The following is a 197,926-nucleotide window of genomic DNA, read 5'->3' as shown; positions in this document are numbered from 1 at the left end:
CGTCGGGCTTTCGACTATTTGCCGAGATCGCAAGATAAGTGTGTCCGGCAGGTCGCTGGCGCTGGCCGTTCTAAAAGTTTGCGACACATCCCTTTATTGCTCTATCTATCACCATTTAATGCGCAAAAAAAACACTTTTTGCGTACTTCCTAGACTGTCTCCCACATGCCTTCTAAAATGGACATGCCATCGGGGCAGCAGAGACCGGCACTTATGGTCTGTCGCTGTTGTCCATAAATAATGGTTTAAGGGTTTCAACCTCGGGTTTCGTCACGAAACTGGTTCAAAAAATGGCCTAGTTGTTCGACGATCTCTTGCCCGTCTTCTGTCGTCAGATTCTTGTCACGAACACGCACTCGCAATTCACCAGCGGAGACTTCCGCCAGGATACTGCCGCCCCCGGAAAGAGCCATCGGGGCAAGGCGTTGAACCTGCTGTGGCCTCCCGCCTCGCGCTTTGTCTTTTGTCGCGCTAGGGGTCTCTTTCAGAGCAGCCTCCAGCAACTCCCACTCTGACTTGGGATCAACCTCCCCTGCCCCTGCCAACGCTTGCCGTAGCCGGGATTGTGCTCCATCCCGCAGCGCCGCGGCCAGTTTCAGACCAGCCTTTTCTGACAGGGCAACGGGGTGCTGTAACAGGTCGCCTAGGGCCTCATGCACCATTGCAAAGCTCCGAACTTTAGATCGCTTTGCCTTTGAGGCCGCTGCAAACAAAACATCAACCGCTGCTTCAGTCGAGGCAAAGACCCCCTGCCCCGCCGACAAGACCGCAATCCGGCCCCTCTCATATGGCGTCAGATTTGATCTGAGTTCATTTTCCTCGACCATTGACACATAAGCACCCTGGCCGGACCCTGCTTCGCGAATGAAAGCAGGAATTTCAGCAAAGCGCGCGTCGGTTTCAGCCAAACGCCGGAATGCATCTAGTCTTCGGAATCCCGAAATCAGGCCATACCCTTCCCCATCACGGGTCACCTCAATGGGAGTGCGCAACCCGTGAACTCGAAGAGAGTCCAACAGTTCTGCCATTGCTTCTTCGTCATTGACCATCCGGTCCCGTCGAATGTAGTCAGCATCGATCTGATCCAACGGCAGCAATTCCGCAACCAGCCCAGCCTCATGAGCGTCCCGCCATTTTGTTGCGTCGCCCTGATCCTGCGCCAAAGCAAGCCGATCTGTAACAGCGGTCATTCCATTCAAGGCGGCCGCCTCAGCCGCAACTTGCGCAATTGGTGGGGCCGACGACTTGGTCTCAAAAGGGCTGATGGACGGTTTCGCGGCGAAACCCGCCTCAAGTTCTTCAAGCTCTGCCGTGTCCGGCGCTGTCAATCTTCTGCGTTTAGCCATCTGCCTGTTCTCCCATCTGCGCATCGCGCCACCAGCACCCAATCAGAACCTGCTTGAATTCCGCATAGGTCCGGTCAAACGTCTCCCTGCCCCGTACATACGTGTCGCGGTTGAAATCCCGGTAATCCGCTTCGTATATACCGTTAACTTGCTCACCAGCCTGACCCACCAGCGCTGTATAGTCCTGGCGATAGGCGTTCATGAAATCCCCAAAATAAGCCTGGATCACATTCGCCATATCGGTCTGCTGGCTGGCGTCAAACCGGGTAATAATCGCCCGAACGACGTCCCACTCGAACTTGAGTTCGGGCAACCCCGCTGCTCTTTGTGCGGCGTTCTCACCATCTTCGATGCTTGCAAACGTCGTGTAGAGCATGTCGAAGAACCGACCCGTCGAGTCAAATTCAAGAAATGACGCTCCTAGTGGAACCAGCAATATGTCAGCGGCGGCCAATGCATTAATCGTAAGGTACCCAAGTGCAGGAGGAGTATCGAGGAATACGATATCGTAATCGTTCAACACACCTTCGTCGTGAAGGAAATTCGTTAACCCATCCCACAATGGCCAGCTCCGCAGGCCCATACGCCAGACAGGGATTTGGAACTCAGCCCAATAGAGGTTCAACTGAGCGCCAATGAGATCAATGTTCGGCCAATGGGTTTTTTGAATCACATCATGGGGCAGGGTGTTAAGTGCCTCCTGCAGCGTCTCGTCCAACGGAATCTCCGGTTGCCCTGCCGCATTCCGAACTCGATTTTCCTCCTGCACTGCACGCGCATAATCCTTGGCGATCAACGGGAATACAGTTTGCCATTCGTCCGCAACATTTCCACCCAGAATGGAAGTCATCGACCCCTGACTGTCCAGGTCAATCACCAGAACCTTATACCCATCCAGCGCAGCGGACATGGCAAGATGGGCAGCGGTCGAGGTTTTACCCACGCCACCCTTGAAATTGGCGACCGCAACAACCTTTGCCGGCAACCCTTCGGGTCGGTAGGGTAAATATTCTTTGGTGCTAACACCTTCGGTCGCAAAATGCTTTCGAAGAATAAGTACTTCGTCCAGTGTAAACCACTTGGAACCAGCCTCTCCTTCACCTTGCGGTAAATCCGGATTGGCCTTGAGAACGCGCCGCAGATGAGCGGGCGCAACCGGGATCAGATATTTTGTTATTTCCCATATTGAAAACCGACGCAGTCGCTTTTCTCCATCCGGAGCATATCCCCGTCGCGCGAGATCTTCTCGTCCTTTGGCACAGAAGGTGGCCGCTTTTGCGAATCGAGATGTCCCGATAGGATCGGGGAGCTTCTGGGCTGCAATTTCTGGGTCCAGATTCAAATAGGGTGGCAAAGGAGGTTGGGTAGATTTATTCACTGTCGATGCCTCAGATAATGTTCGCCTTGTCGGCGTATATTGCTCATCTTAGCGAACATTTATTCGGCACGCTATCCTCTGATGGAGAGTTTTCCACAATTTATACGTTGAACAGGTGGTTTCGTGACGAAACCAAAAGAAAATGAAGGCACAGCATGCAACAAAGGGTTTATTTTTTTTAGATAGTTTAGAATCTTTGAGTTGAAAAACCCTAATAAAAACAATAATTAAGCGCTCACTCGGCACCTAGATACGGGATAAAAGGTGCCTGATTCCGGGATCAAAGGTACCAATATACAGGCTCTGTGGTGCCGAGCTTCGGGAAGAAGGGCGCCGATTCGCAGGACTTTGAAATCCAACGCTGTTTAGACCCTATTTCTCCGCATTTGACTGCCTGGATTCGGATATCAGAATCGGAAAAGGTGGTTTCTGACTCGGCGTTCTGTGGATAACTGAGGGCCTCTTCTACAATGGTACCCATATCCGGGATCACCCACCTCCTGTATTTGGGTACCCAAAATAGATTGATCCACGGGTACTTTTCATGTCAGAAATAGCAAAACGAGCAGCCAGGCAGAATCATGCCGGATACACAATTGGACATGGACCAGCTTTCTGGCGCACTGCGCCGGGAAACGGTTAAGAAAAATGTTGCCGCAATTCACATCAGCGGCAAGCTAACTCTGTTGCAGCGTAAGCTGTCGAACGTTTTGTTGCTGAATGCCTATGATGCATTAACTTCGGCGCCGACCCACACTATCGACGCACGTACGCTCGCTATGATGGTTGGTTACAACTCCAATGACTTTGACACCTTGCGTGCAAGCCTGCGCGCATTGGCCGAAACGGTGGCGGAATGGGACATGCTGGATGAGCAAGGCCGTCAGGAATGGGGGGTGTCGTCTCTGCTCAGCTTTGCCAAGCTCAAGAACGGGGTTTGTGAATATGCTTACTCACCAGCCTTGGCGCAAAAGCTTTATGATCCTAAGATTTATGCTTTGATCAACGTCCAAATTCAAAGGAATTTCAGTTCGGGCCACGGGCTGGCTCTCTATGAAAACTGTTATCGCTTTGTCCGAACCGGCTCCACCGGCTGGTGGGCTCTGGATGTCTTTCGCAAACTCATGGGGGTCGATGGAAGCGACTATTACAGCAGCTTCAAGCACCTGAATGCGAAGATTATCAAGCCAGCCGTTGCCGAGGTGAATAAAAGCTCGGACATACTGATCGAGCCCGAGTTCCAGAAGAAAGGGCGCAGTGTTACGGACATCAGGTTTTTGATTAAGGGCAACCCGCAGAAGACGATGTTCGAAATAGACGACAGCGATGGTGTTCGAAATCTGCAGGTGTACAAGACTTTGCGCAAACAGGGGGTGTCGGACCGGTTGGCGCGCCAGTGGATCGCTGAGCACGGAGAAGATTACGTTCAGCAAAAGCTGGACTACGTCAGTGGGCAGGGTGATGTAAAGTCAACTGTCGGCTACCTGTCCGCCGCGTTGCGCGATGACTATCAACCGCCAGAGAAAGAAACCCCAGCTGAACCCAGCCCCGAAGCAATTGCGGCCGCTCGAGAGAGGGAAGCTAACAAAGTCCGGGAGGACCAGGCATACGAGGCGCGTGCGGCAGAACGCTCAGAGCGATCACGCAAACTGTCCATCGTTGAAGAGTTGGTTTCGCGGCGAAACCCAACGCAACGCGACGCGGACAAGCGGCTATTCATCGCCGGGCTCGACAACGATCTGGACCGTGAACATTTCCGCGCGCATGGCTGGCGGTCAGGTTTGAACGCCAACGCTATCTTTGAGTTTTGGAAAGAGCTTGAGCCCGACGCATTTACTTAAGCAAAAAGAGAAGGGGCTGGTGCATCCCTCTGACCCTCATTTGTTTTTTAGCGCGGATTTTAACGCATCGGCGAATGCATTGTTGTGTGCATTATCGCTAAATTTTGCGCGTTGCGATCCCGTGGCTTTTGAAGAGTTGCGACTCTTTTTATTCCCACGGCTTGCGCGATCTTCGCGCGCCGATGCTCCGCCATCTTTTCGCATGGTCAATCCGATCCGCTTGCGGGGGACATCCACTTCGACCACGGTGACTTTGACGACCTGGCCGGTCTTGACCACTTCATGGGGGTCTTTGACAAAGCGGTCCGCCAATTGGCTGACATGAACCAACCCATCCTGATGCACCCCGATATCTACAAATGCGCCAAAAGCGGCGACATTGGTCACCGTGCCTTCCAACACCATGCCTGGCTTCAGATCGGTAATAGCCTCAATGCCGTCAGCGAAGGACGCCGTGACAAAGCTGGGTCGTGGATCACGGCCGGGTTTCTCCAACTCGGCAAAGATGTCACGCACAGTGGGCAACCCGAACGTGTCATCAACAAACTGCTCAGCACGCAGTCCCTTGAGCGCCCCTTCGTGGCCCATGATCTGACGGATATCGCGCCCACAGGCCGAAACGACCCGCCGGGCAACGTCATACGCTTCGGGGTGAACCGACGAGGCATCAAGAGGCTCGGAGCCATCGCGTATGCGCAAAAACCCTGCAGATTGCTCATAAGCGCGAGGGCCGAGGCGCGCGACCTTCAACAACTCCTTGCGGGATTGGAATGCACCGTTCAGATCGCGATGCATAACAATCGCTTCGGCGAGCCCGGGACCAAGGCCTGACACATGAGAGAGCAGGGGTGCAGACGCCGTGTTCAGATCGACACCGACCGCGTTCACAACGTCTTCGATGACCGAGGCCAGTGATTGGGATAGCCTGTGCTGATCTACGTCATGCTGATATTGGCCGACCCCGATAGACTTAGGTTCAATCTTCACCAACTCAGCCAGCGGGTCTTGCAGGCGCCGGGCGATCGAAACGGCGCCGCGCAAAGAAACATCGAGATCTGGGAACTCGCGTGCTGCCAGTTCCGACGCCGAGTACACGGATGCCCCTGCTTCGGACACAACAACTTTGGTTGGGGCGGTAACAGTTTTGGGTAGCAGTTTCAGGGTGTCAGCCACCATCTTTTCGGTCTCACGGCTGGCGGTGCCGTTGCCAATTGCGATCAACTCAATCTTGTGGGTGGTGATCAGTTTCAGAATGGCCGCTTGCGCACCGCGCAGATCGTTCTTGGGTTGAAAAGGATAGAGAGTATCGGTCGCAATTACCTTGCCTGTGGCGTCTACGACCGCAGCTTTGACACCCGTGCGAATGCCTGGGTCAAGACCCAGCGTCGCCCGTGCCCCTGCCGGGGCGGAAAACAATAAATCTTTGAGATTACGAGAGAAAACCTGAATAGCCTCATCTTGTGCTCTGGTTCGGAGATCTGCCATCAATTCAACCATCATCGACAGGGAAAGTTTCACCCGCCATGTCCACCCGGCCACTTTGCGCAGCCAGCGGTCACCGGGGCCATCGCCTCGGGTCTGCAGATGTGCGGCAACAATCGCCTCTGCTCTGGCCGCGCCAGTTTCCGGCTCGGGCGCGATATCCAGCGTCACGATACCTTCTTTCGAGGCGCGCAACATCGCCAGCGCACGATGGGACGGCGTCTTGGCCCACGGTTCCGAGTGACCGAAATAATCACTGAACTTCGCGCCTTCCTGTTCCTTACCGTCGATCACCTTCGAGGTCAGCAACGCCTCGCGCTGCATGAAACTGCGCAATTCCCCCAATAGGGCGGCATTTTCGGTCAGCCGTTCGGTAATTATGTCGCGCGCGCCGTTCAGCGCATCCTTCGTTGCCGGAACGGCGTCAGTGACATAACTCTGCGCCAAAGTTTCAGGATCAACAGCGCGATCTGTCAGGATAGCATCCGCCAGCGGCTCCAACCCGTTTTCGCTCGCGATCATCGCCTTTGTGCGGCGTTTGGGTTTGTAGGGCAGGTAGATGTCTTCCAACTGCGCTTTGGTGTCCGCTTGCAGGATGGATTTGGTCAGTTCGTCGGTCAGTTTGCCCTGATCCTTGATCGAGTTCAGGATCGTTTCACGCCGCGCCTCCAGTTCCCGCAAATAAGTCAGACGGTCGGAGAGTGTCCGCAATTGGGTATCGTCCAGACCGCCAGTTACCTCTTTGCGGTAGCGGGCGACAAACGGCACCGTGGCTCCTTCGTCCAGCAGTTTGACTGCGGCCCCAACCTGTTCGGGGCGGGCATTGATCTCGGTGGCGATGGTGCGGGCGATGCGGTCCAAGGGGGCCTCCTGAAAATGTCTGGAGAACCTACTTAGCCAGCCGCATCACCAAGGGGAAGGGGTTTTAGGATGCCTGTTCCTGTTCGGCCAAAGCTTGCAGATCGTCGTGCAGGGTTTTTGCAATTTCCACGTATCCTCGGGCTGTGTTATGCGCCCGCGCGGCGAACCGTCGTTGCGAGGGCAGGCGGGCACCCTGATCCGTGATGTCAGCGAACAAACGTTCAGCGCGGGCGTCATTTTCGACGACCCGCCCACCGCTGAAGTGCGCCGGATCGAAGGCTATGATGATTTCACCATGATAGGGAGCACCACCTGCACCATCGGCAAATTCCATGCTTTCAAGGCTGGTCAGATCATCGATCAAAGGCCCGGCCAGCAGTTCGATCATGATCGACAGGGCCGACCCCTTGTAGCTACCGAAGGTCAGCATCGCGCCATCCATCGCGGCCTGCGGATCGGTTGTCGGGTTGCCGTACTTGTCGATTGCGACGCCCTCGGGCAGGGGCTTGCCTGCACGGCGGTAGAGTTCGATCTCACCACGGGCGAAGGCGCTAGTGGCGAAATCGAAGGTGAACGGGTCCTTGCCCTGACGCGGCCAACTAAAGGCCAGCGGGTTGGTGCCAAGGCTCCCGCGCGTGCCGCCAGCGGGAGCCACCCAGGAATGGCTGGGCACCATCACCATTGCGGCGAGACCAGCGGCAGACAGGCGCTCCACCTCGGGCCAAAGTGCGGAGAAATGAAAACAGCGGTTGATCGCCAAAGCTGCGATACCATGAGTCCGGGTTTTCTCGATCAGAACAGGCAAGGCTTTCTCAAATGCCAACAAAGACATTCCGCCCCGCGCGTCCACACGAACGACCGCATTGTCCGAAAGTGTAAGAGCCGGAGCTGCACTACCGTCGATCTTGCCTGCCTTCATCGTGTCGCAGCACATAAACAGGCGAAACAGCCCGTGGGATTGGCAATCATCGATCTGACAGGTGGTCAGCGTGTCTGCGATGGCAGCGGCATGATCACGGCCGAACCCGGATTTGGTCAGGATTGTCAGGCTGAGGTTCCTGATTTCATCCAGTGTCAGCTTGACTGTCTCGCTCATGCCCATTGCCTCTGCTACCTGTGACAGAACAAGGCATAGCGCGGCGGGGTAGGTAAATGAAAGTCCGGTTTCGGACCCTGTCAGCCCGACCTACCGTGAGAGCCTTCAACATAAGTTTCATTTCATTTCGGCTCGGGTTATGTCAGTCCTGACCCAGCGGGTATAGCCCGAGATTGAAATAAACACAGGTCGCGAATTTTTAGATGGGCGGTGAATTAAGTTCGGAACAGGCCGTGCGCGGTGCGATCCAGACACATTCGAAACGTGTCTGGCGGTTTGGGCTGGCGTTGTCCGGTGCGTCGGATGTGGCCGATGATCTGCTGCAATCGACATGCTTGCGCGCGTTGGAACGTCATCATCAGGTCACGTCGTATGAGCGGCTGGACAGTTGGCTAATCACCATCTGCCGCTCAATCTGGCTGAATGAGGTGCGGGCGCGTTCGGTTCGCAAAGCGCAGGCGCTGTCTGTCACACCTGAGGAGGAATTGGTCGCAGTTGGCGTGGACGCGGAAACGAATATTTTCGCTGCTGAAGTGTTTACACAAGTGATGCACCTGCCAGAGGCGCAGAGGGAAACGGTCATGCTGGTTTTCGTCGAAGGCTACAGCTATCGCGAGGCTGCCGCATTGCTGGAGGTGCCGATAGGTACGATCATGAGCCGACTATCCAACGCCCGGCAGAAATTGAAAAACGTGATGCAGCATGAGGCGGCAGATGTCGTTCGACGGAGTGGCAAATGAAGTTTTCCGATGAAATGCTGGTGGCGTATTTGGAAGGCACTCTGGATGAGGCCGAGGCCCGTGTGATCGAAGACGCGGTTGAGGCCGATCCCGTTCTCGAACAGCGCCTTATGGCATTGGATTCGATTGCGCCTGTTGTGCAGGCTGTATTTGCGGGCGTGCCTACCAAAGTGCCCCGGGCGAATCTGCCCGAACCGTCGGTTCGGGCAGGTGGCGGTGGCCTACGGTTGTTAGCCGTTGCAGCTTCGGTGGCGGTAGTCGCTGTGTCGGCAACCTATTGGGCCATGCGTCCCGCCCCGTTGGGCTGGGCCGAGCAGGCGGCAATCTATCAATCGCTTTACGGGCCGGATACAATTGCGGGGTTGGACAATTCTCCGCAGATTTTGGATGCGCAATTTGCGCAGGCTGAGGAATTGCTTGGCCGATCGCTGAACCGCGAAGCGCTGGAGGCTTTGCCGGGCGGAGAGGTGAAACGCGCGCAGCTTCTGTCATTCAAAGGTAAGCCGCTGGTACAGGTCGTGTTTGCCAACGCGCAAGGGCAACCGTTTGCATTCTGTGTCATCAAGCAGGGCGAAGGCGCGCCGAACAGGGATTTGAAACAAGCGGTGCTCAGCGGTTTGGCCACTGCGACCTGGGCGCAGGACGGCTATGGTTACATGCTGATCGGTAGTAAAGGGCAGACCGATCTGGGCGAGCAGCTGGACACCTTGACCACGACTTTTGCGGGCTGACTCTGCAAAATCGCAGAAACGCCTTGTGAACCCGTCCAAATCCCCGAAATATACTTGGTATGACAAGCAAACCCGTCATCCCTGATCCGGATGAGGACGCCGAAGCGGTCGGTCCTCCCAGTCTCTATGACACTGATCCGCCGGATGACGAAGACCTTTGGTTTCTGCCGCCGGATGACGAAGCGGCGTCCGAGGATTTTTTGCCTCCGGGGCCAAAGGTCGACCGCCGCATGTTGTTCGATCCACGGGAATGGCGCGCTGCACAGGATCAATTGTCCCACGAGCTGGCTGATCTGGCCGCGATATTCGGTGCGCTGGATGAGCGTCTGCGGGCGGGTCCAGATGGTTGGTCGCATCGTCTGGCATTAATGGATGTGTCGGATCTGGGATGGTGGACTGGGGACCGTATCAGCGTTGACCGGCTGGCCCTGTGGACCGGATTGCGGATCGGTGCCACCGGAGACGACGTACAAGCCCTGTTTCGCGCTGGCTGGGCCGTGCGACGCTTGACCGCCGGCCCGGGTCCGTCAGAAGGCGGATGGGAAACCGGCCTGACTGCGTTTTTGGACCGCATGGCGCAGGGAATCGAAGAAATTCCCGAAGCTGTGGCCGATCTGGCCGAAGTCATGCGCAACAGCGAGGGGCTACATCCGGTTACGCAGTCTGCAATAGCCTTCCATGCCTGGCGCGCGCTGGCTCAGGGGATTGGGCAGGATACTGAGGCTGCAATAATCGCGGCCCGTCACGCGGCGATGATGGGGCGAGGAGGGGCGATTTTCATGCCCTTGGCCTTGTCAGGGCCGGGAGCGCTGCGCGGCGTAGGTGAAGTCGATGAAAAGCTCTCGGCCTGGATTCGGGGGGCGGGGCAAGCTGCATTGGCGGCGCTGATGCATCTTGACCGGGTCAGCGCCTGGGATCAGCGTGCTCGCGAGGCCACCAGTGGGCTGAGTGGTCGAACGCCACCCATGTTGATCGACGCATTGACTGCCTGGCCGATGGTTTCGGCGCCGTTGGCCGAGGAGCTGACACAAGCTTCACGCGCGGCGGTGCAACGCAATATCGACCGGTTTACCCGTCGCGGCCTGATCCGCGAGGTGACAGGGCAGGGGCGTTACCGGGTCTGGACAGCGGCGCTGTAGTCCAGCAACCATTCGCGAAAGGCGCGGGCAGGGGGGCGCAGCGCGGCGCGGGATTCGTATATCAGATGATAGGCTTCCTGCCCCGGAACCTCGATTTCGGGCAGACAGGGGACGAGGCCCGATAAAGCCATAATCCGATCAGATGCGGGCGCACGGGCCAGCGCGATGCCGCTGCCACTGGCAGACAGTTCAGCGGCCATCAAAGAATTGTCGGCAAAAAAATAGCGTGCCTGTCCTGCGGGCAGGCGCAGGGCCTCGAACAGATGCAGCCAACTGGCGCGGTGGGTCGATACCTCAATTAAGGTGAATTGAAACAGGTCCTGCGGATGTTGGATCCGCGCGGCAATGTCTGGTGGGGCGACGGGGTACAGGCGCTCGCGCAGCAGCGGGTCGCCTTGGGTACCGTAGAGGGTCGGATTACCAAACACGATTTGCAGATCGGTGAACTGATTGACGAAATCCGACACTAGGTTCCCGGTTGTGAGCGAAAGGGTGATGCGGGGATGCGTCAATTGAAAGTCAGGCAACCCTTGCGCCAGAACGCCATGGGCAAAAAGCAGAACGGATTGTACGAACAGCCGCTGCTCACGCGTTTCGCCAAACAGCCCTGTTGTGGCTGATTCCAGCATCACAAGGGATTGCTGAACCGATGGTAAATATGCCCGGCCAGCTTCGGTCAGAGTTACCGCGTGTGGGTGGCGATGAAACAACGGCGTTCCCAGCCGCGTTTCAAGCGCCTTAACCTGCTGGCTGATTGCCGCTGCTGACATGTTCAGCTGGACTGCCGCACGGGCAAAGCTTTCGGTCCGAGCGGCTGCTTCGAACACGCGCAGCCAGTTGAGAGAGGGGATGCGGGATGCCATGCAGCATAGGCTAAGCAAAACTTAACCTGACGGGCAAGAGGCCGCGCGCTGGTTGATCTGCGTTCGGGGTTATCGTGCGGTGACACGCAGCCATGAGGTATACCATGTCAAACCCCCCATCTCGTAGCGCACTGACTGCCGCGCAGACCGAGCAATATTGGAAAGACGGGTTTCTTTTCCCGCTGACAGTTTTTTCGACCGATGAGGCCGCAGATATCCGAAAGGGCCTTGAACGGTTGGAACAGGAGTGGCTGTCGGGGGATTTGCCCCTGCCGCTGAACACCTACAAACGGGTGAACGCGCATCTTGTGATTCCTCTGGCCGCCAGAATCGCGTTGGATGATCGGGTTCTGAATGTGGTCGAGGGCGTTTTGGGGCCGGACATCATGGTCTGGTCTGCAGAGTTCTTCATCAAAGAGGCCAACACCGATCACGCCGTAGGTATGCACCAGGACCTGACCTATTGGGGGATGGGAGAAACGCCGGACCAGGTTACGGCCTGGATCGCGCTATCGCCCGCTACGGTGGAAAGCGGCTGTATGGATTTCGTGCGGGCCAGCCACAAGAACCCGATCCTGCCGCACAATGATACCTATTCAGACACCAACCTTTTGTCGCGCGGGCAAGAAATCGCGGTCGAGGTTGCCGAAGACGACAAAACCCATATCGAACTGGCACCCGGGCAAATGTCACTGCATCACGGTTTGACCATTCACGGGTCTGGTCCAAACCAGTCGGACGATCGTCGGATCGGGCTGGCGATCCGGTACCTTAATCCCAATGCCAAGCAGTTGGTCGCGGACCGTGACTATGCATTGCTGGCCCGTGGTCGTGACGATCAATCGAATTTTGTGCATGTCGACCCCCCGCGCGAACTGTTTTCAAAAGAAGCGCTGGCGCTGTACGAGCAGGTACGCCGCGATCAAAGCAAAGCTCTGGCCGAAGGCGCGAAAAGCTCGGTACCCCTATACGCCGCTACGTGACCAACTTCGGGGATCGGGCGGGGCCAGCCAATGCTTGCTCCGTCGCTCTGGGTTGCATTCCTAGATTTCTTGCTGTTTCTGAATGGGTAAACAGGCATTCAGAACTTTGCAGGACAAGAAAATGGCTAAAAAGGCGTTGATCACCGGCATCACGGGGCAGGACGGGTCATATCTTGCCGAGTTTCTGTTAGAAAAAGGCTATCACGTTCACGGGATCAAGCGCCGCGCCTCGTCCTTCAATACGCAGCGCATTGATCACATCTATCAGGATCCGCATGATCCCGACCCGAAAATGCACCTGCATTACGGCGACCTAAGTGATACGTCCAACCTGACCCGGATCATTCAGGAGGTGCAGCCCGACGAGATTTACAATCTGGGTGCGCAATCCCATGTGGCGGTCAGTTTTGAATCACCGGAATATACAGCCGATGTTGACGGGATCGGCACATTGCGGATGCTAGAAGCGATCCGGTTTCTGGGGCTGGAAAAGAAAACGAAGTTCTATCAGGCTTCTACGTCCGAGTTGTACGGCCTGGTTCAGGAAACCCCACAGCGCGAAACTACACCTTTCCACCCCCGATCACCCTACGCGGTGGCAAAGCTGTACTCCTATTGGATCACGGTTAACTATCGCGAGGCATATGGGCTGTACGCCTGTAACGGAATCCTGTTTAACCACGAAAGCCCGCGCCGGGGGGAAACTTTCGTGACGCGCAAGATAACCCGGGGGCTCGCGAATATCGCGCAGGGTCTCGAAGATTGCCTCTATATGGGTAATATCGACAGCCTGAGGGATTGGGGGCATGCGAAAGACTATGTGCGGATGCAGTGGCTCATGCTGCAACAGGACCAGCCCGAAGACTTTGTGATTGCCTCGGGTGTGCAGCATTCGGTGCGCCAATTTATTGTTTGGTCAGCTGCTGAACTGGGTGTTGAACTGGAATTCTCGGGCGCGGGCACCGATGAAATTGCTAGGGTCAAATCCATTGATGGCGATAAGGCGCCTGCGTTGAAGCCCGGTGACGTGGTCATGCGCATCGATCCCAAATATTTTCGCCCGGCCGAGGTCGAGACCCTGCTTGGTGACGCTTCGAAAGCAAAAACCAAACTGGGGTGGGAGCCCGAATTGACCGCGCAGGAAATGTGCGCCGAGATGGTCGCGGAGGACCTGAAAACCGCAAAACGCCATGCCTTTCTGAAAGAGAATGGCTATGAACTATCTGTGAGTTTGGAAAACGGCTGAGGAGAGCGGCATGCGCAAGATTTACGTCGCGGGCCACAGCGGGATGGTTGGCAGCGCAATCCTGCGTCTTTTACAGGATCGGCAGGTTGAGGGCGAAGCGTTTGACCTTATAATCTGCTCGCATTCCGAACTGGATTTGACGGATCAGGCCGCTGTGCGCGATTTTATGCAGTCTGAAAGCCCCGATCAGGTCATTCTGGCTGCGGCCAAGGTAGGTGGTATCCACGCCAACAACACCTTTCCAGCAGATTTCATTTACGAAAACCTGATGATCGAATGCAACGTGATCCATCAGGCGTTTGCCGCCGGTGTTACACAACTCTTGCAATTGGGCAGTTCCTGCATTTATCCGCGCGACATCCCGCAACCCATGCGAGAAGATGCATTGCTGACCGGGGTGCTGGAGCCGACCAATGAACCCTATGCACTGGCCAAGATTGCCGGGATCAAGCTATGTGAAAGCTATAACCGGCAGCACGGGGTTGATTATCGTTCGGTCATGCCGACCAATCTGTACGGTCCAGGCGATAATTTTCACCCTGAAAACAGCCATGTCCTGCCCGCCCTGATCCGCCGGTTTCATCAGGCTCAGAACGACGGGTTGGGCGAAGTGGCGGTCTGGGGCTCAGGTAAACCACGCCGAGAGTTTCTGCATGTGGATGACATGGCCGAAGCATCCTTGTTTATCCTTGATCTTCCTCGGGACGAGTATCTGGCAAACACCCAGCCAATGCTAAGCCATATCAATGTGGGGTGTGGTCAGGACGTGTCGATTGCGGAACTGGCGGCTCTGGTGGCGAAGGTCACCGGGTTCACCGGACGAATAACCCAGGATACCAGCAGACCCGACGGCACAATGCGCAAACTGATGGATGTGTCGCGGCTGACTGAAATGGGGTGGCGCGCTCGGATCGGTTTGGAAGAAGGAATACGCGAAACCTATGCGTGGTTTCTGGATCAGGCAGTGACGGAGTTGCGTGCCAGATAGTTGCCCGGACGCTGGCCCGGGCAACCTGGCAATTCAGAACCAACGGCCAATGGCAATTGCCGTTGGTGCCAGGGCAGTCGTATCGCTCGCCGTGGCCAGAACCTTGAACCCAACCTGAGTGTCCGTAGGTGCGTCAAACCCCATGAAGCGGTTGTTTGCCCCTCCGCTGCCGCTTACCGAAATCGCTGAGCCAGGCGCGAAGGCCATCGGGAAGCTCCAGACTGCAGCATTGCCAGCGAATAAAGCACCCTCTGCGTTGGCGCAGTCCGACGCGGCCAGTGTGAAGGTGCAAATCTGAGTGCCATCGGCAAAACGAACGTACTCTCCGTCGGCATTTGATCCACGCTCGATCACCGCTCCGGTTGGCGTGCCCGTACTTTGCGTGACTAATCCCAACAGGTTGCCCGGACCATATCCAAAATCCGCCCGCATAAGGCGTCCGGCGGTTGTGTCGTCTGGACTGACCTGAACCGCCGCCCCGCCGGCGGTCCCTGTTGCAGAGTCAAAACTCAGCGCTTCGGTCCAGGTACCCCCATCGGACGAGACTTTGATTGAAAAACCGGTACTTCCTGATAGGCCCATTTCGGCATGACCTGTCCAGTTGGACTGAAACAGCAGGGATGCGGTTTCGTCCGCGCCGGCCTTGTTGACCTTGAGTTGATGGCCGCCGCCGTCATGGCTGAATAGCGTAGCCGGAGACCGCACGGACAGCCGATTGGTGCTGTCATACCCGGTTGCAATGCCCACACCATTCAGGTTCTGCGTGACAATCGGCGGATCGATCCAGGTGCTTCCGTCCCAGATTTTCAATTGTCCTGCGCTTTCATCCCACGCGCGCCAACCCATTTCGGGCATGACAAAATGCCAGCTATTGTCCAACCATGCGGCAAGCATCCCGGCCTGACCGGCCCAATCTCCGCTTGGGGCCACACCCAGCGCATGAACCTCGCCCTGGCCCGGTGCAATAGGTGGAGACGATGCATTTGTTGAGGAAACGCTCAACTGAACAATGAGGTCCAGCTGTCGCAGGGCCTCGTTATGGGTGACGTGTTTCTGAGCTTGCGAAGGTTGCAGGAAAGGTAGGTTCAAACGGGGTGAGTTCTGTGACAAAGAGGCATCCTCCTGTGGCTGTCGGTCCGACTATTTCATTACGCGCCACAGTGCAGCGCCCCGCGTGAATCCCGTGTGACCGGAGCGGGCGCTTGCCGAACCCTTTGCTAACGAACCGGAAATCCGGATTGCAAACAGGCCGGGACACACTCTGTGTCCCGGCCTGTTTGGTGATGCCAAATGTCAGTCGGTTACCTTTAGGGTCTTTTGAAAGTAAAGGTAAGGCCAGACTGTTACTGAGCAGCCTGACCTGTGGCAACGATATCGTGCAGGTACTGGCTGAGATCTTCGCGCAGATCATCACGGGCCAAGGCAAATGCAACAGTTGCCTGAAGGAACCCTGCCTTGGACCCGCAATCAAAACGCTGGCCATCGAATTTGTAGCCAAAGACAGGCACACCATTACCAATATCCTCGGCAATAGCGTCGGTCAGCTGAACCTCACCGCCGCTGCCCTTCTTCAATTGGTTCAGGTTGTACAGAACCGATGGACCAAGCACATAGCGCCCGATGACCGCCAAATTTGACGGTGCTTCTTCGGGTTTCGGTTTTTCAACCATGCCCCGTGCGCGCACGACTGGGCCGATATTCTCGCCGACGTCCAAAACACCGTACGAGCTGGTTTTTTCGGTGGGAACTTCCATGGCCGCGACCATATTGCCGCCAGTTTCCTCGTAAGCTTCGACCATCTGCTGCAAGCAGGGCTTGTCCGAGGCGATAACATCGTCAGGCAACATCACGGCAAAAGGCTCATCGCCGATCAACCGACGGGCGCACCATACGGCGTGGCCAAGACCCAGAGCCTTGTGCTGGCGGATATAAGCGATCGCGCCACTTTCCATATTGGTTGCATTCAGCGTTTCCAGAAGCTCGTCCTTACCTTTGGCTTTCAACTCCTGTTCGAGAACAAGGTTGTGGTCAAAGTAATCCTCAAGCGCCGACTTGCCGCGTGACGTTACAAAAATGAATTCAGTGATGCCTGCAGCGCGGGCTTCGTCGATGGCGTATTGCACCAGAGGGCGATCGACCAAAGTCATGATCTCTTTTGGAACCGACTTCGTTGCAGGCAGGAATCGCGTGCCCAACCCCGCAACCGGGAAGATCGCCTTTGTGACCTTACGTGCCATTTGACCTCTCAAGTTGTTAAACGAATGTCAGAATATCAGATTGTCGGGCCACCTATTAGGCTCTGCGGGCCAAACAATCAACGTCAATAACCATTTGCTCAACTTCTGCAAAGATCGTGCCACCGAGGGTGGTGGAAGTCAAAAGCAACAGGCCTCATTGGGCGAGTCACTGCCAATATCTGTTGCGAATTGAGGCATAATCAAGCGTTTGAGTGGATATTGATCCATAAGCGGAACTCCGCTTTGGTCGGTGTTGAATCAGCTAAATTAACGTCCCAAAGCCGACCAATCGGCTTTGGGACACTGATGTCATCTACCAGCCATTATGGTTTCCAGCGAGTCGTGCTCGGCCACGAAATGGTCGGGCTTCACTTCGCTTAGACGAGGGACATAATCTGTCTCACCCGCCGAAAGGCGGCTGGGCAGAAACCGCAAAGCGGCTTTTGGATCCATGGGTGAGGGCAGTTCACCTGGCAGTTTCAATCTCTGGCGGCTGCGCTCGACGTCCGGGTCGGGAATTGGAACCGCCGAAATCAGAGATTTTGTGTATGGGTGGATTGGTTCGGAACAGATCACCTCTCCATCGCCGAGTTCGACAATCCGACCAAGATACAAAACCATAATCCGGTTCGAAACCGCGCGCACCACCGACAGGTCGTGGCTGATGAAAATCATCGATAACCCGAATTCCTGCTGCAACTCTTTCAGCAGTTCCACGATTTGCGCCTGAATCGATACATCCAGCGCCGAGACTGCCTCGTCGCAGATGATCAGCTTGGGTTTGTTGATCATTGCCCGTGCGATGCCGACCCGCTGGTTCTGGCCGCCGGACAGTTCGTGCGGATATCGGTTGATCATGTTGGCCTTCAGACCCACACGTTCCATCATCGATGCGACCAACTCCTTGCGTTCCCGATCGGTCAAGTCAGGGCGATAGGTTTTCAGTGGTTCAGCAATCGAGGCCGAGATCGTCATCCGCGGATCGAGACTGGCCAAAGGGTCCTGAAACACGATCTGCAAATCCTTGCGATATTTGTTCAGCTCTGCCCGCCGCAATCCTACAATCGGATGACCCAGCCAGCTGACATTGCCCGCGCTTGGTTCGATCAGTTGCAGAACCGCCCGTGCCAGCGTGGACTTGCCGCAGCCCGACTCACCCACGACCCCCAGCGTTTCACCTTTGCGGATGTCAAAACTAACTCCGTCGACCGCTTTCAACGGCACCTTGCGCCCGAACAATCCACCTTTGACATGAATAGGGAAATGCACCTTAACGTCGTCGACTTTGAGCAGTGGCTCATCAATCTTGTCCAGCGCCTTGGGCGCGTCTCCGGCGTCGATGCGCGGCATCGCGTCCAGCAGCGTACGTGTGTATTCGTGCTGCGGAGCGCGAAAGATTTCACGCGTGTCACCTTCTTCAACAAACTGGCCCAGACGCATGACTTGAATGCGATCGCACATACGCGCAACAACGCCCATGTCATGGGTGATCAGCGCAATCGCGGTGCCTTCGTCCTTTTGCAGACGCACCATCAGGTCGAGGATGTCGGCCTGTACGGTCACATCCAAAGCTGTCGTTGGTTCATCCGCGATCAGCAGCTTGGGATTGCACAGCATCGACATGGCGATCATCACCCGCTGACGCATCCCGCCGGACAATTCGTGCGGGTACTGATCCAAGCGTCGCGCGGCCTCGGGGATGCGCACGCGTTCCAACCACTCCAGACAGCGCGCCCGTGCGGCCGAGCCCTGCAGACCCTCGTGCACTTGCAGAACTTCCCGCATCTGCTGGCCGATCCGCAAATGCGGGGTCAGGGCAGTCAGCGGGTCCTGAAATATCATACCGACATCGTCGCCACGGATCTTGTTCAACTTGTTGACCGGCAGGTTCAGGATTTCCTTGCCATTCAGCATGGCCGATCCTGTTGCACGCCCCGCCGGAGGCAGCAGCCCCATCGCGGCCATGAAAGTTTGGCTTTTGCCCGACCCGCTTTCACCCACGATGCCAAGGCATTCGCCGGGATTGATCTCGAAGCTGGTGCCTTTGACGGCCTCAACCACGCCATCAGGGGTGTCGAACTGGACGCTCAGGTCCTTTACGGAAAACAGACTCATATCAGCGATCCTTCGGGTCCAGAGCGTCGCGCAAACCATCTCCGATGAAGAACATCGTGATGATGATGGCGACGTAAATTGTCAGAGGGAACATCAGTTGCCACAGGGTGCCATACCCCATTGTTCCAGCCCCTTCGGCGATCAGGCGGCCCAACGAAGTGTAAGGTTCTGAGATCCCAAGGCCCAGAAACGAGATGAAACTTTCCATCAGGATCATTTCGGGCACCAGCAGCGAGGCATATACGATCACCACGCCCAGAAGGTTGGGCAGGATATGGCGATACATAATGGTGAACTCACTGACACCCGCTGCGCGGGCTGCCTCGATGAACTCGCGGTTCTTTAGGGTCAGGGTCTGGCCTCGCACAATTCGTGCCATAGTCAGCCAGCCAACCGCGCCAAGGGCGATGAACAGCATAAAGAACGACCGCCCCGCCACAACCAGCAGCAGGATGATGATCAGCGTTGCCGGGATCGCCAGCAGGATGTCTACGAAACGCATCATGACGCTGTCGGTGCGCCCACCGAAATAGCCCGCCGCGATGCCATAGCAGGTGCCAACGATCAGCGCTGTTGCCGCCCCGATCAGCCCCACCAGCAACGAGGTTGTCGTCGCCTGAATGACCCGGCTGTAGAGGTCGCGCCCCAGATCATCGACGCCGAAATAGTGCCCGGTCTCGATGGACGGCATTCCCATGCCGCGCACGTCGCCCATGACATTCCAGTCAATCTCTTCGTTGCTCCAGACTGCGAAGTAGGGGCCGATGATCGTGAATAGAACAATCAGACCCAAAATAAAGATGCTGGCCATTGCAGCCTTGTTGCGGACAAATCGCATACGTGCATCTTGCCAGAGTGATCGCCCCTGAATGACCGTGTAGTCGGTAATTTCCTCGGCCAGATGGGCGGCTTTTTGTGATTTTCCAAGCATTGGCCAGCCCCTCAGTAGCGGATTTTGGGATCGAACCAGGCATAGGCCAGGTCGGTTAGCAGGTTCACGACAACGGTCAGTGCGCCGTACAGGATCGTAACGCCCAACAGCACCGCGTAGTCCCGCGACAAGGCCGATCCCACGTAGGCCTGCCCCAAACCACCGGTCGAGAAATAGATGTCGACAAACACCGACCCGGTCAGCACGTAGACAAAGACTGGTCCCAGATAGGACACAACGGGCAATAGTGTCGGTTTCAGCGCATGCCTCCAGATAACGGTTCTGGTCGGCAGGCCCTTGGCGCGTGCGGTCCGAATGAAGTTCGAGTTCAAAACCTCAAGCATCGACGACCGCGTGATCCGAGCGATGGACCCCATATAGGATGTGGCCAGCGCGATGACCGGCATGATCAGATACGGCCACTGGCCACCATTCCAGCCGCCACCGGGCAGCCATCCCAGCCACAGGGTGAAGGTCAGGATCAGGATCGGACCCATGATAAAGTTCGGCAGTGCCTGAGCTGCGATGCCCAGACCCACGGCGAAATAATCGATCCAGCTATTGTGCTTGATCGCTGCGGCGATGCCGAGACCAACGCCGATGACAGTCGCCACAAGGAAAGACAGCGAGCCGTAGGTCAGCGAGATCGGAAAGCCCTGCGCGATGATGTCATTCACATCGCGGTCCTTGAACTTGAACGACGGACCGAAATCGAAATGCACGACGATGTTGTACAGGTAGTCCCACAACTGCTTCCACAGCGGTTGGTCCAACCCATAGCGGGCCTCGATATTGGCCAGAACCGCCGGCGGCAAAGGCCGTTCCGAGGTAAAGGGCCCACCGGGCGCGAAGTGCATCAAAAAGAAACAGGCGACGATCAGCAAAAGGATCGTCGGAACGGCGACAAACAATCGCCGGATGATATAGGCAAGCATTTCATGCCCCCATTATTGGCTTTGCCCCGAATTAGAGTTCGGGGCAAAGCGCGGTCTAAGGATGATTATTCGGCGCGCTTGTAGAGGTTCTTGGAATACCAGTTCTGCTCTACGTTATTGACCGGCCAGTTTCCGACATCGCTGTCCATCATGTAGACGCCAGCATAGTGATAGATCGGGATAACGGGGGTCTCTTGCGCGATGATCCGCTCGACCTCGGTGTACAGAGGTGCGGGGTCGTCCGAGGTCTTGGCTTCGGCCAGCAGTTCGTCAACCTTGGCATTGTTGTACTTGCCGTCGTTATAGCCGGAATCCGATTGCAGCAGATCAAGGAAGGTCGAGGCTTCGTTATAGTCGCCACACCATGCGCCACGGGCCAGATCGAAGTTCTGGTTGCCGCGTTCCTCAAGGAAGACTTTCCATTCCATGTTGGCCAGTTCGACCTGCACGCCCAGCTTCTGTTTCCACATCTGGCTCAGCGCCACGGCGACTTTCTTGTGGGCCTCATCGGTGTTGTACACCATCTCAAAGCTCAGCGGATTATCCGTGCCATAGCCCGCCTCGGCCAGCAGTTCCTTAGCCAGTTCGTCACGCTCGGCCTGAGTCATCGAGGCCATTTCGACCACTGGTACGGTGAAGCCAGCCGTTGCTTCGGGGACAAATGTGTATGCGGGCGGCTCGCCACCGGCTTTTACATTCTTTGTGATGATGTCGCGGTCAACAGCCAGCGACAGGGCTTGGCGGACTTTGGGGTCCTGGAAAGCTTCTGGGCCGCTGTCCGATACGTTGAACGTATAATAATAGTTGCACAAACGCGGGAAGCTGATCGCCTCATCCGGGTTTTCTTTCTGAAGACGCGGGAACTGTCCTGCGGGAACCTCGGTGCGGTCCAGTTCACCAGCCAGATAACGGGTCAGGGCAACGTTTTCGTCGTTGATGACCATGGCCACCACCTTGTCGATGATGGTGTTGTCATTGTCCCAATACATTTCGTTGCGTTCGCGGACTGACCGTTCCTGCGGCAGATGCTCTGTCAGGACATAAGCACCGTTTGACACGATGTTCTCGGGCTTGGTCCAGGCGTCGCCGAATTCTTCAATCACTTTCTGCGGGGCAGGGAAGGTGGTGGAGTGCGTGGTCATCTGCGGGAAATAAGGCAGTGGAGCGCTGAGCGTAACTTCCAGTGTCTTGTCGTCAATGGCTTTGACGCCCAACTCATCGACAGGCTTGTCACCCGCGATGATTGCTGAGGCGTTTTCGATCGACATCAGTTCCATGAACCACGCGTAAGGAGATGACAGCGCAGGATCAACAGCACGCTTCCAGGCATATACAAAATCGCCAGCAGTTACCGGATCGCCATTTGACCATTTGGCATCGTCGCGCAATGTAAACGTGTAAACGTCCTTGGTGTCATTTGTGGTGTAGCCGGTTGCAACACCGGGAACCAGATTGCCATCCTCGTCCTGGTTCATCAGTCCTTCGAATAGGTCGCGTACGATTTCAGCACCGGTAACGTCTTCAACAACCTGCGGATCGACCGAGCTGTGCTCGTCCAGGATGCGATAAGTAAAGGTCTGATCGTCCGCCAACGCCTCGCCGGTTTCAGGATGGGTGCCAGCGGCGAGGGCTGCACCAGTGATCATGGTCGAGGTCAGCAACCCCGCCAGCGAAGTACGAATATATTTGTTCATGTTGTTTACTCCCATTTTCAGAGGCAAGGCACGCGCATCCCTTCAGGATGGCCGCTGGCCACCTTGTTTGTCCGACTCTGAAAAAGACCGGAGACAGTTCGAATTTTGCTTTGTCAGATCGCAATGAACACCGCGTCGCAGTCTTTCGGTTTTGCAGTCGGGATTGTGTGCGAAAGTTGCCTTTCACTGCCGCCGAAGGTGGCACTATTTCAAAAAAGGATAAAGGCTTTGCCTGAAAAATAGGCGATCATAGGTGGATTGTGAATGAATGCCCGGCTCAATCTGAAATATAATAATGAAACTAGAAGCCTCTGTGACATTTTTTTGAAAGGCGAGTTTCAGGTTCGGCTTTTATGGGTCGGTTATGGTGTCTTCAGGTGTCCAGAGCGCCGCGAATCGCTATTGCGTCAGGGCCGATTTCATCCCCGACTCCGGGAAGCAGGTTGGGGCAAGCCCGTTTGCCTCCTGCCAGCGTCCGATGGACCTTCGTGTCTTGAAACCGGGCAGACCGTCCACTCCTCCGACGTCATGACCGCGTTGTTCCAGAGCCTGCTGCATGTTGGCAATGTCAGAGCGAAGCAAACCGCCCACCTGACCCCAACGCGCCCGAAAGTCCCCGACACCATATTGGATGCGGTCCCCGACATGGCCAACGAACAGGGCATAGAGGTCACTTTTGTTGTAGTCTTTCAGTACGTAGAAATTGGGCGTAACCACAAAAGCCGGGCCATTGCGCCCTGCGGGCATCATCAGAAACCCTTCGCCCGGCAACTCGTGTTGGGGAAACGGTTTGCCTGAGACCCGGACAATGCCCATTGCCGCCCAGTCCTGAATGGGTCTGCCCTGATCCGGCCCTTCCAGCGCGCAAGACACCGAGGCAGGGACAGTGACCTCAAACCCCCAGTCGCGCCCGGTAATCCAGCCGTGCTGAGACAAAAAATTGCCGATGGATGCGAGTGTATCCTCGGGCGATGCCCAGATATCCGATCGCCCGTCGCCATCGCCGTCTGCGGCGTAGGTCAGGAAATTCGAAGGCATAAATTGCGGCTGACCCAGAGCTCCGGCCCAACTGCTTTTTAATTTGCCGTGCGGTGCGTGATCTGCCTCGGCGATTTTTAGTGCAGCGATCAGTTCGTCCGTGAAGTACGCGGCGCGGGTGCTCATAAAGCCCTTTGTGGCCAGCACCTGAAAGGCATCGTGGCGGATGGGAACCTGCCCGTATCCGCTTTCGCGGCCCCAAATGGCCAGGATGATGCGACCAGGGACTCCGGTTTCGGCTTCAACCTGCGTTAGCGTGGCCTTGTGACGGCGGGCCATTTGGCGCCCGGTTGTTGTGGCCCCTTGAACCGAACCCGCGTTGAAGTATCGCCCGGGAGAGCCAAATTCGGCCTGCTTCTGTTTCTTCGGCACTTGCGCCGATCCGCCGGGCGGCACCAGGTCAGGTAACTTCCAGTTAAGCGATACCCCGTCAAAGGCCCGTCGCATGGTGGCGCGCGAAACACCTTCGGCCTTCGCCCTAGGCCAGATGGTTTCTTGAAGCCATGCCTGAAACTGCCGTTCAACCGCAGCACGGTCCTGTGCAAATGCACTTGTTGAAAGGCAGCATAAGCCAAGAGCGAGAATAATCCGACGCATCCCCTAAACGTCTCGCGTGATGTGAAAGTTTAGTCAACCGTAGTGTTGAGCGGGATTTGCGCGCGCGTAATGTCTTGGTTGTTCAACGGGCGTGCGGGTCAATCAGTGGTTTTGGAAAAAGCCTTGAGAAATTTCCAGACTCTGCCGATAGTTGGCCGCAAGCGACGGTGTAAGAGGACGATTAGGCGTGGCTATTCGCAGACCCCTACCTGTGACATTAGCAGTGTTGGCGACAGCGTTGGCCGTGGCTGCACCGGGTCAGGTGGCTTGGGCAAGTGACAGCTTTATGGACCCCCAGGGGCCGATCGCAGAGATCCAGAAGGTGCACTTGCTGCGGGCGACCGTCCTGATCCTGATCGCCGTAATACCTGTACTGGTATTGGTGCCGTTGATCGCTTTGCGATACCGACGCCGCAAAGACAGCGCGGCACAATACCGGCCCAAATGGGATTTCTCGGCAAAGTTGGAATTTCTCATGTGGGGCGTGCCGGTCGTTATTGTGGCGCTGTTGTCCTTTTATCTGTGGAAGGCGACGCACCGACTTGATCCTTATGCGACCCGATTTGGCGAAACACCGGCGCTGGACGTTCAGGTCGTTGGTCTGGATTGGAAATGGCTGTTCATCTACCCTGATCTGGGCATCGCCAGTGTCGGAGAGCTTGGGATTCCGGTCAAACAGCAGGTCGCGATGACGCTGACTACGGACACCGTGATGCAGTCTTTCATGATCCCCGCTCTGGCCGGGCAGATTTACGCTATGCCCGGGATGACCACTCAACTGCACCTAGTGGCTGACGCACCTGAGACCATGCAGGGTGAAAACACACAATATAATGGCCGGGGCTTCACCAAGCAGAAATTCGAAACATTGGCCATGCAGCCCGAGGATTTCCAGGCTTGGGTTGACACGGTGCGTTCAAATGGCATCCCGCTGAGCCCTGAAACCTATCGCACTCTGGCCATGCGCACGGATCGTGATGAGGTTCAGGCCGCGCTGGGAACCCCGCAGATGCCAGACAATGCGTTGTATTTCACGCTGGAGCAGGGCGATCTTTTTCAATCCATTCTGCACCGTTATCACGGTGGACAGCCGCTGCCGGTCGATCGACAGCCGGGAACCGTTGCATTCGGGCAGGAGGCCACTCAATGACATCTGCCGAATCCGGTTTTTTTGGTCGCCTCAACTGGGACGCCTTTCCGATCACGGGCCTGATCCAAAACCCCAACACCAATGAGATTGTGGCCAATTCAGCAGCTGCCATTGTCATCATTGGCGTTATCACGGTCGTCGGGCTGCTCACATGGTTCCGGTTATGGGGGCCGCTTTGGCGCGATTGGCTGACCAGCGCGGATCACAAGAAGATCGGCATCATGTATATCGTCTTTGCCATCGTCATGCTGGCGCGTGGCGTGCTGGAAGGCGTGGTCATGCGGGCGCAGCAGGCAGCAGGTCCCGGCGATGGATTTCTGGCGCCGGATCATTTTGCCGAACTGTTCAGTACTCACGGCACAATCATGATCTTCTTTGTCGCGGTGCCCTTTGTATTTGGATTGGCCAATTTTCTTGTACCCCTAATGATCGGTGCGCGGGATGTGGCTTTTCCGGTGATGAACCAAATCAGTCTGGGTCTGACCGTATCCGCCGGGATGATGCTGATGGTATCGCTGGTCGTTGGAGAGTTCTCGACCGGCGGTTGGACCGCCTATCCTCCCTATACCGGCGCTGCGTTCAATCCGGGCGTCGGGCCGGATTACTGGATTTGGGCCATAGTTGTGTCCGGCATCGGAACGACACTTACGGGCATCAACTTTGCCGTTACAATCTATAAGCTGCGCGCGCCGGGGATGAAGTTCATGCGGCTGCCGATGTATTGCTGGACAATCATCTGTAGCTCGATCCTGATTGTCTTTGCTATGCCGCCTTTAGGCGTTGCAGCGCTTATGCTGGCGGCGGACAGGTACCTGGATTTCCATTTCTTCACCAACGATCTGGGCGGCAACATGATGAACTATGCCAACCTGTTCTGGTTGTTCGGCCACCCCGAGGTCTATCTGCTGGTCCTGCCAGCCTATGGTATTTACTCCGAGGTTTTCTCGACCTTCTCAGCCAAGCGCCTGTATGGGTACAATTCGCTGGTGATTGCAACGATGTCGATTGCGGTTCTGTCCTTTACCGTTTGGCTGCATCACTTTTTCACCATGGGGCAGAGCGCGCTGATTAACGCTGTATTTGGCATCGCCACAATGTTGATTGCGATCCCGACCGGTGTGAAAGTCTATGACTGGATGGCGACTCTCTATCGTGGACGTATCCGGTTTTCGGTGCCGATGCTCTATGGTCTGGCGTTCCTGATGCTTTTTGTCATCGGTGGTCTGTCGGGTGTTATCCTCGCAAACCCCACGGTTGACTATCAGGTTCACAACACCCTGTTCCTTGTGGCCCATTTCCACAATGTCCTGCTGCCTGGTGTGTTGTTTGGCCTTCTTGCCGGGTACAACTATTGGTTCCCCAAGGCTTTCGGCTTTCGCTTGAACGAGTTTTGGGGGCGGGTAACGGTTGTGCTGTGGACGGTTGGTTTCATGCTGACCTTTCTGCCCTTGTATTTCGTCGGTCTCATGGGCATGCCGCGCCGGTCGTTCAGCTGGGAGGATCCCAGCTTTCACCCCTATATGATCGTCGCAGTCCTTGGCGCGTTGGTCATCCTATTGGCTCTGTTGTCGGTGGTTGTTCAACTGTGGGTCAGCATTCGCGATCGGGAAAAAACCCGTGTGCCCGTCGGCGATCCGTGGGATGCGCACACGCTGGAATGGTCAATTCCCGCGCCACCGCCACCCTATAACTTCGCCGTCATCCCAAAGGTAACTGACCGCGACAATTTTGTGGTCGCCAAAGAGCGGGGCGATGCATACCCGACACCTGACGCGTACGAAGATATCTCGATGCCGCGCAATACCGGGATCGGGTTCATCCTGTGCGTGACAAGCGGCATCTGGATGTTCGCGCTGGTCTGGTGGATCTGGTGGTTGGCTGCGTTGATGACCCTTGTAATGTTGCTGTCGTTCATCCTCTGGACTTTCCGGCTGGATATCGAAGAGGTCATTCCGGCGGAAGAAGTGCGCAAACAGCACGAGGCCTGGCTGGATCTGGTTCACAGCGCATCGGCGGTTGACCGCGATCACGAAAGTGCACCGGAAAACCGCGGTCTTGCCCGCCCGGACCTGGAGGCGATGACATGAAACGCGCCCCGACGCATAGCTATCCGGGCCTGAACCTCGGGCGCCGACATGCCAGCGCCGACAGGGTCAGCGAAGTCGTCACGTTCGGCTTTTGGGTCTTTTTGATGAGCGATCTGGTCTATTTCGGGCTTATGTTCGCGATCTACATCACCATGATCGACGCGCAAGCTGGCGGGCCGGGCCCGCATGAGTTGTTCGACTTGTACAGCATCTTCGCGCAGACCCTGATCCTTTTGACCAGCAGCCTTACCGTTGGGCTTGCGATGCTGGCACTGAAATACAATCTGCCCCGATGGCGGATCGTGTTCTGGTTCTGTGTAACCTTGGTGTTGGGTCTTAGCTTTTTGGTGCTGGAAATCCGCGATTTCATGGCAATGGCGGACAAAGGAGGAATCCCGCAGCGCAGCGGATTCCTGTCCGCGTTCTACGGGCTGGTGCCATTACACGGGCTGCATGTTGCAGCGGGGTGTGTCTGGTTGATCGTTCTGGGCATCCAATTGCGGATATTCGGTCTAACCGATCTACTGATGTCCCGCGTGGTTCGGTTGGCTCTGTTCTGGCATTTTCTTGATCTGATCTGGATCGGCATCATCACCATCGTTTACTTCGGGGGCCTGACCTATGGATAGACGCAGCGAGATGCATCGGCGCGAACGCCGTCGTTATGTGATCGGCTATGGTGGCTCGCTTTTGATAACGCTGGCTGTGTTCACGATTGCCTATAAATTTGGCATTGAAACCAAAGGGGTATACCTGTCAATCGGGCTGCTGGGGTTGGCGCAACTGATCGTGCAACTGGTCTATTTCCTCCATATCGACCGGCGGCGCAGCAGCCGAGAGGATTTGGACCTCATCCTGTTTTCCACGCTTGTTTTGCTGATCATCATTGTCGGTACAGTCTGGATCATGGGCAACCTTGCGATACGGATGCACACGTATCCAATGTGATGCGTCAGTGACGAATTACGGGCTGGGATGTGACGTATGAAATCAATTAAAATTTTCGCAGTCGCAGCCATGCTGATCGCAATTGCGGCCGGACTTTTTGTTATACTGGCGTCATGAAGAACGCTACCCGTCCACCAAAGACGCTTATGTGGGTGCAAACATCATCTATGTGGCCGCACAGGTGACCGGACAGGTCGCTGAGGTCGCGATTACGGATAACCAACCAATCAAATCCGGTGATCTGCTGTTCACGATCGATCAGACGCAATTTAAGGCCTCGGTCGATCAGGCGCAGGCTGATCTGGACAGCTCCATGCAGCAGGCGCAGTCCTATTCCACTCAGATCACGGCGGCCAAGGCGGTGGTCGAGTCCTCCCAGTCGGCTTATGACACGGCTAAGAACAACTTTGAACGCGCCAAAGCGCTGTTTTCTGACGGAGATCTGGCGCAGGTTTCGCTGGATCAGGCGACGACAGCCTTTGCCGAGGCCTCGGCCCGACTGACCACTAGCCAATCCGCCCTTTTGGCATTGCAAAGCGGACTGGCGGCAAAACAGGACGATATTCAGTCCGCCCGTGCCCAGCTTGAGATTGCACAAGCCGATCTAAACTGGACCAAGGTCTATGCAACAGCAGATGGCTGGATCGCCAACCTGACTCTGCGCCCGGGTTCGGCAGTGGCTGCCAATGCGCCCCAGTTTTCCATCGTGGAATCGTCGGATTGGTGGGTGGATGCGAACTTCAAGGAAACCTCGCTGCCCCGGATACGTCCGGGCCAACCCGTGACGGTCGAGATCGACATGTTGCCGGGGATGACGCTGACGGGCAAGGTGGCCTCGATCGGGCGGGGGTCGGGTGATACTTTCTCACTTTTGCCGTCCGAGAATGCCAGCGGCAACTGGGTTAAAGTCACACGCCGCTTCCCTGTGCGAGTTGAACTTGACCCGACCGATGCGCCCTTGCGCGTTGGCGGCAGCAGTAAAGTTACGGTTGATACCACCGCGCATCAGGCCGAAAAATGACGTCCTCGATGGCAGGCCGGGTCAATCCGGTGATCGTCATTGCCGTCGTGCTCAGTGCCATACTCGAGGTGTTGGACAGCACCATCGTCAACGTTGCACTGCCTCATATTCAGGCCGCGTTCGGGGCGACAACGGATCAGGCAACGTGGATACTGACCAGCTACATCGTCTCGGCCGTAGTGGTGATGCCGCTGACGGGATTTGTCGCCTGCCGGGTCGGGCGGCGCAGGTTGATCCTGACTGCCATCACCGGATTCACCGCCATGTCCGTCATGTGTGGCCTGTCCTGGAGCCTTGAGACCATCGTATTCTTCCGTCTAGCACAGGGCATGTTCGGTGCGTTTCTGATCCCGTTGTCCCAATCCATACTGTTCGATGCATTCCCTCGTGAAAAACGCGGACAGGCGATGGCGGTGTTTGGGCTGGGGGTTGTCGTTGCTCCGGTACTGGGGCCAACGGTCGGGGCAATTCTAACCGAATACTTCTCATGGCGGATGGTTTTTTTCGTAAATCTTCCAGTGGCCGCCATGGCGCTGTTGCTACTGGCCGGAGAGTTGCCCGATGACGAAACCGAAGACGTGCGGATCGACTGGGCGGGCCTGGCCTTGTTGGCCCTCGGCATCGGCTGCCTGCAATTCATACTGGATCAGGGAGAGACCAAAGACTGGCTGTCTTCTCGTGTCATTCAGGTGGCGCTGATCGCATCATTCTTGGGAGCGCTGGGGTTCGTTTTCCATGCGTTGACCAGCGATCGTCCGGTGGTGGACCTGCGCTTGTTTGCAGATCGTAACTTTGCGCTGTGCAATCTGGTCATTGCCGGGTTTGCGATTTCTCTGTTCGGTGGCATCGCGATCCTGCCGACTTTTGTGCAGAATCTGCTTGATTACCCAGTTATTGCTTCGGGTCACTTGTTCATTCCGCGCGGTATAACAGCGGGCTTGTCCATGGTCGTGACAGGCGCGGTTCTGGTCTCGCGGTTTGATCCCCGTGTTCTGGCCGGGTTGGGGATGTTGCTGACGGCGGTGAGCAATTTCATGATGGGCGCACTGAACATGAATGCCGGGTTCTGGGAACTGGCCTGGCCCGGCGCTGTCAGCGGCCTTGGGATGGGGCTGGTCTTTGTGCCGATGTCGATCCTCGCGTTCGAGAGCATCTCAAAATCCCGGCAGGACGAAGCCTCGGGCCTGTTCAACGTGACCAGGCAGTTGGGGTCCTCGGTGGGAATATCGTTGGTAGGCACATGGGTTGTACGCGGATTGCAGACCAACACGGCAATACTCAGCCAGAATGTCACGCCATATAACCCCGCGGCGCAGGCGTATCTGCAACCGCTTGGCCTGGCACCTGAAAGTGCTCAGGGGGCTGCCATTCTGGGCCAAGCCATTAGTCAGCAGGCCGAATTGATTTCTTACCTGACCGTGTTCAACAATCTTGGTCTGCTGGCCTTGGCAACAATACCGCTGCTGTTTTTCTGTCAAGCACCCAAACCCGGAACGCAGGCCGCAGTACCCGCGCACTAGCGAATTGCGACCAGGCCCAGCCACAGGGCAATCCAGCATAGGGCCAGGCTCAGCAGGATGTTCCCAGCGGCCAGCGCGATCGTGCGTTCACGCCGCAGTTGCAGAGATTGATAGGCAAAGCTGGAGAATGTGGTGAAGCCGCCGCAGAATCCAAAGACCAGCCGTTTTTCCTCTTCGCCCATGTCGACCGGCCCGCCCAGGTAACCGATCCAAAGCCCCAGCAGAAAGCTGCCCAGGACATTGACGATCAGCGTCGCAAAGGGCAATCCATGATTGATCCGCAGCGCGATCCAGTGGCGCAGCACTGCGCCCAATCCGCCGCCCAGACCGAACATGGCGTGTAGGAAGAACTCGCTCATTCCTGTGGCCTTGGTCTGGATAGGTGTCGCCCGATGACTTCGCCCAACACGGCCGCAGCGAGTCCAACGGCAATCTCCAGCGCAGCAGCCAGGATTGCGTATGACAGATGCATCTCGGCCAACCGTTCCAGTTCGGCCACAAAAGAAGAAAAGGTGGACAGCCCACCGCAAAAACCCACCGCACCCAGATGCAACACGTGGGCATGTACGCGGTGCCGGATGGCATAAAGCCAGCCCAAAATGAAACAGGCTGCGACATTGATGCCAAAGGTGGTAGTCAGAACCGGAGCGCCGGGGATCTGCGCCGAGAATACCTCTCGCAGTAGTGACCCCGCCGCGCCACCCACAAACACCGCTGCGAACATGACGGCCGTGGTCCGGGTTGCGGGTCGGGTCTGAGTCACGGGTTTAAGTCCTGCCAATAATTCGTAGCCCCTTGGGCATAGCTATTGCCGCACAAGGGATCAACTGGGGCCAGACCTCTATCCGCAAATCAGACCGATTGCGTGAAGCCTGGCACAAACACTTGCAATCAAAAGTCGATTTGCGCCACGGTTACCAGAGCATTGACCAGACAAAACATTGGGAGAGCGCAGATGGTTGTACGCAGACTCTATTATTTTCTGAGTTACGTGTGCCTGCCATTGACTTTAGTGTGGGGGTTTTTCTGGCCGCCAGCCCATTGGCTGCTTGTTATTCTGATCCCGTACGCCGTTGTCGGCCTCTATGACATGCTGACCACAAAGCACAATGTCCTGAACAACTATCCGGTTCTGGGTCACTTCCGGTATATGCTGGAATTCGTCAGCCCGGAAATCCGGCAATACTTTGTGGAAACCAACGAAAGCGGCCGTCCGTACAACAGGATTATTCGCGGGCTGGTCTATTCGCGGGCCAAGGGTCAGGTCGACACACAGGCCTTCGGGACGCAATTCGACATCACGACTGTAGGGTATCACCGCGCCAATCATTCGTTGGCCCCAAAGGACGTGCCCGAAAGCGAAGAACGGGTGTTGTTGGGTGGTCCGCAATGCACCAAGCCATACAGTGCATCACGTCTGAATGTGTCGGCCATGAGCTTCGGGGCACTCAGTGCCAATGCGATCCGGGCTCTGAATGGGGGGGCCAAGGATGGCGGGTTCGCGCACAACACCGGCGAGGGTGGGTTGTCTCCGCATCATTTGGCCGAAGGGGGGGATATCATCTGGCAGATCGGCACTGGTTATTTCGGCTGCCGCACTCCTGATGGTGGGTTTGACAAGGATCTGTTTGCCGAGAAAGCCAAGAAGGACGTGGTCAAGGCGATTGAAATCAAACTATCCCAGGGTGCAAAGCCGTCTCATGGCGGTGTGCTGCCTGCGGCGAAAGTGGATAAGGAAATCGCAGAAATCCGTGGCGTTCCTGAGCATCAGGACGTTATTTCTCCTCCCATTCACTCCGCCTTTGATGGCCCCACAGGATTGATGCATTTCGTACAGCACCTGCGCGAAATGTCCGGTGGGAAACCTGTGGGCTTCAAGCTCTGCATTGGCAGACCATCCGAGTTCATGGCGATCTGCAAGGCGATGCTGGAAACCGGTATCCTGCCCGATTTTATTACGGTTGATGGGGCTGAAGGTGGCACAGGGGCGGCCCCGGTCGAATTTACTAACCGTCTTGGTGTGCCGCTGAATGAAGGGTTGATATTCGTCAATAATTGCCTTCGCGGCATCGGGTTGCGCGATAAGGTTCGGATCATATGCTCTGGCAAAGTGGCCACTGGCTACGACATGATCGAAAAATTCGCCCTAGGTGCCGATATGTGTAACGCGGCGCGGGCGATGATGTTTGCCGTGGGTTGCATTCAGGCCTTGCATTGCAACACGAACCGGTGTCCTTCGGGCGTGGCCACGCAGGATCCGATCAGGGGCCGGGCGGTCAACGTTCCGCGAAAACGCCAGAGGGTGCATCGGTTTCACGACGCCACGTTGGAAAGCTTCCGTGAACTTCTGGGGGCAATGGGGAAAGAGAAGGTTTCGGACCTGCGCCCCCATGATATCCGCCGCCGTACAGCGGATGAAAGGGAGCGGTCTTATGCCGACCTTTACACCTTTATTGACGAGGGCGCTTTGCTGACCGACGCAATCCCCGAGGCATTTGCAGCAGACTGGAAAATGGCCTCGGCTGATCATTTCTGAATTTTTTTCCCGTCCTCGCCAAGGATTGACCTTTTTGAACCGTCCTACCCATCGTGATGCGTATGACAACATCGGATGAGGATCTGGCAAAAGCCGCCGCGAGAAGGGACGCTGATGCGTTCGGGACCCTTCTGCATCGGCATTACGACCGGATTTTCCGTCTGGCCTTTCGGCTGACCGGGCGAGTGGATCAGGCCGAGGATTTGACGCAGGACATCTGTGCGGCCTTGCCATCCAAAATCGCCGGATTCCGGGGGCAGGCCAAATTCACAACATGGCTGTACCGGGTGGTCGTCAACGCTGCCGAGGACGCGCGGCGTCGACACGCCAGCCATAGTCGGGCCGCTATGGGATGGGGTGACATCGAACAGATGCGCCGGGCCGAAGTCGCGGAAACGGCCGAAGCGATTGATTGGTTGCAACGGGCCATGCGGTCCTTGCCGCAAGAGCTGCAGGATACCCTGGCCTTGACGCTGGAGGATGAGATGACTCACGCGCAAGCAGCCGAAGTGCTGGGCGTGTCCGAGGGCACCGTGTCGTGGCGCATGTCCGATATTCGCAAACGCCTGCGTGCCCTGCGACAAGAGGAGCTGGCAGAATGACAGACGATCTTGAAGACCTCAAAACGCTAATGGATGCGGTCACTCCTTCGCCGAATACGCAGCGTCGAGCCGAAAATCTGGAGCAGGCCCAGAAAAATCTCGCAGACGCCCAAGGATCGGGCGCCGCCATGCGTCCCACTGTCAAGCGAGGCTTGAAAGCCCGCCTGACAGGAGGAGCAAAGTCCATGTTGAGAATTATTTCACATCGCGGTGCACTGACCGCGACAACTGCAATTGCTGCAGTGGCCTTGGTGGTAGTCCTGCCGCAGACAATGGATCGCAAAAGTAGATTATCTTTTGGCGATTACAGCAGTTCCGATGACCAGACCATCGTTGAAGCTCCGGTTTTTGTTGAAGAGCGGGTCGCGCCAACGTCGCCAGAATCGGTTGGGGGTCTTGTCGCAGATGCATTGCAACCGCGCCCTCGCGCGGCAGAACTAAGTAAACGGCAGGGTGCAACTTTGGAGGTCGATATTTCTGGTGGGGCTTTGTATGAGGCCGCTCCGTCTATGGCACCTGTTCCAGTTCAGCGCGATTTGGCGATTGCGCCGGAAGCAGACACCGAGGTTTTTGCAAATGCAGACACCAACCCGCTGAAAGTCACTGCCGAAGATTCGGTGTCGACCTTCTCGATTGATGTCGATACCGCGTCGTATTCTATTGTCCGTTCCTCGTTGATGCGAGGTCAGCTGCCGCCCAAAGACGCGGTGCGGGTCGAGGAAATGGTGAACTATTTCCCCTACAACTATCCCGCGCCCGAAGGAGATACCCCGTTTCGTCCGACCATTACCGTGACGCCAACGCCTTGGAATGAGGGCACGCAGTTGGTGCATATCGGCATTCAGGGCGCCTTGCCGCAGATCAAGGATCGTCCGCCTCTGAACCTCGTATTTCTGATCGACACGTCCGGTTCGATGCAGGATGCGAATAAGCTGCCGTTGCTGAAACAGTCCTTCCGCCTTCTTCTGTCTGAACTGCGACCTGAGGATCAGGTTTCGATCGTGACCTATGCGGGCAGCGCGGGGCAGGTGCTTGAGCCGACCGCTGCTGTGAATCGCTCCAAGATTCTGTCCGCGTTGGATCAGTTACAAGCCGGTGGATCGACGGCCGGACAAGCGGGGCTGCAACAGGCCTATCAGGTTGCAGAAGGCATGACCGCAGACGGTGAAGTGACACGTGTGATCCTGGCCACGGATGGGGATTTCAATGTTGGCCTCTCTGAGCCCGAGGCTCTGAAAGATTTCATCGCCCGCAAGCGCGATAACGGGACGTTTTTAAGTGTGCTGGGCTTTGGCCGGGGCAACCTTGATGACGCGACCATGCAGGCCTTGGCGCAAAACGGGAACGGACAGGCGGCCTATATCGACACGCTGAGCGAGGCGCGCAAAGTGCTGGTCGATCAATTGACCGGCGCGCTGTTTCCAATCGCCAATGACGTCAAAATTCAGGTCGAATTCAACCCGGCGCAGATCGCCGAGTATCGTTTGATCGGATATGAAACCCGTGCGCTTAGGCGCGAGGATTTCTCAAATGACAAGGTGGATGCCGGCGATATCGGTGCGGGCCATACGGTCACGGCGATTTACGAGGTAACGCCGGTAGGTTCCGATGCAATCCGAAACGGCCCGCTACGTTATGCTGAACAGAGCGTGGCGGACGGATCGGACGAAATCGGCTTTTTCAAACTGCGCTACAAAATGCCCGGAGCAGCAGAAAGCCGGTTGATCGAGGAACCGATCCTGTTGGGGCAGGGTACTGTCTCGGACGATGTGCAGTTCTCGTATTCTATCGCGGGTTTTGGTCAGTTGTTGCGCGGTGGGGAATATCTGGGCTCATGGTCCTATGAGGATGCAATTGAGCTTGCCAATGCGGCGAAAGGGCAAGACCCGTTCGGGTATCGGGCAGAAGCCGTCACATTGATGCGATTGGCGCAGACCTTGACCCAATGAGATTGGTCAAGAGGCGCTGAAACCAGTCGGCGCCTCAGTACGCTCGGGGGTTGTTAGCTACGTGGGTGTTGATCCTGCGCACACTCCATTCTACCGCATCCCGCATCGTTTTACCCAACGCTTCGTCAAAGGCTTTGACCAGGTCTGGGGTCTGATCACTGGCTGAGACCACGAATTCGCGGAATGAATCTGAGGCGATGATCTTGTCCTCGAACTCATCGATGATCTTGATGTTCATGCGGACTTCAACGCGAATGGTTTTCGAATTGTCAGTTTCGCTGATCACTAGGCCCTGAAACTCTCGAAGGTCTGGGACGATGACATAATCCGCGCGCAATCCAACGGTCGAGCGGCCAACAGCTGCCACTTTATTACTGTTTTCAAAGCTTTCGACCAGCAGCGCCTGTACAATCAGCGGGGCGCGGTCTACCCAGCGGGCTCGTGGAAGGTATTGGACCTGCAACGGGGTGGGTTGAATGGCGATCTGATCGGTGTTGACCGCTGCGGTTGCCGTCGGCTCTTGCACGACGATCTGTTTCTGAATTCGCGGAAGCGAGGTGGAAAACGTGCTTTTCGGTGTCAGCAGATACAAATCATTTGGCTTCGAGGCCTGCCGAAGCGTTCCAAGACCCGTGCAGCCGACCAAAGAAACCAGGGCCAGAACCACAAGAAAAAGTCTAATCATTGACGAAACTCCGAAGCTTGGGTTCCTAACAAGAACCGAGCGGGATCACGTTCGACCTTGTCGACCAGACGATCCAGACTGATAACCAGCCGTTGCGATTCTTCCACAAAGCGCGTGAATTGCGGCAAGCCCACACGCAGGAAATCGGACAGTTGTCGGCGGTTCGTTTGTACAATTCCGTCGATCGTTCCCAGCAATTCCGAGGCCGATTGAGACGCGCTGAGGATGTCGGCCGAGATGTCATCAAGCCGCTCGGTGACGTTTTTCACGGTGGCTGCGACCTCATTTGCGGCGTTGCGGACGTCGTCCATGACCGAGCCTATGTCTTCGTTAATGACCTTGTTGGCAGAGTCAAAGGCGCGTTCGGCCGATGTCAGGGTCCCTTTTGCGGTTTCCATTGCACCGGTAATAGATCCCAGCGTTTTATTCGCATTTAGTAAAGTCTCTGTGACGGTTGCCAGTGCAACACTGCCTTCGTCGGTCAAGCCAGTTAGTCGTTCGGCCAGAACCGATGCTTGGTCGATGAAGGGTTCAAGATCCTCCTGGATTACGCGGTCGGCGCTTTCTATTGTTCCCTTGGCGCTGTCCAATGTGGCAGTCGCCGCTTCGGACGCGGTTTTCACACTTTTCAGTGTGTCCGTTCCCGTTGTCAAAGTTGTTTCGGCGGTATTCGCCAATTGATCCAGGCGATCCGTGAAATCGCCGAGTTTCTTGGCCGCTCCGCCCAAATCCGTTGAGAGATTTTCAAAATCGGACAGTGTCTTTTCCAACTTGCTCGACGCCGAGGCGAGATTGTCCAGAATATCACTCACCGATTTTCGGTTCTTCTCATCGACAACCGCGTTTAGGTTTTCCAGCAAGGTCACGGCTTCGTCCAGCACTTTTGGCGCGCCTTCGAACAGAGACTGGATTGCGCTGCGCTTGCTTTTGATCACGCTGTTCTGCGCAAGCCTTGTTCCACTGGCTGATCCGCCGGTCAATTCCACATAGCTGACACCGGTCACACCAAGGGATTGCAGCTGCGCAATCGTATCTTGCGTCACCGGAATATCGGCATCGACCTCTAGTTTGACCCGCACCTTCGACGGATCATCGTCGTCCAGGTTAAGCGAGATCACCTGTCCGACCGGTAAGCCGTTAAAGCTGACGCCGCCAGCGGCGGAAAGGCCGGAAACGTTGTCGAACAGGACGTCGTAATATGCGTATTGACGCGAGACTTCGAACTTCGCGAGCCACAGAAAAAAGCCGAACGCCCCAAGAACGCCCGCAAGGGTGAACGCGCCGATCAGGATATAGTTCGCTCGGGTTTCCATGGCCTCTACCTGTCCTGCCCCTTCTCTTGCGCCGCACGCGCCCGGGGACCGGTGAAGTATTCCTGCACCCAAGGATGGTCGACTTTGGTCATTTCTTCAATCGGTCCTTCAACCAGAACGCGTTTTTCTGCGAGCACTGCGACGCGGTCGCAAATGGCGTAAAGGCTGTCCAGGTCATGAGTGACCATAAAAACGGTCAGCCCCAATGCATGCTGCAATTCGCCAATCAGTTCGTCATAGGCCGCAGCCCCGATCGGGTCCAACCCGGCGGTGGGTTCATCGAGAAAAACAATTTCCGGGTCCAGTGCCAGTGCACGGGCGAGGGCAGCACGTTTGCGCATGCCGCCTGAAAGTTCTGACGGGAATTTACCACAGCTCAGTTGCGGCAGGCCAACAAGGCTGATTTTCAAACTGCCAAGCGACTGCATCAGGCTTTCGCTAATCCCCGTATGCTCGCGCAGCGGCGCCATGACATTTTGCAAGACAGTCAGTGACGAAAACAGAGCCCCGTCCTGAAAGGCCACACCCCAGCGTTTTTCAATGCGGCGACGTTCTTCTTCGGGGCTGTTCAGCACGTCGACGCCCAAAACTTCGATGCTGCCGGCGGCCGGTGTGTTCAGTCCGACAATAGTACGCAAAAGTACCGACTTGCCGGTACCTGATCCCCCCACGATGCCCAGCACCTCGCCGCGCCAGACATCCAGATTGAGGTTTTGATGTACCACTTGTGGCCCGAACTGATTGGTCAGGTTGCGCACACGGATCACGGCTTCGCGCTGTGCACCGGTTTGCGAAGTTTGTTCCAGCACAGTCCCGTCCATATTAGACCTCGAGCACCGAAAAGAAGATCGAGAACAGCGCGTCCAGCGCAATGACCAAAAAGATGGACTGCACCACCGATGCCGTGGTTCGTTGACCAACGCTTTGGGCCGATCCCTTGACTTGCATCGCTTGCCAGCACGCAATGACACCGATGACCAGCGCAAAGAAGGGCGCTTTGATCATACCGATTGCGAATTGCCAGATACCGGTGTTTTCTTTCAGCCGGGTTATGAACATGCCCGGGCTGACGCCGAGGTCAATCCAGCTCATTAATCCGCCGCCAATCAGGGCGGCAATATCGGCAATGAACCCCAGGATCGGCAGCATGATCAGCAGGGCCACGACCCGCGGGATCACCAGAACTTCGATCGGATCCAGACCCAGCGTGCGCATTGCGTCGATTTCTTCCTGCACCTTCATCGACCCGATCGACGCGGTGAAGGCCGAACCGGACCGGCCCGCAACAATGATGGCGGTCAGCAGGATACCCAGTTCGCGCAGCACCGATATCGAGATCAGTTCGACCACGAAAATCTCGGCCCCGAACTGTTTCAACTGGGTGGCACCCTGAAAGGCCAGCACGACACCGATCAGAAAGCCCATCAATGCGACAATGGGGATGGCTTTGAATCCAGTTTCCTCCATCTGCGACACCAGCGCGGCGCGGCGCAAACGCCACGGCTTCAGGATGGTACGGACAAGACGATGCAATGTCAGGCCCAGAAATCCCAGCAGCGACAGCGAGTCCTTCCACGCTCCGACCGTGCGTTGACCAACGCTTGCGACCCAGTCTGGAAAACTGCGCGCCCCGACTTCGGTACCCGGCTCGTCGGGAATATTCTGGGCCACAGTGTCCAGCAGGGCCGAATAGGCGGGGCTCAGCCCTTCGTACTGAACCTGTGCGCCCCCAGCTTGAATCCGTCGGGCCAGATCGGCAATCAGCCAAGCGCCGCCCGTGTCCAGTGCTTCGACCTTGGACAAGTCAAAAGTAACGTCACCGCCGTCCGGCCGGATTGCCGCAAACGCGCCTTCAATTGTGCCCAAAAACTGAGTCAGCAATTCCCCCGAAATCCGCAGGCAGACGCCGTCGGCGTCTCGGTCCGAATGTATCATGGGCTGCGTCATGGGCGTATGAGATGTGAAACCGCATTGATCCGCAACGCATTTTTGCGAAAGCCGGGCTTTTTGCAGCCACAAAATGGCAGGGGAGTGACAGTTTGGCGTAAAATGAAATGGCCAGGCTTAATACGCGACTGAGCGACTGAGCAGGCACTGTCGTTAAGTCTGCTTTTCTCTTGTTTCCAAAAGTTGAGAGCAATTATAAACCCGTGGTGACTTAACAGTTGCCCGAGCCCCATAACGTAGACAAAGTTCGCTGATGAAACACCTCGGTGGAATCAGGGTAAGTCGAATGAAAAACGCCGGAAATGTCCTATTCATTATCATTGACCAGCTGCGGGCGGATTGTCTAAACGGCGCGTTGGCAGAGCACTTGGATTTGCCGAACCTGCGCGCGTTCATGGACGAAGCGGTAACCTTCGATCGGCATTTCTCGGTTACCAATCCCTGCGGTCCTTCGCGTGCGTCGATTTTGACTGGTCAGTATGCCATGAACCACAGATCAATTCGCAACGGCACGCCCTTACGGCACGATACACCAAGTATCGCGTCCGAGATGCGCAAAGCTGGATACCTGCCGATGTTGTACGGCTACACCGACACATCAGCCGACCCACGTGTGCATGATCCGGGCGATCCGATTCTGCGATCCTATGAAAACCCCATGGCGGGGTTTCACGAAGTCATCGAAATGAGGCTGGAGGAATCCTACCCCTGGCGCTCCTACCTTAAACAGAAAGGATACACGTTTGGCGACTACTGGGATGTACACAAACCAACGCCGCCCAGTGGCGGCGCCCCGCGCCTAAACGATCCGGCCCTCTATCGGGCCGAGGATAGCGATACTGCATTTCTGACAGACAATTTTCTGAACAGTATCACCGCGTTCAAGGACCAGAACTGGTTTGCCCATCTGACCTATATCCGTCCGCATCCACCGCTTGTGGCCCCTGCGCCTTACAACGATATGTATGACCCGTCGGTTCTGCCCTTACCAGCTGGTTTCTCTGAAGCAACCGATGAACGGGCGATGCACGCTTTCTTTGGGCCGACAATGGACAAGCAGACAGTCGCCGATTTCGTGTTGGGCTTTGACCAGGTGGAACCCACGACTGAGAACATCCAGACCTTGCGTTCGGTTTATTTGGGGTTGGCAACCGAGGTGGATCACCACATCGGGCGTGTCATTCGCTACCTCAAGGAAAGCGGCCAGTATGATGAGACCCTGCTGGTCATCACTGCCGACCACGGAGAGATGCTGGGCGATCGACACAGTTGGGGCAAGATGACGGTCTATGATGCGGCTTACCATACACCCTTGATGATCCGAATGCCGGGCAATCATGCGCGGGCGGGCACGGTGGTGTCCGCGCCGACAGAGTCCATTGATATTACCCCGACGATATTGGATTGGGTCGGGCAACCGATACCCAATTCGATGGATGGGCGGTCGCTGATGCCCTTGCTGCAGGGTCAGATGCCGGACGATTGGCGCAGTTACTCGTTCAGTGAGTTGGATTTTTCGGAACCGGAAGACCCGACGCCTTGGCAACAGCAACTGGGAACGGGCAACAGCGACTCATGCCTCGGGATTCTGCGGGACGAGCGGTTCACGATGGTCGAGTTTGCCGCCGATCTGCCGCCGCTGCTGTTCGACCACCAGGGCAGGGGAGAGATGGAGAATGTCGCCACCCACCCAGACCACGCAGCCGATCTGGCGCGGCTGGGGCGGCAAATGCTGCGGCACCGCATGCGCAACATGGATCATACGCTGTCGCTGTGTTCTCTCACACCGGACGGCGCAAAATCGAAAGCGCGGTATTGAGCCCAATCTGTCGCGTCTCAAACCCCTACAACTGTGATAGTTCCGATGCTACGCATATGTCTCGGAGAGGGCGAATTTGGACATTACCGAGCAACAGATAAAGTCGATGACGAAAGCCGGTCTGAATCTGATCGGTCAGGCCCTTTCGATCTATGACAGCCAGTTACGACTGGTGGTAAGCAATCGCCGCTTTCAGGATATGTTTGACCTGCCGGATGAATTGGTTCAGCCCGGCGCGTTGTTTAGTGACACGATCCGCTTTCTTGTGGCCAAAGGTGAATATGGCAAAGAAGTGGATATTGAAGAGGCCGTCAATCAAAGGGTTCGGCAAGCGCTTACCTTTGAGCCTCATTATATGGAGCGTGTCCGAGCCAACGGGCGTGTGATCTCGGTCGAAGGTGCGCCATTGCCCAAAGGCGGCTGGGTTTCGGTCTATACCGATATTACCGACACAAAACAGGCCGAAGCCTTGTTGCGCGCACGGTCAGAGGAACTGTCCGGTCAATTGCTGGACAGGGCCGAGGAACTGTCGGCGGCCAACCGAAAGCTTGCCGCCACCAACGCCGCGCTGGAAGAAGCCAAACGGCAGCTGACCGAGATCGAAGCCCGCACACGGATGACCACCGAAATGATGCCGGCGCATATCGCTCATCTAGATCGGGAGGGGCGGTATGATTATTCCAACCGTCGCCTCAGCTCGGTCATGCCGGGCCGCCCATCCGAAATCATTGATATGCATGTCTCCGAGGCCCTTGGAGCGGTGGCCTTCACGCGAGTGGAGCCTTATTTGCAGAAAGCCTATGGCGGAGAGACTTCGGTTTTCGAATTTACCGAAGATCAGGATTCGCGTCGTATCCGGGTTTCGTTCTCACCGGATGGCGAGGGCGGTGTTTATGTGATGTCGGTAGATATTACCGAGGAAACCCAGGCCCGCGTAGCCCTGCAACAAACACGGCGTCGCGCGATGGCCGCGCAGATGACCAGCGGGTTGGCACATGATTTTTCCAATCTCCTGACGATTATTCTGGGTATGCAATCCCGGTTAGAGAAAATGGACCTGCCCGAAGACGCGCGGGGGCTTGTGGATGCCACACAGCAGACCGTCCGGCGTGGCGGACAGCTATTAAATCGGATTGCGGACATGACGGGTAACCGGACCCTGCAGCCAAAAGCGACGGACATGCGCGGCTTGTTGGAAGACCTGCGTGTTTTGGCTTCGCCGTCGCTATCACGTGGCGTCGGGTTGTCAGTGGTCAACACGCTGCCGGATGAGGCCTTGATGCTCGATCCGGGGATGGTTCAGGATGCCTTGTTGAATCTGGTCTTGAACGCGCGCGATGCTTGCGGCGGGTTCGGGCAGATCACGATCAGCGCGCATAAAATCGGTGACATATGGGTTGAGATCGCGGTTTCGGACACCGGCCCGGGGTTTTCGGAAGAGGGGCTGGAAAAAGCTTTGAACCCCTTTTTTACCACCAAGGGCAGCAAAGGGTCTGGGCTGGGTCTTCCTATGGTTTATGACACCGTAAAGTTGGCTGGTGGGGACCTGAGCCTGCGCAACACGCCTTCGGGTGCGACGGTGGTGATGCGTCTTCCTTACCGTCCTGCGCCTCCGATTCAGGAAGGGTTGGTTCTGCTGGTCGAAGACAATGACGAGCTGCGCGGGCAGTTCCGGGACATGCTGGTAGAACTCGGCTTTACGGTGATTGAGGCAACATCGGCAGACGAAGCTCTGGCCCTGACGTCCGAGATCGAGGATATCGCGCTTGTGCTGTCCGATATACGCCTTGAGGGGCAGGGGACCGGGCTGGATTTGCTGGCTCAGCTCAAACCAGCATTGCCCTGTATTCTGATGACGTCTTTGCCCTATTCCGATCCGCTCCACCGGCAGGCGCTGACACAGGCGCCGCTGTTGCGAAAACCGTTCACGCGGGCGCAATTGTCCGCCCTGATCCGAACCGAGGCCGCCTGATGACCCAACCGCTAGTGACAATAGTCGATGATGAGCCCGAAATCCGGCGCATTCTGACCGATGCGCTGGAAGACGCAGGCTTTCGCACCCAAAGCTTTGCTCGGGCAAGAGAATTCGAGGCCTCACTGAAGCGCGTGACGCCGGATGTGTGTCTGGTGGATTTATCCCTGCCGGATACGGACGGTCTTGCTCTCGTTCATAGGTTGGCATTGGAACAAGGGGCTGCGGTCATCATCATCTCGGGCCGGGCGCAAGTTCAGGATCGCGTGACCGGGTTGGAGCTTGGTGCTGATGACTACATCACCAAACCGTTTGACCCTGCCGAAGTTGTTGCTCGTGTACGGGCCAGACTACGCGCGCCCCGGTCGCAGGTGTCTCAGTCGGACGTTGCCGGTTTCAACGGTTGGACGGCGTATTTCGACCGTTACGTGTTGGAGGACGGAGATGGTTTGGAAATCCCCTTCAGCCATGCCGAAGGTGAAGTTTTGCGTCTGTTTCTTGAAAGCCCGAAACGCCTGATCAGCCGCGCACAGATGCAGGAGACATTGGGCGGGGCTGCCGGTGAGAGTTTCGATCGTGCAATGGATGTGCGGATTTCTCGTTTGCGAACGAAACTGGGCGAAGACCCAAAAAACCCGCGTCTGATCAAAACAATTTACGGTGCCGGATATATTTTCCTTGGAGATGTCGAATGGCGATGAGATATAATCCGCCGATAGGCAATCGCATTTTCGCACAAAAAATAATTAAATAAAAACAGTTAACTATACCGAATGCCCTCTCATGGACATGCAGTAGGTCACAGTGCAAGCACGATAGCGTCCGTATCTGTCGGCTCCCTATGGAAACTCAGCCCCCTCGCTCCTACCTAACGGAATTGCACCCGGTCGCAACGGCGATCGCGCGTGTTGGCAAACGCTAGGACCATGATGTCGTCAGCCATCGGAACCGCTGAGGGCTTTGGAGAATAGAATGATCAAAAAAACCTGGGCTAAATGGCGAACCGGTTACATTGGCCGGTTGCTGGGGGAAAGCATCCGCAGCCAGGGCAGGCTGTATGGTATCGCGATGGCCGCGATGGTTGTCGTGGCTGCAACGACGGCCGGTACGGCGTGGATGATGGAAAATATTGTCAATGCGATGACAGAGCCGGAAATGCGCTCACAGGTCTATCTGGTCTCTGGTGGAGTAATTGCCCTGTTTTTTAGCAAGGCCCTTGCATCCTACGTGCAATCGATTTTTTTGGCGCGCGCCGGAAACCGCATTATTTCCGTCCAGCAAGAGCGTTTGTACGCAAAGCTGATCAAGCGGGGCGTCGGTTTCTTTACCAGAACTGAATCTTCCAGCCTGCTTATGCGAGTCACGCAGGGTGCGCAGGCGGCCAGGCGATTGGTTGATGTCATCGTCACAAGTTTCGTTCGCGATGCGCTGACACTGATCGGCCTGATTTTTGTTATGCTTTATCAGCAACCGGTATTGTCGGTTCTGTTCTTCGTCGTCGGTCCGGTCGCACTTGTAAGTGTACGTATGCTGCTGAAACGTGTTCAGGCGATCATGCAATCCGAGATGAAAGCGCTGTCTGAAATCATCAAGGTTTTGCAGGAAACGTCAGGTGGCATAACGATCATCAAAGTCCTCGGTCTTGAAGGCCATATGACCAACCGGATGAACGACGCGATCAGGTCGGTTGAAAAGCGATCAAATTCCATCTCAAAACTGCAATCAATCGCCAGCCCTTTGATGGAGCTTTTGGCCGGGCTTGCCGTGGCAGGTGTTTTAATCATCAGCACCATAGGCATCGCCGGCAGCGAGCCAACGACTGCCGGTCAGCTTATGTCATTCATCACGGCACTTATGATGGCCTATGAACCCGCGAAACGCTTGTCAAAAATGCGGGTTGTCATTGAAACGACTCTGGTTCCGATTGGAATGATGTTTGAGCTTTTGGATCAGGAAGATCCGATGCGTGAAAGACCGGACGCCAAAGATCTGAAGCCGGGTCCGGGTGAAATTCAGCTTCAGAATGTTACCTTCGGCTATAAGAACGACGCCAAGGTAATTTCAGGAATGAATGTTACCTTTGAAGCCGGTAAAACAACGGCGTTAGTAGGTCAGTCCGGCGGTGGCAAATCGACAATCTTTGGCCTGATCATGCGGTTCTACGATCCGAATTCCGGCAAGGTAAAAATCGATAATCAGGACTTGCAGGACGTCAGTTTTGCGTCTTTGCGCAAGAAGATTTCCTATGTCGGACAGGAGACCTTTCTGTTCTCTGCGACGATTATGGAGAATTTACGTTTTGCACGCCCTGACGCGACGGATTCAGAAGTAATTGAGGCCGCGCGCGCAGCACATGCCCACGATTTCATCAGCAACCTGAGTGATGGCTATAATACGCAGGTTGGAGAGAACGGGGCGTTTCTGTCAGGCGGTCAGAAACAGAGATTGGCGATTGCCCGCGCAATCCTGCGCCAGTCAGAAATTCTGTTGTTGGACGAAGCCACCAGCGCATTGGATGCGGAGTCCGAGGCGCTTGTGAAAGCCGCGCTGGACAATCTGACCGAAAATGTGACGACGGTAGTGATCGCTCACCGCCTGTCGACTGTGCTTGAAGCGGACAAAATTGTCGTCGTTCAGGAAGGTGAAATCATCGAGGAGGGTAATCTTGATACATTGCTCGAGAAAGACGGCATGTTCCGGCAACTATTTGACCAGCAATTTAAAAATCCTGTGGCTTAGGGATATTCAACCATGAACAAATTTAGCCAAAGCAAAGCCATGCGCGTGGGCCAGCTTCGGCCAAGCTATGTGTAAGTGGGTCATGTAAACCTGGAACATAGGCGAGCCTTACTCTCGTAAAGCTCGATCTTTGATTTTGACCACTGGTTGTAGCAGATATTCCAGAACTGTTTTCCGGCCCGACAGAATATCCACTTCTGCGATCATTCCGGGGATGATCTCAACCGCAATACCATCGGCGTCCAGCATCGCATTGCTGGTTTCTATTTCGACTACGAAAACCTCTTCTTCATTGCGTTCCGATCGCGTGATCGTATCTGCACCAATGCGCGTGATCTGACCGTTCAAGGCACCATATCTGGCAAAGTCATACGCCGTAATCTTTACTTTTACGTCCTGCCCTGCATACAAAAAGGCAATATCTTCCGGTTTTACATACGCATCGACCAGAAGAGTATCATTCAATGGAACAATCTCGATCAACTCTTCACCACTGCGTGCCAAACCTCCGATTGTTGTGCGGTGCACGCGGTTGACGATCCCCCGCACAGGCGATTTGATCTGCGCCTTGCTGGCCCGGTCGCGCAAGGCTGGCAGCACCGGTCGGAGCGCTGCAAGCTCTGTGGTTACCAGCGCTAAATCTGTTAACGCTGCGCTGCGAAAGCGGCTGCGCGTTGCGCGAATGCGATCATCTATTTCCTCCAGACCGGTTCTCAGCCTGTTGGTCGCGGCCACAGCACGGGTTCTTCGCCCCTTCCATTCAGCCTCTCCGCGGCCGAGGGTTAGGAGTGTTGTGGCAGGTTCCATCCGTTTTTCAACGAGCGGCTCCATTATCGCACGCTCTTCAGCCAGCAGCCGCAGCGTTTCGTCCGCCGTTATTCGATCAACCAGCCCCTCTTTGTATTCTTGCTGCCGCTGTTGACGTTGACGCTCGAGAATAGCGATCTCTGCCCTTAGTTCCGATTGGCGCCCCTGATAAAGCGCAGTTTCTGATTTAACGACCTCGGGGGCGCCAATGATAAGGTCTGTCGAAAACCGGAGATCTGCGTTGTCGATTTCAGCCTGTAGCCGTTGTGCCCGTGCCATCAAGCCAAAAGCACGCTGTTGTTCCTGGCTCAGTTGGCTGTCGATCTGGGTTGTTTCGAACTCCATCAAAAGCATCCCTTTCTCGACCACCTGACCCTCTTGCACTTTCAAAGATTGCAATACCCCGGGTTCCGTAGCTTCGATCACTTGCACATCCGCGGATGGAACAATCCGTCCGTCAACCCGCGTGACATCGTCCAGCTCGGTCAAATAGGCCCAAAATCCAATCGTCATCAGACATGCGGCAATCACTAAGAGTAATATTGATCCGCCAAGCGGTGAACGCCCGCGCATTTCCCGCGCCAGCGTATCGAGGTCAGGATGCCGCGACATTCAGGTGCCTCCCGGGATTGCGTGCGTGGCGGGTGAGTATGCTTTTGGGGCCATCTGCCGCGATGCGCCCGCCTTCAATCACAATAACCCGATCCACCAACTCAAGAAGGCTAGTGCGATGGGTGACAACCACCATCGTGGTATCTTGTGTCGCCTGCTTGAGGCGGCGGATCACCTCGGCCTCGGTCCGGACATCCATGGCGCTGGTTGGCTCGTCCAGTAGCAATACCGGAGGCCGCCCAATCAAAGCCCGTGCCAATGCGATTGCCTGCCTTTGACCGCCAGAGAGACCCTCTCCTCTTTCCGCCAGTTTCTGGTCATACCCATTAGGACGACTGGCAACAAAATCCTCTACGCCCGATACTTTTCCTGCGTAAATCAGGTCTTCGTCTCTGGGTCGGACTGTGCCGCTGCTTATGTTCTCGCGCACGGTCCCGGAAAACAGCCAGATGTCTTGCAATACGGTACCAATGTTTCTGCGAAGATCGCCCGGGTCAATCTGCCGGATGTCGACATTGTCCAGCATGACGGAGCCTGATTGAGGTTCGTACAGACCCAACAAAAGGCGCGCTACGGTGCTCTTGCCGGACCCGATCGGTCCCAGAACTGCAACTTTTTCACCGGGCTCAATCGAAAATGAAACATCCGTCAATGTGGCGTGGGGCTGATCCGGATAAGCAAATTTAACGTTTCGGAAACTGATGCGTCCTTCAAATCTGTTTCGGCTGATCCAACTGGATCCTTGCGGTCTTTCGCTGTCTGCCTGCATCAAGGCGTTCAGATTTCGATAGGCGCTGCGCGCCTGGTTAACACGGGTCAGTGTCTGGGCAAGTTGCCCCAACGGTGCCAAAGCCCGGCCCGTCAACATCACCGAGGCGACGAGCGCCCCCATACTTGCCTGACCATCGGTAATCAGGAATACGCCGTAAAAGACAATCAGGATCTGCGCTGCCTGCTGAGTGAAGCCAGTCAGGTTCAAAGCAAATTGGGTCAATGCACGGCTACGTGCACCGTGTGAGGACTGACGTTCAATGGCGTTCTCCCAGCGAGTCCGCATTGGTCTTGCCGCTGCGGTGGTTTTGATCGTCTCAAGACCCGAAACAGTTTCTACAAGCACCGATTGTTTTGACTGGCCGTCTGAAGAGCTTTTTTCAGCAAGTCGGGACAAGACCGGCTGCACGGCCACCCCGGCGAGTAGAACAATTGGAACCGCAAGGGCGGGAACAAGAGCAAGTGGTCCGCCAACCAGATAGATGACAAAGATAAAAAGGGCGATAAACGGCAAATCGACCAAGGCGACCAGTGTCGCCGAAGTAAAGAATTCACGTAAGGTTTCAAACTCCCGGATCGTGCTTGCGATTGCTCCGGTTGAACTGGTTCGGGATTTCATACGAATGTTCAGCAATTGGTCGAACACGCGCCGTCCCAAAAGCATGTCTGCCTTTTGCCCGGCGCGGTCGATGAAACTGGCGCGTAACAGTTTCAGAACGAAATCAAACCCCAGCGCCAGCCCGACACCCAGGGTTAAAGCGATCAAAGATTCTGTCGCCTCATTTGGCAACACGCGGTCGTAAACAACCATGATGAAAATTGATGTCGACAAACCCAGGATATTGGCAAGAGCTGCGGCAAGGATCACTTGCGTATAAGACCATCGGTTTGCCACCATGGCTGACCAGAACCAATGACCAGAGGTCGGTGACTCGCCTGTTGAAACTTCCTGCTGATGACTTCGGCGAAACAAAATGGCGTAACCGGTATATTCACGTCTCAGACTATCTTCCGAAATTTCACCAATACCGCTCCCGAGAGTGGGATCGAAAATCAGCAAATCACCATCCTGCGTACGCCCGTGAAAGACTACGGCCCGGTCGTCTTCCAGCAGCAAAAGCGCAGGTGCCAGATTGGCATCGAAATCCTGAAGCTTGCGCTTGCCATATCCGGTTTGCAAGCCCGCCCGTTGCGCCACTTCGAGAGTGTCGCGAATGGTTAGCTCTCCACTTTGTCCTGAACTTGCCGCATGCAATGCCGCCACCGTTATTGGCCGATCCAATTGGGCTGCGACGTGAAGGATGCATGCCTCCATATCTGAGAATTCACACGCTCGGGGTTTATTCTGAAACTGATTCATAGATCCTCGCGCCATGTAACAATTGAAACGCCAAGCAAGTCCAAGATGTCCCCTGTTAGGCTTAGAGCTGCATAGTTGGTCAGAAAAAAGCTTTGTTCGGCCAGAATCAGCCTTTCTTGCGCATTTACGTAATCCCGCTGCGCATCGAGGATTTCGATCAGGCTGCGCCTGCCGATGGTGAATTGCTCTCGTGCCGCGGCAACGCTGTCGGCGTTGGTCTGGGCTGCGATCCGTGCTGCTTGCAAACGGACCGCGCCGGCCTGCTGATCAGATCGAATGAATTCCAACTCGCGGCGTATGTCTCGAATAACGGCTTCGCGCTGAAACTCTGCCTCTTTGACCTGCGCTTCGGCCGCTGTAATCGCGGCCCGACGTTGACCGGTACTGTCCAGTTCATAATTGAAGGAGAAATCAACGCCGAAATTTGCGTCATTGCTGTCATCCCGGTCTGCAAAAGCAGCAACCTGCAATTCGGGTTGACGCCGCGCAAGCGCTGCAGCTTGTTCAGCTTTGGCCGAAAGCAAGGCAGCGTCGGCACGCCTGACCATCGGGCTGTCCATGATGATCTGAGTGTCCGTCCGCGACAATCTCGGAGCCTCAACCGGCGGAGCCAGAGTTCCGGGCCTTTTTCCAAAAAACTCCCGGTACCGTGCATTTGCACGATCCAGCCGTGTCGTTGCATCCGCCAACCGCGTGCGCGCATCGGCCATGCGTGAACGTGCGGACAGAACGTCAGCGTTTGAACCCACGCCCTGCGCGGTTCGTTCTGTAATTTGGTTTACCAACTCTTCATGAACGATGACATTCTGGGCGGAGATCTCCAGAATCTTTCGTCTGTCCAGCACTAAGACGTATGACTCTATTGCTGATAGGGCGGTGGCGGCCGATGTTTGCAACTGGTCACCTCTGCCTTGCAAAACGCGTGCTTTTGCCGCCGCCAGATCGTTAGAAGCAGCTCCGCCATCATAGACCAGTTGCGAAATTCGCAGATACGGAGTGACGTCGGCAATGTCTGAATCGATGCGTTCAGATCGCGCGTTGATGCCAATTGACATCTGCGGCAGAAACGCCCCTTTGGCCGCGTCCTCGTTCGCGGAAGCTACTTTCAGCCTGCTCGCACTTTGCGCCAATTCCGGGCTCGTCTCGACTGCGGTTCGGATGAGCCGCCCAAATTGACTGCTCTCCAACTGAGGTGCCGGGGTGCTTGCACCAGCGATGCTTGACCCTCGGGACAAAGAAACCTCGACCCCTGTCAGGTCGGGCACAGGCGTGCACGCCGCCGATATCAAGACCAAAGTGAGGAGAGGTAAGTATTTGAAATAACATATGTTTTTCTGCATAGGTGTTTCACACCTCACTGGTTCCAAGAGAATCGCCCTTCTGAGCGTTGGCTATGGCACTCAGGAAACTGCAAACATCTGAATTTTCGGTATATTTTTCTTGCTTGCTTTGATGTGCAGACTGTTGATGCGCATGCGCAAGCCAACTGAGATGCGAAAGCGAGATCTGATGTGCATGGATCAGCAGAAGCGCGCCGGTATCGATCAGGCTCAGCTTTTTGGGTTGAGGCAATTTGTTTAACCGCGAGCTCGAAATTGTGAACGCTTCGGTGGGCAATTGAACACCGCCATGTGTTTTGGCCGATTCAAAAAGGCCCAGCTTCTCTAACTCTCGGCAAAGCGCAAGTATTGCCGTGCGGGCGATTATGCGGTTTTGAAGAAAAGTTCGTACTTCGCACAACGCCGGAGCCAACGCGCCGTTGTCGTCAAAGAACCGTTCATCATTTGGATTTTTTGTCACGAAACCCGATGTTTCGTTAACCGTTAATTGAAGGTTGGAACATGCGCCGCTGGATTTCGGATCAAGGCGTTCGGCATGAAAGGGGTGGCTGCGTAGCTCCGCTGGAACATAGGCAGCAAGCCAACGACCGTCCTCAGAGACAAAAGGGTTGGGCAAATTGGATGCCAGGGAAAAAACGGCCCTGGGTTCGAAGCCTTCACTCGTTTTTCGGAATATGATGGGAAAGGCTGCTGCTACTTGCGGGACTTCCGGAAGGACAACTGGGCAGTCCGGTAGGTCTGCAGCGAAATTGTAAGAGGTAAAACGCTTCCAGCGTCGCTGACCGTGCCGCGGAAAGGTGACAGGAAACAGGCCGTTCTGAACCATTTTCGCTCCGTGCTCTCAGGATGGCAGCCGCCCGCGATGGGTGACTGCCATCAATAGGATCAGGCCATCGCCCCAGTCGGATCGGTATGAAGAATATTGTCAGCGCTCAGGCCGCTCAGATCGTCCAGGCCCGTGAGGTGGGCAACGGCTTCCACGGATGCAGAACCGGGTGATGTGAAATCGACTTTGACCAGAACGCTGTCTGTTCCATCGGTGGCCATTACATATATCTCGTCTCCTGCCTGAGTGCCGTTCAGGCTTTCAACAGCGGATTCGATGGTGGTGAGAGAGAGATCGCCCAGAACCGAGGTCAGCCCGACGACTCCTGTGTCTGCTCCTATCGCATCACCGATGTTTAGGGTTTCCACATCTGTACCGTCACCGCGCAAAGAGCTTGGATTCAGACCGCTGAACATCAGCGCATCCGTCACCTCTGCCGCAGGTCCTATCGAAAACCCGGTGACGGTATCGACGCCGTTTGCAGCCGGGTCTGCCTCGAAAACGACGATATCCCTTCCGACGCTTGTAACATCGATCGTATCGTCGCCATCCTGACCACGGATGATACTATCCACCTTAGTTGCTGACAGAAGGTCGTCACCATTGGTTCCAATCTGAAAGACTGTTGGCCCGCCGTCCGGCGTTTCAATCGTGAGTTCAATAGGCTGGCTCGGGTCCTGAACCGTCATGGTGAATGTCACCAGAGGTTGTGTCAGGTCGGAAAACGTAGTTGCGGCGCCCGCGAAGCTGATTGCCGAACCGCCTACCGGGTTGGACAAGAACAGATCAAAGGCACCGTTTTTCACATCAGAGCCCGTGTCGAAAGTCACAACGGATGGATCAAAGCCAAGCTCTGCAGTCATGGCAAGCCCGCTCGAGATATCCCGATCCGCGTCAGCATAAATTTCGAACGTTACAGTTGATCCGCTGATGCCGGTTTGTGTGATGACATAGGCTGCAGGCTCATGTGCTGTGTTTTCATCCGTTGCGGTTGAGGGGTCTGGACCTCCTGACACCACCGCGTTCGCAGAAAAGTCCAGTTCATCACCCGCGTTTATGCCCGAAAATTCCGAACCAGAAACCGCCAAAGCCCAGCTGCCATCTGCACCAATCGTAGCTGTGCCCACCGAGCTGCCGTTTAGGGTGACATCCACGGCCTGACCCGCACTCAACCCGGCTGATGTTCCCGATACGTTGACGCCGGATGTCTGCGCATCGGTCAGGGATATCGCGTCGTTGGTGCCAACAGGGTTCATTGTAAGAACCGGCCGCAAGTCCGTAGTGAGCGTGGTCGTTGCCGGGGTTGCAGTGTTTCCTGCCTGATCGGTCACGCTGGCCGAAATCGGATAGCCAGTGCTGTCAGAAAGGGCACCAAGGTCGCTGGCCGGGACCGTTGTGGTCCAGACACCTCCAGAGACAACTCCGCTATAAGTCTGACCATTCAGTGAAACGGACACAGTCTGCCCGTCTTCCGCACTCGTGGTGCCTGAGATGGTCAGGTCACTGCCCTGTTCTATAACGTCAAGCTCGGACCCGACTGAAAGCGGGTCGAGCGTCACAGTTGGGGCAATGAAGTCAGTGGTGAAGCTAGTGGTGTCATCTGTGTTGTTGCCCGCTGCATCCGAAACAGTAGCCTCGACAGAGTATGAGACACCGTCTTGCAAGGCGTTCAAGTCTGAGGCTGGGGCAGTATAACTCCAGCTGCCGCTGTTGACTGTTGCTGTACCGCTGACATCGACCGTCCCATCTGGCCTGGAGATTTCGACCGCGACCAAAGTGCCATCTGGGGCGTCCGACGTACCAGTGACCGTTAGGTCTGTGCCCTGTTCAGCGGCATTCATGACCGCACCATCAGACAAACCGGTGATGCTCACTGTTGGTGCGGTAAAATCCGTATCGAAGCTGTTGCTTGCCTGAGCCGCAGGGTTGCCCGCTGCGTCGGTCACATCTGCTGTGACGGCCACTGTAACACCGTCAGACAGGGTGGTCAGGTCAGTTGCGGGAACGGTGACAGACCACGCGCCGCTGGAAACAGCGCCAGAGTAGGTCTGGCCATTCAGCGAAACGGTGACAGTTTGCCCATCTTCGGCTGTTGTTGAACCCGCGATCACCAAGTCTGTTCCTTGTTCGATCGAGTTCAGAACCGGCCCGTCTGAGAATGTGTCGATGGTCAGGCTTGGGGCAGTGATGTCCTTGGCAAGTGCTGTGCTGGCCTGTGGCGCTGCCAGCCCGTCGGTATCGGAAACATCGGCGGTGATGGAAAAGTTGCCCCCATCAGCTAACGCAACCAAATCCACAGCCGGCACCGTTACACTCCAACTACCCCCAGAGACTGTACCCGTATAGGTTTGGCCATCTAGCGTAACAGTGACCTGCTGACCATCCTGCACGTTGGCGGTTGTTCCAGCGATCGCTAGATCAGAACCGACTTCGGTTGCATTCAAAACCGCGCCGACGGACAGCGGAGCAATTGCGAGAGAGGGACCTGTAAGATCGACTGGGACCGAAGTCGTAGCTGGAACAGATATGTTTCCTGCCGCGTCAGTTACTGTAACGCTGACGACCGCCGGGGAGCCAGACGACAAACCACTAAGATCAGCGCTTGGAACGGTAACGCTCCAGGTCCCGCCGGAAGCAGTGCCCGAATAGGTTTGGCCATTGAACTCAACTGAAATCGGACGACCGTCGGCGGCTGTGGTGGTGCCCGACAGCGTCAAGTCCGAGGCCAAGTCGATCAATTCAATGGATCCGCCGGCGACCGGGTCCAATGTCACTTCTGGTGCAGTAAAATCGGTGTCGAAACTTGCCTCAGCCTGCGGTGCGGGATTGCCCGCACGATCAGCGACGCTGGCAGTAACTGTGATTGTCTCGCCGTCCGGCAAGGTTTTCAGGACTGCTGCAGGGACAGTGACGCTCCACTGTCCGCCAGAGACCGTACCTGAAAAGCTCTGCCCGTTTAAGGTAACGGTAACGGATTGGCCGTCTTCGGCATTCGTCGCACCGGTGAGGGTTAGGTCCGTCGCCTGCTCCAAGGCATTCATAACCGCACCGTCAGACAGGCTGGAAATTGTCAGCGTGGGCGGAATGGTATCGACCTCAAAAGTGACAGTTTCGACTGATAGTTCTTCACCGTCGTTACCGAGGCTGCGAATTGTCACGTTCCGGACGCCCTGCGGCAGGTTGGCTGCCTCGTCCGGGGTCAGTGAAACGCTCCAGTTACCGTCCTCATCAAGCGTAACCACTTTGGTCAGCGAACCAATGCTGACTTCGACGGTCTCCGTCCCTTCGGGAGGGGATAAGCTCATGGCTGTATTGCTTAGAGTATTAGACTGTGAACCGGCCAAATTAAGGACGGGATAACTGGGCGCAGGTTCAGTGCCTTCATCGCCACCTCCGCCGCCGCCGCCAGCCGCGGCAGCGGCTCCGGCAAGGCCGAGCCCGCCCAAGGCGGCCCCTGTTGCGCCGAACCCTCCTGCAGAGGCTGCCCCGCCTGCTTCTGCCAGGCTGAATTGAGCAATTTCAGAAACAACGCCTTCCGCGATCATAATCGCACCACTATCCAACACCTGAACGTTTTCGGCGGCGACGACCATCTTGCGGCCATCGGCCAGTTTCAGAAGAACATCTCCGTTTTCCAGCAACTTCACAGACCGAACCCCAGGGATCGTTTCTGCGAATTGAAAAGAATAAAGTTCTTCGATCGTGGCCTGTGCCATTGCGGGCAGTGCCAGTATCGTCGATCCCAACCCGCCGAGAAGGCCGCGACCGGCCCAACGACGCATTTTGCTGTCGATGCGTTGGCGGAAATTTTGCTTGCCCTCGATTTCAAGCGTGGGTTCAGTTTGACGGAACTTGGATTCAGGTACTTTGGTCATCTTGCCCTCACATGTGGTTTCCGCACACACCTGAGGGATACAGGTTTTCTTCATCTGTCTTTCCCTTGAGTGACGCATGCGGCCGGACCAGAAAAATTGAGTTAAACTGAAGCCGAACTCCTCGTTTTCACCACATTCCCGCTTTGGTTTAGGACTGGGCATCGGATCATCCTGTTTTCGGGGCCAGATTTGGCGTGGGGTGATTTGGTATGATGCTTCAGTTCGAAGGTGTGGTTGCAACGGGGAGCGCAGCTCTCGATTCAGGTATCGGCGATACGGCTTTAAAAACGTTTAATGGCGATACATACCTGTACAGCGTGACGGGGCCGGGCGGTGGAATTGCCGTTTGGAAGCTATTCGATGGCGCGCTTGCCCGGTTGCAGGACACCGAGTTTTTTAGCGGCTCGATTACATTTCAGGTTGGCCGAAGCGGAACGCCTGTCTCGCTGGGCGGAGATGATCTGCTTGTTCTGGATGTGTTTTCTGCAACGGGGCTGGTCGGGTACGGGTTGAACCCAAATGGAACTGTGGGAGCACTACAGGAAACCGGTTCGTTGGTCGGCGGAGGAGATATCTCGGCCCTTTGTCAGGTAGGCCAAGTGCTGACAGTCGCACATGAGGGGGCAGGGCAAATTGCCACGTACACGACAAATAGCGACGGAACGCTGAGCCTTGCTGCGTCTCTTTCGGGACAGGCCGACTCGATGCAAGTGTTGGGCGTGGGATCTAATAACTACTTGATTGCCGCCGATTCAGCGACAAACACAATTAATACCTACAGTGTCGATGGCGGCACTGGTGCGTTGACCGTCGTGGACAATAGTGAATCCCTGGCAACTTTGGGAATCGCGACTCCAACAGCCGTCGAAGTGGTTCAAGCGCATGGCCAGTCGTGGGTTGTAGTCGCCGGAGCGGGCAGCAACTCGTTAAGTGTGATGAAGCTGGCGGGCGATGGCAGTCTGAGCCCGACAGATCATGTGTTGGATTCCAGACATACGCGATTCCAATCTGTTCAGGATTTGGGTGTTGTCGAGGTCGATGGGCATGTGTTTGTCGCAGCCGGGGGTGGGGATGACGGTATTTCCCTTTTCACGCTGACACCTAATGGTCAGCTTGTGCATATGGACAGTTTTGAAGACACCGTGCACAGCGGCTTGCAGAACGTTGAAACGCTTAGCGTTGCGCATGTCGGGGACGAGTTGCAGATATTAGTTGGCTCGCAACAGGACTCGGGGCTGACGCAACTTAGTACCTCTGTCGGAGATTTGGGCATTATTCGCGATGGTTTCGGGTCCGTTACCGGAACGGCGATGAACGATATGCTCAGTGGCAGTATTCTGGACACGACCTTATCGGGCGGGGCAGGGGATGATATTCTGATCGCAGGTACCGGTGCTACTACCATGAAAGGGGGCGCCGGAGCCGATATCTTTGTCATGAAATATGGTAGCGACCCGACCACGATTATCGGTTTTGAAGCAGGCGTCGATCGACTCGATCTGTTTGATTACCCGTTATTGCGATCACCGGCACAATTGACCTTTACGGCCACGGCACAAGGGGTGAAAATCGAATATATTAATGAGACGATCGTGATCAAATCTTCAACCGGTGGACCTTTGACAAAGGCCGACGTGTTTGGGGCTGGCTTTGACGGGCCGGATCATATCCCAGTTGATTTCGGCGATTTTGGTGGGCTCGACCCAGGTAGTTCGGACGGGGTTCAGGGCGCCGTTTCCATCAACTCCGAAGCGGTCAACCCCGGTCTCACCGACGCCGAAGTCCGATTCACGCCAGACGGCGGTGGCACCGTCAGTGTTCGGGCGGATGGCGAAGGGCGGTTTGATCTTGAGTTGCCTGCAGGCACCTATGAGGGCGATCTCGAGGTCGTCAAAACCTATTCAACGGCAAGTTCCGAGATTACGGCGTTGGATGCCTTGCAAGTTCTGCGTATAGCGGTTGGTTTGGACCCGACTTGGGGTCCGGCGACCCCCGAGAACCTGATCGCTGCCGACATCAATCGGGATGGAACCGTTAACGCCTTGGACGCGCTTGCCATTCTGCAAGTTGCCGTTGGACAACCCACCGAGCACGAGGCGGAATGGGTTTTTCTGGATGATGATGCTGATCTATCGGGTGTCACCAGAACCAATGTCAGTTATGAAACCGGGGTCGATGTGGTGGTCACCGACAATGTGCTGACCACCGATATGACCTCAATCCTTCTGGGCAATCTGGAACCGGTATAGGAACAGGCCGCCAAGTTATTCGCGGAAGGCACGATTGAAATAATCAGTCATTGGTTTGACCAGATAGGACAATGGGGTTCTCTCGTCCGTCTTGATCATGGTTTCAACCGGCATACCCGGCAAAAGGGCCTGACCGTTCAGGCGGTCAAGCTGACCATCATCCGGTGCGACCTCGGCGCGATAAAAGGTTTGTCCCGTATTCTCGTCTGTGAAGGTATCGGCTGAGACTGTAATGACGTGACCGTCCAGCTCAGGTGTTTCACGTTGGTTGAAGGCGGTAAAGCGAAGGGCAACAGACTGACCAACATGCAGCTGGTCCACATGGATCGCATCTACACGCGCTGCTACAAGCAACGGAGTGTCTTGCGGTACGACATACATCATCGGCTCTGCAGGTTGGATCACTGATTGCAGTGCAAAAACCTGACTGCCGTAGACGGTGCCTGCGACAGGGGCGCGGATGTCCAACCTGGATAGGCGAACATCCAGAGAAAGCCGCCGCTCGGACAGTTCCGATATCTGTGCCTGCACATCGCGCAATTCGGTGATGGCCTCTTCGCGCCGGGTGGCTGCCAGTTCGACAATTTCGATCTCGGTGGCCGCAATCTGACCTGTCAGGCGTGCAACTGTGGATTCGAGCCTCCCGATTTCACCAAGCAGGTTGGCCTCTTCCCGCTGCAGGGCGGAAACCCGAGTGGCGGGGGTCAGGCCGCGATCCAGCAGGCTTTGCTGGTCCTTCAGCTCGTCCTGGATCAGCTCGACTTGGCGGTTCAGAGAAACAAGCTGGGCCTCGGTGCCCTCAATTTCGCTTTCGATCTGGATACGCTGTTTGCCCAGCTGCTGGGTTTGTTGAGTCAGCGTTTCCAGTCGTGCTTCGAACAGGCGCAGCTGACCCTCGATAAGATCGGGATCGATACCTTCCTGCGTTTGAATCTCAGCCAATTGAGCATTCAGAGCATTTACATCAACCCCGTCACGCTCCGCTTCCAGACGATATTTGCGCGCTATCAGTTCGAACAGCTGGGATTCGACAATGGTTTTTTCCGAAGACAGAAACGTGTCGTCCAAACGCACCAGCAAGTCTCCATCAGCAACTTCGTCGCCGTCTCGAACGAAAATTTCGCCCACGACACCACCATCGGGATGCTCAACAACCTGCCTGTTGCTTTGAACTTCGATATTGCCCTGGGACACGATAGCCCCAGCCAACCGGGTTTGAACCGACCAGATGCCCAGTCCACCTACCAGAATGACCAGAGCCACGGCCCCAACAATCGCAGGTATTTTTATGCTCCACACGGGGCGCGAATCCTGAACCGCTTTATCCTGCATTTTTATTCACCTGGCTAAGGCCCCGTTTGATCGCACTGGCGTTTTGAACCATAGCCCCCAATACTTCATCGCGGCTGCCGGTCCTCACGACCTGCCCTTTTTCTACAACGGCTAACTCGTCACATTCGGAAATGGCCTGGGGGCGGTGAGTCATGATGATCGTCGACTTGCCGGCTGCTTTAAGCCCCCGCACGGCCGCGTTGAGCGCTTCGGTCCCGTCGGCATCCAGCGCGGAATTCGGTTCATCCAGGATCAGCAGAACTGGATCTCCGTACAGGGCGCGGGCCAACGCGATACGTTGTTTCTGGCCGCCCGACAGCTGACTGTCATTTCCTTCCAGAAAGGTGTCGTAACCCTTGTCCAGCGTCAGGATCAGCTCATGCGCGTTGGCTTTTCGCGCTGCGGCCACAACGGCTTCGGGGTCCGGACTTTCCGACATGCGGGCGATGTTTTCTGCCACTGTGCCGTTAAACAATGTGACCTCTTGTGGCAGATAGCCGATATGTTGACCCAGGTCATCCGGATCATATTGATCCAGTGTGGCGCCTCCCAATCTAATTTCTCCGGCCGCCGGCCTCCAAAGACCCAATAGGGCCTTGGCCATCGTAGATTTCCCCGATCCGCTTTTGCCGATTACGCCCAAGGCTTTGCCCGGTTCCAGGCTCAGTGAGACGTTGCGCAGCGTTGGTGTTTGCGCTCCGGGCGGAATGACGGTCAGACCCTTGGCGGTCAACCGTGCTTCCGGTACAGGCAGTTTCGTGCGCTGCTCTTCAGGCGGAGTGGCGTCGAGGAAATTGTTCAGAGAAGACCAGGCGGTTCTGGCTCTCTGAACCATTCCCCACTGACCAACGGCCTGTTCGACTGGGGCCAGAGCACGCCCTAGCAGAATGGATCCGGCAATCATTGCGCCCGGCGTCAATTCGTTACGCAGGACCAGCCACGCGCCAAGCGCCAGCATAGCCGACTGCAGAAACAAGCGGAGAGATTTGGTCAGGGACGTAAAGCTGCCGGTCCAGTCGCTGGCGGCAATCGTCTCGCGCAGGGCATTGGTGCGTTGCTTTTGCCAACGCTCCATGATGTCTGCCTGCATGCCTTGGGATCGCACGACCTCGGCTGCTTGTCTGGCATGTTCTGAAAACGCGTTGGCCTGGGCTGATGCCTTTTGCGCTGAAGAGACCTTGTTGTGAGTCAGGCTCTGGTTCAACACGGCGATCACGACAAGTAAGGTGCCCCCCGCAACGGCGAGCCAGCCAAGCAACGGGTGAAAAATAAAAATCGCTGCCAGAAACACAGGGGTCCAGGGTATATCCATTACCGCCAGCAGAACGGGCGAGGAGCAAAGTTTCTGAATCGCTTCCAGATCACGCAGCGCCGTTGCCGGCGCCGACCGCGCCTGCGGGAACAATGACCGGCGCAGGGTTGCGTCGAATACACGCTCGTCCAGTTGCGTCTGGAACCGGGCCCCGAACCGGGCCACGATTCTGCCTCGGGCATAGTCCAGCATCGCCATCAGGCCGTACAGAAGTGTCACTAGTAAAAAGAGGGCTGTCAGGGTTTCCACAGCCCTCGACCCCAACACCCGGTCATAGACCTGCAACATAAATAAAGGTCCGGTCAGCATCAGAAGGTTGACGAAAATGCTGAACACGAAAGCCAATGCCAGGAAAGTTGCGCCCTGATTGCGCACCGCTCGCAGCTCGTGGCGGGGCGGCATCATCGTGCGGTTTGGTATGTTCACTGAACAGGCCTTTAGTCGTTGTTGTCTGCGATGCAGGGTATCATAGATATTTGTCCCGGTACTTAAAATGCGTGAAATTCTGCATCGGCAAAAAGCCACTGGCAGCCTTAAAAAGGATTGTAGGTCAGTTATGTACGATTTCAGGACGTGGCCAAATTGGTTGCGATTGCCGTTTCGCAGAACGAGCGCACAAGCCCGGATTCCGCCCGATCTTTCAGATGCGCCAGATAGTATCTTGTCTCAACGCGGGCATCTTTGATCGGAATTGCCCGTTGATTGGAGTGGGGGACGAACTCAGAATCGGCAACAAACCTGATACCAATTCCCTGATCTACGGGTTTCCAGTTCGCTTCCCGGCTTCGGCTTCGATTGCGGCCCGCGTGGTTGACCCGGCCTCGCAACTTATAACTTTTTGCTTGTGCAGGTCGTTGATCGAAATTCCGTCCTTGTGGAAGAACGGATGATCGGAGTTTGCAAATGCAGCGACCTGATGCGTGCTATAAAGCTGGGTGGTGACGCGTGAATCAGACTGAACTTCTGCCAGAATTGCGACATCGGCCTCGTAGGACATAATACGCTCGAAACATCTTTGAGAATTGCCGAACCAGACTTCGAGATTGATGGCAGGATAACTGGACTTGAAAGCAACGATCATATCGGTGGCATGAAACGGCCCGACCGCCGCGATCCTGAGCCGCCCGGCGTGAAATCCCCGAAACGACTCCAGTAACGTTTCAGCGTCAATTTCATCCTGATGCAAGCGTGAGGTGATCGCCAGCGATTCACGACCGGTATGGGTCAAGCGAACCTCGCGGCCGACGCGGTTAAAAAGCTGCACGTCATAGCGGTTTTCCAGATCTTTCACCCGCGTCGACATGGTAGGCTGGCTGATGTCCAGTTCATTGGCTGCTGCCGAAAACCCCCGATATCTGGCCACGGCGCGAAAAAATCCGAGTTCTGACTTGAGCATAGCTTCAGCAAATGTATTGCCGCATTGAAATCAATTCGCTCAATGTTGTTTCAGAACGTAGTTACACATCCCCGATTTGGTCAGGGATGTGTTGCGTCGTTAAGGCAGTATAGTGGCTGTTCTGATCTGGCGACCTTAGAGGAATTGATCTTCTGTCAGCGAAGACGCGAGGATTCCCTCAAGCTCAACACTTCCGTTAGCCCATGACACCAGTGCACCATTCGTGGTGTCAACAATGGTGAGATCACTGTAGTTAGACCCGTTCAAGTTCAACTTGTCGACGCCAATTTCAAAATCGGAAATTGTATCCGCGCCTTCAAGCTGCGTGGTGTCAAAAATGAAAACATCAGCACCGGCTCCGCCCACTAGGATATCGTTGCCAAGACCACCGTTTAGTTCATCGGCGCCCTCGTCGCCCCGAAGATAGTCGTTCCCGGCCTGCCCGTTGATCGTGTCGTTTCCGCCACCGGCGAGAATCAAATCGTCAGATGCGGTGCCATTCAGTGTATCCGCAGAGTTGCCATATCCACCGACAAGCAGATTGTCGAAGCTCAGTGAATCGTCTTCGAAAACAAATTTCTCAATTTTTTGATCATTGAGGATGTTGTACTGGCTTCCGTTCGAATGGATCAATTCAACACGAGTCCAGCCAGCAGAATGCTGATACAGTTGCCCGGATAGATCCTGAACCGAGATTCCAGTGAACAGAACCTGGTCGTTGGTGGATTGGTGGTTCTGTTCGTTCAAGAAGACATTTCCTGACCACTTGGTAATCACATATGTGTCGTTACCATCGCCGCCATATAATCCATCCCAGCCGTTGGCCGTCCCGCCGTTCAGCAAGTCATCTCCGTTGCCGCCGTACAGCCGGTCAACGCCTGTGCCACCCCAAAGAACATCGTTGCCCGAGCCCCCCACCACTACGTCATTGCCGTCACGGCCACCCAGCCGATCATTGCCGCCGCCGCCCGACAGCTTGTTGTTCCCCGAGTCGCCCAAAAGCTTGTCGTCATGGCTGCGGCTTCCGGCGAGGTTTTCGACCGTAAAAATGACGTCTCCCGCAGCCTCACCACGGTTATTGTTCGCGTTTTGTAAGTCTACGACTACGGCAGAACCGGCATTCCAATACGAGGCTTCGTCAACCCCGTTGCCACCGATAATGCGGTCGGCGCCGGCGCCGCCCTCGAGAGTGTCATTACCCTTCTGACCTTTCAGGACGTCGTTGCCCTTGCCGCCCTGCAAAACATCTTGTCCCCAATCCCCCAGAAGGGTGTCGCTGCCGCCGCGACCTTGTAGCACATCATCGCCACCGCCACCCAGTAATTGGTTGTTGGCAGTGTTGCCGGATAGAGTGTCGCCGTGGGTGCGGCTTCCGGAAAGGTTTTCGATCGAGTCCAGGGTATCTCCTGCAGCCTGACCGCGGTTCTTGCTTGAATCTTCAAGGTCAACGATCAGTCCGGAACCGGCTTCCGTATAGGCCGCCTCGTCAACGCCACTGCCGCCAAACAACCGATCGGCACCGCCACCGCCAATCAGGGTGTCATTTCCGGCATTGCCTTTCAGGCTGTCATTGCCTTTGCCGCCCCAAAGCTTATCGTTGCCGTCGTTCCCTGTGATATCGTTGTCGAGCTCATTGCCAAGAACCCTATCGTTCCCTTTGCCTGCCTGATAGGCTTCGATCATTGTGTGGCGCATGATCGCCATGTTGCCAATCAGGCCACCAACGTTCGAGTATGTCTCATCGTTGAGATTCACGAACTGGTCGGAACGGTCATTCGAAAAATCGATCGTGTCGTAACCGCCATCATCGACGATGTTAAAGGCGACCTTACCGTCAAGCATCGCTATTTCATCGTAAATTCCACCGGCCGTTGAGTTCTGGCCGTAAACTGTATCCGTAGCACGCAGGTCGTTGGTACGGCCGTACAAGGACCACATCGCCAATACATCCGCAATCATCGGTGTCGCCACGTAGGCAAACGATGCGTTTGTGAATGTGTTTTCAGGTTGCGAGAAATACGACATAACTGACGTTTGCCAGCTGTCGTTGTCATAGTGATTATCAACACCGAACGTTGCATTACCGTTGTAGTGGCCCGCGTGACCCAGTCCAAGCGCATGGCCGATTTCGTGCACATACGTTTGGAAGGCGTAGCCGTCGGTCTGTGTTCCGTAAGCCTGAATCCAACTTGAGCTGACGTTCACATCGACATCAGTCAGAATGATATCAGTACTGGTAATAAATCCAAAAGAAGACGCATAGGCCCCGGAATCGTTGTCATCAAAGGTAATCTGAGCGCTGGATCCAACTTCTGTAAAAGTTACGCCCGTCAGATCTTCCCAAGTGGACAGCGCAAGACGGGCCATGGTTTTTACATTGCTCGGAAGGCCTGAAAAATTAACGGTAATGTTACTATACGTCCAATGAGTCGGACGGGTTCCACCTTCGTAGACGAGAAAGTCTGCGATCTGATCGTTGGTAAACGCAACCATGCTCTACTGCCTTTTCTTATCTTAGTGCTTATTTGCAGGCGTTACAGTGTGCCTGCATTTGAATAATTTTTGGCCGGAAATCACGCGGCTTTCGAGTACGGGATATATTTTTGCCATCGATTGTACAACCTACACGACAGCGTGACGCAGCGATGACCTAATAATGCGACTAAAACAGGGAAAAAATGTGTCTCATATGGTGCATGCGTTTGCGGTTCGCTGGTCTGGCGGACGATTGATAATGTATAGGTTCTAATTCTAGCTATTTCTGCGTCGGGCTAATGTTTGTGGGCAGAACGCCTGTGTCCTGCCGGCTCACATGGGGCTCGCATAGTGGCCAAGTGTCGCCAAAAAAGCACACCGAGTTCCCGGGGCCAAACTGACGTGTGTGCGATAACGTTGGCGGAGCCTCAGGCTATTTGCGGCTCAAGTCGTGGAAACAATTTTTACTGTCTTCTAACCAAGTAATACGGTGGATGCGGAGTGTTTCGGGTTGCTCTGGAACACCGACGGTACGGGTTGCCTGCAATACAAAAAGCCCTGCCCAAGGTGGTGGCACCGTACGTTAGGCGGTTCAGCGATCGTGTGGATCGAATTGTATATGGGCACTTATACAACACTAGAGTTTGCACGGCGTCAGCGTTCCGGGCATAAATAAACGCAACCTTTACAAAGTTAGTCACCCCCAATTTTTAGCGGCAGGTGGAATTGTCTGAAAACGAAACGCAATTTCTTTGTGTAGATCTTGATGGAACCTTATTGCGCAGCGACATTTTGTTCGAGACGTTCTGGGCAGCGCTGGCAAAGGATTGGACCTCTCTTTTTGGAATGACAGCAGCGTTTTCAAAGGGGCGCGCATCGCTCAAGCGGTTCCTGTCCAACCAGGTTTCTCTCGATGTAAGTGAACTGCCTTATGATCTTGAGGTAATTGATTACGTCAAGAATTGGCGTGCCGCGGGTGGAAAAACGGTTCTGGTCACGGCGAGCGACGATACCATAGCGAAGAACATAGCGGACCAACTTGGGATTTTTGATGAGGTTTATGGCTCAGATGGTACGTTAAACTTGAAAGGGTCGAACAAGCAGGCTTTTTTGCAAGAAAAATACGGGAATGCCGGGTTTACCTATGTTGGTGATTCAGCCGCGGACGTGGCAGTTTGGCGTCATTCAGACAAAGCGGTTACTGTTAACGCCAGATCGTCTGTCCGAGAAGCTGCGGAAGATGTGAATTCCAGCACCGAGCATCTGGTAACCAAACCGGCTTCGTTGAAGCCTTATATTAAGGCTCTTCGCCCGCATCAGTGGCTTAAAAACACTCTGGTTTTCGTTCCTATGCTGGCTGGTCATGATTTTGAAGTTTCGACACTTCTTGTGTCCCTCATGGCTTTTGTCTGTTTCAACGTCATAGCGTCGAGTGTTTACGTTACTAACGATTTGCTTGACCTTAGTGCCGACCGGGTTCACCCGCGAAAGTGCAAACGTCCCTTCGCCGCAGGCGATGCTTCGATCATTCATGGGACATTTATGATTTTTGTCCTTTTGTTGATTGGCGGGTTGCTCGCAGTCTCGGTGGGCTGGGGGTTTGTAGGGGTCATGGTCGCCTATTACGTCCTGACGACCGCATATTCCCTGCGTTTAAAGCGGGAAATTGTCGTGGATATATATGTGCTTGCGGGGCTGTACACGACAAGGATCATAGCCGGCGGCGTGGCGACCGGTATCGCGTTGTCGGTTTGGCTGCTGATTTTCTCGATGTTCTTTTTCCTTTCGCTTGCGGCCATCAAACGTCAGGCCGAACTTATCGATAACCAGAAGCGCGGAAAGATGAGTGTCAGCGGGCGCGGGTACATGGTGGATGATCTGCGGGTCATTTCCATGATCGCGGTGAGCGCGGGATATATGTCGGTTTTGGTTCTTGGCCTTTACTTGAACTCTCCGGAAGTTGTTGAACTGTATAACCAACCTGAATTCTTATGGGGGGTTTGCCTGATCCTGTTGTATTGGATTACGCGGATTGTGATGGTCGCCCACCGCGGCGCCATGCATGACGACCCTGTGGTCTATGCCGCGAAAGACAAGGTTAGCCTTGTGTGCTTTGGCGGAATTCTCCTGTGCGCATTGCTGGGAGCGCAGCTGTGAACCGGTCCACACTTGTATTTCGATATACGGCATTTGCTATCGTCGCCACGATTGTGAACCTTGCTGCGCAGCGACTGGTCCTGCAGCAGGGGGAAAACAATGCACATTTCATCGTGGCCGTCGCCGTTGGGACTCTGGCCGGGTTGGTTGTCAAATATGTGTTGGATAAACATTGGATTTTCTACGACACCGGTTCCGGTCTGAAGCAGCACGGCAAGAAATTTTCGCTTTATACGACCATGGGCATAATCACGACCTGTATCTTTTGGGGCTTCGAGTCCACATTCTGGTTCATCTGGAAGACGGATTTCATGCGTGAGTTAGGCGCCCTGATCGGATTGAGTATCGGTTATGTGGTCAAGTACAATCTGGACAAGAGGTTCGTGTTCTCTGCAGCCTCGCCCAAGGTGACATAATGAAAACATCGGGCTGGGGCCGGTACCCGATCATTGAAACCAACATGTACGCCCCTAGGGACGAGGGGGCCTTGCGCGCGTTGATCGCCAAGCATCCAAGCCTGATCGCACGTGGCAACGGTCGGGCTTATGGCGACAGCGCTGTTAGCAGTCTAGCCACAGTTCAGACGCGGCATCTGAATAAGATGTTGAGCTTTAGTGAGGCCGCCGGACAACTGGTTGCCGAAGCCGGTGTTCTGCTGGGCGATGTGATCGACGCTTTTTTGCCTCGCGGCTGGTTCCCCATCGTGACGCCGGGTACCAAATTCGTCACCCTCGGGGGTGCGATTGCAGCCGACGTGCACGGAAAGAACCACCATATTGATGGCAGTTTTCGCTGTTGCGTCGATTGGGTGGATGTCATGGACGCCAAGGGTGACATTCTAAGATGCTCGGCCACTGAAAACGTGGAGCTTTTTGAATATACCCTAGGTGGCATGGGTCTGACGGGCTTTATTCTGCGTGCCGCAATTAGGTTGCGCCCTGTTGAAAGTGGTTGGATTCGGCAGACGTCCCATGCGGCACCGAACCTAAAGGCTGCAATGGAGAATTTTGATCGTGTTCAGGACGCGACTTATTCCGTCGCGTGGATTGATTGCCTCGGCACCGGAGACAAGCTAGGCCGGTCGATTGTTATGTCAGGTGAGCACGCGGCCAGACCCGACCTGACGCCCAGACAATTGGAAGACCGTTATCCAATTGCCAGGAAGAACAAGCTGCGGGTTCCATTTGATTGCCCGTCATTCGCGCTGAACAAATATAGCGTTCGCGCTTTCAACTCGCTCTACTATTGGGCGGGGCAGCGCGAACAGAATGAATTGCAGCTGGTAGACTATGACACGTATTTCTACCCCCTGGATTCCATACTGGGATGGAACAAGATCTATGGGCGGAAGGGGTTTGCCCAGTTCCAATGTGTCTTACCGTTGGCCAGCTCAGAGGAAGGTCTAACAGCCCTTCTCAGCGAGATATCAAATCAAGGGCTTGGGTCCTTTCTTGCGGTTCTAAAGCGGTTGGGCCCCCAGGAAAGCCGGTTTTCCTTCCCTGACGAGGGTTATACCCTCGCCCTCGACTTTCCGATCAGCGAACAAACGCTGAAACTTCTGGAAACTCTGTACGGTATTGCGGCAGACTTCGGCGGTCGGTTTTACTTGGCGAAAGACAGTTGTATGTCGTCAGACGTCCTGCGCAGAGCTGACGACAGGGTGAACGGCTTTGTCGAAATGAGAAAAGAAGAAGGATGGTCCGGGCGGTTTCACTCGGCACAATCAGAAAGACTCGCTCTATGACTAGGAATTCAGCGCTCATTCTGGGCGCGCGCTCTGATATTGGACTTGCTGCCGCACATGCGTTTGCTTCCGCCGGGTATCCAGTGATCCTGGCGGCCAGAAATGCCTCGGATCTGGAGCCTCAAAAGCAGGACATTCAGCTCAGGTACAACGTAGACGTAACATTGGCCGAGTTTGACGTGCTGGACACCTCCAACATCGAAGGCTTCGTTAACGGATTACCCGCCCTGCCTGACGTGGCGATATGCGCAATCGGGCTGATGGGTGAGCAGTCCGAAAACGAAGTGGACCTGGCAGCGTCCACAGTGGTTCTGCGATCCAACTTTGAAGGTCCGGCGCAGGTTCTCGCCACCCTCGGTAACGCGTTTGCTGCGCGCGGATCCGGAACTTTGGTGGGCATAAGCTCGGTCGCCGGAGAGCGTGGCCGTGCGTCTAACTATGTCTATGGTGCGGCAAAAGCTGGTTTCACGGCATTTCTATCCGGTTTGCGCAACAGGTTTGCAGGAGAGGGGGTCCATGTTGTGACAGTCCTGCCTGGGTTCGTAAACACGAAAATGACAGAAGGGATGGACCTGCCACAACGTCTGACAGCAGAGCCCGAAGAAGTTGGTCGTGCCATCGTCAAAGCCGTGCAGAAAAAAAGAAACGTGATTTATGTAAGACCGGTCTGGAGGTTGGTTATGCTGATTATTCGGAACATTCCCGAGGGCGTGTTCAAAAAGATGAGTATCTAGAGTAGTCTCGGAAAAACATACCAAAAGGCGTCCGAGTGAAACTTGTGCAGTCAATAAAACGCCGATGCCGTTCAACAAGTAACGCGATACTACGATGACAAAATTGTTTGTTTGGCTTGGGGCTGTTTTTCAGGACCAATGGTCGCGCTTCAGTCAGCTAAAAAGTGGCACTGTTTACATCGTATATTTTATCCTTCTGGCGATTTTAACCAGCAGATCGATTATCTTGTATATGACGGGACTGCACAGTTACCAACTGGCGGACTGGGGCATAAACTATGCTGGTGGGTTTGTCCGCCGAGGTTTGGTCGGTGAAGCTCTGATATCTGTGTCTCAGGCAACGGGGTGGAGCTTTATGACCGTTGCAACTTCGGTATCGGTGTTTCTCACACTGGTGTTTTTGTTTTTTGCGGCCCGACTGTTCTATCCTCTGAGAGAAAACCATTGGGCCTGGTTATTAATTTACGCACCGTTCGGTATTGTTGCACCTGTTCTTCATCAGAACCTGGCAGGACATAAAGAACCATTTTTGTTTTTGTTGGCCGCGGTTCTCTTTTTTGTTTCGGCAACCTGGGGCACGGGGAAGCGCAAGGAAATCATGATTTATTTCCTGCTGTTGCTTACGGCGCCGCTGCTGTTGGTGCATGAAGCTTATATTATTTATATGCCGCTTCTGTTTGCTGCCTTGACTGTTTTGCCGTTGTCGCCGCGTGTATTTGTCATCGGCACTCTAATCGGCCTGTTGGATGTAATCGTGTTTGTTGTAAGTGCCGGGCATGCTGGGGACTTTGCGCAGCGTGACGCCATGATGCTGGCGTACTATGCTCAGCTGCCCGTCGAATGGTCCATGAGACCCTTGGATGAAGTTGCTTTTTTCTTCATTGGCCAGGACTTTCAGGAAGCACTGCTTTTTTCGCTGGACCGCAACATCCTGAGTATACCGCAGTTACCTGCCGCTTTGCTCATGACTATCGGTCCGCTGGTGTTTTTCTCATGGAAAATAGGGTTCAAGTGTATTTTTGACGATTGGTCGTGGTCGGGTAGAATTGTATTGATTTTGTTTATCCTGGCGTTTCTAGCGCAGCTGGCAATTCTGCCAGTGATCATTGATTGGACAAGGTTTCTCAGCATTTTCCTTGTCATTGGCTCAATGGCCGTCGTTATGCGTCTTTGGGTGTCGCGATGTTCATGGACTGAAATTCCAGGCGTGCTCCGGGCGGACAACGCCGCCATGCGTTATACGCTTGGTTGGGTGCTTCTTGCGGCGCTTATTCTACTGAAACCAGGAAAGGTTACGCCGGATGTCATCAGGTTCGACGCGAACGATGTGCTGGGTGTCATTGTAATCGCGGTGGCCATTTATGTTGGATTTGCCAGAGCCGCGAGGTTCAGGACCAGTAAGGATGAAGCATGAGCGTTGGAATTATTCGAGCCATTCTCTTCATGGTTTTTGCGCTTTTGCCTTCGCTTGTGTCGGCAGGGATTGAGCAGAGCCCGGGACAAATTCGCGAAAATGCGCTTGCGAGCCGAATTTTGAAAAACACGCGCGCGCAGTATTCCGACAGTGTTTGGTCCAGCGTCATACCAAATTTGAAAAAACCATATGATTTCATGTTGCTAACTGATGCGGTCTCGGCTTCTTCAGAGCACGGGGAGGGTGTTCCCGCCATGTTGGCCGTCAGTTGCATCCAAAGGGAAGCTGGTGCGACAATCTTCTTTGACGGGGCAAATGAAGTATTGCCCATGGCTGTTCAGGTTGATGTGTCGTTAAATGGCCGTGAACCAGAAACCTATTTCGGGACCCCGCTGCCTGCCCAAGATACAGTGGGATTGTTTCGCTTTGCGGCCCACTATTTCGTTCGGGACATTCAGGAAACGGACACCATCGAAGTTTCTCTTCCATTGAAGGGGCTAAGTTGGACATTTGATGTTGAGGGGCTTGATCGGGCGCTAATGCGCTTTGGTGACGACTGTGCGCTTGTGCATTGGAAAATCATCGATCCGCTGATGTTGGTGAACCTGATGCTCGAACTGCACAGACAGCCGGTAAAAGACAGTGAATTCGAAAGTGATATGACGTTCTTGTCAGACTTGTTTAATCAAGAGTCTTCTGAGAAAGAAGACAGCGACGCAAACAAGAAGACATTTTACCGTAGGTTGCAGGAGATACTCCGAAAACTAAATTAGGTACTGCCTGCACGGAACGTACGGAACCAACAGATGAACAGTGAAACAGTCAATGTAATCTGCATGAAGTGGGGCGAGCTCTATACCGCAGAGGACGTCAACAATCTCTTTCGTGGTGTCGCTCGTCATCTGGACCGTCCTTTTCGTTTTGTTTGCCTGACCGACGATTCAAGCGGATTTTTGCCGGAAGTCGAAGCACTGCCGCTTCCGACGATCGACCTGCCAGAAGGCAGTTCAGATACCCGCTGGAACAAACTGTTGCTGTTTCAGAAAGAAATAGGCGACCTCAAGGGGCAGACGCTGTTTCTGGATCTGGATCTGGTGGTCGTCGGCGACCTCGACGTGTTCTTCGATCTTCCGGGTGAATTTCTTGTTATTCGCGACGACGATCTTTTCCGAAAAAAATGGTTTCGCAAATTGAATCCAAGACGGGACCGTTTCATGCATATGGTCGGAAATACATCCGTTTTTCGTTTTGCCATCGGGAGCCATACTGAAATTCTGCAGCGCTACCTGACGGACATGGATAATATGCTCACTCTGTACGAGCATGAACAGCAATGCGTAAGTGACCTTTTGGATCGACAAGGCAAATTACAATACTGGCCAAAACATCTGTGTGTCAGTTTCAAGAACGACTGTGTCGGCAGAGGTTTGACGACCTATTTTCAGGAACCTGTTCTGCCTCCGGACGCGAGGATAGTGATTTTTGCAGGCTCGCCGAAAATGTCGGACGTGCTGGCTGGTCGTGGCGGCACATGGTACAGACGCATAGGCAGGATCGACTGGCTTGAAAAAGCGTGGCGCGGGCTTTGATCAGAGGATTTTCAAGAAGTGCTTATAGTTACAGGATCCGATGACAACTATGTACCAGGTGTTTTGGTGCTGATTGAATCTGCTGCGTTTCACAACCCAAATACAGAATTTGCAGTTCTCGGGATGAACATAAGTGAGGCCAACAAGAACAGACTTCGGAAACTGGGCGAAAGACTCAACGTTCCAGTAAATTTGGTTGAAGTCAGTGACAGTCATTTTGATAACTATCCTGTCCGCCGCTCACATCTGACGCGCGGTGCATTTCTTCGTCTCTTGATTCCAGAGCTTTTCCCGGATCGTACGCGGGCCATTTACATGGATTGCGACATGGTCGTTATGGGCGATTTGAGTGAGTTTGAGACAATTGACCTAGAGGGCAAACCCGTGGCTGCGGTTCCCTGCCCGGATTCAGATCCAGCCGAACTGGAATCCATCGGAGTGCCTCATGATCAGTACTTTAACTCGGGTCTTCTGGTGATGAACATTCCGGTCTGGAACGAGCTTGATATTTCCCAAAAGTGCGTCGATCTTCTGTTGGATAAATCGCTGAACCTTTTGTACGAAGACCAGTCTGCGTTGAACATGGCCTGTGTTGGTAAGGCTGTATTGCTGCCGTCAAAGTACAATGTCTATTCTACAATCAGTGCGTATAAATCCACTTCCGGCTTTCCCAATCCACCCGTCGTTATTCACTATGTAGTCAACAACAAGCCCTGGAAAGTTCTCGCCGAGTTTGGCGAGATTTGGCATTTCCACGCCGCTAGGATCGCGGATTTGATGCCCCCGCGTACTGCGACGCGAAGGGGTTTTTTGTCTGATCTGAATTTTCGGCGAAAAAAGGTGACCGAGGCGTTTTCTCTGCGAGAAAAATACCGGTTGCGCCGAAAAATGCGGGCCTGGATCAAGTCTGAGATAATCAGGCCTTACCTTCAGAAAGTTGCGTAAACTCTGAACACCTAGGCGTCAGATGGCAGCGCTGCTGCTGATCCTGTTTCACAGTAGGTCGAACAGTTGCCCGGGTGAGTGTTTCTGCCGGGGTAGGCCAAGGGCTTGCATCAGCGCAAACATCATAGCCTGATTGGACGTAATCACCGGCTTGTCCAGAGTTTCTTCGATACGATCGATGGCTTCAACCGCACGCATATCGGTGCAGCTTAGTACAATGGCCTGAGCATCTGTATGATCGGCCTGGCAGGCAAGGTCATAGACCTCGTCCGGGGTCAGTTCGCCCTGTCCATAATTGCCCAATTCGCGTCCGATTTCGGCACATTTCACTGTTGAAATGCCGTTCTGAGCCAAAAACTCTATTGCCTGTCTGTTGATTTCGCCAAGGTATGGGGACGAGAAGCCGACTCTGGATATGCCAAGTGCTTTGATTGCGCCTATCAGGGCCCCAGCCGCTGTATACGACACAGCCCCCGAAGCCTGCTTGATGTCCCGTGCCAACTTTGCATCAAAAGACGGGCCATGAGTCAAAGTGGCTGACGTGCAGCCGTACAAAACGACATCGGGTCGCACGCCGGATATCATCTTCAGATCATGGCTGATGTCCGAAGCCCCCAGACCGGCCATCTGGTCCGAACCTGGAATTTGATCCACGTCGTAGCCGCCCATGCGCTGAAAATGAACCGTCGTGTCGGGGCACCGCATCAGCATCATGTCGGCTTCGAGATTGGTGTTGGTGAACGGCACCAATACACCGATTTTCGCGCGCGTGCGGGTTTCATTGGCCATGGGTCACCTCTTTCAAAACAGTCAGACAGCGCGTCATGATATTCTCTTCGCAGATTGTGGCCCGTAGGCAATCAGCCAATCCATACCCAGCCATTCCGCGCATCAAAAGACCGGCCCTTCGCAGCGCTGCATCTGCCTTTTGCGCCTTTTCCAGATCGGCAAAACGGATCAGGACAAAGTTAGTATGGCTAGGTGCAACCGTTAATCCCAGCATCCGGCATTCTTCGGCAAAACGGTTCCGGATGGTGATCGTTTTAGCCACAGTCTCACGCATATGCGCCTGATCTAACATAGCAGCCGCCGCCATCGCCTGAGAGGGGATCGACACATTGTTGGGGTTGAGCAATTTGCGCATTTCACCTGCAATAGATGGTGGAAACAAACCCCAGCCGACACGCGCACCCGCAAGCCCATAAGCCTTGGAAAAGGTCCGCATGACCACGGTGTCATCGCGGTTAACCAACGAATAGATTTCCGCGGGGTTCTGGTCTTTATCGGCAAACTCGGCATACGCCTGATCGACCGCCAGCAAAACGTCCGGGGGCAGGGCATCGCGCAGACGAATGATCTCGGCATTGGGGATTAACGTGCCAGTCGGATTGCCCGGATTGCAGACAAAGACAATCCGGGTCTCAGGCGTGACCGCGCCCAGAATGTCATCGACCGAGACGGTCAGATCAATCTCGCGCGCTTTCACAAAATCCGCCCGCACTTGTGCAGTTGCCGACGCGACATAAGCATAGCCGTAATCAGTGCCCAATACGCGATCCCCCGGGCCTGCATAAGCGTGGATCAGGCAACCGATCAATTCCATCGATCCGGCCCCACACAGGATGCTGTCTGTTTCGACGCCATGTGTGGCAGCGATCGCCGCGCGCAACTCAGACCAATCCGGGTCAGGGTATAGAGGCATCTGTTCCAGCACCAACCGCCCCGCAGCAAGAGCCGCCGGGCTGGCACCAAACGCGCTTTCGTTCTGGGCCAGTGAAACCGTCCCTTCATCACCCAGATCGGCCAGCGCATACGCGGCCATCTGTCGGACGTGATCGACAGCTCGGATCATGACGTTCCTCCATAGGAATTAGCACCGTTTTCTGTAACCAGACCGCGTTTGATATCCAGCGCCAGAGCCTCCGGGTTCCTCTCGGTCGGGTCACCGAACCCGCCTCCGCCGGGTGTATCGAAAATCAGATAGTCTCCGCCTTCGACGCGCAACTCTCCTTTGCCGGGGATATCGCCATCTCCTTCCCGGAACCGAATACGTCCTGGCGCGCCGGGCTGTCCGCCCATGCGGCCCAATGCAGGGAACTTTAGCCGCTCAACCGACAGGAACACGATGAAAGGCGCGTTGTTGGATGAGGTCATCTCGATCCGCTGCCCCAAACCGCCGCGATATTTTCCGGCACCGCCGGAATCCGGCAAAAGCTCCCGCCGCCACATGATCACAGGGGCCACGCTTTCAGTGATTTCAACCTGGCTGCCGAACACACCCGAGGGGTAGGCCGTGGCCGACAAGCCATCTGCATGCGGTCGCGCGCCCGTACCGCCATTATGCACCGGTTCAATGGCAAACTCACGCCCGCCATTGGCCGCCACTTCCGGGGCGTGGCGCATAGGAAGATCGAACATGCAAGACGCCCCTTCGGCGGGTACCTGGTCGGGTAACGCCTGATGCAGGCAGCCCAGAACCAGGTCTGGCGTAACCTGTCCCAGCGTATGCCGCATGGCGACTGGCACCGGATGCTGCGCGTTCAGAATGCAGCCCTTGGGTCCGTCGACGGTAAAGGGGTCCAGTGAACCCGCGTTGTTTGGAATGTCCGGCCCCACAATACAGCGTAAGGCAAAGACAGTATACGCCGTGGCATAGTTCAAAGGCACGTTGATGCCCTTTTTTGAACAGCCCGAGGTGCCGGTGAAATCTACATGCATGCCGGACTTGGAGACAGTCAGCGTCGCGTGCAGCTCCAGTTCGTTTTCATAGCCGTCCATTTTCAAGACGTTTTTGTAGACGCCCTCTGGCACCTCAGCGATTGCCTCCAACGCGCCCTTGCGCGATGTGTCGATGATATAACTGCCAAGCGCATCCAGATCGTCAATCCTGAACTCGTCCATCATAGCGACCAGCCGGTTCACCCCCGCCTCGCAGCAGGCAATAAGGGCATAGATATCGCCCTCATTTGCGACAGGTTCGCGGGAATTGGCGCGGATGATGTCCATAAGCAGGGCATTGGGTGTGCCAGCTTCGACCAGTTTGCAGGGCGGGATCAGCAGCCCTTCGTCGTAGATATCGGATCCTTCGGGACCCATGCCCAGCCCTCCCAAATCCACCAGATGGGAGGTGCACGCAGTAAATCCCACCACCTCGCTGTTCCTGAAGGCGGGCTTCATTAGAAGAAAATCATTCAGGTGCCCCGAAGCCAGCCATGGATCATTGGTCATGTAGATGTCGCCGGGTTTCATATCCTCAAGGGCAAATCGCCCGCGCAGGTGCAACACCGCTTCGGCCATGGTATTAATATGCCCCGGAGTGCCGGTCACTGCTTGCGCCAGCATCCGCCCGTTCACATCAAAGACACCTGCGGAAATGTCACCGCATTCACGAACGATTGGTGAAAAGGCGGCGCGGATCAGGGTCTGGCCTTGTTCTTCGACCAGTGCCAGAAGGCGGTTCCACATCACCTGCAGCCGGGCGGGGGACAGTTCGGGGTTTAAGGTCATGACCGCTCTCCTTTCTGATCCTGCATCAGAACAATGTTCCCGAGTGCATCTATAAGAGCTGAGAAATCGGCTGAAACGAGCGTAGTGGTCTGAGGTTCGTGGATCAGCGCCGGACCGCACAGGTAATCCCCGGGCTTTAGATCAGAGCGTGCTACAAAAGCAGCGTCTTTGGCAGTGCCATCAAAGTCACAAATAATAGGCCGGGTCTCGGCAGGGACAAACGCGGTTTTCTTTGGTGCCTTCGGCACAGGCGGCGCGGTGCCGTCAGGCGTAGCCACCCGCACGGCCCAGTTGAGGATTTCAATTTCCATTCCGGGTACGGGCCGCGAAAATTGGTTGCGGTATTCGTCCTCAAAGGCAGAAGTCAGGGGTAAGATGTCTTCGATGGTCAATGCCCTGTCAGGCAGAGCGATTTCAATTTCATGTCCCTGACCATTGTACCGCATGAAAGCCGTTCGAAATGTTTGGGTTGGGGCGTCGCCCGCGCTCTGCGCCACAACTTCTTGCGCTTCGCCAATCATCGCCGTGAACAAGGCGTTTACCCCGTCCAAATCCAGGCTGTTCAGCAGCGAATAGCGAGAGCGTACGATCTCGAATGAGACCGGTGCAAACAGAAATCCGACTGCCGACCCGACACCCGGATTAGGTGGGATCACGATCCGAGAAACGCCTGCAGACCGCGCCACGCGGCTGGCATGCAGCGGCCCGTTGCCGCCGAAGGCTATCATCGTGCGCGGGCCAAGATCCTTGCCGCTTTCCACCGCATGCATGCGCCCTGCGCTTGCCATGCTTTCGTCGACAATTCGGCTGACCCCGTCCGCTGAACCAACTTCATCCAATCCCAGCTTTGCACCGATCACACGCTTTAGCGCGTTCTTGGACTCGTCGGGATCCAACCGAATATGCCCTTCTGCAAAGGTATCCGGCACGATGTATCCCAACGTGATGTCGCTGTCGGTCACCGTGGGTTCGAAGCCACCGCGCATGAAGGCCACTGGGCCGGGTTCAGAGCCCGCCGATTTCGGGCCGACGGTCAGACGTCCAAGCCGGTCAACGCTCGCAATGGACCCTCCGCCAGCGCCAATTTCAATCATTTCTATAACTGGGATGCGAACAGGCATGCCAGAGCCTTTGATAAACCGTGCGGCCCGGGCAATTTCAAACGCGCGCGAGGTCTGAGGGCGGGCGTTGTCGATCAGGCATAGTTTGGCGGTGGTTCCACCCACGTCAAACGACAGGACCTTGTCCAGACCAGCCCGCGCAGCAACGCGTGCGGCCAAAATGGCTCCGCCCGCCGGACCGGATTCAACAAGGCGGATCGGATACCGCGTGGCCGTTTCAACCGTACACATACCGCCACCCGCAGTCATCATCAGGATCGGACAGGATACGCCCTCGGCGGAGAATTTTTGCACGAAGCGAGTCAAATATCGCTCCATCAGCGGCTGAATGTAGGCATTGGCAACCGTGGTGCAGAGCCTGTCAAACTCGCGCGCTTCGGGGCTGACGTCGGATGAGATCGACACGGTCAATTCAGGGCGGTGTCTGGCCAATAGTGCCAGCAACTTCTGTTCGTGTGTGGGGTTGGCATAGGCATGCATCAGGCAGATTGCCACCGCCTCGGCCCCACTTGCATCTATATTAGCCAACAACCTGTCGATCTGGGTTTCATCCAGCGCAATCAGTACGTCGCCCTCGGCCGACATACGCTCGCGAATGGTCAGCGAGCGTTCGCGCGGCACCAGCAGGTCCGGCTTTTCCAGATTGATGTCGTATTGGGAGTACCGTCGTTCGTATCCGATATCGAGAATATCGCGGAACCCTTCGGTACAGATCGTGGTCACTATGGCACCGCGTCGTTCGATCAGCGCGTTAGTCGCCAAGGTCGTACCGTGAATGAAGCTTGTAACTTCGTGCAAACCGCGGCCGGATTGCTGCATGACGCGCAGCGCCCCTTCCAGCGCGCCTTCAGCCGGGTTTTGATGGGTGGTTAGCGTCTTGGTCGAGGCCAGTATTGTTTCGTCACCGTAAACCAGCACGGTATCCGTAAAGGTACCACCGATATCTATGGCCAGGCGTAAAGGGGTAGCGGATGTCATGAATGGGTCCGTAGTCTTGCGAATTCGTGCAGGCGGGGCACGCCGTCAGGCGATTACCGGTACAACGGTACAAGATCACAACCGGTCGCCCGGCGATCCATTCGGCAGGGAATATAGCGACAATCCATAATCGAATAATGATCGTGCATCGCACAACCAACTATCACATTTGCGACCAGAAAGCTCGCAAGCGACAGATTTCCTGATTATCCGTGGACGGCAGTCCTGTCTTGCAAGCAGATTTAGGGATGTACGTGAGCAAACGAAGTGCTGGATCACATGATAAAACTGGCTTTCACCCCAAAAATATAATCAACATTGGAAAACCAAGCAGTTTCTGTAAGTTAAAGCAGAATGTGCCAGTTTTTTCCAAAACAAGAAAACCTGTTTCTGCCAGCCTCAATCAAGGACTAAGCCAATGACCATCCCCGCCACAGCACCCATTGTAAACGATCTGATGAACGGCGAACTTCGGGCGGCGCATTTGTATTGGCAGGCTGGTGCGTGGTGCGTCGAGCGCAATCTTGAAGGATGCGCAGGCCTGCTATTGGCCCATGCCGACGAAGAGCTGACTCATATGAAAAAGATGTTGGGTTTTCTGGTCGATAGCGAGTGGCCGATCCGGTTTCAGGCACTGCCAGAGCCCAAGGTCGAAACGGATTCGGTACAAGCAATGTTTCAGATCATTCTCGATCATGAGAGAAAGGTGACCGACGGTATCAACGCGGCGGTAAAGGCGGCACAGGCAGCAGATGATCACAGCACGTTTGAATTCCTTCAATGGTTCGTCATGGAACAACGCGAAGAAATCAAGACCTTTCAGGGTATCATTGACCGGATCAAACTGATCGGAGACGGCCCGCATTCTCTGTATTACATCGACAAGGAAGTTGCGGAAATCTCAGCGAAAATGGCCGCAAAAATGGGCGGCGGGGCTGAAGCCGCTGTTTAAAAACATGCATCGTTCCGATCAACCCTTGGTTGGGCCAGCGTGTTCATTTTTTACACACCGTTTTTCGCATCGCTGAGCGGGGCAACTGAATGTCAAAGGTCTTTCGGATTTTTTGGTCCAGCTTGTCAGGGATATGATGGGGGAAGTGTTCGGCAAGTAGGCAACGGGTCTTTTCCCGCGCCGTGTCTCCGATCGTTGGCGCTCCGTCTGATTCCCAATCACGCGGCGCGCGCCGATCGCTCAGATGGGGGTAGAAATAGTCTGACTTCATCCTGGTAAACGTGTGCATATGGCCAAGGTAATGGCCTTCCCCGTTGCATACATTTGCGATCACGTCTGCTCCGATATTCTCAGCCGAGACTTCTACCCCGCGAACAGTCCGCAGAATATTGCCCAGCATATCGTTATCGATCACATAGGCCGCGTGGCTTACACCTAAAAGGCTGGCCTGCATGCCGCAGGATTGGGTGATCAGGTTCGAGCCGGCATGCGCTGCCATGGAAACCGCCAAGCATTTCTCGGCACCGTATTGCGCGTCATGGGTTTTGGCATCTGTGATCCCGGCAATGGAGGTTGTGGGTAAATTGTAGTGCCGCCCCATTTGCGCAGCGGCGGCCATCAGGATCGCCTGTTCTCCACCACCGCCGCACATCGACCCGGTGCGTAGGTCGGCAACCAGGGGCTTTGGCCCAAAAACCGCAGCGACGTCCGGGTCGACCAACTGTGCGAAAACCAGCCCGGCCAGCGTCTCGGCAATGGCCTGCGTTAGTGACCCGGCGATTGTTGCCGGACTGGTCGCCCCCGCCTGACCGGCCGAGATCAGTTGAACCGGAAAGCCGGCCTTAATCGCAAGTTCTAGAACCTCGCAGGATTCTTCTGCAAACCGCATAGGTGGCACGACATGACATACCATCACTGTCAGGAACGGACGGGCACGAAAGGCGGCTTCTCCGCCCGCGAGCATGTAACACAAGTCCCGCACCGCGGACACGTGTGCAGGTTCTGAGATCGAAACCGAGACATGCTTGGACGTACCCGCAAGGCAGGCATAGGCGGTGTTCACATCCATCAATAGGTTATCTGTAATGTCTCGGGCCACGATAGAGCGCGAGAAATGATGGATGTTTTCCATCGCATCACACAGCCGGGCCGCATCATAAAGGTCTCGCAGTGACCCATCGCGGTAGGCCCCGGTTTCAAGATCGAAAACGCCGGGTGCTCCACCGCCCGAGGACATGTGGACCCGAGCGCCTGTGAGGTCCAGATCGTTTTGTGGATCTTGCCCAAACAGCACGACATCACGCCGCGCGTTTCGGATGGCGTCGCGCACAAGCTTGCGCGGAAACAGCAATCGGCCTTCATCCGTCATCGATCCGCCTGCTGCGATGACCTTTTTAATCATCGAAGGAATAGCTTGTGCCATTCCCAGGGTTTCAAGCAGGCCAAGCGCGGCCTCGTCAATCTGCGTAATTTCTGTGTCGGTCAACGGGCTGAATCTACCGCCGCTGAGTCCCGGCCAGACCGGAGGGGCATCGGTCGTCGGGGTCGCGGCGACCTGCAGTCTGTGCTCGCGGCCGCGTCGGCGAGTCTTTGACCTTGCCATCGGATTCCCTTTCCTTTTTCCGGAGCGTGTATTGCGTTGGTTCACTCTTCGGGTGGTTTGAACAGATCCTTGCGCAGGGTCATGAGCGCCTTGGGGTCGATCCTGGTCTGGATGATTGTGGTCTGATTGCTGGCTATTGCTTCGGTCAGTGCCGGACCCAGCCCACCGGGGCCGTCAACCCAGATGCCTTTACCCCCGCAGAGTTCTGCAAATTTGTTGAAGCGGGGCGACTGAATTTCAGCGCCCAATAGGCGTCCTCCGTAGAATTCCTGCTGATAGGCCTTTTCAGCGCCCCAGGCTTCGTTATCCAGAACAACGACGGTAATGGGCAGGCCGTGCTGCACCGCAGTCTGAATTTCGATCATGGTGTAACCGATTGCCCCGTCGCCCATGATGGCGACTACAGGCCGATCCGGTGCCGCTGCTTTTGCGCCAATAGCCGCAGCCAAACCAAATCCAACCAAACCGAAATCCAGAGGGGTTATCAGAGACATGGGGTCGTAGTGCGCCAGACGGTCTGCGGCCTGCAGACAGGTATTGCCTGTATCGAGCGTTACGATGGCGTCTGAGGGAAGGGCTTCGCGAAGCTCGGCCAGCGCCCGGCGTGGGTGCATGGGCAGGGTGTCAATCTGTCCCTCATCGGCACGCTCGGTCCGCAGGCGTTCCATGTCTTGCTGAAAGGCGCTGCGCCAGGCATCTGCGTCAGGTTTGCGACAAGCCTTTGTCAGCGACACTGCGGTTTGGCGCGCGTCGGCCTGAACGGCGATTTCAGCGGGGAAATAACGACCGACGGTCGAGCCTTCGAGATCAACATGAGCAATACGGGTATTTGCCCCCACGTATTCATTGCTGTGGAAGGTTGAGTTGAACCCGAGCCTTGCCCCCAGAACAATCATTACGTCTGCTTCTCTGGTCAAGCGGCTGGCAACGTGGTTTCCACGTGGGCCAGATTGTCCCGCGAACCATGGGTGGCCGTAAGGCATGATATCAGCATGCCCGGTTGAGGCGACAACTGGCACTTCCAGCTTTTCGCAAAGGGCCACCAACGCGTCGCGACCGCAATTCCATTTTAATCCGCCGCCAGCGAAGATGACTGGCCGACGTGCCTGATCAAGCAATGCTGCGATGGCATCAATGTCTTCTGGCGCAGCTGGGCCGGGCCGGGCGATGTTGATCGGGCTGGGGTGGTTCTCAGCCACCGTTTCAGCAAACAGATCACGTGGAACGTGGAGTACAACTGGCCCTTTGCGGCCAGAAGCAGCCAGCCGAATGGCATCCTCCAGAATTGCGGGCAGGCGGGCCGCATCGCTGACCATGACCGATCGCTTTGAGATCGGTGCAAACAGCGCAACTTGATCCACCTCCTGAAATGTATCCTTGGCATGGTCGCAGCGGCTGATGGCGCCAGCGATCACTACCAAGGGAGAAAAAGCCAGCTGCGCTTCGGCGACAGCGGTAACGATATTGACCACTCCGGGGCCTGCCTGCGCCCCAAGAACGACACTGGGTTTGCCGGTCATGCGCGCCCAAGCGTCGGCCATGTGACCCGCCGCTCGTTCGTCGCGGGCGCCGACATATGAGATGCCGCCGTTTTTATACATGGCGTCATACAGCTCGAGCATCGAGCCCCCAAGGAGCCCAAAGACAGTATCAATGCCATTGGCCTTGAGAACGCGGTACACAGCTTCGCCGCCAGTGATTTTTGTCATTTTCTCTCTCCTGCCTGAGCGCGTCTGGGCGGCATTGTCACGGGTGCGGACTTTGGTTTGGCCGGGGCCATCTCAGCCCCTCCGAGGGCGCAGGTTTTCAGGATCAACCAGCGCAGCGTCATGTACGGTCAGAGCAGATTCATCATTCAGCAACTGCACACTCAGCCCGGTGTGCGGCGTGCCCTTGCGTACAAACAGAAACGCAAGGCTTTTTTCGATGGTATAGCCATACCCACCGGACGTGGTCATGCCGACGGGTTTGCCATTCAGCAGCACCGGTTCACCGCCAAGTACGTCGATTTCGGTGCTGTGGATTTCGGCGTAGAGCAGTTCCCACGCGACATGGCCGAGATTGGCTATCGTGGCACGCTTGCCGATAAAATCGCGGCCGTCGGGGCTGAAAAAGCGGTCGAGGCCCACATCGAACAACCCGACATCGGTGGTCAGTTCACCGGACGCACGATATGCTTTTTCCATGCGCAGACCGTTGAAGGCATAGCTTCCCAGATCGACTAGCCCATGGTCTGCGCCAACCTTGTGCAGCCTGTCATAAAGCTCTGCAATCCGGTCCAGCGGAAGGTGCAGTTCCCATCCCATCTCACCAGTAAATGAGACGCGCAGCGCATAGCAGGGGATACCGAAAACCTCGATCTCCTGCCCTGACAACCACCGAAAACCGGAGTTTGACAGATTGGCATCAGTTGCCTTGGCCAGAATGTCGCGACTGGCTGGGCCGGACAGGGCCAACATTCCCCATCTGTCCGAGAGATTGACCACCTGAACCTCTTCGCCGGGCTGGATATGCGATCTGATCCAGTCGAAATCCGGGGTAGCCCGTGCAATGGCCGAACCAGTGAAGTAGCGGCCCTCGTGGATGCGCCAGATGGTGATCTCGGTTTCAAAGCGACCCTTTCCAGTAAGCAGGTGGCACAAGCTGATAGAGCCGTCGCGCTGTGGAATTTTGTTGGCGGACAGACGATCCAGCAACCTGCTTGCGTCCTTTCCGGTGATCTCAAACTGGGCAAAGGCGCACAGGTCTATCAAACCGGCGCATTGTCGGGTCGCAAGGGCCTCGCGCTTGGCGTTGTCGTGCCAGGGTTGACGCCCCCATCCGATCTGTTCAACCTCTCCCGCCGTTCCGAAATAACGAGGGCGCTCCCAGCCCGCGATCTCGCCAAACACAGCACCTTTGGCCGCCAGCCGATCATACAAAGGGTGCCGGTTCAGCGGTCGCAGGCTTTCGAACTGTTTCCCGGGGCAGGGGGTGTCATGGCGGCGCATGAACTCATCTTTAGTGCGTTCCACGATATAGTTGTCAGTTGCGAAACTACCGTACCGGCGCGGGTCCATGCTGCGCGTGTTGATCGTGGTTTCACCGTGAACCATCCAGTCGGCCAGAACTTTGCCAGCCCCGCCGCCCCAGGCCAGCCCGATGGACGAGCCACAGGAAAGCCACACGTTCGGAGCACCAGACGGACCCACCAACATACCACCGTCCGGCGTATGGGTGATGGCGCCGCGCACGACGCGCTTGATCCCCAGATCCGCCAGAACGGGCATTTTTCGGAAGGCCACCATCAGAAAGTCGCCTATACTGTCGTAATCTGCTTCGAACAATTCATTCTCGGCTTTCCACGGTGCGCCTTGCGGCATAGTCCAGACCGTTGGACAGACATGCCCTTCGTAAATGCCGATCAAACCGGATTTCTGTTCCTGCCGGATATAGCCACCAAAGGCATTGTCGCGCATGACGGGCAATTCCGGTCGATCCAGAAACTCGGGAACCGTGTCGGTGACCAGATAGTGGTGCAGACAGGAGACGGAAGGAATTTTCAGCGCGAACCATTCCCCCACCTGATTGGCGTAAGAGCCTGCCGCAATAACCACATGCTCGGCCAGCACGTTCCCCTGTTCGGTCCGCAACAACCACATATTGCCTTTTCGGCTGGCCCCGATGACCTGATTGCGCCGCTCGATTTTTGCACCGCGCGCCCGAGAGGCGGTGGCAAGCGCCATGGTTACCCCCGAGGGATCGATATGCCCGTCTTCAAAAGTCTGAACGGCGGCTTTTACATCATCGACCTTATAAAAGGGGTTCCGCCGGGCAACCTCATCCGGCCCCACCAGATCCATTGGCAGGTCCAGTAGTTTGCCAACGCCCATTATGGATTTCATCCAATCCACCTCGTCATCCGTGGTGGCGATGCGAAATCCTCCGACCTCGTGCCAGCCGATGCTTTGACCGGTTTCTTGTTCGACCCGCTTGTAGGTTTCGATTGATGTCTTGTTGATCCACCCAGCGATGCGGCTGCCGACGGCATGGGCAATCTGACCCGCTGCATGCCAGGTCGAACCACTAGTCAATTCGGCCTTTTCAAACAGGATCGTGTCAGTCCAGCCGTTCTCGGCCAATTGAAACTGAGCGGCAACGCCCATGATCCCTCCGCCGATGATGGCGACGTGGGTGCTGCGGGTCACGTCAGTCATGTGCGAATGCCTCTTTGGCGGGTTTCAGCGACGCGCGGGCAGTGAAGCGGGCGCAAGCGATTTCAACCTCGAACCCGTTGACGACCCCGTTGGTTTCCAATTGATCCAGAGGTGCGTTGACTATTGCCAGCGCGATGGATCGTCCAAACCGATAACTCCATGCTGCTGAGGTGATCTGGCCGACCACTCGCCCCTGATACCAGATCGGTTCATCATGCAGCGGGATCGCGTTTGGGTCGTCGAAGATCATCGAAACAATGCGGCGGCGAGGGGTTTCATCTCGCACCGCCATCAATGCGTCTTTGCCGACAAAGTCACTGTCCCAACCGATGAAAGACTCCGTCCCGGCTTCAATTGGGGTGACACCGGGGTTCATTTCATGCCCCCATGCGCGAAAGCCGCTTTCAATCCGCAAACTGCTGCTGGCGAACAGCCCGGCGTGGCTGGCCCCGGCGGCGATCAGGGCCTCGTACGCGGCCATCGCCATTTCGGTGGGAATGTAGAGTTCGAACCCTTGCTCTCCGGTAAAGGACAGACGCCCAGCCCAACCGCGCGCCAAGCCAACCTCGACTGGTGCAAAATGAAACTTTGGGATCGTTGGCAATGTGGCGGCAGAAGCGGTTTGCAACACCGTGGCGGCCTGCGCTCCGGCAAGACCAATGATCGCGTATCCCGACGTCACATCCGTGATTTCAACCCGGTATTCCCCTTTAATATCGCGCAGACGCATCAAGTCGCGCACCACCTCTCCGGCACCGACGACTAACAGATACTGGTTCGGCCCATGGCGCTGAGCAGTGGTGTCAGATTCAATGCCACCACTGTTGTTGAGTATCTGGCTATAGACAATCTGGCCGGGGCGAACGTCCATTTCGGCGGCACAGACACGATTCATAAAGGCGCAGGCATCCGGCCCCTGAACCCAAATCTTGCCAAAGGCTGATTGGTCCAGAATCGCCGCTCCGCTGCGGCAGGCTTCGACCTCGGTTCCAACCTGGTCCCGCCACGCCGGGATACCGAAGGTCAGCGGGAAATGGGCTGCATCACCGCCAAAATGTTCCGCGCGTTCCCACCCGGCGCGGGACACGAAATGGGCGTTGGCCCGTTGCAGCCCAAAATGCAGTGGCGAGCGGCGCTGGCCGCGGGCGCTTTCCATCGACCGACCGGGATAGGCGATGTCATAGTGCCGCCCGAGCACTTCGGGGATACGCGCTTCAAGCGCGCCAAGAACGTTCATTTCCGGGCCGAAACGGCGAATGTCGGCCTCGATCAGCTCCATCGTCGGTTCGCCGGCGATGATCCACTGGGCCATCGCTTGACCCGCGCCCCCTGCCAGCGCTATGCCGGTCGAGTTCATCCCACCCATCAGAAACAGGCCCGGCACCTCGGGGCTTTCTCCCATCATGAACTGACTGTCCAATGTAAAGCTTTCAGGCCCGTTCAGCAGCATGCGCACCTCGGCCTTTTCCAAAGCGGGAATCCGGAACAGTGCGTTTTCCATCATGGGGGTGAAGTGGTCCCAATCTTCGTCGAGAAGGTCAAAGCTGAAATCATGCGGCAACCGGTCCATGGGCAGCCCCTTGGCACCCGGTTCAAAACTGCCTACCAACAGCCCCTCAACATCGTCGCGCCCATAGAGGAACCCGTCCTGATCATTTAGCGTGGGCAGGTGCGCTCCTTTGCCGAGGGCCTGAATTTCGGGCATCGGTTTGGTCAGGATGTAGAAATGCTCGCAAGCGTATAGCGGCATGTGGGCCCCTGCCATCGCGGCCACCTCGGGGGACCATAGGCCACAGGCAATGACAACCTCATCTGCATCAATGACATGATCCGAGATCTCGACACCTGAGACACGCCCTTTCTTTTTCTGAAAGCCCGTGACCCGTGTATCTTCAAAAAACCGAACCCCGCGCGCTTTGGCCCCCTTGGACAAAGCAAGAGTAACGTCAGAAGGGTTCACACGACCATCCGCCGGTGAGTAAACAGCACCTATGATGTCTTCGGTGTGCAAAAGCGGCCACAACTCCTCGACCCGCTTTTTGTCGACAACTTCGGCCTCCAGCCCAAAGGCACGGCCCAGACTGACCTGCCGTTTCAAAGTTGTCAGGCGATCTTCGTGCGTTGCGATGGAAAGCGAGCCGGTCTGGTACCAGCCGGTCTGCTGGCCTGTCTCGGCTTCAAGCTCCTTATAGAGATCGATAGACCAATTGATCAGTTTGGTCAGGGTTGCCGACGGGCGTAGACGGCGGACAAGGCCAGCTGCGTGCCAGGTTGTCCCTGATGTCAGCTTTGATCTTTCGATCACTACGATATCTTTTCGGCCTTCCCGGGCAAGGTGATAGGCAATGGAACAGCCGATGACACCGCCGCCAATTATGACGGTACGCGCGGTTCGCGGCAGGGCGCTCATGAGGCGATGATCCCTGTTTCGATCAACTCGTTCAGTGTGTCGTCAAAGATCACCAGTGCCTCATCAATCAGTTCCGGGGTGTGTGCGGATGACGTCACGCAAGATGTGAACGACATGAAGTCGACGCCCCTCTCCCAAAGGCCGTCGCGTAGCCCCTTTACCAGTTGTGGAGGCGCTGCGCGGATTTCTGCGGCACTCAGGCCGTCAATCGAAGTGCCTCCGAAATACAGGTGACAGGTCGAACTTTCACCATAGGCGACCGCAGGGATATGGTGCCTTGCAAAGCTGCAATTGATCCCGTCGCGCAGTCGTTTTGCCATCGCGTCGGCCTGATTTTGGACCTTTCCGGTCGCCAGCAACCTCATTGCCGCAGTGGCCCCTGCCGCGACAATAGGAGCGGCGTTGAAGGTGCCCTTGTGGCTGACCGGAGGCGACAGCCCATCGTATGATAAGCCGGGATCAAGCAACTCCATGATGTCGCGCCGCCCGCAAACAACCCCGCCGGGCAGACCACCCGTGGCAATCTTGGCCAGTGTGGTAATGTCCGGTGTCACCCCGTCGCGTGCCTGACGTCCGCCGGGTGCCCAGCGAAATCCAGTGATTACTTCATCAAAAATCAAAACCCGGTCTGTGCGGGTTGCCAGATCGCGGATACCGCGCAGAAAATCATCAGGGAGCGGTACAGACCCATAATTGGCCCCTGAAGCTTCGACAAATATCGTGCCGATTTCTTCATCGCCATCTAGCAGTGCGTCAATGGCCACGATGCTGGGCGGTGCGACAACTGTCAGGTCCGAGATAGCCCTGGGAACGCCCAAGGAAGGCGGGTCTTCAATTCCCGGTCTGACCCCTTTCAACAACAGATCGTGCCAGCCGTGAAAATGCCCATCAATGCGCAAGACCTTGTCTTTATTGCTGAAAGCCCGACCCAGGCGCAGCGCCAGCATGGTGCTTTCCGTTCCCGATCCGGTAAACCGCACAAGGTCGGCCGAAGGTACCAGCTGTTGTATCCATTCCGCCCATTCGATTTCGAGCTGATGGCAATCGCCGGTGTACGGGGTCTTGGTGAGTTGTTGCGCGACCGCGTCCATGACCTCGGGGTGAGAGTGCCCCAGAATCTGGCTGGCCGCGCCGAGTTTAAAATCAATATAACGTTTCCCGTCGGCATCCCATTTTTCCGCGCCCAGGGCGCGGTCAATGTAACTGGGATACGGGTGGCGGAACCTCAGTTCGTGGCTGACGCCGCCTGGCATAACTGCGCCTGCGCGGGCCGATAGCTTTGCATTTGCAGATTTGTGTTCAGGCAATGGCACGCTCCTGTCCGGTGAAGCATCAGGGCAGACAATCCGACGCCTCACAGGTACTGAAGGCTAATAACAATCCATCCGACAACAGCAAAATTTGGACCTGATAGATGAAAAAAGATCATCTATTCATTTGATAGTTCCAAGCGCTGCCCGAGCACACTGGGTGAGGTCTGCAACCCCTGCTCAACGAACCATTCTACTATGTCACGCAGCAATGGATTCCGTGGTGCATTCTTGTTGATGACCACGTGGTATCCCCGGTTCTGAGGGGCGCAAAGGGTCGACAGCGCGACCAGGCGCCCATTGATGATCTCGTTGTCGATGACTGGTGTCCAGCCGATGGCGGCGCCCTGGCCCTCTATTGCGCCACGGAATACGACGTTTGCATCGTCAATGATTGCACCGCTGCGCTCTGTCGGGGCGCTGACGCCCGCATGTTGTAGCCAGATATCCCACTCCTCTCGGCTCTTGTAATGAAGCATTGGGTATTTCAGGATATCTGACGGCGATTTCGGCAAGCCTAGTTGAGCAACAAGTTCGGGGCTGGCTATTGGCACTGCTCTGACAGGCAGAACCAACTGAGCCGAGGGATCATCAAAATCTTTGGCACCCCAGACAAACATCAAGTCTGACTGTTGGTTCGGTAGGTTCTCGGTACCAGTGTATCCGTTCAGCCGCAATTCAACGCCCGGAAAGTCCTGCCAGAACTGAGTCAGGCGAGGCGTCAGCCAGCGGGCGGCAAAAGACGGACCGGTTGCGATCGTAATGACCGGACGATCGTTGACTTGAGAGATTTCGCTTGCCGATGCCTCAATGATATCAAAAGCGGCCGCGCAGGCCCGCATGAGTTTTTGACCATTCTCGGTCAGGGTCACCTGCCGGGTGCTGCGGGTGAATAGTTGGACGCCAATACTGTCCTCCAATCGCCGAATATGGTGACTGACCGCCGTCGGGGTGACGCGCAATTCCTGACTGGCCAGCTTGAAACTTCCATACCGCGCGGCTGCCTCAAAGGCCTTGAGCGCGGCAAGGTTGGGCAGATCACGTTTCATGGGCGCGCCTCATGGATAAGCTTCAATCATCTAAGCAATCAGTTTCCCTGAGGTTGTCAAGGGCGCAAAAAGTTCGGAAACTTGATCACCAGTGCGTGGCACCTGAAGAAAAACCAGAGCCTCGTCAGACGATTTTGGTGGCCGCTACTTGGATTTTGATTGTTCCAAAAACTCGACAAATTCGGCCGCGATTTCGGTGGCGCTTGCTTTCAGCAGGCGCGCGCCGTCTTCTGGAGTCGCAAGCGCTGAATGCGACCCGACCCGTCCGTCAGGGAACTGGCTGCGATGTTGTTCGGCGGGGCCGTGGCGATCACCGGCATGGACTTTCAAGTACTCGGGGGTAAGACGTTGTGGTGGTTCAACGGCTTCGTTTGGGGGGAGCGTGCCCAACAGGGTTTGCGTGATGGCAACTTCTGACGGTGTTGCGTGCATCCCTTCCCAATCGCCATAGAGATCTGCGCGCAACGCATTGACGCCCGGAGGTTCCCACCAACTGCGAATCCTAAGTGCCCCGTCTGGCAACAATGCCGCTATTTGGTTCAGCGGTTCCAGGTTTGCACCATGTCCGTTCACCACAAACACACCTTTGAACCCTTGCGCCAGACACCCCGATATTACTTCGTGCGCCAGTGCCTGAAATATCTCTGCCGAGACGGAAATCGTTCCAGGAAAGGCGGTGTTAAAGGGTGCTGGCGTATAGGCCAGCGGCGGTGCGACTATGGCATCGCATAGGTCCGCTGCGGACTGCGCGACGGCATTTGCGCAGATGGTGTCTGTGCCAATGCGTCCCATCGGACCGTGCTGTTCCGTGGATCCAGCAGGAAGCATGATGGCGGCCCCATCCCTGAGACGGCGATCAACCTCGTACCAGGTCATGTCTTCCAGCTTCATCCCAACCCTCTTTTTGCCCGGAGTATCGCTTTTCCTTTTTGCACGACAGCACTAGGTTGAGCCAATGGAAGATTCATCTGTGATCGAATTGCGGAAACCTTCGCTGGACCAGCTGGTCGGCACGGCTGTGAAAACGCACCGGATGTTGGCAGAGCTGACGCTGACCGAATTGTCGGCGCGGTCGGGCGTGTCGACGGCCATGATCTCGAAAATCGAGCGGGGGCAGGTGTCGGCTTCGTTGGGTACGCTTGAGGCTCTGGCGCGTAGTATAGGCGTGCCGCTCATCAACTTTTTTGCGGCAACGGTCGATCGGTCGGATGCGTCCTTTGTGGCAGCCGGTGAAGGGGTAACGGTACAGCGTCTGGGCAGCGGTTATGGTCACAGCTACAAGTTGATCGGACGGGCAGAGGCGAAACATGTAAGTTTCGAAAGTTTCAGTGTCACACTCGAGGCGCCTTTGGACACCCGACCCCTCTATCAGCACCAGGGTGTCGAATTCATCCACGTTACGGACGGAGAAATGGTCTATGGCTGCGGGGATGCTTCCTATCACATGCGTCCGGGCGACAGTCTGAGTTTTGATTCCAACGCCGCGCATGGCCCGGTTGAATTGAAGACGGACAAGGTAAGCTTTGTCACCGTGGTGGCGAAAGCTATCACCGGGGTAAACTGAAAACGCCCGACGTTAAGGCCGGGCGTTTCGGGGAGTGCCGGTTACAGGCCCCATTTCTCTTTGTTTTGTTCGAAGAATCCCTGTGCTTTTTTAACTTCGATCCAGTTGTTCACATAGTTGATCCAGACCTGATCGCCCTGCGGCAGGATCATGGCAATCGGAGACGGTGACCGGGGGCCTGCGTTTTTCACCCGCACCACCGGGAACTTCTGTTCCAGCGTTGAACCTTCGATGTTCGATGTGATGAATACATCCGCCCGGCCTGCAATGACTTCTTGAAAGCCGCGGGCCGGGGCCTCGACCACCTTGATGTCGGCATCCGGGAACCACTCGCGCACGCGTTTTTCAAAGGTGGTGCCCAATGTGGTGGCGACAGTAACGCCCGGCTGGTTGATCGACTCGTAGCCGTCGAACTTGTCGGCCTTGTCCTTAGTCGTATAGGGGAACAGCTCGACCGCGATATAGCTGTCTGAGAAACCCGCGACCTTCATGCGCGGCGGAGAGATCGAGGCCGACCCGGTCAGATGATATTTGCCAGCAACAACACCGTTGACCAATGTTTTCCAGTCGGTCGGCACGTATTCGACTTCGACCCCCAGATCGGCGGCCAGCTCGTTCATGATGTCGATATCATAGCCCTTATAGCTGTTGGTCGCCGGGTCGCGCAGTGACATCGGGTTCCAGTCGCCCGTCGTGCCCACCTTCAGGACGCCCGAATCCAGCACTTCGTTCAAGGCTGACTGTGCCTGTGCTGTGCCTGACAATATAAGACCAAATGCCGCAGCGGCCGCGGCTTTCAAAAACGTTTTCATCTGTCTCTCCAGTTGGTGGCGGTTGGGGCTTGCTGCCGTATTGTCTGTTGATTTAACCGCAAAGACGAAGATAACCTCAAGAAAATATTCCACTGAGAATAAAATAAGGGCAGTCCAGCCAATGCCAGACACCGCAATCGAGCTTGTTAATGTGAACAAGTGGTATGACACGTTTCATGTGCTCAAAGACATTAACATGACGGTTGATAGCGGGGAAAAGGTCGTCATCTGCGGCCCCTCTGGCTCGGGGAAGTCGACAGTAGTGCGCTGTATCAATCAGTTGGAAAAGCACCAGAAGGGTACTATTCGCGTTGACGGGATCGAACTGACGGACGACCCGAAATCAGCAGCTACCATCCGGTCAGAGGTCGGAATGGTGTTCCAGCAATTCAACCTGTTCCCACATCTGACGGTGTTGGATAACCTAACGCTTGGCCCGATCAAGGCGCGCGGTCTTAGCCGTAAAGAAGCCGAGGATCGGGCGCGCCATTACCTAGAACGCGTTCATATTCCCGATCAGGCCGACAAACGCCCGATCCAACTGTCGGGCGGGCAACAGCAGCGGGTCGCCATTGCTCGATCATTATGTATGGAGCCGCGTGTATTGCTTTTTGACGAACCCACCTCTGCGTTGGACCCCGAGATGATTTCCGAGGTGTTGGAGGTGATGGTCGACCTCGCGCAGGAGGGGATGACCATGGTGGTTGTCACCCACGAGATGGGATTTGCCCGCAAGGTGGCCGACAAAATGATTTTCATGGATGCCGGTGAGATTGTGGAACAGGGCAAGCCCGAACATTTCTTCACCAATCCTGAATCCGAGCGATGCAGGAAATTCCTCAGCCAGATTTTGCAGCACTAGGTGGGCGTGATGAAGAAACTTCCGTTGATCTTACCCTTGCTGATGCTGGCGGGCTGCTCGTCCTCTCAGACTTGGGGTTGGTATGTGATCGATCCCACCACAGAGGCGGGTTGGACCAATGTGAAATTCTTGATCTCGGGCATGGGCGCGACGATCCAGATTTCGCTAATCGCGGCCGTTTTGTCGATTGTCATCGGGCTGTTGGTGGCGCTTCCAGGCTTGTCCGAGAGGCGCGGCTGGCGGTTGCTCAACCGGGTCTATGTGGAGTTCGTCCGCTCGATCCCTTTGTTGCCGATGCTGTTCTGGGTGTTTTACGGGCTGCCGATCGTGTTCAAGTCGATGGGAATGAATGTCCCGATTGATCCGTTTTGGGGCGCGATCATCACACTGGCGATTTCCGACAGTGCTTTCACCGCCGAAATTTACCGCGCGGGTATCCAATCCATCGCCAAGGGTCAAAGTGAGGCTGCACAGACCATCGGGCTGAACTATGTGCAGACCATGCGCTATGTGATCCTGCCGCAGGCGATCCGCCGTATTCTGCCACCCCTTGCCAATCAGTTTATCTACATCGTCAAGATGAGTGCTTTTGCCAGCGTCATCGGGATGCAGGAACTGACCCGGCGAGCCAACGAATTGGTGGTGACGGAATACCGGCCACTGGAAATCTACACCCTGCTAATTTTTGAATACCTGATTTTGGTGCTGATCATCAGCGCCGGCGTACGCTGGCTTGAACGCCGCATGGGCGCGGATGAACGCGGATAAGGAGGCTTGCATGGACTGGAACGACTTCATGGCCGAGACCGAGGCCAATATCGGAGCTTTTTCGAAAGAAGTGCCCGAAACCGTTCGGGGGTTTGGCATCATGGGCAAGGCCGCCAAAGCGGATGGTGCGCTGAGCGAAAAGACTAAGGAATTCATCGCCCTTGGCATCGCGATCGCAACCCGGTGTGACAGTTGTATCGGGTTCCATGTGAGGTCTCTGGTTCGGTTGGGGGTGTCCCGCGAAGAACTATGTGAGGCGCTGGCCATGGCAACTTATATGGGCGGAGGGCCGTCCTATGCCTACAGCGCTAAGGCGCTCAAGGCGTTTGACGTTTTTTCGGAGTGATCAGATGCGACCAGACCTGGCAGGGGCGGAAGGCTTCATACGAAATTGCTGGTACGTTGCCGGTCGGAGCGGAGACTTCGACCGTACCTTAAGTGCGGTTCGGATGCTGGGTGAAGAGATTGTCATCTATCGCGATACCAAGGGGATGGCCATCGCGCTGGAGGATGCCTGCCCGCACCGCAAGCTGCCCCTGTCGCGCGGCACAGTCGAGGGAGACAACGTGGTATGTGGCTACCATGGCCTCACCTTTGGATGCAGTGGGGAATGCGTCATCGCCCCGACGCAGTTGGACAATCCCCCGCGCCGCGCAGCCGTACATTCTTATCCTGCCGAGGATCGGTGGGGTTTTTTGTGGCTGTGGATGGGAGATCCGGCGCAGGCCAACCGGGACAACATTATCGACGTTCCGAATTTCGACAACCCGATTTGGGGCAAGACCAAAACCGGCGCGATGGAGATGGCGTGCCATTACCTCTACATCATCGACAATCTTCTGGACCCCAGCCATGTCGCCTGGGTTCACCTGACCTCATTTGCGGGGGCTGGAACAGACAATCGGCCACTGGATTTGGAAGAAAAGGATGAGGGAGTGATTGTGTCGCGCTGGATCATGGACGAACCAGCCCCCCCTTACTACGCGCCGATCCTGCCCTTTGGGCCAAGCTGTGACCGCAAGCAACATTATGAATGCCGTCTGCCATCGACCGCGATTAATATGTCGGTCTACACCCCGGCGGGCGAGGGCGGGGCAGACCGCGACCTGTCTCCAAATGCGTTCGTGAATATCTCGTACAATTTCATCACGCCGGTGGACGATCAGACTTCGCGCTATTTCTGGTTCCAGCATCGCAACATGCATGCGGATGATGAGGCTATGTCGCAGCGCATGTTCGACGGCGCGGTTATGGCGTTCAACGAAGACAAGGATGTTCTGGAATACGTACAAACCGGCATGGCGCGGCGCAAGACCGGTTATATCAACCTAGGTCTGGATGCAGGGGCGATGCGGTTTCGGTCGCGAGTGGCCAAACTCAAAGCCGAGGAAGACGCTGCGGAATCAGCGGGCTGAAAGCCGCCCGTCGGCACCTTGACCCACTTGTCGTTCTGGGGCCTCGAATACAGCCTTGATGCAAGGGTATTCGGCCAGAATTTCAGCCCCTCCGGGTATTCGGTCTGGCCGCAGGACCCCGTTATCCCAAATGGCCGCTCCATCAACCCGTATCGTTGCATCAAGCACGTTCAACGAAATCTCACCCGGTGCGTAATCGCCGCAGGTATGGAAATGCAATAGTCGCGGATTGCCAAAGGCCGCCCCGCTCCATCGTTCAAAGTTCTTGTGCGCCGGATCGTTAAAGGCGCAACCGGGATGAATGCCCGCATGCCAGGAATGCATCGTGAACGGTTCAAGATCGAACATTTGGCCCACTTTTTCGTAATGCGACGTGGCGCAGCTGATATCTGCCGGGTGGCCCGAAAACCTGGTCAGCGTGCTGTTTTCGAAATGCACAGCCAGAGGTTCGCGCAGCGTACAGTCGTAGGGTTCATAGAATTTCGATCCGGTTCCGACCAGAAATCCATCTTGCATCACAACGCCTGAGAATCCGTTCACCGGCACCGGCGCAAAAACTGACATCGGGAATCGCGCAACGCTGACATCCGCCGCACCAGAAGGCGGAAAGGCTGCACCGGGCCCGCTGAAATCCGTGCCTAGCGGGCAGGTGACATGGATACGAGAAGCCGCCGACAGCAGCGCATTGATCGCATTCTTTAGGGCCACGAATCCAAAGTAGTTTGCACGCCCAAATCCCGAGGCCAGCATCTCGGCATCCAGCGCATAGGACATGATCGGGTGAATATCGGTTATGCCCTCGTCAAAGCGAAGCTGATCTCCGGTGCGCGAAAGAAACAGTGTCCGATCTGCAGATTTCATGGCGTTGATCAGGTCATCCGGCAATCTGGCACCCAGCGGACTAAAGGGAATCGTCTGAACCTGAGTGTTGATCCGATGCCGCCTAGCGCAGTCCAGGACCGCATCACAGATTTCAGCGTCATAGTACCCAAGCGCCTGATCTTCGCAGAGCACCAGGAGGCTGTCTCCGGCTTTGAGACCGCCACATTTGAGCAATAGGTTTTCAGCACCCGCGTAAAGGTCCCGAGATTGCATGCCTGCCGCTCCCAATATGGCTCCCCCTCTGTCTAATACACCGCTCACGTTCGCGTGATCCACAAAAATATCGTGGCAGGAAAAAATTCTACTGACAATCATTCCGCTGGTGCGCATATGGTGTGATCATAAACGACTGGAGGAACCGCGCGATGAGTGCTTGGATCGAAATGGTGCCGGACGAACAGGCCGAAGGCCGTCTTAAAGAGCTGCTGGACAAAGCCCGCACCCCGCATGGTACTGTTGACACCGTGATGCGCGTGCATTCCCTGCGGCCCGAGACAATGAATGGCCATGTGACGCTGTATCGCTCGGTCCTGCATTCCGATGACAACAAACTGCCGTTCTGGTTCCTCGAGGTGGTGGCCAGCTATACCTCGATCCTGAATGATTGCACCTATTCGCTGACCCATCATTTCATGAATGTCCGCAACCTGATAAAGGACCAGCCCCGCAGCGACCGCATCTTTGTTGCGTTGAAAGCGCATCGGCCCGAGGATGAGTTTCAGGGCAAAGAGCTGGCACTGCTCCGGTACGCGGCCAAGTTGACGACAGACGTTGGTAAGATGGTGAAATCCGATTTTGAGGTTCTCAAGATCGAAGGTTGCTCGGATGGTGAAATCCTCGAGGTTAATCAGGTCTGCGCCTATTTCAATTATTCAAACCGGCTGCTCAACGGTCTTGGCGCGACCACAGAGAACGATGTCATCGGGTTCTATAAAGGGGACGAGTGAATAACGGTTTGATTGGTACACGGCCAACGGGTTCACGCTCCATATCGGGCAGATAAGATCCAGTCGCGTACAATCTCGGCCTCTGGGGTCAGGGGGCGCGATTTGGACCAGACCAGGTAAAAGCCTTTTCCGGTTCTCCAGGCCCAGTCCTGCCGCGCCGCCAGCATACCCTGTTGCACCAAAGGTGCCACGATATGATGCCATCCAAAGGCAAAGCCTTCCCCCGCCATTGCCGCTTGCAAGACCAGAGCGTAGTCGTTCAGGCGTAAGCCGGTCCGCGGAGTAACCTCTGTGATGCCAAATTCACGAAACCATTGGTCCCAAGTGGGGCGTTCTCGGATCGGTTCCTCCAGATGGATCAGGCGCTGGTTCAACAAGCTAGGCACACTTCTGAGGGTCACTGCCGCAGCCATGACTCGTGGCGCGGCAACGGGATAGATCACCTCATCATACAGCAAATGCGACTCGCAATCCGCCCAATTGCCATCCCCTAAACGCACGGCAAGGCTGATGGTCTCGACGTTCAGGTCCGGCTCTCGATCGCTGGATTGCAGGCGCAGGTCGATATCGGGATGGTTTTGCTGGAATGACGCGATGCGGGGAACCAGCCAGTAGTTGTTAAAAGCCGACGACGCGCTGAGCGTGACATGATCATTGCTGGCAAATTGGCGGATCGAAGCCGCCGAGTGCGATAACATTTCAAATGCACGTGTGACATCTGAAAACAAACGGTTCCCAGCATTTGTCAAAGTGATCTTGCGGTGGCTGCGTCGGAACAAAATCACTCCCAGCGATGTCTCTAGCTGTTTGATTGAAGCGCTGACGGCAGGTTGCTGCACATTCAACTCTTGCGCCGCTTTCGTGAATGATCCCGTGCGTGCGGCCGCTTCGAAAACGACGAGATGGCGGGGGGAAGAGAGTAGGGACCAAATTTTTTGCATAAATTCAAATTATGCAAAACATCAGTATTTTCAACCGTCACAGAATGCCGGAACGGCGTTATGACACGCTGGACGCAATACGATGAGGGTTGCAATGGCACGGCGTGCACGGACATCCAGACTACGGCAGCAGGCGCATGCAACGGCACCAGCGTCGCCCTACATTCGGCGTAAGGCCCCGTTCTTTGATCTGCTCGACGAAGAACAGGTCGTTCGCCTGGAACAACAGGTGGACTGGATTCTACAGGACGTCGGCATTGCCTTTCGCGACGATCCTGAGGCGCTGGAGTTGTGGAAACGGGAAGGCGCCCGGGTCGAAGGGGATATCGTGCGGGCACCGTCGGATTGGATTCGCGATCTGTGCGCCAAGGCGCCGCGCGAGTTTACTCAGCTTGCCCGCAACCGGGACCGCTCCGTTACCATCGGCGGCCGCAATCAGGTCTTTGCGCCGATCTATGGCGCGCCCTTTGTGCGAGACCTGGGTGGGGGCCGTCGTTATGGTGATATTCAGGCGTTTCAGGATCTGGTCCGCCTGACCTGTATGCATCCAAACCTGCATCACGGCGGCTTTGTCACCTGCGAACCCTGTGACATTCCGGTTAACAAACGCCATCTGGATATGCTGCTTGCCCATATGACACTCAGCGACAAGCCGCATCTGGGTGCGATTACCGAGAGGAGCCGTGCCCAGGACAGTGTCGAGATGGCAGAGATTGTCTTTGGCGCGGATGTGATGGCGGAAAACTGCGTCATCATGGGTAATGTGAACACCAACTCTCCGTTGCTGGTGGACAAGGTCGTGACCGAAGCCGCCCGCGTCTACAGCAGTCGCGGGCAAGGAATGATTGTGGTTCCGTTCATCCTGTCCGGCGCGATGGGCCCTGTTTCGACGGCTGCCTCGGTCGCGCAGGCAATGGCCGAGGCGATGATGGTCTGTGCATATATTCAGCTTATCCGTCCCGGTTCGCCATTTGTTCTGGGGAATTTCCTGTCGTCAATGTCGCTGAAATCCGGTGCGCCGACATTTGGTATGCCCGAGCCTGTAGTTTCCAACTATGCCATCGGCCAGCTCGCCCGCCGCGCGGGTCTGCCCCTTCGCTGCGGTGGCTCGCTGACGGCTTCCAAGATCGAGGATGCGCAGGCCGCGTATGAAAGCGCGGATTCAATGCATTCGACAATGTTGGCAGGTGCCAATTTCGTGCTGCATTCGGCGGGCTGGCTAGAAGGCGGGCTGTGCACCGGGTTTGAAAAACTGATCATGGATGCAGACCGTTTGGGCTCATACCAGAAGGTGTTGGGGCAAGGATTGGATACGTCGGACGAAGCGCTTGCCCGCGATGCCTATGCCGAGGTTGGACCTGGTGGCCATTTTCTGGGCTGCGGTCACACCATGCGCCATTATCAAGACGCGTTTTACGAACCAGCACTCAGCCACAGCGAGAATGTCGAAAGCTGGGAGGATGAAGGAGCCAAGGACATGCGTACCAGGGCTTATGATCGCTGGACTCAAATGCTGAATGACTATGAGGCGCCCCCAATCGATATGGCGCTTCGTGAAGAGCTCGAAACCTTCGTGGCTAAACGCAAAGAGAGCCTGCCAGACGCCTGGTATTAAGGTACCCGATCGCACTGCGATGCAGGTCAACTAAGGAAAAACTCATGCCCGAGATTCAAAAAGACGAAGCCGCCACCGGCAAACCGTTGCCGTCCCACGCCAAAGTCGTTGTCATCGGCGGCGGTGTCGTAGGGTGTTCAATCCTGTTTCATCTGGCCAAGTTCGGCTGGAAAGACGTGGTGCTGCTCGAACGCGATGAGCTGACGTCCGGTTCAAGCTGGCACGCGGCGGGGCAGATTCACACCATCAGTTCGGACCCTAATATCAGCCGCCTGCAAAGCTATACCATCGACTTGTACAAAGAGATCGAGGAAACCTCGGGTCATTCTGTGGGTTTGCATATCACCGGCGGCTTTTATGCCGCCTCGACAAAGGAATGGTATGATTACCTCAAGCGCGAACGCTCCAAGGCACGCTATATGGGCCTGCATCAGGAGTTCATTTCTCCGTCAGAACTGGCTGAACGGCATCCGCTGATAGACCCGAAACACTACTATGCAGCGCTGTGGGATGATCAGGATGGCGATCTTGATCCGTCGGGTGCGACCTATGCTTTTGCCAAATCGGCCCGTGTGCATGGCGCGCAGTATTTCACCCATTGTGGCGTGACGGCCATGTCCCAACGGCCCGATGGGTCGTGGGATCTGACCACGCCGAAGGGGCAGATCAACGCTGAACACGTGGTGAATTGCGGTGGCCTTTGGGCGCGCGAAGTCGGGCACATGTCTGGCATTCACCTGCCGGTGCAACCGATGGAACACCATTATCTGATCACTGAGAAGATCCCCCAGATCGCAGAACGCATGGAGAGCATGGGTGAGGCGGGCCGTCTACCGGCAGGGATCGACTATGAGGCCAACATCTATTTCCGGCAGGAACGTCAGGGGATGCTGCTGGGCACGTATGAGCCGAAATCGACCCCTTGGAAGGTTGACGGCACCCCTTGGGATTTCGGGCATGAGCTGCTGCAACCCGACCTCCACCGCATCGCCGACCGACTGGAGATGTCGTTTGAGCGTATCCCCACCATCGGCGAGGCCGGTATCAAGGACATGATCAACGGCCCCTTCACCTTTGGCCCCGACGGTAACCCGATGATTGGCCCGGTGCCGGGGATGAAGAACTATTGGGTCGCGGTTGGTGTTATGGCAGGTTTCTGTCAGGGCGGCGGCGTCGGGCTCACCATGGCCGAGTGGATGATCGACGGCGAACCCTCGATCGACGTATGGGCCATGGATGTGGCGCGGTTTGGAGAGTTTGCAACGCCGGACTGGGGCACGGTTAAATCGTCCGAAAACTACGAGCGCCGCTTCGTGATGACCTTCCCGAACGAAACTCTGCCAAAGGGTCGAATGCAGAAGACCACAGCGCTCTATGACCGGCTGGTCGTCAAGGGCGCGCGCATGGGGCAAGGGTTCGGTCTGGAAAACGCGCTGTGGTTTGCGGATAGCCCTGAGGACGCGCACGAAGACCCAACCTTCGAACGCAACCGCAGCCACGACTATGTCGCGCGCGAGGTCAAAGCGGTGCAAGAGGCCGTTGGCGGCATCGAAATCGCCAACTTTGCCAAGCATGAATTCAAAGGCGCAGGCGCGCGGGCTTATTTGGATCATGTGCTGGCCGGTTATGTACCCAAACCGGGTCGCCTGACGCTGACCCCGATGCTGACGCCCAAGGGGAAACTGTACGGCGATCTGACCGTGGCGTGTCTGGCCGAGGATCACTTTATTCTGTTTGGGTCCGGTGCCATGCAAGAGGCCCATCGCCGATGGTTTGAAAACGACCTGCCCGCCGACGTGACCTATGCCAATGTTTCAGATGACTGGCACGGCATCGCTCTGTCCGGTCCGAAATCTCGCCAGTTGCTGGCGCGGCTGACGCGCGAGGATGTCTCGGCCGAAGCTTTCAAGTTCCGTGATCTGCGCCAGACTTTTGTGGCTGGTGTGCCGGTGATCCTGAACCGGATCTCGTTCAGCGGTGAGCTGGGATATGAGATCTACTGCAAGCCGCAATATCTGCTGCGACTGGCCGAGGCGATTGAAGAGGCCGGGGCTGATATGGGGTATCGCTGGTACGGTGCGCGGGCGCTGATGTCGATGCGGCTGGAAAAAGGGTGGGGCGTCTGGACGTTGGAGTTCCGCCCGGATTTCAACGCTGTTGAAAGCGGCATGGATGGCTTCATCAACTGGAAAAAGGACTTCGTCGGAAAGGCCGCGACCGAGGCGTTCCGCGCCGAAGGCGTTAAGCAAAAGCTGGTGACGATGACCATCGACGTGGACGGGATTGACGTTTCGAATGACGAAGCGATCCTGAAGGATGGAACAGCCGTGGGCTATGTCTCATCAGGTGGGTATGCACATCGCGTCGGGAAATCCATGGCGATGGGCTATGTGGCGGTGGAACATGCAGAACCGGGAACCACGCTGCAGGTGGAAATTCTGGGCGAATTCTATGATGCTCAGGTCTTGGGTGCACCGATCTACGATGCAAACGGGGCCAACATGCGCGCCTGATCTGCACCAACCACGCAATCGGTGGACTGGCGAAATTTTACATATGCCGGGTCACACCCCCGTCAACCCGCAGGGATTGCCCGGTGATATAGCTGCTGTCATCCGTCAACAAAAACGCCGCCGCTTTGGCCTGTTCCTCGGCCTGCGCCAGGCGGCCAAGCGCGGACATTTCGGCGAATTTGTTTGGCAGATCGAGGCTGTCGGTGAAGCCGGGCAGCAGGCAGTTCATGCGAATATTTGCCGGGCCGTACCGATCTGAAAAAAGCTTGGTGTAGCTGGAAACAGCCACGCGAAAGACGCTGGAGGTTGGGAATGTCAGCGATGGCTCAAAGGCTGAAAACGTAGTGATGTTGACGATCGAACCGCCGCCCTGGGCCTCCATCACCGGGGTCAGTAGCTTGGATAGGCGGATCACGGGTTTTAGCACCATCTCATTGGCGCGGTCCCAATCCTCTTCGGGAATCTCCAGCAGATCACCTTTGGGCGGTCCACCCACATGGATCAGGCAGCAATCAATGCGGCCATAAGTTGTCATTGCCAAGTCAAAGATGGCTTTGGTGTCCTCAGGGATCTCGGCCTTGCCGCGATGGGCGACGCCGCCCAGTTCGTCTGCGAGCAATTCGCAGGACTCTGACGGGGACATCAGCGCCAGTTTGTAGCCCCTGCCGTGCATTTCGCGTGCGGTGGCAGCACCCATTCCGCGTCCACCACCAACAATGAGGCATGTTTTGTCTGTCATCATATGCTCCTGTTCACGCGTCGATAATATCCTGTCCGGTAAAACAAAGGGGTCGGCCCGGAGTGTTCTGAGGCGATGCTACAACCGGATTTGAGGGCTTGACCAGATTGTATCCGGTGAAAGTGCGAACACCCCGCCGCACGCCTCTGGTCACAGTATTATCCTTCTTCGGTTCGCTGATAGTTCTGTTGTTGAAGTGACCCCAAACCAAAACTGGTGAAGATTGCCGTTTAGAGAGGGGAGGCTAGTCCGATCTATTGCTTGGGTTGATCGCTTCGGTGACTGAAAAGCCCAGCGTGCGTTCGGAATTCGGGTCGGCATTGGACGCGGCGCGATTAGCGGCCTGCGGTCAAGGAGCGTCAAGCTTGCGCGATCGCGCAACCCTTATGCGCCTGCTTTCAGCAAATCGCTGGCCTTTTCTCCGATCATGATCGCTGGGGCATTCGTATTTCCGCTGACGATCTCGGGCATGATCGAGCAATCGGCAACCCGCAGGTTGGCAATCCCGTGAACCTTCAGCTTCGGATCGACCACAGATGTTTCCGAGGTGCCCATCGCGCAGGTGCCGGTGGGGTGGTAGATTGAAACAGAGTTTGATCTGGCCCAGTCTAGGGTGCCTTCATAATCGTCGCAGGACAATTTGGCGGATGGTCTAAACTCCTCTGAAATTTTTGTGGCTAGCGGATTATGCTGCGCAATTTTCCGGGCGATATTGACGCCGTCGACAATGGTGCGGCAATCCGTTTCTGTAGACAGATAGTTTGGAATGATCTTCAGGTACGAGGTCGGGTCCGGGCCATTTAGACGCAACTCGCCCCGGCTTTCCGGCCGCAGCTGGCACACCGACATCGTAAACGCGGAAAACGGATGTACGCCTTCGCCAGGGCTGTCGGCCGACCAGGGCTGCACATGGAACTGAATGTCGGGTGTTTCTACCTCGGGTCGCGTTTTCATGAAGCCGGTGGCAAGGCTGGCTGCCATTGTCATCGGACCTGCGCGGAACAGGGCGTATTTCAGCGCGATGCGCGCCTGATTGAATAGGCTGCGGACTTCGTCGTTGAGGGTTGGCTCATTACATTTGTATACCAGCCGCGCCTGCAAATGATCTTGCAACCCTTTTCCTACTCCGGGCAGGGCATGGTACGGCTCGATGCCGTTATCCTTCAGGTGGTCCGGGTCACCGATGCCGGACAGCATCAAGATCTGAGGTGAATTGATCGCCCCGCCGGACAGAATGATCTCACGTCGGATTTTCAGGGTTTTCTCGGAGCCAGAGCGATCACGATAGGTCAGGCCGGTCGCTTGTTTGCCCTCCAGATTAACCCGCGTGACCAAGGCATTAGTAATTATGTTCAGGTTCTGGCGTTTGCGGATTGGTTGCAGATACGCCACTGCCGAGCTGCACCTACGGCCGTTTCGGGTGGTTAGTTGGAAGTAACCTACACCTTCCTGATCCGCACCATTGTAGTCGGGGTTGAACGGATAGCCCGCCGCTTGCGCTGCAGCAACCCATGCATCGCAGATTGGACGCTGGATGCGCATGTTTGACACGGAAAGCGGCCCACCAACCCCGTGGAAATCATCTTCGCCACGTTCCTGATCCTCGCTGCGTTTGAACAGGGGCAGAACGTCCTCCCAGCCCCAACCATCGTTCCCCATCTGACGCCAGCGGTCATAATCTTCCTTTTGGCCCCGCACATAGAGCAAGCCGTTCAATGAGGACGACCCACCCAGAACTTTGCCCCTAGGCCAGTCGATGGAGCGCCCGTTCAGCCCTGGGTCAGGTTCCGTGCGATAGCACCAGTCCAGCGACGGGTTGTGCATGGTTTTGAAATAGCCGACCGGGATGTGAATCCACGGGTTCGTGTCACGTCCGCCAGCCTCAAGAAGGGCCACGGTTGTGTTGGGGTCGGCGCTGAGTCGATTGGCGATTACACAGCCCGAAGATCCCGCGCCAACAACCGCATAATCCACCTCCATGACACTCTCCTTTTCAAGTTGTTGAAAAAAACTCTATGCAAGTTGATCGAATTATACTAGCATTTTTTGATACAAAATGTCTCAATAATTGCAGCTAGGGAGGTAAGCAATGGAGATTGGTCGGAAACTGAGCGGGATATCACGGCGGGATTTCTTCCGCGTAGCAGGCCGTTACGGCATGAGCTCAACGCTGTTGGCGGCAGGAGGGTTCGGAGGCGCGATGAGCTTGGCGAATCTGGCGCACGCTGCCGAATCCACCTATGAGAAGCGTTTCTCGAAAGAACCTAAGCACACGTTGAAATTTGGCGCATCAGGCTTCAACACGCGCAACCTGCTGATTGAGCGCGCCGGTGCGATCGAATTTGCGCGCGATCTGGAAGAGCGCACAGACGGTGAGATTCGGATCGAGTTCATCGGCGATAACCAGATCTGCGGTCAGCTCAGCTGTGTCGAGAAAACTCAACAGGGGATTGTCGACATCTATGCTGCCTCGACCCAGAACTCAGCCGGTGGTGCGCCGTACCTGAACGTGCTGGACTATGCCTATATGTTCCCTAGCCGTGCGGCGCAGTATCACTTCTTCTATAGCCCCGAAAGCCAGCGTATCCTGCGCGACCCGCTGGAAAAACGTCACGGCTTGAAATTCCTGTTTACGCATTGCGAATTACGCGGTTTGCAGATGGGTTCGAACTTTGCCGACAAGCCGACAGTCACCAAGCTGGAGGAGCTTTTTGGCACCAAGAACCGTGTGACGGGCACGCAATTGGGCCGTATCGCCATGCAACTGCTGAACCTTAACCCGGTACCGGTGGCGTGGGAGGAGACTCTGGACGCGTTGAAGACAGGTCTGATCGACGGGGCAGAGACATGGGCGTCGGCCGTGGCGTATGCCAACATGGCACCGGTTGTGTCGCAATCAGTGAACCTGAAGTTCTTCTGCGGCACTGAACACACGTCGATGTCCGCCAAGGTTTTTGACAGCCTCGGCGGTGAATTGCAGGACGCGGTTATGGAGTCCTCATACTTCACGCAGGCCCTGATTCAGGGTGCGAATGAGGCGGCTCTGTTGAACACTGTTGGTTTCTCGGACCCGCAATTGCCTGACACGATTTTCGCCGAAAACGGCGTGCGTCCGGCCTTCCTGGCAGACGATCAGATCAAGCTAGCCGAAGAGATGTGTGCCCCGAACTACAACCCTGAACCTTGGGCGCAGTGGCGTGAGCGTCTGAACAAATGGGCGGGTGGCATCGATACCTATCAGGAAATCTACGACATCGCGCGCGAGATTCCGGCCGATACCCTGCCGGAAAACGTCGAGCCGCGCCGTTGGTGGAAAGGCCAGGCCTGATAGACTTACTGAACCGGCCCCACTGGGCCGGTTCTAACTATACCGATTGGGAGGACGGGGTAGATGTCATTTTGGGCAGATATCGGCGCGATATTCAGCGCCTTTTTCAGCCAGGATTCGTTCGAGATTCAGTCTGCACTGGAATCCGACGCGACCTGGGTGTTGGGCGCGATTGTCTCGGCCCTGGGTGGGCTGTTGATTATGTTGATCTACCGGGCCGTACCGTTCATTGAGCGGCATCTGGAGCGGTCGGTGATGGTGTATTCCTACCTCGCCATTGCCCTGATCATCTTCTGGGGCGTGATCGACCGGTTTGTGTTTAACGATCAAGAGCCGTGGTCAACCACCATTCCCCCACTGCTGTTCATGGTCATGGCGTGGTTCGGAGCCTCATACAATGTCCGCTTGCGCACACATCTGAGCTTCAGCGAGTTCCGCTCGGCCATGCCAAGAGGCGGGCAATTGGCGTGCCTGATCCTTGATGCGGTGCTGTGGTTCATTTTTGCGGTGATTGTCATCGTGACCACCACGCGATTGGTGGCGCTGTCGGCCTCGAATTTTCAGATTGTTCTGGGCACCGACAATATCATGCAGTGGTGGTTCCTTCTGGCCGCGCCGCTGTCGTTCTTTTTGATGGTCGGGCGCGTGTTTCAGAACCTGGCCGACGATCTGAACAACTGGAAAACGGGTGAGCCGCTGATCAAGCAAGCGGTCATAGGGGCAGACTGATGACAGACGGAACCATGGTTACACTGATCTCGCTTGGGGTCACTTTTCTGTTCATGTTGGGCGTGCCAGTTCTGCTGGTGATCGGCTATTGGGTCATCGGTTGTTCTTTTGTTCTGGGTCTAACGCTCGACAATATGGGGGCCGAGCTCTTGAACGTGTTCAACAAGGGTTTTGCCCTGTTGGCGATGCCTTTGTTTATCCTGACTGGAGACCTGATCAATAAATCCGGTATCGCCCGACGACTCAGTGATTTTGCCTATGCCTGTCTGGGATGGATACGCGGCGGGCTGGCGATGGCCTCACTTGGGGCGTGCGGATTGTTTGCGGCGATTTCGGGGTCGAACTCGGCGACGACGGCAACCATCGGGTCAATGTTGCACCCAGAGATGGTGAAAGGTGGCTATGACGAACGGTTCAGTGCAGCGACCGCCGCGGCGGGCGGCACGGTGGGGATCATCATTCCACCTTCGATTATCTTCATTGTCTACGGCTTCCTGATGAACTTGCCGATTTCCGAGCTGTTTGTCGCGGGCATCCTTCCGGGCGCATTGATGGTCTTTGGTATGCAATTCGCATGCTGGATCATCTGCCGTATCAACGGTTGGGGTCATTTGATCCCGCTGCAACTGAACCGGGTGCTGAAAACCGCGTTTGGCGCGTGGCTGGGTTTCTTTGCCATCGGCCTTGTGCTGTGGGGTATCTACACGGGCAAGTTCTCACCCACTGAAGCAGCCGGAGTAACAGTGGGTTTCTGCGTTATCGCGGGTCTGGTCAGCTATCCGATCAACCGCATCATGGGCGCGCGCAACGATATTCCGCCAACCGAGAAAAGCTTTGCTGAAATGTTCGTGGTCGAAGGCTTTACGATCCCCGAGATTCCCTCGATCGTAATCCGTTCGGCCCAGATCACCGGCATCCTCGCGCCGCTGATCGCGATCTCGGTGGTGATGCAGCAAATCCTGTCATTGCTGGGGGCGCAGCAGACCATTGGGGATTTCGTGACCTCGATGGGTGGATACCATGCGGTGCTGTTCACCTCGATGGTGATCGTCTTCTTCTCAGGTATGGTGTTGGAGAGCCTGCCGGTAACGATCATTCTGGCACCGATTCTTGCCCCGATTGCGGCCTCGGTCGGGATTGATCCGATCCATTTCTCGGTGATCTTCCTAGTGGGGGCGTCCATCGGTTTCATCACGCCGCCTTACGGGTTGAACCTTTACGTGGCATCAGGTGTGACTGGTGTGCCTTACTTCCGCCTGCTGCGGTATACGGTGCCATATCTGGTGGCCCTGCTTTCGGTGTGGATTTTGGTGTCGTTGGTGCCCGATCTGGCCTTGATCCTGCTGCCAAATAACTAGAATGTTGCAGGATGGCCGAAACGGAAACACAAGAAAAAGAAACCCAGATCCCGACCAACCTGCGCCTGCTGCTGATCCTTGAAGAGGTGGCCAGGCGTGGCGTCGCCGTCAAACCGTCCGACCTGATCGAAGCATTGGGTCTGGCCAAGCCTACGGTTCACAGATTGCTTCAAACCGCCGAAGCTGAAGGCTTTCTGCAGCGCGATCTGGACGGACGTTCTTATGGCCCTGGCCGCCGTCTGCGCCTGTTGGCGGTCAACACTATGTCGGCTGAACACCTGCGCACTGCGCGCTTGGCCATTTTGCGCAGTGTGGCTGACGAGATTGGTGAAACCTGCAATCTTGCCGTCCCCGACCGAGAAGGGATGATCTATCTAGATCGGGTGGAAACGAAATGGCCATTGCGAATTCAGCTACCGATCGGAACACAAGTGCCGTTCCACTGCACTGCAAGTGGCAAAATGTATCTGTCCACTTTACGTCAAAAGACCCTTGACGGGTTTCTTTCGGCTGGAAATCTAAGCCCTCAAACGGAACGATCCCTAACCGAGCCAAAGGCGCTTTTGGCCGAAATTCGACGCGTCTCAGAAAACGAGTATTCGACCGATGATGAGGAGTTCATGTCCGGCATGACAGCCGTGGCCGTTCCCGTTCTAGACAGGCAAGGCAGGTTGGTTGCGACGTTATCCGTACACGCTCCGACGCAACGCCATGACGTCAGCAGCTTGATGTCGTTTCTGGGGACGTTGCGGGCGGGCGCTGCCAAACTCTCGGGCCTTCTGGCCGAATGACATTTGCCACCGGCCAGCAAACCTAATCAGGTTATGACCAGCGCTCGACCAGGCGCATCACCCAGACCAGAACAATCCCGTACAGCACGTGACCAGCCAAAGCCACCCAGGTGATGCCGGTAAAGTTCAGGAAGAACGGCAGCCCGGCAATGTACGTGATGCCGCCAATGGCAAAGACCCACAGACCAAACCCATAAACAGCTGAGCCAAGGAAAACGTGGCGCCCCTTGAAGATCGCACTCCAGGCCGGGTTGAACACAAAAAGCCAGCCAATCGGATACCCGACCAGACCGACGAGGTAGAAGTGGACAAAATACCCAGCAAAATCACCGTTTGGCAGGCCAAGAGTGCCCAGCAGACTGCGCGCCAATCCATGCGGAGAAAGGCTTGCAAAGCCCAGACCGGGGCTGATCATCTGCCCCCAGAGGTCAAACGCATTGGACGCGAAGAACCCTGAAATGAACATCAAGCCCAGTAGCTGAACGTTGAACTTGGGGAAGATGCCTTGTGAGGAATGCAGGTTTTCAGTCGTCGCCATGAAGAGACCTTTCGTTCCGAATGGATTGCGTTCTGCCCCCTAGATCAGGACGTATCGACCAAATTCAACGAATTGAAAAAATCTCTCACGCATTGGTGACGAAACCCGAGATTGATGCAACATTTACAATTCGCTGAAACAGAGTTCACGAGATTTCTTGGCCGCGTTTCTCAGGCAGTTTGGTGTGGCGTTTAACCGCCGGTCAAAACCTATTCCAGCCACCGATTACCGCATCGAGGAAGTACGTTTCGGGGTCAACAGCGGGTCTTTAGGATGGCCACAGCTTCGTCGAAGGTCTCGACATTCTCTTCCGCGCGCGCCGTTAGATGGGCACCTTCCAGCAGGGCAAGCGCGGCCCGGGCCTCGGCTAATGGGTTCGCGATACCCGTGATCGACGTGTCCTGCAAACCCCGTTCAAATATCGCCGTAATCCGCCCGACCATCATGGCGCGGAACGCCCTGATCTTTTCGATGACTTCATCCGACAGGCTTTCGCGGCTGCTTATCAGCGAGACGCACAGGCACAACGTTTTGCCATCGTTCAGGGCATCGCGATATAGGTCGATCAGCGCCAGCAAGCGCTGCGAGCCGGTGTCAAATTTGGCCTCGATCTTCTGACATTCATCTTCAAGAGTCGCGTGATAGCGCTCCATTAGTGCAGCCGACAGGGCGGCCTTGGTTGGAAAGTGGTAGTGGATCGACGCTTTCCGGATGCCAACCGCTTCGGCCAAATCGGCGTAGCTGAACCCGTCGAACCCACGCGCGCGCGCAGCGTGTTCGGCAACGTCCAGCAAGGCAGTCTTGGTATCGGTTGTCATGCGGGTACACGTCCTTTTGGTTCTACTCACGCCAGCGCGTAGTTCAGGTGAGCATATAATGGCTGCGGTTCCAAGGCGGTAGATGTGTAGGGTTCAAAGCGCTGTAAGCCAACAAAAAAAGGCGCGGGTCTGATAAACCCACGCCGTTGATACGCGCTTGCATAGGAGGTCTGTGAAGGCACTCAGAGATGGCTCATGGCTAGTCCTAGACAGCAGGTGCCTGAGCGAATGGAAGATGGCCGGTCTTCATCCAGACTTTCGCGCCTTCGGGACCTGAAACGGCAGATAGCGTTTCACCTTCGGGCAGGCGAAGCCACCCCGTCTTGTTCAATACATCACTTCCGGTTGTGATTGAACCATCTATGACTAGCACTTCGATCCCGCCAGAGGCGTTCGATTGCAGCAGCGTGCCTGGTTCAAGATGGCTGTAGGTCACGATTTCGCGGTCATCTTTGTGCAAGATTGCTGTGGCCACGCCGTTCACCGGAGTACCGAGTTCGTCTGCCATGTTTTTGCGAAACTGATTGCGGTCATCCATATCGAACTGCCAGAGTTTGACAAAGATTGTGCAACCGGGTTCTGACCCGGGCGTATGTGCGGTTGTTGGAGGGTTGCGTACATAGGTTCCCGTTGGGAAGTTGCCGTGCTCGTCCTGAAAGACACCATCCAGAACAATGAATTCTTCTCCACCCGTGTGGGTGTGCGCCGAAAACTTGCTGCCCGGCGCATAGCGTACAATGGTGGTGGCGCGGGCAACCTCGCCACCGATCCGGTCCAGCATGCGACGATCCACACCCTTCATAGGCGAGGCCTGCCATTCAAGCTGATCAGAGTGAACGACGACGCGGGCTGAAAAATCCGAGTTGAGTTCCATATGTAAGGTCCTTTCGACTTGGGTGGCGGCTTCAGATCAGGCAGCTATCGACGGTCGCGCGGCCATTCTTGCGCGCCATGTCTGCAAATGTGTCAAGTTTTCAGGGACTTCGATTTTTGCGAAATCAGCAAACGCCAAGCCTGCAAAAGCAGTGATATCGGCCATCGAGAAAGTGTCACCTGCCAAAAAATCGTTTTCGGCCAGTACAGAATCCAGATAGGCCATTGTGCTGCTTGCAACTTCTTTCTGTTTGTTGCCCCATTCGGCGCATTGGTAGGTTTCTAGATCAGGCCCCAATCCAGGGGTAGCGTGGTGGAAATAAGTGCTGACCGCGTTCAGCAGGCCATTTTCGGCGCGCAGGTTCATCATCGAAATTCGGGCGCGCTCAATTGCGGATGTCCCGGTCAAAGACGGCCCTTCAAATTCTGCATCTATATACTCGGTGATCGCATTGCATTGCGCAATATGTGTACCGTCCGCCAGTTCCAGACAGGGCACAACCGCATCCGGGTTTTTTGCTTTGAATTCCGGTGTGCGATGTTCTCCGCCCATTACGTCAACCGGTATGAATTCGACCTTGTCCGAAACGCCCTTTTCCGCCAGCGCAATGCGAATGCGGGCCGGGTTCGGAAATCCTTCGACGTCATAAATTTTCATTGCTGAATCTCCTTGGGTTTGTCGATGATGAAGACAATCTACTAGTAGGTAGATAGATTCGCAACTTTTTATTTCCACTGTGATTTGAACATATCAAAGAGTTGTTGGCCCGAGTGATTTCAGACGCTGCGCAACGTCGCAACGAGATAGTCGATCAACACCCGAATTCGTGCGGTGAGGTGCCGGTTTTGCGGATACGCAGCATACAGCCCGACGGACACGGCCTCTTCTTTTTCAAAGATCAGTTCCAGATGCCCCGAGTCCAGAAACGGTTGCGCAGTGTACAGAGGAATGCGACCGATCCCCAACCCGTCCGCCGCCATGTGCGCCACTGCGCGGGGTGAATTTGCGCGAAAATTGCCCGAAACAGGAACCGAGTATTCTCTCTCTGGGCCTTTGAATGCCCAATTGTCGATGTTGTTGCCAATGGCCTGCATCAGGCAGTTGTGTGATGCCAGCGCAGAGGGTTCCTTCGGCGTTCCGTTTTGCGCCAGATAATCAGGGGATACGCAACAGACGATCCGCATATCCATCAGCTTTCGCGCGACGAGGTTCGAATCTTTCATAGCACCGAACCGAATGGCCAGATCGTACCCTTCTTCGACCAGCGAGACATGATGGTCTGACAAGTGCAGTTCGATGGAAACCTTCGGGTTATCAGCCTGAAACGGTTTCAGCAAATGGATCAATTCGGCCGAGCCATAACCGGTCGGGGCCGTGATCCGAATGCGGCCCGCCAATTCGGACTGTTTTTGCTGTACCAACCCTTCCAGCTCATCAAACTGCTCCAACAGGGGCAGGCAACGTTCGTAATAGGCGCGCCCGGTATCGGTCAGGGTAACGCTGCGGGTCGTTCGGTTGAACAGCTGCGCGTTCAGACGATCTTCCAGCTGACCGACATATTTACTGGCCAGTTTGGTACTGATTCCAACCTGTCGGGCCCCTTCGGTAAACGATGAATGTGCCGCCACAGCCGCAAAAGCCCGCATACCTTGCACTGTATCCATTATCTACACCGTGTTCATAGTAAATCACCAAATGGATATATTATCGCCCAAAAGATTTCAATTTATGTCTGGTGCTCAGATGCTGATCTTCAGCCAAACTTCTGAAACAGAAAGAGCCATCAGATGTCCAACCCCATCCGAATTCACAGCTTTCCCTTGTCTGGGCACGCACATCGTGCCGTCTTGTTTGCCAGTCTTGCCGGTATCAAGCATGACGTTATCGACGTTGATCTTGCAGGCGGTGAGCAAAGAAGTGACGCGTTCCTGGCGCTGAACCCGGCCGGTCAGGTGCCAGTTTTGGAGGACGGCGACGCGGTCATCAGCGACAGTAACGCCATATTGATTTATCTGGCCCGGAAATATGCGCCGTCCTACCTGCCTTCGGATCCGGTGCTTGAGGCCGAGGTGCAGAAGTTCTTGACCCTCGCTGCCGGAGAAATCGCCTTTGGCCCGGCAGCCGCGCGATTGATCACAGTGTTCAACGCCCCGTTTGACATCGAATTCACGCATGCGACGGCAGCCAAAGTTCTGACTAAACTGGATGCCCACCTAAAAGGGCGTCAGTGGCTGGTTGGTGACGCGCCGACCATCGCGGATGTCGCCATCTACAGCTACACGGCACATGCACCCGAAGGCGGTGTGCCGCTTGAGCCTTACGGCAACGTACGCCGCCTGCTGGCAAATATCGAGGCGCTGGACGGCTTTGTTCCCATGCCCAGTACAGCAGTTGGGTTAAACGCCGCCTGACTCTGCCCGTTTCGCTGGTCGGCCGTATTGACTAGCGGCTGACCATTCGCCCCCTGTCCACGAGGTGCGTCATGAATACACAATTCAAAGCGGAAACTTCACCATTCCACGCAGGTGAGCAAGAGATGCAGTCCCGTATCGGCAAAAGGGACAAAATGGAGGAAATGGGTCGGAATTTCATCCGACCTTTCATGCCTGAACAGCATCGGGAGTTTTTTGGTAAGCTCCCATTCCTCGTCGTCGGCAGTGTCGGTTCGGACGGCTGGCCATGGGCCTCGATGATTTCTGGCAGGCCCGGTTTCCTAAGCTCGCCGCATGATCGGCGTCTGGATGTAAGCGTGAAGCCGTTGGATGACGATCCGCTTAGTGCCGCGCTTGAAGCCGGGGCTCCAATCGGCGTTGTCGGGGTAGAGCTGTCCACCCGCCGCCGCAACCGGATGAATGCCACCGTGGGTCAAGTCGGTAAGGGTGGCTTTTCACTGGATGTCGTTCAGTCCTTTGGAAACTGCCCGCAATACATTCAAACGCACGATGTTTCGTTTATTCGCGCGCCTGAGGCTGTGATCGAGCGCCGCCGCAGCGATCGGTTTTTTAGTCTGGATACAAAGGCACGGGATAAAATCACCGAAGCCAGTTCATTTTACGTTGCCAGCACCGCAAATACCGCCGAGCATGTCGGCGTTGATGTCTCGCACCGGGGCGGGAAGGCAGGGTTCGTCAAGGTTGAGGGCAACGGCCTTCTGGTGCCGGATTTTTCCGGCAACAACTTCTTCAATACGCTGGGCAATTTTTTGGTGAACCCAAGGGCGGGCCTGCTGTTTCCGGACTATCAGACCGGTGATCTGTTGATGCTGACCGGATCGGTCGAGGTGTTGCCTGATGACCACCCCGACATCGCAGATTTCCAAGGTGCTCTCAGGGGCTGGCGGTTCGAACTAGATCATGGTCTGCGCATCTATGATGCCTTGCCGTTTCGGGCCGATTTTCTGGAGTTCTCGCCCAACAGCCTGATGGCTGACAACTGGCAGGCCGTTGACTCCCGGCAAAAGGCCGAGGACCTGCGTCACAAATGGCGGCCCCTGCGGGTTTCCGACGTGCAGGACGAAAGTGAAACGATCCGGTCCTTCACTTTTGAGCCTGTGGATGATCTGCCTTTGTTATCCTTTGAAGCAGGCCAATTTCTGACGGTTCGGGTCTATCCCGATGGCACCACTCCAGCAACCCGAACCTATTCGGTTTCCTCAGCGCCTGGCGACGCAGGGTATCGGATATCCGTCAAACGCGAGCCGGGTGGTGTGGTTTCGAATTACCTGCATGACAGGCTTTCAATCGGTGATGTTGTCGAGGTCAAAGCCCCTCAGGGCCAGTTCTATATGAATGCGGCCAACACGCGCCCCGCCGTATTGTTTGCCGGTGGTGTCGGAGTTACGCCGATGATGTCGATGACCCGGCACGTGTTGAACGAGGGTGCACGAACCCGTCACACGCGGCAACTGACCATTTTTCATGCTGCGCGCACTGTGGCGGACCGTGCCTTTCATGACGAATTGCGCTGGGCAGAAACTAAAAGCGAAATTCGCTATATCTCGGTCATTTCACAGCCCGAAAGCTATGCCCGCGTAGGCGTGGATTTTGACGAAAAGGGTTACATTACTCCCAATATGATCCGCGACAGGCTGGCCCTGGACGACTATGATATTTTTCTGTGCGGCCCGGCGCCATTCATGCAAGCTGTCTATGACATGCTGCGTGAATTAGGGGTCGCGGACGGTCGGATCTTTGCCGAAAGTTTCGGGCCTGCCTCGCTCAAACGTCGTATTGATGAGGCTGCTCCGCGTTTCGAACCCGAGCCAGAGGCCGAGGCGGCCACGGTCACGTTCCAAGCCAGTGGCCGGGACGTTAAGTGGGAGCAAGGAGACTCCACTTTGCTTGAGGTCGCCGAGGCGCAAGGGCTGACACCGCCGTTTTCGTGTCGTTCAGGCTCTTGCGGAAGCTGCCTGACCCGCAAAATCGCGGGCAAAGTTGCCTATCGCACTGAACCGACGGCTGACCATTCAGAAGACGACGTGCTGATCTGTTGTGCGGTTCCGGCAGATGGGTCTGACGCGGTGGTCCTGTCCCTTTAAGCCCTACCTGTACTCAGTGGAATGAAGGACAACCCTTGCTCTTTTACCCGGCGGGTGCCACGACTTTGCACAGTGTGCGTGAAGCCAGGCGCAAATGCTGTTCTATAAGCAAGGCATATTGCCAGACATTTGATTAGGTGAGGACCCCCAATGACAAACTCAAGTCTCAGAACTACATCGGGAAATGGTCGTATCTTCGATAGCGTGCTTGATACGATCGGCAACACCCCGACGATCCGAGTCAATAATCTGGGGCCGAAGGGCGTCAATCTGTTTGTCAAATTCGAGGCCTTCAATCCGGCAGGCTCGGTCAAGGATCGTCTGGCCGTCAATATCATTGAAGCCGCCGAACGCAGCGGTGCACTAAAACCTGGTCAGACAGTTGTCGAGGCAACCAGTGGCAACACCGGCATCGGTCTGGCGATGGTCTGTGCGCAAAAAGGCTATCCGTTGGTGGTCACAATGGCCGAGAGCTTTTCAACCGAGCGCCGTCAATTGATGCGAATGCTGGGGGCCAAGGTTGTGTTGACCCCCAAGGCCGAAAAAGGGTTCGGAATGTATCGCAAAGCCGCCGAACTGGCCGAACAGCACGGCTGGTTTCTGGCCCGGCAGTTTGAAACGCAGGCAAATGCCGAGATCCACGCAGCCACGACTGCGCGTGAGATTATGGGTGACTTTGATGGTCAGCGGCTGGACTATCTTGTAACCGGCTATGGCACCGGCGGCACGGTCACAGGTGTTTCGAGGGTTCTGCGCAGCGAGAGACCGGAAACCAAGATCATACTAACCGAACCCGCGAATGCGCAGTTGCTGGGCAGCGGCATCGCCACCGAACGTGGCAAGGACAATGACCCAATCTCCAGCCATCCCGCCTTTGAACCGCATGTGATTCAAGGCTGGACGCCTGATTTTATCCCGTCAGTCCTGCAGGAAACCATCGACAACAGCTATTATGACCAGTTGATCCCCGTGGCAGGACCCAGCGGCGTCGAGTGGGCGCAAAAACTGGCCAGTCAGGAAGGTATTTTGACTGGTATTTCCGGCGGCGCGACCTTTGCTGTTGCGGTCGGCATTGCTGAAAATGCGGAGCCCGGCGCGTCGGTCCTGTGCATGTTGCCCGATACCGGCGAACGTTACCTGAGCACGCCCTTGTACGAAGGTATCCCGGTAGAAATGACGGATGAGGAAAGGACAATCTCACAATCGACGCCCGGGTACCACATCGACTGACCCCTGCCGGGAAAGCGTTTCTTGCCTAATGCCGCCCGTAACTGCAATGATAATGGCAGCTTAGGGGGTGAGTACCTGTTCACGATTGGTATTCTGCAACAGGCAGGAGAAAGCTTTATGCGTAAAGGTCGACTGATCCTGATATCCATAATTGCATTGTCCTGGGTCACTATCTTTGCTTTCGCGTCCCAGCTTAGGGCGCAGGAGGCCACAGCGCCGCTCGTGCAAGACCAGACCTGGGACGATGTAAAGTCGATCATGGACCGTCGCTGTGTCGTTTGTCACAGCTGCTATGATGCGCCCTGCCAGTTAAAACTGACCTCGCCCCAGGGGCTGCTGCGGGGGGGCAGTAAACAGGCCGTTTACCACACCGAACGTCTGACGGATGCCCAACCCACCCGCCTTGGAATAGATGCACAGACCGTTCCTGAATGGCGGGCGTTGGGGTTTCACTCAGTCCAGGGAGAGGCCGATACCCCGGGCCTGCTTGAACGGTACGTCGAGCTGAGCCGCCAGAACCCCTTGCCTGTCGACGCCCCCCTTCCTGATGTACTTGGTTTGGCACTTGATCGCCCGTTGATCTGTCCGACTTCGGGTGAGTTCGACAGATTCAGCCGGCACCATCCACAGGCAGGTATGCCCTACGCTGCGGCACCGCTAGCAAATGATGACTATCAGACCCTCATGGCCTGGGTGCGCAGCGGTGCGCCGTTACCCTCAGGAACCGCCGATATTCCTGACGAGATTCAGAGCCAGATCACAGAATGGGAATCTTTTCTGAACACGGACGACCTGCGCAGTCAGTTGATGAGCCGGTATCTTTATGAACATCTGTTTCTGGCCCGGCTTCATTTCGACGGAGAAACGCCAAGACGGTTCTTCCAACTCGTGCGCTCGACCACCCCATCCGGTGAAGACATTGATATTATCGCGACGCGACGTCCTTTTGACGATCCGGGGTCTGACACGTTCTACTACCGACTGCATGAAATCAACGAAACCATCGTGCACAAGGAACACCTTGTTTACACACTCGGGCCGGATCGCATGGCACGGTTTCGGCAGTTGTTCCTCGCACCCGATTGGACGCTGACCGAACTGCCGCGTTACGGAGATGCGGAAGGTGGTGATCCGTTCAGTACTTTCATGCAGATGCCCGCCAAAAGCCGCTATCAGTTCCTGTTGGATGACGCGCTGTTTTTCGTGCGCAGCTTTATTCGCGGTCCTGTCTGCCACGGAGAAACAGCAGTTGATGTGATCGAGGATCGGTTCTGGGTCAGTTTCCTTGACCCGGACGCGGATTTGTCGATCACAAACCCAAGCTATCTGGAGGACGGGGCCGCGTATCTGGAACTGCCCGTGTCACTGGCTGGCGGGAACGCGTTGGACGCATTGCACGGTCTCTCGCACAAAAATCAGGTTCGGTATCTTGAGTTCCGAGATGCCAGATACAGGGATGCTCCGGTGTACCAGACCGGGTTCGATTACAGCTCGATATGGGATGGCGACGGCACCAACCCAAATGCGCTGATAACGGTGTTTCGGCATTTCGACAATGCGTCAGCCATGACCGGTTTCCACGGCGGCATTCCCGAAACGGCTTGGGTCATAGATTTCCCGATCTTCGAACGCATCTATTACGATTTGGTGGCAGGTTATGATGTTTTCGGTCGGGTTGAGCATCAACTGTCCACGCGGCTCTACATGGATGAATTGAGAATGGAGAGCGAGGACACATTTCTGTTTTTCATGCCGAAAGATGTCCGGCCGCGGATGCATGCAAACTGGTATCAGGGTGCGCTGGCCGAACTGCACACTTATTGGCACAGGCGGCGCGTGGATGACGATTTCCCCAGCGGTATTGATTTTGAAACGACCTCGCCCAAACAGGAGTTCCTTCTGGCGCTGCTTGAGCGCGGCAATGGGTTGTGGTCCGTCAAGGACCCGATCAACCGGTGCGCCCAGGGGGATTGTTCTGAAGGTGATGCCGATAGTGCGGCGTCTGCGCTGCGTGACCTGGCGGACCAGCGCGGCGATTGGGTGAAGTTTTTGCCGGACCTGTCCATTCTTATTCTTGAGGATAACAGCGGAGCGACGGAATTGTTCACCCTTGTGCATGACAAGGCGCACTACAACGTCGCCTTTCCGTTCGATGAAGAAGCGCGCCGGGACCCGGCGGCAGACGTTGTGACGATTGTGCCGGGGCTGATCGGCAGTTACCCGAATTTCTATTTCAAAGTCGGACAGGATCAGCTCAGCTCGTTCACGACTGCTGTGAAATCAATACGTTCGCAAAGCGACTTTATGGCAGTGGTGGCGGATTATGGAGTACGCCGGACCAGCCCCGATTTCTGGGCATTGAGCGACCGGATCAATGACCTGTTTTTGGACCAGAAACCGATCCAGGCGGGCATCCTGGATCTCAACAGATATAAAGACCCCAAATCGGGCGATGATCCCACCTGAACTTGCCCGGTTCCCGTTTGGCGCCTAAGTTAACATAATGTGGTCTTTTTCGAGTATCCGTCCGGACTATAGCCGGGCCGAGCGTTTTAGTGATGGTGTCGTTCACATTGTGGGCGTGGCGTCCGCAGTTATTGCGGTTCCAGTGCTGATCACGACCACTGCCTTGTATCGGTCCGAGCCTGAGGCCGTGCTTGGTGCCTCGGTCTATGGCGTCACTTTGTTATTGATGCTTACGTTTTCCGCCCTGTACAACATGATCGAAAGTGACAAATGGACGGACCTTCTGCGTCGTCTCGATCATTCCGGCATATATGTGAAAATTGCCGGAACCTATACACCGTTCCTGTTGCTGTCCGGTACGCAGGCCCCTGGTCTTTTGATTGGTTTGTGGTCTTCGGCAACCCTTGGATCACTGTTGAAATTGATCGATCCCGCCCGTTTCCGGTGGTTCGGCCTTGGTCTTTATCTGTTGATGGGCTGGGCGGCGGTATGGGCTGGACAGGACATGCTGACAGAGCTTTCGCCGACAGTATTCTGGCTGATGATCGCTGGAGGTGTCGTGTACACCGTTGGTGTTGCGTTCTTTCTGCTGGACTGGATGCCCTTCCATAACACGATTTGGCACGTCTTTGTATTGACCGGGAGCGTTCTGTTCTTCATCGCAGTTTCAGTGCGGGTTCTATTCGTGTCGCACGGGAGTGTCTGAAATCTGGTGCACTATTGGTCGGCTCGGTCTGCGGTTCCGCCAAATATCACAGGCGCGTCGCCTTCGGACCAGGGTGGGTATTTACTCATGACGCCAGCAAAGGTTTCGCTTTCCAGAAAGCGATCCAGCCAGGCAATCAGATCTGGCCAGGGCTGAGCATCAAACCATGCTCTGTCTACATGGGCAAACTGACGGACAAACGGAAGCAGGGCGAGATCGGCAATGGTTGGTTTGGTCCCCAATAGCCATGCTCGCCCGCTCAATCTGGTGTTTAGATCAACCAGAAAAACGGCGGCTTTTGCGCGTTCAGTCTGATGGTCCAACTCCGGGTAGCGAACGGCGTATTTGGTGTGATCCAGAGCGGTTTTGAACGGGCCATCGTTTTTGGCAATCAGGTCCCAGCCCTCGTCTGGCATGTTCAGCAGTTGGTGCGGATCATTTTGCCCGAGAGCCCAGATCATGATATCCAGACTTTCATCCAGAACCCGATCTTTCAGACGAAGCGCGGGTACGGTGCGTGACGGTGATGTTTGTACAAAGGCCTGTGGTTTGTCCCGCAGCTGAATTTCACGCAGTTCAACCTTTACACCGGCAGAGGCGATAGCAAGCCGGGCTCGGATGGCATAGGGGCAGCGACGGAAAGACCAAAGGACAGGAGACTGGATCATGCGGAACTCTATCCGAAAATTCCACGGTCTCGTCAAACGCTGACACGCCTATGCCTGACCAATGAAAGGGTACATCTTTCGTTAAAGCAGGTGTACTGCCCGGACTGCTGCTCCTTAGAACGAGCTTACTCGCTCGATAAGCCAGTAGACGGACACGCATCCGATGGCATAGCCGGTCGCGGATCTGGTGACTGAATGGCCACCAGAGGTCATTGATCTCGAAAGCAGGCGCCAAACCGCAGCAACCGACGCCAAAACGGCGATAAACGCAAGTTGGCCAGCTTCCACTCCTAGATTAAAAGCAAGCAGTGCGGCCGGGATGTCCTGAGGCGGCAGGCCAATTTCTGACAATGCGCCGGCAAACCCAAGCCCGTGCAGCAGACCAAAGCAAAAGCAAACAATCCATGGGTATTGTTCGGACAGCCTGAGCTGGCCGTCTTTGTGTTTGATGATTTCAAGGGCAAGAAACACAATCGATAGTGCGATCACGGCTTCGACCGGACTGGAGGGAACTCGTAGAAACCCAAGGGTAGCCAATGCCAGCGTTATCGAATGTGCAACTGTAAAGGCAGTTACCGCCCCAACTAACCTCCAGCGGTCACGAACCAATACAAACAATGCAAAAACAAACAGAAGGTGATCCCATCCTTCCAGAATATGTTCGAAACCCAGTTGGAAGTAGCTGACCAATACGGACCACGTGGTTGGTTGTGACGGAATCGTCAGTTCCGGTGCCTCAGGCGAAAAGCGCAGTGTAGCAATGTCCGAATTCAGGGGCTGAATGCGCATCAGAACATCGTTTCTTTGCACTTCAAGCCCGTCGATGGTGATCGTGTGTCCTGCTATTTCAGCCTCGCACTCGGCCACCCATGCGGATACCCAAGCATTACGGTCAGACACCGGTTCAGGGCCTTGTGCCGGGGTGCAGTGCACAGGCAGGATCGCGTCGATGCGCATCGGCTGTCCCTGAACGTCCGGTATGCGCCACACCACCCGCCAAGTGTTTGGGGCCAGTTGTCGAAGGTCAAGATATCCCGGATCAAGCGCGTGGGCGTACGCGAGCTTTGGTAAGAGCACGAAGAATACCGCCATCACACAGATGAACGCTTTCATTGCGCGTTCCCCAGGGTCTCTGGCAGGTCAATCTGGTATTGCGCAGCAAGGGTTTCATATTGCGCCTGCGCGAGTTCGTTGGCTGCGTCCCGGCGCCACGCCATCAAAACCTCGTCTCGGATGTCGTTGAGTGGTGGCACAATCCGGTTGCGTTTTTCGGCAACGCGGACCAGATGCTGCCCGTACCCAGACGGGATAGGACCGGACCAGATGCCCGGTTCCAATGTCTCAAGACTCGTTGAAAAACCGCGTCCGAAAGTTGCATTAATTGCGCTGTCCGCCGATAGCGGCATGGATCGCGTCAACAGGGTCGGGGCGCCAACACCCGTCCAGTCTGCGCCTGAATTCAGCAACGCAAGCGCTGCTTCAACGTCATCCTTTTGCGGAGCCTCTCCGAGAAAGACTTGATCGAATGCAAATTGGCGGGGCGTTGTGAAACCCGCGGGGTTCTCCTGCACATATGCAGTCAGTACAGAATCTTCTGGTTCCACGGACGATGCGATTGCATCGGTCAGAAAGTCCATTTTTTGCGCAAGCCGCGCCCGGATCACCTGATCCCCCCGGTCCAATCCAAGCTTTCGGGCTTCTCTGACCAGAACCTCTTCGCGAACCAGCGCATTAACGAGGGTTTGCAGCTCTGCCTGCGTAGGGGGTCGTTTCCAGGTGGTTTCAAACCGCGCGGTCAAAAGTTTTATGTCACCTTCGTCGATGATTATGGTCTCATCTTGCTCTTCTGTGTCTATCGGAGGTGTAACCAGGTAGAACCAGCCAAAAATCGTAACACCGATCAGGATGAAGTGGAACAGAGGTTCTTTCAATACACGCATGACCATTCCTGAAAGCACGCCAGAACAGTCTCAACCGTAGGGATTTACCGCTGAACGAGTCAATCGGCTCCGCCGCCTGTTTGGGTTGCTTTCCAAAGCTATAGTGGAAATCCAGGGGCGACGCTGATCGCCCCTGGAAGGGGGTGTTCGCGAGTGATTGCTCACTCGCTGGGGGTGTACCATATCGGCGAGGAATACGCGCGTTCCTGATGAACAAGCTGAGTCTCTGCTGGTAGATCAATTCCAAATCTGACCTTATCGTAAAGCACCCAGCGCGGTGTCGGGATCTCCAAGACCCGTACGTAGTAGAACGCCCGGTCATTCGGGTCGAAATCAGGATCGCTCCAAACAGTCAGCAGTTCGGATGCGCCGATTGTGTTGCTCCAGCTGGCGGTGTCCAGATCTACGGTATTGCCAACTTCGGGCAGGTTCCCGTCTGCGTCCAAGGTGCGGTCGTCTGACCATGCGACGTCATAAACCTTTTCCTGCATTTCACCCTCGGCATCCAGCCAACCCTTCACGACCTGTACCCGATCAAGGTTTGCGCCGATTGGATCACGCAGGGCGCCGATCAGAAAATTCGGTGCGCCATCCCCTTCGCGCGGTCGCAGATCGCTGCCCATTGGGACGCCCTTTGTGTAACCCACATCGGCCACCAGCCTGGTTAGCATATCGTCTTCGGTAAAGTCCCAGCCGCCAAAAAAGCGCAAACCGATCCTCGGCCCGGTGGTGGCATAAGTCTCACGGCGTTTGAATGCATCGAAAATGGCCGAGCGCGTGTTTTCGGACGCCCATACAGCGGTATAACCGGACGCCACCAGCAAATCCCCTGGAATCTCACCCAGTTCGTTGGCGATGAACGGGTGTTCGATTCTGCGCGCCGACGGTTCCACGCTGACGGACTTGCCAAAGAAGTTATCCTCTTCAGCGGTTGCCAGAGACGTATGGCTGTCCGTCGCACCGCCCATGCCGAACTTGTAAGGGTTCACGCCGAACTTTTCTTCCAGCATCAAACCGCGTTTGAGCGCCTCGCGTGCATACTCGCCCGCCAGCATGTCTTCGGTCTTCAATTCAGTGATGTCGAGGTTGCCGACGTCCCAGTTTTCATAATCCGCAAAGGGGTCGTCGGGGCTCAGATAAGGGTGCGCTTCGCCGTCACCCTTAATCTGCGTGACCTCGTAATGAGGTTCCCACCGCGCGCGGTTTTGAACGTATTCCTCGTCGACCTTGCCGCCATGGTAAGTGTCTTCGGTCGGAAACATCCAGCCATTTGACAGATTGCCGTTATGGGCAAAGGCCACGGCACGGCCACCGGTCTTGGCCTCATACTCCTCAAGCCATGCGTAGAGCGCCTTGGGGTCGGTGTCACCATATGGCGGCTGCGTAACGGGCGGCACAACCTGCAAGGCGCGGATCGGCCCGTCGCGCAGCATCACGTTTCTGTGCAAGTTGAACCCCTTGGGTACCGAGGTCCACTCGAAGCCGATGAACGCCGTGAAATTGCCCGGATCGTTATGACGTTCTGCTGCCAGAACGATGTGTTCCCAGGTAAAGGCGAAGGCGTCCGCGCCGGGGCTATAAGACTCCAACAGAATTTCGGGCAGCGTCATCTGAGAGAAATTTGTTATAATGTCGAACGCTGCCTTGCCGGCTTCTTCTCCGCCCGCTTTATACCCCTCGTACCATTCCAGACCCTTGGGATCGGAAAGCACACCAGGCTTACCTGCCTGCAGATCGGGGGCAAAACCCATCAGGTCGGTATGATCCGTCAGCACCATCCAATCCAGAGGTCGTGCCAGCCGTACCGGCTGTCCGGTAGACGAAATCACCTGTTCGCCCTTGGCAAAGCGCCACGCTTCGTCTGGAAGCAATGTGTTGCCAAATGCACCGGCATCCAATGAAAGCCCAGTGTGCAGATGCGTGTCGCCCCACAGTGGACGTTCGGGAAACGAACGGTTGGCATATGGGGAAAAGGGGCGCTCGGCAAACGTGCCTTCAGCTGCTTCTTTGCTGGGTACCGCATCGGCGATTGCGGCGGCTGGTATAGAAATCAGTGTCACGAAGAAAGTAGTCACTCGAAGCATTGGAACCTCCCCATTCAATGCAGTCGTGCGCTCAAAATACATAAGCGTGATGTTCATTATACATCACCGATTTAGAATATCATGATTTTTATCCAATAAGTGAAAGCCCGGTATCTGAGAAGTGATGCGAGGGTGCTCAATGCCGCAAATGCCTTGTTTAAGAACTTTGGCAGGAGCGCTGTTGGACGGCCTGTTCCTGGGTTCGCCCGACGTCCCTTTTTGATGGGAATGTCAAGGCTGACGACGGGGCGTATTCTTGCTTGCTTTGCAGATTCAAGTTGTAGTTTTGACGTTTATCGATATTAGAGAGAGCAGGCATGGAGTTTTGGATAGATTATCGATAAAATGGAAAACACCACTCCCACTTGGACCCGTGAGGCGGCGCAAGCCGTATATGATCTTCCTCTGATGGACCTGTTGTTTCGCGCGCAGACCGTGCATCGCGAGAATTTTGATCCAAACAAAATTCAGACGTCCAAACTGCTGTCGATCAAGACAGGCGGTTGCGCCGAGGATTGTTCCTATTGTTCGCAATCAGCGCGCAACGGCTCGAAACTTTCGGCATCCAAGCTGATCGAGGTCGAGCGGGTGCTGTCGCAGGCGCGTAAGGCGCGTGACGGTGGTGCGACCCGTTTCTGCATGGGCGCGGCTTGGCGTGAGCCAAAGGATCGGGATATGGATGCCCTGGTGGCTATGGTCGAGGGTGTTCGTGAAATGGGCATGGAAACCTGCATGACGCTGGGCATGCTGGACGACAATCAAGTCATCCGTCTGCGCGACGCGGGCCTCGACTATTACAACCATAACATCGATACCTCGGAACGTTATTACCCCGAAGTAATCACTACCCGCACCTTTGCGGACCGGATCGACACAATGAACCGGGTGCAGGATGCCGGGATCAAGGTGTGTTCGGGCGGTATCCTGGGCATGGGCGAAGAGATCGGCGACCGCGTCGATATGCTGGTCACGCTGGCCAATATGGGTCCGGCGCCCGAGTCCGTGCCGATCAACATGCTGATGCCGCAGGAAGACACACCGCTGGCTGACGCCAAGCCGATTGATCCGATCGAGTTTGTCCGCGTCATTGCCACCGCGCGGATTATGATGCCGAAATCCTATGTGCGCCTATCCGCTGGACGCAGCGACATGAGTGATGAGCATCAGGCCATGTGCTTCTTGGCCGGTGCAAACTCGATCTTTGTGGGTGAGACGCTTCTGACTGCTGAAAACCCAGAAGAAGACAAAGATGCGATCCTGTTTGCAAAGCTGGGCCTGCAAGCGGAAACTGTGGCCGGGCAAAGCCTTGCGGACGCTGCTGAATGAAAGCACTGGGTCGTCTGAACTCAATGCTGGAAACACTGGGTGCCCGGCATCGCCGCCGGGTATTGGCCCCGACGCGTGGGTTGGACTTTGCCTCGAATGACTATCTTGGTCTGTCGCAATCCCGGTTCCTGAAAAACGCTGCGCAGCAGGCCCTGGACAGGAGCGTGCCGCTGGGATCGGGCGGATCGCGTTTGTTGCGCGGCAATCACCTGGAACACGAGGCATTGGAAAGGGAAGCGGCCGCGTTCTTCGGGTCCGAAGCTGCATTGTTCATGGGCGGTGGGTTTCAGGCCAATCAGGCAATTTTCTCGACCCTTCCAGCTGCCGGAGACCTGATCTTGTTTGATGATCTGGTTCACGCCAGCGCGCATGAAGGCATGCGTACGGGCCGCGCGGATACACGGTCGTTCGCCCATAACGATGTCGCGGATGCGAGGCGCGTTCTTTCGGATTGGTTGGCCGCCGGAGGGATGGGACAGGTCTGGATCGCGGTGGAAAGTGTCTATTCCATGGAAGGTGATCTTGCGCCGCTGAATGCGCTGTCTGATCTGGCTGGCGAATATGATGCCGTTCTCGTTGTGGATGAAGCCCATGCCACCGGAGTTTTTGGCCCACTAGGCAAAGGTTTGGCTCATGGTCTGCCAGCCGAGGTTCTGACCCTGCACACGTGCGGTAAGGGTCTGGGAGTGTCAGGCGGTTTAATCTGTGGAAGGCAGGTGATGATCGATGCGCTGATCAACCGCGCGCGGCCTTTCATATTTGCAACAGCCCCGTCTCCGTTTAATGCCGCCCTTGTGCGCGCGATTCTTACACATCTGCAAGCGGACCCAGGCCTGACCGAAGCTGCGAATGCCCGTATGCACTATGCGCATACCGAAGCCGCGCGTTGTGGCGTGCCGCAGGACGCGTTGAACAGCCAGATCATCCCGGTCATTCTGGGCGACGATGCCCGGACCATGAGCACGGCCGCCGACGTGCGGGCGCAGGGGTTCGATGTTCGCGGCATCCGACCGCCAACGGTTCCGCGCGGCACGTCGCGGCTGCGGATTTCGATCACCGGCAACGTGACACAAACGGATATCACCGCCTTGTTCGAAACTCTGGCACAGCATCAAAGCGAGGCAGCATGAGTACCGTCATCGTCGTTGGCACAGATACCGGTATCGGTAAAACCGTTTTTGCTGCGGGTCTGACCGACGCTCTTGGCGCGTGTTATTGGAAACCGGTGCAATCGGGCCTGGAAGAGGCAACGGACTCTGAAACGGTAAAGGCATTGACCGGAGCCGATGTGCTGCCCGAAGCCTATCGTCTGAACATGCCTGCCTCGCCGCATTTGTCGGCCGAGGAAATGGGGATCGAGATTGACCCAGCGCGTTTGACCTTGCCACAGGTCTCTGGCCCTATGGTCGTCGAAGGTGCAGGCGGGTTGATGGTGCCTTTGAACCGCGAGGTCTTTTTCCTTGACGTGATTGCCCAGTGGCAGGCTCCGGTGGTTTTGGTTGCGCGTACGGCTCTGGGAACGATCAACCACACAACCTTGTCCCTGATGGCGCTGCGCAACGCTGGATGCAACGTGATAGGCGTGGCTTTTGTTGGGGATGCCGAGCCGGATGTGGAACAGACGATCGCCCAGATGTGCAAAGTCCGGCATCTGGGGCGCCTACCTTTCATCGACAACCTGTCCCGTGAATCAGTGTCAGAGACCTTCATCGCTATCGACACGGATGCAATCCGGAGCGCTCTGTGACCCCGCTCGAGTTTGACGCCCGCCATCTGTGGCACCCGTATACCAACGTGTTGGAACCGGGCCCGATGCATCTGATCACCGGGGCCGAAGGCGTCTGGCTAACCCGCGATGGCGGAATCCGCATGATTGATGCAATGTCGTCCTGGTGGTGCGCGGTGCATGGGCATCGTCACCCGGCCATCATCAGGGCGATGCAGGCGCAATTGGAGGATATGCCGCATGTGATGTTCGGTGGCTTGACCCATTCGCCCGCGATTGAGCTGGGTCGACGGTTGATCGATCTGTTGCCTGACGGGCTGGACCGTATTTTCTACAGTGACAGCGGGTCGGTTGCCATCGAAGTGGCGTTGAAAATGGCAGTGCAGTACCAGATGGCCCAGGGCCGCACCGGGCGGACGCAGTTTGCCACCATTCGCGGCGGCTACCACGGTGACACCTGGAAAGCGATGAGTGTGTGCGATCCCGTCAACGGGATGCATGGTCTGTTCGCGGGGGCATTGTCCGTTCAGCATTTTCTGCCGCGCCCGCAGATCGCGTTTGGGCAGGACTGGTCCGAAGATGGCGACCTGAACGGGTTGAACGCGCTGGAACAGCTGCTTGAGACCAAAGCCGATCAGATCGCGGGATTGATCCTTGAACCCGTCGTTCAGGGCGCCGGGGGAATGTATTTCTACCACCCGATATGGCTGCGGCGCGCGTATGAGATGTGCAAGTCGCATGACGTGCTGGTCATATTCGATGAGATCGCCACAGGTTTCGGTCGCACCGGAGAGCTGTTTGCGCTGCACCACGCCGATGTGGTGCCGGACATCCTGTGTTTGGGCAAGGCTTTGACCGGCGGGCATATCACGCTGGCCGCTACGATTACCACTGAAACCGTCGCGCGCCGGATCGGCGAAAGTGAGGCCAGCGTGCTGATGCACGGTCCGACCTACATGGCCAACCCTCTTGCCTGCGCGGCAGCCGTTGCCAGTCTGGATCAGCTGACAGTCAGGGACTGGCGCGGCGAAGTGCGCGCCATTGCTGACCAAATGGCGCAAGAGCTCGCCCCGGCCCGCAACTTGCCCGCGGTCGCCGACGTTCGAGTGTTGGGGGCGATCGGCGTCATTGAAATGGAGGATTGGGTTGATCCATCGGTCGCGCATGGACTGGCACCGGAAACCGGCGTGTGGCTGCGTCCGTTTGCGCGGAACATCTATTGCATGCCGCCCTATATTATCGCGCCGGATGAGCTGAGCCGTGTGACTTCGGCCATGGTGTCACTTGTCAGAGGGATGTCATGAAACGGCGCTGGCTGATCCGCGCTTGCACCGAAAATGTGCTGGTCGTCTTTGGGGGTTGGGCCCTCGGGGCTGCCCCGTTCGAGGGTATGGAGGCGAACTCGGATGTTCTTTTGGTGCAGGACTACACCGAGTTGGACGATCCGCTGAGTGACCTGGAGCGTTACGAGCACGTCAGCCTGATCGCCTTTTCCTTTGGTGTTGCGTCGGCTGCGCATTGGCTGGATCAGAAGGGTCGTGAGCCGGATCGGTTGATCGCGGTCAGCGGTACGTTGTCGCCTGCGGATTCCGAACGCGGCATTGCACCCGACATGATCCGGGCAACGGCCGAACAGCTGAGCGCGGACAGCTTTGCCAAATTCTGCCGCCGCGCCGGGCTTGAGGGACCTGCGCCCGAGATTGACATCGAGGCGGCTCGGGCCGAGCTCTACGCGGTGATTAAACGCGGCCCCGCACCGGACCCCGGGTTTGACCGGATCTGGATACCGCAGCGGGATCGGATCATCCCCACCCGCGCGCAGGAAGCTGCTTGGGCGGCACACCGGGAAGCGACCCGTACGATTCCGGGGGCCCATGTCCCCTTTCGCAATGGACAAAGTTGGGAGGACTGGGTCGCATGAACGCTCAATTAACCGACCGCGTCCAGCGCAGTTTCAGCCGCAGCTTTCGAACCTATCATGACTCGGCAGGCCAACAGGCGTGGATCGCTGATCGCGTGGTGCAGGGCTTGGACGACAGTGGTGCGCCCAAGCACTTTGCCTCGGCGTTGGAGTTTGGTTGCGGAACCGGTCATTTGACCCAACGACTTTGCGGGCGTTTCTCCTTCGGTTCGCTGACTATCAACGATCTGTCACCCGAGGCGCGTGAGACCGCACTTGTCCACGGCGCTGATTTTCTGTGTGGCGACGCCGAAATACTCGCCTGGCCTTCCCGGCCCGATCTGATCACGTCAGCATCCATGATCCAGTGGCTGCCGGACCCGATAACATTTCTGCGCCGGGCGGCAGTGTCTCTGGCTCCCGGCGGGTATCTAGCGGTGTCGGGTTTTGGCCCGGAACAATATAGGGAACTGGTTTGCATCGGTTCCGCAGCCAAAGCGCCAGGCCTGTGCGGGGCAGATGACATGGTGGCGGCTGTCGAAGGTTTGCTGGAGGTGGTCTCGGTCGGTGAGACGCAGCGCGAGATGCAGTTTTCTTCGCCGCGAAAAGTGCTTGAGCATCTGCGTAGAACCGGTGTGAACGGGCGGGCGCAAAAGCCCTGGACGAAATCCAGCCTGCTGTCTTTCAGCAACGATTACATCAGGCAGTTCGGTAGCGTCACGGGCGTTCCGCTGACCTATCACCCGACATGGATCATCGCTCGGAAACCCGGCTGATCCTGGTCAGGCCAATCTGGTCAAATGACGCTGCATAACGGCATGCGCTTTGGCGGCGTCGCGATCCTTGATGGCGGCCAGGATAGCCGCATGATCCGGATCAGCGCGCCTACGCCACTTAGCAGTGTGCAGATTGTTGAAGTGCCACGTGTAAAGCAATTGTAGATTTTGGATCTCGGCGATCATTCGGGGCATATTGCAGGCCGCAATGACCGCCATGTGGAAACGCTGGTTGGCCTCCTCCCAGTCATCGGCGGTCTCAGCGTTGTCGCAGTCTTCATGCACCTGTTCGATCAAGGCAATCTGAGCTGAAGTGAGGTTTGGAACAGAATGCAGCAGCGCCACAGGTTCCAGCGCGCGGCGCATAACCCGCAACTCCTGAATTGCGTTTTGATCCATCTGCGAAACGCACATCCCCCGGCGTGGCAGACCTGTCACCAGCCCCTGCGAGGCAAGTACCAGTAGGGCTTCGCGCACCGTGACCTGACTGACGCCAAACTCGCGGGCGATCAAATCCTGCCGCAGCTTTTCCCCGGGTTTAAGGTCGCCGCGCACAATCCGCGCCGAGAGTTTGCGCGCAATGTCATCCGACTTTTTCAATTGCTGCTCGGACACCTGATCCCCGTTGCTTTGACGTACATGTCGTGCGTTCAGACGCTTATCGTCATGTGACGGATTGAGCAACAGACCCATACTTTGTGACAGACATTGAAATGGTTGCCTGTTGTCTGTCGGAATTTACCATTGAGACCAAACAAGTCGGGTTCATATAAGCCCAAGACAGGGATAGGGTGTCAGGAACCCTAGCGCGTCGTCGCTCAGTCTGAAAAAGGGACCACTATGGATTTTGCCCCATCACCGCGCACCGTGGAATATCGCGAACAGCTAAAAAGCTTTATGGGGGCGCATATCTATCCGCGCATCCGCGACCACAAAGACGAAATTACGGCGGGCAACTTCCCCGTTTCCTTTATGGAGGATCTCAAAGCGCTGGCCCGGTCTGAAGGCTTGTGGAACCTGTTCCTGCCCAGCCTGCGCGACGACGAACCTGGCACGCGGCTGACCAATCTGGAATACGCCCCGCTAGCTGAACTGATGGGGCAGGTCAGCTGGTCGTCTGAGGTATTCAATTGCAGCGCACCCGACACCGGCAACATGGAGCTATTGCACATGTTCGCCTCACCAGAGCAGCGCGAGAAATGGTTGGTTCCGCTGCTGAATGGCGAAATCCGATCATCCTTTGCAATGACCGAGCCGGATGTAGCCAGTTCGGACGCCACCAACATCACCACGTCAATCCGGCGCGAAGGGGATGAGTACATCATAAATGGCCGCAAGTGGTTTATTACCAACGCCTGTCATCCGAACACCATGATGTTCATCGTCATGGGCAAAACCGATCCCAATGCAGATCGGCACAAACAGCAGAGCATGGTGATTGTGCCCAAAGACACGCCGGGTCTGGAAATCGTCCGTAATCCTACGATCCTGAACATGCACGATCCCGAAGGGCACGCTGAACTGGTTTTCAGGGACGTGCGCGTACCTGCCGGTAACCTTCTGGGTGACGAGGGTAGCGGTTTTGCTTTGGCGCAAGCACGTCTGGGCCCGGGCCGTATCCATCACTGCATGCGCTCAATCGGGGCGGCGGAAATGGCGCTATCGTTGATGATTGAGCGCGCGCAGGAGCGGACTACCTTTGGCAAAAAGCTCTCGGAACAAGGGGTAATCCGGGAATGGATCGCAAAATCGCGTTTGGAAATTGATCAGGCGCGGCTGCTGACCCTGCAAGCCGCGTGGAAAATTGATCAGGTTGGTGCCAAAGCCGCCCGGCGTGAGATTTCTCTGATAAAAGTTGTGGCCCCCAATGTGCATGCCACCGTAACCGACCGTGCCATGCAGGTTTTTGGCGCCATGGGAATGACGCCGGATACACCACTGGCCGACAGCTACACCTGGGCGCGGGCGTTGCGGTACGCCGACGGTCCGGATGAGGTGCATTTGCAAGCCATTGCGAAACAGGAAATTAAGGACTCCAACTTTGGGATGTCGGCGCAATGGCTGACACCTCCACCTCGTTGAGCGTTCACTTGCCTTGCCAGACCGGGTCGCGCTTTTCGGCAAAGGCGCGGGCACCTTCCAACTGATCCTCGCTGGAGTACAGCACATCCACCGTGCGTAACTGGCGTTTGGTGATGCGGTTCATCGCATCCTGGAATTTGCTGTCCTCGGCATCGCGCACAACCTCTTTGATTGCCGCGTAGACTAGCGGAGGACCTGACGCCAACAGACGGGCCAGCTCCCATGCCCGGTCCATCAATTGATCGGCTGGGAGGATTTCATTTACCAGTCCCCAGCGATTGGCCTCTTCGGCATCGAACCAGCGCCCGGTCAAAAGCAGCTCCATCGCGATGTGGTAAGGAATGCGCTTCGGCAGTTTCACACTGGCCGCATCCGCAACTGTGCCAGAACGAATTTCGGGCAGGGCAAACGTGGCGTGTTCCGCTGCGAGGATCATGTCCGCCGAGATGGCCAGTTCCAGGCCACCGCCGCAGGCGATGCCGTTGACCGCAGCGATGACCGGTTTGTTTAGGTCACGCAGTTCTTGCAATCCGCCGAAGCCACCCACGCCGTAATCGCCGTCAACGGCATCGCCGTCAGCTGCGGCTTTCAAATCCCAGCCTGGGCAAAAGAACTTCTCACCCGCACCGGTCAGAATAGCGACACGCAGGTCAGGGTCGTCGCGGAATTCTGCAAAGACATCACCCATGATGCGGCTGGTGGCCAGATCGATTGCATTGGCCTTGGGCCGGTCAAGCGTCACCTCAAGGATCGCGCCGTCGCGCCGGGTTTTGATCGGGTCCATGTTTCAGGCCTTTCTGATGAGGGCGTCCACTGCCACAGCCCTGTCCGGCGTGCAGAGGAGCGGATTGATTTCGACCTCGCCGAGCGTGTCAGCGTTCTTCACGACATAGGCCTGAACTGCCTGAATTGCATCGACTATCGCATCCATATCAGCCGCTGGCTGGCCACGATAGCCCACCAACAGCGGAGCGATTTTGAGCTGGCCAAGTGCCGCGCGAATGTCTTTGGCCGTGCTAGGTACAAGCAGAGAAACCGTGTCTCGCAGTATTTCGGTCAAAACACCGCCCGCGCCGAGTGTCAGAACAAAGCCATGAGCAGGGTCGCGAACCACGCCAACCAGTAACTCGGCAACTGTTCCGGTTATCATCTCTTCGATCAGGATCTCTTCGGTGCCAATATCGGCCGCTACCTTGGAAATGTCAGACGCTTCTACACCAAGGCGCACGGCAGCATGTTCCGACTTATGAGCCAGTCCAACTCCCTTGACGGCGAACGGCCCCTGCATGCCCTGCGCTGAGGTACATGCCGCGTCAGTCACCGAAACGGTGCAATTTTGCGGAATGCGCAGACCATGGGCTGCCAGTTCCTGTTTGGACGCGCTTTCGGTCAGCGTCTTGGTCGCTTCTGCCCCACCCGGCAGGCACACGGGTTCAGTTGCAGGTGCCGCGACTTGATGTGCGGCGCGGGCGGCAGAAAGGGCTTCACGCAACCCCATCAAAGGGACGACACCGCCAGCCATCAGCTCTAATGCTGCGTGTTCGGGCAAAAGCTCAGGGAGAGTCGAGGCAATAGCAAATCGCGCGCCGGTTTCGGCGCGGACGTTCAATGCGGCACGAGTTGCACAAGCCCAGTCCGTAGCATCGGTCGTCGGGTAATCAACGATGGACAGAGTCAGGTCGATGTCATCTCCGGTCATTCCCGCCCAGGCTCGTGTCATCGCGTCTGCGTCGCGCCAGATGTAAGTGTGGTAGTCCAGCGGATTGTTCAAAGCGACCATAGGGCCGAGCGCGGCGCGCAGATTTTCTTTTTTGTCGTTGGTCAGGCGAGGAAAGGTCAGTCCGGTACCAACAGCCATATCGGCAATCAGGCTGGCTTCGCCTCCTGAGCAACTGATCGAAGCGAGGCTGGGGCCCGGCAGTGGCCCAAAGCAGTGCAGCAGTTTAAGCGTTTCCAGAAAGTCGGGCAAAGCGGACAAGCGTGGGATGCCAAGACGATCCAGCAGCGCCTGCGCCCCTGCATCGCTGCCCGCCAGAGACGCGGTGTGAGAAACAGTTGCCGCCTGCGCATGTTCAGACGCACCGACCTTGAGTGCAACCAGAGGGATACCTTTGGCATGCGCCTTGGCGGCCAGCGCTTCCCACTCGCGAATATTCTTGAACCCTTCGACATGAAGCCCAACTGCGGTTACGCGCGGATCGTCGAGCAGAGCCGAGGCAATCTCGGCCTGGCCGGTCTGCGCCATGTTTCCGCAGGCCACCATATAGGCAATCGGCAAAGCGCGTTTCTGCATGGTCAGGTTGATCGAGATATTCGAGCTTTGGGTCAGGATCGCGACACCCTTTTCGATCGGAGTCGCGCCGTGCTGATCGGGCCACAGCAATGCCCCGTCCAGCGCGTTGATAAAGCCATAGCAGTTCGGACCCAAAATGGGCATCTCGCCTGCAGCTGCAACCAGCTGGTCCTGAAGGTCGCCCCCGGTGTCGTCTTCTGCCACGGCTTCGGAAAAGCCGGAGGCAAAGCACACGGCCCCGCCTGCACCCATGCCGCACATGGCCTGAACCGCCTCGATCGTAGCGTGTCGGTTTATCCCGATGAATGCTGCGTCGGGGGCCGCGGGCAGGTCTTCGAGGCGGGCAAAAGCCGCGTGCCCGGCGATTTCATTTGCTTTGGGATGTACCGGCCAGATGTGGCCAGCATAGCCCATGCGTTCCGATTGCAAGATGACCTGCTGACACCATGCTCCTCCGCCAACGACGGCGATGCTTTTGGGGCGCAGCAGCCGAGTAAGATCCTTGGTCATTGTCAAGCACCCAGCGGGCGCAGCAGATCGCGGCTGATAATGTGACGCTGAATTTCGCTGGTGCCGTCCCAGATGCGTTCGACCCGGGCATCGCGCCAGAACCGTTCGATTGGGAAGTCATCCATCAAACCCATACCGCCAAATATTTGCAAGGTGGTGTCAGTGACCCGCGCCAGTGCCTCGGACGCATACAGTTTAGCCGAGGCGATCTCGCGGTTGGAAGGCAGGTTCTGATCCAACCGCCAGGCCGCCGCCAGGGTTAGCCAATCGGCGGCATCAATCTCGGTGATCATATCGGCAATCTGAAAGCTGACGCCCTGAAACTTGCCGATAGGTTGGCCGAACTGTTTGCGTTCAGCCGCGTAGTTCAACGCATAGTCAAAGCATCGTCTGGCCCGCCCCACGCTGAAGGCCGCCACTGTCAGGCGGGTGGCATAAAGCCATTCGTTCATCACGGCAAAGCCGCCATCTACCTCGCCCAGCACCTGCGCGTCAGGCAGGCGGCAATTGTCGAAATAGAGAATGTAGTTCTTGTAGCCCTTGTGGCTGACCGAGTTATAGCCCTCTCGCACCTCAAAACCCGGCGTGCCACGATCCACCAAGAAGGTCGTGATCCGTTTTTTCGGCCCTTTGGGTGTTTCGTCCACGCCGGTTGCGATGAAAACGATGAAGAAATCCGCATGCTCCGCGCCCGAGATGAAGTGCTTTGAGCCGTTGACGACCCAGTCACCGCTATCCCGTACGGCCTGACATTTCATGCCGCGCACATCCGACCCCGCATCAGGTTCGGTCATCGCCAGCGCGTCCATCTTTTCGCCGCGCACAGCGGGTAGCAGGTACCGTTCACGCTGTTCGTCATTGCAGGCCATAAGAATGTTCTGGGGACGGCCAAAGAAATGGGTCAGGGCCATAGAGCCGCGGCCCAATTCGCGCTCGACCAAAGTGAAATCGAGATGAGACAGCCCTGCGCCGCCGACCTCTTCGGGGAAGTTACACGCATAAAACCCAAGGTCGATGCATTTTTGCTTGATCTCTTCGCCCAGTTCTTTCGGAACGGTGCCACTTCGTTCCACTGCGGCTTCATGTGGGTAGATTTCGTTTTCAACGAAGCTGCGAACAGTTGAAACGATCATTTCCTGTTCATCTGACAGACCAAACTGCATGGCGCGTTTTCCTCGGTTGGTGGTTGACGAATGAAACGCTTCGGGCGATGTTCGCGGTGTGCAGAGTTAGCCCATAATCATGCGGGATTAGAAAAAATTGACTCATCGCTATAATATCCTGCTGTTCGATGGGTTCTCGAACCACTGCCTCGCCAATCTGGTTGAACCGCTTAGGGCGGCCAATACCCTGGCGCGGCAGACGCTGTATATTTGGCGTTTCACTTCTCTGGACGGGACTTGCGTTCAAAGCTCCAGCGGACTTGTGGTTACACCACATGGTGCACTGGCGGATCAGAGCGGCGATGTTCTAGTAGTAATGCCGTCTTACGGGTATCTGAAACTGGATAATCGCACCACCATCCGTGCCCTTCTTTCAGCATCCAAAAAACATGTGCAACTGGCTGGGTTGGATACGGGCAGCTGGCTGCTGGCCAGTGCCGGATTGCTGGATGATCATCGTGCCACGATCCACTGGGATGAACTATCCCGCTTTGAAGAGGCGTTTCCTACGGTGGACGCAGTGCAGGAACGGTTCGTGATAGACGGAAACCGACTGACGTGTTCGGGGGCGATGGCGGCGTTTGACCTGGCTTCAGCGTTGCTCCGGCGAGATCATGGACCGCTGTTGGCGATGGAAGTTGCGCATCTGCTGATGAGCCGGGGAGGCGCTGAACATTATGCCCTGCCGTTGAAATCCGAAGATTCTCTGGTCAACCGTGCACTGGCTGTCATGCAGGGAAATTTGGAAACCCCTCTGTCGATCAAAGAGGTCGCACGCAAAATCGGATGCTCGCAGAAGAAGATTGAGATGCGTGTTCAGACCGAGCTGAAGACCACGCCGCAGGCACTTTACCGGCGAATGCGTCTGAATCTGGCGCGTAAACTGGCGGAAGAAACCGAACAATCCATCGCGGAAATTGCCAGCCGATGCGGTTATGAAAATGCCAGTGCCATGACCCGCGCTTTTAAAGCAGAATTTGGAAAGACCCCAAGCGCGTTTCGGAGTAGTGACTGAATTACGCGCCGGAAGGAATGCCTGTATTCGCTTGTTATCTCTTCCGTGGTTCGCGAAGAATGCACCTAAATCAAACCTTATTCAAAGGATACTGGTTATGCCCCAAGCTTCCGATATCAATCGTCAGATCGTCCTGAACGAGCGTCCCAAAGGTCAGCCGGATGCAAACACGTTGCGTATGACCACGACCGAAGTTCCAACTCCCGGACAGGGTGAAATGCTGGTGCGCACGGTCTATCTGTCGTTGGACCCATATATGCGTGGCCGGATGAATGACGCCAAATCATACGCTGAGCCCGTCGCGATCGGCGAGGTCATGACTGCACAGGTCGTTGGTCAGGTTGTGACGTCGAATTTAGAAGGGTTTGAGGTCGGTGATTACGTTTTGTCTGGTAGCGGGTGGCAAGATTACGCAATCTCGGACGGGACCGAGGTAATGAGCCTCGGAAAGGCGCCCAAGAACCCATCCTGGTCTTTGGGTGTATTGGGGATGCCAGGCTATACCGCCTACGCCGGCCTGTTAAAGATCGGAGAGCCAAAACCGGGCGAAACCGTTGTTGTCGCGGCCGCCGCCGGACCGGTGGGTGCAACCGTTGGACAAATTGCAAGGCTCAAAGGATGTCGGGTTGTGGGCGTTGCAGGCGGTGCCGAGAAATGCGCGCATGTGGTCGAAAATCTTGGTTTTGACGCCTGTATCGATCACCGGGCAGTGGATTTTGCCAAGCAGTTGAAGAATGCCTGCCCACAAGGGATAGATGTCTATTTTGAAAATGTCGGCGGACAGGTCCTATATGCGGTGTTGCCGTTGCTCAATCCCTTTGCCCGAATACCGGTGTGCGGCATCGTTGCCTGGTACAATCTGCCGGGTCTGCCCGATGGGCCTGATATGGGACCGGCGATCATGGGCACCTTGCTGCGTATGAAAGTGAAGATGCAAGGATTCATCATTTTCGACAGTTTCCCGAGCTCGGTTTACAAAGAATTCAGGCGGGAGATGACGGGATGGATCGCCGACGGTTCGGTCCAATACAAGGAACACATGGTCGACGGGCTGGAAAATGCCCCAGAGGCTTTGTACCAGCTGCTCGGCGGTGGAAATTTTGGAAAAATGGTCGTGAACGTGGGGGCGTGATCTCGTGGCCCCAAAAAACTTGATCACCCGGCGATGTACGCTGGGTGATCTTGATCCAAGGGTCCACAGGTCAGACCGTGGCGCCTTTTATACGGATAAGAGATCCGACAGAACCGGCGCACAATCCGATGACGACAGCGATCAGCATGTCAAGCGCACCGAAGTTTGAAAAACTCCAATGGGCAAAGACCAGCGTCGACAATACGCCGACCACACCGCCCATCAATGCACCGAGCCACACGCGTCGGGTCATCATTCCCAGCGCAAGTCCCAGTACCCCCGGCAGGCTGATGATGTTGGCCCCGATTGTTCCCAGTAGTTCCAGCATATCTCGCCCCTTTTCAGTCTGCCTGTGTGGTCAGATATGACCGGATTTCTTCACTGCCATCCGCCACCCGCTGCTGCAACGACCCGTTGGCTTCGCTGGCCAGTTTCTCGGTAACACTCTGGTACTCTTCAAGATATCCCGGTGGCAGGCTGTGTGCTATGCCCTGGTGGCAATCGATACAAGTCATGTTGTTGTCGATTGCACGCTGGTGCTCGGACGCCGCACGCGCTTCCTGAATGGTGAAATCCATATAGTCGAAGTTATGGCAGTTGCGGCATTCGCGGCTGTCCGACGCTTTCATCTTTTTCCAGACCGCCGAAGCCATGCTCAGCCGATGTTCTTCATACTTTTCGGGTGTGCTGATAGTGCCCGCAAGCTCGTGATAGACATCCTTAACCGCCATGATCTTGGCTTTGATCTTATAGTTCCATTCATGTGGTACGTGACAGTCCGAACAGATCGCCCGCACGCCAGAGTGGTTGTTGTAGTGGATCGTCTCGCGATATTCGCCGAGGTTGGTTTCCATCGTGTGGCACGAAGTGCAGAATTCCTCGGTATTGGTCAGTTCTAAGGTCCAGTGGAATCCACCCCAGAACAGGATGCCGGCCAGAAAGCCTGCCAGAACCAGAAACCCTGAGCTGAACGCCACTGCGGGTGTCCAGATCCAGTTCCAGATGCGGCCAATCCAACCGCGTTTTTCGGGGGAGTCTGCCATCTCGGTGCTCCTTTCAGACGTGCGTTGGATTAGTTGTTGTGCGAGGGTTCAAATACGTTGTCGACCAACGCGGGTGCATCTGCCTGTGGCACGTGGCACTGGTTGCAGAAATAACGGGTTCCAGCGATGTGATCCAGTTCGCGGCCTTCGCGGTCCAGATAGTGGGTCATCGACAAGGTTGGTGCGTTGCGATCGCCCGCCTTGGTCCAGTCGTGGCAGGAAAGGCACTGATTGGTGCGCGTGTCGATTTGGTACTGTTCGACCGAGTGCGGGATCAGCGGTGGCTGCTGCCGGTAATTGCGGACCAGACGTCCCTCGACGGTCTTGTGGATTTCATCAACGGGGATGGCCGCATCCACTTCGGCCCCGCGCAGGGTTTCCACCTGGACTGATTGCGCAAGAGCGAACCCGCTCAGGAGCACAACGGGGATCAGGGCGGCGACGCCGGTCAGGATTGGCTTGTTCATCTTGGCACTCCCTTAAATAGGTCTGGCTGCGCGCGGTTCAGGCGCGGAAACTGGATCGGAAGGTGCGGCGACATGGTCGTCGAACCGGTGGGTAAACTTGAAAACATCCTCGGCGCAGACGTCGATACAGCGGCCGCAATTGGTGCAGTCGGGCGACAGGATCAGCGGCGTGGTGCCTGGCTGGCCCTTGAGCGCGGGGGATATGATCTGATTTTCGGGGCAGACCGCGTAACAGTCCATGCAGTCGTCACAGGCGGCCCGGTTCACGGCGCTGACCCGGAGCAGGCTTTTACGACTGATAAGGCCATAAAACGCGCCAACTGGGCAGATGTGGCCGCACCACCCGTGGCGGGCAACGAAAAGGTCGAAAATAAAGATTGCAGTGACCATTGCCCAGATGGAGCCCGCTCCGAAAATCAGTCCTCGGTGCAGCATGGTGATCGGATTGACCAATTCCCAAGCGATCACGCCGGTCAGCCCCGATACAACCAGCACCATCGCCAGGATCCACAAGCGGGTGCTGCGTTTGGGCTGCCAGCCTTTCGGCATGTTCAGCCGACGGTGTAGCCAGTTCGCGGCATCGGTTACGGGGTTGATTGGGCACACCCAGGAACAATAGACGCGGCCTCCGATCAGGGCATAGACGAGCAAAACGATCAGCGCGCCAATCAGTGCGGTTAGTTCGGGCCAGTGACCGGCGACGATGCTTTGAAGCAAAATGAACGGGTCGGTCAGCGGTAGCACACCAAGGGTCAGCGATCCGGCCAGCGTGCCCTGCACAATCCAGATTCCAAACCACGGACCCAACAGGAACAGAACCAGAAAGAACAACTGGCTGGCCCGGCGCAACAGCAGAAAGCGATGCGCGGCAATCCAGCCTTTGGCCTCAATCGCTTCGTGGCCGATACCGATATGCACGCGGGCGCTCATTGTCCGGCCCCCGGTAACTCATAGCCCGGAGCAAACCCGCCGGACGTTGACAGATTGTCCGTTCCCGGCCCCGGCAGGCGATCGGGAAGGTCGACGATGCCGTCGACAAGAGGGCCTCCATGCGCCTCTTTTTCCTCCCAGCCTTTGCGATAGTGATCGGCTGCACTGACGCGCGCCAATCTGGCGGGTAGAACCTTGATTGCCGATTCCGGTAGCACACAGCTTTTTTCGCACACACCGCAGCCGGTACAATGATCTGCATGCACGGTCGGGATGAACATCGCATGATTGCCCGTGCGGGCGTTATGCGCGGTTTCCAGTGTGATCGCCTCGTCGATAACAGGGCAGACGCGATAGCAGACATCGCATCGAAGGCCGAGGAAGTTCAGGCAGTTTTCCTGATCGACCAGAACTGCGACACCCATTCTAGCATCGTCAATGTTGTCCAAACCGGGGTCCAGTGCGCCTGTGGGGCAGGCGGCGACACAGGGAATATCCTCGCACATCTCACAGGGGATGTCCCGAGCGGTGAAGTAAGGCGTGCCGGTTGCCGCTGCATCCGAACCAAGCTCAGCCAGTTTTAAAGTGTCGTAAGGGCAGTCCCGCACGCATAACCCGCAGCGGATGCAGGCGGACAAGAACTCGTCCTCCGGCAAAGCTCCGGGCGGGCGCAATGCCTCGGCCGGCAATGCGCGGGCATCACGAGCCAGCCAGGCTAGCAATGACCCGGCGACCACGCAGCCGCCTGCCGCGCGCGCCGAATCCTGCAGGAAACGGCGCCGTTGCGGCGAGAGGGGTGTACCGGCGAAGGGCATGGGAACTACCTTTGCGATCCGTGCCGGTTACGCGCGCTCGACCTTGCAGGCGCACTTTTTAAAGTCGGTCTCTTTCGAGATCGGGTCGGTCGCATCCAGAGTCAGCTTGTTGATCAACTGCCCTTCGTCAAACCATGGCACGAACACCACCCCACGCGGTGGTTTGTTGCGGCCCCGGGTTTCGACCCGCGATTGCATCTCGCCCCGCTTCGAAGAAATTGTGACTTCCTGTCCCCGGCGCAGACCCCGGTCATCGGCATCCTGCGGGTGCATATAAACCACGGCAGATGGGAACGCGCGGTGCAATTCCGGCACGCGGCGGGTCATCGAGCCTGAATGCCAGTGTTCCAGCACGCGGCCCGTTACCAGCCAGAGGTCGAATTCCTCATTTGGAACCTCGGCAGGGATTTCGAACGGCGCGAAGATAATATTCGCCTTGCCGTCCTCTTTGCCATAGAACCGAACCTCTTCGCCCTCTTTCACATAGCTGTCATAGCCTTCGCGGAAGCGGTACAGTGTCTCTTTGCCGTCCACGACCGGCCAGCGCAGACCGCGGGCCTTGTGATAGGTGTCGAACGGGGCCAGATCGTGGCCATGGCCTCGGCCGAAATAGGCATATTCTTCGAACAGGCCCTTCTGGACATAATAGCCGAAATGGTTCGCTTCGTCGTTGGCAAAGCCCTCGGCGGTTTCCTCCAGCGGGTATTTGTTGACTTTGCCGTTCTCGAACAACACCTCGTAGATGGTCTTGCCGCGCAGCTCGGGTTTCTGCGCCAACAGCTCTTCGGGCCAGAGTTCGTCAACGGTAAAACGCTTGGAAAACTCCATCAGTTGCCAAAGGTCCGATTTGGCCTCGCCCGGAGCATTCACTTGCTGCCGCCAGAATTGGGTGCGGCGTTCCGCGTTGCCATAGGCCCCTTCTTTCTCCACCCACATGGCGGTGGGCAGGATCAGGTCGGCGGATACAGCGGTAACCGTCGGATAGGGGTCGGATACGACGATGAAGTTCTCCGGGTTGCGATAGCCGGGATAGCCCTCCTCATTAATGTTGGGTGCGGCCTGCATGTTGTTGTTGCACATCACCCAATAGGCGTTGAGTTCGCCATCCTTTAGCTTCCGGTTCTGCAAAACGGCGTGATAGCCGGGCTTGGGCGGGATGGTGCCTTTCGGAATTTCCCAAAAGCTTTCGCAGATATCGCGGTGCTTTTCGTTCATCACCACCATGTCGGCAGGCAAACGGTGCGCGAATGTGCCGACCTCACGCGCTGTGCCGCAGGCCGAAGGCTGTCCGGTCAGCGAGAAGGGTGAGTTGCCGGGTTCCGAGATTTTTCCGGTCAGAAGATGCACGTTGTACATCAATGAGTTGACCCATGTGCCACGCGTATGCTGGTTGAACCCCATAGTCCACAGCGACATGACCTTGCGGTTCGGGTCGGCATATTGCTTGGCCAGGCGTTCCAGTTTTTCCGCTGGTACGCCCGAAAGTTCGGAGGCGTATTCAAGCGTGTAATCGGATACGAAGTCTTTGTACTCCTCGAACGAGATTTTTTCGATCTTGCCATGGTTGCCCGAGTGTGCGGGGTTGGCTGCCGCCTGTTCCAGCTCATGTTCGGGGCGCAGACCGTACCCGATGTCGGTAGCGGTCTTGGTGAAATTGGTGTGCTTGTCCACAAAGTCCCAGTTCACCGCATCATTCTCGATGATGTAGTTGGCGATATAGTTCAGGATCGCCAGGTCGGCTTGCGGAGTGAAGACCATGCCATTGTCGGCCAACTCGAACGAGCGGTGCTCAAACGTTGACAGAACATGCACTTCGCATCCCGGTTTGGTCAGGCGAGTATCGGTCAGGCGCGACCACAGGATCGGGTGCATCTCGGCCATGTTCGATCCCCACAGAACGAAGGTATCGGCGGCCTCAAGGTCATCATAACAGCCCATCGGCTCGTCGATACCGAAGGTCCGCATAAAGCCGGTTACGGCCGAGGCCATGCAGTGGCGCGCGTTGGGGTCGATATTGTTCGAGCGGAACCCGGCCTTCATCATCTTGGCAGCGGCATAGCCTTCCCAGACCGTCCACTGACCCGAGCCGAACATGCCCACGCTGGTCGGGCCTTTTTTGGCCAGCGCCTCTTTCCATTTGGCGGCCATGACATCAAAGGCTTCGTCCCAGCTGACCGGTTCGAATTCACCGTTCTTGTCGTATTCCCCATTGGTCTTGCGCAACAGCGGGGTGGTCAGGCGGTCCTTGCCATACATGATCTTGGATAGGAAATAGCCTTTGATGCAGTTCAGGCCCCGGTTCACCGGCGCATCCGGGTCCCCTTGCGTGGCGACGACGCGCCCTTCCTTGGTGCCGACCAGCACGGAACAACCGGTCCCGCAGAACCGGCATGGGGCCTTGTCCCAGCGGATATCAGGTATGCCGATCTGTGCGTTGGCCTGACCGGTGGCCAGAGGAATGCCTGCGGCAGACGCGGTCGCTGCGGCGGCTGAAGCCTTGAGAAATGTCCGGCGAGATTCTGATGTAGTCATAGCGTGGGCCTCCGGCTGGTGGTTTGGCTTGGGGCATCGGGGTGCGGAGTGTTTTCCGCGAGATCCTCGAAATGGTGATAAGTCAGTGTCAGCGAGATCACCCCGGGGATCTGGTGCAGATCCATGATGATCTCGGACGCAAGGCGTTCGGGCGTATCTTCGACCACAACGACAATGCGGCCATCTTCGGACTGGGCGTGTACTTCGACACCCGAGGTGTCGCGCATCGTCTGGGCCGCGGCTTCGGCCTTTTCAGGTACGATATGTGCAAGGCAACCGCAGATGTTCATAGGCTCGCTTCCTGTTGAGATGTAGGGCTGCGTTCAAGGGAGACGGCATCCACGGGGCACAATGCTGTACACCCGCCGCAACCCGTACAGGCGTCAGTTTCAAGCGAGGGTTCAGCCCGTCCCCCCGGCTGCAGCCGGAACCGAATGGCGTTCTGTTCGCAATTGTCCTGACAAATACGACAGCTGACGCCGCTCACGGACAGACAGGACGCGCCCTGGATCGATGCGCGCCAGGGCCATTCGGACAGGCGGTCGATGTTCAGGGCATCCGTCGGGCACGACATGGCGCAGTCGCCGCAGAACGTGCAGGGGTTGTCACTGGGCTGAAAAACCGGGAAACCGTCACGCCCGATGGTGATGACATCTTCGGGGCAGACATCGGCGCAGTCGCCGCATTTGGTGCAGTGCTCCAGAAAGCCGGGCGCAATTGAGCCTGGCGGGCGGACAATACTACTGTCTTCCCGTAACAAACTGGCGTTCAAAAACGCGCGTCGGCTGGTTAGTTGGCTCATGTGGCTATGAACTGTTCGCGTGTGATTCCCTGTCTAGGTTTTCTGAATACCGGGTTCGCCAAATAGGTATTTTGATCCAGATCATTATTCAGGCTCTTATTCACTAGGCACTTTACCTTTGCGATACCCGAGCACGTGCCTTCGAGACCGGGACGCAACTTTTTAGCAGCGATTGGTTTCCAACCGTAACACGAATTAAATTAAATGCATATGACGCCTAAAATGGGAAACTGTTCCTTTTAATCGCTGAGCTACAACGCAAAAAAATCGCGCCTATAAACGGAGGCTCTGCCTGGGTAAGGTGTACCTATTCAGGCTTTTCAGAAGAACGCCTTGAAATCTAGAACTGAGCCGTCACGTGCCATTACGAAAAGCCTCAACTTGCAGATGCCCATCAGAACATCCATACCCAGTGGTTAATAGGTGGTTGCTGAGTATAGGGCTAAGTTACGATGAAAGTGCAGGAAAACCGCACATTTGCGCAGGTGTCAGTCGGTGACGAAGCTCAGGTGACGCGCTTGTGCACCGTAGATGATCTCTATGCCTTTGCGTCGGCTTCCGGTGATCATAACCCGTTGCATCTGGCAAATTATGATGGGGACGGCGACGGTTCCACCGAGGCAGTGGCACCAGCATTGTGGCCCGCCGGGGTGATCGCGGCAGTTTTAGGCAATGTCCTTCCCGGCGCGGGTACACAGACCCGCCGGGCGAACCTGTCTTTCCATATTCCAGTCGTTGCAGGCGATGAGGTGACTGCCACTGTCACGGTGATGGAAAAACGTGACGACGGCGATCTGTTATGCTTCACCGAAGTCCACCGGGTCAGCGACAATGCACTGATCCTCAGCGGAGAGGTGCAGGTGACGCCTCCTGCCAAACACCTGTCGTTCGACTCGGTTGAAGTCCCAGGTCTGATTGTGCAGCGCCATCGCCATTTTGATGCGTTGATTGAACGGGCCGCGCTGCTGGAGCCGCTGCCGACGGCAATCGTGGCACCGGAAGACCCGAACTCGCTGGGCGGTGCGTTATTGGGACAGGCCAAGGGGATTATCACACCGATCCTTCTGGGCGATCCTGACAAGATCACCGCCGCATCTGCAGAGTTGGGAGCTGATCTTTCGAAGATTGAAATCATAGAAGTGCGCGGCTACGAAAAGGCCGCTCACCGCGCGGTCGATCTTGTGGTCGAAGGCACGGCGCGGGCGCTGATGAAGGGGCATCTGCACACCGAGGATTTGCTGCGTGCGGTTCTGCGCCGGGAAAAGGGCTTGCGGACGGGGCGGCGTCTGTCGCATGTTTTCGTGATGGACGTGCCAGGGTTTTCGCGACCCATTATGGTGACGGATGCAGCCGTCAACATTGCACCGGACCTTGAGACCAAGGCCGACATCGTACAGAACGCTATCCATCTGGCGCATTCCCTAGGGATTGAAATGCCAAAGGTTGGGGTGTTGTCGGCGGTCGAGACGATAAACCCGCATATGCCATCTTCGGTTGATGCCGCGTTGCTGTCGAAAATGGCCGAACGGGGCCAGATTACTGGCGGACTGGTCGATGGCCCTCTGGCTATGGACAACGCGATTGATATGAAAGCGGCGCGCACCAAGGGGATCACTTCGGAAGTAGCGGGGGCAGCAGATATTCTGGTGGCTCCGAACATCGAGGCGGGAAATATGGTGGCGAAACAACTGACTTACATGTCCCACGCAGAGGCCGCGGGCCTCGTGTTGGGAGCGGCGGCACCCATCATTTTGACATCGCGGGCGGATGATGATGCATCGCGGCTGGCGTCCTGTGCAGTAGCGGCCCTTCACGCGCAGGCAAACAAAGGTAAAATCCATGGTTGATCACGTTCTGGCACTGAATGCCGGATCTTCTTCTCTGAAATTCGGGCTTTACGAGCTGATCGACGGTACCCGCCCCAGTATGCGCTGGCACGGTCAGATCGAGCGTTTGGGGGATGCGCCGCGCCTGCTGGCGGAATCCGCAGGAGGGCGTTCGATTAACCAACCTCTGACTGATGCCCGCAGCCACGACGAGGCCATCCACGCCTTTCTGGACATGACCCGCGAATACCTGCCGGACATACGCATCCGCGCCATCGGCCACCGCGTCGTGCACGGCGGAACAATCTATTCAGAGCCCGTACGCATCGATGAAAAAGTCCTGGATACTCTGGCCGGTTTCATCCCATTCGCGCCGTTACATCAGCCCTACAGTCTGGCTGGCATCCGGGCCGCAAGCGATGCATTTCCGGGTACGGTTCAGGTGGCCTGTTTCGACACCGCCTTCCACCGCACGCACCCTTGGGTGAATGACACCTTCGCCCTGCCTCAGCGCTATTACGACAAAGGTGTGCGCCGCTATGGGTTCCACGGGCTGAGCTATGATTACATAACGCAAAAGCTCAAAGAAATCGCGCCCAGCCTCTACGAAGGTCGGGTCGTTATTGCGCATCTGGGCAATGGCGCGTCGATGTGTGCGGTATCGGGCGGGCGGGCCGTGGCCTCGACCATGGGATTTTCGGCGCTGGACGGGTTGCCAATGGGCACCCGTAGCGGCCAGCTTGATCCGGGCGTTGTGCTTTACATGATGCAACAGGAAGGCATGAGTGCGGATGACATCGCTGAGATGCTCTATCGCAAATCCGGTCTGCTAGGTCTGTCGGGCATGTCCTCGGACATGCGTACCTTGCTGGCGGCCGAAACGCCTGAGGCGCGCAAGGCTATCGACTATTATGTGTTTCGTATCCGTCGCGAACTTGGCGCTCTGTCGGCCGCGTTGGAAGGGATCGACGCATTGGTCTTTACCGGTGGGATCGGCGAGAACTCGGCCCAGATACGACAGCGGGTCTGCGATGGGATGCGCTGGATCGGGATTGAGATGGACCACAACAGAAATGCCGATAACGGCACGGTCCTGTCGACTGATTTCAGCCGAGTCCGCATTCTGGCAATCCCCACGAATGAAGAGATGGTGATTGCCCGCGCGGCGGCTCGATTGGCGCAATAGATGTTATTGTTCCGGTTTGTCTTTCCGGCGACGGGCGTATCTCAGCAGGGTGCTCAGGATCGCGCTGATCACGTCGGGCGTCAGCGCACCAAGCGGGTCGCGCCGGATGCCCGTCACAGTATTTCGCGCCTCAGACAGGGTGTCTTTGACTTCTGTTTCGATGTCCAGCAGGGCCATATCGCGCAGCTCAACCGCCGCTGTTGTATCGGCCTGTGCGTTCTGGGTGTTGGCCAGTAGTGCAAGGATCAGGGCCAGCAGCAGGTTGGCCCCGGCCATGATCAGGGCAGCCAGAGGTTTTGACAACGCGGCGGACAGCCAGAAAAAACCGGCGACGTTCAGCATGATGACCGCCAGTCCGACAGCCAGACCCGCTGCGGCGTAGAACCCGGTGCGCCGGGCAGCTACTGCAACATGGCGTTGGGCAATCAATCGTTCGGCACGCAAGATGATCGAGATATTGCGGGAAATTCGGCTCATGATCTGCCTCCTACCGCGACCGGCCCAGCAGATAGCCAAGCGTAAAAATACCAAGTGCAAACAGGATCGGCCGTTTGTGGGGCAGATCTTCAAGTTCGGTCAGAGCTTCTTCCAGTTGCCCGGACCAGGTATCGATGTTTTCAGCGAGCTTATCAGCCATTGTGTCATGTGGCTTTGGCGGTGGTGTTTGCTGACTGGCCTCCGTCTGTTCGGCCAGTTGGCGGCGCAGGTCGGCGACCTGGGCTTCAAGCTCGGCTTTCGTGACCATTGGATAGGTCCTCTCGCAGTTGTTGTGCCCGCAGTGCGAGGTCTGCGACCCCACCCTATGCGTTGAGGACCATGTTAATGCTCTTTTCCGGTTTAAGAAAAGGGACTTATCATTTTTTAAGCGTAGTAGTCCGCGACCAGCAGAAAATCGGGCGGGACGTCTTCTTCGATGGTGGCAAACCGTGGGATCGGGTCTTCGAACACGTTATCGGTGCGGTCGTCATTGACGGTCGAGACCTCTCCGATCAGGCAATCGCCCTGTTCGGCCCAGAATGCATGCCAGATGCCCGGCATCAGGGTGACGCTTTGCCCCGGTTTGAGGCGCAGCAACTCGCCCGGCTGGATAGTGACCGGGCAGCCATCGCTGGGCACAATAACAGGATTTTCGCGATCAATACCGCCCTGCGCGTCCGAGGCGTAGATTTCCATCACCAGATCACCGCCGCCACGGTTGATGATGTCCTCGGCCTTTATGATATGGCGATGCATCGGTGACACCTGTTTTTCCCGCGAAACCAACAGCTTTTCCGCATATAGCATCCCCCGGCCATTGTTCAGGTCGCTGACATCACCGTTGCGCAAAGTGAACAGGAACAGGCCCAGTTCGTCGAACCGTCCCTGCCCGTAATCGGTGATGTCCCAACCCAGTCCACGTTTCCGAATACCCGCTGCCTGATCGCCGCGCATCAGTTCGGGGGACCAATTGGCGAAAGGTGGCAATACGGCACCAAAGGATCGGATGAACGCTTCGGCCTCGGTTTTGATGGCATTGATGTCTGATCGTTTCATTTAGCGGCCTTTTAACTCAAAGTTCGTGCGCCCAGGGCGGGTTCGCTCCGGCACGGGACACGGTGACGGCGGCAACGTCGGCACCTCTGCCAAGAGCCGCGCGCAGATGTTCAGGGGCCAGGGTCCGCAGGCCGGATTTGGTCAGGTGCCCGGCACGGTGCAGCGCATCCAGAACACCGGCATTGAACGTGTCGCCAGCGCCGACAGTATCGACCACTTTAACCTTTGGAACAGGGATCGAGACTTCCGACCCGTCCGCCAGATAACCCGATGCGCCGTCACTGCCCTTGGTTACAATGACCACAGCGGGCCCTGACCGTTGCAGAAGGGGAACTTTTGCTGCGATACTTTCCGGGCCGGGAATGATCCAATCCAGATCCTCGTCCGAGACTTTCACGACATCCGCCTGTGCGACCATCCGGTTCAGACGGGTGCGATAACGGGTTGGATCTTTGATGAAATCCGGCCGGATATTCGGATCAAGCATTACGGCACGGTCTGTACAATGTCGATTCAGCAGTTCGGCATAGGCGTCGGCGCAGGGTTCACAGGCCAGACTGATCCCTCCGAAATACAGCGCTGAGACGGCTGGCAGTTGGTCAGGCATATCCTCAGGGGTCAACATCCGCCCGGCCGAGTTTTCATCCATGAAGCTGTAGGTGGCGTGTCCTTCTTTCAGACGTACGAAGGCCAGCGTCGTGGGCCGGTCCGAGTAAATCACCCGGCTGGCATCTACATGGCTGGCGCGCAGAGCGTCGGTCAGTTGCTCACCGAACATGTCCGAGGACAAGCCCGTAAGGAGCCCGGCAGGGGCACCCAGCCGCCCAAGCGCGATGGCTGTGTTGAATACCGCACCACCGGCATGGGGCACGTACCCCAATTCACCCGAACCAGTCGGGGTTGCGATCATATCGATCAGGGCTTCACCGCAGCACAGGATCATGCCGTGGACCTTTCTGTTTCGTGGGATCAGGCGGTCAGTTTACCGCGCGAGCGCACTTTTACAGAAATTGTTAGCGCCAACAATGCCAAATTCGTCCTGTTCCGACACATAAAGGTTCATGGATCGCCTCAAATCACTGAAACGACCACCTGCGTTGAAGGCATCACGGAAGGTATCCTTGAACAGCCAGCGGTTTTTCTCGGCCACGCCGCCCACAAGGAACACTCCGCCCATTGGCATGAGAACCACAGCAAGATCCCCCATTATGGCACCCAAATGGGTGGTGAACATGTGCGCTGCTTTTTCGGCAACAGGGTCGGTCTGCGTGCGGGCGTCCTCCAGAATATCCTTGGCACTGCGCACCCGGGTTTCGGTTTGTCCGGCGGCCATTCCCGCGGCCTGATAGAGAATGGGCAACCCGGTTCCGCTGATGAACATCTCGGCCTCAAGCACCAGGGTATCGTCAAAGAAGCAATCCGGGGCAATATGGCGGGCAGCCCGGAAGATTTCGACCTCGTCTGTGTGGCGCGGTGACAGGCCGACATGCCCACCCTCGCCAGATGCGGTGTGATAGCGGCCTTCGGAATAAAGTAGTGCGCCTACACCCAGGCCAGTTCCCGGCCCGACCACCAATCGGGTGCCGGATGGCGGGGTTTGGGCCCCTTGCAGAACTTCGACATCGTCGCCGGTGATCTCGGCCACCGACCAGGCGGCGGCAGTGAAGTCGTTGATGACAAAGGTGTGCTGCGCACCGGTGGCCATTCCGATATCGGCCTCGGACAGGTCAAGCTGGGCATTCGTCAGGCGGATCGTTCCGTCTTTTACCGGCCCAGCCCCCGCAGCGACCACGGCACGCGGATCGGTGCCGATCTCGTCGCGTAGTGTGTGAAATGCTTCCAAAAGTTCGGGCAGGCTGCCGGTTGGGTATTTGCGCAGATCGGTCAATTTGCCGTCGGAAATCACACCCAACCGCGTATTGGTGCCGCCGATATCGGCCACAAGGTTCCAGTGTTCGTGCATAGCGCCAGCGGGTTGGGCCAATGGCAATGAAACCGCCCCGCCAGACAAGGCGGACTTAATCGCATTGAAAGATGCCTTTGGCCTGCGTTCCAGCGTGTCGAAGTCCACATCGACCAGACCAAAGCGTTTTTGATCGCTGCTGACCCCCTCGTAATTGTCCAGCAATGACCGGATGAAATACCCTTTGACCGGCACGCCGATTTGCAGTGCGTCGTGTACTGCCGTCAGATGGTGGTCGTGATAGTCGATCCGATCCTTATCGTGGTGAAGCTCTGGGCTGGCCATGCCGTTTTCGGTGACAAAGATTGGCAGGTCGCCAGTATAGTCCTGCTGGGTCTGGGCGAGAAAACGGGTGAGGACCCTGGGTTCGACTTCCCAACCCATTTGAGATTTTGGCAATGGATCGGCAACCTCTTTCAGACCGGGCCAAGCCGTGTCGGCGGGTGCGATCAGCTTGCGGGCATAGTAGTTCAGGCCACACCAGTCGACTGGTGCGCCGATGGTGCCGAAATCATCCTGCCAGCCGGTCGGCAGGTAGGGTGCTAGCCCCTCAAGGACGTCCTCGGGGTAGGCCTTTTTAAACACACCGCCCAGAAAGAACCGATTGTGGATACTGTCAAATAGATCACTGGCGCGGCGCGCCTCGGGCGAGTTGTCTGCGGGTTCGCCCCACTCAAGATCGAAAACAGCCCCAAGATTGGACATGCCCAACCCTCGCATCGCCTCGATTGCGCGTCCATGGGTCAGCAGAACGTGGTGCATTGCACGTGCCGTGGCGCGGATGTCGAGCAACCCGGGCAGGTGCTGCCCTTCGAAATGGCCGAGCCAGCTGACACAAAAGGGTGAGTTGATCGGGGCAACACTGTACATGCGATCGCCGATACGGCCCATTATGATTTCGGCAAACTCAGAAAACCAGCTGGCGATATCGCGATTTCGCCAGCCGCCCAGATCAGCCATCGGCGCTGGCAGTTCCCCGTTATAGAGCGTTGCGCAGGGGCGAATACCACGCTCCAGCAAAGCGTCGGCCAGTCGGTCGTAAAAATCCAACCCAGCATGATTTACCGGGCCGCGCCCTTCGGGAAGAACGCGCGCCCAACTGGTTGAAAACCGATAGCAATCGAACCCTGCCTCTTTCGCCAGATCAAAATCCTGCGAAAAGCGGTCAAGGTGGTCGCAGGCCAGATCGCCGTTATTGCCACTCTGCGCCTGCCCTTCAATCTGGTAGCCCGAAGTTGTGACACCAAAGAGAAAGTCTTTGGGGAAATCAGGGCGGGTATTCTTCATGATCAAAACCTGTTGCGGTCGGTGCTGTTTGCGCTACCAGTTACCAGTTCGGCTTCCGGTAATCTAGATTTACCGGATCATCCGGTGATCATCTTGCTCCGGACTGAGTTGTAGGCGCTATCGATCAACGCGCCGGCCTGGGCTGAAAGCCCGATTGCAAGGCGTGTAAATCTTCCGCAGAATTAACGTCTGTGTCTGGTGAAATCGCGAACTGGATATATGAAATCTGAAAACTGTCACTTTTGGACTGACAGAGCTGAAGGAAAGCTCTAGCCTGCAATCACATAAAAAAATCAACACAGTCCAACAACGGGAGAATCGAAAATGGCTGACAGGAAAACCCTTTCAAGACGTACAGTGCTGCAAAGCGCGGGGGCGGCGGCTCTGGCCGCACCGCTCTACAGCAAAAGCGCGCTGGCGTCTTCGGGAGAGATCAACATCCTGATGTGGTCGGATTACCTGCCTGAAAAATTCCTGAACGAATTTAACGCGGCGACCGGTATCAAAGTGAACTACACTGGAATCGGGTCCAACGAAGAAATCATCAACAAGATGAAGGCCACCAAAGGCCAGGGCTTTGACATCGTCTCACCGACCAACAACCGCTCGCTCCAGTGGGAGCCGCTGGGCCTGCTGCAGCCGTTCGACATGAGCAAGGTTCCGATCGACAAAGTGAACCCGGCAATGGCGAAAATCGGTACCGACGCATGGAACTTTGGCGACGCGGGCGCCCACTGGCTGCCGCATATCTGGGGTACCGAAGGTATCGGCTGGCGCATCGACAAGTGGCTGCCAGCGGAAGAAGGCCCCAGCTATGGCGACGTCTGGAGCGAAGAGAATGCCGGCAAGACCATGGGTCGCCCGCACTCGATGATGTTGGGTGCAGGTCTGTATATGGAACGCATCGGTGAAATGGAGCCGGGTTCCGTCTGGGCTGCTTACGGCGACGAAGACACCATGCGCAAGGTCTGGGGCCAGATCACCGACTGGTGTATCGCACGCAAAGACCGCATCAAGTTGCTGTGGAATGATGCCGATACCCAGAAAAACGGTCTGCTGAACGAAGGCGTTATTGTCGGTCAGACCTGGGATGGCCCACCGCTTGCCCTGAAAACCGCAGGCGATCCTGTGACCTATCAGGCACCGGTCGAAGGCGCGATGGCTTGGGTCGACGGTATGTCGATGCCGGTTGGGGCCAAGAACATCGACCAGATCTATGAGTTCATCAAGTTCGCGTTCGAGCCGAAGCCTGCGGGCGAGGCGATCGACGAGCACGGCTACAACTCACCGGTTTTGGGCGCGGATCAGTACGCGGGTGATGTCTACAAGACCAACTTCGCCGAAGCCTATCCGGGTGACGCTCTGGCCAACCTGAACCCGTGGCCTGCCGAAGCACCCTGGTACGCGGAAACCCGCACCGAGTTTGTGAACAAATTCAAAAGCGCCTGATCATTCAGGAACTAAGCCCCCCGTGGATTGCGCGGGGGGCTTTCACCCGTACGCCGCCAGGCGTGACGGACCAATAAAAATGTGGTCGTGAACCACATCGCAGGGAGATGCCAAAAATGAGTGCAGGGGTCGGAGTCGATCTGGAAAACCTGTGGATTCGCTTCGGTGATTTTGTCGCCGTGCGCGATGCCAACGTGAACATCAACGGGGGCGATTTCTTTTCGTTCCTTGGCCCTTCGGGATGCGGCAAGACCACGATCCTGCGTGCCGTTTCCGGGTTTCTTGAGCCCAGCGAAGGCAATGTGCTGATCGGTGGCAACAACATGCGCGGCATCGGACCAAACAAACGCCCGACAGCCCTGATCTTTCAGAACCTCGCGTTGTTCCCACTGATGAAAGTATGGGAGAACATCACCTTTTCGATGGAGATCAAGGGCGCCAGCGCGGCCCAGCGTCGTAAACGTGCGGATGAATTGCTGGATATGATCGCGTTGCCGGGGCAGGGGGACAAACTGCCAAGCGAACTGTCCGGCGGTCAGCGCCAGCGGGTCGCGATTGCCCGCGCGCTATGCGCCGAACCGGACGTGCTGTTGCTGGATGAACCACTGTCGGCTCTGGATCTCAAGCTGCGCCAGCACATGCGAACCGAACTGCGTGAGATTCAGCAGCGGGTTGGGATCACCTTCATCTACATCACGCACGATCAGGGCGAGGCCCTGACCATGTCGGACAACATCGCGGTAATGCGGGCTGGCGTGATTGACCAGATCGCTGACGGCAAGACCATCTACAATGATCCAAACACGGCTTTTGCGGCCTCATTCGTTGGCGAAAACAACGTGTTCCGCGGCAAGGTCAAGCAGATCATGGGGAGCGAGGCATTGATTGAGACCAATCGATCAGGTGATCTGGTTGCCCGGATTTCGACCGCCAATCAGGGCAAGATGAAAGAGGGTGACGACGCCATGATGTTCATCCGTCCCGAGGCGTTCGCAATCGCACCGGACGGAACTGCCGGAGATCACTTCGTCACCGCGCGCGTCACGCACGAAGAATTTGAAGGCAATGTTTTCAATATTTTCACCGAAGGGGAAGGCGGCAAAGAGATCAAGGTTTCGCTGCCCAATCTCGGTCAGTCCTTCGAAGACCACACGGGCCGAAACATCACGCTGGAATACGAGACCCGCAATGCGGTTCTGGTTCCGGCGGGTGAACTGGCCGCAGAATAAGGAGGCCCTGATATGCCCGGCTTCCTGAAAGATTTCTTCAACCGCAACGGCACCGGCATGGGGCTGGCGATATTGGGTCTAGTCCTGTTCTGGACCATTGGCCTGATCATTCTACCGCAGCTGTCGATGCTGGACTTTTCCTTCCGGCCAAACCTGCCGCCCCCGGAAATCGGTGGGCCAAAGGATGTCTACACGCTGGAGAACTATAAATACCTGATTTTCGGCCCAGAGGGCGGCAGTCAGGACTATAACTCGGTCGATCTGCGCGTGTTTTTCCGTACCTTGCTTGCTGCGGTCTGCGTGACGATCTTCAACCTGATCATCTGCTACCCAATCGCCTATTATCTGGGTCAGAGTAAGGGCAATCACATACGCATATTCGCGATCATGCTGATCATCCCGTACTGGATCAACGAAATCCTGCGCGCCTTTGCACTGCGGATCATCTTTGGTGAGACCGGAGTGCTGAATACCCTGTTCATGGGTCTGGGCATCTGGGACACGCCGTTTGATTTCATCCGCAATGACATCGCGCTCTATGCCGGTCTGGGTTATGCCTACATCCTGCTGATGATCTTCCCGATGTACAACGTGATCGAAAGTCTGGACGGAAACCAGATCGAAGCCGCGCGAGATTTGGGTGCGCCCTGGTGGCGGATTCACTGGCGGGTGGTCATTCCATACGCCAAACCGGGGATCAGTTCGGGTTGCACGATGGTGTTCATGCTGTCCGCCGGTGCGCTGGCCGCGCCGCAGATTTTGGGCGGACCGTCGTCGCTGTGGTTCACACAGCTGATCTATCAGCAATTCAACGACAACAATGACTGGCCGCAGGGGGCTGCCTACGCCATCGTGCTGCTGGTGACCTGTATCCTGTTCGTACTGGCAATGATGCGCCTGTTTAAAGTGAACATGGGGGATATCGGGAAATGAACAATTCCTTCCTTCGTGTAAGCATCTGGGTCTATCTGGTTATCTTCTTCCTGTACCTGCTAGGTCCGCTGGTGATCATGTCGGTCACGGCATTCAATTCTTCGGTGTTCCCGAGGATGACGCCGTGGGAATGTCTGACCTTCGAGTGGTTCGGAGAGCTGTTTCAGGACCAGCGTATCCTGAACGGTATCAAGAACTCGCTGATCATCGGGTTGGGGACAGTGGTGCTGTCGGTGGCGATGGGTCTGGCCGGGGCGTTGATGCTGACGCAGATCTGGCCCAAGCTGCGCGCGACCTACTACACGGTTATCATCGCACCGATCCTGATCCCGGGTGTGGTTCTTGGTATCTCGACACTGGTGTTCTGGGACCGGATCAACCGGATGCTGGGGCTGGGTGCGGACAGCGTTCTGTCGAACGGCATCTTCCTGACGGTGATCGGTCAATCCACCTTTATTGCCAGCTATTGCATGCTGGTGTTGGTCGCGCGGTTGCAACGCTATGACATCGCGCTGACCGAAGCGGCTCTGGATCTGGGGGCCAGCCATGCGCAGGCATTCCGCAAGATCCTGTTGCCGTTTATGCGTCCGGCGATTGCGTCGGCGGCGGTGCTGGCGTTCCTCGCGTCGTTCGAGAACTACAACACCACCACCTTCACCTTTGGCGAATACCCGACGCTGACCATCGAACTGGCGCAGAAGGTGCGGTACGGCATCACGCCATCGATTTCGGCGCTGGCCTTTATCATCGTCGCGCTTACCGTGTTTTTTGCCCTGCTGAACGAGGCCAAGCTGAAACGGCAGGAACTGGTTGCAGCAGCTCGCAAGCAAGCCACGGTTGAGGAATTGGCGGGCAAGATCAAACTGCCCAGTTTCTTTGCCGGTAATATGGCAGCAGTTCTGGTGGTCGTCTTCGCGGTAGCCACGATCACCGTGGTGGGTACGGCAACGGTCTACAATCCGGGGCAATGTATCGCTGATGTTCGCGAGCAGAAGCAGCTGGAAGCTGAACAGCGTATTCAGGAACTGCGAGAACAGCGCGAAGAACAGCGCAGACAACGTGAGGAAGAACGCAAAAAGCGTTTTGAAGGCGTGTTTGAACCCGGTGAACTTCAACCCGGAACGACGGGAGAAGAGGCGGAGCCAGACGCAGGCACCAATAACTCTGGCTTCGGTAATGTGTTTGATCCGAACGCACTGAGCGGTGACGATGACGAGGGCGCCTCGGATACAGAAAGCCAGCCGTCGAACAACGGTGGGTTTGGCGGGGCCTTTGACCCTAACACCCTTCAATCCGACCAATAACTTGCTGACGATAATCCCGTCCGGAGAGCTAACCCTCTTCGGGCGGGTTCTTTTTCAGGATTTTCACGTCACAGGCAGGAATATCGTGCCCTTCCCACTCAATTGGTGTGGCATTGTAGTTGATCAGGAATTCGTGCTGATCGGTTTCCCTGCGGCGCAACCCTTCGGGTAATGGGTGCAGGTTTAATTCAACTTTTTGCGCTGCCATGGAAATAATCCGGTCCCACAACGTTTCGTCAGGGAAACCAGCCAGATACCACAGACTGTCAGCGCCTTTCAGAGCGGCATTGCCGTCAGAGTAAGTCAATAAATCCACCGCCGCGCCAGACAGACGTTCCACCCAGTGCACAGCCGCGCCGCCACCGACAACGTCGCGTTGGACACTTGGGGGCAGCGACTCGACCAGATCAACCTCACAATCCAGCCCGGACAAGCCGGGGCGTCCGGTATCGGGGATTTGGAAATCTTGCGTGACAGCACCGCTGCGCGGACCGAAGATCACCAAGTCATTTTTTTCTGTCAGGTTTTGTGCGTAAACATCATCCAATGTGGCCAGCCCGGGCGCAAGGATCAGTTTGTATCCGCCTTTCGTTTTGCCAACTGTTGAAATGAAGTCCACGGACAAGCCGGCGCGGCGCAATGCGCGATAGGCTGAAAACACCAACCGGAAATAGTTGAACCCGGCCCCTTGTGGCTGTGTCGCCCATGTCCAGTCAGAAGCATAGTCAAACAAGATCGCCACTTGGGCTTGCGATTGAGAAATCGTACCCAGACTTTCCAGATCATCTGCTGTCTTGCGCACTTCGGCCAACGCCGGAGCGGAAGTGTTGTTAGGGGCGAGCAGGCCAGCATGCATTTGTTCCTGCGCAAATGGGGCTTGTCGCCAGCGAAAATAACTGACGACTTCGGCACCATGGGCTACCGCCTCCAGCGACCACAAGCGGACCATACCGGGCAGGGGTGCAGGGTTGTACGGTGCCCAGTTGACCGGTCCGGGTTGTTGTTCCATCACCCACCAGCGCCCACGCCCAACGGCACGGTAGAGGTCGTGGTGAAACGCCTGCATGTCTGGATCGCCCTGTTGCAGGAATGCGGTTCTATGGGCCTCTTCGGCTTCAAGCCGGTCGGACAGGAACCCAATCGGATAGCTGTCCCAGGTGGCGATGTCCAAATCAGCGCCCATCTTGAAATGATCGAAGTCCAAAATCCGGCCCATATAGTTATGCAGCAACGGAGCATCTGTCAGCGGCCGAAGGGCGTCTACCTGCGCCTTGTTGAATGTCACCACCTGATCCGAACTGAACCGGCGGAAGGCCAGAACGTGCGCCGGGTTGGGTTCTGTCACGGTCAGATTTGGCAGGTCTATCTGGTCGAAGCGGTCATACTCCATTGACCAGAACACATTGCCCCAGGCCGAATTTAACGCTTCGGTTGTGCCATATTGGTCTGCCAGCCAAGCCTGAAACGCACGAAGTGCCAGTTGGCTGTAGCTGACCGTGGTGTCGTGACATCCGTATTCGTTGTCGATCTGCCACGCAGCCACATGCGGATTGCGCCCATAGCGCTCGCCCATGATCCGGGCGATGCGTATGCTTTCATCGATATAGCCTTGATGGCTGAAACAGTAATGTCTGCGAGAACCAAACTTGCGCGGCTGACCATGTCCATCGACGGCCAGCATGTCTGGGTGCTTTTCAAGCATCCATCGCGGTGGGGTCGCCGTGGGAGTGCCCAAGACAACCTTTAACCCGGCGGTGCCCAATGTTTCGATGGCGCGATCCAGCCAGTCGAGTTGTAGATCACCCGGCTTTGGCTCCATCCGGCTCCACGCAAATTCACCGATCCGAACCCAGGTTAGACCGGATTCAACCATTCTTGCGGCGTCTTCGGCCCACATCGCGTCGGGCCAGTGTTCCGGGTAATAGCAAACGCCAAGTTCGGGCTTCATAACAGAACTCTGTGTTCGGCCTGCCCTTTGCCTGCACCTGTGGCGGCAAAGGTCATGCCATTGGTGGGATGTTTTATGAGCGTGTCTGCATCCAGCCCTTCGCGGGCTGTGGTACAAAACAGAGTCGTCAGGTCAGTGCCGCCGAACGCGGGGCACGAGGTATGAGCGGCGTTAAACGAGACTGCAGTCAGGAACTGTCCGGCCGCGCTATAAGTTGCGACGCGCCCAGCCCCCCATTGTGCTATCCACAGGTTGCCGCCGGCATCGACAACTGCGCCGTCGGGGTTAAGGCATTCGACCCGCAAGTCCAAAAATACGGTGCTGTCCCCTTCGGGCCAACCGTTTGCGGCGTTCAGAGGCCAGCGCATGACCTGTTTTTTCACAGTGTCCGCATAATAAGCGCAGGATCGGTCCGGTGCGAAACAGATTGCGTTCGAAATCGAGACATCCGGCACCAATTGCTGCAATTCGCCTTGCCAATATCGATAGATCGCACCCGCACCGGGTTCAGCGTTTTTGCCCATCGTCCCGATCCAGAACCCTCCCCAGGGATCAGCGCGTCCGTCATTTGATCGCGTGATCGGGTTATTTTCCTCAAGCGGTAATACCAGCTCTTTGCGCTCATTCAGCAGATCAAAGCGCCAAAGCCCTGTTTCAGAGGCGATCAAGAGCGTATCCTTATCGATCCAACCCGCGGCCGATACATGCTCTTCAAACTGCCAGCTTCGCCGCTCATCGCCTTCTTGCGTCAGCATGCGCTTGCCCAGGATGTCGAACCAGAAAAGCTGTTTCCTTAGCGGATGCCACAATGGCCCTTCACCCAATTCGCAGGGGCGGTCGTCGTAGACGGTACTCATCCAATGGCCTCGTCATAGGCCGCCACAATTTCCGTCGCCCGGTTCGCGACCTCAGAAACTGTCATGCCCGGTTTGAAAAGAGCTGAACCTATGCCGAACCCATCTGCTCCGGCCTTAACCCATTGGTCGAAATTGCCGGGGCCTGCTCCACCTACGGCATAAACCAGCGTTCCCTTGGGCAAAACCGCGCGCAGAGCAGCCAATCCAGCCGGACCAGCCATTGCCCCGGGGAACAGTTTCAATCCCGAAGCCCCGGCTTTGAGCGCTGCAAAGGCCTCGGTCGGGGTAAAAATACCGGGCCAGCTTTCCAGACCCAACTGATGCGTACGTGAGATTACGTCGGGGTCGCAGTTCGGCGACACGATTAGCTTGCCACCGACGTCGGCCACTGCATCCACCTGAGCAGGTGTCAGGACGGTGCCTGCACCGATCAGGGCGCAATCACCGAATGCATCGGTAAGGTTGCCAATTGAGATCAACGGATCGGGTGAGTTCAGTGGCACTTCGATCTTGTCGATCCCGGCGTCGATCAGAACTTTCCCGACGGCGGTGGCATCAGACGGGGTCAAGCCGCGTAGAATGGCGATAATGGGGCGGCTCATACGGTTTGCCTCGTCAGGTTGCGGGCATGATACAAGCCAGCCAAAGTACAGTCTGTGCCGCTGGCTATTTCCACAAACGCGCCCTGCGTTTTCAAGGCTTTGGCGTAAACTTCGGACAGGCCCTCGGCCCCGACGATCGCCAGTTGCTGTCCCAGCCAATAGGGGCGGGTTGCGGCCAGTTCGGCCCCTATCAGGTATCCCGAAAGTCGGGCTCGGGCCACACCACCATCTTGACCCTGTAACAAGTCGGCGGCCCGCAGCCCAAAAAAGCGTGTGGCCAGTTGTTCCGGTTTTGAAAGCGCGTCCGCCGTAGCCTCAGCAAATGCGCTGTCGTCCCAGCCCTCGGTGACCGAGTGTTTCAAGACCGATTGCCCGCGCAGCAGATCGAACATCTCGCCGGTCATGAAGGTGCGAAAGCTGACGACCTCTCCGGCGCTGACCTGCACCCATTTCGTATGGGTTCCGGGCAAGCAGATCACACCGTCCCAATTTGGGCGGTTCGCCAGAAAACCGGCAATCTGGGTTTCCTCACCCCGCATAACGTCCGGCGGGGCGGTCTGTTTCAGGCCAGGGACCACGAAAGCGCGAATGCGGGGGTCGGTGCCTGGTACGCGGAACGGAGCAACCGGGATCGGTTCGCATGGGACGGTAGAATAGGGGGCTTCGATCCAGCCCTGCCGCGCTCCGACCATGCCACAGGCAATCACGTCAACGGGCGCATTGCCCAACCAACCTTCGATCAATTCGAACAAGGCAGGTTCGAAGCCGCCATTGTCGATGCGGGCCATGCCCTTGTCCGAATGCGCCTGACCTAGCACCGTGTCGCCCTGCATGGCCCAGACACGCAGATGAGACGTTCCCCAATCGACAGCAATCCATTCTGTGTTCATTGCATTACCCCGAAACCACGACACCACCATCGACGGCCATGCACTGCCCGGTCATGGCCCGGCTGGCGTCCGAAGCCAGAAACAACGTGGGTGCAATCATGTCTTCAGGTGTCAGATGATCTTTTAAGCACTGGCGCTCCATATGTGCGGCCAGATCTTCTGGCGTGACCCACATGTCTAGCTGTTTCTGGGTTAGCACCCATCCCGGAGCCAGTGCGTTAACTCTTATTTTCTGCGGCCCCAGCTCACGCGCCAATGACCGCGTCATCCCGGTGATCCCGGCATTTGACGTGGTGTAAATCGGATAGCCGGAATTGCCCATCATGTAGCTGATCGAGCTGAAATTGACGATTGCCCCGCCCTTGCCCTGCATCTGACGCGCGGCCTCCTGACAGGCAAAATAATAGGCCTTGAGGTTAACCTTGATCATCCAATCCCAGAACTCGGTGGTGGTTTCCTCAAGCGAGTGGCGCTTGTCGTTGGCAGCGTTGTTGATCAGCACGTCCAGCGGGCCATGCGCCTCGGCCGCTTTCCGCATGGTGCTGTGCAACAGTTCGGTGTCGGTCATGTCGCCCTGCATGAACATGGGCGCGCGGCCGTGTTTGTCGCGCATTTCTTCGACGAAACCGCTGGCATCCGAGCGACCAATGAAGGCGACGTTGGCGCCTTGGGCCAGAAAGCCATCCGTCAGTGCCGCGCCGACGCCAGACCCGCCGCCGGTGATATAGACGGATGCACCGTTCAGGTCATGAAATGTGGCTGGTTGATCCATCAGTGGCTCTCTCTGGTCACAAGGCGGGTGTCTTTGCCGACAAGGAAATCGAGGTCTGCGCCTTGATCAGCCTGAAGCACGTGATCGACATAAAGCTTTGCATATCCACGTGTGTAATTGGGATCGTCCGGTTGCCATGTGGCGCGCCGGGCGTCGAGTTCCGCTGCATCAACCAGCAGCTCCAACTCTCCCTTACTGGCCGATACGCGGATGCGGTCGCCGGTCTTGACCAATGCCAGCGTGCCACCCGCTTGCGCCTCGGGGCTGACATGCAGAATGACGGTGCCGAATGCCGTGCCCGACATACGGGCGTCTGAGATGCGGATCATGTCGCGCACGCCGTCCTTCACCAGCTTGGCCGGGATCGGCATGTTGCCGACCTCGGGCATGCCGGGATACCCCTTGGGGCCGCAGCCCTTCAGCACCAGAATGGTCTCGAGCGTCACTGGCAGATCGTCGCGGTCAATGTTTGCCTTCAAGTCTTCGATATTTTCGAAAACGTAAGCCTCGGCTTCGGTTTCAAGCAGTTCATCCGTGGCCGCTGAGGGTTTTACGATGGCCCCATTCGGAGCCAGATTTCCACGCAGAACCCGCAAGCCAGCGGCAGGTTTTACCGGATCGTCGTAAGGTCGGATCACGTCGCGGTTAAAGCATTCGGCCCCTTCGTAATGTGCAGATATGTCTTTGTTCAGGACCGTTTTCGCCGGCCGTAGAAAGGGTTTCAGTTCGGACAGGACGGCGGGAACGCCGCCAGCATAGCAGAAATCCTCCATCAGGTATTTCCCCGAAGGCATACAGTTCACCAGCAGCGGAATTTCTGACCCGATTTCAAAGTCTTTCAACGCCAGGTCGACACCCACGCGACCTGCCAGCGCCAGCAGGTGAACCACCGCGTTGGTCGAACCTCCTACGGCGGCGTTGGCGAGGATGGCGTTCTCAAAGGCTTCTTTGGTTAGGATGTCCGAGGGTTTGAGGTCTTCGTCCACCATCTCGACAATCCGTTTGCCAGTGAGATGCGCCAGCGCCATGCGGCGGGCGTCAACGGCCGGAAGGGCGGCGTTGGTGGGCAGGCTCATACCCATGGCCTCGACCAGCGAGGCCATAGTCGAGGCCGTGCCCATCGTCATGCAAACTCCGGCGCTACGAGACATTCCGGATTCCGCGTTCATGAAGTCTTGCAGGGTCATTTCCCCAGCGCGCACGGCCTCAGAAAATTTCCACACATCTGTGCCCGAGCCGATATCCTGACCGCGATATTTGCCGTTCAGCATCGGACCCGAGCTGACGACGATCGAAGGCAGATCAACCGAGGCCGCGCCCATCAATTGCCCCGGTGTAGTCTTATCGCAGCCGCCCAGCAGTACGACGCCATCGATGCCATAGGCGCGGATTGATTCCTCGACATCCATGGCCAGCAGGTTGCGGAACAGCATGGCGGTAGGCTTCATCTGGGTTTCGCCCAGCGACATGACGGGGAATTCGACGGGAAAGCCACCTGCCTCCCACACGCCACGTTTGACGCCTTCGGCCAAGTCGCGCAGGCCCGAGTTGCAGGGCGTCAGCTCAGACCATGTGTTGCATATTCCGATAACGGGTCGACCATCAAAGGCATGATCGGGAAAGCCCTGGTTCTTCATCCACGATCGGTGAATGAACCCATCCTTGTCGAGCTTTCCATACCAGTGCTGTGAGCGGCGTTTTTTTGTCATTTTTTAGCTTTTTACTTAATGTCAGGCGGCTTTTGCAGGTTTACACCATTCCGGCAACCAGCCGGTATGGGCAGTCAGCAAGTCATTGATCAAATTTCGGATCTGTCGCAGGTCCAGTTCGGCGGCAGTATGTGGGTCCATCATGGCGGCGTGATATATGTGTTCGGGGTTTTGGTCGACCAGTGCGCGAACCACCAATTCCTGTACATTGATCTGACTGCGTATCAGCGCGATCAGCTGTGGCGGGATGTCGGTAACGCCCGAGGGCTGCACGCCATTGCTGTCCACGAGGCAAGGGGTTTCAACCGCCGCGCCCAAAGGCAGTTGCGGGATTTGGCCGGTGTTGGGCAGATTGCCATAGGCCACATACGGCGCATCGGTGACGATGGCATTCATCAGGTCGGCAGCAAATTCATGGCTGCGGGTCACCCTGATGTCGCGGCCATCTGTTAGTGTCTTGGCTTGTTCTTTCCAGTTGGCCATCTGTTCCACGCAACGGGTCGGGTATTCGTCCAATGGGATTGAGAAGTGTTCGATCAGATCCTGCCGCCCGTCTTTGATGAACCAGGGAACGAATTCGGCAAGGTGCTCTGAACTTTCCGTGCAGAAATAGCCGAGATGGTCCATGACCTCATACCGGACCTTGTTGGGGCAGCGCGGCATCAGCAGGGGGGGCTTGGGCAAATGGCCGCTTGCGTAACCTCGCCGAAGTGCGGGGTAGAGATCGCGCCCCTGATGTTCCAGCCGCAGAAAGAAGGCAACGTGATTGACCCCTGCGACTTTGTAGCGGAATTCGTCCTTGGGCAGGTCCAGATCATGCGCCAATTCTTCGACCGTGTTCTGGACAGAGTGGCAGAGGCCAACCTGTTTCAACGCTGGAAATTGCTCGGCCAGCGCCCAGGTGTTGATGGCCATCGGGTTGACATATTGCAACAGGGTCGCGTCGGGGCATAGTTGCATCATGTCCCGTGCCACGTCCCACAAGACCGGGACCGTGCGCAGGCCGCGCATGATGCCTCCCACGCCTAGTGTGTCGGCGATGGTCTGGCGCAGGCCGTATTGTTTGGGGATTTCGAAATCTGCGACCGTACACGGCTCATACCCGCCGATCTGAAAGGCGGTGATCACGAAATCCGCGCCATCCAGAGCGGCGCGGCGGTCGGTATGGGTGGAAACGGTCGCTCCCGACCCGACCGAGCGGATCATAGCGCGGGCTACGGTCTCGCTTTCGGCCAGCCGCTCGGGGTCGATATCCATCAGCGCGAAATGGCTGTCGGCCAGCGCTGGGGTCAGCAGAGCATCTCCTACGATGTTCTGCATGAAGATTGTGGAACCCGCACCAATAAAGGTGATCTTGGTCATGTGGCGAACTCCGATTCAAAGTTATTTGACGGCACCGAGGGTTAGACCCGCGATGAAGTGTTTCTGCATCAGAAAGAACATGGCCACCGGCGGCAGTGCCGCAACAATGGAACCTGCACTCATCAACTGATAGGCGGCTCGAAATTGGGCGTTGAAGCTGGTAATCCCTGCGGTGACAGGTTGGCTTTCGGCGCCCTGTGTCAGGACAACCGCCCAGAAATAATCGTTCCAGATAAAGGTAAAGATCAGCACGCTGAGTGCGGCAATAGCCGGTTTCATCAGCGGTAGGACCACGTACCAGAAGATACGCCATTCGCTGATGCCTTCGACCCGTGCCGCCTCGATCAATTCAAAGGGCAGGGCGCGGATGAAGTTGCGCATGAACAGTGTGCAGAACCCGGTTTGAAAGGCGATGTGGAACAACACAAGGCCGGTTTTGGTGTTGTAGAGACCCAGTTGCAGAGTCAGGTCACGGACCGGCACCATCAGAATCTGGAAGGGCACGAAATTTCCTGCCACGAACATGAAAAAGATCCAAAGGTTCGATTTGAACTTGTAAATTCCCAACGCAAAGCCGGTCATACAGCTGAGCGCAACAGCTCCGATCACGGTTGGGACGGTGATCAGGAACGAATTCAGCAAATACCTAGGCATGTCCGAGTTAAAAAAGACCTGACCATAGTTGAACGCGCCTTCAAAGCTGGACGGCATGCCCCAATAATTCGCATTGGTGAAATCTGCCGCCGGCTTAACCGAGAACAGGGCAACCGCAAGCAATGGACCTAGCCAAAGAAGCAGTGCCAAAGGCAGCATTGCCTGATAGCTGATTTGGGCTGCACGGGATTGTTTTTCGATTGGTTTGGGAAACATCTCAGTGCCCCTTTTCTTCACGGTACATCGACCACAGGAAGTAGGCGATGAAACAGAGCATGATCAGGAACAGGACTACGGCGATGGCGGCACCGTACCCCATTCGGAAGCCGTATTCGGATAGCGCAACCTCGAACATGTAATAGGCCAGCACACGGGACGAGCCAAAAGGGCCGCCCTGAGTCATGATTGAGATCAGGTCGAAGCTGCGCAGCGCGCCGATGATCGTTACGACAAACGCGATAAATGTCGCGGGGCGCAGTTGCGGCAGGATGATGTGCCACAGCATCCGCACACCCTTGGCACCATCCAGGCGTCCGGCCTCGATCTGTTCGGGATCCACGGCGTTTAGGCCGGTCAGATACAGGATCATGCAATACGCAGTCTGTGGCCAGAGACCGGCGAAGATGATGCCATAAGTTACAAAACGTTCGTCGCCCAGAACATTAAGCGGGCCAAGGCCAAACAGGCTGAGGAACTCATTCAGCAGGCCAAAAGTGGGGTCGTAAAACCAGGTGAAAACGAGACCGACCACAACCTGAGAAATAACGAAGGGGAAAAAGAACAATGACTTGTACAGGCGGATGCCCCAGACCGTCTGGTTCAGGAACAAAGCAATGAACAGGCCCGTTGGGATTGCTGCCAGATAGAGGATAAGCCAGATCAGGTTGTTCTTTAGGGAAATGTAGAACGCATCCCGGTCGACCCATTCCCAATACAAATCCTCGTAGTTGCGGAACCCGACATATTCGGCCGCGCCCAGCCCGTCCCATTCGTAGAGCGACAGGTTGAAGGACTGAAATACCGGAATGATCACATAGACCATGAAAAAGAGCAGGCCGGGGGCCAGAAACAGCCAAGGCGCGATGCGCTGTTGGTTTCTGTGGAACCAGCTTTCCTGTTCAGGGATGTCGATGGCTGACATGAGCAAACTCGGTTTTAGGTGGAAGGAGTAAGACGGGTTGAAACCCGTCTTACGCTCGATGTGGTGCAGGCCGGACGGATGCCCGGCCTGACCCGTTTAGTTGTCGTAGATACGCTGACGGGCGCGTTCCAGCTTGGCCAGAATCTTGTCTGCGTTGTCCGGCTTGACCATGAACTCCTGGAAGCCTTCCATCGACACTTTGGCCATTTCTGCCGGTGCGTCGCGATCCCAGAATTGGGCCACTCCACCGGGGCTGTTCGACGACAGCATCTCAAAGCCTTGCTGCAGGAACTTGTCGTCATCAACAGAGGATTGCGCGTTTACAGGCAACTGACCCAAGTTCGAACCATTGTTGATCTGAGTTTGTTCGTCGGCAGAAACCACGAAACGCAGAAATTCCCGCGCGGCCTCTTTGTTGGACGCGTTGGCTGGGATGTGGAACGTGTCGGTTGGGGCATCCTCAGCCAGCTCAACATCAGGGTTGATGGCAACAAACTGGTAGAAATCCAGCTGATCATCGGTCAACCCGGCCTCGCGCAGCGGGGCGACAGCGAAGTTACCCATCAAGTAGGCGGCGGCTTCGCCATTGACCATGAAGGGCAGGGCCTCTTGCCAACTGTAAGTCTGGTGATTGTCAATGAACGCGCCCATGTCGATCAACTGTTTCCAGTTGGCGAAGGTCTGTTTGACCCGATCGTCTTCCCAACTGATTTCACCGTTGGCGAGCTGCTGGTGGAAGTCGAACCCGTTGGTTCGCATGTTCAAATAATCGAACCATCCACCGGCAGTCCAGAGGAACTTGGTCCCAATAGTATAGCAAGCGCGGCCGGAGTCGACGATCTTTTGGCAGTTGGCCAGTTCTTCTTCCCAAGTGGTTGGTTCGCTCAGGCCCAGTTCATCAAAGATGTCTTTACGATAATACACGCCCCATTGATAGTAGGTGTAGGGCACGCCCCATTGCTTGCCATCAATGGTCATCGCACCTTTGGTAGAAGCAAGGTTGTCGGCGATTTCCGGTTCGGACCACAAATCCGATACATCTTCGAATAGGCCGGCTTCGACGTAGGGCTTCATTCGGTTGGCTGCGTACCACGTGGCGACATCCGGCGTATCTGCCGTCAGAAAGTTTCTGATTTGCGTCTTGTATGCCTCGCGGTCGATCACGGTGGTTTCAATTTCCAACCCGGGGTGCTGCGCCGCGAACCTTTCAATCATCTCTTCCATCGTCGCGCGCGGCGCCGGGTTTGATGTATCCAGGAAAATTCGCAGTTCGCCAGTCAGCTCGGCCGCAACAGGTGCGGCCAGTGCCACACTGGCTGCCAACGCTGTCGCGGTGCGTTTGAACATGGAATGCATAGTTTCCTCCCTTTGCTCCCATTTTCAGGTTCCATATAATGAAACCAAGTTTTATATATTGAAAACTACACATCGACTCGGTTAGTCTTGTCAAGACCCTCGCGAAATCGAGTGTCGGTAATCGGAGGAGAATACGCGCCCGTGTCAGGTGACGGAACGATAGGAAAAGCATGTGATGTGCTGGATCAGGTGGCGGCATTCGCGCGCCCGGTCCGTTTCGCCGAGTTGCTGGAAAGTAGCGAATTTCCCAAAGCAACGCTGTACCGATTTCTGCAAACCCTGACCAATCAGAGAATGCTGTCCTATGATCCCGAACGGCAGACCTACGCGCCCGGTCTTAGGTTGGTTCGGCTGGCGCACACGGCGTGGACCCAAAGTTCGTTGGCGCCTATTGCAAGGCCGTTTCTGGATGCGCTCAGCAGCGAAACCGGTGAAACTGTGCATCTGGCGCAGCTTGATTCCAGTCAGGTTTTATATGTCGACAAGCGCAACGCGGCGCAGCCGGTCGAGATGTATTCGCAGGCTGGCAAGGTTGGCCCCGCTTATTGCACAGGCGTGGGTAAGGCGATGATGGCGTATCTGGAAGCCCCTGCATTGGACAGGGCGGTCTCACAGCAAAGCTATCACCGCTTCACGGACAAGACGCTGACTTCGGAAGAGGCATTGCGCGCAGATCTCGATCTGATTCGCAGCCGCGGTTACGCCATTGACGATGAAGAGCATGAACGGGGCATCATTTGTATCGCCTGCCCAATCCTGACTTCGGGTCGGCGAATGTTGGGGGCGATCTCGGTGACCGGATCGACCGAACGTATGAACTTCAAACAATTGGAAACCTGGGTCCCCCGTGTTCGCCGTGTGGCCGAACAGATCGGAGCCGAAGCGCAGGCCTGGCGGTTCCCTGAAACCAGCCAAAGCGCCGACAAAGACAGGATGCAAGCGACATGACAGGTGTAACTCTCAATCAGGCGATCAAGCGATACGGCGAAACGCAGGTTATTCATGGCATTGATCTGCAGATTGAAGATGGCGAATTTTGCGTATTCGTCGGCCCTTCGGGCTGTGGCAAATCCACTTTGTTACGGATGATTGCCGGACTGGAGGAAACCACGGAAGGGCAGATTCATATTGGTGCGCGCGATGTGACCCATATGGACCCGGCAAAGCGCGGCGTGGCGATGGTGTTTCAGACCTATGCGTTGTACCCGCACATGTCGGTGGCGGAGAACATGGGCTTTGGCCTGCGCATGAACGGGGTCGCCAAATCAGAGATCGACCAGAAGGTGCAGCAGGCGTCAAATATCCTCAAGCTGGACCAATATTTGAAACGCAAGCCCAAGGCTTTGTCCGGCGGTCAACGGCAGCGGGTGGCGATTGGTCGGGCTATCGTCCGTGGTCCCGAGGTGTTCCTGTTCGATGAACCTCTGTCAAACCTCGACGCCGAACTTCGTGTCGAGATGCGTGTCGAGATCGCGCGGCTACACAATGAGATTGGCGCGACGATGATCTACGTGACGCATGATCAGGTCGAAGCGATGACAATGGCCGATAAGATTGTCGTTCTGCGCGATGGCCGGATCGAGCAGGTCGGTGCTCCGATGGATTTGTACCGCGACCCGGACAATCGCTTTGTGGCCGGTTTTATCGGTTCACCAGCGATGAACTTTCTGGAATGCGACATTGCCGAAGGCAAAGTCTCGCACACGGCACTCAGCGAACCCTTGTCAGTCACAGCCAACGTGCCTGCGGGGATGTCCAAAGTGACATTGGGCATCCGTCCTGAACACATCGAGGTGGACCGTGCTGGCGATACCTGCGCAGTTGATCTGACCGAAGCGCTTGGTGGTGTCAGTTATACATACCTGCTGACGCCGAATGGCGAGAAACTAATCATCGAAGAACGAGACGACCAGCGCAGTGGGCAAGGGGAGCGTATCGGAATCATTGTTCGCCCCGAGCGTGCAATGCTGTTCGACCCAGAGTCTGGCCAACGCTTCCGATAACTGGAAAGCCCGGTCCTGACGAAACACGCCGATCCTTCGATCTGGCGTGTTTTTTCTGGTCTGCAATTATCCTGGATTTTGTATCCAATATCCGTTATGGCGAGTCGAAAGAGCCAAATCAGTCCACTCTGACCCAGCATTTTGAAGGATAACCCCGATGTCGACAAATGTTTTCACCGGCACCATGCCTGCGCTCATGACGCCCTGCACAGCCGATCGCGCCCCCGATTTCGATGGTCTTGCCCGCAAGGGGAAGCAGATGATCGAAGCAGGTATGTCAGCGGTGGTCTATTGCGGGTCTATGGGGGATTGGCCACTCCTGACTGACGAACAGCGGATGGAAGGTGTTGAACGGTTGGTTGACGCAGGATTGCCGGTTGTGGTCGGAACCGGGGCCATCAACACTAAATCCGCCGTAGCCCATGCCGCGCATGCACAGAAAGTCGGAGCCGTTGGCCTGATGGTCATCCCGCGTGTCCTGTCGCGGGGTAGCTCTCTGACTGCACAAAAAAACCATTTCAAGGCTATTCTGTCCGCCGCGCCCGACCTGCCAGCGATCATCTACAACAGTCCTTATTACGGGTTCGCCACCCGTGCAGACCTGTTTTTCGCGCTGCGCGCCGAGCATCCCAACCTGATCGGGTTCAAGGAATTTGGCGGTAAGGACGATCTGCGCTACGCGGCTGAAAATATTACCAGTCAGGACGACGATGTGACCCTGATGGTTGGTGTCGATACCGAAGTCTACCACGGCTTCGTCAATTGCGGCGCGACAGGATCGATCACGGGCATCGGAACCGCCCTTCCGCGCGAAGCACTGCTGTTGGCGGCGCTCTCCCAAAAAGCGGCGCAAGGCAATGCCGAAGCCCGCCAGCGCGCACTGGAACTGACCGAGGCCATCCAGGTGCTGTCCAGTTTTGACGAAGGACCAGATCTGGTACTGTATTATAAGCATCTCCTGGTGCTGAACGGTGAAACGGAATATCGCCTGCACTTTAACGAAACAGACGAGTTGACCGATGCGCAGCGCAAGTATTGCGAACAGCAATATGACTTGTTCCGCAATTGGTTTGCTGACTGGTCCCAACAGGGCGGAGTGATCGCAGAATGCGCGTGATTGACAGCCATACTGGGGGTGAACCCACGCGGGTCATCCTGGATGGAGCGCCTGATCTGGGCTCGGGATGTCTGGCCGAGCGCGCCCGCAAGCTGGCAACTGAACACGAGGCGTTTTACCGGTCCACAATGCTGGAACCGAGGGGTCAACCCGGCATGGTTGGCGCGTTGTTGGTTGAACCAGTAGACCCGACCTGTGTGACCGGTGTTATTTTTTTCGACGTGGACGCGGTTCTGGGCATGTGCGGGCATGGGACCATCGGTCTGACAGTAACGCTGGCGCAATTGGGGCGCATCGGCGTGGGTTCGCACCGGGTCGAGACACCTGCCGGGGTCGTTACGGTTGCGTTGCAAGATGCCAATACCGTTACGGTGACGAATGTCGAAAGCCGCCGCATCCACCGTGGCGTGACCGTCGATGTTCCGGGCTATGGGGCGGTGACCGGCGACGTGGCCTATGGCGGCAACTGGTTCTTTATCGTTGATCCCAGCCCGATTCCGGTTGGAACTGACAATATCCGGCAACTGACGGATATGACAATTGCGATCCGTGAGGCCGCGAACGCGCAGGGTGTTGCAGGTGAGCAGGGTGAACCGATCGATCATGTGATCTTTCAGGACGCCTCACCTGACCAAAACGTTCATAGCCGCAACTTTGTTCTGTGCCCGGATGACAATTACGACCGTTCACCCTGTGGCACTGGTAGTTCCGCGCGACTGGCCTGTCTGGCTGCCGAAGGACGGCTATCCCCCAGCGAGGAGATCGTACAGCACAGCGTCATCGGCAGCGCCTACCGCCTGTCCTATCAGCCGGGCGTGAACGGAGGGGTCATTCCTTCGATCACTGGAAAGGCTCATATCATGGCAGAGACGACTCTTGTTTTTGACCCGGACGATCCATTTAAGGCGGGAATAGAATTTTGATCCCTCAGATCCTCGTTATCGGGGCGGGCGTAATCGGCATCACTACAGCGCTGGAGTTGCAGCGCCGAGGCCATTCCGTTCTGGTCCTGGATCGCGAGGGGGTCGCAGCGCAGGCTTCGGCGGGGAATGCCGGGGCTTTTGCTTTTTCCGAGATCGAGCCTCTGGCGACCCCCGGCATTATGCGGAAGGCACCGAAATGGCTGCTCGACCCGTTGGGGCCGTTGTCGATACCGCCTGCTTATGCTTTGAAAATTGCCCCGTGGATGTTCCGGTTTTGGCAGGCCAGCCGGCCGGGGCCGTATCAAACCCACCTAAAGGCGCAGGTTGAGTTGATGAAGCAATCCGCCAGCGCCCTGAACCGGCTGATTGCCAGTGTCGATGGTGCAGCGATGATGCAGCATGATGGGCAGATGCAGCTTTACGAAAGTGAAGCAGAGTTTCGTGCCAGCCTGCCTGCATGGGAACTGCGCCGACAACACGGGATCGAATTCGAGCTGCTGGAAACACAGGCGGCGATCGCCGAGAAACAACCGGGTCTTAGCCCCCGGTTTACACATGCAGGGTTTACTCCGAATTGGGTGAATACCGTCGACCCGAAAAAATGGGTTGAGCATTTGGCGCAAGCCTTCCTCGACCGTGGTGGAAAGATCGAGCGTCAGGACATCCGGGCGCTGAACCCTTTGGGCGACGGCATGCGTGTGCTGTTGGAAGAACGTGTGATTGAAGTATCCAAAGTGGTTATCTGTGCCGGAGCATGGTCGCACAGTCTTGCGCGCTCCCTGGGTGACCGCATCCCGCTTGAGACTGAGCGGGGCTATAACACGACCCTACCTGCAGGCGCATTTAACCTGCGTATGCATCTGACCTTTTCGGGTCATGGATTTGTCGCCAGCCGGATCAACGGCGGTGTGCGGATCGGTGGCGCAGTTGAGTTGGGTGGCCTGAACTTGCCGCCAAATTTCCGACGCGCGGACACACTGCTCAAAAAGGCCGAGCAATTTTTGCTCGGTTTGAACACAAAAGGCGGCACGCAATGGATGGGGTTCCGCCCGTCTCTGCCGGACAGCCTGCCTGTGATCGGACCGTCGCCTAGTGCGCCGGAAACCATATACGCGTTTGGGCACGGTCATCTGGGTCTGACTCAAGCAGCGGGGACGGCGGAACTGGTTGGTGACATGGTCGATGGCCGTCCCACCGAGATTTCCATTTCCCCTTTCTCGCCCACTCGTTTTTAAGGACAAGACATGCGCAGTATAAAGACCATCCACGTGATCTCGGCCCATGCAGAGGGCGAAGTCGGCGACGTTATCGTTGGAGGTATTCAGCCGCCACCCGGAGAAACCCTTTGGGAACAACGTTCGTTCATTGCGCAGGATGAGGTTCTGCGAAATTTCGTTTTGAACGAGCCCCGTGGCGGTGTGTTCCGGCATGTCAATCTGCTGGTGCCGCCCAAACACCCCGAGGCGGATGCCGCCTTCATCATCATGGAGCCCGAAGACACGCCGCCTATGTCCGGCTCAAACTCAATCTGTGTGTCCACCGTTTTGCTGGATGGCGGAATCATCGCCATGCAGGAACCTGAAACCCGAATAACGCTCGAGGCCCCGGGCGGGTTGGTGCATGTTCGCGCCGAGTGCCGCGATGGCAAAGCCGAGCGCATCTTCGTTCAGAATCTACCCAGCTTTGCCGACAAGATCACTGTACCCCTTGAGGTGCCAGGCATTGGTACCATTACCGTCGATACGGCCTATGGCGGCGACAGTTTTGTGGTAGTCGATGCTAAGTCACTGGGGTTTGATATCGTCCACAGCGAAGCGCGTGACATTGCGCGTATGGGCGTGACGATCACCAATGCGGCCAATGAGCAGCTTGGCTTTACTCATCCCGAAAATCCAGACTGGAACCACATTTCTTTCTGTGCCTTTTGCGGGCCGCTTTCAGCGACCGAAACCGGGCTGGCTGGTAAATCCGCCGTCGCTATTCAGCCGGGAAAGGTGGACCGCTCACCCACCGGAACAGCGGTGTCAGCCCGTATGGCGCTGATGGCGGCGAAGGGGCAATTAATGGTCGGACAGACATTCGAGGCGACCTCGATCATCGGCTCGCGCTTCACGGGTCAGATTGTCAAAGAAACCCATGTCGGAGACCGCCACGCCATCGTGCCCGAGATCAGCGGCCGCAGCTGGATCACCGGTACCCATCAGCACATGCTGGACCCGGATGACCCATGGCCGGGTGGCTATCGGTTAAGTGACACATGGGGTGTGTAATCAATCATAACGATTGTTCAAGTATCGTTTTAGCAACATCTACAGCAAGTTGAGGCGGAGGTTCCTTGAGTGACGGTGGAATATCACCACCTTAAGATGAGCACTTTTAATCGATAGGAGTGTCAATGCATATACGCCTTGCAGCCCTGATCATCGTTTTCGCCACTCTCATTCTTTCGTACAATTCTTCATCTGGAACCACCTCGAGCGACGCTCAATTGGTTTCGTCATGTGTGGGCAACAAGGGCGGGACGCCTCACGTGGTTGCCGCCTGTACAACCCTGCTGAAGGCCGAAGATATCACCCCGGCACAACAAAGCCGCCTGTTGCGGGCGCGTGGTTGGGCATATTACTGCGGAAAACAGTATGAAGACGCGATTTCGGATTATAATGAGGCCTTAGCACTGCGGCCTGATGATGCGAAATCGATTTTGAATCGCGCACTGGCTCTGGACGCGATGGGAGACAGTCGGGCGGCAGAGGCTGATTACTCCAAAGTGCTGCAGATCAATCCTGACAGCATTTATGCTTTGTACAGCAAGGCCAAATTCGATCAGCGGCACTCAAATCTCGCTGCAGCGATTCAGGGTTATGAAAGGGTTCTGGAAATCGATCCGGGTTACAAAGGCGTCGTATTTCAATTGGTTGATGCGTATTTCGATCAGGATGGTATCGACGGTGCCAATCAGTTCCTAAAGCGGGCGCAAGAACGGTGGCCCAATGAGAAATGGGTGTATTTCGCGCAAATTATCCATGATCTGATAAATACCGGCGATCCAGAAAGCGCCCTTGAGGCGGCGGGGCATTATGCGAGGCTGGAACCCGGAGTAATGCACGAGGCGTTTATGCCCGCTTTGATTCACATGAAAATCGGAGACGAAGATAAAGGCATCGACTTTGTTCAGAAATTTGCCGACCGGACGGTTCAACAAGGCCTGGCCGGTTCAAGTTTCTTCAAAAGATGGTACCGAATAACCTCGAACTGGATGGTCTACGGCCAAAACGAAGAATGGCTTATCCGTTGCAGGACCTATGCAACGTTGGGCCGAACAGATTTGGCCAAAGCCGAGATTGACGCGTTTCTTGAAGAAACAGGGCAAAACGGTCGAAAAATCATGTTGATCATAATTCGCGGCGAAGTCTCTATCTCCGAAGAGGCTCAGTCTGGCTCGACCGAGGATTTGGAGGATGCGATCGTACGATATCTCGACCATCTCGCGAACACGAGCGATTTTCAGGATTTAGGGCCTCCGGAACGGGCTCGGGCGGCATATGAATAAGTGTTGACGAGTGGCCGGGCGCGTGGCGTTTGCTGCACTCTTGCATGTTTCATCTGGCCCGTGTCAATTTGCGCCCCCTCTAAACGATTGATCCCAAGCCCAACCTCATTTATGGGAAGCCCTGTCAAATCAGAGTCACCGTTGGGGCGGTAGGTTAAACACAGCCCCTTACACGCCACGCAGAAGTGGCACACTCTTGGATCGCACGCCCCGAAAGGCTTAAAAAAGGTAAAAGAATATGGCAGATAAATCGAACTTCGACATATTGTATACCATTGTAGACGAAGCGCCCGAGCTGGCCAGCGCATCGTTCCTGCCCATCATTCGCAAATTCGCTTCGGCAGCGGGTGTTAGTGTTGGAACCAAAGATATTTCGCTGGCAGGCCGTATTCTTGCAACATTCCCGGAAAACCTGACCGACGCGCAACGCATCACCGACGATCTGGCCGCTTTGGGTGAGCTGGTTAAGACGCCCGAGGCCAACGTGATCAAACTGCCGAACATCTCGGCCTCGGTGCCGCAGTTGGTCGCTGCCATCGAAGAACTTCAATCGCAGGGCTACAATATCCCGAACTACCCCGATGAGCCCTCGACCGACGAAGAAAAGGCGATCCGCGCGCGGTATGATGCCATCAAGGGATCAGCAGTGAACCCGGTTCTGCGTGAAGGCAATAGTGATCGCCGCGCTGCGCGCGCCGTGAAAAACTATGCTCAGAAGAACCCGCATTCGATGGGTGAGTGGTCGGCAGACAGCAAGACCAAAGTTTCGTCCATGCCGGGTAATGATTTCTACGCCAACGAGAAATCTGCCACGATCACCGCTGCGCAAGCCGGCGATGCCAAGATCGAATTTGTCGGCAAGGACGGCAGCGTTACGGTCTTGAAGGACGCTTGGCCGCTGGCCGAAGGCACCGTCGCCGACGCAACCTTTATGTCTGCCAAAGCGCTTGAGGCGTTTCTGGGCGAACAGATCTCCGAGACCAAGGCTGACGGCGTCATGTTCTCGTTGCATCTGAAAGCGACGATGATGAAGGTCAGCGACCCGATCATCTTTGGTCATGCTGTCCGCGCGTGGCTCGCCCCGGTGTTCGAGAAATTCGGTGATGAACTGGAAGCACTTGGTGTGAACCCAAACTCGGGCTTGGGCGATTTGCTGGATCGCGTAAAAGACAATGCTGAGATTGTGGCCGCCATCGATGCAATCAAGGGCGATCGCCCGTCCATGTACATGGTCGACTCGGATCGTGGCATTACCAACCTGCACGTGCCGTCGGATGTGATCATCGACGCCTCGATGCCCGCTGTTATCCGCGCAGGCGGTAAAGGCTGGGACGAGACCGGCTCCAAGGGTGACACCAATTGTGTGATCCCGGACCGTTGCTATGCAACCGTCTATGACGAGACCATCAAGTTCTTCAAAGCCAATGGCGCGCTCAATCCGGCCACAGCCGGGGCCGTGGCTAACGTAGGCCTGATGGCGCAGAAGGCCGAGGAATACGGCTCACACCCGACCACGTTCGAAGCACCTGCTGATGGGACTATCCGTATTGTGCTGGCAAACGGAGAGACGCTGCACAGCCATGAGGTCGAAAAGGGCGACATCTGGCGCGCCTGCACCGTCAAGAAAGCTCCGATCGAAAACTGGATTCAGCTGGCAATGGACCGTCAGCGCCTGACCGGATCCGAGGCGATTTTCTGGCTGGATGCCAACCGTGCCCATGACGCCGAGCTGATCAAATACGTCAGACCGGCACTTGAGGCCGCCGGCGTCGCGGACAAGTTCCTGATCATGGCCCCGCGTGAAGCGACCCGACAAACGCTAGAGACCATCACGGCCGGCAAGGACTCGATCGCCATCACCGGCAACGTGCTGCGCGATTATCTAACAGACCTTTTCCCGATCCTGGAACTGGGTACGTCAGCCAAGATGCTGTCCATCGTCAAGTTGATGAATGGTGGTGGGCTGTTTGAAACCGGTGCGGGTGGATCCGCCCCGAAACACGTGCAGCAGCTGGTCGAGGAAAGCCACCTGCGTTGGGATTCGATGGGTGAGTTCTGCGCCTTGGGTGAATCGCTGAACTTCCTCGCTGACAGCAAAGGCAACGCCAAGGCGGGTGTTCTGGGTGCTGCGGCCGAAACTGCAACGCAGGGCATTCTGGACAACAACCGCTCGCCCAGCCGCAAGGTTGGTCAGCCCGACAACCGTGACAGCCACTATTGGTTTGCACGCTATTGGGCCGAGGCCCTGGCCGCGCAATCTGATGATGCAGAGTTGGCGGCTGAGTTTGCACCCATCGCCAAAGAGCTGGCCGCTAAAGAAGAGCAGATTCTGTCCGAACTGGCCGCCGCACAGGGCGCTCCTGCCGATCTGGGCGGGTACTATCATACCGACCCGGCCAAGGCGGCGGCGGTGATGCGTCCCAGCGCAACCCTGAACGCGATCATCGGCTGAGCATCAAAAAAGCCACGCTGATAGGCGCGGCTTTTTATTCAGCGACAGCAAACCCTTAAAAGAAAAAAGGACCAGCCCCCAAAGCTGGTCCTTTTTTGAGTGAGTGGCAAGGCTACGCCTCACCGGTACAGTTCCCCACACAATATCAGCTGAATATCCGCGCGATATTAGGGAATTCCCGTAGCCCGTCAGAGCCCGCACAGATAATTCCAACTTCATGGCAAAAAAAGGGCCGATCCTAAGACCGGCCCCGAAAATTCCAGATGAACCAAGAGGTCAGTTCGACGCTGCGTTCAGTTTTTCGTTCTGCTCGCGCAGCGTGTCCGAGATGATCGCGTACCATTCGCCGGATTCACGCATTTCATTCAAACCTTTATTCATCATCGCGATGTATTCGCGTGCGAAGGGATTGGTACGGTGGGCGAGGAAGCTCATGGAAGAAAGCGTTGAAACATAGGGGTTTTCGACAATGTCAGCCGAGGTTAGTCCCATGTCTTTCTTGGTCGCTGCAAACAGTTCTACTTCGAACGCTGCAACATCTGCAGTGCCGGTCAAAACAGCATCTAGACACTCGCGGGCCGAGTTGGGTTGAACCACTGTCGTATTTTCACGGTTCAGGCCAACTTCCTCAAGTACAACCATGCTCCAGCCTGCCATACGGCAGATGGTTGCGCCTTCAAAGTCTGCAAACGTCGTTGCGTTTACGTACTCGCTTTCTGGTAGCGTGAAAAAGCCGCCTACGACGTCATACACCGGAACAGAGGCGACAAACTGGGAGCAGCGGGCTTCAGTTTCTTCCGACCATTGATAGGTGCGGTTGGTACAGTCAGGCACAGTCCAAGCGATAGAGATGTCAAACGCACCAAGGGGCAGCAGAGTATCTAGGTGCGAGCTCCAGTCATCCACGAAGCTGACCGAAAAATCACGCTGGTTGCCTGCCCGTTGAAGGCTGGTGGTTGCAAGTCGAGTCATTGCTCCGCCGCCGCTGAGAGATTCGCTGGTAAAGGGTTCCCAACCATTGCCCGCAACCAGTTTGATCGGTGGAGCGTAGACGTTCGAGCGTTTAACACTTGCCGCGCGCTGTTCTTCGGCCGCGATGAGTTCCTGCGCGGACTGACCATTGGGCAGGCTTCCGTCTTCACATGGCAGGGCCAGAACCAGCCCCGGATCCAGCGCGTTCGGGTTGGTGATGACGTTGCGGTTGGCGTTGAAGATCGGCTGGTAGTTCGAGGTGCCATAGGCCGCGATGGCAATGGTGGCCATCGTGTCACCGTCCTGGACGGTGTAGTTGCTGCAAGCTTCCTGTGCGGCGGCGGCACCGGCGCTCAGGGCTGTGACGGCGGTGGCCGACATCACGACTTTCTTCAGGTTGGTATTAAACATGTCCACTTCCTCCAGACTTATTTGTTGTCAGGCCTGCTCGGGCCTTAGCCATTTTCCATTTGGTGACGCAGGGCGGTCGACACGATGTCACGCCATTCGCCGGATTGCTGCATGATCGCCAGACCCTGATTGAGCGTCTCGAGGATCGCTTCCCCATCCGGGTTGTCTTTGTGGGTCATGACGTTAAGCGACTTGATCGCCGCCAGGTTGGGGTTTTCGACAATGCGGTGCTCGTATCCCAGCCGGGCAATGGCTTCGACAGCGAGGTGGGCTTCGATCGCGACGATGTCGGCGGTCCCGTCCATTACCGCGTGAAAGCATTCGTCCGGTGAGACCGGGCGCATCAGCGAAATCGCGGGCTCATACAGGCCAACCGCATCCATATGCGACAATGACCAACCTTCGGGGCGGCAGATTGTGGTGCCCGCGAAATCGGCATAAGTCAGGGTTTGCTCATAACCGGATCCCTCGCGGGCAAAGAACGTGTCCACAACCTCGTAGAACGGGTTTGAGAAGTTGTAGGCCTCACAACGTTCACGGTCCTTTTCAGACAGTGCACCGGCGTCTTCGCAATTCGGGCGAGACCACGGGAAGGTTGCGTCAAAGGCCAGCGTCGGCATCAGCAGGTCCAGATGCGAGGACCAGTCGTTGACGAACTGAATCTTGTAGGCTTGTTCCGGCGCGGCCCGCAGCATCGCTGTTTCTACCAGATTGGTATAAAGACCGCGATGAGGCAGATCCTCGTCCGTAAACGGCGCATAGTTGCCGCCGGTGATCAACAACAATTGACGGTCGCGGATTTCAGGACGTGCCGCGGTACCCGCATCGCGGATCAGGGCAGCGGCTTCGGTACGGGCGGCCTCAATCTCTTCCTTGGCTTCGGCTCGCGCAGCAATCACCGCGTCGTCGCTAGCCTTCTTGGCCTCGGCAATCGCTTGGGCGGCGCGGTCTTCCGCAGCTTTGACCAATTCTGCCGCCATCTCGGCCGCCATCGCCTCTGCTTCGGTTTGCGGAGCAGCTGCACGGCCGATGTCTTCAAGGCAAGGCATGGTCAGCACATCGCCGACGCGGATCACGTTCGGGTTGTTGCCGATTACATCACGGTTGGCGTCAAAAATGATGCGGAAATCTTCGGTCGAGTAGACCGCGATGGTCAGTTCCCGCAGGCTGTCGCCGGGCTGGATTTCGTAGGTCGAGCACGCCTCTTGCGCCGAGGCTGTTCCGGCCGCGGCAGCAAGTGCGAGGCCGGATATGAACAGATGGGGTCTCATGGTCCTGTATCTTTGCCTTGGTTAGTTTCTTGAGAGTTTCACAATGCCGATCGAAGCATTGTCCTGATCCGGGTCGCCCTTGGTCCGAAGCGCCTGTAACAGCGCATGGGCAATGTCTTGCGCCAGAGCATGCGCATTGTTCTGCAGAATGGACTGGATCTCTGCATCGCTGAGGTATTGCAGCCCGTCGCTGCCCAGGATCAGGATGTCCGATGGGGTCAGCGTCAGAGGTTCTTCCGGGCAATCTACTTGGGGGATCGTCGCGCCCATGATCACTGATGTCAGCTGATTGCGGTCGGGGTGAACCCGCGCCTCGGCCTCGGTCAGCGTGCCTGTGGCGACCTGCGCATCAAGCATCGGGGCCAGAGAGTGATCTTCGTTGATCTGCCTCAGAACGCCCTCGCGGAACAGGTACAAAGGGCTGTCGCCGATCGAGATCCAGAACACACGCTGGCTCAACAATAACACGCCCAGCAGGGTTGATCCCATGTTCAGGCCGCCGTTTTCCTCGCAATGATTGGCGATGGAAGCATTGGCCTGCATGGCTGCCAACGGTAAAGCGTCAATCAAAGTGGCCTCGGACGGAGCTGCCCCTTCAAGTTCGGTATCCAGCGCATCGCGCCAGGCGTCGATCACCAGTTTTGAGGCAACCTCACCTGCCGCGTGCCCGCCCATGCCATCCGCGATCACCGCGTAACCTGCATCGGCTGCATCAAATGTGCGCGCTGCGACCGCGTCTTCCTGCGTGTCGCGCTGACCCTGATCGAGGATCAGCGCGATATCATATGCCGGGTTCGCCAGCATCTATCAGGCATCCCGCCAGTCAAAGCCATCGTCACAGAAGGCGGCGAAACGGATCGAGGTTTCGCTGATCCGGATCAGATCGCCACTGGAAAGCGCGACAGTGCTGAGCACGGGTTTACCGTTCAGTCGCACCAGATTAGCCTTGCCGCCGTGCCCCAGGTAACATTTGCGATCTTCGGGGTCATACGCGATCACTGCGTGATTGCTGCGGGAAATGCCGGTGTCACCGAAGTCCAGTTGAATGGCCTGATCGTCATTGCGGCCAATTTGCATCAACCCTTCGGTCAGAGTGATGCAGGAGCCACGGCCCGGACCGGTGGTTACGACCAGCCAGCCAACGGGGAAGGTCTCTTGGGCGGTTTCCGTCCTGGCAACCGGTTCTGCGCTGTCGATGAGTTCCTGCACATGGGTGTCCGCGCGCTCAAAGCCCAGGAATGTTGTTTTGACGCGTCCACGACGATCTGCAGGAGCGGTCGGTGCCGGTTCAACCGGCTCGGCCTGTGCCTCGGGCTGCGCTTCGGGCGTAGCTTCAACTTTGGCAATCGGCTCGGGCTGAGACGGCTCGGGCGTTTCTACGATAACTTCGACAACCGCTTCTTCTGGCTCGGCCTCGGCCTGAGTGGGTTCTTCCTCATCGGCTTCGTTTGCGATGTGCAGTGTTACAACAGGTTCTTCCGGTTCAGATTGCGCTTCGGGAGCCTCGAAGATGTTGTCCTGCGTTTCGGCCACCACCTCAGCGACTACACCTTCGTCACCGGCTTCAACCTTGGCTTCTTCTTCGCTTTCTGAAAACTCGGGCATTTCCTGCTCGGGAATCAGCTCGTCGGTTTCTTCATAGCTGTCCGAGGACATATTTCCACCAGCCAAGGCCGCGCGCAGTGCGTTGAAATCAGCAATCGGCTGAGGCTGCTCTGTTTCTGGTGCAGCGTCTTCTACAACCTCGACTACGGTTTCGGTCTCGGCTTCTTTGGTTTTGCCGGCACCTTCGAGAAGCCGGCTGAGAGGGCTTTTATATTTGAACATGGTGTCGACACCTTTGCTTATTGGCACAGGACATCCGTCCTATGGGGCTGCTACTCGCCTCTGCGCGCATCGGCACAACGGCACTAGTGAATTGGAAACCTGTACTCATTTATCCTCCGCGACGGGGCCGGTCCCCGTCAGGGTGGCGGATTTCCGGGCGCCACCCTCAATTCACACTGGCGGGAAGATCACATTCGAACCGGTCAGATTACTCCTGCGCTAACTGCATTACGGCCTCTGTCTCAGTGCCGTTGCGCGTGACGGTCAGACGGGCCTGAGATTTTTCGTCCGAGACCAAAGCCTCCAGCATGGCATCCAGGCTTTCCGGACCGGTGATGGCTATTCCTGTATGCGTCTCTGCGATCAGAACGTCCCCTTTGCGCAGACCGCCCGTTACATCGTTGGGGGCGTTGGCGACGACAGTTTCCCAGCTTTGGCCACCCGCATTGCGGGCCGTAAATCCATAGCCGTTTTCCAGCCCGATCATGCGAACAACGGGCAGCGCGAGCAATCCGTTCAGTGCGCGGGTTTTGCCCAGCGGGCGATACCGTGCGGTTACGCGGGTATAGCCGTCAGGATCAACCGCGAGATCATCCAGAACCTGAGCGGCAAAGCTCGCATTTTCGCGCACGGGCTTGCCATTCAGGGTGTAGATCGCAGCACCACGCTCAACCCATTCACCGATCACGGACATGTCCTGTGCGGGATCGACACCGGTCACTGCAATGATGTTGCCGGTCGATGCACGGCGTTTTGCGGTCTGGAATGGAATTTCCACATCCCAATGCGAAAAGGCAACTTGCGCTTCCGCGGGGGGTGCCGTGTCAACCGGTGCTGCGGGGGTGGTTTCGGCTGTCTGGGCTTGAACCTCTTCTGAGACAGCCGATGGGGCCTGTGTCTGCTCGACGGCCGCCTGTGTTGGCTCTGACTGCGCCGGGGCCGGGTCGGCCTGTTCTGGCGCGGGTTGCGTTTCTGCGACCTGAACGACGGGTTCCTCAGCCTGAGGTTCAGGTGCAGCCGTTTCTTCCGGTTCCGGCGTGGCCACCGGTGCCGTGGCAACCGCGACGTCCTGTTCCGGAGCGGTGGAGTTGCCGGACATCAGGAAATAACCGCCCGCCGCCAGACCGGCGACAACAACGGCAATTCCGGCAATCACCTTGCCATTGCCGCCGGATCCACTTTTGACGACGGTATCCACGGCAACGGCGGGTTCTTCTTTTGGGGTGAACTTGGCCAGTTCATCCTCATCTTTGTCTTCATCGCCAAGTGCGAGATCCGCATTGCCTGCCAGCAAAGCCGTCACAACGGCCTCGGCATTTTCACTTTCGGCTTTGATCCGCGCCTTTTCAGCAGCTTCATCCTTGCGGTCCATGGCGACAATGACCGAGACCGGGCGGTAATCGAACGTATCGAACATGACGCCGGGTCCACGGAACATGCGCAACCAGTCAAGTGCGGTTTGCAGGCGGTCAGTGGCATGCACCTCCATCGCCTTGTCGATGGCTTCGAGGAAACCGTCGGGGTAGCCTTTGAAGCGCCCAGCCAGTGGCTCGTAAGGGTCATCCAGCCCGTTGTTGAAGGCGTTCAGACGCGTTTGGCCGTCAATTGGACGTTCGCCACTAATAGCGTGATAGAGCGTGGCAGCCAGCACATACAGATCACTGCTGGGCCCCTGATCGGCGCCACGGACGTAGAATTCATGCGGTGAGTATCCGTCTTTGATGACCCGCAGTGTCAACAGTGCCGCCGACTGGTTTGCTGCCTGCTCGCGAGCGGCACCAAAGTCAATCAGAACCGGGTCGCCGTTTTCATCGATCAGGATGTTGTCGGGCGAGATGTCACGGTGGAGCATGCCGCTTTGGTGGATGAACGATACTGCCGACAGCATCTTTTCAGTGACCTGAACGATGAAATCCGGATCAGATTTGTTTTCCGGATTTTCGACATAGTCCAGAAGATCGCAACCTTGGATGAAATCCATTGCGATATATGCGGTGTTGTTGTCTTCGAACACCTGATGGACATCGACGATATTGGGGTGCACCAAGCGCGCGTGATTGCGGGCCTCCTGGATAAACAGGTCGATGATTGCGCGCAGATCGTCTTTGTGGCCGGGATCGGCGGGTTCGACCAGATCACTATTGCGCTGACACAGAGCGCCCGGAAAACACTCTTTGATCACAACGTCGCGCTCCAGGCTGTCGCGCGCCAGATAGGTGATTCCGAATCCGCCATTGCTGAGGAAACGCAGGATTTCATACTGCCCGCGCAACAGTTTGGCGCCGGGTTGAAGTCCTTCAATTTTTGGTTCGTCGTGCGATGCACCGACAGCCTGGTTGTGGCTCATTTCTTTCCGCCCGTTCTAATCGTTTTGCGGTTTCTAGTAACTGGGCCAATCGCCCGCGAACTCACAACCAAACACAACCGCAGGACACTTGAGACGGTTAGACGTTTCAAATTTGACTTTATTGGGGCCGCCTCATGGCTTCACTAAGGATCGTTCTGGGCGAAAGACAATATAGTGTTGGTGGAGAATTGAACTATACAATATATAGCTTTCAGCCTGGTAAAAATTGCGGACTGAACACTTGTTTTCCCCGGATTGGTCAACGGATTCGAAACAATAGAGGCCCGATTCTACGGGCCTCGAATCGCCGCATTGCGGCTCAATCTAAACGAGAGATTGTCAGGTTCCGGTTTTCGGCTGAACCGTATCCACGCGGCTGCCAGCCCAGGCTAGATTGTCGCTTAGCTGCGCCAGAATGCTGATGGCATCTTTTAGTGGGGCATCGCCGCTTTCGAATTGCAATAGCAGCAGCAAGTCTGTGGCTTTTTCGAATTCAGCAGGTATCCAGTCCGCAGCGGGGTCAATCTCATCCCCATTTTCCAACCGCTCGGCAAAATCTTCGACGATTTCCTGGCAAGAATTCAGAAACGTCGATGGCTCGATATCTGATGATTCACGCAAGTCCTCATAGATGCTCGCAATGGCCGCCAGCCAGTCTTCGAGAATGGGGTTCTCGAGCGGTGGCAATGCTGATTCCAGCGTAGCCTGCATCGACGGGGTGTCGATCGGAGTGTTCTCATCCTCTGGCCCGGCCAATGTTTCAAGAAAAGGCAGAAAATCCTGTTTCAGATCTTTCCGGGCGGCCTCCAGATCAGACAGGCGGCGGTCAGAGGCGATTTGCAGGACTTTCTCGGCCAGTTCCTGACCGCCACATTTTTCCCACATCGCAAAATCAGGCTCGGGTTCCTGCGCCATGGCCCGTACAGCGACCGGAGTTCCAATGGGCACGACCGAGCGGAACAGATCGCCCTTTTCTTTGTTCAGGCGTGAAAGCACGCGATCCAGCGCGTCGTTGACATGCGGTAAATCCGTATGAGTGACGGCCAGCAGACTGTTTGAGCGCAACTCTTGCGGGACCCGAGCCCATAGGTGGCGTTCCGTTTCCCGCCAAGCATTGGTGCCGTTGGTGCACCAGATCGCGCAATCAACGAATTTAAGAAGGTCCAACGTTTCCTTGTACGTGTCGTCCAGTGCGCCGGTTCCTGGCAGGTCAAACAGTGAGATTTCCTGAAGGGCAGGGGTGTTCAGACCAACCGAAATAAAATCGGGTTCATCGGCGGCCGCCTTTTCCAATGCTATTCCGGAATAGACTTTGGGTTCCTTGCCCCACCATCCGACGGTTGTTTCCGGAACCTCAGAATAGGCCACAATGACCAGCGGCAGCTTTAGGTGTTGCGGCCCCGTGGGCAAAATGTCCGCCCCGGCAAGCATATTGGCGAGGCTGGACTTCCCGGCCCCGAATTCTCCGGCAAATCCAATATTGACCGCATTGGACAGCCGTTCGGCATGCTTCAAAGCACGCTCGCGCATTTCATCCAGTGCTGAATTCACAGGCTGGTTTTCGGTCGCGGTCAGGAAGCGCTCGAGTTGCCTCACTTCCTGTTCGGTTCCGGGAAATTCTATCATTCAGCTGCCTCTGTCAGTCTTTTATCCAGGTCGTCTGCACCGAAAACCGCGCCCAGCTCTTCGGTAACGCGTTGCGCCTGGTCATAGGCGACCTGCGCCTTTGCCCGTTCATTTGTTTCGCCGCGCCCGGCCCGATGTTCAAGATGCCCTGCCAAGAGAGCCAGGTAATGATCCAGAACCGTGTTCAAACGCTCTTGCAAATCACCGCGGGCGGTGTCCACAAGATCGTCTCCGATCATTTCGAACTCCTGAACGATCATCCGTTCAGCCCGCGACACCACACTTTTGCGCGAAATCAGCCGCGACAGCCATGTGACCCGCAGTTCGACCGTAATGCCACGCGTCAGCGCAGTGGTGTCGGGCCTGAACCACCGCACCGCGCTGGTGTTCATTCTGTTGTCCGACTGATCCTGCCAGCCGGGCAGAGACCGCAATGCGGCATTGCTTTGCATGTCGATCGAGTACAGCTCGCTCAGCATTCGTTGCCGGACGACCTGTGTTGCGCCTTGCACCAGCTCGCGCATGCGGTCTCGCAGCGGCGAAAAGTTCAGCTCGGTCTCACCACCCTTGGCCAACAGCGGTGAATCGCCATTCGGGCCACGCACCACATCCGAGACAGCCTCGGCCACGGTGTCGTCCATGACACCGCGCAGATTGGCCAGAACATCGTCCATATCGTTGATGATATCCGTCGTTTTCTGAGCGACCAGCGCACGCAAATCGGTCAGCGTCTTGTCGTTTTCGTCAGCGCTATCCGGGTTTGAAGCACTTTCGTCATCAATAGCGCGTAGATGCGCCTTGCTGCGCTCCAGCTCGCCTTGAGCGAAACTGTTAAGGTGCTGCCACGCCATCCGCAGTTGTTCGTTGCGCGGACCTTCGGTCAGAGCGCGTGTAACGTGCCGGCGCAGATCAGGCAGGCCCGAAGCGATCATGGCGGCGAAGCGCAAAACGCCCTCTCGGCTGATTGGGCCGGGGCCTTGTTTGATTTCCTCGACCCCGCTCAGGTATTGTTTCATCTGTTCGGGATGTGCGCGCAGCCAGGCCAGGACTTCATCGTGGTTCACGCCGGTCTCATCACCGGTTAGCGCGTAGTGGGCCCATTGAGCGCTGCCCATCAGCACGTCGATGTCCGAATTACCCAGCGCCTTTTCCAATCCGTCCATCACGTCGGCACGGACCTTGCCTGCGTCTTCGGCGCCGCCGCCCAATTCATCGACGCGGTTGATGAACACCACGATCTGACCCAGTTCTAGCGCCTGCATCAGGCGGAACAGTTTCAGATCGGCTCGCGACAGGGCCTGATGCGCGGAAAGAACTACAACAAAGAAATCGGATTCCTTGAGGTATTGCCGCGAAATCTCTTCGCGGATCAAAAGCGGGTCATTGACGCCGGGTGTGTCTGTCACCGTGAGGGGGAAAGGGAAATGGCCGATGTCAAAATAGACCTCGGCCTTACGGGTGATGTCGCTGTAGAGACCCCGGTCTGAGCCCGGATCATGCTCGCCCTCTTCGGTTGGATCATCGCCCGCGCAAACATAGCGTGCCAGATCGTCCGAGGTCAGTTCATCAAGGTCGTGATGTTGGCCCAGCAGGTGCTTGTAGCTTTCACCCAAACGCAACTTGGCGCGGGTTTTCATCGCCTCGACCTGTTCTTCGATCATCTCGCGCTTATAGCTGTCCTCGTCATCGGGGAACATGTTGCGCAACTCTTCGCCCTCGGCGATCAGGGCCTGCCATTGCCGATTGTCGAAGAAATGGAACTCGGCCCCGCTGGTGCGGCCCGATGGGTGACCGAAATGCATGTCGGTAATCACCGTCGTCCAGGGGTTTACATCCGACGGAAGATACTCGGCTTGCCCGGTAAACCCGTTGATCAGACGGGATTTACCTGCCTTGATCTGTCCGACAAAGGCAATGGAAGGTTTCAGATTTGTAAGGTCGCCGACAATTCGGGAAATGAACTGCTGGGTCTCTTCGTTTGAGACCGTGTTCATATCCCCTGCAATTCGTATTAACTCGCGACGGTTATGTTCACTCATTTACTTTACCCTGGTAACTTGTAATCACGGATCGAATTCGTCGAAAAATTTAATTTATTGGTCGAGATCATCTCTCTGACCTCGTCAGATTTGTCCACAGGTTTACAACTGCGCCTAGCTTGCGAGCCTCGTGCACGGCAATAGCGAAGTCTTCACCGTTATTCAGGATCGCCAGCCCAGCACCCTTGCCGCCAGATGGTCGCATGACAATAAGCTGCGGTTGGTCCATGGCAGAGGCTGCGTCAGCATCCCAGCCCTGAAGATCGCGCGCAAAACGGGCCAGAAGATCAGAAGAGGGGTGCAACGGCTCGCCTTCATCACAGGTGCCGTCCGTCCGTAGCGTATCGGGATTGGAGCCGCCGACCAGAACACGACCTTGCGCAAAACGATCCGCGCCATCATAAAACCGGGCTGCTAAAGTTGCAGGAGGTTCGTCCTCTTCTACGGCCTCTTCGGTCGTTGGGTCAGTTGCGACGATGGATATGACTGGGTCAGTCGGCAGCTCAATGTTTTTACAGGCACTTTCGATTTCACTGAAAGTGATGCCGACATCATCCGCCTCAAGCGCGGTGTCCGGTTGAAGAGAAATCAGTTCCAGCGGTGTAGGGGCCGCCGCAATATCCGTCACAAGTTGCGCCAGCTTTACAGCCAATTCATCCCGCGCCCCGGTTTCGAAATCCGGCGCGACGCCGGCCTGTACGCGAAAAACATCCGTGACCCGCGAACTGTTGACTTCAATGGCAAGGCAATCGCCATTGGCGGCGGTGAATTCCAACCGGCGCGGCAGGATGGTGCCGCGAATGGTCCGCAAGACCTTGTCACGCCGCAGAGCAGCCGTTTCCCCCCGGATCTCTACTGCCGGAGTAAGGCGAGCAACAGACGAACGCCCAATGTCATCAAGCATCTCGAGAATATCTGTATCCATCATACCGTGACCCCCTCTGGTCCCGTCTATACTGCGGCCGCGATCGGCCCCAGGCTGAGATGCGATTTTGTCAGCGCCAACCCGACATTGGCGCTATTGCGACAGATGTAGCAGACCACGTGATCGGGATATTCCCTCGTCCGCAAAAAAATATTCAACCTGTCATTCGAAAACACCGCTATTTCTCCAAATCCGGTGTTGTCCGTGTCTTCGCCCCCGGCGGCGCGCAGCAATTCCTCAAAAGCCCTGATCCCGCGCCCTTGAAACAGGTTAGCCACAGCAACGGCCAAAGTGTCCAGAACGTCCGCGTTGTCCGGGTCAGGCGTGTTGGCCCCCAGCAACATCCCCGTTTCCATATCGACATACCCGGCTGCAATGCAGTCAGGTATAGTTTCCATTGCGGTGTTCAGTGCTGCTTGGATAGACATCGTTTTCGACCAGACTTCCGGTTACAACACATGGCGTTCGGCACCGCCGTTTCGTGATCCGTTGGGTACCGGATGGACAGAGTCTTTGGCTTGCCGCGCAAAGTGTTCGGCCGCAATCTGGTCGAACTCTTCAAGAAAGGCGTTGAACATCTTTTTCATGCCCTCGGTATCGTCCGGCAAATCCTCATCAACCGTAATCTCGCGCCACATGGACGCCGCGCTAAGTGGTGACCCAGCCGGCACATTTAACAAGTTTTCCAGCGACTCGTCTTTGTCAGCCGAAGTCTCGGTCCGGTCTGATGCGCAACCGTTGGGCAATGGCACAACCTGCATATCCATCAAGCTGTTGGATTCCGGTTCAGGTTCGTATTCGTCCTCATTCTGCTGTTCGGCCAGAATAGCGGTGATCGAAGATACAGGGACCTCGCCCGTCTGTTTGGCGGTCTCGTCGTCCAGATGCGGGGTTTGCTCGGGTGTTTCGGAGAGCTTTGTCTCCAGCGAGTCCATGAACGCGTCAGGCTGTGTCGTAGACTTCTCGAATTCAGCTTCGGTCACCAGGTCTTCGCGGGCCTCTTCGCCCTCCATCTCGTCGTCATCCAGAAGATAAAACTCGTCTTCGTCATCGGACATGCCGGCGTGTTCGGGCAAGTTCAGACCGGTATTTGGGGTGTCGCGGAAGAAGGCGCGCAAGTCATCTTCCTTGGTGTCCGCCACGGTTTCAGGGGCTTCCGTCCCAGCCGACATCTCGGCACGCAGGCGTTCGGCCTCTTCAGTTCCTATGCGCTCTTCGCGGTCGGCATCTTCAGTGCGGCGCTCAACGCGTGCCGGACGGACCGGGAATTTGGTAACCACTTCATCACCCGGTCCTGCGGCAGTGTCATCGACAGGATTCACCAGTTTAAGCGGTGCAGGGTCCTCAGTTACCTCAGCCTTCCGTTCAGGACGGCTTGGCTGCACGCCCGGTCCTTCGGCCAGGCTGTTGTCGATTTGATATCGTGACAGCTGGTCGGCGCGGTTGTCCATGATCTGTTCGGTGATCTCAAGGAAACTGTCGACCATCTTGCCGCCGCCGCTGCGCGACCATAGTTCCGCATCACCACTCTTGTCTCGTGCAGTGATAGCGTCGCGGGCAGAGAACAGGATCGACCGGTTGAACAGATGCCCAGCCTCTCGGTTGACCCTGCGAAGGACTTTCTGACGATCTTTCAGCCCGAGCACATCGGCACGGGTCACCAGAAGCAACGAGTTGTGCTGCAGTCTTTCCGGCAAAGAAACCCAGGTCGCCCGTTCGGTTTCACGCCAGGCCTGCGTTGCATGTGTGCACCACAATACGCCATTTGCTTGCCCAACGGCGCGTCGCCAAACATCCGAAGAAATCTTGGGGTCGGAAATGCCCGGAGTATCAATCAGGTCGACCGCTTCCAAGATGTCGGATTCCAGAAAAATACGAACGAATTGAACGTCGTTTACACCTACGGAATCAAGCTGATCCAGACTGATGTTTTCACGCGTGCCATCGTGACGTTGGACGTAAGCCGACTGTTTGCCCCAGCTGAACCAAACAGGCGGCAGCTGGGTGGCGGTCACCTGTGTCGGCAGGGCGTGTGATCGAAGCAGAAAATTCATCAGCGTCGATTTGCCGGCGCTGAATTCTCCCATCAGCGCGAATATCGGTTTGCGGCGGGACCACTGCTCGATGCGTTCCCATGCCTTAGGACTGACGAAGCGGGTTTGTGTGTCTTTTGCCATATCGCTACTTATGCTGCCTCGTTGCTAAGATCTTTCAGGATGTCACCCAGGATATCGTCGCGCGATTTCTTGGGTGTCATGCCCGCCATCAGGGCGGCCTGGTTCGGGTCCTGCTCGGCCGACGCTGAAATGCTCTGCAATGTCTCTTTCTGCTCACGCAGAAAGTCTGACAGGCCCGCACGGACATTCTCCAATACCGCCGCGATCTGGTTTTCCTCGATGTCTTTGGTGATCGAGTTCGCCTCGGATGCAATCAGGCGCGTATAATCGGCTGCGTAGGCTTCGAACCCTTTGCGGCGTTGCCACCAACGGCGCCACCATGTGCTTTGCAGGTCCAACGCGATGGTGCGACCAATGCCAAGCGGAGGCGGAACACGGGGTACGATCGGCGCCTCGATGCTGAATTCGCCCAGATGGTTGCCCAGCAGTTTTTGATACAGCGCCTCGACATCTGCCGCCGCAGCAGCATAAAGCGCGCCGGCCTCTTTGCGCATGGAGCGGGCAAAGCTGAAGTAGGCTGCTTTTTGCAAGGTGCGAAGACCAGCAGGGTCATATTGCCAGGTTCCCTGTTCGCCACTTTTTTCCAAATGAGAAATTAGAGAGTCCGTGGCGCGTTTAACAAAGTTGGTTTCGGCCGAGTTCAGCCTTTCCAGTACTTTTTCGCGCAGCGAGGCAGTCAGTTCGCCCGCCTTCTTTTCATATTCTGCGATCACGGTAGAGATAGCCTCTTCCGGTGAGACGCCATCAAGGTCACGAACGACACCGTCGCCGCCGGACAGGTTCTTTGCCACGGCTGTCGCACGAATCTGGCTAGCAATGTTTCGCGCCCGGTGGCGAACACGGTCCAGCAGACGGGTACCAGCCCCTTCGGCGATGCGTTCATTCATGGCCAACAACAGATCGGGCAGACCCGACAGTGCCCAGATTTTATCGAGCGAGGGCGCCTGATCACCAAACCCTGCGGCCAGGTAGAACGTGTTCAGGGCGTCACGCGACTCTTCCGACAGAATGTCCGGATTGCCCGTCAACGCCGCCTCGGCCCATATCGCGCTGCCAAAGACAACACTGGTGTTGGTGTCGATGTTGTTCTGTTTTAGCGTGTCCTGAATCCGGTCGCGGATTTCAGGGACTTGGTTCACCGGGTCGGCCAATTCGTCGATCCGGTTTACAAACAGGATAATCTGGCGGTTTTCGAACTGTGCAATGATCCGCATCAGGGCCATGTCCATCGTGGTCAGGGCTTGGCTGGCCGCCAGTACGACCACACAGACCTCGGACCCGCGAAGGCTGCGCAACGTGATCTGTTCGCGCACCATAAAGGTATCGTTGACACCCGGAGTATCACAGAGCTTTAGCGAAATCGGATATTGCGGAATATCCATGAAAAGCTCTGCCGATTTGGTGACATCGGCGAAACGCCCGGTTTTCGGGTTGATATCAGGATCATCTGCATCGCCAAGGCAGACGTAACGCTGGATCAGCTCTTCATCGAAATAGTCGTATTGGTGGCTCTGGCCCAAAATCAGGTCGAAATGCTGGCCCAGCCGGGATTCGGATTTGGCCTTCATTTCGCCAATCTGACGGCGGATATCCTCCATCTCGTCGTCGGCACCGGCCCGATTGGCCAGTTCGCCCAAACGGCCTCCGCCCACCATCAGGTTGTCCCATTCCTCCTGCTCGAAGAAGGTGAATTTGGCCTTTTTGTCGCCTTCAGTGCGGGTGTTGATGTTCAGCGTGGTCACAACCGAGGTCCACGGGTTCACATCAGAAGGCAGCAGAGCAGGACGCCCCGCCAAAATGTTCACGATCGAAGATTTGCCAGCCTTGACCTGTCCAACAAGCGTTACGCTTGCGGTAAAATTCTCCATACGCGTCTTGAGCGTCGCAAGCCGCGCCGAGGACCGCGCATCGGCCACCTCTGTCAGTTGGTCTATCTGTGTGGACAACGAAGCCATGGCTGACGTCATTGGCGTCAGCGCTTCATTCCCTACGGACAGAAGATGGTCATTACGGGCCATGGTCAGCCTCCGGTTCCAGTGGCAGCAATGTGGTGGTGATTCTGACCGTCAGGGGCGCTGGTCAGTGTGTCGATCCGGGCGATCAGGTTTAGGGCGTTGCCCAGGATCGCGGCTTCGTCTCCGGGCGAGATTGAGTCGAAAGCGCTGGAATCGGCCAGAACTTCGATCGAGCGGAACTGATCGCTGTTCTCAAGGCAGGCAAGGCGGCGTCCGGTCGGAAAGCCGTCGGACTTTGTTGCAGGCAGGGGCATGCGCGAGTTGGCCAGCAGATAGTGGCCGCCAGAATGGGTGCGCAGTGATACACCAAAACCGGTGTTTGGGTGATGGCGATTCAGGGACTTCAATTCACCAAGAAAGCTTTCACGGGCAAGACCGATGGCGTCTTGCTCGGCAGCAGCAGAGTTCATCAAATTGGTCACGGTTAAGACCCTTGTGTTGGAGTTGAGCAGAAAACTCGTACAGCGCCCTGGGGCAAAAAAGACTCATTAACTCCGGGCCCCTATCAATTAACGGCAAGGCGGTGTTATTTTGACGCGAATAAGATTTTTTGGCGTTTGAAATGTGGCGCAATTGTGGTTGCTGAGGTGAACGGACCTTCAACCATTGGGCGTGTTGGCGAGACCCCGTGTTCATAAAACTTCAAACTGTGGTCGGCGGTTAATTTGTATGCTCGATCAACTTGAGCGAAAATAAACCTCTAATATATTGTAATATTAAAGATTTATTGTGATCTAACTGGATAATCGCAATGACTGAGTTCAGCTCTGGAAGGTGGGTCCATACTGTACAGCCGTCGAGTGATCGCAGTGCCATGTCGTAGTGCTCAACGTAAGGGAGTTTAAAATATACTGAATTTAACCCTTAATGTGCACGAATTGGGAACAATAAATTACATCCAATTTGACCATTTATTATTGAGTAAAGCGGGTGCAGCTATTCTGTGCTCCAATACCACAAATGATTAATGGGGGGGTGTCTTCTCTGCCATTGGGCTGCGTAAGACACTGATCCGCAAAAACGGCCGCCATGTACGAGTGTTTTGGTGGTGCGGTCAATAATCTTGCGTGCAAGTGAATTTCCCTCTCGCACTTGTCTGCGAGCTTTGTTATTGACCGCGTCATTCCGGCATTCATGGCCGGTCGTGCGGGTGTGGCGAAATTGGTAGACGCACCAGATTTAGGTTCTGGCGCCGCAAGGCGTGGGGGTTCAAGTCCCTCCACCCGCACCATTCTGATTTCAATGGGAAAGTTCCGGACTATGTGACTTCTGCCATTGCAGATCATCCCCACCTCCCACTTTCAAGTTTTGCTCTGCTTCGCTGAATTCGGTCATCTCAAGGGTTCCGATACGGTGATTCAAGTTTGCACCGGATGTGCGATGATACTGCACCCGTACCTGTGAAGTCGGTGAGAGCCCTATGGATGGACGGCAGCATTGGAATGTTCTAGCAGAAGGCACGTCAGCGCATTAAAAAAACGATTTCAACCAAGACGACGCTGGCCTGGAGGAGGCGATCTTATGGCCGAACAGCAGCAGATTTCTGTTCAGGATGCGTTTACGGCGGCGATGGCGCATTATGAAAAAGGGCAACTGCAGCCAGCAGTCACGCTTCTGTCCGAAATCATTAAGGTCAGTCCGAAGTTTGCCGACGCGCATCATATGCTGGGGCTCATCGCGTTTCAGGCCGGGCAACCTGAGCCTGCGGTCAGAGCGGTTGGTGCGGCGGTGGAACTGCGTCCCCACAATGTGACCTTTTTGACCAACTTCACAGAAATTCTGCGGGTAGCCGGGCAGCTTGAGAAGGCGCGGGAAATTGGTGCGCGTGCAGTGCGGATGGCTCCTGGACATGCTGCAGCCCATTCGAACTTGGGTCTGGTGCATTATGATCTGAAAGACCTGGATTTAGCCCGCGCCGCTCAGGAGCGCGCTCTTGCGCTCACCCCCGACTTTGACCGGGCCCTGAACAATCTGGGCAGCATTGCCCGGGACACGGGCAATCGGCAAAAAGCGGTTGATCTGTACAAGCAAGCTTTGAGG

General features: G+C 56.3%; 162 protein-coding genes and 1 tRNA gene (1 of these 163 running past the window's edge). 72 read left to right on the top strand and 91 right to left on the bottom strand.

The genetic code is table 11. The features are described 5' to 3' along the window. Positions 1-254 precede the first annotated feature (254 nt). The gene (locus ACR0IY_RS13320; protein ID WP_480674036.1) at positions 255-1,346 is read right to left on the bottom strand and encodes a ParB/RepB/Spo0J family partition protein; all 1,092 of its coding nucleotides are present in this window, start codon (positions 1,344-1,346) and stop codon (positions 255-257) included. Beyond that, a complete protein-coding gene (locus tag ACR0IY_RS13315; protein ID WP_480674034.1) occupies positions 1,339-2,724 on the bottom strand; it encodes an AAA family ATPase in 1,386 nt (461 codons plus the stop codon). The genes ACR0IY_RS13320 and ACR0IY_RS13315 overlap by 8 nt, the downstream gene beginning before the upstream one ends. Positions 2,725-3,305: 581 nt before the next feature. On the opposite strand from ACR0IY_RS13315, the gene ACR0IY_RS13310 reads away from it, so the two are divergent. After that, complete coding sequence (locus tag ACR0IY_RS13310) at positions 3,306-4,565, top strand: replication initiation protein (RefSeq protein ID WP_480674032.1); 1,260 nt, start codon at positions 3,306-3,308, stop codon at positions 4,563-4,565. Positions 4,566-4,601: 36 nt separating this feature from the next. On the opposite strand, the gene ACR0IY_RS13305 is transcribed toward ACR0IY_RS13310, so the two are convergent. After that, positions 4,602-6,908 (bottom strand): Tex family protein, encoded by a 2,307-nt coding sequence (locus tag ACR0IY_RS13305; protein WP_480674030.1) that lies wholly within the window; start codon positions 6,906-6,908, stop codon positions 4,602-4,604. A 64-nt stretch (positions 6,909-6,972) separates the two neighbouring features. Continuing rightward, positions 6,973-8,004: an Ldh family oxidoreductase gene (locus tag ACR0IY_RS13300; protein WP_480674028.1), complete on the bottom strand. Its 1,032-nt coding sequence runs from the start codon at positions 8,002-8,004 to the stop codon at positions 6,973-6,975. Between the two features lie 203 nt (positions 8,005-8,207). Here ACR0IY_RS13300 and ACR0IY_RS13295 point away from each other — a divergent pair, with 203 nt between their 5' ends. From ACR0IY_RS13295 to ACR0IY_RS13285, 3 genes are read left to right on the top strand one after another with little or no spacing between them, the layout of a single operon-like run. Next, positions 8,208-8,744 (top strand): RNA polymerase sigma factor, encoded by a 537-nt coding sequence (locus ACR0IY_RS13295; protein ID WP_480674026.1) that lies wholly within the window; start codon positions 8,208-8,210, stop codon positions 8,742-8,744. After that, complete coding sequence (locus ACR0IY_RS13290) at positions 8,741-9,475, top strand: hypothetical protein (protein ID WP_480674025.1); 735 nt, start codon at positions 8,741-8,743, stop codon at positions 9,473-9,475. The genes ACR0IY_RS13295 and ACR0IY_RS13290 overlap by 4 nt, the downstream gene beginning before the upstream one ends. A 59-nt stretch (positions 9,476-9,534) precedes the next feature. Then, positions 9,535-10,614 (top strand): helix-turn-helix domain-containing protein, encoded by a 1,080-nt coding sequence (locus tag ACR0IY_RS13285; protein ID WP_480674023.1) that lies wholly within the window; start codon positions 9,535-9,537, stop codon positions 10,612-10,614. Here the strand turns inward: ACR0IY_RS13285 and ACR0IY_RS13280 are convergent. Beyond that, positions 10,587-11,477 carry a LysR substrate-binding domain-containing protein gene (locus ACR0IY_RS13280; RefSeq protein ID WP_480674021.1) on the bottom strand — a complete coding sequence of 297 codons (891 nt, stop codon included), beginning with the start codon at positions 11,475-11,477 and terminating at the stop codon, positions 10,587-10,589. The two genes, ACR0IY_RS13285 and ACR0IY_RS13280, sit on opposite strands and share 28 nt — an antisense overlap. 104 nt (positions 11,478-11,581) lie before the next feature. Between ACR0IY_RS13280 and ACR0IY_RS13275 the strand changes: the two genes are divergently transcribed. The 3 genes from ACR0IY_RS13275 to fcl all read left to right on the top strand — a co-directional run bounded on the left by ACR0IY_RS13275 (position 11,582) and on the right by fcl (position 14,694). Beyond that, positions 11,582-12,460: a phytanoyl-CoA dioxygenase family protein gene (locus tag ACR0IY_RS13275; RefSeq protein WP_480674019.1), complete on the top strand. Its 879-nt coding sequence runs from the start codon at positions 11,582-11,584 to the stop codon at positions 12,458-12,460. Between the two features lie 121 nt (positions 12,461-12,581). Continuing rightward, complete coding sequence (gene gmd, locus ACR0IY_RS13270) at positions 12,582-13,706, top strand: GDP-mannose 4,6-dehydratase (RefSeq protein ID WP_480674017.1); 1,125 nt, start codon at positions 12,582-12,584, stop codon at positions 13,704-13,706. 10 nt (positions 13,707-13,716) lie between these two features. Continuing rightward, positions 13,717-14,694: a GDP-L-fucose synthase gene (fcl, locus tag ACR0IY_RS13265; RefSeq protein ID WP_480674015.1), complete on the top strand. Its 978-nt coding sequence runs from the start codon at positions 13,717-13,719 to the stop codon at positions 14,692-14,694. 33 nt (positions 14,695-14,727) lie between these two features. On the opposite strand, the gene ACR0IY_RS13260 is transcribed toward fcl, so the two are convergent. The 7 genes from ACR0IY_RS13260 to ACR0IY_RS13230 form a co-directional block, all read right to left on the bottom strand. Then, a complete protein-coding gene (locus tag ACR0IY_RS13260) occupies positions 14,728-15,804 on the bottom strand; it encodes a DUF2793 domain-containing protein (protein ID WP_480674014.1) in 1,077 nt (358 codons plus the stop codon). A gap of 233 nt (positions 15,805-16,037) precedes the next feature. Continuing rightward, on the bottom strand, positions 16,038-16,931 hold the full coding sequence (gene galU, locus ACR0IY_RS13255; protein ID WP_480674012.1) for a UTP--glucose-1-phosphate uridylyltransferase GalU: 894 nt from the start codon (positions 16,929-16,931) through the stop codon (positions 16,038-16,040). 309 nt (positions 16,932-17,240) lie between these two features. After that, positions 17,241-19,046, bottom strand: coding sequence for an ABC transporter ATP-binding protein (locus ACR0IY_RS13250; protein WP_480674010.1), 1,806 nt, complete (start codon positions 19,044-19,046; stop codon positions 17,241-17,243). Between the two features lies 1 nt (position 19,047). Further along, positions 19,048-19,977 (bottom strand): ABC transporter permease subunit, encoded by a 930-nt coding sequence (locus ACR0IY_RS13245; protein WP_480674008.1) that lies wholly within the window; start codon positions 19,975-19,977, stop codon positions 19,048-19,050. Between the two features lie 11 nt (positions 19,978-19,988). Further along, positions 19,989-20,912, bottom strand: coding sequence for an oligopeptide ABC transporter permease OppB (gene oppB, locus ACR0IY_RS13240; RefSeq protein ID WP_480674006.1), 924 nt, complete (start codon positions 20,910-20,912; stop codon positions 19,989-19,991). Between the two features lie 65 nt (positions 20,913-20,977). Continuing rightward, the gene (locus ACR0IY_RS13235; RefSeq protein ID WP_480674004.1) at positions 20,978-22,606 is read right to left on the bottom strand and encodes a peptide ABC transporter substrate-binding protein; all 1,629 of its coding nucleotides are present in this window, start codon (positions 22,604-22,606) and stop codon (positions 20,978-20,980) included. Positions 22,607-23,005: 399 nt separating this feature from the next. After that, entirely contained in the window at positions 23,006-24,241 is a 1,236-nt protein-coding gene (locus ACR0IY_RS13230; RefSeq protein ID WP_480674002.1) for a lytic murein transglycosylase, read from the bottom strand. A 187-nt stretch (positions 24,242-24,428) separates the two neighbouring features. Here ACR0IY_RS13230 and ACR0IY_RS13225 point away from each other — a divergent pair, with 187 nt between their 5' ends. From ACR0IY_RS13225 to ACR0IY_RS13200, 6 genes are all read left to right on the top strand, one after another. Next, positions 24,429-25,391, top strand: a complete 963-nt coding sequence (locus ACR0IY_RS13225; RefSeq protein ID WP_480674000.1) for a cytochrome ubiquinol oxidase subunit II family protein — start codon at positions 24,429-24,431, stop codon at positions 25,389-25,391. Continuing rightward, entirely contained in the window at positions 25,388-27,478 is a 2,091-nt protein-coding gene (locus ACR0IY_RS13220; RefSeq protein WP_480673998.1) for a cbb3-type cytochrome c oxidase subunit I, read from the top strand. Before ACR0IY_RS13225 ends, ACR0IY_RS13220 begins: the two co-directional genes overlap by 4 nt. After that, on the top strand, positions 27,475-28,107 hold the full coding sequence (locus ACR0IY_RS13215) for a cytochrome c oxidase subunit 3 (RefSeq protein ID WP_480673996.1): 633 nt from the start codon (positions 27,475-27,477) through the stop codon (positions 28,105-28,107). The genes ACR0IY_RS13220 and ACR0IY_RS13215 overlap by 4 nt, the downstream gene beginning before the upstream one ends. Next, positions 28,100-28,426: a cytochrome o ubiquinol oxidase subunit IV gene (locus tag ACR0IY_RS13210; protein WP_480673994.1), complete on the top strand. Its 327-nt coding sequence runs from the start codon at positions 28,100-28,102 to the stop codon at positions 28,424-28,426. Before ACR0IY_RS13215 ends, ACR0IY_RS13210 begins: the two co-directional genes overlap by 8 nt. 97 nt (positions 28,427-28,523) lie before the next feature. Continuing rightward, positions 28,524-29,447 (top strand): HlyD family secretion protein, encoded by a 924-nt coding sequence (locus ACR0IY_RS13205; RefSeq protein ID WP_480673992.1) that lies wholly within the window; start codon positions 28,524-28,526, stop codon positions 29,445-29,447. Continuing rightward, positions 29,444-30,967 carry a DHA2 family efflux MFS transporter permease subunit gene (locus tag ACR0IY_RS13200; RefSeq protein ID WP_480673990.1) on the top strand — a complete coding sequence of 508 codons (1,524 nt, stop codon included), beginning with the start codon at positions 29,444-29,446 and terminating at the stop codon, positions 30,965-30,967. Before ACR0IY_RS13205 ends, ACR0IY_RS13200 begins: the two co-directional genes overlap by 4 nt. Here the strand turns inward: ACR0IY_RS13200 and ACR0IY_RS13195 are convergent. Both ACR0IY_RS13195 and ACR0IY_RS13190 read right to left on the bottom strand, forming a co-directional pair. Beyond that, the gene (locus ACR0IY_RS13195; protein ID WP_480673988.1) at positions 30,964-31,326 is read right to left on the bottom strand and encodes a fluoride efflux transporter FluC; all 363 of its coding nucleotides are present in this window, start codon (positions 31,324-31,326) and stop codon (positions 30,964-30,966) included. The genes ACR0IY_RS13200 and ACR0IY_RS13195 overlap by 4 nt on opposite strands. Next, a complete protein-coding gene (locus ACR0IY_RS13190; RefSeq protein ID WP_480673986.1) occupies positions 31,323-31,730 on the bottom strand; it encodes a fluoride efflux transporter FluC in 408 nt (135 codons plus the stop codon). Before ACR0IY_RS13190 ends, ACR0IY_RS13195 begins: the two co-directional genes overlap by 4 nt. A 192-nt stretch (positions 31,731-31,922) precedes the next feature. Between ACR0IY_RS13190 and ACR0IY_RS13185 the strand changes: the two genes are divergently transcribed. The 3 genes from ACR0IY_RS13185 to ACR0IY_RS13175 all read left to right on the top strand — a co-directional run bounded on the left by ACR0IY_RS13185 (position 31,923) and on the right by ACR0IY_RS13175 (position 36,054). Beyond that, the gene (locus tag ACR0IY_RS13185; protein WP_480673984.1) at positions 31,923-33,503 is read left to right on the top strand and encodes an FMN-binding glutamate synthase family protein; all 1,581 of its coding nucleotides are present in this window, start codon (positions 31,923-31,925) and stop codon (positions 33,501-33,503) included. 62 nt (positions 33,504-33,565) lie between these two features. Then, positions 33,566-34,105: an RNA polymerase sigma factor gene (locus ACR0IY_RS13180; protein ID WP_480673982.1), complete on the top strand. Its 540-nt coding sequence runs from the start codon at positions 33,566-33,568 to the stop codon at positions 34,103-34,105. Continuing rightward, entirely contained in the window at positions 34,102-36,054 is a 1,953-nt protein-coding gene (locus ACR0IY_RS13175) for a vWA domain-containing protein (protein ID WP_480673980.1), read from the top strand. Before ACR0IY_RS13180 ends, ACR0IY_RS13175 begins: the two co-directional genes overlap by 4 nt. 34 nt (positions 36,055-36,088) lie before the next feature. On the opposite strand, the gene ACR0IY_RS13170 is transcribed toward ACR0IY_RS13175, so the two are convergent. From ACR0IY_RS13170 to ACR0IY_RS13155, 4 genes are read right to left on the bottom strand one after another with little or no spacing between them, the layout of a single operon-like run. Then, on the bottom strand, positions 36,089-36,739 hold the full coding sequence (locus tag ACR0IY_RS13170) for an ABC-type transport auxiliary lipoprotein family protein (RefSeq protein WP_480673979.1): 651 nt from the start codon (positions 36,737-36,739) through the stop codon (positions 36,089-36,091). Further along, on the bottom strand, positions 36,736-38,052 hold the full coding sequence (locus ACR0IY_RS13165; protein ID WP_480673977.1) for an MlaD family protein: 1,317 nt from the start codon (positions 38,050-38,052) through the stop codon (positions 36,736-36,738). Before ACR0IY_RS13165 ends, ACR0IY_RS13170 begins: the two co-directional genes overlap by 4 nt. A gap of 5 nt (positions 38,053-38,057) precedes the next feature. After that, positions 38,058-38,861 carry an ABC transporter ATP-binding protein gene (locus tag ACR0IY_RS13160; RefSeq protein ID WP_480673975.1) on the bottom strand — a complete coding sequence of 268 codons (804 nt, stop codon included), beginning with the start codon at positions 38,859-38,861 and terminating at the stop codon, positions 38,058-38,060. A gap of 13 nt (positions 38,862-38,874) precedes the next feature. Continuing rightward, positions 38,875-39,987: an ABC transporter permease gene (locus ACR0IY_RS13155; protein ID WP_480673973.1), complete on the bottom strand. Its 1,113-nt coding sequence runs from the start codon at positions 39,985-39,987 to the stop codon at positions 38,875-38,877. Between the two features lie 298 nt (positions 39,988-40,285). Between ACR0IY_RS13155 and ACR0IY_RS13150 the strand changes: the two genes are divergently transcribed. The 4 genes from ACR0IY_RS13150 to ACR0IY_RS13135 all read left to right on the top strand — a co-directional run bounded on the left by ACR0IY_RS13150 (position 40,286) and on the right by ACR0IY_RS13135 (position 46,529). Then, positions 40,286-41,818 (top strand): sulfatase-like hydrolase/transferase, encoded by a 1,533-nt coding sequence (locus tag ACR0IY_RS13150; protein WP_480673971.1) that lies wholly within the window; start codon positions 40,286-40,288, stop codon positions 41,816-41,818. Between the two features lie 106 nt (positions 41,819-41,924). Further along, entirely contained in the window at positions 41,925-43,790 is a 1,866-nt protein-coding gene (locus ACR0IY_RS13145; RefSeq protein ID WP_480673969.1) for a PAS-domain containing protein, read from the top strand. Continuing rightward, positions 43,790-44,491, top strand: a complete 702-nt coding sequence (locus ACR0IY_RS13140) for a response regulator transcription factor (RefSeq protein WP_480673968.1) — start codon at positions 43,790-43,792, stop codon at positions 44,489-44,491. Before ACR0IY_RS13145 ends, ACR0IY_RS13140 begins: the two co-directional genes overlap by 1 nt. Positions 44,492-44,762: 271 nt before the next feature. Continuing rightward, positions 44,763-46,529, top strand: coding sequence for an ABC transporter ATP-binding protein (locus ACR0IY_RS13135; RefSeq protein WP_480673966.1), 1,767 nt, complete (start codon positions 44,763-44,765; stop codon positions 46,527-46,529). Between the two features lie 108 nt (positions 46,530-46,637). Here ACR0IY_RS13135 and ACR0IY_RS13130 read toward each other — a convergent pair whose 3' ends face one another. The 5 genes from ACR0IY_RS13130 to ACR0IY_RS13110 are packed head-to-tail and all read right to left on the bottom strand — an operon-like array spanning position 46,638 to position 56,120. After that, entirely contained in the window at positions 46,638-47,948 is a 1,311-nt protein-coding gene (locus ACR0IY_RS13130) for an HlyD family type I secretion periplasmic adaptor subunit (protein ID WP_480673964.1), read from the bottom strand. Further along, positions 47,932-50,034: a type I secretion system permease/ATPase gene (locus ACR0IY_RS13125; protein WP_480673962.1), complete on the bottom strand. Its 2,103-nt coding sequence runs from the start codon at positions 50,032-50,034 to the stop codon at positions 47,932-47,934. The genes ACR0IY_RS13130 and ACR0IY_RS13125 overlap by 17 nt, the downstream gene beginning before the upstream one ends. A gap of 41 nt (positions 50,035-50,075) precedes the next feature. Beyond that, complete coding sequence (locus tag ACR0IY_RS13120; RefSeq protein ID WP_480673960.1) at positions 50,076-51,419, bottom strand: TolC family protein; 1,344 nt, start codon at positions 51,417-51,419, stop codon at positions 50,076-50,078. A 7-nt stretch (positions 51,420-51,426) separates the two neighbouring features. Then, the gene (locus tag ACR0IY_RS13115) at positions 51,427-52,245 is read right to left on the bottom strand and encodes a SapC family protein (RefSeq protein ID WP_480673958.1); all 819 of its coding nucleotides are present in this window, start codon (positions 52,243-52,245) and stop codon (positions 51,427-51,429) included. Positions 52,246-52,304: 59 nt separating this feature from the next. Further along, positions 52,305-56,120 carry an Ig-like domain-containing protein gene (locus tag ACR0IY_RS13110; RefSeq protein WP_480673956.1) on the bottom strand — a complete coding sequence of 1,272 codons (3,816 nt, stop codon included), beginning with the start codon at positions 56,118-56,120 and terminating at the stop codon, positions 52,305-52,307. Between the two features lie 209 nt (positions 56,121-56,329). Here ACR0IY_RS13110 and ACR0IY_RS13105 point away from each other — a divergent pair, with 209 nt between their 5' ends. Beyond that, on the top strand, positions 56,330-58,369 hold the full coding sequence (locus ACR0IY_RS13105) for a dockerin type I domain-containing protein (RefSeq protein WP_480673954.1): 2,040 nt from the start codon (positions 56,330-56,332) through the stop codon (positions 58,367-58,369). Between the two features lie 15 nt (positions 58,370-58,384). Here ACR0IY_RS13105 and ACR0IY_RS13100 read toward each other — a convergent pair whose 3' ends face one another. The 4 genes from ACR0IY_RS13100 to ACR0IY_RS13085 all read right to left on the bottom strand — a co-directional run bounded on the left by ACR0IY_RS13100 (position 58,385) and on the right by ACR0IY_RS13085 (position 64,902). Continuing rightward, on the bottom strand, positions 58,385-59,701 hold the full coding sequence (locus tag ACR0IY_RS13100) for an HlyD family type I secretion periplasmic adaptor subunit (RefSeq protein ID WP_480673952.1): 1,317 nt from the start codon (positions 59,699-59,701) through the stop codon (positions 58,385-58,387). Then, positions 59,691-61,418 (bottom strand): type I secretion system permease/ATPase, encoded by a 1,728-nt coding sequence (locus tag ACR0IY_RS13095; protein ID WP_480674046.1) that lies wholly within the window; start codon positions 61,416-61,418, stop codon positions 59,691-59,693. The genes ACR0IY_RS13100 and ACR0IY_RS13095 overlap by 11 nt, the downstream gene beginning before the upstream one ends. A 352-nt stretch (positions 61,419-61,770) precedes the next feature. Continuing rightward, positions 61,771-62,409 carry a LysR family transcriptional regulator gene (locus tag ACR0IY_RS13090; RefSeq protein ID WP_480673950.1) on the bottom strand — a complete coding sequence of 213 codons (639 nt, stop codon included), beginning with the start codon at positions 62,407-62,409 and terminating at the stop codon, positions 61,771-61,773. Between the two features lie 135 nt (positions 62,410-62,544). Then, a complete protein-coding gene (locus ACR0IY_RS13085; RefSeq protein WP_480673948.1) occupies positions 62,545-64,902 on the bottom strand; it encodes a M10 family metallopeptidase in 2,358 nt (785 codons plus the stop codon). A 708-nt stretch (positions 64,903-65,610) separates the two neighbouring features. On the opposite strand from ACR0IY_RS13085, the gene ACR0IY_RS13080 reads away from it, so the two are divergent. The 8 genes from ACR0IY_RS13080 to ACR0IY_RS13045 all read left to right on the top strand — a co-directional run bounded on the left by ACR0IY_RS13080 (position 65,611) and on the right by ACR0IY_RS13045 (position 73,467). Continuing rightward, positions 65,611-67,041 carry a UbiA family prenyltransferase gene (locus ACR0IY_RS13080; protein ID WP_480673946.1) on the top strand — a complete coding sequence of 477 codons (1,431 nt, stop codon included), beginning with the start codon at positions 65,611-65,613 and terminating at the stop codon, positions 67,039-67,041. Further along, positions 67,038-67,457 (top strand): GtrA family protein, encoded by a 420-nt coding sequence (locus ACR0IY_RS13075; protein ID WP_480673944.1) that lies wholly within the window; start codon positions 67,038-67,040, stop codon positions 67,455-67,457. Before ACR0IY_RS13080 ends, ACR0IY_RS13075 begins: the two co-directional genes overlap by 4 nt. After that, positions 67,457-68,785 carry an FAD-binding oxidoreductase gene (locus ACR0IY_RS13070; RefSeq protein ID WP_480673942.1) on the top strand — a complete coding sequence of 443 codons (1,329 nt, stop codon included), beginning with the start codon at positions 67,457-67,459 and terminating at the stop codon, positions 68,783-68,785. Before ACR0IY_RS13075 ends, ACR0IY_RS13070 begins: the two co-directional genes overlap by 1 nt. Beyond that, the gene (locus tag ACR0IY_RS13065) at positions 68,782-69,519 is read left to right on the top strand and encodes an SDR family oxidoreductase (RefSeq protein ID WP_480673940.1); all 738 of its coding nucleotides are present in this window, start codon (positions 68,782-68,784) and stop codon (positions 69,517-69,519) included. The genes ACR0IY_RS13070 and ACR0IY_RS13065 overlap by 4 nt, the downstream gene beginning before the upstream one ends. 94 nt (positions 69,520-69,613) lie before the next feature. After that, positions 69,614-70,933: a hypothetical protein gene (locus tag ACR0IY_RS13060; protein ID WP_480673938.1), complete on the top strand. Its 1,320-nt coding sequence runs from the start codon at positions 69,614-69,616 to the stop codon at positions 70,931-70,933. Continuing rightward, positions 70,930-71,706 (top strand): hypothetical protein, encoded by a 777-nt coding sequence (locus ACR0IY_RS13055; protein WP_480673937.1) that lies wholly within the window; start codon positions 70,930-70,932, stop codon positions 71,704-71,706. Before ACR0IY_RS13060 ends, ACR0IY_RS13055 begins: the two co-directional genes overlap by 4 nt. Before the next feature lie 63 nt (positions 71,707-71,769). Next, positions 71,770-72,522, top strand: a complete 753-nt coding sequence (locus ACR0IY_RS13050; RefSeq protein ID WP_480673935.1) for a hypothetical protein — start codon at positions 71,770-71,772, stop codon at positions 72,520-72,522. Between the two features lie 18 nt (positions 72,523-72,540). Further along, entirely contained in the window at positions 72,541-73,467 is a 927-nt protein-coding gene (locus ACR0IY_RS13045; RefSeq protein ID WP_480673933.1) for a glycosyltransferase family 8 protein, read from the top strand. Positions 73,468-73,515: 48 nt separating this feature from the next. Here ACR0IY_RS13045 and ACR0IY_RS13040 read toward each other — a convergent pair whose 3' ends face one another. The 4 genes from ACR0IY_RS13040 to ACR0IY_RS13025 are packed head-to-tail and all read right to left on the bottom strand — an operon-like array spanning position 73,516 to position 79,073. Beyond that, entirely contained in the window at positions 73,516-74,256 is a 741-nt protein-coding gene (locus tag ACR0IY_RS13040) for a maleate cis-trans isomerase family protein (protein WP_480673931.1), read from the bottom strand. Beyond that, positions 74,246-75,319, bottom strand: a complete 1,074-nt coding sequence (locus tag ACR0IY_RS13035; RefSeq protein ID WP_480673929.1) for a pyridoxal phosphate-dependent aminotransferase — start codon at positions 75,317-75,319, stop codon at positions 74,246-74,248. Before ACR0IY_RS13035 ends, ACR0IY_RS13040 begins: the two co-directional genes overlap by 11 nt. Then, positions 75,316-76,974 (bottom strand): hydantoinase B/oxoprolinase family protein, encoded by a 1,659-nt coding sequence (locus tag ACR0IY_RS13030; protein WP_480673927.1) that lies wholly within the window; start codon positions 76,972-76,974, stop codon positions 75,316-75,318. Before ACR0IY_RS13030 ends, ACR0IY_RS13035 begins: the two co-directional genes overlap by 4 nt. Next, the gene (locus ACR0IY_RS13025) at positions 76,971-79,073 is read right to left on the bottom strand and encodes a hydantoinase/oxoprolinase family protein (protein WP_480673925.1); all 2,103 of its coding nucleotides are present in this window, start codon (positions 79,071-79,073) and stop codon (positions 76,971-76,973) included. Before ACR0IY_RS13025 ends, ACR0IY_RS13030 begins: the two co-directional genes overlap by 4 nt. Before the next feature lie 418 nt (positions 79,074-79,491). On the opposite strand from ACR0IY_RS13025, the gene ACR0IY_RS13020 reads away from it, so the two are divergent. Then, positions 79,492-80,025, top strand: a complete 534-nt coding sequence (locus ACR0IY_RS13020) for a ferritin (protein WP_480673922.1) — start codon at positions 79,492-79,494, stop codon at positions 80,023-80,025. A gap of 43 nt (positions 80,026-80,068) precedes the next feature. Here ACR0IY_RS13020 and ACR0IY_RS13015 read toward each other — a convergent pair whose 3' ends face one another. The 7 genes from ACR0IY_RS13015 to ACR0IY_RS12985 form a co-directional block, all read right to left on the bottom strand. Next, complete coding sequence (locus ACR0IY_RS13015; protein ID WP_480673920.1) at positions 80,069-81,628, bottom strand: trimethylamine methyltransferase family protein; 1,560 nt, start codon at positions 81,626-81,628, stop codon at positions 80,069-80,071. A 41-nt stretch (positions 81,629-81,669) separates the two neighbouring features. Next, positions 81,670-83,337: a thiamine pyrophosphate-binding protein gene (locus ACR0IY_RS13010; RefSeq protein ID WP_480673918.1), complete on the bottom strand. Its 1,668-nt coding sequence runs from the start codon at positions 83,335-83,337 to the stop codon at positions 81,670-81,672. A 72-nt stretch (positions 83,338-83,409) separates the two neighbouring features. Next, positions 83,410-85,824: an FAD-dependent oxidoreductase gene (locus ACR0IY_RS13005; protein WP_480673916.1), complete on the bottom strand. Its 2,415-nt coding sequence runs from the start codon at positions 85,822-85,824 to the stop codon at positions 83,410-83,412. Next, a complete protein-coding gene (locus tag ACR0IY_RS13000) occupies positions 85,817-88,234 on the bottom strand; it encodes a GcvT family protein (RefSeq protein WP_480673914.1) in 2,418 nt (805 codons plus the stop codon). Before ACR0IY_RS13000 ends, ACR0IY_RS13005 begins: the two co-directional genes overlap by 8 nt. After that, complete coding sequence (locus ACR0IY_RS12995; RefSeq protein WP_480673912.1) at positions 88,231-89,541, bottom strand: aspartate aminotransferase family protein; 1,311 nt, start codon at positions 89,539-89,541, stop codon at positions 88,231-88,233. The genes ACR0IY_RS13000 and ACR0IY_RS12995 overlap by 4 nt, the downstream gene beginning before the upstream one ends. 122 nt (positions 89,542-89,663) lie before the next feature. Further along, on the bottom strand, positions 89,664-90,593 hold the full coding sequence (locus ACR0IY_RS12990; RefSeq protein ID WP_480673910.1) for a LysR substrate-binding domain-containing protein: 930 nt from the start codon (positions 90,591-90,593) through the stop codon (positions 89,664-89,666). 144 nt (positions 90,594-90,737) lie between these two features. Next, complete coding sequence (locus ACR0IY_RS12985) at positions 90,738-91,484, bottom strand: creatininase family protein (protein ID WP_480673909.1); 747 nt, start codon at positions 91,482-91,484, stop codon at positions 90,738-90,740. Positions 91,485-91,548: 64 nt separating this feature from the next. Between ACR0IY_RS12985 and ACR0IY_RS12980 the strand changes: the two genes are divergently transcribed. After that, positions 91,549-92,157, top strand: a complete 609-nt coding sequence (locus ACR0IY_RS12980) for a helix-turn-helix domain-containing protein (RefSeq protein WP_480673907.1) — start codon at positions 91,549-91,551, stop codon at positions 92,155-92,157. A 41-nt stretch (positions 92,158-92,198) separates the two neighbouring features. Here the strand turns inward: ACR0IY_RS12980 and ACR0IY_RS12975 are convergent, their stop codons facing one another. Further along, a complete protein-coding gene (locus ACR0IY_RS12975; protein WP_480673905.1) occupies positions 92,199-92,969 on the bottom strand; it encodes a transporter substrate-binding domain-containing protein in 771 nt (256 codons plus the stop codon). Between the two features lie 121 nt (positions 92,970-93,090). Between ACR0IY_RS12975 and ACR0IY_RS12970 the strand changes: the two genes are divergently transcribed. Genes ACR0IY_RS12970 through ACR0IY_RS12955 form a run of 4 tightly spaced genes read left to right on the top strand, consistent with a single transcriptional unit; the run spans position 93,091 to position 96,014 of the window. Further along, complete coding sequence (locus ACR0IY_RS12970; RefSeq protein ID WP_480673903.1) at positions 93,091-93,831, top strand: amino acid ABC transporter ATP-binding protein; 741 nt, start codon at positions 93,091-93,093, stop codon at positions 93,829-93,831. A 9-nt stretch (positions 93,832-93,840) separates the two neighbouring features. After that, entirely contained in the window at positions 93,841-94,599 is a 759-nt protein-coding gene (locus ACR0IY_RS12965; RefSeq protein ID WP_480673901.1) for an amino acid ABC transporter permease, read from the top strand. A gap of 10 nt (positions 94,600-94,609) precedes the next feature. Beyond that, positions 94,610-94,945: a carboxymuconolactone decarboxylase family protein gene (locus ACR0IY_RS12960; protein ID WP_480673899.1), complete on the top strand. Its 336-nt coding sequence runs from the start codon at positions 94,610-94,612 to the stop codon at positions 94,943-94,945. A 4-nt stretch (positions 94,946-94,949) separates the two neighbouring features. Then, positions 94,950-96,014, top strand: coding sequence for an aromatic ring-hydroxylating dioxygenase subunit alpha (locus tag ACR0IY_RS12955; protein ID WP_480673897.1), 1,065 nt, complete (start codon positions 94,950-94,952; stop codon positions 96,012-96,014). On the opposite strand, the gene ACR0IY_RS12950 is transcribed toward ACR0IY_RS12955, so the two are convergent. Beyond that, the gene (locus ACR0IY_RS12950; protein WP_480673895.1) at positions 96,003-97,109 is read right to left on the bottom strand and encodes a hypothetical protein; all 1,107 of its coding nucleotides are present in this window, start codon (positions 97,107-97,109) and stop codon (positions 96,003-96,005) included. The two genes, ACR0IY_RS12955 and ACR0IY_RS12950, sit on opposite strands and share 12 nt — an antisense overlap. Positions 97,110-97,261: 152 nt before the next feature. Here ACR0IY_RS12950 and ACR0IY_RS12945 point away from each other — a divergent pair, with 152 nt between their 5' ends. Next, positions 97,262-97,843: a carboxymuconolactone decarboxylase family protein gene (locus ACR0IY_RS12945; RefSeq protein ID WP_480673893.1), complete on the top strand. Its 582-nt coding sequence runs from the start codon at positions 97,262-97,264 to the stop codon at positions 97,841-97,843. A gap of 32 nt (positions 97,844-97,875) precedes the next feature. Here the strand turns inward: ACR0IY_RS12945 and ACR0IY_RS12940 are convergent, their stop codons facing one another. Continuing rightward, positions 97,876-98,784: a LysR substrate-binding domain-containing protein gene (locus ACR0IY_RS12940; protein ID WP_480673891.1), complete on the bottom strand. Its 909-nt coding sequence runs from the start codon at positions 98,782-98,784 to the stop codon at positions 97,876-97,878. A 94-nt stretch (positions 98,785-98,878) separates the two neighbouring features. Here ACR0IY_RS12940 and ACR0IY_RS12935 point away from each other — a divergent pair, with 94 nt between their 5' ends. Both ACR0IY_RS12935 and ACR0IY_RS12930 read left to right on the top strand, forming a co-directional pair. Then, entirely contained in the window at positions 98,879-100,399 is a 1,521-nt protein-coding gene (locus tag ACR0IY_RS12935) for a trimethylamine methyltransferase family protein (protein ID WP_480673890.1), read from the top strand. Positions 100,400-100,443: 44 nt separating this feature from the next. After that, a complete protein-coding gene (locus tag ACR0IY_RS12930) occupies positions 100,444-102,912 on the top strand; it encodes a GcvT family protein (RefSeq protein ID WP_480673888.1) in 2,469 nt (822 codons plus the stop codon). 37 nt (positions 102,913-102,949) lie between these two features. On the opposite strand, the gene ACR0IY_RS12925 is transcribed toward ACR0IY_RS12930, so the two are convergent. After that, positions 102,950-103,651, bottom strand: a complete 702-nt coding sequence (locus ACR0IY_RS12925) for an SDR family oxidoreductase (protein ID WP_480673886.1) — start codon at positions 103,649-103,651, stop codon at positions 102,950-102,952. A gap of 384 nt (positions 103,652-104,035) precedes the next feature. Then, positions 104,036-105,631 carry a GMC family oxidoreductase gene (locus ACR0IY_RS12920; protein WP_480673884.1) on the bottom strand — a complete coding sequence of 532 codons (1,596 nt, stop codon included), beginning with the start codon at positions 105,629-105,631 and terminating at the stop codon, positions 104,036-104,038. A 109-nt stretch (positions 105,632-105,740) separates the two neighbouring features. Here ACR0IY_RS12920 and ACR0IY_RS12915 point away from each other — a divergent pair, with 109 nt between their 5' ends. From ACR0IY_RS12915 to ACR0IY_RS12900, 4 genes are all read left to right on the top strand, one after another. Then, positions 105,741-106,979 carry a TRAP transporter substrate-binding protein gene (locus ACR0IY_RS12915; protein WP_480673882.1) on the top strand — a complete coding sequence of 413 codons (1,239 nt, stop codon included), beginning with the start codon at positions 105,741-105,743 and terminating at the stop codon, positions 106,977-106,979. Positions 106,980-107,042: 63 nt separating this feature from the next. Beyond that, complete coding sequence (locus ACR0IY_RS12910; protein ID WP_480673880.1) at positions 107,043-107,708, top strand: TRAP transporter small permease; 666 nt, start codon at positions 107,043-107,045, stop codon at positions 107,706-107,708. Beyond that, positions 107,708-109,066 carry a TRAP transporter large permease gene (locus ACR0IY_RS12905; RefSeq protein WP_480673879.1) on the top strand — a complete coding sequence of 453 codons (1,359 nt, stop codon included), beginning with the start codon at positions 107,708-107,710 and terminating at the stop codon, positions 109,064-109,066. Before ACR0IY_RS12910 ends, ACR0IY_RS12905 begins: the two co-directional genes overlap by 1 nt. An 11-nt stretch (positions 109,067-109,077) precedes the next feature. After that, entirely contained in the window at positions 109,078-109,857 is a 780-nt protein-coding gene (locus ACR0IY_RS12900) for an IclR family transcriptional regulator (RefSeq protein ID WP_480673877.1), read from the top strand. A gap of 31 nt (positions 109,858-109,888) precedes the next feature. Here ACR0IY_RS12900 and ACR0IY_RS12895 read toward each other — a convergent pair whose 3' ends face one another. The 5 genes from ACR0IY_RS12895 to ACR0IY_RS12875 all read right to left on the bottom strand — a co-directional run bounded on the left by ACR0IY_RS12895 (position 109,889) and on the right by ACR0IY_RS12875 (position 113,751). Next, positions 109,889-110,395 carry a hypothetical protein gene (locus tag ACR0IY_RS12895; protein ID WP_480673875.1) on the bottom strand — a complete coding sequence of 169 codons (507 nt, stop codon included), beginning with the start codon at positions 110,393-110,395 and terminating at the stop codon, positions 109,889-109,891. A 254-nt stretch (positions 110,396-110,649) separates the two neighbouring features. Further along, entirely contained in the window at positions 110,650-111,213 is a 564-nt protein-coding gene (locus ACR0IY_RS12890) for a TetR/AcrR family transcriptional regulator (protein ID WP_480673873.1), read from the bottom strand. Positions 111,214-111,418: 205 nt separating this feature from the next. Further along, on the bottom strand, positions 111,419-112,087 hold the full coding sequence (locus ACR0IY_RS12885; RefSeq protein WP_480673871.1) for a cupin domain-containing protein: 669 nt from the start codon (positions 112,085-112,087) through the stop codon (positions 111,419-111,421). 36 nt (positions 112,088-112,123) lie between these two features. Beyond that, on the bottom strand, positions 112,124-112,744 hold the full coding sequence (locus tag ACR0IY_RS12880; protein WP_480673869.1) for a glutathione S-transferase family protein: 621 nt from the start codon (positions 112,742-112,744) through the stop codon (positions 112,124-112,126). Between the two features lie 119 nt (positions 112,745-112,863). Further along, positions 112,864-113,751 carry a LysR family transcriptional regulator gene (locus ACR0IY_RS12875; RefSeq protein ID WP_480673867.1) on the bottom strand — a complete coding sequence of 296 codons (888 nt, stop codon included), beginning with the start codon at positions 113,749-113,751 and terminating at the stop codon, positions 112,864-112,866. A gap of 123 nt (positions 113,752-113,874) precedes the next feature. Here ACR0IY_RS12875 and ACR0IY_RS12870 point away from each other — a divergent pair, with 123 nt between their 5' ends. The 5 genes from ACR0IY_RS12870 (at position 113,875) to trhA (ending at position 121,026) form a co-directional block, all read left to right on the top strand. Further along, positions 113,875-114,498, top strand: coding sequence for a glutathione S-transferase family protein (locus ACR0IY_RS12870; RefSeq protein ID WP_480673865.1), 624 nt, complete (start codon positions 113,875-113,877; stop codon positions 114,496-114,498). 71 nt (positions 114,499-114,569) lie between these two features. Beyond that, entirely contained in the window at positions 114,570-116,624 is a 2,055-nt protein-coding gene (locus ACR0IY_RS12865) for an FAD-binding oxidoreductase (RefSeq protein WP_480673863.1), read from the top strand. A 150-nt stretch (positions 116,625-116,774) separates the two neighbouring features. After that, on the top strand, positions 116,775-117,854 hold the full coding sequence (locus tag ACR0IY_RS12860) for a PLP-dependent cysteine synthase family protein (protein ID WP_480673862.1): 1,080 nt from the start codon (positions 116,775-116,777) through the stop codon (positions 117,852-117,854). Positions 117,855-117,971: 117 nt separating this feature from the next. Then, on the top strand, positions 117,972-120,320 hold the full coding sequence (locus tag ACR0IY_RS12855; RefSeq protein ID WP_480673860.1) for a fatty acid cis/trans isomerase: 2,349 nt from the start codon (positions 117,972-117,974) through the stop codon (positions 120,318-120,320). 37 nt (positions 120,321-120,357) lie between these two features. Continuing rightward, positions 120,358-121,026: a PAQR family membrane homeostasis protein TrhA gene (trhA, locus tag ACR0IY_RS12850; protein ID WP_480673858.1), complete on the top strand. Its 669-nt coding sequence runs from the start codon at positions 120,358-120,360 to the stop codon at positions 121,024-121,026. Positions 121,027-121,037: 11 nt separating this feature from the next. Here trhA and ACR0IY_RS12845 read toward each other — a convergent pair whose 3' ends face one another. The 4 genes from ACR0IY_RS12845 to ACR0IY_RS12830 form a co-directional block, all read right to left on the bottom strand. Beyond that, positions 121,038-121,694 carry a glutathione S-transferase gene (locus tag ACR0IY_RS12845; RefSeq protein WP_480673856.1) on the bottom strand — a complete coding sequence of 219 codons (657 nt, stop codon included), beginning with the start codon at positions 121,692-121,694 and terminating at the stop codon, positions 121,038-121,040. Between the two features lie 114 nt (positions 121,695-121,808). Beyond that, entirely contained in the window at positions 121,809-122,807 is a 999-nt protein-coding gene (locus ACR0IY_RS12840; RefSeq protein WP_480673854.1) for a HupE/UreJ family protein, read from the bottom strand. Beyond that, positions 122,804-123,634 carry a peptidyl-prolyl cis-trans isomerase gene (locus ACR0IY_RS12835; RefSeq protein ID WP_480673852.1) on the bottom strand — a complete coding sequence of 277 codons (831 nt, stop codon included), beginning with the start codon at positions 123,632-123,634 and terminating at the stop codon, positions 122,804-122,806. Before ACR0IY_RS12835 ends, ACR0IY_RS12840 begins: the two co-directional genes overlap by 4 nt. 161 nt (positions 123,635-123,795) lie before the next feature. Then, the gene (locus tag ACR0IY_RS12830) at positions 123,796-125,718 is read right to left on the bottom strand and encodes a DUF3604 domain-containing protein (protein ID WP_480673850.1); all 1,923 of its coding nucleotides are present in this window, start codon (positions 125,716-125,718) and stop codon (positions 123,796-123,798) included. Between the two features lie 345 nt (positions 125,719-126,063). On the opposite strand from ACR0IY_RS12830, the gene bioB reads away from it, so the two are divergent. Genes bioB through ACR0IY_RS12800 form a run of 6 tightly spaced genes read left to right on the top strand, consistent with a single transcriptional unit; the run spans position 126,064 to position 131,446 of the window. Next, the gene (gene bioB, locus ACR0IY_RS12825; protein WP_480673849.1) at positions 126,064-127,044 is read left to right on the top strand and encodes a biotin synthase BioB; all 981 of its coding nucleotides are present in this window, start codon (positions 126,064-126,066) and stop codon (positions 127,042-127,044) included. Continuing rightward, complete coding sequence (locus tag ACR0IY_RS12820; RefSeq protein WP_480673847.1) at positions 127,041-128,174, top strand: 8-amino-7-oxononanoate synthase; 1,134 nt, start codon at positions 127,041-127,043, stop codon at positions 128,172-128,174. Before bioB ends, ACR0IY_RS12820 begins: the two co-directional genes overlap by 4 nt. Further along, positions 128,171-128,791, top strand: a complete 621-nt coding sequence (bioD, locus tag ACR0IY_RS12815; protein ID WP_480673845.1) for a dethiobiotin synthase — start codon at positions 128,171-128,173, stop codon at positions 128,789-128,791. The genes ACR0IY_RS12820 and bioD overlap by 4 nt, the downstream gene beginning before the upstream one ends. Beyond that, on the top strand, positions 128,788-130,074 hold the full coding sequence (bioA, locus tag ACR0IY_RS12810) for an adenosylmethionine--8-amino-7-oxononanoate transaminase (RefSeq protein ID WP_480673843.1): 1,287 nt from the start codon (positions 128,788-128,790) through the stop codon (positions 130,072-130,074). Before bioD ends, bioA begins: the two co-directional genes overlap by 4 nt. Beyond that, positions 130,071-130,691, top strand: coding sequence for a pimeloyl-ACP methyl esterase BioG family protein (locus ACR0IY_RS12805; protein WP_480673841.1), 621 nt, complete (start codon positions 130,071-130,073; stop codon positions 130,689-130,691). The genes bioA and ACR0IY_RS12805 overlap by 4 nt, the downstream gene beginning before the upstream one ends. Next, a complete protein-coding gene (locus ACR0IY_RS12800; protein ID WP_480673839.1) occupies positions 130,688-131,446 on the top strand; it encodes a methyltransferase domain-containing protein in 759 nt (252 codons plus the stop codon). Before ACR0IY_RS12805 ends, ACR0IY_RS12800 begins: the two co-directional genes overlap by 4 nt. A gap of 6 nt (positions 131,447-131,452) precedes the next feature. On the opposite strand, the gene ACR0IY_RS12795 is transcribed toward ACR0IY_RS12800, so the two are convergent. Beyond that, on the bottom strand, positions 131,453-132,139 hold the full coding sequence (locus tag ACR0IY_RS12795) for a GntR family transcriptional regulator (protein WP_480673837.1): 687 nt from the start codon (positions 132,137-132,139) through the stop codon (positions 131,453-131,455). 147 nt (positions 132,140-132,286) lie between these two features. Here ACR0IY_RS12795 and ACR0IY_RS12790 point away from each other — a divergent pair, with 147 nt between their 5' ends. Then, positions 132,287-133,528 carry an acyl-CoA dehydrogenase family protein gene (locus tag ACR0IY_RS12790; RefSeq protein ID WP_480673835.1) on the top strand — a complete coding sequence of 414 codons (1,242 nt, stop codon included), beginning with the start codon at positions 132,287-132,289 and terminating at the stop codon, positions 133,526-133,528. Positions 133,529-133,532: 4 nt separating this feature from the next. On the opposite strand, the gene ACR0IY_RS12785 is transcribed toward ACR0IY_RS12790, so the two are convergent. The 3 genes from ACR0IY_RS12785 to ACR0IY_RS12775 are packed head-to-tail and all read right to left on the bottom strand — an operon-like array spanning position 133,533 to position 137,494. Further along, positions 133,533-134,312: a carnitinyl-CoA dehydratase gene (locus ACR0IY_RS12785; RefSeq protein ID WP_480673833.1), complete on the bottom strand. Its 780-nt coding sequence runs from the start codon at positions 134,310-134,312 to the stop codon at positions 133,533-133,535. A 3-nt stretch (positions 134,313-134,315) separates the two neighbouring features. Next, positions 134,316-136,331 (bottom strand): acetate--CoA ligase family protein, encoded by a 2,016-nt coding sequence (locus ACR0IY_RS12780; protein ID WP_480673831.1) that lies wholly within the window; start codon positions 136,329-136,331, stop codon positions 134,316-134,318. A 2-nt stretch (positions 136,332-136,333) separates the two neighbouring features. Then, a complete protein-coding gene (locus tag ACR0IY_RS12775; RefSeq protein ID WP_480673829.1) occupies positions 136,334-137,494 on the bottom strand; it encodes an acyl-CoA dehydrogenase family protein in 1,161 nt (386 codons plus the stop codon). A gap of 97 nt (positions 137,495-137,591) precedes the next feature. On the opposite strand from ACR0IY_RS12775, the gene ACR0IY_RS12770 reads away from it, so the two are divergent. Next, positions 137,592-138,509, top strand: a complete 918-nt coding sequence (locus tag ACR0IY_RS12770) for a GlxA family transcriptional regulator (RefSeq protein ID WP_480673827.1) — start codon at positions 137,592-137,594, stop codon at positions 138,507-138,509. A 97-nt stretch (positions 138,510-138,606) separates the two neighbouring features. After that, complete coding sequence (locus tag ACR0IY_RS12765; protein WP_480673825.1) at positions 138,607-139,641, top strand: NADP-dependent oxidoreductase; 1,035 nt, start codon at positions 138,607-138,609, stop codon at positions 139,639-139,641. Between the two features lie 70 nt (positions 139,642-139,711). On the opposite strand, the gene ACR0IY_RS12760 is transcribed toward ACR0IY_RS12765, so the two are convergent. Genes ACR0IY_RS12760 through napF form a run of 8 tightly spaced genes read right to left on the bottom strand, consistent with a single transcriptional unit; the run spans position 139,712 to position 146,230 of the window. Then, the gene (locus ACR0IY_RS12760) at positions 139,712-139,969 is read right to left on the bottom strand and encodes a hypothetical protein (RefSeq protein ID WP_480673823.1); all 258 of its coding nucleotides are present in this window, start codon (positions 139,967-139,969) and stop codon (positions 139,712-139,714) included. Between the two features lie 13 nt (positions 139,970-139,982). Next, a complete protein-coding gene (locus ACR0IY_RS12755) occupies positions 139,983-140,684 on the bottom strand; it encodes a NapC/NirT family cytochrome c (protein ID WP_480673821.1) in 702 nt (233 codons plus the stop codon). A 29-nt stretch (positions 140,685-140,713) separates the two neighbouring features. Then, entirely contained in the window at positions 140,714-141,151 is a 438-nt protein-coding gene (locus ACR0IY_RS12750) for a nitrate reductase cytochrome c-type subunit (RefSeq protein ID WP_480673820.1), read from the bottom strand. A gap of 12 nt (positions 141,152-141,163) precedes the next feature. Next, positions 141,164-142,081, bottom strand: coding sequence for a quinol dehydrogenase ferredoxin subunit NapH (gene napH / locus ACR0IY_RS12745; RefSeq protein WP_480673819.1), 918 nt, complete (start codon positions 142,079-142,081; stop codon positions 141,164-141,166). Next, positions 142,078-142,896: a ferredoxin-type protein NapG gene (gene napG / locus ACR0IY_RS12740; protein ID WP_480673817.1), complete on the bottom strand. Its 819-nt coding sequence runs from the start codon at positions 142,894-142,896 to the stop codon at positions 142,078-142,080. Before napG ends, napH begins: the two co-directional genes overlap by 4 nt. Before the next feature lie 27 nt (positions 142,897-142,923). Continuing rightward, positions 142,924-145,428, bottom strand: coding sequence for a nitrate reductase catalytic subunit NapA (gene napA, locus ACR0IY_RS12735; RefSeq protein ID WP_480673815.1), 2,505 nt, complete (start codon positions 145,426-145,428; stop codon positions 142,924-142,926). Then, positions 145,425-145,718, bottom strand: a complete 294-nt coding sequence (locus tag ACR0IY_RS12730; RefSeq protein ID WP_480673813.1) for a chaperone NapD — start codon at positions 145,716-145,718, stop codon at positions 145,425-145,427. The genes napA and ACR0IY_RS12730 overlap by 4 nt, the downstream gene beginning before the upstream one ends. Then, positions 145,715-146,230: a ferredoxin-type protein NapF gene (napF, locus tag ACR0IY_RS12725; protein ID WP_480673811.1), complete on the bottom strand. Its 516-nt coding sequence runs from the start codon at positions 146,228-146,230 to the stop codon at positions 145,715-145,717. The genes ACR0IY_RS12730 and napF overlap by 4 nt, the downstream gene beginning before the upstream one ends. Before the next feature lie 452 nt (positions 146,231-146,682). On the opposite strand from napF, the gene ACR0IY_RS12720 reads away from it, so the two are divergent. Both ACR0IY_RS12720 and ACR0IY_RS12715 read left to right on the top strand, forming a co-directional pair. Next, the gene (locus tag ACR0IY_RS12720; protein ID WP_480673809.1) at positions 146,683-148,077 is read left to right on the top strand and encodes a bifunctional enoyl-CoA hydratase/phosphate acetyltransferase; all 1,395 of its coding nucleotides are present in this window, start codon (positions 146,683-146,685) and stop codon (positions 148,075-148,077) included. Beyond that, positions 148,070-149,242, top strand: a complete 1,173-nt coding sequence (locus ACR0IY_RS12715; RefSeq protein WP_480673807.1) for an acetate/propionate family kinase — start codon at positions 148,070-148,072, stop codon at positions 149,240-149,242. The genes ACR0IY_RS12720 and ACR0IY_RS12715 overlap by 8 nt, the downstream gene beginning before the upstream one ends. A 3-nt stretch (positions 149,243-149,245) precedes the next feature. On the opposite strand, the gene ACR0IY_RS12710 is transcribed toward ACR0IY_RS12715, so the two are convergent. The 5 genes from ACR0IY_RS12710 to ACR0IY_RS12690 form a co-directional block, all read right to left on the bottom strand. After that, on the bottom strand, positions 149,246-149,719 hold the full coding sequence (locus ACR0IY_RS12710; RefSeq protein WP_480673805.1) for a hypothetical protein: 474 nt from the start codon (positions 149,717-149,719) through the stop codon (positions 149,246-149,248). 10 nt (positions 149,720-149,729) lie between these two features. Next, positions 149,730-149,987, bottom strand: coding sequence for a hypothetical protein (locus ACR0IY_RS12705; protein ID WP_480673803.1), 258 nt, complete (start codon positions 149,985-149,987; stop codon positions 149,730-149,732). 116 nt (positions 149,988-150,103) lie between these two features. Then, positions 150,104-150,775 carry a D-lyxose/D-mannose family sugar isomerase gene (locus tag ACR0IY_RS12700; protein WP_480673801.1) on the bottom strand — a complete coding sequence of 224 codons (672 nt, stop codon included), beginning with the start codon at positions 150,773-150,775 and terminating at the stop codon, positions 150,104-150,106. Positions 150,776-150,791: 16 nt separating this feature from the next. Then, positions 150,792-151,718 (bottom strand): carbohydrate kinase family protein, encoded by a 927-nt coding sequence (locus tag ACR0IY_RS12695; protein ID WP_480673799.1) that lies wholly within the window; start codon positions 151,716-151,718, stop codon positions 150,792-150,794. Between the two features lie 39 nt (positions 151,719-151,757). Next, a complete protein-coding gene (locus tag ACR0IY_RS12690; RefSeq protein WP_480673797.1) occupies positions 151,758-154,025 on the bottom strand; it encodes a family 1 glycosylhydrolase in 2,268 nt (755 codons plus the stop codon). A 324-nt stretch (positions 154,026-154,349) separates the two neighbouring features. Between ACR0IY_RS12690 and ACR0IY_RS12685 the strand changes: the two genes are divergently transcribed. The 4 genes from ACR0IY_RS12685 (at position 154,350) to ACR0IY_RS12670 (ending at position 158,940) form a co-directional block, all read left to right on the top strand. Further along, positions 154,350-155,474 carry an extracellular solute-binding protein gene (locus ACR0IY_RS12685; RefSeq protein ID WP_480673795.1) on the top strand — a complete coding sequence of 375 codons (1,125 nt, stop codon included), beginning with the start codon at positions 154,350-154,352 and terminating at the stop codon, positions 155,472-155,474. A gap of 116 nt (positions 155,475-155,590) precedes the next feature. Further along, on the top strand, positions 155,591-156,703 hold the full coding sequence (locus ACR0IY_RS12680; RefSeq protein ID WP_480673793.1) for an ABC transporter ATP-binding protein: 1,113 nt from the start codon (positions 155,591-155,593) through the stop codon (positions 156,701-156,703). 12 nt (positions 156,704-156,715) lie between these two features. Beyond that, complete coding sequence (locus ACR0IY_RS12675) at positions 156,716-157,636, top strand: ABC transporter permease (RefSeq protein WP_480673791.1); 921 nt, start codon at positions 156,716-156,718, stop codon at positions 157,634-157,636. Then, positions 157,633-158,940, top strand: a complete 1,308-nt coding sequence (locus tag ACR0IY_RS12670; RefSeq protein WP_480673789.1) for an ABC transporter permease — start codon at positions 157,633-157,635, stop codon at positions 158,938-158,940. Before ACR0IY_RS12675 ends, ACR0IY_RS12670 begins: the two co-directional genes overlap by 4 nt. A 28-nt stretch (positions 158,941-158,968) precedes the next feature. On the opposite strand, the gene ACR0IY_RS12665 is transcribed toward ACR0IY_RS12670, so the two are convergent. From ACR0IY_RS12665 to ACR0IY_RS12620, 10 genes are all read right to left on the bottom strand, one after another. Beyond that, positions 158,969-160,888 (bottom strand): beta-galactosidase, encoded by a 1,920-nt coding sequence (locus tag ACR0IY_RS12665; RefSeq protein ID WP_480673787.1) that lies wholly within the window; start codon positions 160,886-160,888, stop codon positions 158,969-158,971. Continuing rightward, complete coding sequence (locus ACR0IY_RS12660; protein WP_480673785.1) at positions 160,885-161,745, bottom strand: SMP-30/gluconolactonase/LRE family protein; 861 nt, start codon at positions 161,743-161,745, stop codon at positions 160,885-160,887. Before ACR0IY_RS12660 ends, ACR0IY_RS12665 begins: the two co-directional genes overlap by 4 nt. After that, a complete protein-coding gene (locus ACR0IY_RS12655) occupies positions 161,742-162,347 on the bottom strand; it encodes a 2-dehydro-3-deoxy-6-phosphogalactonate aldolase (protein WP_480673784.1) in 606 nt (201 codons plus the stop codon). The genes ACR0IY_RS12660 and ACR0IY_RS12655 overlap by 4 nt, the downstream gene beginning before the upstream one ends. Next, positions 162,344-163,237: a 2-dehydro-3-deoxygalactonokinase gene (locus ACR0IY_RS12650; RefSeq protein WP_480673783.1), complete on the bottom strand. Its 894-nt coding sequence runs from the start codon at positions 163,235-163,237 to the stop codon at positions 162,344-162,346. Before ACR0IY_RS12650 ends, ACR0IY_RS12655 begins: the two co-directional genes overlap by 4 nt. 4 nt (positions 163,238-163,241) lie before the next feature. Further along, entirely contained in the window at positions 163,242-164,009 is a 768-nt protein-coding gene (locus ACR0IY_RS12645) for an SDR family NAD(P)-dependent oxidoreductase (RefSeq protein WP_480673781.1), read from the bottom strand. Continuing rightward, positions 164,009-165,718, bottom strand: coding sequence for an IlvD/Edd family dehydratase (locus ACR0IY_RS12640; protein WP_480673779.1), 1,710 nt, complete (start codon positions 165,716-165,718; stop codon positions 164,009-164,011). Before ACR0IY_RS12640 ends, ACR0IY_RS12645 begins: the two co-directional genes overlap by 1 nt. A gap of 21 nt (positions 165,719-165,739) precedes the next feature. Next, positions 165,740-167,080: an alpha-galactosidase gene (gene melA, locus ACR0IY_RS12635; protein WP_480673777.1), complete on the bottom strand. Its 1,341-nt coding sequence runs from the start codon at positions 167,078-167,080 to the stop codon at positions 165,740-165,742. A gap of 21 nt (positions 167,081-167,101) precedes the next feature. Next, on the bottom strand, positions 167,102-167,950 hold the full coding sequence (locus tag ACR0IY_RS12630; RefSeq protein ID WP_480673776.1) for a carbohydrate ABC transporter permease: 849 nt from the start codon (positions 167,948-167,950) through the stop codon (positions 167,102-167,104). A 1-nt stretch (position 167,951) separates the two neighbouring features. Continuing rightward, on the bottom strand, positions 167,952-168,875 hold the full coding sequence (locus ACR0IY_RS12625; protein WP_480673774.1) for a carbohydrate ABC transporter permease: 924 nt from the start codon (positions 168,873-168,875) through the stop codon (positions 167,952-167,954). Between the two features lie 96 nt (positions 168,876-168,971). Next, on the bottom strand, positions 168,972-170,231 hold the full coding sequence (locus ACR0IY_RS12620) for an ABC transporter substrate-binding protein (protein ID WP_480673772.1): 1,260 nt from the start codon (positions 170,229-170,231) through the stop codon (positions 168,972-168,974). 141 nt (positions 170,232-170,372) lie between these two features. Between ACR0IY_RS12620 and ACR0IY_RS12615 the strand changes: the two genes are divergently transcribed. From ACR0IY_RS12615 to ACR0IY_RS12580, 8 genes are all read left to right on the top strand, one after another. Next, positions 170,373-171,179, top strand: a complete 807-nt coding sequence (locus tag ACR0IY_RS12615; RefSeq protein ID WP_480673770.1) for an IclR family transcriptional regulator — start codon at positions 170,373-170,375, stop codon at positions 171,177-171,179. Beyond that, positions 171,176-172,234, top strand: a complete 1,059-nt coding sequence (locus tag ACR0IY_RS12610; protein WP_480673768.1) for an ABC transporter ATP-binding protein — start codon at positions 171,176-171,178, stop codon at positions 172,232-172,234. The genes ACR0IY_RS12615 and ACR0IY_RS12610 overlap by 4 nt, the downstream gene beginning before the upstream one ends. Positions 172,235-172,391: 157 nt before the next feature. Beyond that, entirely contained in the window at positions 172,392-173,351 is a 960-nt protein-coding gene (locus ACR0IY_RS12605) for a dihydrodipicolinate synthase family protein (RefSeq protein WP_480673766.1), read from the top strand. Beyond that, on the top strand, positions 173,342-174,274 hold the full coding sequence (locus ACR0IY_RS12600) for a 4-hydroxyproline epimerase (RefSeq protein WP_480673764.1): 933 nt from the start codon (positions 173,342-173,344) through the stop codon (positions 174,272-174,274). Before ACR0IY_RS12605 ends, ACR0IY_RS12600 begins: the two co-directional genes overlap by 10 nt. After that, the gene (locus ACR0IY_RS12595) at positions 174,271-175,509 is read left to right on the top strand and encodes an NAD(P)/FAD-dependent oxidoreductase (protein WP_480673762.1); all 1,239 of its coding nucleotides are present in this window, start codon (positions 174,271-174,273) and stop codon (positions 175,507-175,509) included. The genes ACR0IY_RS12600 and ACR0IY_RS12595 overlap by 4 nt, the downstream gene beginning before the upstream one ends. Before the next feature lie 9 nt (positions 175,510-175,518). Then, positions 175,519-176,544, top strand: coding sequence for a trans-3-hydroxy-L-proline dehydratase (locus ACR0IY_RS12590; RefSeq protein ID WP_480673760.1), 1,026 nt, complete (start codon positions 175,519-175,521; stop codon positions 176,542-176,544). 125 nt (positions 176,545-176,669) lie between these two features. Next, complete coding sequence (locus ACR0IY_RS12585) at positions 176,670-177,824, top strand: tetratricopeptide repeat protein (RefSeq protein ID WP_480673758.1); 1,155 nt, start codon at positions 176,670-176,672, stop codon at positions 177,822-177,824. 238 nt (positions 177,825-178,062) lie between these two features. Continuing rightward, positions 178,063-180,276 carry an NADP-dependent isocitrate dehydrogenase gene (locus ACR0IY_RS12580; protein ID WP_480673757.1) on the top strand — a complete coding sequence of 738 codons (2,214 nt, stop codon included), beginning with the start codon at positions 178,063-178,065 and terminating at the stop codon, positions 180,274-180,276. Between the two features lie 276 nt (positions 180,277-180,552). Here ACR0IY_RS12580 and ACR0IY_RS12575 read toward each other — a convergent pair whose 3' ends face one another. From ACR0IY_RS12575 to ACR0IY_RS12520, 12 genes are all read right to left on the bottom strand, one after another. Then, a complete protein-coding gene (locus tag ACR0IY_RS12575; protein ID WP_480673755.1) occupies positions 180,553-181,659 on the bottom strand; it encodes a peptidoglycan-binding protein LysM in 1,107 nt (368 codons plus the stop codon). A 44-nt stretch (positions 181,660-181,703) separates the two neighbouring features. Next, complete coding sequence (locus ACR0IY_RS12570) at positions 181,704-182,930, bottom strand: peptidoglycan-binding protein LysM (RefSeq protein ID WP_480673753.1); 1,227 nt, start codon at positions 182,928-182,930, stop codon at positions 181,704-181,706. 21 nt (positions 182,931-182,951) lie between these two features. Next, positions 182,952-183,734, bottom strand: coding sequence for a PP2C family protein-serine/threonine phosphatase (locus ACR0IY_RS12565; protein ID WP_480673751.1), 783 nt, complete (start codon positions 183,732-183,734; stop codon positions 182,952-182,954). 3 nt (positions 183,735-183,737) lie between these two features. Beyond that, complete coding sequence (locus tag ACR0IY_RS12560; RefSeq protein ID WP_480673749.1) at positions 183,738-184,757, bottom strand: FHA domain-containing protein; 1,020 nt, start codon at positions 184,755-184,757, stop codon at positions 183,738-183,740. 208 nt (positions 184,758-184,965) lie between these two features. Then, a complete protein-coding gene (locus ACR0IY_RS12555; protein ID WP_480673747.1) occupies positions 184,966-187,104 on the bottom strand; it encodes a serine/threonine protein kinase in 2,139 nt (712 codons plus the stop codon). Positions 187,105-187,443: 339 nt separating this feature from the next. Then, positions 187,444-188,730 (bottom strand): dynamin family protein, encoded by a 1,287-nt coding sequence (locus ACR0IY_RS12550; protein WP_480673745.1) that lies wholly within the window; start codon positions 188,728-188,730, stop codon positions 187,444-187,446. Next, positions 188,727-190,769, bottom strand: coding sequence for a dynamin family protein (locus ACR0IY_RS12545; protein ID WP_480673743.1), 2,043 nt, complete (start codon positions 190,767-190,769; stop codon positions 188,727-188,729). The genes ACR0IY_RS12550 and ACR0IY_RS12545 overlap by 4 nt, the downstream gene beginning before the upstream one ends. Positions 190,770-190,836: 67 nt before the next feature. Then, positions 190,837-191,697: a hypothetical protein gene (locus ACR0IY_RS12540; protein ID WP_480673741.1), complete on the bottom strand. Its 861-nt coding sequence runs from the start codon at positions 191,695-191,697 to the stop codon at positions 190,837-190,839. A gap of 23 nt (positions 191,698-191,720) precedes the next feature. Next, entirely contained in the window at positions 191,721-192,122 is a 402-nt protein-coding gene (locus ACR0IY_RS12535) for a hypothetical protein (protein ID WP_480673739.1), read from the bottom strand. A gap of 21 nt (positions 192,123-192,143) precedes the next feature. After that, positions 192,144-193,871, bottom strand: coding sequence for a dynamin family protein (locus ACR0IY_RS12530; protein WP_480673737.1), 1,728 nt, complete (start codon positions 193,869-193,871; stop codon positions 192,144-192,146). An 8-nt stretch (positions 193,872-193,879) separates the two neighbouring features. Continuing rightward, on the bottom strand, positions 193,880-195,889 hold the full coding sequence (locus tag ACR0IY_RS12525) for a dynamin family protein (protein WP_480673735.1): 2,010 nt from the start codon (positions 195,887-195,889) through the stop codon (positions 193,880-193,882). A gap of 2 nt (positions 195,890-195,891) precedes the next feature. Next, the gene (locus tag ACR0IY_RS12520) at positions 195,892-196,308 is read right to left on the bottom strand and encodes a hypothetical protein (RefSeq protein ID WP_480673733.1); all 417 of its coding nucleotides are present in this window, start codon (positions 196,306-196,308) and stop codon (positions 195,892-195,894) included. A gap of 724 nt (positions 196,309-197,032) precedes the next feature. On the opposite strand from ACR0IY_RS12520, the gene ACR0IY_RS12515 reads away from it, so the two are divergent. Both ACR0IY_RS12515 and ACR0IY_RS12510 read left to right on the top strand, forming a co-directional pair. Further along, positions 197,033-197,117, top strand: a tRNA-Leu gene (locus ACR0IY_RS12515). Positions 197,118-197,407: 290 nt separating this feature from the next. After that, a protein-coding gene (locus tag ACR0IY_RS12510; protein ID WP_480673731.1) for a sulfotransferase crosses the window boundary here: on the top strand, positions 197,408-197,926 show its 5' portion. It continues 1,569 nt past the right edge of the window; 519 of the gene's 2,088 nt are visible here — the first part of the coding sequence; its start codon is at positions 197,408-197,410; its stop codon lies beyond the right edge, outside the window.

Source organism: Ruegeria sp. BC1 (genome assembly GCF_056539305.1).
This window is presented reverse-complemented; position numbering and strand designations above follow the sequence as displayed.

What these genes read in the sequence shown, in the direction of transcription:
- bioD (WP_480673845.1), top strand. Translation starts at nt 128,171, where the DNA reads ATGAGTACCGTCATCGTCGTTGGCACAGATACCGGTATCGGTAAAACC.
- ACR0IY_RS12895 (WP_480673875.1), bottom strand. Translation starts at nt 110,395, where the DNA reads ATGGCGACGACTGAAAACCTGCATTCCTCACAAGGCATCTTCCCCAAG.
- ACR0IY_RS12610 (WP_480673768.1), top strand. Translation starts at nt 171,176, where the DNA reads ATGACAGGTGTAACTCTCAATCAGGCGATCAAGCGATACGGCGAAACG.
- ACR0IY_RS12920 (WP_480673884.1), bottom strand. Translation starts at nt 105,631, where the DNA reads ATGGAGGTGGATTATGCGGTTGTTGGCGCGGGATCTTCGGGCTGTGTA.
- ACR0IY_RS12590 (WP_480673760.1), top strand. Translation starts at nt 175,519, where the DNA reads ATGCGCAGTATAAAGACCATCCACGTGATCTCGGCCCATGCAGAGGGC.
- ACR0IY_RS12860 (WP_480673862.1), top strand. Translation starts at nt 116,775, where the DNA reads ATGACAAACTCAAGTCTCAGAACTACATCGGGAAATGGTCGTATCTTC.
- gmd (WP_480674017.1), top strand. Translation starts at nt 12,582, where the DNA reads ATGGCTAAAAAGGCGTTGATCACCGGCATCACGGGGCAGGACGGGTCA.
- ACR0IY_RS13010 (WP_480673918.1), bottom strand. Translation starts at nt 83,337, where the DNA reads ATGACAAAAATCACTGGCGGCGAAGCTGTGTACCGCGTTCTCAAGGCC.
- ACR0IY_RS12705 (WP_480673803.1), bottom strand. Translation starts at nt 149,987, where the DNA reads ATGGTCACGAAAGCCGAGCTTGAAGCCCAGGTCGCCGACCTGCGCCGC.
- ACR0IY_RS12990 (WP_480673910.1), bottom strand. Translation starts at nt 90,593, where the DNA reads ATGAAACGTGATCTGCCCAACCTTGCCGCGCTCAAGGCCTTTGAGGCA.
- ACR0IY_RS12970 (WP_480673903.1), top strand. Translation starts at nt 93,091, where the DNA reads ATGCCAGACACCGCAATCGAGCTTGTTAATGTGAACAAGTGGTATGAC.
- ACR0IY_RS13235 (WP_480674004.1), bottom strand. Translation starts at nt 22,606, where the DNA reads ATGAACAAATATATTCGTACTTCGCTGGCGGGGTTGCTGACCTCGACC.
- ACR0IY_RS12540 (WP_480673741.1), bottom strand. Translation starts at nt 191,697, where the DNA reads ATGATGGATACAGATATTCTCGAGATGCTTGATGACATTGGGCGTTCG.
- ACR0IY_RS12875 (WP_480673867.1), bottom strand. Translation starts at nt 113,751, where the DNA reads ATGGATACAGTGCAAGGTATGCGGGCTTTTGCGGCTGTGGCGGCACAT.
- ACR0IY_RS12660 (WP_480673785.1), bottom strand. Translation starts at nt 161,745, where the DNA reads ATGAGTACCGTCTACGACGACCGCCCCTGCGAATTGGGTGAAGGGCCA.
- ACR0IY_RS13175 (WP_480673980.1), top strand. Translation starts at nt 34,102, where the DNA reads ATGACAGACGATCTTGAAGACCTCAAAACGCTAATGGATGCGGTCACT.
- ACR0IY_RS13150 (WP_480673971.1), top strand. Translation starts at nt 40,286, where the DNA reads ATGAAAAACGCCGGAAATGTCCTATTCATTATCATTGACCAGCTGCGG.
- ACR0IY_RS12730 (WP_480673813.1), bottom strand. Translation starts at nt 145,718, where the DNA reads ATGAACATCTGCGGTTGCCTTGCACATATCGTACCTGAAAAGGCCGAA.
- ACR0IY_RS12930 (WP_480673888.1), top strand. Translation starts at nt 100,444, where the DNA reads ATGCCCGAGATTCAAAAAGACGAAGCCGCCACCGGCAAACCGTTGCCG.
- ACR0IY_RS12680 (WP_480673793.1), top strand. Translation starts at nt 155,591, where the DNA reads ATGAGTGCAGGGGTCGGAGTCGATCTGGAAAACCTGTGGATTCGCTTC.
- ACR0IY_RS12975 (WP_480673905.1), bottom strand. Translation starts at nt 92,969, where the DNA reads ATGAAAACGTTTTTGAAAGCCGCGGCCGCTGCGGCATTTGGTCTTATA.
- ACR0IY_RS12715 (WP_480673807.1), top strand. Translation starts at nt 148,070, where the DNA reads ATGGTTGATCACGTTCTGGCACTGAATGCCGGATCTTCTTCTCTGAAA.
- ACR0IY_RS12545 (WP_480673743.1), bottom strand. Translation starts at nt 190,769, where the DNA reads ATGAGTGAACATAACCGTCGCGAGTTAATACGAATTGCAGGGGATATG.
- ACR0IY_RS13155 (WP_480673973.1), bottom strand. Translation starts at nt 39,987, where the DNA reads ATGATACATTCGGACCGAGACGCCGACGGCGTCTGCCTGCGGATTTCG.
- ACR0IY_RS12630 (WP_480673776.1), bottom strand. Translation starts at nt 167,950, where the DNA reads ATGTTTCCCAAACCAATCGAAAAACAATCCCGTGCAGCCCAAATCAGC.
- ACR0IY_RS13195 (WP_480673988.1), bottom strand. Translation starts at nt 31,326, where the DNA reads ATGAGCGAGTTCTTCCTACACGCCATGTTCGGTCTGGGCGGCGGATTG.
- ACR0IY_RS12580 (WP_480673757.1), top strand. Translation starts at nt 178,063, where the DNA reads ATGGCAGATAAATCGAACTTCGACATATTGTATACCATTGTAGACGAA.
- ACR0IY_RS13145 (WP_480673969.1), top strand. Translation starts at nt 41,925, where the DNA reads ATGACGAAAGCCGGTCTGAATCTGATCGGTCAGGCCCTTTCGATCTAT.
- ACR0IY_RS13055 (WP_480673937.1), top strand. Translation starts at nt 70,930, where the DNA reads ATGAGCGTTGGAATTATTCGAGCCATTCTCTTCATGGTTTTTGCGCTT.
- ACR0IY_RS12575 (WP_480673755.1), bottom strand. Translation starts at nt 181,659, where the DNA reads ATGTTTAATACCAACCTGAAGAAAGTCGTGATGTCGGCCACCGCCGTC.
- ACR0IY_RS12755 (WP_480673821.1), bottom strand. Translation starts at nt 140,684, where the DNA reads ATGGCAGACTCCCCCGAAAAACGCGGTTGGATTGGCCGCATCTGGAAC.
- ACR0IY_RS12940 (WP_480673891.1), bottom strand. Translation starts at nt 98,784, where the DNA reads ATGCAAAAAATTTGGTCCCTACTCTCTTCCCCCCGCCATCTCGTCGTT.
- galU (WP_480674012.1), bottom strand. Translation starts at nt 16,931, where the DNA reads ATGGCACGTAAGGTCACAAAGGCGATCTTCCCGGTTGCGGGGTTGGGC.
- ACR0IY_RS12555 (WP_480673747.1), bottom strand. Translation starts at nt 187,104, where the DNA reads ATGAGCCACAACCAGGCTGTCGGTGCATCGCACGACGAACCAAAAATT.
- ACR0IY_RS12840 (WP_480673854.1), bottom strand. Translation starts at nt 122,807, where the DNA reads ATGAAAGCGTTCATCTGTGTGATGGCGGTATTCTTCGTGCTCTTACCA.
- ACR0IY_RS13105 (WP_480673954.1), top strand. Translation starts at nt 56,330, where the DNA reads ATGATGCTTCAGTTCGAAGGTGTGGTTGCAACGGGGAGCGCAGCTCTC.
- ACR0IY_RS12790 (WP_480673835.1), top strand. Translation starts at nt 132,287, where the DNA reads ATGGATTTTGCCCCATCACCGCGCACCGTGGAATATCGCGAACAGCTA.
- ACR0IY_RS12855 (WP_480673860.1), top strand. Translation starts at nt 117,972, where the DNA reads ATGCGTAAAGGTCGACTGATCCTGATATCCATAATTGCATTGTCCTGG.
- ACR0IY_RS13095 (WP_480674046.1), bottom strand. Translation starts at nt 61,418, where the DNA reads ATGATGCCGCCCCGCCACGAGCTGCGAGCGGTGCGCAATCAGGGCGCA.
- ACR0IY_RS12530 (WP_480673737.1), bottom strand. Translation starts at nt 193,871, where the DNA reads ATGGCAAAAGACACACAAACCCGCTTCGTCAGTCCTAAGGCATGGGAA.
- ACR0IY_RS12765 (WP_480673825.1), top strand. Translation starts at nt 138,607, where the DNA reads ATGCCCCAAGCTTCCGATATCAATCGTCAGATCGTCCTGAACGAGCGT.
- ACR0IY_RS13220 (WP_480673998.1), top strand. Translation starts at nt 25,388, where the DNA reads ATGACATCTGCCGAATCCGGTTTTTTTGGTCGCCTCAACTGGGACGCC.
- ACR0IY_RS12720 (WP_480673809.1), top strand. Translation starts at nt 146,683, where the DNA reads ATGAAAGTGCAGGAAAACCGCACATTTGCGCAGGTGTCAGTCGGTGAC.
- ACR0IY_RS13015 (WP_480673920.1), bottom strand. Translation starts at nt 81,628, where the DNA reads ATGGCAAGGTCAAAGACTCGCCGACGCGGCCGCGAGCACAGACTGCAG.
- trhA (WP_480673858.1), top strand. Translation starts at nt 120,358, where the DNA reads ATGTGGTCTTTTTCGAGTATCCGTCCGGACTATAGCCGGGCCGAGCGT.
- ACR0IY_RS12950 (WP_480673895.1), bottom strand. Translation starts at nt 97,109, where the DNA reads ATGCAATCTCGGGACCTTTACGCGGGTGCTGAAAACCTATTGCTCAAA.
- ACR0IY_RS12905 (WP_480673879.1), top strand. Translation starts at nt 107,708, where the DNA reads ATGACAGACGGAACCATGGTTACACTGATCTCGCTTGGGGTCACTTTT.
- ACR0IY_RS12665 (WP_480673787.1), bottom strand. Translation starts at nt 160,888, where the DNA reads ATGAAGCCCGAACTTGGCGTTTGCTATTACCCGGAACACTGGCCCGAC.
- ACR0IY_RS12750 (WP_480673820.1), bottom strand. Translation starts at nt 141,151, where the DNA reads ATGAACAAGCCAATCCTGACCGGCGTCGCCGCCCTGATCCCCGTTGTG.
- napH (WP_480673819.1), bottom strand. Translation starts at nt 142,081, where the DNA reads ATGAGCGCCCGCGTGCATATCGGTATCGGCCACGAAGCGATTGAGGCC.
- ACR0IY_RS12565 (WP_480673751.1), bottom strand. Translation starts at nt 183,734, where the DNA reads ATGCTGGCGAACCCGGCATATGATATCGCGCTGATCCTCGATCAGGGT.
- ACR0IY_RS13030 (WP_480673927.1), bottom strand. Translation starts at nt 76,974, where the DNA reads ATGACCTTAAACCCCGAACTGTCCCCCGCCCGGCTGCAGGTGATGTGG.
- ACR0IY_RS13025 (WP_480673925.1), bottom strand. Translation starts at nt 79,073, where the DNA reads ATGACATCCGCTACCCCTTTACGCCTGGCCATAGATATCGGTGGTACC.
- ACR0IY_RS12600 (WP_480673764.1), top strand. Translation starts at nt 173,342, where the DNA reads ATGCGCGTGATTGACAGCCATACTGGGGGTGAACCCACGCGGGTCATC.
- ACR0IY_RS13295 (WP_480674026.1), top strand. Translation starts at nt 8,208, where the DNA reads ATGGGCGGTGAATTAAGTTCGGAACAGGCCGTGCGCGGTGCGATCCAG.
- ACR0IY_RS13165 (WP_480673977.1), bottom strand. Translation starts at nt 38,052, where the DNA reads ATGGAAACCCGAGCGAACTATATCCTGATCGGCGCGTTCACCCTTGCG.
- ACR0IY_RS13000 (WP_480673914.1), bottom strand. Translation starts at nt 88,234, where the DNA reads ATGAGCGCCCTGCCGCGAACCGCGCGTACCGTCATAATTGGCGGCGGT.
- fcl (WP_480674015.1), top strand. Translation starts at nt 13,717, where the DNA reads ATGCGCAAGATTTACGTCGCGGGCCACAGCGGGATGGTTGGCAGCGCA.
- ACR0IY_RS13290 (WP_480674025.1), top strand. Translation starts at nt 8,741, where the DNA reads ATGAAGTTTTCCGATGAAATGCTGGTGGCGTATTTGGAAGGCACTCTG.
- ACR0IY_RS12980 (WP_480673907.1), top strand. Translation starts at nt 91,549, where the DNA reads ATGGAAGATTCATCTGTGATCGAATTGCGGAAACCTTCGCTGGACCAG.
- napF (WP_480673811.1), bottom strand. Translation starts at nt 146,230, where the DNA reads ATGAGCCAACTAACCAGCCGACGCGCGTTTTTGAACGCCAGTTTGTTA.
- ACR0IY_RS13050 (WP_480673935.1), top strand. Translation starts at nt 71,770, where the DNA reads ATGAAGTGGGGCGAGCTCTATACCGCAGAGGACGTCAACAATCTCTTT.
- ACR0IY_RS12535 (WP_480673739.1), bottom strand. Translation starts at nt 192,122, where the DNA reads ATGTCTATCCAAGCAGCACTGAACACCGCAATGGAAACTATACCTGAC.
- napG (WP_480673817.1), bottom strand. Translation starts at nt 142,896, where the DNA reads ATGCCCTTCGCCGGTACACCCCTCTCGCCGCAACGGCGCCGTTTCCTG.
- melA (WP_480673777.1), bottom strand. Translation starts at nt 167,080, where the DNA reads ATGACCAAGATCACCTTTATTGGTGCGGGTTCCACAATCTTCATGCAG.
- ACR0IY_RS13210 (WP_480673994.1), top strand. Translation starts at nt 28,100, where the DNA reads ATGGATAGACGCAGCGAGATGCATCGGCGCGAACGCCGTCGTTATGTG.
- ACR0IY_RS12550 (WP_480673745.1), bottom strand. Translation starts at nt 188,730, where the DNA reads ATGATAGAATTTCCCGGAACCGAACAGGAAGTGAGGCAACTCGAGCGC.
- ACR0IY_RS13130 (WP_480673964.1), bottom strand. Translation starts at nt 47,948, where the DNA reads ATGTCGCGGCATCCTGACCTCGATACGCTGGCGCGGGAAATGCGCGGG.
- ACR0IY_RS12910 (WP_480673880.1), top strand. Translation starts at nt 107,043, where the DNA reads ATGTCATTTTGGGCAGATATCGGCGCGATATTCAGCGCCTTTTTCAGC.
- ACR0IY_RS13115 (WP_480673958.1), bottom strand. Translation starts at nt 52,245, where the DNA reads ATGGTTCAGAACGGCCTGTTTCCTGTCACCTTTCCGCGGCACGGTCAG.
- ACR0IY_RS13040 (WP_480673931.1), bottom strand. Translation starts at nt 74,256, where the DNA reads ATGGCCAATGAAACCCGCACGCGCGCGAAAATCGGTGTATTGGTGCCG.
- ACR0IY_RS12775 (WP_480673829.1), bottom strand. Translation starts at nt 137,494, where the DNA reads ATGCAGTTTGGTCTGTCAGATGAACAGGAAATGATCGTTTCAACTGTT.
- ACR0IY_RS13125 (WP_480673962.1), bottom strand. Translation starts at nt 50,034, where the DNA reads ATGGAGGCATGCATCCTTCACGTCGCAGCCCAATTGGATCGGCCAATA.
- ACR0IY_RS13245 (WP_480674008.1), bottom strand. Translation starts at nt 19,977, where the DNA reads ATGCTTGGAAAATCACAAAAAGCCGCCCATCTGGCCGAGGAAATTACC.
- ACR0IY_RS13180 (WP_480673982.1), top strand. Translation starts at nt 33,566, where the DNA reads ATGACAACATCGGATGAGGATCTGGCAAAAGCCGCCGCGAGAAGGGAC.
- ACR0IY_RS12830 (WP_480673850.1), bottom strand. Translation starts at nt 125,718, where the DNA reads ATGCTTCGAGTGACTACTTTCTTCGTGACACTGATTTCTATACCAGCC.
- ACR0IY_RS12965 (WP_480673901.1), top strand. Translation starts at nt 93,841, where the DNA reads ATGAAGAAACTTCCGTTGATCTTACCCTTGCTGATGCTGGCGGGCTGC.
- ACR0IY_RS12560 (WP_480673749.1), bottom strand. Translation starts at nt 184,757, where the DNA reads ATGTTCAAATATAAAAGCCCTCTCAGCCGGCTTCTCGAAGGTGCCGGC.
- ACR0IY_RS12625 (WP_480673774.1), bottom strand. Translation starts at nt 168,875, where the DNA reads ATGTCAGCCATCGACATCCCTGAACAGGAAAGCTGGTTCCACAGAAAC.
- ACR0IY_RS12640 (WP_480673779.1), bottom strand. Translation starts at nt 165,718, where the DNA reads ATGACAAAAAAACGCCGCTCACAGCACTGGTATGGAAAGCTCGACAAG.
- ACR0IY_RS12945 (WP_480673893.1), top strand. Translation starts at nt 97,262, where the DNA reads ATGAGTGCTTGGATCGAAATGGTGCCGGACGAACAGGCCGAAGGCCGT.
- ACR0IY_RS12885 (WP_480673871.1), bottom strand. Translation starts at nt 112,087, where the DNA reads ATGGAACTCAACTCGGATTTTTCAGCCCGCGTCGTCGTTCACTCTGAT.
- ACR0IY_RS12870 (WP_480673865.1), top strand. Translation starts at nt 113,875, where the DNA reads ATGTCCAACCCCATCCGAATTCACAGCTTTCCCTTGTCTGGGCACGCA.
- ACR0IY_RS12915 (WP_480673882.1), top strand. Translation starts at nt 105,741, where the DNA reads ATGGAGATTGGTCGGAAACTGAGCGGGATATCACGGCGGGATTTCTTC.
- ACR0IY_RS13170 (WP_480673979.1), bottom strand. Translation starts at nt 36,739, where the DNA reads ATGATTAGACTTTTTCTTGTGGTTCTGGCCCTGGTTTCTTTGGTCGGC.
- ACR0IY_RS12820 (WP_480673847.1), top strand. Translation starts at nt 127,041, where the DNA reads ATGAAAGCACTGGGTCGTCTGAACTCAATGCTGGAAACACTGGGTGCC.
- ACR0IY_RS12935 (WP_480673890.1), top strand. Translation starts at nt 98,879, where the DNA reads ATGGCACGGCGTGCACGGACATCCAGACTACGGCAGCAGGCGCATGCA.
- ACR0IY_RS12865 (WP_480673863.1), top strand. Translation starts at nt 114,570, where the DNA reads ATGAATACACAATTCAAAGCGGAAACTTCACCATTCCACGCAGGTGAG.
- ACR0IY_RS13275 (WP_480674019.1), top strand. Translation starts at nt 11,582, where the DNA reads ATGTCAAACCCCCCATCTCGTAGCGCACTGACTGCCGCGCAGACCGAG.
- ACR0IY_RS12795 (WP_480673837.1), bottom strand. Translation starts at nt 132,139, where the DNA reads ATGGGTCTGTTGCTCAATCCGTCACATGACGATAAGCGTCTGAACGCA.
- ACR0IY_RS12690 (WP_480673797.1), bottom strand. Translation starts at nt 154,025, where the DNA reads ATGAAGAATACCCGCCCTGATTTCCCCAAAGACTTTCTCTTTGGTGTC.
- ACR0IY_RS13285 (WP_480674023.1), top strand. Translation starts at nt 9,535, where the DNA reads ATGACAAGCAAACCCGTCATCCCTGATCCGGATGAGGACGCCGAAGCG.
- ACR0IY_RS12605 (WP_480673766.1), top strand. Translation starts at nt 172,392, where the DNA reads ATGTCGACAAATGTTTTCACCGGCACCATGCCTGCGCTCATGACGCCC.
- ACR0IY_RS13070 (WP_480673942.1), top strand. Translation starts at nt 67,457, where the DNA reads ATGAAAACATCGGGCTGGGGCCGGTACCCGATCATTGAAACCAACATG.
- ACR0IY_RS12985 (WP_480673909.1), bottom strand. Translation starts at nt 91,484, where the DNA reads ATGAAGCTGGAAGACATGACCTGGTACGAGGTTGATCGCCGTCTCAGG.
- ACR0IY_RS12650 (WP_480673783.1), bottom strand. Translation starts at nt 163,237, where the DNA reads ATGAACACAGAATGGATTGCTGTCGATTGGGGAACGTCTCATCTGCGT.
- ACR0IY_RS12570 (WP_480673753.1), bottom strand. Translation starts at nt 182,930, where the DNA reads ATGAGACCCCATCTGTTCATATCCGGCCTCGCACTTGCTGCCGCGGCC.
- ACR0IY_RS12890 (WP_480673873.1), bottom strand. Translation starts at nt 111,213, where the DNA reads ATGACAACCGATACCAAGACTGCCTTGCTGGACGTTGCCGAACACGCT.
- ACR0IY_RS13200 (WP_480673990.1), top strand. Translation starts at nt 29,444, where the DNA reads ATGACGTCCTCGATGGCAGGCCGGGTCAATCCGGTGATCGTCATTGCC.
- ACR0IY_RS13135 (WP_480673966.1), top strand. Translation starts at nt 44,763, where the DNA reads ATGATCAAAAAAACCTGGGCTAAATGGCGAACCGGTTACATTGGCCGG.
- ACR0IY_RS13110 (WP_480673956.1), bottom strand. Translation starts at nt 56,120, where the DNA reads ATGACCAAAGTACCTGAATCCAAGTTCCGTCAAACTGAACCCACGCTT.
- ACR0IY_RS13060 (WP_480673938.1), top strand. Translation starts at nt 69,614, where the DNA reads ATGACAAAATTGTTTGTTTGGCTTGGGGCTGTTTTTCAGGACCAATGG.
- ACR0IY_RS12785 (WP_480673833.1), bottom strand. Translation starts at nt 134,312, where the DNA reads ATGGACCCGATCAAAACCCGGCGCGACGGCGCGATCCTTGAGGTGACG.
- ACR0IY_RS12525 (WP_480673735.1), bottom strand. Translation starts at nt 195,889, where the DNA reads ATGGCCCGTAATGACCATCTTCTGTCCGTAGGGAATGAAGCGCTGACG.
- ACR0IY_RS13120 (WP_480673960.1), bottom strand. Translation starts at nt 51,419, where the DNA reads ATGCAGAAAAACATATGTTATTTCAAATACTTACCTCTCCTCACTTTG.
- napA (WP_480673815.1), bottom strand. Translation starts at nt 145,428, where the DNA reads ATGACTACATCAGAATCTCGCCGGACATTTCTCAAGGCTTCAGCCGCC.
- ACR0IY_RS13280 (WP_480674021.1), bottom strand. Translation starts at nt 11,477, where the DNA reads ATGGCATCCCGCATCCCCTCTCTCAACTGGCTGCGCGTGTTCGAAGCA.
- ACR0IY_RS13185 (WP_480673984.1), top strand. Translation starts at nt 31,923, where the DNA reads ATGGTTGTACGCAGACTCTATTATTTTCTGAGTTACGTGTGCCTGCCA.
- ACR0IY_RS12670 (WP_480673789.1), top strand. Translation starts at nt 157,633, where the DNA reads ATGAACAATTCCTTCCTTCGTGTAAGCATCTGGGTCTATCTGGTTATC.
- ACR0IY_RS13300 (WP_480674028.1), bottom strand. Translation starts at nt 8,004, where the DNA reads ATGAGCGAGACAGTCAAGCTGACACTGGATGAAATCAGGAACCTCAGC.
- ACR0IY_RS12845 (WP_480673856.1), bottom strand. Translation starts at nt 121,694, where the DNA reads ATGATCCAGTCTCCTGTCCTTTGGTCTTTCCGTCGCTGCCCCTATGCC.
- oppB (WP_480674006.1), bottom strand. Translation starts at nt 20,912, where the DNA reads ATGCTTGCCTATATCATCCGGCGATTGTTTGTCGCCGTTCCGACGATC.
- ACR0IY_RS12925 (WP_480673886.1), bottom strand. Translation starts at nt 103,651, where the DNA reads ATGACAGACAAAACATGCCTCATTGTTGGTGGTGGACGCGGAATGGGT.
- ACR0IY_RS13215 (WP_480673996.1), top strand. Translation starts at nt 27,475, where the DNA reads ATGAAACGCGCCCCGACGCATAGCTATCCGGGCCTGAACCTCGGGCGC.
- ACR0IY_RS12700 (WP_480673801.1), bottom strand. Translation starts at nt 150,775, where the DNA reads ATGAAACGATCAGACATCAATGCCATCAAAACCGAGGCCGAAGCGTTC.
- ACR0IY_RS12835 (WP_480673852.1), bottom strand. Translation starts at nt 123,634, where the DNA reads ATGCGTGTATTGAAAGAACCTCTGTTCCACTTCATCCTGATCGGTGTT.
- ACR0IY_RS13320 (WP_480674036.1), bottom strand. Translation starts at nt 1,346, where the DNA reads ATGGCTAAACGCAGAAGATTGACAGCGCCGGACACGGCAGAGCTTGAA.
- ACR0IY_RS12805 (WP_480673841.1), top strand. Translation starts at nt 130,071, where the DNA reads ATGAAACGGCGCTGGCTGATCCGCGCTTGCACCGAAAATGTGCTGGTC.
- ACR0IY_RS12800 (WP_480673839.1), top strand. Translation starts at nt 130,688, where the DNA reads ATGAACGCTCAATTAACCGACCGCGTCCAGCGCAGTTTCAGCCGCAGC.
- ACR0IY_RS12760 (WP_480673823.1), bottom strand. Translation starts at nt 139,969, where the DNA reads ATGCTGGAACTACTGGGAACAATCGGGGCCAACATCATCAGCCTGCCG.
- ACR0IY_RS12900 (WP_480673877.1), top strand. Translation starts at nt 109,078, where the DNA reads ATGGCCGAAACGGAAACACAAGAAAAAGAAACCCAGATCCCGACCAAC.
- ACR0IY_RS12655 (WP_480673784.1), bottom strand. Translation starts at nt 162,347, where the DNA reads ATGAGCCGCCCCATTATCGCCATTCTACGCGGCTTGACCCCGTCTGAT.
- ACR0IY_RS12645 (WP_480673781.1), bottom strand. Translation starts at nt 164,009, where the DNA reads ATGGATCAACCAGCCACATTTCATGACCTGAACGGTGCATCCGTCTAT.
- ACR0IY_RS13100 (WP_480673952.1), bottom strand. Translation starts at nt 59,701, where the DNA reads ATGCAGGATAAAGCGGTTCAGGATTCGCGCCCCGTGTGGAGCATAAAA.
- ACR0IY_RS13085 (WP_480673948.1), bottom strand. Translation starts at nt 64,902, where the DNA reads ATGGTTGCGTTTACCAACGATCAGATCGCAGACTTTCTCGTCTACGAA.
- ACR0IY_RS12780 (WP_480673831.1), bottom strand. Translation starts at nt 136,331, where the DNA reads ATGACCAAGGATCTTACTCGGCTGCTGCGCCCCAAAAGCATCGCCGTC.
- ACR0IY_RS12620 (WP_480673772.1), bottom strand. Translation starts at nt 170,231, where the DNA reads ATGCATTCCATGTTCAAACGCACCGCGACAGCGTTGGCAGCCAGTGTG.
- ACR0IY_RS13035 (WP_480673929.1), bottom strand. Translation starts at nt 75,319, where the DNA reads ATGATCCGAGCTGTCGATCACGTCCGACAGATGGCCGCGTATGCGCTG.
- ACR0IY_RS12685 (WP_480673795.1), top strand. Translation starts at nt 154,350, where the DNA reads ATGGCTGACAGGAAAACCCTTTCAAGACGTACAGTGCTGCAAAGCGCG.
- ACR0IY_RS12675 (WP_480673791.1), top strand. Translation starts at nt 156,716, where the DNA reads ATGCCCGGCTTCCTGAAAGATTTCTTCAACCGCAACGGCACCGGCATG.
- ACR0IY_RS12960 (WP_480673899.1), top strand. Translation starts at nt 94,610, where the DNA reads ATGGACTGGAACGACTTCATGGCCGAGACCGAGGCCAATATCGGAGCT.
- ACR0IY_RS12695 (WP_480673799.1), bottom strand. Translation starts at nt 151,718, where the DNA reads ATGATCCTGTGCTGCGGTGAAGCCCTGATCGATATGATCGCAACCCCG.
- ACR0IY_RS12710 (WP_480673805.1), bottom strand. Translation starts at nt 149,719, where the DNA reads ATGAGCCGAATTTCCCGCAATATCTCGATCATCTTGCGTGCCGAACGA.
- ACR0IY_RS13250 (WP_480674010.1), bottom strand. Translation starts at nt 19,046, where the DNA reads ATGAGTCTGTTTTCCGTAAAGGACCTGAGCGTCCAGTTCGACACCCCT.
- ACR0IY_RS12880 (WP_480673869.1), bottom strand. Translation starts at nt 112,744, where the DNA reads ATGAAAATTTATGACGTCGAAGGATTTCCGAACCCGGCCCGCATTCGC.
- ACR0IY_RS13020 (WP_480673922.1), top strand. Translation starts at nt 79,492, where the DNA reads ATGACCATCCCCGCCACAGCACCCATTGTAAACGATCTGATGAACGGC.
- ACR0IY_RS12585 (WP_480673758.1), top strand. Translation starts at nt 176,670, where the DNA reads ATGCATATACGCCTTGCAGCCCTGATCATCGTTTTCGCCACTCTCATT.
- ACR0IY_RS13065 (WP_480673940.1), top strand. Translation starts at nt 68,782, where the DNA reads ATGACTAGGAATTCAGCGCTCATTCTGGGCGCGCGCTCTGATATTGGA.
- ACR0IY_RS13005 (WP_480673916.1), bottom strand. Translation starts at nt 85,824, where the DNA reads ATGACTGACGTGACCCGCAGCACCCACGTCGCCATCATCGGCGGAGGG.
- ACR0IY_RS13090 (WP_480673950.1), bottom strand. Translation starts at nt 62,409, where the DNA reads ATGCTCAAGTCAGAACTCGGATTTTTTCGCGCCGTGGCCAGATATCGG.
- ACR0IY_RS12955 (WP_480673897.1), top strand. Translation starts at nt 94,950, where the DNA reads ATGCGACCAGACCTGGCAGGGGCGGAAGGCTTCATACGAAATTGCTGG.
- ACR0IY_RS13230 (WP_480674002.1), bottom strand. Translation starts at nt 24,241, where the DNA reads ATGCGTCGGATTATTCTCGCTCTTGGCTTATGCTGCCTTTCAACAAGT.
- ACR0IY_RS13140 (WP_480673968.1), top strand. Translation starts at nt 43,790, where the DNA reads ATGACCCAACCGCTAGTGACAATAGTCGATGATGAGCCCGAAATCCGG.
- ACR0IY_RS13310 (WP_480674032.1), top strand. Translation starts at nt 3,306, where the DNA reads ATGCCGGATACACAATTGGACATGGACCAGCTTTCTGGCGCACTGCGC.
- bioB (WP_480673849.1), top strand. Translation starts at nt 126,064, where the DNA reads ATGGAAAACACCACTCCCACTTGGACCCGTGAGGCGGCGCAAGCCGTA.